Origin of the sequence: Variovorax paradoxus, assembly GCF_024734665.1 — a bacterium.
Taxonomy (GTDB): Bacteria; Pseudomonadota; Gammaproteobacteria; order Burkholderiales; family Burkholderiaceae_C; genus Variovorax.
The window spans coordinates 4967381-5196327 of the sequence record NZ_CP102931.1; the positions used below are offsets into that span (position 1 = coordinate 4967381).

General features: G+C 66.6%; 207 protein-coding genes and 2 pseudogenes (2 of these 209 running past the window's edge). 113 read left to right on the plus strand and 96 right to left on the minus strand.

The annotated features are described in order from the left end of the window. The 5 genes from kynU to NWF24_RS23570 form a co-directional block, all read left to right on the plus strand. Positions 1–718 carry the 3' portion of a kynureninase gene (gene kynU, locus NWF24_RS23550; protein ID WP_258350654.1) on the plus strand. Its footprint begins 569 nt before the window's first position, so only the last 718 of its 1287 coding nucleotides appear in the window; the start codon falls outside the window, past its left edge; it ends in the stop codon at positions 716–718. 13 nt (positions 719–731) lie between these two features. Further along, a complete protein-coding gene (locus NWF24_RS23555; protein WP_093049603.1) occupies positions 732–1217 on the plus strand; it encodes a hypothetical protein in 486 nt (161 codons plus the stop codon). Positions 1218–1233: 16 nt separating this feature from the next. Continuing rightward, positions 1234–2082 carry a tryptophan 2,3-dioxygenase gene (gene kynA, locus NWF24_RS23560; protein WP_258350655.1) on the plus strand — a complete coding sequence of 283 codons (849 nt, stop codon included), beginning with the start codon at positions 1234–1236 and terminating at the stop codon, positions 2080–2082. A gap of 233 nt (positions 2083–2315) precedes the next feature. Then, positions 2316–3701 carry a reverse transcriptase family protein gene (locus NWF24_RS23565; protein WP_258350656.1) on the plus strand — a complete coding sequence of 462 codons (1386 nt, stop codon included), beginning with the start codon at positions 2316–2318 and terminating at the stop codon, positions 3699–3701. A gap of 82 nt (positions 3702–3783) precedes the next feature. Then, positions 3784–5034, plus strand: a complete 1251-nt coding sequence (locus tag NWF24_RS23570) for an SMI1/KNR4 family protein (RefSeq protein WP_258350657.1) — start codon at positions 3784–3786, stop codon at positions 5032–5034. Positions 5035–5056: 22 nt separating this feature from the next. Here NWF24_RS23570 and NWF24_RS23575 read toward each other — a convergent pair whose 3' ends face one another. The 5 genes from NWF24_RS23575 to NWF24_RS23595 form a co-directional block, all read right to left on the minus strand. Continuing rightward, on the minus strand, positions 5057–6241 hold the full coding sequence (locus tag NWF24_RS23575; protein ID WP_258350658.1) for an FAD-dependent monooxygenase: 1185 nt from the start codon (positions 6239–6241) through the stop codon (positions 5057–5059). Positions 6242–6246: 5 nt separating this feature from the next. Then, the gene (locus tag NWF24_RS23580; RefSeq protein ID WP_258350659.1) at positions 6247–6534 is read right to left on the minus strand and encodes a DUF6587 family protein; all 288 of its coding nucleotides are present in this window, start codon (positions 6532–6534) and stop codon (positions 6247–6249) included. Positions 6535–6562: 28 nt separating this feature from the next. Continuing rightward, the gene (gene feoB / locus NWF24_RS23585) at positions 6563–8458 is read right to left on the minus strand and encodes a ferrous iron transporter B (protein WP_258350660.1); all 1896 of its coding nucleotides are present in this window, start codon (positions 8456–8458) and stop codon (positions 6563–6565) included. Then, on the minus strand, positions 8451–8753 hold the full coding sequence (locus NWF24_RS23590; protein WP_093075538.1) for a FeoA family protein: 303 nt from the start codon (positions 8751–8753) through the stop codon (positions 8451–8453). Before NWF24_RS23590 ends, feoB begins: the two co-directional genes overlap by 8 nt. 143 nt (positions 8754–8896) lie before the next feature. After that, positions 8897–9391 carry a metallophosphoesterase family protein gene (locus NWF24_RS23595; protein WP_258350661.1) on the minus strand — a complete coding sequence of 165 codons (495 nt, stop codon included), beginning with the start codon at positions 9389–9391 and terminating at the stop codon, positions 8897–8899. A 69-nt stretch (positions 9392–9460) separates the two neighbouring features. On the opposite strand from NWF24_RS23595, the gene NWF24_RS23600 reads away from it, so the two are divergent. Together NWF24_RS23600 and NWF24_RS23605 are read left to right on the plus strand one after the other, a co-directional pair. Further along, positions 9461–10531 carry a hypothetical protein gene (locus NWF24_RS23600; protein ID WP_258350662.1) on the plus strand — a complete coding sequence of 357 codons (1071 nt, stop codon included), beginning with the start codon at positions 9461–9463 and terminating at the stop codon, positions 10529–10531. Between the two features lie 9 nt (positions 10532–10540). Beyond that, positions 10541–10939, plus strand: coding sequence for a C13 family peptidase (locus NWF24_RS23605; protein WP_258350663.1), 399 nt, complete (start codon positions 10541–10543; stop codon positions 10937–10939). A 27-nt stretch (positions 10940–10966) separates the two neighbouring features. On the opposite strand, the gene NWF24_RS23610 is transcribed toward NWF24_RS23605, so the two are convergent. Continuing rightward, positions 10967–13831 (minus strand): aconitate hydratase, encoded by a 2865-nt coding sequence (locus NWF24_RS23610; RefSeq protein WP_258350664.1) that lies wholly within the window; start codon positions 13829–13831, stop codon positions 10967–10969. Positions 13832–13990: 159 nt separating this feature from the next. Then, positions 13991–14404: a hypothetical protein gene (locus NWF24_RS23615; RefSeq protein ID WP_258350665.1), complete on the minus strand. Its 414-nt coding sequence runs from the start codon at positions 14402–14404 to the stop codon at positions 13991–13993. A gap of 138 nt (positions 14405–14542) precedes the next feature. Between NWF24_RS23615 and NWF24_RS23620 the strand changes: the two genes are divergently transcribed. Continuing rightward, a complete protein-coding gene (locus NWF24_RS23620) occupies positions 14543–15394 on the plus strand; it encodes a helix-turn-helix domain-containing protein (RefSeq protein ID WP_258350666.1) in 852 nt (283 codons plus the stop codon). On the opposite strand, the gene NWF24_RS23625 is transcribed toward NWF24_RS23620, so the two are convergent. The 5 genes from NWF24_RS23625 to NWF24_RS34315 all read right to left on the minus strand — a co-directional run bounded on the left by NWF24_RS23625 (position 15294) and on the right by NWF24_RS34315 (position 21843). Further along, positions 15294–17558, minus strand: a complete 2265-nt coding sequence (locus NWF24_RS23625) for an acyl-CoA dehydrogenase (RefSeq protein WP_258350667.1) — start codon at positions 17556–17558, stop codon at positions 15294–15296. The genes NWF24_RS23620 and NWF24_RS23625 overlap by 101 nt on opposite strands. A gap of 110 nt (positions 17559–17668) precedes the next feature. Next, entirely contained in the window at positions 17669–18262 is a 594-nt protein-coding gene (locus NWF24_RS23630; protein ID WP_258350668.1) for a hypothetical protein, read from the minus strand. A gap of 8 nt (positions 18263–18270) precedes the next feature. Next, complete coding sequence (locus NWF24_RS23635; protein WP_258350669.1) at positions 18271–19398, minus strand: DUF2827 domain-containing protein; 1128 nt, start codon at positions 19396–19398, stop codon at positions 18271–18273. Then, positions 19395–20546 carry a DUF2827 domain-containing protein gene (locus NWF24_RS23640; protein WP_258350670.1) on the minus strand — a complete coding sequence of 384 codons (1152 nt, stop codon included), beginning with the start codon at positions 20544–20546 and terminating at the stop codon, positions 19395–19397. The genes NWF24_RS23635 and NWF24_RS23640 overlap by 4 nt, the downstream gene beginning before the upstream one ends. 82 nt (positions 20547–20628) lie before the next feature. Beyond that, positions 20629–21843, minus strand: a complete 1215-nt coding sequence (locus NWF24_RS34315) for a YadA-like family protein (protein WP_309148887.1) — start codon at positions 21841–21843, stop codon at positions 20629–20631. Between NWF24_RS34315 and NWF24_RS34320 the strand changes: the two genes are divergently transcribed. Next, positions 21767–22879: a hypothetical protein gene (locus NWF24_RS34320; RefSeq protein WP_309148893.1), complete on the plus strand. Its 1113-nt coding sequence runs from the start codon at positions 21767–21769 to the stop codon at positions 22877–22879. The two genes, NWF24_RS34315 and NWF24_RS34320, sit on opposite strands and share 77 nt — an antisense overlap. Here NWF24_RS34320 and NWF24_RS34325 read toward each other — a convergent pair. Then, positions 22768–25455 (minus strand): annotated as a pseudogene (locus NWF24_RS34325) (beta strand repeat-containing protein); the annotation flags it as partial. The gene NWF24_RS34320 and the pseudogene NWF24_RS34325 sit on opposite strands and share 112 nt — an antisense overlap. On the opposite strand from NWF24_RS34325, the gene NWF24_RS34330 reads away from it, so the two are divergent. Next, positions 25427–25594 carry a hypothetical protein gene (locus NWF24_RS34330; RefSeq protein ID WP_309148895.1) on the plus strand — a complete coding sequence of 56 codons (168 nt, stop codon included), beginning with the start codon at positions 25427–25429 and terminating at the stop codon, positions 25592–25594. The pseudogene NWF24_RS34325 and the gene NWF24_RS34330 overlap by 29 nt on opposite strands. An 83-nt stretch (positions 25595–25677) precedes the next feature. Here NWF24_RS34330 and NWF24_RS34335 read toward each other — a convergent pair. Beyond that, positions 25678–26760: pseudogene (locus NWF24_RS34335) on the minus strand (ESPR-type extended signal peptide-containing protein); the annotation flags it as partial. 502 nt (positions 26761–27262) lie between these two features. On the opposite strand from NWF24_RS34335, the gene NWF24_RS23650 reads away from it, so the two are divergent. After that, on the plus strand, positions 27263–28399 hold the full coding sequence (locus tag NWF24_RS23650) for a DUF2827 domain-containing protein (RefSeq protein ID WP_258350672.1): 1137 nt from the start codon (positions 27263–27265) through the stop codon (positions 28397–28399). Positions 28400–28420: 21 nt separating this feature from the next. Next, entirely contained in the window at positions 28421–29281 is an 861-nt protein-coding gene (locus tag NWF24_RS23655; RefSeq protein WP_258350673.1) for a hypothetical protein, read from the plus strand. Positions 29282–29356: 75 nt separating this feature from the next. Here NWF24_RS23655 and NWF24_RS23660 read toward each other — a convergent pair whose 3' ends face one another. The 5 genes from NWF24_RS23660 to NWF24_RS23680 all read right to left on the minus strand — a co-directional run bounded on the left by NWF24_RS23660 (position 29357) and on the right by NWF24_RS23680 (position 35393). Then, positions 29357–31942, minus strand: a complete 2586-nt coding sequence (locus tag NWF24_RS23660) for a bifunctional aconitate hydratase 2/2-methylisocitrate dehydratase (protein WP_258350674.1) — start codon at positions 31940–31942, stop codon at positions 29357–29359. Positions 31943–32018: 76 nt separating this feature from the next. Further along, positions 32019–32576: a hypothetical protein gene (locus NWF24_RS23665; RefSeq protein ID WP_093049550.1), complete on the minus strand. Its 558-nt coding sequence runs from the start codon at positions 32574–32576 to the stop codon at positions 32019–32021. A 34-nt stretch (positions 32577–32610) separates the two neighbouring features. Next, positions 32611–33609: an HpcH/HpaI aldolase/citrate lyase family protein gene (locus tag NWF24_RS23670; RefSeq protein WP_258350675.1), complete on the minus strand. Its 999-nt coding sequence runs from the start codon at positions 33607–33609 to the stop codon at positions 32611–32613. Continuing rightward, a complete protein-coding gene (tam, locus tag NWF24_RS23675; RefSeq protein WP_258350676.1) occupies positions 33606–34391 on the minus strand; it encodes a trans-aconitate 2-methyltransferase in 786 nt (261 codons plus the stop codon). The genes NWF24_RS23670 and tam overlap by 4 nt, the downstream gene beginning before the upstream one ends. A gap of 15 nt (positions 34392–34406) precedes the next feature. Next, positions 34407–35393 (minus strand): malate dehydrogenase, encoded by a 987-nt coding sequence (locus NWF24_RS23680; RefSeq protein WP_042578072.1) that lies wholly within the window; start codon positions 35391–35393, stop codon positions 34407–34409. Positions 35394–35577: 184 nt separating this feature from the next. On the opposite strand from NWF24_RS23680, the gene NWF24_RS23685 reads away from it, so the two are divergent. The 19 genes from NWF24_RS23685 (at position 35578) to accD (ending at position 56006) form a co-directional block, all read left to right on the plus strand. Next, complete coding sequence (locus NWF24_RS23685) at positions 35578–36336, plus strand: GntR family transcriptional regulator (RefSeq protein WP_258350677.1); 759 nt, start codon at positions 35578–35580, stop codon at positions 36334–36336. 236 nt (positions 36337–36572) lie between these two features. Further along, complete coding sequence (gene sdhC / locus NWF24_RS23690) at positions 36573–37019, plus strand: succinate dehydrogenase, cytochrome b556 subunit (RefSeq protein ID WP_093049538.1); 447 nt, start codon at positions 36573–36575, stop codon at positions 37017–37019. A gap of 13 nt (positions 37020–37032) precedes the next feature. After that, positions 37033–37398 carry a succinate dehydrogenase, hydrophobic membrane anchor protein gene (sdhD, locus tag NWF24_RS23695; protein ID WP_258350678.1) on the plus strand — a complete coding sequence of 122 codons (366 nt, stop codon included), beginning with the start codon at positions 37033–37035 and terminating at the stop codon, positions 37396–37398. 7 nt (positions 37399–37405) lie between these two features. Beyond that, entirely contained in the window at positions 37406–39214 is a 1809-nt protein-coding gene (gene sdhA, locus NWF24_RS23700) for a succinate dehydrogenase flavoprotein subunit (RefSeq protein WP_258350679.1), read from the plus strand. Between the two features lie 55 nt (positions 39215–39269). Continuing rightward, on the plus strand, positions 39270–39971 hold the full coding sequence (locus NWF24_RS23705; RefSeq protein WP_093049529.1) for a succinate dehydrogenase iron-sulfur subunit: 702 nt from the start codon (positions 39270–39272) through the stop codon (positions 39969–39971). A gap of 28 nt (positions 39972–39999) precedes the next feature. Next, on the plus strand, positions 40000–40314 hold the full coding sequence (locus tag NWF24_RS23710) for an FAD assembly factor SdhE (RefSeq protein ID WP_258350681.1): 315 nt from the start codon (positions 40000–40002) through the stop codon (positions 40312–40314). Between the two features lie 24 nt (positions 40315–40338). After that, positions 40339–41649 carry a citrate synthase gene (gltA, locus tag NWF24_RS23715; protein WP_093049522.1) on the plus strand — a complete coding sequence of 437 codons (1311 nt, stop codon included), beginning with the start codon at positions 40339–40341 and terminating at the stop codon, positions 41647–41649. Between the two features lie 98 nt (positions 41650–41747). Further along, positions 41748–42806, plus strand: coding sequence for a purine-nucleoside phosphorylase (locus tag NWF24_RS23720; RefSeq protein WP_258350682.1), 1059 nt, complete (start codon positions 41748–41750; stop codon positions 42804–42806). 142 nt (positions 42807–42948) lie between these two features. Continuing rightward, positions 42949–43893, plus strand: coding sequence for a LysR substrate-binding domain-containing protein (locus tag NWF24_RS23725; RefSeq protein ID WP_258350683.1), 945 nt, complete (start codon positions 42949–42951; stop codon positions 43891–43893). Positions 43894–43941: 48 nt separating this feature from the next. Continuing rightward, positions 43942–45363, plus strand: coding sequence for a 3-isopropylmalate dehydratase large subunit (gene leuC, locus NWF24_RS23730; protein ID WP_258350684.1), 1422 nt, complete (start codon positions 43942–43944; stop codon positions 45361–45363). A 14-nt stretch (positions 45364–45377) separates the two neighbouring features. Beyond that, positions 45378–46028, plus strand: coding sequence for a 3-isopropylmalate dehydratase small subunit (leuD, locus tag NWF24_RS23735; protein ID WP_093075564.1), 651 nt, complete (start codon positions 45378–45380; stop codon positions 46026–46028). 40 nt (positions 46029–46068) lie between these two features. Continuing rightward, positions 46069–47157, plus strand: coding sequence for a 3-isopropylmalate dehydrogenase (gene leuB, locus NWF24_RS23740; RefSeq protein WP_093049500.1), 1089 nt, complete (start codon positions 46069–46071; stop codon positions 47155–47157). A gap of 90 nt (positions 47158–47247) precedes the next feature. Beyond that, the gene (gene asd, locus NWF24_RS23745; protein ID WP_258350685.1) at positions 47248–48390 is read left to right on the plus strand and encodes an aspartate-semialdehyde dehydrogenase; all 1143 of its coding nucleotides are present in this window, start codon (positions 47248–47250) and stop codon (positions 48388–48390) included. A gap of 169 nt (positions 48391–48559) precedes the next feature. Beyond that, positions 48560–51385 (plus strand): FimV/HubP family polar landmark protein, encoded by a 2826-nt coding sequence (locus NWF24_RS23750; protein ID WP_258350686.1) that lies wholly within the window; start codon positions 48560–48562, stop codon positions 51383–51385. 33 nt (positions 51386–51418) lie between these two features. Then, complete coding sequence (gene truA / locus NWF24_RS23755) at positions 51419–52231, plus strand: tRNA pseudouridine(38-40) synthase TruA (RefSeq protein WP_258350687.1); 813 nt, start codon at positions 51419–51421, stop codon at positions 52229–52231. After that, positions 52228–52929: a phosphoribosylanthranilate isomerase gene (locus NWF24_RS23760; RefSeq protein ID WP_258350688.1), complete on the plus strand. Its 702-nt coding sequence runs from the start codon at positions 52228–52230 to the stop codon at positions 52927–52929. The genes truA and NWF24_RS23760 overlap by 4 nt, the downstream gene beginning before the upstream one ends. Positions 52930–52976: 47 nt before the next feature. Beyond that, a complete protein-coding gene (gene trpB, locus NWF24_RS23765; RefSeq protein WP_258350689.1) occupies positions 52977–54263 on the plus strand; it encodes a tryptophan synthase subunit beta in 1287 nt (428 codons plus the stop codon). After that, positions 54263–55108: a tryptophan synthase subunit alpha gene (gene trpA, locus NWF24_RS23770; RefSeq protein ID WP_258350690.1), complete on the plus strand. Its 846-nt coding sequence runs from the start codon at positions 54263–54265 to the stop codon at positions 55106–55108. The genes trpB and trpA overlap by 1 nt, the downstream gene beginning before the upstream one ends. Positions 55109–55133: 25 nt before the next feature. After that, positions 55134–56006, plus strand: a complete 873-nt coding sequence (gene accD, locus NWF24_RS23775) for an acetyl-CoA carboxylase, carboxyltransferase subunit beta (RefSeq protein WP_012746558.1) — start codon at positions 55134–55136, stop codon at positions 56004–56006. Positions 56007–56078: 72 nt separating this feature from the next. Here accD and NWF24_RS23780 read toward each other — a convergent pair whose 3' ends face one another. Continuing rightward, positions 56079–56639, minus strand: a complete 561-nt coding sequence (locus NWF24_RS23780) for a YggT family protein (protein WP_258350692.1) — start codon at positions 56637–56639, stop codon at positions 56079–56081. Between the two features lie 49 nt (positions 56640–56688). Here NWF24_RS23780 and NWF24_RS23785 point away from each other — a divergent pair, with 49 nt between their 5' ends. The 4 genes from NWF24_RS23785 (at position 56689) to NWF24_RS23800 (ending at position 60797) form a co-directional block, all read left to right on the plus strand. After that, on the plus strand, positions 56689–57333 hold the full coding sequence (locus NWF24_RS23785; protein WP_258350693.1) for an LON peptidase substrate-binding domain-containing protein: 645 nt from the start codon (positions 56689–56691) through the stop codon (positions 57331–57333). A 124-nt stretch (positions 57334–57457) separates the two neighbouring features. Further along, entirely contained in the window at positions 57458–59005 is a 1548-nt protein-coding gene (gene lysS / locus NWF24_RS23790; RefSeq protein ID WP_258350694.1) for a lysine--tRNA ligase, read from the plus strand. Then, positions 59002–60282 carry an Hsp70 family protein gene (locus NWF24_RS23795; protein WP_375338406.1) on the plus strand — a complete coding sequence of 427 codons (1281 nt, stop codon included), beginning with the start codon at positions 59002–59004 and terminating at the stop codon, positions 60280–60282. Before lysS ends, NWF24_RS23795 begins: the two co-directional genes overlap by 4 nt. Continuing rightward, the gene (locus NWF24_RS23800; protein ID WP_093049471.1) at positions 60279–60797 is read left to right on the plus strand and encodes a YgjP-like metallopeptidase domain-containing protein; all 519 of its coding nucleotides are present in this window, start codon (positions 60279–60281) and stop codon (positions 60795–60797) included. Before NWF24_RS23795 ends, NWF24_RS23800 begins: the two co-directional genes overlap by 4 nt. Here NWF24_RS23800 and NWF24_RS23805 read toward each other — a convergent pair whose 3' ends face one another. The 24 genes from NWF24_RS23805 to NWF24_RS23920 all read right to left on the minus strand — a co-directional run bounded on the left by NWF24_RS23805 (position 60798) and on the right by NWF24_RS23920 (position 81893). After that, positions 60798–61613, minus strand: coding sequence for a glycosyltransferase family 2 protein (locus NWF24_RS23805; protein WP_258350696.1), 816 nt, complete (start codon positions 61611–61613; stop codon positions 60798–60800). A 13-nt stretch (positions 61614–61626) separates the two neighbouring features. Continuing rightward, complete coding sequence (locus NWF24_RS23810; RefSeq protein WP_258350697.1) at positions 61627–62301, minus strand: hypothetical protein; 675 nt, start codon at positions 62299–62301, stop codon at positions 61627–61629. A 125-nt stretch (positions 62302–62426) separates the two neighbouring features. After that, positions 62427–63506: a beta-N-acetylhexosaminidase gene (gene nagZ / locus NWF24_RS23815; protein ID WP_258350698.1), complete on the minus strand. Its 1080-nt coding sequence runs from the start codon at positions 63504–63506 to the stop codon at positions 62427–62429. Continuing rightward, positions 63503–63895: a holo-ACP synthase gene (acpS, locus tag NWF24_RS23820; protein ID WP_258350699.1), complete on the minus strand. Its 393-nt coding sequence runs from the start codon at positions 63893–63895 to the stop codon at positions 63503–63505. Before acpS ends, nagZ begins: the two co-directional genes overlap by 4 nt. Positions 63896–63908: 13 nt before the next feature. Continuing rightward, on the minus strand, positions 63909–64676 hold the full coding sequence (locus tag NWF24_RS23825) for a pyridoxine 5'-phosphate synthase (protein WP_258350700.1): 768 nt from the start codon (positions 64674–64676) through the stop codon (positions 63909–63911). After that, the gene (gene recO, locus NWF24_RS23830) at positions 64673–65446 is read right to left on the minus strand and encodes a DNA repair protein RecO (RefSeq protein ID WP_258355343.1); all 774 of its coding nucleotides are present in this window, start codon (positions 65444–65446) and stop codon (positions 64673–64675) included. The genes NWF24_RS23825 and recO overlap by 4 nt, the downstream gene beginning before the upstream one ends. 1 nt (position 65447) lies before the next feature. Beyond that, a complete protein-coding gene (gene era / locus NWF24_RS23835) occupies positions 65448–66413 on the minus strand; it encodes a GTPase Era (protein ID WP_258350701.1) in 966 nt (321 codons plus the stop codon). Between the two features lie 7 nt (positions 66414–66420). After that, positions 66421–67107: a ribonuclease III gene (rnc, locus tag NWF24_RS23840; protein WP_258350702.1), complete on the minus strand. Its 687-nt coding sequence runs from the start codon at positions 67105–67107 to the stop codon at positions 66421–66423. Between the two features lie 17 nt (positions 67108–67124). Beyond that, the gene (locus tag NWF24_RS23845; protein WP_258350703.1) at positions 67125–67493 is read right to left on the minus strand and encodes a DUF4845 domain-containing protein; all 369 of its coding nucleotides are present in this window, start codon (positions 67491–67493) and stop codon (positions 67125–67127) included. A 39-nt stretch (positions 67494–67532) separates the two neighbouring features. Further along, positions 67533–68504, minus strand: a complete 972-nt coding sequence (gene lepB / locus NWF24_RS23850) for a signal peptidase I (RefSeq protein WP_258350704.1) — start codon at positions 68502–68504, stop codon at positions 67533–67535. A gap of 8 nt (positions 68505–68512) precedes the next feature. Next, positions 68513–70324, minus strand: a complete 1812-nt coding sequence (gene lepA / locus NWF24_RS23855) for a translation elongation factor 4 (RefSeq protein WP_258350705.1) — start codon at positions 70322–70324, stop codon at positions 68513–68515. 522 nt (positions 70325–70846) lie between these two features. After that, positions 70847–72328 carry a DegQ family serine endoprotease gene (locus tag NWF24_RS23860; RefSeq protein ID WP_258350706.1) on the minus strand — a complete coding sequence of 494 codons (1482 nt, stop codon included), beginning with the start codon at positions 72326–72328 and terminating at the stop codon, positions 70847–70849. A 94-nt stretch (positions 72329–72422) separates the two neighbouring features. After that, positions 72423–73499 carry a MucB/RseB C-terminal domain-containing protein gene (locus NWF24_RS23865; RefSeq protein ID WP_309148844.1) on the minus strand — a complete coding sequence of 359 codons (1077 nt, stop codon included), beginning with the start codon at positions 73497–73499 and terminating at the stop codon, positions 72423–72425. A 25-nt stretch (positions 73500–73524) separates the two neighbouring features. After that, entirely contained in the window at positions 73525–74199 is a 675-nt protein-coding gene (locus tag NWF24_RS23870; RefSeq protein ID WP_258350708.1) for a sigma-E factor negative regulatory protein, read from the minus strand. Positions 74200–74216: 17 nt separating this feature from the next. Next, positions 74217–74885: an RNA polymerase sigma factor RpoE gene (rpoE, locus tag NWF24_RS23875; RefSeq protein WP_258350709.1), complete on the minus strand. Its 669-nt coding sequence runs from the start codon at positions 74883–74885 to the stop codon at positions 74217–74219. Positions 74886–74895: 10 nt separating this feature from the next. After that, a complete protein-coding gene (locus tag NWF24_RS23880) occupies positions 74896–75378 on the minus strand; it encodes a hypothetical protein (RefSeq protein WP_258350710.1) in 483 nt (160 codons plus the stop codon). A 13-nt stretch (positions 75379–75391) separates the two neighbouring features. Continuing rightward, complete coding sequence (fabF, locus tag NWF24_RS23885) at positions 75392–76636, minus strand: beta-ketoacyl-ACP synthase II (protein WP_093049422.1); 1245 nt, start codon at positions 76634–76636, stop codon at positions 75392–75394. 102 nt (positions 76637–76738) lie between these two features. Next, positions 76739–76978 carry an acyl carrier protein gene (gene acpP / locus NWF24_RS23890; RefSeq protein WP_007830471.1) on the minus strand — a complete coding sequence of 80 codons (240 nt, stop codon included), beginning with the start codon at positions 76976–76978 and terminating at the stop codon, positions 76739–76741. A 99-nt stretch (positions 76979–77077) separates the two neighbouring features. Continuing rightward, positions 77078–77821 carry a 3-oxoacyl-ACP reductase FabG gene (gene fabG / locus NWF24_RS23895; RefSeq protein WP_093049420.1) on the minus strand — a complete coding sequence of 248 codons (744 nt, stop codon included), beginning with the start codon at positions 77819–77821 and terminating at the stop codon, positions 77078–77080. 28 nt (positions 77822–77849) lie between these two features. Next, positions 77850–78803, minus strand: a complete 954-nt coding sequence (fabD, locus tag NWF24_RS23900) for an ACP S-malonyltransferase (RefSeq protein WP_258350712.1) — start codon at positions 78801–78803, stop codon at positions 77850–77852. A 55-nt stretch (positions 78804–78858) separates the two neighbouring features. Continuing rightward, on the minus strand, positions 78859–79839 hold the full coding sequence (locus NWF24_RS23905; RefSeq protein ID WP_258350713.1) for a beta-ketoacyl-ACP synthase III: 981 nt from the start codon (positions 79837–79839) through the stop codon (positions 78859–78861). Beyond that, positions 79839–80936 (minus strand): phosphate acyltransferase PlsX, encoded by a 1098-nt coding sequence (plsX, locus tag NWF24_RS23910; protein ID WP_258350714.1) that lies wholly within the window; start codon positions 80934–80936, stop codon positions 79839–79841. The genes NWF24_RS23905 and plsX overlap by 1 nt, the downstream gene beginning before the upstream one ends. 61 nt (positions 80937–80997) lie before the next feature. Continuing rightward, positions 80998–81180: a 50S ribosomal protein L32 gene (gene rpmF, locus NWF24_RS23915; protein ID WP_007830466.1), complete on the minus strand. Its 183-nt coding sequence runs from the start codon at positions 81178–81180 to the stop codon at positions 80998–81000. A gap of 155 nt (positions 81181–81335) precedes the next feature. Further along, positions 81336–81893, minus strand: coding sequence for a YceD family protein (locus NWF24_RS23920; RefSeq protein ID WP_258350715.1), 558 nt, complete (start codon positions 81891–81893; stop codon positions 81336–81338). A gap of 82 nt (positions 81894–81975) precedes the next feature. On the opposite strand from NWF24_RS23920, the gene NWF24_RS23925 reads away from it, so the two are divergent. The 3 genes from NWF24_RS23925 to NWF24_RS23935 are packed head-to-tail and all read left to right on the plus strand — an operon-like array spanning position 81976 to position 84475. Then, on the plus strand, positions 81976–82557 hold the full coding sequence (locus NWF24_RS23925) for a Maf family nucleotide pyrophosphatase (RefSeq protein ID WP_258350716.1): 582 nt from the start codon (positions 81976–81978) through the stop codon (positions 82555–82557). Continuing rightward, positions 82554–83321 (plus strand): SAM-dependent methyltransferase, encoded by a 768-nt coding sequence (locus NWF24_RS23930; RefSeq protein ID WP_258350717.1) that lies wholly within the window; start codon positions 82554–82556, stop codon positions 83319–83321. The genes NWF24_RS23925 and NWF24_RS23930 overlap by 4 nt, the downstream gene beginning before the upstream one ends. Positions 83322–83323: 2 nt before the next feature. Then, on the plus strand, positions 83324–84475 hold the full coding sequence (locus NWF24_RS23935) for an MFS transporter (protein WP_258350718.1): 1152 nt from the start codon (positions 83324–83326) through the stop codon (positions 84473–84475). Positions 84476–84479: 4 nt separating this feature from the next. On the opposite strand, the gene NWF24_RS23940 is transcribed toward NWF24_RS23935, so the two are convergent. From NWF24_RS23940 to NWF24_RS23955, 4 genes are read right to left on the minus strand one after another with little or no spacing between them, the layout of a single operon-like run. Then, positions 84480–85496 carry a S49 family peptidase gene (locus tag NWF24_RS23940; protein ID WP_258350719.1) on the minus strand — a complete coding sequence of 339 codons (1017 nt, stop codon included), beginning with the start codon at positions 85494–85496 and terminating at the stop codon, positions 84480–84482. A gap of 1 nt (position 85497) precedes the next feature. After that, positions 85498–85869, minus strand: coding sequence for a Rieske (2Fe-2S) protein (locus NWF24_RS23945; RefSeq protein ID WP_258350720.1), 372 nt, complete (start codon positions 85867–85869; stop codon positions 85498–85500). Positions 85870–85880: 11 nt separating this feature from the next. Beyond that, positions 85881–86552: an HAD family hydrolase gene (locus tag NWF24_RS23950; protein WP_093049389.1), complete on the minus strand. Its 672-nt coding sequence runs from the start codon at positions 86550–86552 to the stop codon at positions 85881–85883. Then, positions 86545–87645 (minus strand): RluA family pseudouridine synthase, encoded by a 1101-nt coding sequence (locus NWF24_RS23955; RefSeq protein WP_258350721.1) that lies wholly within the window; start codon positions 87643–87645, stop codon positions 86545–86547. Before NWF24_RS23955 ends, NWF24_RS23950 begins: the two co-directional genes overlap by 8 nt. Before the next feature lie 562 nt (positions 87646–88207). Between NWF24_RS23955 and NWF24_RS23960 the strand changes: the two genes are divergently transcribed. Next, positions 88208–91402, plus strand: a complete 3195-nt coding sequence (locus NWF24_RS23960; RefSeq protein WP_258350722.1) for an Rne/Rng family ribonuclease — start codon at positions 88208–88210, stop codon at positions 91400–91402. A gap of 46 nt (positions 91403–91448) precedes the next feature. On the opposite strand, the gene NWF24_RS23965 is transcribed toward NWF24_RS23960, so the two are convergent. Then, a complete protein-coding gene (locus tag NWF24_RS23965; protein ID WP_258350723.1) occupies positions 91449–92315 on the minus strand; it encodes a LysR family transcriptional regulator in 867 nt (288 codons plus the stop codon). 122 nt (positions 92316–92437) lie between these two features. Here NWF24_RS23965 and NWF24_RS23970 point away from each other — a divergent pair, with 122 nt between their 5' ends. Next, positions 92438–94000, plus strand: a complete 1563-nt coding sequence (locus tag NWF24_RS23970; RefSeq protein ID WP_258350724.1) for an MFS transporter — start codon at positions 92438–92440, stop codon at positions 93998–94000. A 6-nt stretch (positions 94001–94006) separates the two neighbouring features. On the opposite strand, the gene NWF24_RS23975 is transcribed toward NWF24_RS23970, so the two are convergent. The 4 genes from NWF24_RS23975 to hemC are packed head-to-tail and all read right to left on the minus strand — an operon-like array spanning position 94007 to position 98089. Continuing rightward, positions 94007–95290 carry a heme biosynthesis protein HemY gene (locus tag NWF24_RS23975; protein WP_093049378.1) on the minus strand — a complete coding sequence of 428 codons (1284 nt, stop codon included), beginning with the start codon at positions 95288–95290 and terminating at the stop codon, positions 94007–94009. 6 nt (positions 95291–95296) lie between these two features. Next, the gene (locus tag NWF24_RS23980) at positions 95297–96397 is read right to left on the minus strand and encodes a uroporphyrinogen-III C-methyltransferase (RefSeq protein ID WP_258350725.1); all 1101 of its coding nucleotides are present in this window, start codon (positions 96395–96397) and stop codon (positions 95297–95299) included. After that, the gene (locus NWF24_RS23985; RefSeq protein ID WP_258350726.1) at positions 96394–97167 is read right to left on the minus strand and encodes a uroporphyrinogen-III synthase; all 774 of its coding nucleotides are present in this window, start codon (positions 97165–97167) and stop codon (positions 96394–96396) included. The genes NWF24_RS23980 and NWF24_RS23985 overlap by 4 nt, the downstream gene beginning before the upstream one ends. 16 nt (positions 97168–97183) lie before the next feature. Further along, on the minus strand, positions 97184–98089 hold the full coding sequence (hemC, locus tag NWF24_RS23990) for a hydroxymethylbilane synthase (RefSeq protein WP_258350727.1): 906 nt from the start codon (positions 98087–98089) through the stop codon (positions 97184–97186). 112 nt (positions 98090–98201) lie between these two features. On the opposite strand from hemC, the gene ppc reads away from it, so the two are divergent. From ppc to NWF24_RS24015, 5 genes are all read left to right on the plus strand, one after another. Continuing rightward, the gene (gene ppc / locus NWF24_RS23995; RefSeq protein ID WP_258350728.1) at positions 98202–101045 is read left to right on the plus strand and encodes a phosphoenolpyruvate carboxylase; all 2844 of its coding nucleotides are present in this window, start codon (positions 98202–98204) and stop codon (positions 101043–101045) included. A gap of 163 nt (positions 101046–101208) precedes the next feature. Next, the gene (locus NWF24_RS24000; protein WP_258350729.1) at positions 101209–101427 is read left to right on the plus strand and encodes a hypothetical protein; all 219 of its coding nucleotides are present in this window, start codon (positions 101209–101211) and stop codon (positions 101425–101427) included. Next, positions 101424–109589: a GH36-type glycosyl hydrolase domain-containing protein gene (locus tag NWF24_RS24005; protein WP_258350730.1), complete on the plus strand. Its 8166-nt coding sequence runs from the start codon at positions 101424–101426 to the stop codon at positions 109587–109589. The genes NWF24_RS24000 and NWF24_RS24005 overlap by 4 nt, the downstream gene beginning before the upstream one ends. Before the next feature lie 109 nt (positions 109590–109698). After that, on the plus strand, positions 109699–110232 hold the full coding sequence (locus NWF24_RS24010) for a hypothetical protein (protein WP_093075614.1): 534 nt from the start codon (positions 109699–109701) through the stop codon (positions 110230–110232). A 197-nt stretch (positions 110233–110429) separates the two neighbouring features. Beyond that, positions 110430–111680 (plus strand): MFS transporter, encoded by a 1251-nt coding sequence (locus NWF24_RS24015; RefSeq protein ID WP_258350731.1) that lies wholly within the window; start codon positions 110430–110432, stop codon positions 111678–111680. 18 nt (positions 111681–111698) lie between these two features. On the opposite strand, the gene NWF24_RS24020 is transcribed toward NWF24_RS24015, so the two are convergent. After that, positions 111699–112625, minus strand: coding sequence for a LysR family transcriptional regulator (locus NWF24_RS24020; protein WP_258350732.1), 927 nt, complete (start codon positions 112623–112625; stop codon positions 111699–111701). Between the two features lie 48 nt (positions 112626–112673). Between NWF24_RS24020 and NWF24_RS24025 the strand changes: the two genes are divergently transcribed. Both NWF24_RS24025 and NWF24_RS24030 read left to right on the plus strand, forming a co-directional pair. Beyond that, positions 112674–113198, plus strand: coding sequence for a GNAT family N-acetyltransferase (locus tag NWF24_RS24025; protein WP_258350733.1), 525 nt, complete (start codon positions 112674–112676; stop codon positions 113196–113198). After that, positions 113185–114441 (plus strand): MFS transporter, encoded by a 1257-nt coding sequence (locus NWF24_RS24030; RefSeq protein WP_258350734.1) that lies wholly within the window; start codon positions 113185–113187, stop codon positions 114439–114441. Before NWF24_RS24025 ends, NWF24_RS24030 begins: the two co-directional genes overlap by 14 nt. On the opposite strand, the gene NWF24_RS24035 is transcribed toward NWF24_RS24030, so the two are convergent. Beyond that, positions 114435–114830 (minus strand): tautomerase family protein, encoded by a 396-nt coding sequence (locus tag NWF24_RS24035; protein ID WP_258350735.1) that lies wholly within the window; start codon positions 114828–114830, stop codon positions 114435–114437. The two genes, NWF24_RS24030 and NWF24_RS24035, sit on opposite strands and share 7 nt — an antisense overlap. A gap of 98 nt (positions 114831–114928) precedes the next feature. On the opposite strand from NWF24_RS24035, the gene NWF24_RS24040 reads away from it, so the two are divergent. Beyond that, complete coding sequence (locus tag NWF24_RS24040) at positions 114929–115393, plus strand: winged helix-turn-helix transcriptional regulator (RefSeq protein ID WP_258350736.1); 465 nt, start codon at positions 114929–114931, stop codon at positions 115391–115393. A gap of 162 nt (positions 115394–115555) precedes the next feature. Here the strand turns inward: NWF24_RS24040 and NWF24_RS24045 are convergent, their stop codons facing one another. Genes NWF24_RS24045 through NWF24_RS24055 form a run of 3 tightly spaced genes read right to left on the minus strand, consistent with a single transcriptional unit; the run spans position 115556 to position 118652 of the window. Next, positions 115556–116839, minus strand: a complete 1284-nt coding sequence (locus NWF24_RS24045) for an AI-2E family transporter (protein WP_258350737.1) — start codon at positions 116837–116839, stop codon at positions 115556–115558. Continuing rightward, on the minus strand, positions 116836–117582 hold the full coding sequence (locus NWF24_RS24050) for a LytR/AlgR family response regulator transcription factor (protein ID WP_093049334.1): 747 nt from the start codon (positions 117580–117582) through the stop codon (positions 116836–116838). The genes NWF24_RS24045 and NWF24_RS24050 overlap by 4 nt, the downstream gene beginning before the upstream one ends. After that, positions 117579–118652: a sensor histidine kinase gene (locus NWF24_RS24055; RefSeq protein ID WP_375338485.1), complete on the minus strand. Its 1074-nt coding sequence runs from the start codon at positions 118650–118652 to the stop codon at positions 117579–117581. The genes NWF24_RS24050 and NWF24_RS24055 overlap by 4 nt, the downstream gene beginning before the upstream one ends. Positions 118653–118708: 56 nt before the next feature. On the opposite strand from NWF24_RS24055, the gene argH reads away from it, so the two are divergent. Genes argH through NWF24_RS24070 form a run of 3 tightly spaced genes read left to right on the plus strand, consistent with a single transcriptional unit; the run spans position 118709 to position 122452 of the window. Beyond that, positions 118709–120106, plus strand: coding sequence for an argininosuccinate lyase (gene argH / locus NWF24_RS24060; RefSeq protein WP_258350739.1), 1398 nt, complete (start codon positions 118709–118711; stop codon positions 120104–120106). Positions 120107–120131: 25 nt separating this feature from the next. Beyond that, complete coding sequence (locus NWF24_RS24065) at positions 120132–121610, plus strand: rhomboid family intramembrane serine protease (RefSeq protein ID WP_258350740.1); 1479 nt, start codon at positions 120132–120134, stop codon at positions 121608–121610. Positions 121611–121627: 17 nt separating this feature from the next. Further along, positions 121628–122452, plus strand: coding sequence for an ABC transporter substrate-binding protein (locus NWF24_RS24070; protein ID WP_258350741.1), 825 nt, complete (start codon positions 121628–121630; stop codon positions 122450–122452). A gap of 7 nt (positions 122453–122459) precedes the next feature. On the opposite strand, the gene NWF24_RS24075 is transcribed toward NWF24_RS24070, so the two are convergent. Continuing rightward, entirely contained in the window at positions 122460–123770 is a 1311-nt protein-coding gene (locus tag NWF24_RS24075; protein WP_258350742.1) for a hypothetical protein, read from the minus strand. A gap of 33 nt (positions 123771–123803) precedes the next feature. Further along, a complete protein-coding gene (locus tag NWF24_RS24080; protein ID WP_093049294.1) occupies positions 123804–124343 on the minus strand; it encodes a hypothetical protein in 540 nt (179 codons plus the stop codon). Positions 124344–124509: 166 nt separating this feature from the next. Here NWF24_RS24080 and NWF24_RS24085 point away from each other — a divergent pair, with 166 nt between their 5' ends. The 3 genes from NWF24_RS24085 (at position 124510) to NWF24_RS24095 (ending at position 126738) form a co-directional block, all read left to right on the plus strand. Further along, complete coding sequence (locus tag NWF24_RS24085) at positions 124510–125085, plus strand: RNA polymerase sigma factor (protein ID WP_375338407.1); 576 nt, start codon at positions 124510–124512, stop codon at positions 125083–125085. 31 nt (positions 125086–125116) lie between these two features. Further along, entirely contained in the window at positions 125117–125878 is a 762-nt protein-coding gene (locus tag NWF24_RS24090; RefSeq protein WP_258350744.1) for an anti-sigma factor, read from the plus strand. Between the two features lie 101 nt (positions 125879–125979). Then, complete coding sequence (locus tag NWF24_RS24095; RefSeq protein WP_258355344.1) at positions 125980–126738, plus strand: SGNH/GDSL hydrolase family protein; 759 nt, start codon at positions 125980–125982, stop codon at positions 126736–126738. A 10-nt stretch (positions 126739–126748) separates the two neighbouring features. Here NWF24_RS24095 and opgC read toward each other — a convergent pair whose 3' ends face one another. After that, positions 126749–127891 (minus strand): OpgC domain-containing protein, encoded by a 1143-nt coding sequence (gene opgC, locus NWF24_RS24100; RefSeq protein ID WP_093049285.1) that lies wholly within the window; start codon positions 127889–127891, stop codon positions 126749–126751. A 265-nt stretch (positions 127892–128156) separates the two neighbouring features. Here opgC and NWF24_RS24105 point away from each other — a divergent pair, with 265 nt between their 5' ends. The 8 genes from NWF24_RS24105 to NWF24_RS24140 all read left to right on the plus strand — a co-directional run bounded on the left by NWF24_RS24105 (position 128157) and on the right by NWF24_RS24140 (position 140633). After that, positions 128157–134138 (plus strand): alpha-2-macroglobulin family protein, encoded by a 5982-nt coding sequence (locus NWF24_RS24105; protein WP_375338486.1) that lies wholly within the window; start codon positions 128157–128159, stop codon positions 134136–134138. A gap of 74 nt (positions 134139–134212) precedes the next feature. After that, complete coding sequence (locus tag NWF24_RS24110; RefSeq protein WP_258350746.1) at positions 134213–134899, plus strand: hypothetical protein; 687 nt, start codon at positions 134213–134215, stop codon at positions 134897–134899. Between the two features lie 109 nt (positions 134900–135008). Then, positions 135009–135377, plus strand: coding sequence for a nuclear transport factor 2 family protein (locus tag NWF24_RS24115; RefSeq protein WP_093049273.1), 369 nt, complete (start codon positions 135009–135011; stop codon positions 135375–135377). A gap of 46 nt (positions 135378–135423) precedes the next feature. After that, complete coding sequence (locus NWF24_RS24120; protein WP_258350748.1) at positions 135424–136341, plus strand: LysR family transcriptional regulator; 918 nt, start codon at positions 135424–135426, stop codon at positions 136339–136341. Between the two features lie 144 nt (positions 136342–136485). Beyond that, positions 136486–137166 (plus strand): DUF4286 family protein, encoded by a 681-nt coding sequence (locus NWF24_RS24125; RefSeq protein ID WP_258350749.1) that lies wholly within the window; start codon positions 136486–136488, stop codon positions 137164–137166. Between the two features lie 37 nt (positions 137167–137203). After that, on the plus strand, positions 137204–138541 hold the full coding sequence (locus tag NWF24_RS24130) for an MFS transporter (RefSeq protein ID WP_258350750.1): 1338 nt from the start codon (positions 137204–137206) through the stop codon (positions 138539–138541). Beyond that, positions 138541–139272 carry a DUF2848 domain-containing protein gene (locus NWF24_RS24135; RefSeq protein WP_258350751.1) on the plus strand — a complete coding sequence of 244 codons (732 nt, stop codon included), beginning with the start codon at positions 138541–138543 and terminating at the stop codon, positions 139270–139272. Before NWF24_RS24130 ends, NWF24_RS24135 begins: the two co-directional genes overlap by 1 nt. Then, entirely contained in the window at positions 139272–140633 is a 1362-nt protein-coding gene (locus NWF24_RS24140; protein ID WP_258350752.1) for an amidase, read from the plus strand. Before NWF24_RS24135 ends, NWF24_RS24140 begins: the two co-directional genes overlap by 1 nt. Here NWF24_RS24140 and NWF24_RS24145 read toward each other — a convergent pair. After that, entirely contained in the window at positions 140623–141531 is a 909-nt protein-coding gene (locus tag NWF24_RS24145; protein ID WP_258350753.1) for a LysR substrate-binding domain-containing protein, read from the minus strand. The two genes, NWF24_RS24140 and NWF24_RS24145, sit on opposite strands and share 11 nt — an antisense overlap. 185 nt (positions 141532–141716) lie before the next feature. On the opposite strand from NWF24_RS24145, the gene NWF24_RS24150 reads away from it, so the two are divergent. From NWF24_RS24150 to NWF24_RS24190, 9 genes are read left to right on the plus strand one after another with little or no spacing between them, the layout of a single operon-like run. Continuing rightward, on the plus strand, positions 141717–142781 hold the full coding sequence (locus NWF24_RS24150) for an ABC transporter substrate-binding protein (protein WP_375338408.1): 1065 nt from the start codon (positions 141717–141719) through the stop codon (positions 142779–142781). A 7-nt stretch (positions 142782–142788) separates the two neighbouring features. Next, on the plus strand, positions 142789–143859 hold the full coding sequence (locus NWF24_RS24155; RefSeq protein ID WP_093075647.1) for an ABC transporter ATP-binding protein: 1071 nt from the start codon (positions 142789–142791) through the stop codon (positions 143857–143859). Continuing rightward, positions 143852–144730 carry an ABC transporter permease gene (locus NWF24_RS24160; protein WP_258350754.1) on the plus strand — a complete coding sequence of 293 codons (879 nt, stop codon included), beginning with the start codon at positions 143852–143854 and terminating at the stop codon, positions 144728–144730. The genes NWF24_RS24155 and NWF24_RS24160 overlap by 8 nt, the downstream gene beginning before the upstream one ends. A gap of 16 nt (positions 144731–144746) precedes the next feature. Continuing rightward, positions 144747–145541 carry an ABC transporter permease gene (locus tag NWF24_RS24165; protein ID WP_258350755.1) on the plus strand — a complete coding sequence of 265 codons (795 nt, stop codon included), beginning with the start codon at positions 144747–144749 and terminating at the stop codon, positions 145539–145541. Between the two features lie 60 nt (positions 145542–145601). Next, the gene (locus NWF24_RS24170; protein WP_258350756.1) at positions 145602–146738 is read left to right on the plus strand and encodes an NAD(P)/FAD-dependent oxidoreductase; all 1137 of its coding nucleotides are present in this window, start codon (positions 145602–145604) and stop codon (positions 146736–146738) included. Continuing rightward, positions 146728–147093: a (2Fe-2S)-binding protein gene (locus NWF24_RS24175; protein WP_375338409.1), complete on the plus strand. Its 366-nt coding sequence runs from the start codon at positions 146728–146730 to the stop codon at positions 147091–147093. The genes NWF24_RS24170 and NWF24_RS24175 overlap by 11 nt, the downstream gene beginning before the upstream one ends. After that, positions 147083–148462 carry an NAD(P)/FAD-dependent oxidoreductase gene (locus tag NWF24_RS24180; protein ID WP_258350757.1) on the plus strand — a complete coding sequence of 460 codons (1380 nt, stop codon included), beginning with the start codon at positions 147083–147085 and terminating at the stop codon, positions 148460–148462. Before NWF24_RS24175 ends, NWF24_RS24180 begins: the two co-directional genes overlap by 11 nt. Then, positions 148459–149616 (plus strand): NAD(P)/FAD-dependent oxidoreductase, encoded by a 1158-nt coding sequence (locus tag NWF24_RS24185; protein ID WP_258350758.1) that lies wholly within the window; start codon positions 148459–148461, stop codon positions 149614–149616. Before NWF24_RS24180 ends, NWF24_RS24185 begins: the two co-directional genes overlap by 4 nt. Continuing rightward, a complete protein-coding gene (locus NWF24_RS24190) occupies positions 149613–149966 on the plus strand; it encodes a RidA family protein (protein ID WP_093049240.1) in 354 nt (117 codons plus the stop codon). Before NWF24_RS24185 ends, NWF24_RS24190 begins: the two co-directional genes overlap by 4 nt. A gap of 9 nt (positions 149967–149975) precedes the next feature. Here the strand turns inward: NWF24_RS24190 and NWF24_RS24195 are convergent, their stop codons facing one another. Further along, a complete protein-coding gene (locus NWF24_RS24195) occupies positions 149976–150410 on the minus strand; it encodes a MarR family winged helix-turn-helix transcriptional regulator (RefSeq protein ID WP_093049237.1) in 435 nt (144 codons plus the stop codon). 143 nt (positions 150411–150553) lie between these two features. Between NWF24_RS24195 and NWF24_RS24200 the strand changes: the two genes are divergently transcribed. The 9 genes from NWF24_RS24200 (at position 150554) to NWF24_RS24240 (ending at position 161083) form a co-directional block, all read left to right on the plus strand. Beyond that, a complete protein-coding gene (locus NWF24_RS24200) occupies positions 150554–151663 on the plus strand; it encodes a substrate-binding domain-containing protein (RefSeq protein ID WP_258350759.1) in 1110 nt (369 codons plus the stop codon). Between the two features lie 200 nt (positions 151664–151863). Continuing rightward, entirely contained in the window at positions 151864–153381 is a 1518-nt protein-coding gene (locus NWF24_RS24205) for an amidase (RefSeq protein WP_258350760.1), read from the plus strand. Between the two features lie 84 nt (positions 153382–153465). Further along, positions 153466–154692, plus strand: a complete 1227-nt coding sequence (locus NWF24_RS24210) for an urea ABC transporter substrate-binding protein (RefSeq protein ID WP_258350761.1) — start codon at positions 153466–153468, stop codon at positions 154690–154692. A 15-nt stretch (positions 154693–154707) separates the two neighbouring features. After that, a complete protein-coding gene (locus tag NWF24_RS24215) occupies positions 154708–155574 on the plus strand; it encodes a branched-chain amino acid ABC transporter permease (RefSeq protein ID WP_258350762.1) in 867 nt (288 codons plus the stop codon). Next, a complete protein-coding gene (locus tag NWF24_RS24220; RefSeq protein WP_258350763.1) occupies positions 155571–156668 on the plus strand; it encodes a branched-chain amino acid ABC transporter permease in 1098 nt (365 codons plus the stop codon). The genes NWF24_RS24215 and NWF24_RS24220 overlap by 4 nt, the downstream gene beginning before the upstream one ends. Continuing rightward, positions 156665–157384, plus strand: a complete 720-nt coding sequence (locus NWF24_RS24225; protein WP_258350764.1) for an ATP-binding cassette domain-containing protein — start codon at positions 156665–156667, stop codon at positions 157382–157384. The genes NWF24_RS24220 and NWF24_RS24225 overlap by 4 nt, the downstream gene beginning before the upstream one ends. A gap of 20 nt (positions 157385–157404) precedes the next feature. Then, entirely contained in the window at positions 157405–158109 is a 705-nt protein-coding gene (locus NWF24_RS24230; RefSeq protein WP_258350765.1) for an ABC transporter ATP-binding protein, read from the plus strand. Continuing rightward, positions 158106–159503 carry an amidase gene (locus NWF24_RS24235; RefSeq protein WP_258350766.1) on the plus strand — a complete coding sequence of 466 codons (1398 nt, stop codon included), beginning with the start codon at positions 158106–158108 and terminating at the stop codon, positions 159501–159503. The genes NWF24_RS24230 and NWF24_RS24235 overlap by 4 nt, the downstream gene beginning before the upstream one ends. Next, entirely contained in the window at positions 159500–161083 is a 1584-nt protein-coding gene (locus NWF24_RS24240; RefSeq protein ID WP_258350767.1) for a GMC family oxidoreductase, read from the plus strand. The genes NWF24_RS24235 and NWF24_RS24240 overlap by 4 nt, the downstream gene beginning before the upstream one ends. Positions 161084–161091: 8 nt before the next feature. On the opposite strand, the gene NWF24_RS24245 is transcribed toward NWF24_RS24240, so the two are convergent. Continuing rightward, positions 161092–161514 (minus strand): hypothetical protein, encoded by a 423-nt coding sequence (locus tag NWF24_RS24245; protein ID WP_258350768.1) that lies wholly within the window; start codon positions 161512–161514, stop codon positions 161092–161094. A gap of 114 nt (positions 161515–161628) precedes the next feature. Between NWF24_RS24245 and NWF24_RS24250 the strand changes: the two genes are divergently transcribed. The 4 genes from NWF24_RS24250 to NWF24_RS24265 all read left to right on the plus strand — a co-directional run bounded on the left by NWF24_RS24250 (position 161629) and on the right by NWF24_RS24265 (position 163671). Further along, the gene (locus NWF24_RS24250) at positions 161629–162213 is read left to right on the plus strand and encodes a GNAT family N-acetyltransferase (protein WP_258350769.1); all 585 of its coding nucleotides are present in this window, start codon (positions 161629–161631) and stop codon (positions 162211–162213) included. 31 nt (positions 162214–162244) lie between these two features. Then, complete coding sequence (locus NWF24_RS24255; protein WP_258350770.1) at positions 162245–162523, plus strand: DUF2277 domain-containing protein; 279 nt, start codon at positions 162245–162247, stop codon at positions 162521–162523. A 73-nt stretch (positions 162524–162596) separates the two neighbouring features. Next, a complete protein-coding gene (locus NWF24_RS24260; protein ID WP_258350771.1) occupies positions 162597–162998 on the plus strand; it encodes a GFA family protein in 402 nt (133 codons plus the stop codon). A 46-nt stretch (positions 162999–163044) separates the two neighbouring features. Further along, the gene (locus tag NWF24_RS24265) at positions 163045–163671 is read left to right on the plus strand and encodes a LysE family translocator (RefSeq protein WP_093050364.1); all 627 of its coding nucleotides are present in this window, start codon (positions 163045–163047) and stop codon (positions 163669–163671) included. Between the two features lie 68 nt (positions 163672–163739). Here NWF24_RS24265 and NWF24_RS24270 read toward each other — a convergent pair whose 3' ends face one another. Beyond that, entirely contained in the window at positions 163740–163949 is a 210-nt protein-coding gene (locus tag NWF24_RS24270; protein ID WP_093049198.1) for a thrombospondin type 3 repeat-containing protein, read from the minus strand. A gap of 266 nt (positions 163950–164215) precedes the next feature. On the opposite strand from NWF24_RS24270, the gene pbpC reads away from it, so the two are divergent. The 3 genes from pbpC (at position 164216) to NWF24_RS24285 (ending at position 168553) form a co-directional block, all read left to right on the plus strand. Further along, entirely contained in the window at positions 164216–166471 is a 2256-nt protein-coding gene (pbpC, locus tag NWF24_RS24275; RefSeq protein WP_258350772.1) for a penicillin-binding protein 1C, read from the plus strand. 94 nt (positions 166472–166565) lie between these two features. Continuing rightward, positions 166566–167246, plus strand: coding sequence for a FadR/GntR family transcriptional regulator (locus NWF24_RS24280; RefSeq protein WP_258350773.1), 681 nt, complete (start codon positions 166566–166568; stop codon positions 167244–167246). Continuing rightward, on the plus strand, positions 167246–168553 hold the full coding sequence (locus NWF24_RS24285; protein WP_258350774.1) for a CynX/NimT family MFS transporter: 1308 nt from the start codon (positions 167246–167248) through the stop codon (positions 168551–168553). Before NWF24_RS24280 ends, NWF24_RS24285 begins: the two co-directional genes overlap by 1 nt. A gap of 14 nt (positions 168554–168567) precedes the next feature. Here the strand turns inward: NWF24_RS24285 and NWF24_RS24290 are convergent, their stop codons facing one another. Then, on the minus strand, positions 168568–169332 hold the full coding sequence (locus NWF24_RS24290; protein ID WP_258350775.1) for a hypothetical protein: 765 nt from the start codon (positions 169330–169332) through the stop codon (positions 168568–168570). Positions 169333–169397: 65 nt separating this feature from the next. Here NWF24_RS24290 and NWF24_RS24295 point away from each other — a divergent pair, with 65 nt between their 5' ends. From NWF24_RS24295 to NWF24_RS24325, 7 genes are all read left to right on the plus strand, one after another. Then, complete coding sequence (locus NWF24_RS24295; protein WP_258350776.1) at positions 169398–170033, plus strand: ABC transporter ATP-binding protein; 636 nt, start codon at positions 169398–169400, stop codon at positions 170031–170033. 173 nt (positions 170034–170206) lie between these two features. Beyond that, positions 170207–172444: an NADP-dependent isocitrate dehydrogenase gene (locus NWF24_RS24300; RefSeq protein WP_258350777.1), complete on the plus strand. Its 2238-nt coding sequence runs from the start codon at positions 170207–170209 to the stop codon at positions 172442–172444. A 23-nt stretch (positions 172445–172467) separates the two neighbouring features. Further along, the gene (locus NWF24_RS24305; protein ID WP_258350778.1) at positions 172468–172812 is read left to right on the plus strand and encodes a DUF1161 domain-containing protein; all 345 of its coding nucleotides are present in this window, start codon (positions 172468–172470) and stop codon (positions 172810–172812) included. A 216-nt stretch (positions 172813–173028) separates the two neighbouring features. Beyond that, positions 173029–175644 (plus strand): type VI secretion system Vgr family protein, encoded by a 2616-nt coding sequence (locus NWF24_RS24310; RefSeq protein WP_258350779.1) that lies wholly within the window; start codon positions 173029–173031, stop codon positions 175642–175644. Then, positions 175644–176714 (plus strand): hypothetical protein, encoded by a 1071-nt coding sequence (locus tag NWF24_RS24315; RefSeq protein ID WP_258350780.1) that lies wholly within the window; start codon positions 175644–175646, stop codon positions 176712–176714. Before NWF24_RS24310 ends, NWF24_RS24315 begins: the two co-directional genes overlap by 1 nt. Next, a complete protein-coding gene (locus tag NWF24_RS24320) occupies positions 176714–178030 on the plus strand; it encodes a DUF3396 domain-containing protein (protein ID WP_258350781.1) in 1317 nt (438 codons plus the stop codon). Before NWF24_RS24315 ends, NWF24_RS24320 begins: the two co-directional genes overlap by 1 nt. A 36-nt stretch (positions 178031–178066) precedes the next feature. Further along, positions 178067–178939, plus strand: a complete 873-nt coding sequence (locus NWF24_RS24325; RefSeq protein WP_258350782.1) for a hypothetical protein — start codon at positions 178067–178069, stop codon at positions 178937–178939. Between the two features lie 38 nt (positions 178940–178977). Here the strand turns inward: NWF24_RS24325 and NWF24_RS24330 are convergent, their stop codons facing one another. From NWF24_RS24330 to NWF24_RS24345, 4 genes are all read right to left on the minus strand, one after another. Further along, positions 178978–179850, minus strand: a complete 873-nt coding sequence (locus NWF24_RS24330; RefSeq protein WP_258350783.1) for an alpha/beta hydrolase — start codon at positions 179848–179850, stop codon at positions 178978–178980. Between the two features lie 139 nt (positions 179851–179989). Further along, entirely contained in the window at positions 179990–180811 is an 822-nt protein-coding gene (locus tag NWF24_RS24335; protein ID WP_258350784.1) for a Vgb family protein, read from the minus strand. After that, a complete protein-coding gene (locus NWF24_RS24340) occupies positions 180808–180960 on the minus strand; it encodes a hypothetical protein (RefSeq protein WP_258350785.1) in 153 nt (50 codons plus the stop codon). Before NWF24_RS24340 ends, NWF24_RS24335 begins: the two co-directional genes overlap by 4 nt. A 436-nt stretch (positions 180961–181396) precedes the next feature. Continuing rightward, positions 181397–181933: a nucleoside 2-deoxyribosyltransferase gene (locus tag NWF24_RS24345; RefSeq protein ID WP_258355347.1), complete on the minus strand. Its 537-nt coding sequence runs from the start codon at positions 181931–181933 to the stop codon at positions 181397–181399. 175 nt (positions 181934–182108) lie between these two features. On the opposite strand from NWF24_RS24345, the gene NWF24_RS24350 reads away from it, so the two are divergent. Together NWF24_RS24350 and NWF24_RS24355 are read left to right on the plus strand one after the other, a co-directional pair. Beyond that, entirely contained in the window at positions 182109–182468 is a 360-nt protein-coding gene (locus NWF24_RS24350; RefSeq protein WP_258350786.1) for an Atu4866 domain-containing protein, read from the plus strand. Positions 182469–182630: 162 nt separating this feature from the next. Continuing rightward, entirely contained in the window at positions 182631–183389 is a 759-nt protein-coding gene (locus tag NWF24_RS24355) for an SDR family oxidoreductase (RefSeq protein WP_258350787.1), read from the plus strand. Positions 183390–183393: 4 nt separating this feature from the next. Here the strand turns inward: NWF24_RS24355 and cynS are convergent, their stop codons facing one another. The 7 genes from cynS to NWF24_RS24390 form a co-directional block, all read right to left on the minus strand. After that, on the minus strand, positions 183394–183837 hold the full coding sequence (gene cynS, locus NWF24_RS24360; RefSeq protein ID WP_093018895.1) for a cyanase: 444 nt from the start codon (positions 183835–183837) through the stop codon (positions 183394–183396). A 40-nt stretch (positions 183838–183877) separates the two neighbouring features. Next, on the minus strand, positions 183878–184720 hold the full coding sequence (locus NWF24_RS24365) for an ABC transporter ATP-binding protein (RefSeq protein WP_258350788.1): 843 nt from the start codon (positions 184718–184720) through the stop codon (positions 183878–183880). Positions 184721–184751: 31 nt separating this feature from the next. Next, the gene (gene ntrB / locus NWF24_RS24370) at positions 184752–185621 is read right to left on the minus strand and encodes a nitrate ABC transporter permease (RefSeq protein WP_258350789.1); all 870 of its coding nucleotides are present in this window, start codon (positions 185619–185621) and stop codon (positions 184752–184754) included. Positions 185622–185624: 3 nt separating this feature from the next. Further along, positions 185625–186908, minus strand: coding sequence for a CmpA/NrtA family ABC transporter substrate-binding protein (locus NWF24_RS24375; protein WP_375338487.1), 1284 nt, complete (start codon positions 186906–186908; stop codon positions 185625–185627). A gap of 219 nt (positions 186909–187127) precedes the next feature. Beyond that, entirely contained in the window at positions 187128–187796 is a 669-nt protein-coding gene (locus tag NWF24_RS24380; protein WP_258350791.1) for a response regulator transcription factor, read from the minus strand. A gap of 128 nt (positions 187797–187924) precedes the next feature. Continuing rightward, positions 187925–189103 carry a sensor histidine kinase gene (locus NWF24_RS24385; RefSeq protein WP_258350792.1) on the minus strand — a complete coding sequence of 393 codons (1179 nt, stop codon included), beginning with the start codon at positions 189101–189103 and terminating at the stop codon, positions 187925–187927. Between the two features lie 162 nt (positions 189104–189265). Continuing rightward, positions 189266–189688: a nuclear transport factor 2 family protein gene (locus NWF24_RS24390; protein WP_258350793.1), complete on the minus strand. Its 423-nt coding sequence runs from the start codon at positions 189686–189688 to the stop codon at positions 189266–189268. 86 nt (positions 189689–189774) lie between these two features. On the opposite strand from NWF24_RS24390, the gene NWF24_RS24395 reads away from it, so the two are divergent. Beyond that, entirely contained in the window at positions 189775–190386 is a 612-nt protein-coding gene (locus NWF24_RS24395; protein WP_258350794.1) for a TetR/AcrR family transcriptional regulator, read from the plus strand. Here NWF24_RS24395 and NWF24_RS24400 read toward each other — a convergent pair. After that, complete coding sequence (locus tag NWF24_RS24400; RefSeq protein WP_258350795.1) at positions 190364–192025, minus strand: L-lactate permease; 1662 nt, start codon at positions 192023–192025, stop codon at positions 190364–190366. The genes NWF24_RS24395 and NWF24_RS24400 overlap by 23 nt on opposite strands. Positions 192026–192145: 120 nt before the next feature. Here NWF24_RS24400 and NWF24_RS24405 point away from each other — a divergent pair, with 120 nt between their 5' ends. From NWF24_RS24405 to NWF24_RS24415, 3 genes are all read left to right on the plus strand, one after another. Beyond that, positions 192146–193030, plus strand: coding sequence for a LysR substrate-binding domain-containing protein (locus NWF24_RS24405; RefSeq protein WP_258350796.1), 885 nt, complete (start codon positions 192146–192148; stop codon positions 193028–193030). 123 nt (positions 193031–193153) lie between these two features. Next, positions 193154–194311 (plus strand): alpha-hydroxy acid oxidase, encoded by a 1158-nt coding sequence (locus tag NWF24_RS24410; protein ID WP_258350797.1) that lies wholly within the window; start codon positions 193154–193156, stop codon positions 194309–194311. Positions 194312–194443: 132 nt separating this feature from the next. Beyond that, positions 194444–195778, plus strand: coding sequence for an MFS family transporter (locus NWF24_RS24415; protein WP_258350798.1), 1335 nt, complete (start codon positions 194444–194446; stop codon positions 195776–195778). A 13-nt stretch (positions 195779–195791) separates the two neighbouring features. On the opposite strand, the gene NWF24_RS24420 is transcribed toward NWF24_RS24415, so the two are convergent. From NWF24_RS24420 to NWF24_RS24455, 8 genes are all read right to left on the minus strand, one after another. Beyond that, positions 195792–196232 (minus strand): helix-turn-helix domain-containing protein, encoded by a 441-nt coding sequence (locus NWF24_RS24420; protein ID WP_258350799.1) that lies wholly within the window; start codon positions 196230–196232, stop codon positions 195792–195794. Between the two features lie 73 nt (positions 196233–196305). Continuing rightward, complete coding sequence (locus NWF24_RS24425) at positions 196306–196635, minus strand: L-rhamnose mutarotase (RefSeq protein WP_258350800.1); 330 nt, start codon at positions 196633–196635, stop codon at positions 196306–196308. A gap of 29 nt (positions 196636–196664) precedes the next feature. Then, the gene (locus tag NWF24_RS24430) at positions 196665–197441 is read right to left on the minus strand and encodes an SDR family oxidoreductase (protein ID WP_258350801.1); all 777 of its coding nucleotides are present in this window, start codon (positions 197439–197441) and stop codon (positions 196665–196667) included. 18 nt (positions 197442–197459) lie between these two features. Beyond that, positions 197460–198737: an L-fuconate dehydratase gene (locus NWF24_RS24435; RefSeq protein WP_258350802.1), complete on the minus strand. Its 1278-nt coding sequence runs from the start codon at positions 198735–198737 to the stop codon at positions 197460–197462. Positions 198738–198757: 20 nt separating this feature from the next. Beyond that, a complete protein-coding gene (locus tag NWF24_RS24440) occupies positions 198758–199711 on the minus strand; it encodes an ABC transporter substrate-binding protein (protein ID WP_097199861.1) in 954 nt (317 codons plus the stop codon). Between the two features lie 42 nt (positions 199712–199753). Continuing rightward, positions 199754–200779 carry an ABC transporter permease gene (locus NWF24_RS24445; RefSeq protein WP_093049123.1) on the minus strand — a complete coding sequence of 342 codons (1026 nt, stop codon included), beginning with the start codon at positions 200777–200779 and terminating at the stop codon, positions 199754–199756. A gap of 16 nt (positions 200780–200795) precedes the next feature. After that, positions 200796–202322 carry a sugar ABC transporter ATP-binding protein gene (locus NWF24_RS24450; protein WP_258350803.1) on the minus strand — a complete coding sequence of 509 codons (1527 nt, stop codon included), beginning with the start codon at positions 202320–202322 and terminating at the stop codon, positions 200796–200798. A 12-nt stretch (positions 202323–202334) separates the two neighbouring features. Beyond that, positions 202335–203210, minus strand: coding sequence for an amidohydrolase family protein (locus tag NWF24_RS24455; RefSeq protein WP_258350805.1), 876 nt, complete (start codon positions 203208–203210; stop codon positions 202335–202337). A 189-nt stretch (positions 203211–203399) separates the two neighbouring features. Between NWF24_RS24455 and NWF24_RS24460 the strand changes: the two genes are divergently transcribed. Next, on the plus strand, positions 203400–204179 hold the full coding sequence (locus NWF24_RS24460; protein ID WP_093050352.1) for an IclR family transcriptional regulator: 780 nt from the start codon (positions 203400–203402) through the stop codon (positions 204177–204179). Here the strand turns inward: NWF24_RS24460 and NWF24_RS24465 are convergent. Then, on the minus strand, positions 204176–204613 hold the full coding sequence (locus NWF24_RS24465) for a helix-turn-helix domain-containing protein (protein WP_093049114.1): 438 nt from the start codon (positions 204611–204613) through the stop codon (positions 204176–204178). The genes NWF24_RS24460 and NWF24_RS24465 overlap by 4 nt on opposite strands. A gap of 78 nt (positions 204614–204691) precedes the next feature. On the opposite strand from NWF24_RS24465, the gene NWF24_RS24470 reads away from it, so the two are divergent. Together NWF24_RS24470 and NWF24_RS24475 are read left to right on the plus strand one after the other, a co-directional pair. Then, complete coding sequence (locus NWF24_RS24470) at positions 204692–205540, plus strand: class I SAM-dependent methyltransferase (protein ID WP_258350806.1); 849 nt, start codon at positions 204692–204694, stop codon at positions 205538–205540. A gap of 70 nt (positions 205541–205610) precedes the next feature. Continuing rightward, positions 205611–207497, plus strand: a complete 1887-nt coding sequence (locus tag NWF24_RS24475; RefSeq protein WP_258350807.1) for an ATP-binding response regulator — start codon at positions 205611–205613, stop codon at positions 207495–207497. On the opposite strand, the gene NWF24_RS24480 is transcribed toward NWF24_RS24475, so the two are convergent. Genes NWF24_RS24480 through NWF24_RS24490 form a run of 3 tightly spaced genes read right to left on the minus strand, consistent with a single transcriptional unit; the run spans position 207469 to position 212571 of the window. After that, entirely contained in the window at positions 207469–208446 is a 978-nt protein-coding gene (locus NWF24_RS24480; RefSeq protein ID WP_258350808.1) for a tripartite tricarboxylate transporter substrate-binding protein, read from the minus strand. The genes NWF24_RS24475 and NWF24_RS24480 overlap by 29 nt on opposite strands. Positions 208447–208489: 43 nt before the next feature. Next, positions 208490–209785 (minus strand): alpha/beta hydrolase family protein, encoded by a 1296-nt coding sequence (locus NWF24_RS24485; protein ID WP_375338488.1) that lies wholly within the window; start codon positions 209783–209785, stop codon positions 208490–208492. A 50-nt stretch (positions 209786–209835) separates the two neighbouring features. Next, positions 209836–212571, minus strand: a complete 2736-nt coding sequence (locus tag NWF24_RS24490) for a tannase/feruloyl esterase family alpha/beta hydrolase (RefSeq protein WP_258350810.1) — start codon at positions 212569–212571, stop codon at positions 209836–209838. Positions 212572–212689: 118 nt separating this feature from the next. On the opposite strand from NWF24_RS24490, the gene NWF24_RS24495 reads away from it, so the two are divergent. Then, positions 212690–213610: a LysR family transcriptional regulator gene (locus NWF24_RS24495; protein ID WP_258350811.1), complete on the plus strand. Its 921-nt coding sequence runs from the start codon at positions 212690–212692 to the stop codon at positions 213608–213610. After that, positions 213607–214596 carry a Bug family tripartite tricarboxylate transporter substrate binding protein gene (locus tag NWF24_RS24500; RefSeq protein ID WP_258350812.1) on the plus strand — a complete coding sequence of 330 codons (990 nt, stop codon included), beginning with the start codon at positions 213607–213609 and terminating at the stop codon, positions 214594–214596. The genes NWF24_RS24495 and NWF24_RS24500 overlap by 4 nt, the downstream gene beginning before the upstream one ends. Here NWF24_RS24500 and NWF24_RS24505 read toward each other — a convergent pair whose 3' ends face one another. After that, positions 214597–215160, minus strand: a complete 564-nt coding sequence (locus tag NWF24_RS24505; RefSeq protein ID WP_258350813.1) for a putative glycolipid-binding domain-containing protein — start codon at positions 215158–215160, stop codon at positions 214597–214599. 96 nt (positions 215161–215256) lie between these two features. Between NWF24_RS24505 and NWF24_RS24510 the strand changes: the two genes are divergently transcribed. The 5 genes from NWF24_RS24510 (at position 215257) to NWF24_RS24530 (ending at position 219906) form a co-directional block, all read left to right on the plus strand. Further along, positions 215257–215778 carry a C4-dicarboxylate ABC transporter substrate-binding protein gene (locus NWF24_RS24510; protein WP_258350814.1) on the plus strand — a complete coding sequence of 174 codons (522 nt, stop codon included), beginning with the start codon at positions 215257–215259 and terminating at the stop codon, positions 215776–215778. Then, entirely contained in the window at positions 215779–217266 is a 1488-nt protein-coding gene (locus NWF24_RS24515; protein ID WP_258350815.1) for a TRAP transporter large permease subunit, read from the plus strand. 30 nt (positions 217267–217296) lie between these two features. Then, positions 217297–217902, plus strand: a complete 606-nt coding sequence (locus NWF24_RS24520) for a YiiX family permuted papain-like enzyme (RefSeq protein WP_093075713.1) — start codon at positions 217297–217299, stop codon at positions 217900–217902. Positions 217903–218021: 119 nt separating this feature from the next. Continuing rightward, positions 218022–219215, plus strand: coding sequence for a Y-family DNA polymerase (locus NWF24_RS24525; RefSeq protein ID WP_093049081.1), 1194 nt, complete (start codon positions 218022–218024; stop codon positions 219213–219215). A 7-nt stretch (positions 219216–219222) separates the two neighbouring features. Beyond that, complete coding sequence (locus tag NWF24_RS24530) at positions 219223–219906, plus strand: TIGR02117 family protein (RefSeq protein ID WP_258350817.1); 684 nt, start codon at positions 219223–219225, stop codon at positions 219904–219906. Between the two features lie 10 nt (positions 219907–219916). On the opposite strand, the gene NWF24_RS24535 is transcribed toward NWF24_RS24530, so the two are convergent. The 5 genes from NWF24_RS24535 to NWF24_RS24555 form a co-directional block, all read right to left on the minus strand. Further along, positions 219917–220957 carry a purine-nucleoside phosphorylase gene (locus tag NWF24_RS24535; protein WP_258350818.1) on the minus strand — a complete coding sequence of 347 codons (1041 nt, stop codon included), beginning with the start codon at positions 220955–220957 and terminating at the stop codon, positions 219917–219919. 98 nt (positions 220958–221055) lie between these two features. Next, complete coding sequence (locus tag NWF24_RS24540; protein WP_258350819.1) at positions 221056–221736, minus strand: hypothetical protein; 681 nt, start codon at positions 221734–221736, stop codon at positions 221056–221058. Between the two features lie 126 nt (positions 221737–221862). Continuing rightward, positions 221863–223377, minus strand: a complete 1515-nt coding sequence (locus NWF24_RS24545) for a class I adenylate-forming enzyme family protein (RefSeq protein WP_258350821.1) — start codon at positions 223375–223377, stop codon at positions 221863–221865. Between the two features lie 3 nt (positions 223378–223380). After that, positions 223381–224367, minus strand: a complete 987-nt coding sequence (locus tag NWF24_RS24550; RefSeq protein ID WP_258350822.1) for a Bug family tripartite tricarboxylate transporter substrate binding protein — start codon at positions 224365–224367, stop codon at positions 223381–223383. A gap of 43 nt (positions 224368–224410) precedes the next feature. Continuing rightward, positions 224411–226738 (minus strand): acyl-CoA dehydrogenase, encoded by a 2328-nt coding sequence (locus NWF24_RS24555; protein WP_258350823.1) that lies wholly within the window; start codon positions 226736–226738, stop codon positions 224411–224413. Positions 226739–226845: 107 nt separating this feature from the next. On the opposite strand from NWF24_RS24555, the gene NWF24_RS24560 reads away from it, so the two are divergent. The 3 genes in view from NWF24_RS24560 to NWF24_RS24570 are tightly spaced (at most 14 nt apart) and all read left to right on the plus strand, a layout consistent with a single transcriptional unit that may run on beyond the window. After that, on the plus strand, positions 226846–227628 hold the full coding sequence (locus NWF24_RS24560; RefSeq protein ID WP_258350824.1) for a citryl-CoA lyase: 783 nt from the start codon (positions 226846–226848) through the stop codon (positions 227626–227628). Positions 227629–227641: 13 nt separating this feature from the next. Beyond that, on the plus strand, positions 227642–228805 hold the full coding sequence (locus NWF24_RS24565; protein ID WP_093049052.1) for an acyl-CoA dehydrogenase family protein: 1164 nt from the start codon (positions 227642–227644) through the stop codon (positions 228803–228805). A gap of 14 nt (positions 228806–228819) precedes the next feature. Then, positions 228820–228947, plus strand: the start of a protein-coding gene (locus NWF24_RS24570; protein ID WP_258350825.1) for an MmgE/PrpD family protein. The gene runs 1234 nt beyond the window's last position; the window shows 128 of its 1362 coding nt (coding positions 1–128); the start codon lies at positions 228820–228822; its stop codon lies off the right edge, out of view.

Here is a 228947-nt window from a genome sequence, read left to right on the forward strand (position 1 = left end):
TGCCGCGGGCGCGCTGACCGTGTGGGACCTCGCGCACAGTGCGGGCGCCGTGCCGGTCGCGCTCAACGACAGCGAGGCCGACTACGCCATCGGCTGCGGCTACAAGTACCTGAACGGCGGCCCCGGCGCGCCGGCGTTCGCGTGGGTGAACACGAAGCATGCGGGCCAGTTCGAGCAGCCGCTGTCCGGCTGGTGGGGCCATGCGGCGCCCTTCGAGTTCACGCCGCACTACCGACCTGCCCCGGGTGTCGGCCGCTACCTCTGCGGCACGCAGCCGATCATCGCGCTGGCCGGGCTCGAATGCGGGCTCGACACCGTGCTCGCGGCTGAAGCCTTCAACGGCACGAACGGCGCGATGGCCGCGCTGCGCACCAAGTCGCTCGCGCTCACCGACCTGTTCATCGCACTGGTCGAAGAGCGCTGCGCCGGACAAGGCCTCTCGCTCGTCACCCCGCGCGACCACGCACTGCGCGGCTCGCAGGTCTGCCTGAGCCGCGAAGAAGGTGCCTACGCCATCGTGCAGGCGCTGATCGCACGTGGCGTGATCGGCGACTACCGCGCTGGCGACTCGCAGATGCCCGACATCCTGCGATTCGGTTTCACGCCGTTGTACCTGAGCTTCGAAGACGTGTGGAACTCGGTCGAGCACCTGGCGCAGGTGCTGGAGACGGGCGAGTGGAAGCGCGAAGAATTCAACCGCAAGAACGCCGTAACCTGAGACGAAGCCAGCCATGAAATCCCGACTGATCATTCTGTACACCGCCTTGCTGATGCTGGCGGCACCCGCCCTTGCACAGCAACCGGCGTTCACGCTGCCGCAACTGAAGGCCTTCGCCGAACTGACGCCCGACGCCTTTCGCCAGCAGATCAAGAGCCAGGGCTTCTCGTATGCCGACAAGACCGTGACCGACGAGGTCAGCATGATCGAGTACGAGAAGTTCGTCGACGGCCAGACCACGCACCTGATGAAGTCCACCTACGTGGAAAGCCGCCGCAGCGAGGACGGAGTGCAGCTCTCGCTGACCGACAAGGCCGCCTTCGAGCGCCTCGTGAAGGAGGCACGCGACACCGGCTACAAGCCGGGCGAGAAGGGCCGCATTCCCGGCGGCGAGACCTACCAGGAATACAAGCGCAAGAACGAGGTCGTGCGCTTCGTCTATCCGAAGAAGGAGTCCGGCATGGGCCTTCCTTCCTATACCGCCGTGGTCTGGCGATGACCCGCCAGCAAACATCATGAGCACCGACAAGTCCCCCGAGAACATCGTCCACGAGGAAAAAGCGCAGCTGGACTTCAGCAAGTCCATGAGCTACGGCGACTACCTGCACCTCGACGAGATCCTCAACGCGCAGCACCCGCTTTCGCCCGCACACGACGAGATGCTGTTCATCGTGCAGCACCAGACCAGCGAACTCTGGATGAAGCTGATGCTGCACGAACTGCGCGCCGCCACCGCCCACATCGCCGAAGAGAAGCTGGCCGACGCCTTCAAGATGCTCGCGCGGGTGAGCCGCATCATGGAGCAGCTGGTGAGCGCATGGACCGTGCTCTCGACCATGACGCCGCCCGAGTACACGGCGATGCGCCCCTACCTTGCCAACTCCAGCGGCTTCCAGAGCGCGCAGTACCGCTGCATCGAATTCGCGCTCGGCAACAAGAATGCCGCCATGCTCAAGCCGCACGCGCACCGCGCCGATCTGCTTGCGCAAGTCGAGGTGGCCTACCGCGCGCCTTCGCTGTACGACGAGTCGCTGCGCCTGCTGGCACGCCACGGCCTGCCGGTGCCCGCCGACCGGCTGGAGCGCGACTGGACGCAACCCTATGAATCGAGCGACGGCGTCGAAGCGGCGTGGCTCACGGTCTACCGCAATCCGCACGACTACTGGGACCTGTACCAACTCGGCGAAAAACTCACCGACCTGGAAGACGCGTTCCGCCTCTGGCGCTTTCGCCATGTGACGACGGTCGAGCGCGTGATCGGCTTCAAGCGCGGCACCGGCGGCACGGGCGGCGTGAGCTACCTGCGCAAGATGCTCGACGTGGTGCTGTTCCCGGAAATCTGGAAGCTGCGCACCGATCTGTAGTTCCGCGCGAAAAGCGGGCTCCTACAATCCGCGCGGCACCGGCACTTCAAGACTCGACAAGGCTTTGCGATTCGTCGCCCGGTCTTGTACTGCGGGGGAACCCCGTGGTGGATGGATGGCTACACATTCCGGCGCGCAAGCGGACCTGCGCTACCGCGCAGCGCAGCTAACGCATCACCGGCTGGTTGAAGGGCTGGTTGCCACCCACCTTCAACGTCCTCGCACCATCATTCATGACGCGTGAACTGAGCTACAGCGAATGGATCGCCCAAAGCCTAGCGCGCGCATTGCTTGCCGATGCAAGGCAGCCCGGCGGCACCGCGCCCGGTGCGTTGCGTGCGCGGGCCGCGGCAACGCTGGGCGTCGACGCGCCCTGGCTGAAGCCGCTGGCGGAAGCGCTCGGCAACCGGTCACAAGCCACGTGGCGGCGCACCGATCTGCCCGCGCTGGCGAAGGCGATCCATGAAATGCCCGAGTTCGATGCGGCCTTCGAGCAGGACGAGGAGCCACGCGTGCGGCGAATCATCCTTCGGCCCGCGGAGATGTTCCCGCGCCCGATGGGCCTCGACCATTTCGCACTGCCGAACATCCCGACGCTCGCCGATCTCGCGCAGTGGCTGGAACTCGACCCGGATCGGCTGGCGTGGCTCACATCGCCGGCACAGGCGTTTCGCGCCCCCGCCGATCCCAGCGTGCAGCCCGCATCGCATTACCGCTACCAGCTGCAGCCCAAGCGCCTCGGCGGCCTGCGCCTGCTCGAGATTCCCAAGGCCGACCTGAAGCGCGCGCAGCGCCGCATCCTCGACGACCTGCTGCGGCACGTGCCCGTGCACGAAGCAGCGCACGGCTTCGTGCCGGGCCGCTCAGTCGAGAGCCACGCAGCCGCGCATGCCGGCAAGGAGGTCGTGATCGGCTTCGACCTGCGCGACTTCTTCCCCGCCGTTCGCGCCTCGCGCGTGCATGCCACGTGGCGCACGCTGGGCTACCCCGAAGGCGTGGCGCGCGCCCTCACCGCGCTGTGCACGCACCGCACCGACGCCGACGTGATCGAGCGCCTGCGCGACGACGGCGGGCTCGACTGGATGGGCGCCAAGCGCCTGGCCACGCCGCACCTGCCCCAGGGCTCGCCCTGCTCGCCCGCGCTGGCCAACCTCTGCGCCTTCAGGCTCGACCTGCGGCTCGAAGGCCTGGCGTGGGTCTTCGGCGCCACCTATACGCGCTATGCCGACGACCTGGTGTTCTCCGGGCCGACCTCGCTGCGCGCGCGGTTCACCGCCTTGCGCGCCTGGGTTGATGGCATCGCGGCCGACGAGGGCTTCGAGCTGCACCCGCGCAAGGTGCGCTGCATGCCTCAACACCGCCAGCAGCACGTGACCGGCGTGGTCGTCAACGACAAGGCCAATGCGCCTCGCGAAGACTTCGACCGGCTCAAGGCCGTGCTGCATCGCTGCGCGCTCGACGGCCCCGCCGGCCAGAACCGCGCGAAGGTGGTCGACTTTCGCGGCCACCTGCTGGGCCACATCGCGTGGATCGGCCAGTTCAGCCCGACGCGCAAGGCACGGCTGATGAGGCTTTTCGACCGCATCGACTGGACGGGCACTACCCGAACTTCCTCATAAACGCCCTCATGAAGCTGGGGTGGACCTGATTGTTCCGTCGGCGCAAAGCGCTACAGTTTTGAAAACAACGGAGGCCTACGCCATGCACGACATCCGGTTCACACCCGACGAGCTCTCCACCCTGCGCGAACATGGCGTCGTGCTGTTCGCCGACCGCGTGATCTTCGACGCGCAGCCGCCAATGCCGCCGCAGCAGATCGATGCTGTGCAGGCCCTGTGCGCGGGCCCCATTCCCGAAGCGCTGCTCGCGCTGTGGCAGCAGACGGCAGGCGGTCGGCTCGACTACGACCTGTCGCTCGAAATGAACGGCAACCTCGAAGCCATCAGCTGGAACGAGCTGTTCTGGAACGGCAGCGACGGCTACCACGGCCTGCAGGGCTGGATCGAGCACGAACTGGAACTGGCCAAGGAAGCCGCCGAGGACGGCGGCAAGCCATCGAGCGGCAAGCTCACGCACCTGCCCTTCGGCGGCTTCGAGTACACCGACCGCATCTACGCAGTGGTCGAACCCGGTGCCGGGCACGGGCAGATCGTCGCGTGGAAGAAGGGCCTGCCGCCAGCCTGGACGCACGCGCTGCATGAAGACAGCGTGAACACCATCGCGCCCGACTTGCGCGGCGCATTCGCGGCGCTGCAGCTCGACGAAGACCCGCTGGCGCCCACGAGCGACTACTTCTCGGGGCAGACGCTGCTCGGCTACCTCGACGACCGCCACCAGGACCACGGGCTCGACCTCGACCTGATGGACAAGCTGGTGACCTTCTATTGCCACGCCGTGGTCGACTGGCGCACGCCGCTGGCCGAAGGCACGCTGCGCCACCATCCAGCGATCGCGCGCGTGGCCCTGCGCCATGCGATCGCGGCCGACGACGCCGGGCTGGTCGCCGAACTCGCCGCCTCGGGCGTGGGCTTCAACGGGCCTCATCAGGGCAGCGCGCTCGCGACCGATGTCGCGGTGGGACACGGCGCCTTCGCCGCCGCAGCAGCGCTGGTGCGCGCAGGCGCGCCGGTGGCGGCCGACGCTCTGCGCAACATCGACGGGCAGATCGCTCCCGAACTCACGAGCGCCCTGCTGGCCAACGGCGCGGAGCCCAACGTGACGGCCATCGTCAAGTGCGCGGCGTGTGGTGCACCCGCGAGCGCGCACCTGATTGCGGATGCCTGCGCGCAGGCGGGCATCGATGTGGCACCAGCGTTCGTTGCGGAGCGCGATGCGATGCTGCTCGAACTGGAGACCACGCTCGCGCAGATGCAGGACGGCACGCACGGGCACTACCTCGGGCAAGAGGGGCTCGCGGAACGCATCGAGCACCTGCAGACATTCCGGCTCTGAAAGGCGCCGGCGCGCCGTTCGCTCAGCCGCCGTATAGCCAGGGCTGATCGAGCAGCTTTGCGCCCAGCAGGCGCATCGCCATGTCGCGGCCCAGGCGCACTGCCCCCGTGGCGTGGAAGATCTCGCCGTTGCGGCGCGCACGCGCCTGCACCTGCGCGTTACGCGCCCAGCGCGCCTCGGCATAGCGTGCGAAGGCAGCCGGCACACCAGCCGCGCTGCTGTCACCAAGCGCATCGGCCAACGCCACTGCATCCTCGATGGCCATGCCCGCGCCCTGCGCGAGGTACGGCACCATCGGATGCGCGGCATCGCCCACCAGCGCGACACGTTCATGCGCCATCTCGGCTGCGCTGGTCACGGGGGCCCGGTCTCCGAGCGACCATGCGCGCCAGCCGGGCATGGCATCGAGCAACGACTGCAGTCCAGCGCAGCTGCGGCCCATGGCCTGCTTCAGGGCGGCGATGCTGCTGGACTGGTCCCAATCGCGCGCTTCGCCGGCCGGGGCCGATTCGGCGATCACCACCACGTTGAGCCAGTCGCCGCCGCGCACCGGGTACGCCACCGCATGCAAGCGCGGGCCGAGCCACACATCGACCTGCTTGCGGCGCAATGCGGCGGGCAGGCTCGATTGCTCGATCAGCGCGCGCCAGGCCGTGTGGCCGGTAACGCGCGGCGGCTGCGCGGCAGACGCGCAATCGAGCTGCCGCCGTACCATGCTCCAGAGGCCGTCGGCCCCGACGACGGCTTCGCCCTCCCAGGCGCGCGCGTCGGTGCTCGACAGGCAGACGAGGTCGTCGCTGGTTTCCACCTGCTTGATCTGCGCGCCAGTCACGAGCGTGCCGGTGCCGCGCGCGCGCACGGCATCGAGCAGCAGACCGTGCAGGTCGGCGCGATGTACGCAGAAGTAGGGAGAGCCGTAGCGCTGCTGCATGGCATCGGCCAGCGGCATTCGGGCGAGTTCGGAGCCGCTTTCGGCGCTGTGCACCACCAGCGCATCGGGCCGCGCCGCGATGGCCGCGAGCCCGGGGCCCAGATCGAGTTGCTGAAGACGCCGCGTGGCATTGGGCCCGAGCTGCACGCCGGCGCCGATTTCGCCGAAGACGGCCGCCTGCTCGAAAACGTCGACCCGGTGCCGGCCCCTGGAAAGCGCCAGCGCAGTGGCCAGCCCCCCGATGCCGCCCCCGGCGACGAGGATGTGCGCGGGCATCGGACTCAGCGGCCGTGCATGGACGGGCTGGCGGTGGCCTGGTCGGCTTCCGGTTGTTTGAGGGGGGTCTTGGGAGCGCAGCTGCCGCAGCTGTCGCACGAGCCGCAGCCCGAGGTCTTGGCGAGCGATGCAGCCAGTTCCCTGGCGCGTTCTTCGTCGACCCAGCCCGCGCGATGCGTGCCGGCCGCGAGCTTTTGCGCCGCGCCACGCCGCCAGCCTGCGGGCATCCAGCGCCAGACCGCGTAGAACGCGGCGGCCGCGACGATCAATCCGACGATCAGTTGCTGTGCCATTTCTTCTTCAAACCTTTCATGACAGGTTTTAACCCGCTCCGAGTGCCACCGCAACGCGATAGGTGATGAAACAAGCGGCGTAGGCCAGCGCGAAGAGGTAGCCGGCCATGATCCAGACGTACTTCCATGAACCGGTTTCGCGCTTCACCGCGGCCAGCGTCGAGATGCACTGCGGCGCGAACACGTACCAGACCAGCAGCGACAGCGCGGTAGCCAGCGACCAGCTGCCGGCGATGAGCGGCTCCAGCTGGCCTGCCACGTCGTCGCCCGTGGCCGACAGCGCGTACACCGTGCCGAGCGCACCCACGGCCACTTCGCGCGCCGCCATGCCGGGCACCAGCGCGATCGAGATCTGCCAGTTGAAGCCGATGGGCGCGAAGATGTGCTCCAGCCCTCGGCCGATCATGCCGGCCAGGCTGTACTGGATGGCCGGGCCGGTCGCGCCTTCTGGCGGCGACGGAAAGGTCGACAGGAACCACAGCAGGATCGTCAGCGTCAGGATGATCGTGCCCACGCGCTGGATGAAGATCCACGCACGCTCGTACAGGCCCAGCGCCAGGTTGCGCGGGTTGGGCCAGCGGTAGGCGGGCAGCTCCATCAGCAGCGGCGAATGCTGCGTGTTGTCGCGGAAGCGCTTCATCACCCAGGCCACGGCCATCGCCGAGACGATGCCGAACACGTACAGCGCGAACAGCACCACGCCCTGCAGGTTGAACACGCCGCCCACGGTGCGCGCCGGAATGAAGGCCGCGATGAGCAGCGCATACACCGGCAGCCGCGCCGAACAGGTCATGAGCGGCGCGATCATGATGGTCGTGATGCGGTCGCGCCAATTGCTGATGGTGCGCGTGGCCATCACGCCCGGAATGGCGCAGGCAAAGCTCGACAGCAGCGGAATGAACGAGCGGCCGGACAGGCCCACGGTGCCCATCACGCGGTCGAGCAGGAAGGCCGCGCGCGGCAGGTAGCCCGAGTCTTCGAGCGCGAGGATGAACAAGAAAAGAATCAGGATCTGCGGCAGGAAGACGATCACGCCGCCCACGCCTGCGATCACGCCATCGACCAGCAGGCTCTGCAGCATGCCCTCGGGCATGGCCGTCTTGAGCAGGTTGCCGAGCCCCTCGGTGCCGGCCTTGATGGCGTCCATCGGCACATTGGCCCAGCTGAACACGGCCTGGAACATCAGGAACATGGTGACGGCGAGCACCAGCATGCCCCACACGGGGTGCAGCACCACGCGGTCGATGCGGTCGCTGGTGGCCAGGCTACCGACCGGCTCCTTCACCGTGAGACCGAGGATGCGGCGCACCTCGCGCTGCGTGGCCAGCACGTCGTCCAGGCCCGGCGCCTGCCAGGGCTGCGGTGCGGCGGCGGCCACGGGCGTGTCGAGCGCTGCGAGCAGGTCTTGCGCGCCGCCGGTGTGCACGCCGACGGTCTCGATGACCGGCACGCCCAGCTCGCGCGAGAGCACGGCCGTGTCGACCACGATGCCCTGCTTCTTCGCCATGTCGGTCATGTTCAGCGCCACCACCATCGGCAGGCCAAGCCGCTTGGCTTCGATCACAAGCCGCAGGTTCAGGCGCAGGTTGGTGGCGTCGGTAACGCACACCAGCAGGTCGGGCAAGGCTTCCTTGCTCTGGCCGGTGACGATGTCGCGGGTGACGGCCTCGTCGGCGCTCAGCGCGTTCAGGCTGTAGGCGCCCGGCAGGTCGAGCACGAACACGCGGCGGCCTGACGGCGTACGCAACGTGCCCTCCTTGCGCTCGACGGTCACGCCGGCGTAGTTGGCCACCTTCTGGCGGCTGCCGGTGAGCAGGTTGAACAGCGCGGTCTTGCCGCAGTTGGGGTTGCCCAGCAGGGCGATGCGGCCCGGCTGCGCGGTGGCTGCGAGGCGGCCCGGGCCCTGGATGACGGCTTCAACCATGGTTTGTGGCTCCCGGCGTGACGTGGATCAGCGCGGCCTCGTGGCGGCGCAGCGCGAAGGTGGTGTGGCCGAGGCGCACCGCCAGCGGCTCGCGGCCCGGAATGCCGCTGGCGACGATGCGCACGGCCTCGCCCGGCACGAAGCCGATTTCGGTCAGGCGCAGGACGAGTTCCCGGTCGTCGGCGTTGTCGGGGCGCGCCACGTCAAGCACGGTGGCCCATTGATTGTTCGGAAGCTGGTCGAGGCGCAGGGCGACGGCGGTGGTCGGCGCTGCGCCGAAATCGTTGGTTCGCACGGTGAGAGGACGCCCGGGATATCGGGCGCGCCGGTAAGCAAAACCTAGATGCTAGCAATTCTCACTCACAAATACCTGACCAACCCCTCGAAATCAGGCTCTATCGGCCCAGAAACATCAAGAAACCGGCTCAAGGCCGGATCTTAGGTGCCTCCCCCGGTAGAGGGAAGACCACCCTGCGGGTCGATCGAGACGACGCGCGCAGTCACTGAAGCACCGTCGATAACGAGTTCGGCGACGGAAATCGGCAGCTTGAACCGTCGCGGGCCCGCGCTGCCTGGATTGACGTAGAGCACACCATCGCGCTCTTCGACTTTCGGCTTGTGCGAATGACCCGAGACGACCACGCGCACGCCGGCCGCGGGCGGGTCGATGTCGAGCTGCGCAAGATCGTGAATGGCATAGAGGTGCACGCCGCCGAACTTCGCAAGCTCGGTTTCCGCGATGGCATCTGCCCACGGCTCACGGTCGTTATTGCCGCGCACGACCGTCAGCGGCGCGATGGCCGCGAGCGCTTCGAGGATGCCGACGTTGCCGATGTCGCCGCCGTGCACGATGAAGTCGCTGCCCTTCAGGAAGGCGATGGCCTCGGGCCGCAGGAGCCCGTGCGTGTCGGAGATCAGACCGATGCGAAGCATGGGCAGAAGAAGAAAGTTATTCAGGCAAACCCGGGGCGACAGCCGGCAAGAAGCACGGCCCCCAAGGGCATGATCGACGACATGCCCGAAGACATCATCGCACCGCAACAGCCCACCGAGAACACCGAAGAAGCCCCCGCTTCGCCATCGCCCACGCAGGACACCCCGCCGCGCGCGAGCCTGCTGCGCTGGCTGGCCGGCGGCCTGCGCGCCTCGCTCCTGCTGGAGCCGCGCGTCGATGCACGGCCCGCGCCCTGGCAGTTGCTGCTGCTCGTGCTGCTGCCCGAACTCGTTTGGACCGGCTTGGCGCGCCTCGAAATCGCCGGCCCCGCACGGCTCTACGAAACCGTCGGCCTCAACACGCTCTGGGTGCTGGGCGTGCTCGCGTGGCTGGGCTGGTTCGCGCTGTCCGGGCGGGCCCGCGGCGGCGGACTGGCGCGCTGGTTTGTGCTGGCCACCTGGGCGATGTTCCCGGCCAACCTGGCGCTCGGCGTGCTGGCGCTGGGCTACACGCGCGGCTGGTTGCCGTCGGCAATCGCCACCTCGCCTGGCTACTGGGTTGTCTTCGGCCTGGGATGCGCGTGGATGGTGCTGGCGCTGGTGCGGTTCACCGCGCGCGAAGCCGGCGCACGCTGGCGGCTCGCGATCTTCGCGCCCGCGTTCGTGGCCTTGCTGACGCTGACCTTCTGGCAATCGCTCAACACGCAGGACCGCATGTGGCAGCCCGATGCGAGCACCGCATCCACCGAGCCAGAGCGTCCGCGCATGCAGCTGACGCAGGAACTCTTCGAGGAGCAGCAGGCGCTGTGGGAGCGCACGGTCGCGGCGCTGCCCGCCGGCAAGCCGGGGCAAACCAACGTCTACGGGCTGGTGTTTGCGCCCTACGCGTCTGAAGACGTGTTCCTGCGCGAAAGCAACATGGTCACCCAACTGCTGGAAGAACGCTTCGACGCCAAGAGCCGCGTGATCCACCTGATGAACCACGCGACCACCGCCGAGACGCTGCCCTGGGCCACCCCGCTCAACCTGCAGCGCGCCATCGCCGCGCTGGCCGAGCGCATGGACCGCGAGAACGACGTGCTGATCGTCTACCTCACCTCGCACGGTGCGCGCGACCACCAGCTGGCCGCCGCGCACTAGCCGCTGGCGGTGCCCTGGCTCACGCCGGAAGAACTGCGCAAGGCTCTCGATGAAGCCGGCATTCGCCACCGGGTGGTGGCAGTGTCGGCTTGCTATTCAGGGGGTTGGATCGAACCGCTGGCCAACGAAAACACGCTGGTGATGACCGCCGCCGACGCCACCCACACCTCGTACGGATGCGGCCGGCTGTCTGAATTGACCTTCTTCGGCCGCGCGATGTTCAACGAGGAACTGCGCAAGACCCGCTCCTTCGAAACCGCCTTCGCGGCGGCCGTGCCGCTGATCAAGCAGCGCGAGATCGAGGCCGGCAAGGAAGACGGCTTCTCGAACCCTCAGATCAGCGTGGGCGAAAAGATCCGCCCGGTGCTCGACCAGCTTGCGCAGCGGCTGGACGCCGCCTCGAAGTAGCAGCACCGACGGGCGTGCTCCCGGGAGTTATTCCAGCAGCTGTCGCAGCACGAAGGGCAGGATGCCGCCGTGCTTGTAGTAGTCGACCTCGATAGGCGTGTCGATGCGCAGGCGCACCGTCACCTCCTGGTGCGTGCCGTCGGGGCGGTGCACGACCAGCTTCACGTCCATCTGCGGCTTCAGCTCGCTGCCGATCACCACGTCGATCTGCTCGTCGCCCGTGAGGCCCAGCGTCTGCCATGAATCGGCGCCGCGGAACTGCAGCGGCAGCACGCCCATGCCGACCAGGTTGGCGCGGTGGATACGCTCGAAGCTGCGCGCCACCACGGCCTTGATGCCCAGCAACTGCGTGCCCTTGGCGGCCCAGTCGCGCGAGGAGCCGGTGCCGTACTCTTCGCCGCCGAACACCACCGTGGGCACGCCCTGCTCCATGTACTTCATGGCGGCGTCGTAGATGAACATCTTCTGGTTGCCCGGCTGGAACAGCGTGACGCCGCCCTCTTCCTGCGTGCCGTTGGCATCCGGCGGAATCATCAGGTTCTTGATGCGCACGTTGGCAAAGGTGCCGCGCATCATCACGTCGTGGTTGCCGCGGCGCGAGCCATAGCTGTTGAAGTCGGCCTTGGGCACGCCGTGCGCCTTGAGCCAGATGCCCGCGGGCGAGCTTTCCTTGATGGAGCCTGCAGGCGAGATGTGGTCGGTGGTGATCGAGTCGCCGAACAGCGCCATCACGCGCGCGCCCTTGAAGCCCGCGTCCGACGCATGCGGCTTCATCTTGAACCCCTCGAAGAACGGCGGCTCGGCGATGTAGGTCGACTTCGGCCAGTCGTACACCTGACCGTTGGTGCCCTTGATGCTGCTCCAGAACTTGCCCGGGTCGGTCTTGACCTTTTCGTAGTTCTCGCGGAACGACTTGGCGTTCATCGCGTAGCGCAGGTTGTCGTCGATTTCCTTCGGCGTGGGCCAGATGTCGCCGAGGTACACGTCCTTGCCCTTCTTGCCCTTGCCCACGGGCTCGGTCATCAGGTCGGTCATCACGTTGCCGGCAATGGCAAAGGCAACCACCAGCGGCGGCGAGGCCAGGAAGTTGGCCTTCAGGTTCGGGTGGATGCGCGCCTCGAAGTTGCGGTTGCCCGACAGCACGGCCGCGCCGATCAGGTCGTTCTTGGTGATCGCTTCGTTGATCTCGGGCGTGAGGTCGCCGGCATTGCCGATGCAGGTGGTGCAGCCGTAGCCCGCGAGGTAGAAGCCGAGCTTTTCGAGGTACGGCAGCAGGCCGGCCTTCTCGAGGTATTCGGTCACGATGCGCGAGCCGGGAGCCAGCGAGGTCTTGATGTGCGGCTTGACCGTGAGGCCCGCCTCCACTGCCTTCTTGGCCAGCAGGCCGGCAGCCAGCATCACGCTCGGGTTCGAGGTGTTGGTGCACGAGGTGATGGCAGCAATCAGCACGTCGCCGTTGCCGATGGTGACTTCGCCCTTGGGTGCCGAGGGCGCCGTGGCGCTCACGTGCGCGGCGGCGTTGGTCGAGCGGTTCGCCACCATCTCGACCACGTCGAGCGGCGCGCCTGCTGGCGGCGGGGCGGCTTCTTCGTCACCGGCCTTGCCGGCCGCGACCAGCGGATAGCGCAGCTTGAGCTTGTCAGCCGGCTGGTTGAAGCCGTTGGCGTCGTTGGGCTTGCTGTAGAGCTCAGAGAACTTGGTGGAGAGGTGGCCAAGGTCGATGCGGTCCTGCGGGCGCTTCGGGCCGGCCAGGCTGGGCGAGACGGTGCCCAGGTCGAGCTTGACGATCTTCGTGTAGTCGATGTCGCCCGGGTTGGGCATGCCGTAGAGACCCTGCGCCTTGTAGTAGGCGGCGAAGCGCTCGACTTCTTCCTTGGTGCGGCCGGTGCCTTCGAAATACGCCACGGTCATGTCGTCGACCGGGAAGAAGCCCATGGTCGCGCCGTATTCGGGCGCCATGTTGCCGATGGTCGCGCGGTCGGGCACGGCGATGGACGCGGCGCCGGGGCCGAAGAACTCGACGAACTTGCCGACCACCTTCTCGGCCCGCAGGATGGCGGTGACGTACAGCACCAGGTCGGTTGCCGTGACGCCTTCGCGCAGCTTGCCGGTGAGCTCAAAGCCCACCACGTCGGGCGTGAGCATGTAGACCGGCTGGCCCAGCATGGCCGCCTCGGCCTCGATGCCGCCAACGCCCCAGCCGACCACGCCGATGCCATTGATCATGGTGGTGTGGCTGTCGGTGCCGACCAGGGAGTCGGGGTAGTACGTTGGTTTGTCACCCTTGTCGCTCGGGCTCTTGTAGACGCCGCGCGCAAAGTATTCGAGGTTGACCTGGTGCACGATACCGAAGCCCGGCGGCACGACACGGAAGGTGTCGAAGGCCTGCATGCCCCATTTCATGAACTGGTAGCGCTCGTTGTTGCGCTGGAATTCCAGCTTCATGTTCAGGTCGAGCGCCTTGGCCGTGCCGTAGTAGTCGACCATCACCGAGTGGTCGACCACCAGGTCGACGGGCACCAGCGGCTCGATGGTCTTGGGCGACTTGCCCAGCTTGGCGGCCACGCTGCGCATGGCGGCCAGGTCGGCCAGCAGCGGCACCCCGGTGAAGTCCTGCAGCACCACGCGGGTAACGACGAAGGGAATTTCGTCTACGCGCTCGGCGTTCGGCGCCCAGTGGGCCAGCTCTTCGACGTGCTTGGCCGAGACTTTCTGCCCATCGCAATTGCGCAGCACCGATTCGAGCACGATGCGGATGGAGACGGGCAGGCGGTCGATGGTGGGGTATTGCTTGGCCAGCTCCTTCAGGGACCAGTATTTGCCGGACTTGCCAGACGGGGTCTTGAAGGTCTTGAGGGTGGACGCAAAGGCATGCGCCGGGGCTTTGGCCATGGAGGGACTCCTGTTTGTTCGTGGAAGCTCCTCAAGGATAGCGGGGATGAATGTCAACTGTTGTAGTCGGCCTTCGCCGCCACGCCTGTGCAATGCCACGTTCCTCATGGCGAAAAATGCCGGGTGCAAAGGCGTCGCCGGCATTCCTCGCAACCACCTTCAGGCAAGGGCCATGTTCGAGCCGCCACGGGTGCGGCGCAAGCCAGTCCATTGCAGCTCGGCCAACACAACCACGCACGCCACCTGCGCCAGCACCCATGCCATGCCCAGCGCAGTGACCGCAAACATGCCGCTCACCAGCAGCGCGATGCAGGCCACGGCCCAGCCGAAGTTGCCGGCGACGACCAAGCCGATCAGCATGCGCGGCGGCGTGCTGCGGCTGGCCATGAAGGCCGCGAGGGCGGCGTAAGCCAAAAGAAACACACCGGTGCCCATGAGCAGCGGCGCCGGCAGTCCGGTCAAGTCGGCCAGCGCGCCGGTGAAAGCCACCTGCAGCGCACCGGTCGCGGCGCAGGAGGCGGCGTCGGCCCACATCACGGCGGGCAGGAAGCGGGGGGATGCGAAGACGGACATGTGAATCTCCTTGAGTCTGGGTGGTTACGCTGCAAGCCAGTCCTGCCGCGTTGGAGCCAATGATTCCGGCGGGCGGGTATGGCGTCGATGACCTGGGAGGTCATGGCGCCGCGCCGCCGCCACGCCAGAATGCGGCTCATGAACACCACCCACTCCCACCCGACCAAGGCCAGCCAGCCCGGCGCGCGCGATCCGTTCGGCGCCCACCTGCGGCACTGGCGCACCCACCGCCGCCTGAGCCAGCTCGACCTGGCGCAGGAGGCCGAGGTCTCGACCCGCCACCTGAGCTACGTGGAAACCGGCCGCGCCGCGCCCAGCCGAGAGATGGTGCTGCGCCTGGCCGATCGGCTCGAGGTGCCGCTGCGCGAGCGCAACGCGCTGCTGGTGGCCGCCGGCTTTGCTCCGATGTACCGCCAGCGCTCGCTCGACGACCCGGCAATGGCCTCCGCGCGCCGCGCCATCGACCTGGTGCTGAAGGGCCACGAGCCCTTCCCCGCGCTGGCCGTGGACCGCCACTGGAACCTGGTGGCGCACAACGCGCTGGTGCCGCTGCTGATGGAAGGCGCCTCGCCCGAGCTGCTGAAGCCGCCCATCAACGTGCTGCGCCTGAGCCTGCACCCCGACGGCGTGGCGCCGCGCATCGCCAATCTCGCGCAGTGGCGCACTCATCTGCTCGAACGACTGCAACAGCAGATCGCCGCCACCGGCGACGTGGTGCTGCAAGAGCTGCACGACGAACTCGCGGTCTATCCCCCGCCCGCGGTGAGCCATGACGCACCCATCATCGACACCGCGCTGTCGGCGGTGGCCGTGCCCTTTCAGGTGGTCATGCCCAGCGGCGTGCTGAGCTTCATCAGCACCATCACGATCTTCGGCACGCCGGTCGACGTCACATTGCAGGAACTCGCGGTGGAGTCGTTCTTTCCGGCAGATGAGCAGACGGCTGCGGCGCTGATGGCACTGGCTGCGCAGCAGCAACAGGCGGGCTGAGGTCGGCCCTGCCGTCTGCATCGCGCGGCGGGCCTTCGAAGTCGTCCACCTGGATGACCTTGTCGGCCGCCTTCAGATAAGCGAGCGCCAGTTCGGGGTCGGGCGCCGAGCGGGCCGCCTCTTCGAGCGAGTTCGTGCGGCGCAGCGCCTTGTTGAGCGCGGCCGTGGCGTCGCCTAGCTGTGCGCCCAATTCCATCGCATACATCAGGTCGCGCAGGCCGCCCGCGGCGGGCTCGCTCAGGTCGGGCGCCAGGCGTTCGACGATGCGCGGGTTCTTGCGCAGCAGGTCGGCCAGTTCGAGCAGTTGCACGTCGCGCAGCGGTGCCAGGTGCGCGGTGCGGCGCAGCACCAGCGCACCGATCACGCGCCGGCCCGCCGTCGGCAGGTTCGCGTAGAGATCGCGCAGGATCCTGCCGGCCTCGTCGATCTGCAGGCGGATCGCAGCCCGCGCGAAGGGCAACAGCTCGGGCGCCGCATCGACGCGGTAGCGCCAGATGCACGAACTGGCCAGGTACAGGTGCGCGAGCACATCGCCCAGGCGCGCCGACAGCAGCTCCATGCGCTTGAGCTTGCCGCCGAGCATGCCCATCGCGAGATCGGCCGTGAGCGCGTACTTGGCGCTCATGCGCGTGAGGAGCCGTGCTTCGTGCATCAGGTCATCGGGCGGCGTGCCGAGCACCGGTGCGCCGAAGAGGCTGTGCCACAGGTTCAACGCCACGTGCCTGCCGTGCGCCATCAGCGCCTTGCCGAGCGCGGCCTCGTCCTTCGCCTGCACGGCCGCCATTTCGTCGAGCACATGCGGATGGCATCGCACCGCGCCCTGCCCGAACACGATGAGCGCACGCGTGAGGATGTTCGCGCCCTCCACCGTGATCGCGATCGGCGCCTGCCGGTAGGACACGCCGAGCAGGTTCGAGGGGCCGGAGATGATGCCCTTGCCGCCGAGGATGTCCATGCCGTGGTTGACCGCGCGGCGCCCGGCTTCGGTCAGCTGCACCTTGAGGATGGCACTCGCCACGCTGGGCCGCTCGCCCTTGTCGAGCGCGGCGGCCGTGAAGCGCCGCGCCGCATCGGTCGCATACAACTCGGCCGACATCTGCGCCACCAGCCCCGCGACCGCATGGAACTTGCCGACCGGCATGCCGAACTGCTCGCGAATCTGGCCGTAGCCATTGCTCACGTAGAGCGCGGTCTGCTGCATCGCCGAGCCCAGCGCGGGCAGCGAGATTGCGCGGCCCGCGGCCAGGCATTCCATCAGCATGCGCCAGCCCTGCCCGACCTGCCTCTCGCCGCCGATGATCCAGTCCATCGGCACGAACACCTGCCGGCCGTGGATCGGACCGTTCATGAAGGCGCTGTCCATCGGGCGATGGCGACGGCCGATCTCCATGCCCTCGTGCGGCACGGGAATCAGCGCGCAGGTAATGCCGAGTTCGCGCTCGGCTTCAGGCCTGCTTTCGTCGATGGCGTGGAAGGCCAGCCCGACCACGGTGGCGACCGGCGCGAGCGTGATGTAGCGCTTGTCGAAATCGACAAGGAAGCCGCGCGTCGGCTTGCCGTTGAACTCGCGCTCGACCACCACACCACGGTCGGGAATCGATGCCGCGTCCGAGCCCGCATACGGCGATGTCAGGCCGAAGCACGGTAGCTCGCGGCCGTCTGCAAGGCGCGGCAGGTAGTGGCCTTTCTGCGCATCGGTGCCATAGCGCAGCAGCAGTTCGGCCGGGCCGAGCGAGTTGGGCACCATCACCGTGACGGCTGTGGCCACGTTGACGGTGGCGATGCGCGCCACCACCGTGGCGTGTGCATGGTGACCGAAGCCGAGGCCACCGAATTCCTCGGGAATGATCATTCCGAAGAAGCGCTTCTCGCGCAGGTAGCGCCACACCTCGGGCGGCAGGTCGTGCGCCTGGTCGATGGCGTGGTCGTCGAGCATGTGGCACAGCTCGCGCACTTCGTTGTGGAGAAAGGCCTGCTCGCGTTCGGTGAGTTGGTTAGGGCCCATGGCCGCCAGTGCATCGAAGTCCGGGCGGCCTGCGAAGAGCTGGCCCTCGAAGCCGACGGTGCCCGCCTCGAGCGCGGCGCGCTCGGTGTCGCCCAGGGGTGGCAGCGCCTTCGAGAATGGCTGCATGGCCCATCGGCCGATCAGTGTCGCCAGAGGCATGGTGCGTCTCCTTCCGCGACGAATGCGCGCGGATTGGCACCATTCTTGAGGCTTGTGACTGGCCCCGAGGGCCGGTCAAGGGCTCCCCGGCCTGTCGGAGACGGACGCGCCTACCGCTTCTTCGGAGGCTGGGCCGCAGCAGCAGCAGCCGGATCCCGCCAGCCATATTCGACATAGCGCCGGATGACCAGGCAGCCCGGTGGCGAATCGATCAGCGAGACCGACGAAGTCGGCTCCTTCTCGTCGGTATAGACCGCGTAGTTGGGCAGCAGCCGCGTCATCTTGTAGCTCGCCAGCTCCTGCTGGCCGACGCTTGCGCAGGTGAAGGGCGCGACCGAGATGCGCTCGGCCGACACGGTGCAGGCGCCGCTCTCATCCGGAATGGCGGTGATCGACGCGGCCACGCCGGCGTTGGGAAACTCCATGCCGATCAGCGAGAACATCGGCCCGCCGTCGGGGCGCTTGCGGTCCCAGTCGAGCAGCACGTCGTGGCTGCGGGCACCCTGCACGGCGAGCGTGGAAAGCCGCGTGATGGCCGGCAGGCAGCGCTTGATGCCCACGCTGGTGGCGGCGCGCGTGAGCGTGTCCTGCGGCGCCGCGGGCGGGGCCTGGGGCACCAGCACGCCCTGGGCAAGCGCGGTGCCGGTGGCGGCCCATGCAGCGGCGGTAATCAGCAGGCGGGAGATTCGTTGGGTCGGCTTCATCCCGGTCCTCATGCGTAAAGGTTTTCGATGGCGGCGGTGTAGGCGCGCACGTTGTCCTCGCCCTCGGGGTCGAGCGTGGCGATGAAGCGGCGCGCGCGCTCGCGGTAGGCCGGCAGGTTGGCGTCGTGCTCGGCAAAGGCGCGCTGCAGTGCGCGGCCACCCTCCTCGCAGTCGAAGCCGTGGTAGCGGTAGCCGCAGTCGCCGATGAGGTGCGAGTTGTGGACGAGCGGGTAGCCGCCGTACAGCGCCTCGTAGTAGAGGTAGTTCTGCGCGTTCTCCCAGTGGTGAGCGAACACGGCGTCGATCTTGCCGGGCATCACCTGGTACACCGGAAAGCGCCCCTCGAAGGTGGCCAGCCCGTGCTGCACGATGTCCAGGCTCTGTGCGAAGCCGATGAACAGCGGCTTGTCCTTCAGGTGAAAGCTGTTGTAGACCCACATCTTCTCGATCAGCCGCGGCTGCGCGCGGTGCGCCGCCTCGCAGCCGAGCATGGGGATGAAGCTGGTCTTCACCATGCAGATGTTGGGCTCGAAGATGGCCACGCGCCACCGCTTGCGGCCGGGCTTGTAGGCAAAGGCCGGGCTGTCCGCCGGCGCGCGGGTCATGGCGCGTTCGAGAACCATCGGGCTCCAGAGATGCGGCATGAGCCGCACCGGCGCGCGGAAGGTGCTCTCGAAGTAAGGCTTGCACGACACCTCATACTCGGGAATCGTCCAGACCTCGTCGTAGGGCGCGCCCGAAATCAGCAGGCCGTGCGGCTTGTTGAAAATCATGCGCTCGATGTCGATCACGTAGTCGTTGCCCACGCGCATCGAGACGACCTTGCCGCCACGCTCGCGAAACGCCACGGACCACGGCATGGCCAGTTGGGCGCTCATCTCGATCATGAGGTCGAGCTCCTGAGCTGCCGTGGGCATGTCGATGATGGGCACCGGCGAATCGGCGAGGAAGTTGGTGGCGTCAGCCGGGCCGCCGTCGCCACCGCCGGCAACCAGCACGGCGCTTTCCACGCGCGGCGAGCGCAGCAGCAGCATCACGAGGAACAGGCAGTTCTGGTAAACGCCGTTCTCCCACAGGCTCTGCTCGCCCTTGCGGATGAAGATGGAAACGCCGACCTTCAGCTTGGCCGGCATCATGCGGCGGCCCTCACGCCGTCGGCACGGAATGCGGCATTGCCGCCCACCAGGTGCAGCAGGCGCTGCGCATAGCCGTCGACGTTCGCGGGGTTGAGCGGATCGACCGCATCGAAAACGCGTTGCGAGCGGGCACGGTAGTCGCCCAACTGCCGGTCGTGATTGCGCACGGCCTGCTGCAGTTGCGCCGCGCCAGCTGCCACGTCGAAGTCAGGGTAGTAGTAGCCCGCATCGCGCAGCCAGGGCGAGTTGTGCACCAGCGGGTAGTTGCCGTAGAGCGCATCGAGGTAGCTGTAGTTCTGGTCGTTCTGCCACTGATGCGAAACCACCGCGTCGGCGAACTGCACCATGAAGCCCGCGAAGTCGTGCCGGCCGTGGAAGATCGCCTTGTGCTGGCGCACGATGTCGAGCGAGTTCGCCAAGTACAGCATGGTCGGGTGATCCTTGATGTGCAGGGTGTTGAGCACCTGCATCGAGGTCACTGCCGCGGGGTCGGCGCGGTAGGCCCCGTCGCAGATCAGCATCGGCACGCTGCTGGACTTCACCACCGAGATGTTGGGCTCGAAGATCGCCACCCGAAAGCCCGGCTGCTCCACCGTGCGCGGCGTGTAGCCGAAACGATGGCCCGCAGCCTCGACCTCCGCGACGCGCTGGGCCAGGAACTGCGGCGACCAGAGGTACGGCACCTCGAACACCGGGCAGCGGTGCATGGTGCGCATCATGGGCGTGAACACTTCGTCCTTGGGCAGCAGCCACACCTCGTCGCAGCGGTCGGGCTTGCTGAAGTGGCCCTTGTCGGTGAACACGATCGGCTCGGCCAGCGCCGCGAAAGGCTGGCCCACGCAATGGAACACCACGCGGCCGCCGCATGCGCGAAAGTAGGAGAGCCATTGCACGTCGAGCGCGCCGGCCATCTCGATGACCACGTCCAGCGCATCGGTCAACTCGCGCGCCCGCCCGAAGATCAAGCCCATGGCGGCCAAGTCGACCTGAGGGGGCATGTTCGGCTGGTCGCCGGCGTCGATCAGGGTGACGGATTCGACGAACCCGATGCGTTGCAGCAGCCGGGCGAGGAACAGGACGTTCTGCCCCATCCCGTTCTCCCAGATGTTCTGCCCTGCGTGGGTGAGGACTGAAATACCAATGCGCATGGGGGCGAAGTGTGTACCAAAAGAAAAGGCTCCCGCACCATCACAGCGCGGGAGCCGGCCGGTCGCTGGCCGATTCAGTGGCTTATTTCCACTTCCAGCCGATGCCGGCGTTGACGCCCCACTCCTTGCCCGTGGTCGTCAGGCCCGCGCCCCAGGACATCTTGCCGTCGTCGGACAGCGCCTTGAAGGTCAGCGCCACCGCGCTGTAGCCCTTGTAGCTGCCGAGGCCCACGCCCACGGTCTTCTCGCCGGGGTACAGCGTCGGCAGATACGTGCCCGACATCGCGAAGGCCATGGCCGTGCCCGAGTAGGCAATGCGGGCCACATCGCCGACCTGGCTCTGCACCTGGTTCAGCTGCTGCACGTTGACCGCGTCGCCCGGCAGGATGCCCGGTGCCACGTTGCTGATGCGCGTGCCGCCCGTCGCCTGACCGTTGCCCAGCGTGATCTGGTTGTAGTTGACCGAGCCGTCCGGGTTGGTCGCGTACTGCACGCTGCCGGCCTTCGCGGCGGCTGCCGATGCCTTGAGCTGCGCCACGTTGGTCGCGTCGCTGTCGGCCGTGCCTGCTGCCACGCCCGTGATCTGGCGGTACTGCCCGTTGGCTGCATCGCCCACCGACACCGCGGCCTGCGTGCTGGTGGTCGCATTGACGGCTGCTTGCTGCTGTGCCGACGCACCGCCCGGCACGTAACCGGCCACGCCCGCCGCGGTGGAAGCCACCGAGCCCGAGCCCAGTGCGACGCCGCCGCTTTGCGTCACGATCGCGCCGAAGCCGATGGCCGTGCCCTGCGAGATGTTCTGCGCCTTGCTCAGCTGCGTGCCGCCGGCATCCGCGTTGTCGCCCAGCGCCACGCCGCCGCCGCCCGCGCGGGAGTTCACGCCGATCGCCTGCGAGCCCGTGGCCAGCGCTCCGGTGCCGATGGCGATCGCGTTCGCACCCGTGGCCTGCGCGCCGAAGCCCACCGCCACCGCGCCGTCGGCCGTCGCCTTCGCACCGTTGCCGGCCGCGAAGGAGTTGGCGCCACTGGCCACCGACTGCGGGCCAATCGCCACGGCTTCCTGGCCGGAGGCGTCTGCGTCTGCCGCCGTCGAGTTGGCGTGGAAGTACTTGGTGCCGGTGTTGTAGATGTTGTTGACCGACGTGCTCAGGCTGTTGACGTTGACGTTGGTCGTGCTCAGGCTGGTCGACAGGCTACCGACGCCCGTCGAGAGACTGGCGATGTTGCTGGTCGCGGTGCTCAGGCCCGACGAGGTCGACGTGGACAGGCTTGCGAGGCTGCTATTGGTGGTGCTCAAGCCGGTCGACAGGCTTCCGATGCTGCTTGTCGCGGTGCTCAGGCCCGTCGAAGTCGACGTGGACAAACTGTCGATGCTGCTCGTGGCAGTGCTCAGACCTGTGGAGGTCGAGGTCGAGAGGCTGGCAACGCTGCTGTTTGTCGTGCTCAGGCCGGTCGAGGTCGAAGTCGACAGGCTGGCAATGGCGCTCGTCGAACCGCTCAGGCTCGTCGACAGGCTCGCCACATTGCTGTTCGTCGTGCTCAGGCCGGTCGACAGGCTGCTGATGCTGCTGGTCGCCGTGCTCAGGCCCGTCGAAGTCGACGTGGACAGGCTGTCGATGCTGCTCGTGGCAGTGCTCAGGCCCGTGGAGACCGAGGTCGAGAGGCTGGTCACATTGCTGTTTGTCGTGCTCAGGCCGGTCGACAAGCTGCCGATGCTGCTGGTCGCCGTGCTCAGGCCCGTTGAAGTCGACGTGGACAGACTGTCGATGCTGCTCGTGGCAGTGCTCAGGCCCGTGGAAGTCGATGTCGAGAGGCTGGAAACGTTGCTGTTCGTCGTGCTCAGGCCGGTCGACAGGCTGCTGATGCCCGTCGAAGTCGACGTGGACAAGCTGCCGATGCTGCTTGTGGCGGTGCTCAGACCTGTGGAGGTCGAAGTCGACAGGCTGGAGACGTTGCTGTTCGTCGTGCTCAAGCCGGTAGACAGGCTGCCGATGCTGCTGGTCGCGGTACTCAGGCCCGTTGAAGTCGACGTAGACAGGCTGTCGATGCTGCTCGTGGCAGTGCTCAGGCCTGTGGAGGTCGAGGTCGACAGGCTCGAGACGTTGCTGTTCGTCGTGCTCAGACCAGTAGACAGGCTGCCGATGCTGCTTGTCGCAGTGCTCAAGCCAGTCGAAGTGGAAGTCGACAGGCTGGCAATACCGCTGGAAACCGAGGTCGACAGCGAAGTCAGTTGGCCGAAGTTCACCGCGTCAGTGGGGTTCACACCCGCGGCAACGTTGGTCAGGATGACCGGCGATGTCGCACCGACGCCGCCCAGCGTGACCTTGGTGTGAGTCGCATCGTCGTACTGGACCGAGTTCGCGATGCCCGTGGACAGGCTGCCGATGCTGCTGTTGGCGGTGCTGAGGCCGGTGGACAGGCTGCCGATGTTGCTGGTGGCGGTGCTAAGGCCGGTCGACGTCGAGGTCGACAGGCTGGTCACGTTGCTATTTGTCGTGCTCAAGCCCGTGGACAGGCTGGTCACGTTGCTGTTCGTCGTGCTCAGGCCGGTCGACAGACTGCCGATGCCGCTGGTCGCCGTGCTCAGGCCCGTGGAGGTCGAGGTCGACAGGCTGGTCACGTTGCTGTTGGTCGTGCTCAAGCCGGTAGACAGGCTGCCAATGCTGCTCGTCGCCGTGCTCAGGCCCGTGGAAGTCGAAGTCGAGAGGCTGGTGACGTTGCTGTTCGTCGTGCTCAGGCCCGTCGACAGGCTGCCGATGCTGCTGGTGGCTGTGCTCAGACCGGTCGACGTCGAGGTCGACAGGCTGGTCACATTGCTGTTTGTCGTGCTCAAGCCCGTGGACAGGCTGCCGATGCTGCTTGTGGCTGTGCTCAGGCCCGTCGAGGTCGAGGTCGACAGGCTGGTCACATTGCTGTTCGTCGTGCTCAAACCTGTAGACAGGCTACCAATGCTGCTCGTCGCCGTGCTCAGCCCGGTCGAGGTCGACGTCGACAGGCTGGTCACGTTGCTGTTCGTCGTGCTTAGGCCAGTCGACAGGCTACCGATGCTGCTCGTCGCAGTGCTCAGACCAGTCGACGTCGAGGTCGACAGACTGGTCACATTGCTGTTGGTCGTGCTCAGGCCGGTAGACAAGCTACCAATGCTGCTCGTGGCAGTGCTCAGACCGGTCGACGTTGAAGTCGACAAGCTGGTCACATTGCTGTTCGTCGTGCTCAGGCCGGTCGAAAGGCTGGCAATGCTGCTCGTTGCGGTGCCGATGCTGCTCGACAACGAAGCTGTGACGGTCTTGACTTGCAGGACGTTGACGGCGTCCTGGTCCGCGCTGCCCGGCGCCACGCCTGTGACCTGGCGGTTGCCCACGTTCACTTCACCCGACGAGCTTTGCTTGCTCGTCAAGCCGAACGCGTCGTAGTTGGCCAACGCGCCCACGCTCGCAACCGAGTTCGCACCCAGCGCCACGCTGTCGGGCTTGGTGGTCTGGGCGTTCTTGCCGACCGCCACGCTGTTGTCGCCGTTGGAGATCGCGTTCTGGCCGATGGCCACGCTGTCGGCGCCGTTGGCCTGACTGTCCGCGCCGGTGCTGTTGGCGTGGAAGTACTTCGTACCCGTGTTGTAGATCGAGCTGACCGACGTGCTCAGGGTGCCGAGGTTGCTGTTGGTCGTGCTCAGGCCGGTCGACAGGCTGCCGATGCCGCTCGTTGCGGTGCTCAAGCCGGTGGACAGGCTGGAGACGTTGCTGTTCGTCGTGCTCAAGCCGGTAGACAGGCTGCCAATGCTGCTCGTGGCGGTGCTCAGACCCGTCGAGGTCGAAGTCGACAGGCTCGCAACGTTGCTGTTGGTCGTGCTCAGGCCTGTAGACAGACTGCCGACGCTGCTCGTCGCTGTGCTCAGACCGGTCGACGTCGAGGTCGACAGGCTGGTCACGTTGCTGTTCGTGGTGCTCAGGCCAGTCGACAAGCTACCGATGCTGCTCGTCGCTGTGCTCAGACCGGTCGACGTCGAGGTCGACAGGCTGGTCACATTGCTGTTGGTCGTGCTCAGGCCGGTAGACAAGCTACCAATGCTGCTCGTGGCAGTGCTCAGACCGGTCGACGTTGAAGTCGACAAGCTGGTCACATTGCTGTTGGTCGTGCTCAAGCCGGTAGACAGGCTGCCGATGCTGCTTGTCGCTGTGCTCAGGCCCGTGGAGGTCGAAGTCGACAGGCTAGTCACATTGCTGTTGGTCGTGCTCAGGCCGGTAGACAAGCTACCAATGCTGCTCGTCGCCGTGCTCAGACCGGTCGACGTCGAGGTCGACAGACTGGTCACGTTGCTATTTGTCGTGCTCAAGCCCGTGGACAGGCTGCCAATGCCGCTAGTCGCCGTACTCAGACCCGTCGAGGTCGACGTGGACAGGCTGGTCACGCTGCTGTTCGTGCCGCTCAAGCCGGTCGACAGGCTACCGATGCTGCTCGCCGACGCGCTCAGGCCAGTGGACAGGCTGCTGACGGTGCTGTTGGTCGTGCTCAAACCAGTCGACAGACTGCCGATGCTGCTTGTCGCAGTGCTCAGACCGGTCGAAGTCGAGGTCGACAGGCTGGAAACCCTGCTGTTGGTCGTGCTGAGCCCGGTCGACAGGCTGCCGATGTTGCTCGTCGCGGTGCTCAGACCCGTCGAGGTCGAGGTCGACAGACTGGTCACATTGCTGTTCGTCGTGCTCAGGCCCGTGGACAGGCTGCCGATGCTGCTCGCGGTAGTGCTCATGCCCGTGCTCAACTGAGCCACGGTCACGGCGTCCTGGGGCGCCGCGCCATCGGCAACGTTCGTGATTCGCCGCAGGGCGGAAGACGAACCCACCGAAACCTCGGACGCAGGCGCGTTGGTGTTGGTGAGGAACCCCTTGCCGGTAGGCGCCGCGGCGCCGGTCACGCTGCCCGCGCCGATTGCGACGCTGTTTGCATACGCTGCATTGGCGCCGTCGCCAACGGCAACACCGGCTGTGCCGCTGACGATCGAGCCGCGACCGACCGCGATACCGGAGTTGGCGGCAGCCGCCACCGAAGACTGACCGCCGATGGCGATGCCGTCGACGGCCGCCGACTTGGCCACGTCGGTGGTGTTGCTGCCGATGGCGATGGAGCCGGTGTTCGAAGCCAGCGTGCCATTGCCTGCTGCGAGCGAGTTCTGGCCCGTGGCCTTGGCGCCCACCCCGAAGGCGGTCGCGCCGGTGGCCGAAGCCGTGGTGCCGTTGTTGCCGATCGCCAGCGTGTTCGTGGCGCTTGCCGTGGTCTGGCCGCCAACTGCGGTCGAATCCTGGCCGGTGGCCTTGGCACTCGTGCCAACGGCGGTGGAATCGCCCAACCCAGCAGCCGTACCCGTCGCCACGGCGCCCCAGCCGATCGCAAGATTCGAGGCGCCGGTAGTCGCAGCATTGGCATTCATGCCGATGGCGATGGCATTGCTGCCGGACGCGTTCGCGCCGTCACCCAGCGCAACCGCACTGGTACCCGCGACGTTGGCGCCGCGGCCGATGGCCACGCCCGAAGTGGCTCCGGCGCTGACAAAGGCTTGGCCGCCGATGGCGATGGAATCTGTCGCGGTCGCCTGCGCGCCCTTGGTCGCGTTGCTGCCGATGGCCACCGCCCCGCTGCCCGAGGCGGTGGTCGAGTTGGCAATGGTCAGCGGGGTAGTGCCGTCCCCGCCCGCGCCGCCAATGGCTACGGCATTGAGCGCGGCAGCATTGCTGCCGAAGCCCATCGCGATGCTGGAGATGCCGCCCGCGTTCGACTCCAGCCCGTAGGCGCTGCTCCACTTGCCGCTCGCGTTGCTGAGGAAGCCGAATGCGGAAGCTCCGGTTGCCCGGCCCTGGGCGAATGCGCCGTACACAGTCACTGCAGTCGAGCCCGTACCGGTCGCGTTGCATCCCGACACCAGCGAGTAGGTGCCGGTACCGTCTTGCGTCGGTGCGCCGGTCGCTCCACTGGTGCTCCCGGGATTCACGCGGCCGACGATGCCACTCGATCCCGTCACGCAGGTGCCGTCCGTATTGATGACGTTGGCGTACGCCACCCCGGCTCCGCCCTGCATCACCCCATAGATGGCGGCCACGGCCAGGAGACGGAACGTCGACCGCTTCGCGCTACCGCTTCGCTTGCCGCGCGCCGAGGTGAGCTCGGAAGCCGCCACCCATGCTCCCAGGGCTTCGTTCCATATGCTTCTGTATGACTTGTTCATTTGCTATTCGGCTCGCGGTGAATGGATTGACGGGTTCAGATCGACAAAAAATGCGATGCCCCTGCGTCAGGTTCCATCGCTGAAGGCACGCGCCAGGCAGTGCCTCGATTACAGGAATGCTGGAATGTACGGACTTGTTTACATTTCAGTTCGCATGCCGCAATAGGGAAATTTCGAACCAATGATTTAGTTCACAAAAATGAAATATGAGTGAACTCATTCAGGCCTGAGGGTTGCCGACAAGCCACTGAAAGCGGGAGGCCACATAGAATCCAAAGTTCGGCTTCAGCGGACTTTTTTCACATAACTTCGCCGATAATCCCTCTTTTTCCTTCTTCTCGCGGCCGCCTCAAAGAACAGTGCATCTACTCTTTGCAAGCCTCAAAGAATGACAAAGCCCGCCAAAATAGGAATTTCTTCACATAGAAGTTAATTAATCGCCAATTCCAGAAAGCGATCTCCAATCGCCGAGGGTGGCAATTAACATTCTTGAAACAATTAAATGAGGTCCGCCATTCAACTGCGCATCGGCATCACTATCGGCCTCCACCACGAGGCCGAAACCCTCTGGAACAACGGCATCAAGCAGAACGCCGTGTTCCTGGCGGAAGCGCTGAAGCACTGCCCGGACGTGGCCTCGGTGGTACTGGTCAACACCACGGCGATCCCGATCACCCCGGCCCTGCCCTGGGACCAGACACGCTGGCCCACCGTGACCTTCGAGGCAGCCAAGGACAGCGTGGACGTGCTGATCGAGCTCGGCGGCCAGATTGACGCGGCGCAGACCGACTACCTGAAGCAGCGTGGCGCGCGGCTGGTGTCTTATTGCTGCGGCTTCGAATACGTGCACGCCATGGAGTCGATGCTGTTCAACAAGCCGCTCTGGGGACAGAACCTGTTCGTGAACCAGCGTTATGACGACATCTGGATGGTTCCGCAGGTGGCGAACATCAGCCAGCCGTACTTCGAGGTGCTGCGCCGGGCCGAGGCGCGCCCCGTGCCTTTCGTGTGGAGCCCGGTGTTTTTGGACGAACGCACGCGCGGCCTGCCCGATGCCGGCGTCTACCAGCCGCACGCCGGGCCGCGCCGCCTCAGCGTGATGGAGCCGAACATCAACGTGGTGAAGTTCTGCCTCTACCCGGTTTTGATCGCGGAATTGGCCTACCGCGCGCGGCCCGAAGCCATCGCGCTGCTGCAGGTCACCAATGCCGAGCGGCTGGCCAAAGAGAACATGGAGTTCATCACACTGATGAACCAGCTCGACCTGGTGCGAGAGCACAAGGCGGTCTTCCTGGGCCGACATGAAACGCCCGTGTTCCTCGCACAGAACACCGACATCATGGTCTCGCACCAGTGGGAGAACCCGCTCAACTACTTCTACCTCGAGACCTGCTGGCAGGGCTATCCGCTGGTGCACAACGCGCACCTGTGCGCGGACCTCGGCTACTACTACCAGGGCAACGACGTGGCCGGCGGCAGCGCCCGGGTGCTCGAAGCCATCGACACCCATGATGCGCAGGCAGCCGCCTATCGCAAGCGCCAGCGCAGCCTGATCGACCGCTACCTCCCCGGCAACGCCGAGGCCACCGAGGTCTACAACAACCTGCTGCTCGGCCTGATGCAGCGCCCCGCCCAATAGACAGGCACACGGAGCCCCGAAATGCTTGACCCGTCCGAACTCCAGCAGTTCTTTCCCGTGGTCGTGACACCGAGTCACGACGGCAAGTTCTTCCAGAACTACGTCGCCTCGATGCTGAACTTCACTGTCCAGGCCGAGCGCGCCGGCATGCGAATGCAAGTGCTGATGCACCAGGGAGAGAGCCTGGTGACGCGCGCGCGAAACAACTGCGTGGCCCAGTTCCTCGCCAATCCGCAATGGACCCACCTGTTCTGGATCGACGCGGACATCGGCTTCTCGGCGCAGGCGGCCTTCCGGCTGCTGCTGTCGGGCTACGACATCGCGGCCGGCGTCTACCCGTTGAAGCGGGAGAACTGGCCCGATGGCGGCGTGGCCGCGGGCACGACGCAGCAGCAGTTCGAGGCCACCTTCACCCGCTACACGGTCAACGCCAAGGCTTCGGAGACCACTTCACAGGTCGAACTCAAGATCCAGCCCGACGGCTTCATGGAGATGACCGAGGCGCCGACCGGCTTCATGGTGATCAAGCGCGCCGTGTTCGAGCGGCTCATGTCGAGCTACCCCGATCTCGCCTACGTGCCCGACAGCATCGGCGAGGCCGACCTGGGCCTGCACTACCGCTTCTTCGACGTGATGGTCGACCCGCAGACGCGCCGCTATCTCTCGGAAGACTACGGCTTCTGCCGCCTGTGGTCAGGGCTGGGCGAGTCGATCTACATCGACGCCAACTCCAACCTGACGCACCAGGGCGCCAAGCTGTACCGCGGCGACTTCGCCAACTCGTTGCTGACCTCCCTGCCCCATGCAGTGGGCGGCCCGGTCGGCGCAAAGATGGTGCTCACGGGCCAGGAGTACCTGCAGCCCAACGCACCGTCGCTTTAAGCTGAACGAAGGCGCATCGCCCACAAAAAAGCCCCGCCGAAGCGAGGCTTTTTTATTGGAGCGATCCGAAGAAGATCAGGCCGCGACCGAATCCGCCACGCCCTTGTAATCCTCGATCTTGTCGAAGTTCAGGTACTGGTAGATCTGCGCGCTGGACGCATCGAGCACGCCAGTGGCGGCCATGTACTCCTCGCGGGTCGGGATGCGACCCAGGCGCGAGCAGATGGCGGCCAGCTCGGCCGAGCCGAGGTACACGTTGGTGTTCTTGCCCAGGCGGTTGGGGAAGTTGCGGGTGCTGGTCGACATTACCGTCGCACCTTCGCGCACTTGCGCCTGGTTGCCCATGCACAGCGAGCAGCCCGGCATTTCGGTGCGGGCACCGGCATTGCCGAACACGCCGTAGTGGCCTTCCTCGGTGAGCTGCTGCGCGTCCATCTTGGTGGGCGGCGCGATCCACAGCTTGACCGGGATGTCGCGCTTGCCTTCGAGCAGCTTCGATGCGGCGCGGAAGTGGCCGATGTTGGTCATGCACGAGCCGATGAACACTTCGTCGATCACGGCGCCGGCCACGTCGCTGAGCGTCTTCACGTCATCGGGGTCGTTCGGGCAGGCCACGATGGGTTCGTGGATTTCGGCCAGGTCGATCTCGATCACGGCGGCGTAGTCAGCGTCGGCATCGCCCTTGAGCAGTTGCGGGTCCGCAAGCCAGGCTTCCTGCGCGGCGATGCGGCGTGCCAGCGTGCGGGCATCTGCATAGCCTTCGGCAATCATCCACTTCATCAGCGTGATGTTGCTGTTGATGTACTCGATGATCGGTTCCTTGTTCAGGTGCACCGTGCAGCCGGCGGCCGAACGTTCGGCCGAGGCGTCGCTCAGCTCGAAGGCTTGCTCCACCTTCAGGTCGGGCAGGCCTTCGATTTCGAGGATGCGGCCCGAGAAGATGTTCTTCTTGCCCTTCTTCTCGACCGTCAGCAGGCCGGACTTGATGGCGTACAGCGGAATGGCGTTGACCAGGTCACGCAGCGTCACGCCGGGTTGCATCTTGCCCTTGAAGCGCACGAGCACCGATTCGGGCATGTCCAGCGGCATCACGCCGGTGGCGGCAGCAAAGGCCACGAGGCCCGAGCCCGCGGGGAAGCTGATGCCGATGGGGAAGCGGGTGTGGCTGTCGCCGCCCGTGCCCACGGTGTCGGGCGTCAGCAGGCGGTTGAGCCAGGAATGGATCACGCCGTCGCCAGGGCGCAGCGACACGCCGCCGCGGTTGGCCATGAACTCGGGCAGCTCGTGGTGCATCTTGACGTCGACCTTCTTGGGGTACGCCGCCGTGTGGCAGAACGACTGCATCACGAGGTCGGCCGAGAAGCCCAGGCAAGCCAGGTCCTTCAGCTCGTCGCGCGTCATCGGGCCGGTGGTGTCCTGCGAGCCGACCGAGGTCATCTTGGGTTCGCAGTACGTGCCCGGGCGAACGCCCTGGCCTTCAGGCAGGCCGCAGGCGCGGCCGACCATCTTCTGTGCGAGCGAGAAGCCCTTCTTGGTGTCGACCGGGCTTTGCGGCAGGCGGAACAGCGTCGAAACGGGCAGGCCCAGCGCCTCACGCGCCTTGGCCGTGAGGCCGCGGCCGATGATCAGCGGAATGCGGCCACCCGCGCGCACTTCGTCGAACAGCACGTCGCTCTTGACCTGGAACTCGGCGATGACCTTGCCGTCCTTCAGCGCCTTGCCTTCATAGGGACGCAGCTCGACCACGTCGCCCATGTTCATTTGCGCCACGTCGAGTTCGATCGGCAGCGCGCCCGAGTCTTCCATGGTGTTGTAGAAGATGGGAGCGATCTTGCCGCCGAGGCAGACGCCGCCGAAACGCTTGTTCGGCACGAAGGGAATGTCTTCGCCGGTGAACCAGAGCACCGAGTTGGTGGCGCTCTTGCGCGACGAACCCGTGCCGACCACGTCGCCGGCATAGGCCACGAGGTGGCCGCGCGCGCGCAGGTCTTCGATGAACTTCACCGGGCCGCGCTTGCCGTCTTCCTCGGGCACGATGCCTGGGCGCGCGTTCTTGTGCATCGCGAGCGCGTGCATCGGAATGTCGGGACGGGTCGTCGCGTCGGGCGCGGGCGACAGGTCGTCGGTGTTGATTTCGCCAGCCACCTTGAAGATGCTGACGGTGATGCTTTCGGGCACTTCGGGGCGGCTGGTGAACCACTCGGCGTCGGCCCAGCTTTGCAGCACGCCCTTGGCGTTGGCGTTGCCCTTGTCGGCCTTTTCCTTGACGTCGTGGAACTGGTCGAACATCAGCAGGGTTTTCTTCAGGCCTTCTGCTGCCGTGCTGCCTACTTCGGCGTCGTCGAGCAGGTCGATCATGGGGCTGATGTTGTAGCCGCCGAGCATGGTGCCGAGCAGTTCGGTCGCGCGGGCGCGCGAAATGAACTCGCTCTTCTCGGTGCCGTGGGCCACGGCCGCGAGGTAGCTCGCCTTGACCTTGGCGGCGTCATCGACGCCGGCGGGCACGCGAAAGGTGAGCAGGTCGAGCAGGAAGGCGCCGTCCTTGGCATTCGCGCTCTTGAGGAGCTCGATTGCTTCAGAGGTCTGCTTCGCGCTCAAGGGCAGCGGCGGGATACCGAGCGCGGCGCGTTCGGCAACATGGTCAACGTAGGCTTGCAACATCTTCTTTTCTCCGGAAACTGAGCTGGCGGGCGTGCAGTACGGCAAGCAAGAGCCGCGCCGCACGCCGTTTCGTTACTTACTTCTTTTCGCCGTCGGCGCCTTCGAACAGGGCCTTCGGCGGGTTCTTCTTCATTTCTGCGGCAAATGCGACCTGGGCGTCGGTCTGGCATTCATCGGCAATGCGCAGGCCGGCCTTCTGGTTCATCAGCATCGACTTGTTGCCGAGCTGGAGCCACATGGCGCCGGCACGCGGGTCTTCGAGGCGGATGGCGCCGGTGCGGCTTTCGACCGGGTGCATGCGGTACTTCAGGCCCTTGGTGGTGACGGTGAAGAAACCGGGCTTCTTTTCGTCGGGCGTGACGGTCACGTCGGCGCCGAGTTCGCACTGGGCGCGGCCGATCGACACGCGCTGGGCAACGGCCAGGTCAGCGTCGGTGAGCACGACGTTGGTGTCGTCAGCGATCGGCGTGACTTCCTCGACAGCCTTGGCCGCCTTGCGGGTGACCTGGCGCTTGGGAGGCGTCTTCTTGGCTTCGGCCTTTGCCGCAGGCTTGGCCGCGGGCTTGGCGTCCTGCGCGACTGCTGCAAGCGGCAGGGCCAGGGCGACGGCGGCGATCAGGGCAATTTTCTTCATGTGTGGGTTTCCTTGAGGCTGGATTCAGAGAGTTTCAGGAGGCCGCGAGCGCAAACCAGGCTTTCGCCTCGGGGGGCAACGCGCGCCCTGTTGCGTGGGCGCGCGTCAAGACCTGCCAAAAGTGGCGGTAGCTCGCGCGGTCGTGCAATGTGCCATCAATTTGTGTCGGAGCCCAATCGGCAAGCGCCGCTTTTGCAATGATTTGTGTGGCAACCTGAATCTGCGCCTCGTCGGGCGCAAAGGCCTCGAGGATGGGGCGGATCTGGTTCGGATGGATGCTCCACATGCGCGTGTAGCCGAATTCGGTGGCCGCCTTGCGGGCCGCCGTGCGCATGGCATCGGTGTTGCTGAACTCGGTGACCACGCAATGCGAAGGCACCTTGCCGTAGGCATGCGCGGCCGATGCGATGGCCAGCTTGGCGCGCACCACCAGCGGGTGGCTGAACTGCCCTGTCGCGCCCATGCCATCGGCGGGGATCGCACCAGCGTGGGCCGAGACGAAATCCATCAGGCCGAAGCTCAGCGACTGCACGCGCGGATGGGCAGCAATCTCGAAGGCGTTGTGCACGGCGAGCGGCGACTCGATCAGCACGTGCAGCGGCAATGCATCGGCATCGGCCGCCTCGAGCGCCGCGACAGCCTGCAACACATCGGCCACCGACTCGACCTTCGGCACCATCAGGTGGCTCAGGCGCTGGGCGGCACGGCCGGCGATGGTGATCACGTCGCCGGCAAAGGCGGGATGGTCGACGGGATGCACGCGCACGCCGACGCGCATGCCGGGCCTGGCGGCCAGCGCCAGTTCGGTGACGAGCGCGGCATGCTCGGCTTCGCCGCCCACCGGGGCGCCGTCTTCGCAATCGAGGGTAACGTCGAACACGCAGGCGCCGAACTCCTCGGCCATCTCGGCCTGGAGCGCGAGACTCTTCTTCATGCGCGCCTCGACGCCGCTGTAGTGGTCGCACACGGGCAGCGTCACGGCGCCGGCTTGTGCGCCGAGCAGTACTTCAGCGGGATGAACCGTCTTCGTCATGCCTTTTTCTGCGCCACGATGAACATGCGCGGGAAGGCGAGCAGCCGCTTGCCGTCGGTGCGCACCGCATAGGCTTCGTTCACGCGACGTTCGTACTCGGCGAGATAGCTCGCCTGCAGGTCCGGCGGCAGGCGGTCGACGAAGGGTTTCAGCCCCGTGCCGCGCACCCATTCGACGATGGCGGCGGCATCGGCCATGCGGTGCTGGTAGATCGTGTGCCAGACATCGACATGCACCGCACGTGGCGCCAGCAGGTCGTAGTAGCCGCCGAGGTCGAGCAGCAGGGTGCGCAGCTTGTCGGCGTCGCCGATGCGTTCGGCCCACGGTGCTTCAGCGGCCACCGCACGCATCAGGCGATGCGTGGGCTCCTGGCGGTTGTCGGGCATCTGGATGGCGAGCACGCCACCCGGGGCCAGCGCATCGAACAGGCGCGGGATCAGCTTTTCGTGATCGGGCACCCACTGCAGGGACGCGTTGGCATAAATGAGGTCGGGCGCTTCTTCTTGGGATTGCGGCGCCCAGGTCGCAATGTCGCTCAACTCGAAGCGCGCCTGCGGCAGGCGCTCGCGCGCGCTGACAAGCATGGCTTCGGAGTTGTCGGTTCCGAGGACTTGCGCCTTCGGGAACCGGTTGACCAGCAGCTCGGTGGAGTTGCCCGGTCCGCACCCGAGGTCGACCACGCGGGCGGCCTCGGTCAGTGGCACCCGCGCCAGGAGCTCCTGTGCGGGTCGGGTGCGCTCGTCCTCGTAGCGACGGTAGAGCGCGGGGTTCCAGTCGAGCATGCTGGCTGGCCGTGCTTAGAGCAGGTGAGCGACGCCGGCGCGCTCGCCTTCCAGTTCTTCCAGGGTCTTGTTGATGCGTTCCTGGCTGAATGCATCGATCTCGAGGCCTTCGACCAGCTTGTATTCACCGTTTTCGCAGGTAACGGGGAAGCCGAACATCACGTCCTTCGGAATGCCGTACTGGCCGTCCGACGGAATGCCCATGGTGACCCACTTGCCGTTGGTGCCCAGGGCCCAGTCGCGCATGTGGTCGATGGCGGCGTTGGCAGCCGAGGCAGCCGACGACAGGCCGCGTGCTTCGATGATGGCCGCGCCGCGCTTGCCGACGGTCGGCAGGAAGGTGTTGGCGTTCCATTCCTGGTCGTTGATCATCTTGGCGACGCTTTCGCCGTTGATGGTGGCGAAGCGGTAGTCGGCGTACATCGTGGGCGAGTGGTTGCCCCAGACGGTGAGCTTCTCGATGTCGGCCACGGCCTTGCCGGTCTTGGCAGCGATCTGGCTGGCAGCACGGTTGTGGTCCAGGCGCAGCATGGCGGTGAAGTTCTTGCGCGGCAGGTCGGGGGCGCTCTTCATGGCGATGTAGGCGTTGGTGTTGGCCGGGTTGCCGACCACCAGCACCTTGACGTTGCGGCTGGCGACGGCGTTGAGGGCCTTGCCTTGCGCGGTGAAGATGGCGCCGTTGACGGCCAGCAGCTCGGCACGTTCCATGCCGGGACCGCGGGGACGCGAACCGACGAGCAGCGCGTAGTCGGCGTCCTTGAAGGCGGTCATCGGGTCGCCGTGGGCTTCCATGCCGGCCAGTAGCGGGAAGGCGCAGTCGTCGAGTTCCATCATCACGCCCTTGAGCGCCTTCTGGGCCTTCTCGTCGGGGATTTCGAGCAGTTGCAGGATGACCGGCTGGTCTTTGCCGAGCATTTCACCGGAGGCGATACGGAACAACAGGGCGTAACCGATTTGACCGGCGGCACCGGTGACGGCAACGCGGACGGGCTTTTTGCTCATGGGAAGACTCCAGAAGGTAATGAAACGGTGTCGGCGCTCTCGTGGGGCGCCAGGGGTTCTGCGGGCTGGGAATACTTCCCGCAGCGCGAGACCGGCCGCATTTTAAGCCGATTCAATGAGCCTCGTCTTATGTCTTATATAAGATATCCTCCGGGGGTCCGCCAAGGCGCACCCCACCGCTGCCATGAACACGCCCACCACATTCGACGAGCCCGCGACGCCGTCCTTCAGTCCGCTCTACCAGCAGATCAAGACATTGATCCTGCAGAGCCTGCAGGCGGGCGAGTGGAAGCCTGGCGAACCCATCCCGAGCGAGATGGACCTGGCCGTGCGCTATCGCGTGAGCCAGGGCACGGTGCGCAAGGCCATCGACGAACTCTCGGCCGAAAACCTCGTGGTGCGCCGACAGGGCAAAGGCACCTTCGTCGCCACGCATGCCGAGCAGCATGTGCAGTACCGCTTCCTCAAGCTCGTGCCCGATGCGGGCGACCTGAGTACCGAGGGCCCCGCGGTGCGCACCATCGTCGACTGCAAGCGCCTGCGCGCATCGGCCGACGTGGCGCGCGCGCTCGGCCTGCGCACGGGCGACGCGGTGCTGCAGGTGCGGCGCGTGCTCGCCTACGGCGGCGTGCCCACCATCCTCGAAGACCTCTGGCTGCCCGGCGCGCCCTTCAAGGGGCTCACCGCCGAACGGCTGCGCGCGTGGCCCGGCCCGATGTACGCGCTGTTCGAAACCGAGTTCGGCGTGCGCATGGTGCGCGCCGAAGAAAAAATTCGCGCCGTGCTGCCCGATGCCGAACAGGCCGCGCTGCTCGATGTGACGCTGCAGATGCCCCTGTTGAGCGTGGAACGGCTGGCGCACACCTACCATGACATGCCGATGGAGCTGCGCCGCGGGCTCTATCGCACCGACACGCACCACTACAGGAACCAGCTGGGCTGATCCCGATGCAGACGAAGGCCGAATACCGCCGCGCGGATGTGCGCATACAAGCTGCGCATTGCGCTACGAAGTCAATAGCATCCGACTGCAACGGTGCGCCGACTCGTGCGTGTCCGCTGCCCGATGGTGCATTGCAATAGAATTTTGCGTTGTTTGCATTTCCGCAGAAGAAACAAAAGCGTTCGCTCTCAGAACAAGCCAACAAGTCACAAAAGCCACGAAAGCACTTCCCCCCAATGACAGAGCTTGCAACTCCCCCCCGGCCTCCGCGTCGCGAATTCCGCAACATCAATGCCTTCACCGACCTCACGACCTACCGGCTGCCGCCGGCCGGCATCGTGTCGATCCTGCATCGCGTCAGCGGCGTGCTGATGTTCCTGCTGCTGCCGTTCATCATCTGGATGTTCGACACCTCGCTGTCTTCCGACTATTCGTTCGCCAAGTTCAAGGCCGCCTTCAACAGCGGCCTTGGTTTCGTTCCGGGGTGGTTCTTCAAGCTGGTCGCGCTCGCGCTCATCTGGGCCTACCTGCACCACTTCATCGCCGGCCTGCGGCATCTGTGGATGGACGTGAGCCACGCCGCCGTGACCAAGGAGTTCGGCCACACATCGGCCGTCGTCACGCTGGCACTGAGCATCCTGCTCACCGTGGTGCTCGGCGCCAAGCTGTTCGGCCTGTACTGAGAAGGAGCCAACCATGTCTGTGAACTACGGCTCCAAGCGCATCGTCGTCGGCGCGCACTACGGTCTGCGCGACTGGCTCAGCCAGCGCATCACGGGCGGCCTGATGGCGCTCTTCACGATCGTGCTGCTCGCGCAACTGATCTTCACCCGCGGCCCCATCGGCTACGACCTCTGGGCCGGCATCTTCGCCGCGCAGTGGATGAAGGTGCTGACGTTCTCCGTGATCATCGCCCTGCTCTATCACGTGTGGGTCGGTATGCGCGACGTCTGGATGGACTACGTCCAGCCCGTCGGCATCCGTCTCGTGCTGCAAATTTTCACCATCGTCTGGCTTGTCGGTTGTGCGGGTTGGGCCATTCAAGTGCTTTGGAAGATCTGACCCCACCATGACCTACACAAAAGAAAAAATCACCAAGCGCAAGTTCGACGTCGTGATCGTCGGTGCCGGCGGCTCCGGCATGCGCGCCTCGCTGCAACTGGCCCGTGCCGGCCTCAATGTGGCCGTGCTCTCCAAGGTGTTCCCGACCCGTTCGCACACCGTCGCCGCTCAAGGCGGCGTGGGTGCATCGCTCGGCAACATGAGCGAAGACAACTGGCACTACCACTTCTACGACACGATCAAGGGTTCCGACTGGCTCGGCGACCAGGACGCGATCGAGTTCATGTGCCGCGAAGCCCCGAAGGTCGTGTACGAGCTCGAACACTTCGGCATGCCCTTCGACCGCAACCCCGACGGCACGATCTACCAACGCCCGTTCGGCGGCCACACGGCCAACTACGGCGAAAAGCCCGTGCAGCGCGCCTGCGCCGCGGCCGACCGTACCGGCCACGCGATGCTGCACACGCTCTACCAGAAGAACGTCGAAGCCCGCACCCAGTTCTTCGTCGAATGGATGGCGCTCGACCTCATCCGTGACGACGAAGGCGACGTGGTCGGCGTGACCGCACTCGAAATGGAAACCGGCGACCTGCACATCCTGCAGGCCAAGACGGTGCTGCTGGCCACCGGCGGCGCAGGCCGCATCTTCCAGGCCTCGACCAACGCCTTCATCAACACCGGCGACGGCCTCGGCATGGCGGCCCGTTCGGGCATCCCGCTGCAGGACATGGAGTTCTGGCAGTTCCACCCGACCGGCGTGGCCGGTGCGGGCGTGCTGCTGACCGAAGGCTGCCGCGGCGAAGGCGCGATCCTGCTGAACAGCAACGGCGAACGCTTCATGGAGCGCTACGCGCCCACCCTGAAAGACCTGGCGCCGCGCGACTTCGTCTCGCGCTCGATGGACCAGGAAATCAAGGAAGGCCGAGGCTGCGGTCCCAACAAGGACTACGTGCTGCTCAAGCTCGACCACCTGGGCGCCGAAACCATCCACAAGCGCCTGCCTTCGGTGTACGAAATCGGCGTCAACTTCGCCAACGTCGACATCACCAAGGAACCGATTCCCGTCGTGCCGACCATCCACTACCAGATGGGCGGCATCCCGACCAACATCCATGGCCAGGTCGTCATCCAGAAGGGCGAAGAAAACAGCGCCGTGGTGAACGGCCTCTACGCTGTCGGCGAATGCTCCTGCGTGAGCGTGCACGGCGCCAACCGCCTGGGCACGAACTCGCTGCTCGACCTGCTGGTGTTCGGCCGCGCGGCCGGCAACCACATCGTCGAATTCAACGACAAGCTCAAGGAACACAAGCCCCTGCCCAACGATGCGGCCGACCGCACGCTGGAGCGCCTGAACCGCCTCGAGTCGACTACCACCGGCGAATACGCCCAGGACGTGGCCGGCGAGATCCGCGCCGTCATGCAGCAACATGCGGCAGTGTTCCGCAAGCAGGCCTCGATGGACGAAGGCGTGACCAAGATCGCCGCCGTGCGCGAGCGCGTCAAGGCCATCGGCCTGAAGGACAAGTCGAAGGTGTTCAACACCGCCCGCATCGAAGCGCTGGAAGTCGACAACCTGATCGAAGTGGCGCAGGCCACCATGGTCTCGGCCGCCGCCCGCCGCGAATGCCGCGGCGCCCACACGGTCGAAGACTACGAACGCCCGGCGGACGACCCTGTCGCACCGCTCGGCCGCGATGACGCCAACTGGATGAAGCACACGCTCTGGTACAGCCAGGACAACCGCCTCTCGTACAAGCCGGTCAAGCTGCAGCCGCTCACCGTGGCCTCGGTTCCACCCAAGGTCCGCACGTTCTAAGTAAGAGAACGCGGCTCACAGTCAGCTCATACAAAGCATTCACAAGGTCACTACGATGAAGCGCACATTCCAGATTTACCGCTACGACCCGGACAAGGACGCCAAGCCCTACATGCAGACGGTCGAGATCGAACTCGACGGCCACGAGCGCATGCTGCTCGACGCCCTCATGAAGCTCAAGGCGCAAGACCCTACGCTGTCGTTCCGCCGCTCGTGCCGCGAAGGCGTCTGCGGCTCCGACGCGATGAACATCAACGGCAAGAACGGTCTGGCCTGCCTGACCAACATGAACACGCTCAAGGGCACCGTCGTGCTCAAGCCGCTGCCGGGCCTGCCCGTCATCCGCGACCTGATCGTGGACATGACGCAGTTCTTCAAGCAGTACAACTCGATCAAGCCGTACCTGCAGAACGACACCGTGCCGCCCGAAAAGGAACGCCTGCAGTCGCCCGAAGAGCGTGAAGAGCTCAACGGCCTGTACGAGTGCATCCTGTGCGCGAGCTGCTCCACGAGCTGCCCGAGCTTCTGGTGGAACCCCGACAAGTTCGTCGGCCCCGCCGGCCTGCTGCAGGCCTACCGCTTCATCGCCGACAGCCGCGACGAAGCCACCGCCGAGCGCCTGGACAACCTGGAAGACCCGTACCGCCTGTTCCGCTGCCACACGATCATGAACTGCGTGGACGTGTGCCCGAAGAGCCTGAACCCGACCAAGGCCATCGGCAAGATCAAGGAATTGATGGTGCGCCGCGCCATCTGACCCTGATCCATTTGTTCGAGAAGCCACCATGCAACCCGCCGCCGACTCCGCCGACCTGCTCAGTGAACGTGCTCTGAGCAAGCTCAAATGGCGCTGCCGGCGCGGACTGCTCGAGAACGACCTGTTCATCGCCCGCTTCTTCGAGCGGCACGAATTCCGCATGACCGTGGGTCAAGCGGGAGCGATGGAGACACTGATGGACCTGTCGGACAACGACCTCCTTGACCTCCTTCTGCGCAGGAAGGAGCCCGAGCCCGAATGGGCCGGGGCCGAGGTGGTCGCATTGCTGCAGCTGATGCGTACCGACGGCGCGCAGCGTCCCGCAATCTCTCCTTCGTCCTGAATCCACCTCTGAAAGTAAACCGAAATGAAAGCATCCGATACCAAGGCCACGCTGTCGTTCAGCAACGGCGGCGACAGCGTCGAACTGCCGATCTACAAGGGCACCGTGGGCCCCGACGTGATCGATATCCGCAAGCTGTACGCACAGACCGGCATGTTCACCTACGACCCGGGCTTCATGTCGACCGCCGCCTGCCAGTCGGCCATCACGTACATCGATGGCGACAAGGGCGAGCTGCTGTATCGCGGCTACCCCATCGAGCAGCTCGCGACCAACTGCGACTTCATGGAGACCTGCCACCTGCTGCTGTACGGTGAACTGCCGGACACCGCCAAGAAGGCCAACTTCACCAAGCTCGTGACCAACCACACGATGGTGAACGAGCAGATGCAGTTCTTCCTGCGCGGCTTCCGCCGCGACGCGCATCCGATGGCCATCATGACCGGCCTGGTGGGCGCCCTGTCGGCCTTCTATCACGACAGCACGGATATCAACAATCCCGAGCATCGCGAGATCGCCGCGATCCGCCTGATCGCGAAGATGCCCACGCTCGTGGCCATGGCCTACAAGTACACGATCGGCCAGCCGTACATGTACCCGAAGAACGACCTGAGCTACGCCGGCAACTTCCTGCACATGATGTTCGCCACGCCGTGCGAAGAGTACAAGGTGAACCCGGTGCTCGAGCGCGCGCTCGACCGCATCTTCATCCTGCACGCAGACCACGAGCAGAACGCCTCGACCTCGACGGTGCGCCTGTGCGGCTCGTCGGGCACGAACCCCTTCGCGGCCATCGCAGCCGGCGTGGCCTGCCTCTGGGGCCCTGCCCACGGCGGCGCCAACGAAGCGGCGCTGAACATGCTCTACGACATCCAGAAGGAAGGTGGCGTGGAGAAGATTGGCGAGTTCATCAAGAAGGTCAAGGACAAGAACTCGAACGTCAAGCTGATGGGCTTCGGCCACCGCGTGTACAAGAACTACGACCCGCGCGCCAAGCTGATGCAGGAAACCTGCAACGAAGTGCTGACCGAGCTGGGCCTGGAACAAGACCCGCTGTTCAAGCTCGCCAAGGAACTCGAGAAGATCGCCCTGGAAGACGAGTACTTCGTGTCGCGCAAGCTGTACCCGAACGTCGACTTCTACTCGGGTATCGTGCAGCGCGCCATCGGCATCCCGGTGCCGCTGTTCACCGCGATCTTCGCGCTGGCCCGCACGGTCGGCTGGATCGCCCAGCTGAACGAAATGATCGGCGACCCCGAGTACAAGATCGGCCGCCCGCGCCAGCTGTTCGAAGGTTCGCCGAAGCGCGACGTGAAGCCGATCACGGCTCGCTGAGCTTCCGTCGAATCTCGATGATCAGAAAAGCTGCCTTCGGGCAGCTTTTTTTTGGCCTGTAAATTGCGATCTCTTTGGGCTCAAGAAGGAGAAGGCGAATGTCAGTTTTTCAACGCGTGACATGGTTTGGCGCAAGGGCAGCATTCATCGCCTTCGCGACAACGCTGCTGTTCGGCTGCGCTACCGATGCTCCCGGCGCAAAGCCGCCGCAACAGATTGCGGTGAAAGTTCTCATCATCAGCATGTTCAAACCCGAGGCACAGGTGTGGTTCGAGCCGCTGAAGCTGACCCGGGAGATCAAGGTGCCGGGCCTGTCCACCGACGATCCGCTGGTCCGGTGCAACGCCGATTCGGTGTGCCAGGTCACCACCGGCATGGGCCATACCAACGCGGCTGCTTCCATCACGGCACTGGTGTTCAGCGGGAAGTTCGACCTCTCGAAGACTTATTTCCTGGTGGCCGGCATCGCGGGCGTCGACCCGAATGTCTCGACCATCGGTTCTGCCACCTGGGCCCGGTTCCTGGTCGACTTCGGCATCGCGCACGAGATCGATGCGCGTGAAATGCCATCGACCTGGCGCACAGGTTATTTCGGCATCGGCGCCAGGGATCCGGACTCGAAGCCCAAGTTCGAATACCGGACCGAGGTCTTCCGCCTCAACGAGAAGCTGCTGCAGAAGGCCCTGAAGCTCTCGGCCAATGCGCCGCTGGCCGACAACGACAAGGCACGCGCCTACCGCGCCAGGTATTCGCAGCCAACCGCCAAGGCTCGCCCATCGGTCCTGCAATGCGACACCGCGGCCGGGGACACCTACTGGCACGGCAGGTTCCTGGGCGAAACCGCCACGCGCTGGGTTTCACTCGTGACCGACGGGCAGGGCAAGTACTGCACCACCCAGCAGGAAGACAACGCCACCTACGAGGCATTGAAGCGAGGCGCCAGCGCGGGGCTGCTCGACCTGCAGCGCGTGGCGGTTCTCCGCACAGTGTCCAATTTCGACCGGCCCTACCAGGGGCAGACCGCTTACGCCTCGTTGAATGTCGAGTCGGGCGGCTTCCCCATCGCCACCGGCAATCTCCTGATCGCAGGCCGTCCTCTGGTGGACGCTATCGTGGGCAACTGGCCTGCCTGGAGCGCGGGGGTTCCCGCGGACTGATCCGGGCTCGCAAGGCAGCCCACCGCAGCTGCCGATTGCCGTCGCCTCCCGGCAACAAGGTCATCTCGTATCACGATGCCTGACGCATAAAAACAAGGAGAAAATAGCCCCCTCATCGCCAGGCGCGATGCCCCACAGCCCCATGAGCACATCCGAACGCAACTTCGCCCGCCGCATCGACCTCACGTCGCTGCAGCTGTTCGTTGCCGTGTGCGAACTGGGCAGCATCGGCCGCGCTGCTGAGCGCGAGTTCATCGCGGCCTCGGCCATCAGCAAGCGGCTGTCCGACCTCGAGGCCACGCTCGGCACCACCCTGCTCTACCGCCACGCGCGCGGCGTCGATCTCACGCCGGCCGGCGAAAGCCTGTTGCACCACGCCCGCTCGGTGCTCTATAGCCTGGAGAAGATGCAGGGTGAGCTCAGCGAATACGCCGACGGCGTGCGCGGCCACGTGCGGGTGCACGCCAACATTTCGGCGATCGTGCAGTTCCTGCCCGAAGACCTGGGCGTGTTCACGCGCGCCCACGAGGCCATCAAGATCGACCTTGAAGAACACCTGAGCAGCGAGGTGATCCGCGCGGTGCAGGAAGGCGCGGCCGACCTCGGCGTGTGCCACGTGGCCGGCGGCGCGGGCGAGTTGCAGAGCCTTTCTTACCGGCACGACCGCCTCGCACTCATCGTGCCTACGGGGCATGCGCTGGCGGCGCAGGGCGCCATCGACTTCATCGATTCGCTCGACTTCGACCATGTCGGCCTGCACACCAACAGCTCGATCTACGTCGCGATGCACGAGGCCGCGCTCGACGCCGGCCGCAGCATCAAGCTGCGCATTCACGTGACGGGTCTCGACGCCATGTGCCGGATGATCGAGAACGGCCTGGGCATCGGCGTGATGCCGCAGCGCGCCTTCGAGCTCATGCAGAACGGCATCGGCCGCGGCCTCGTGAGCGTAGCGCTCAACGACGCCTGGGCGGCGCGCGAGATCCGCCTGGTGGCGCGCGACTTCTCCACCCTGCCAGTGGCTGCGCGCTCGCTGGTGAATCACCTGCACGCGGCTGCGGACGGCACGGAACAACTCGCGGCCTGAACCACGAACACAGACAATCCATTTCCCCACGAAAGACAAGAGACCGACATGGCACGCACGCTCTACGACAAGATCTGGGACGAACACGTCGTCCACACCGAGGAAGACGGCACCGCGATCCTCTACATCGACCGCCACCTGGTGCATGAAGTCACCAGCCCGCAAGCCTTCGAAGGCCTGCGCGAAGCCGGCCGCAAGCTGTGGCGCATCAGTTCGGTCGTGGCCACCGCCGACCACAACACGCCCACCACGGGCTGGGAGCGCGGCTACGAAGGCATTGCCGATCCGACCAGCAAGGAACAGGTCACCACGCTCGACCACAACATCGCCGAATTCGGCGCAGCCGCGTTCTTCCCGTTCCTGAGCAAACGCCAGGGCATCGTGCACGTGATCGGCCCCGAGTCGGGCGCGACGCTTCCGGGCATGACTGTCGTCTGCGGCGACTCGCACACCTCCACGCACGGCGCGTTCGGCGCGCTCGCGCACGGCATCGGCACCAGCGAGGTCGAGCACGTGATGGCCACGCAGACGCTGCTTGGCAAGAAGGCGAAAAACATGCTCGTGAAGGTCGAGGGCAAGCTGCCGCTGGGCTGCACCGCCAAGGACATCGTGCTGGCCATCATCGGCAAGATCGGCACGGCCGGCGGTACCGGCTACACCATCGAATTCGCGGGCTCGGCCATTCGCGACCTGAGCATGGAAGGCCGCATGACGGTCTGCAACATGGCCATCGAGGCCGGCGCGCGCGCCGGGCTGGTGGCGGTCGACGAGAAGACCGTCAGCTACGTGAAGGGCCGTCCGCTCGCCCCTACCGGCGTGGAGTGGGACCAAGCCGTGACCTACTGGCGTACGCTGCAGTCCGACCCGGGCGCGACCTTCGACGCAGTGGTCGAGCTCGACGCCACGCAGATCCAGCCGCAGGTGACCTGGGGCACCTCGCCCGAAATGGTGGTCGACATCAACGGCCGCGTGCCCGATCCCGACAAGGAAAAAGATGCGAACAAGCGCGGGGCCATCGAGCGCGCGCTGGTCTACATGGGCCTGGAGCCCAACAAGGCCATGAACGACATCTTCATCGACAAGGTGTTCATCGGCTCCTGCACCAACAGCCGCATCGAGGACATGCGCGAAGCCGCGGCCGTGGTGAAGAAGCTCGGCCAGAAGGTTGCGAAGAACGTGAAGCTCGCGATGGTCGTGCCCGGCTCGGGCGTGGTGAAGGAACAGGCCGAGCGCGAAGGGCTCGACCTGATCTTCAAGGCCGCTGGCTTCGAATGGCGCGAGCCCGGCTGCTCGATGTGCCTGGCGATGAACGCCGACCGGCTCGAACCCGGCGAGCGCTGCGCATCCACCAGCAACCGCAACTTCGAAGGCCGCCAGGGCGCCGGCGGCCGCACCCACCTCGTGAGCCCGGCCATGGCCGCCGCCGCTGCGGTGCACGGCCACTTCGTCGACGTGCGCACCTTCGCCTGATCTGGAGACAACACATGCAGAAATTCACCGTGCACAAGGGCCTCGTGGCCCCGATGGACCGCGAGAACGTCGACACCGACGCGATCATTCCGAAGCAGTTCCTCAAGTCGATCAAGAAGACCGGCTTTGGCGTGAACCTGTTCGACGAGTGGCGCTACCTCGACGCCGGCTTTCCGGGCCAGGACCCGGCCAGCCGCAAGCCGAACCCCGACTTCGTGCTGAACCAGCCACGCTACGCCGGCGCCTCGGTGCTGCTGGCGCGCAGGAACTTCGGCTGCGGCTCGTCGCGCGAGCACGCACCGTGGGCGCTCGACCAATACGGCTTTCGCGCAATCATTGCGCCGAGCTACGCCGACATCTTCTTCAACAACAGCTTCAAGAACGGCCTGTTGCCGATCGTGCTGCCCGAAGCGCAGGTGGCCCAGTTGTTCGACGAGACCTTCGCGTTTCCGGGCTACCAGCTGACCATCGACCTGGAGCGCCAGGTGGTCGTGAAGCCCGATGGGCAGGAGTTCGCGTTCGACGTGCAGGCCTTCCGCAAGTACTGCCTGATCAACGGGCTGGACGACATCGGCCTCACGCTGCGCCACAAGGACAAGATCAAGGCCTTCGAGGCCGAGCGCCTGGCGCAGAAGCCGTGGCTCGCGCACACGATGATTTCCTGATCGCGCGCATTTCCGTTTTCAAAAAACCTCAGACCAATTTATGAAAATCGCAGTTCTCCCGGGTGACGGCATCGGCACCGAAATCGTGGCGGAAGCCGTCAAGGTGCTCGACGTGCTCGACCTGAAGTTCGAGATGGAGTCGGCACTGGTCGGCGGCGCGGCCTACGAGGCGCACGGCCACCCGCTGCCCGAATCGACGCTCAAGCTGGCGAAGGAAGCCGACGCGGTGCTGTTCGGCGCCGTCGGCGACTGGAAATACGACAAGCTCGACCGCCCGCTGCGGCCCGAGCAGGCCATCCTGGGGCTGCGCAAGAACCTCGGCCTGTTCGCGAACTTCCGTCCCGCCATCTGCTACGAGCAGTTGGTGGATGCATCGAGCTTGAAGCCCGAGCTGATCGCGGGCCTGGACATCCTGATCATTCGCGAACTGACCGGCGACATCTATTTCGGCCAGCCGCGCGGCCGCCGCATCGCGACGGACGGGCACTTCCCGGGCGCCGAAGAGGCGTTCGACACGATGCGCTATTCGCGCCCCGAGATCGAACGCATCGCCCGCGTGGCCTTCGAGGCCGCCCGCAAGCGCAGCAAGCGCGTGACCAGCGTCGACAAGAACAACGTGCTGGAAACCTCGCAGCTGTGGAAAGACGTGATGCTCGACATCGCGAAGGAATATCCGGACGTCGAACTCGACCACATGCTGGTCGACAACGCGGCCATGCAACTCGTGAAGGCGCCCAAGAAGTTCGACGTGGTGGTCACCGGCAACATGTTCGGCGACATCCTCTCGGACGAAGCCGCGATGCTCACCGGCTCCATCGGCATGCTGCCTTCGGCATCGCTCAATTCGAGCAACCAGGGCCTGTACGAGCCCAGCCACGGCAGCGCTCCCGACATTGCCGGCAAAGGGGTTGCCAATCCTTTGGCTACAATCCTGTCCGCTGCCATGATGCTCCGCTTCTCACTCAACCAAGCCGAGGCTGCCGACCGTATCGAGTCGGCGGTCAAGGATGTGCTCGCCTCCGGGCTGCGCACTGGCGACATCTGGTCAGAAGGTACGAAGCGCGTCGGCACCCGCGAAATGGGCGACGCGGTCGTTGCAGCAATCACCAAAAAGACGATTACCGGCTAACCGCAGCCCGCTTCGTCACGCCCCTCCCCGGCTCGACGAGTCGGGGGCAAGAAAAGACAAATTTTTCTTTTTTCATAAGGGCAAACTGAAATGGCGAACGCATCTCAACCTCTGGTCGGCCTCGTGGGCTGGCGTGGCATGGTCGGCTCGGTCCTGATGGACCGCATGCAGGCCGAAGGCGACTTCGGTCTCATCGAGCCGGTCTTCTTCTCGACCTCCAACGCCGGCGGCAAGGCCCCGGCGATGGCCAAGAACGAAACCGCGCTGAAGGATGCGAACGACATCGAGGCACTGAAGAAGTGCGACATCGTCATCACCTGCCAGGGCGGCGACTACACCAGCGAGGTGTTTCCCAAGCTGCGCGCCGCCGGCTGGAACGGCCACTGGATCGACGCCGCCTCCACCCTGCGCATGCAGGACGACGCGATCATCGTGCTCGACCCGGTCAACCTGCCGGTCATCGAGAACGCGCTCGCCAAGGGCGGCAAGAACTGGATCGGCGGCAATTGCACCGTGAGCTGCATGCTCATGGGCGTGGGCGCCCTCTACAAGGCCGGCCTGGTCGAGTGGATGACCAGCATGACCTATCAGGCAGCCTCGGGCGGCGGCGCACAGCACATGCGCGAGCTGCTGACCCAGTTCGGCACCATCAACGCCGAAGTGCGCGCCCTGCTGGACGACCCGAAGTCGGCCATCCTCGAAATCGACCGCAAGGTGCTGCACAAGCAGCAGACCCTCAGCGCTGCTGAAACGGCCAATTTCGGTGCGCCGCTGGGCGGCTCGCTGATCCCCTGGATCGATAAGGACCTGGGCGACGGCATGTCCAAGGAAGAGTGGAAGGGCGGCGCCGAGACCAACAAGATCCTCGGCCAGGGCCCGGGCTTCAGCACCGCTGCCACGCCGGTCGACGGTTTCTGCGTTCGCATTGGCGCGATGCGCTGCCACAGCCAGGCCCTGACCTTCAAGCTCAAGAAGGACGTGCCGGTCGCCGACATCGAAGCGATGATCGCCGCCGACAACCCCTGGGCGAAGGTCGTGCCGAATACGCGCGAAGCCACCCTGAAGGACCTGACGCCGGTGGCCGTGACGGGCACCATGGACATCCCGGTCGGCCGTATCCGCAAGCTGGCGATGGGCCCGGAGTATGTCGGTGCCTTCACCATCGGCGACCAACTGCTGTGGGGCGCCGCGGAGCCGCTGCGCCGCATGCTGCGTATCCTGCTCGAAGCCTGATGCGGGCTGCTCAGGGCCTTTTGAAACATGAATTGTTGCCTTACGGCAACATCCAATGTGTGCGTAAGTATGCGCGCACTGGGTAGAACAAGCGCATTGCCTTGTCAGTGCCCGGTGATGGTGCTAACGTCCTCTTACAAATTCTGGGCCTGAGCCGCCCCCTATCAGCATGACAAGACATCTGTTGCCTGCGGCCAGCCCATCGGCCGCTCGCCCGCCTCTGCCATCGAATGGCTGGCGCCTTTCCATTCTTGGCGCGGCGGCAGCCGTGGCCTTGGGCATCGTCAGCACCGACGCCAGCGCATTCGCGCTGGGTCAGCTGAAGGTGCAATCGGCGCTGGGCGAACCCTTGCGCGCCGAGATCGATGTGACCGAAATCGCCGCCAACGAGGCGGACGGTCTGAAGATCAACATTGCCACGGCCGAAGCCTTCAAGAACGCGGGCGTTCCGTACAACTCGGCCCTGAGCGACGTCAAGGCGACGCTTCAGCGCCGCGCCGGCGGCCAATACGTGGTGCGCCTGAGCGGTAACCGCCCGTTGAACGATCCGTTCATCGACCTGTTGCTCGAGGCCAACGGTTCGTCGGGCCGCATCGTGCGCGACTACACCGTGCTGCTCGATCCGCCGGCCACGCGCCAGGCGGCCGCACCGGCCACGCCCATTTCGCCCCAGATCGCCACGCCGACCGAACGTGCTGCCCCGGCAGCCCGTGCTCGCCGCGAGCGCCCTCCGGTGGTGGCGGCTGCGCCTTCGGCAGCCCCCTCTGCACCCGCAGCAGCCGCACCTGCGCCGGCCGCGGCAGCCCCCGCCCCCGTCACTGCAGCCGCTCCGGCGATTCGCAGCGGTGGCGGCGAACAGGTCACCGTTCAGCGCGGCGACACCGCCAGCAAGATCGCCGGCGCCCACAAGCCAGCCGACGTGTCGCTGGACCAGATGCTGGTGGCGCTGCTGCTCTCCAATCCTGATGCATTCGTCGGCGGCAATGTCAACCGCATGCGCGCCGGCGCGGTGCTCGATCTGCCGAGCGGTGCCGAGGCGGCGGCCATTCTGCCGGACGAAGCCCGTCGCACGGTCACGGCACAGAGCCGCGACTTCGGCGCCTACCGCCAGCGCCTGGCCGACAACGCGCCGACCTCGAACGTGGCAGCCGCGAGCCGCAAGGCCTCGGGCAAGCTGCAAGCCAACGTCGAAGACCGCAATGCAGCGGCCAGCGCACCCGACAAGCTCACCATCTCGCAAGGCAACGCGGCCACCCGCGCCGCCGACGAAAAGGTCGCGCAGACCCGTCAGGCACAAGACAACAACAACCGCGTTGCGGAGTTGTCGAAGAACATCAACGAGCTGAACAAGCTCAAGGCTGCAACGGGCACCGGTTCGTCGGCACCTGCCGCAGCCGCTGCGCCGGCAGCACCGTCGACGCCGGGCATCCCGGTTCCGGCACCGACCACCAGTGCCACGACCGCTCCCCCGGTCACAAGCCCTGCTCCGGCACCTGCCGCTGCACCAGTCCCGGCTCCCGCCCCCGTTGCGGCAGCCGCACCGGCCGCTCCCGCCGCAGCAGCACCGAGCCCCGCGCCCACACCCGAGGCAATGGCTGCAGCCCCTGCTGCTGCCGCTCCTGCCCAGACGGCCGAGGCCGCAGTCGCAGCCGCGCCAGCTGCAACCGACGCCGGCGCCGCTCCCGCAACGGCAGCAGCGAGCGCTGCAGTGGCCGCCGCTGCACCGAAGCCAGCCGTGAAGAAGCCCGCTCCGCCGCCCCCGCCGGAGCCCACCTTCCTCGAAGAGCTGCTGGACAACCCGCTGATGCTGGCTGGCGCGGCGCTGATCGCGCTGCTGATCGGCTTCCTGCTGTACCGCGTGCTGGGCCGTCGGCGCGAGGAAATGAGCGAAAGCGTGTTCCTCGAAAGCCGCATCCCGAAGGATTCGTTCTTCGGCGCCAGCGGCGGTGAATCGGTCGACACCAAGCACCGTGGCGACTCCACCGTTTCGTCGCTGTCGTACTCGCCGAGCCAACTCGACGCGGGCGATGTCGACCCCGTGGCCGAAGCCGACGTGTACCTGGCCTACGGCCGCGACCTGCAGGCCGAGGAAATCCTGCGTGAAGCGCTGCGCCTGAACCCGGACCGCACCGCCATCCACCTCAAGCTGCTCGAAATCCACGCCAAGCGCCGCGACGTGCGCGCCTACGAAGGCCTGGCCACCGAAGTGCACAAGCTGACTGGCGGCCTCGGCTCCGACTGGACCCGCGTGGTCGACATGGGCAAGGATCTCGATCCGGGCAACCCGCTGTACGAATCGGGCGCTCCCCGCAGCAGTGGCGGCGCCAGCGCTGCCGAGGCGGCTGCTTTTGCGGGCGCCCTCGCCTCGGCCGCCAAGCCGGCAGCAGTTCCGCCTCCCGCAGCACCACCGGCGGCCGTTGCACCGCCCGCCTTCGTGCCCTCGGTGGCACCGCTGGACTTCGACCTCGACCTGACCACGCCGCCGGCCCCCGCCCCTGCGCCGGTCCAGCACGCACCGGTTGGTGCCAGCCTGCCGAAGTCGGTCTACGCACCCGCTCCGACGACAGCACGCCCCGCACCACCCCTGTCGAACGGCCACGCCGCAACGCCTGTCGATCTCGAGAACGACTTCGACACCGCCCCCGGCGCGCTGTCGGCAGACACGCTCCCCAGCTCGCTGAGCGACGCGGAACACAACACCCGCCCCGCCGCGTTGCGCAATGCGCTGCCGGCCGACTCGGGTTTCATCGAATTCGACATGAGCGCACTGGCTGGCCTGCCCGCTGCCCGCTCGGCCGAAACCGCAAGGCCTGCAGCTACCGCGCCCGACGACGAAGGCGATGAGAGCCCGCACGCCGTCAAGCTGTCGCTCGCTCGCGAACTGCAAGCCATCGGCGACGTCGAAGGCGCCCGCTCGCTGGTCGAGGAAGTCGAAGCCGAAAGCGCTGGCGACCTCAAGTCGCAAGCCCGTCAACTGCTCGCAGAACTGCGCTGAGCGGTTGCCGCTCCTGTCGTTCTTCCTGAATTCGTGAGGCTGGCGCTCGGCATCCGGTACAACGGCCAAGCGTACGAGGGCTGGCAAAGCCAGCGCTCGGGCCGCACGGTACAGGACAAGCTCGAAGCGGCCCTCACGAAGTTCGCCGCGCAGCCCATCGGTACGCTGTGCGCCGGTCGCACCGATGCCGGCGTGCACGCGCTGATGCAGGTGGTGCACTTCGACACCACCGTCGAGCGCGAACCCTTCTCCTGGATGCGCGGCACCAACCGCTTCCTGCCCGACGACATCGCGGTGCAGTGGGCGCAGCCGGTGCCCGATGAATTCCATTGCCGTGCCAGCGCCCTGGCGCGCCGCTACCTCTACGTGCTTTCTCAATCGCCGGTTCGGCCCAGCCTCGATTCGGGCCGGGTCGGCTGGTCGATGCATGCCCTCGACGGCGATGCGATGCGCGCCGCGGCCGCGCTACTCGTCGGACAGCACGATTTCAGTTCGTTTCGCGCCTCGGCCTGCCAGGCACGCTCGCCGGTCAAGGACCTGCGGCGCATCGAGATCACGCGCGTGGGCGACGGCGAACGCTGCCGCTGGCATTTCGAATTCGAGGCCGATGCCTTCCTGCACCACATGATCCGCAACCTGATGGGTTGCCTGGTGCGCATCGGCCATGGCGACGAACGGCCCGAGTGGATTTCTGAAGTGCTCGAGGCACGCAGCCGCAAGGTGGCGGCGCCCACCTTCTCCGCGGACGGCCTGTACTTCCTGGGCCCGCTGTACGACGCCAAGTGGGGTCTGCCGGCGGAAGCCACGCTGCAGGCCGGCGGGGCTCCGTATGATGGCCCGCCATGACCGCGCTTTCCGTTCCCCGCACCCGCATCAAGATCTGTGGCCTGACACGTGAGGCCGACGTGGATGCGGCAATCGAAGCCGGCGCCGACGCCATCGGCTTCGTGCTCTATGCGAAGAGCCCCCGCGCCGTGACGCTCGAACGCGCCGCCGAACTGGCTTCGCGCCTGCCCCCGTTCATCACGCCCGTGCTGCTGTTCGTGAACGAGGATGCTCCCAAAGTCATAGCAGCACTCACCCGTGTGAAGGGCGCCATCGCCCAATTCCACGGCGAGGAAACGCCCGAACAATGCGAAGAAGCCAGCGGTCCGGGGCGCTTTCGCTACATGCGCGCGGCCCGCATTCCGCTGGGGGCTGCCGGGGCCGGCTTCGACCTCGTAAAATACGCGTCCGATTACTCCCACGCCCAGGCCATCCTGCTCGACGCTCATGTCGAAGGTTATGGCGGTGGCGGCAAGGCATTCGATTGGTCACTTCTTCCACCCGCCGTCGACGCTCACCTCGTCTTGAGTGGTGGGCTCACACCTGCAAACGTGAGCGATGGCATTCGCATCCTGCGGACGCGCTGCAAGACGCTGTCCGTTGATGTGAGCTCGGGCGTCGAAATCGACGGTCCCGGGAACAAGGGCCTCAAGGACGCCGGAAAGATCCGGCAATTCGTCGCAGCCGTCAGGGCTGCCGACGCGTCCTTCTCCAGTTAGCCGCCGCAGCCGATCGTTGTCGGGCTGCGGCTCACCGATCGAGAACCATGCAAAGCCAATTCCAGGACTACCAGCAACCCGACGCCACCGGCCACTTCGGCAACTACGGCGGCACCTTCGCGAGCGAAACGCTCACCCACGCGATCAACGAACTGCGCGACGCGTATGCGAAGTTCAAAGACGATCCCGCGTTTCTCGCCGAATTCCACTACGAGCTGAAGCACTTCGTCGGCCGCCCCTCGCCGATCTACCACGCTGCGCGCACCAGCCGTGAAATGGGTGGCGCGCAGATCTACCTGAAGCGCGAAGACCTGAACCACACCGGCGCGCACAAGATCAACAACGTGATCGGCCAGGCGATGCTCGCGCGCCGCATGGGCAAGCCCCGCGTGATCGCCGAAACCGGCGCCGGCCAGCACGGCGTGGCAACCGCCACCATCTGCGCGCGCTACGGCCTCGAATGCGTGGTCTACATGGGCAGCCAGGACGTGAAGCGCCAGAGCCCCAACGTCTACCGCATGAACCTGCTCGGCGCGACCGTGGTGCCCGTCGAATCCGGCAGCAAGACGCTGAAGGACGCGCTCAACGAGGCAATGCGCGACTGGGTCACCAACGTGGAAAACACCTTCTACATCATCGGTACCGTCGCCGGCCCGCACCCCTATCCGACGATGGTGCGCGACTTCCAGAGCGTGATCGGCACCGAGTGCATCGAGCAGATGCCGGCCATGCTCGCAGCCGACGGCATCACCGGCGAGGCCGAAGGCAAACAGCCCGATGTGGTCGTCGCCTGCGTGGGCGGCGGCAGCAACGCGATGGGCATCTTCCATCCGTACATTCCGTTCGCGGGCACGCGCCTGATCGGCGTCGAAGCGGCTGGCGAAGGGCTCGACAGCGGCAAGCACTCGGCGTCGATCCTGCGCGGCAGCCCCGGCGTGCTGCACGGCAACCGCACCTACCTGCTGCAGAACGAAGACGGCCAGATCACCGAGACCCACAGCATCAGCGCGGGCCTCGACTACCCTGGCGTGGGCCCAGAGCACGCGTACCTGGCCGACATCGGCCGTGCCGAATACGTCGGCATCACCGACACCGAAGCGCTCGAAGCCTTCCACTACCTGTGCCGAACGGAGGGCATCATCCCCGCGCTCGAATCCAGCCATGCCCTGGCCCATGCAATGAAGCTCGCCAAGACCATGCGCCCCGACCAGTCGATCCTGGTGAACCTCTCGGGCCGCGGCGACAAGGACATCGGCACCGTCGCCGACCTGTCGGGTGTCGATTTCTACGACCGGCCCTCGATGCGCGGTCTGAGCGTGAAGGGAGGCAAGTGATGAGCCGCATTGCCACCACCTTCGACGCGCTGAAAAAAGACGGCCGCCGCGCCCTGATTCCCTACGTGACCGCCGGCTTCCCCTTTGCCGACATCACGCCCGAGCTGATGCACGGCATGGTCGAGGCCGGCGCCGACGTGATCGAGCTGGGTGTGCCCTTCTCCGACCCCATGGCCGACGGGCCAGTGATCCAGAAGGCCGGTGAAGCCGCGCTGGCATTGGGCATCGGCATGAAGCAGGTGCTCGCCATCGTGGCCGCCTTCCGCCAGAAGGACACGACCACGCCCGTGGTGCTGATGGGCTATGCCAACCCCGTCGAGCGCTACGACCTCGTGCACGGCAAGAAGGCCTTCATCCGCGATGCGGTCGCAGCCGGCGTCGACGGCCTGCTGGTGGTCGACTACCCGCCGGAAGAATGCGAAGACTTCGCCGCCGAGCTGAAGGCGGCCGGCATCGACCTGATCTTCCTGCTGGCCCCGACCAGCACCGACGAGCGCATGGCGCAGGTCGCGCGCATCGCCAGCGGCTACGTCTACTATGTGTCGCTCAAGGGCGTGACGGGCGCCGGCCACCTCGACACCGAGGCGGTCGGCCAGATGGTCCCGCGCATCCGCCAGCACTTGAGCATCCCGGTCGGCGTGGGCTTCGGCATCCGCGACGCGCGCACCGCGCAGGCGGTCGGATCGGCCGCGGATGCGGTCATCATCGGCACCAAGATCATTCAACTCATCGAAGACCAGCCCCGCGAGCGGGTGGTGCCGGCGGTGCGCGAATTCCTTGCGGGCATCCGCGAGGCGCTCGATGCACTGCCTGCCGCCACGGCCAAGAACGCGGCTGGTCGATAATCACCGCCAACACAAGGAGCCCCTTATGAGCTGGCTTGAAAAACTGCTACCCGCCAAGATTGCACAAACCGACCCGTCCGAGCGCCGCCAGGTGCCCGAGGGTCTGTGGATCAAATGCCCCGCCTGCGAGACCGTTCTGTACAAGACCGACCTCGAGCACAACCAGAACGTCTGCCCCAGCTGCAGCCACCACCACCGCATTGGCGCCCGCGCGCGGCTCGACGCGTTCCTCGACGCCGAGGGCCGCTATGAAGTCGGCCAGGAAGTGCTGCCGGTCGATGCGCTGAAGTTCAAGGACAGCCGCAAGTACCCCGAGCGCCTGAAGGAAGCCCTGGAAAACACCGGCGAGACCGATGCGCTGGTCGTCATGGGCGGCTCGGTCCACAGCATCAGCGTGGTCGTGGCCTGCTTCGAGTTCGAATTCATGGGCGGCAGCATGGGCAGCGTGGTCGGCGAGCGCTTCGTGCGCGGCGTCGAGACCGCCATCGAGCAGAAGGTGCCCTTCATCTGCTTCACCGCCACCGGCGGCGCGCGCATGCAGGAAGGCCTGCTCTCGCTGATGCAGATGGCCAAGACCAATGCCGCGCTCACGCGCCTGGCGAAGAAGGGCCTGCCCTACATCAGCGTGCTGACCGACCCGACCATGGGTGGCGTGTCGGCAGGCTTCGCCTTCGTGGGCGACGTGGTGATCGCCGAGCCCAAGGCGCTGATCGGCTTTGCCGGCCCGCGCGTGATCGAATCGACCGTGCGCGTGACGCTGCCCGAAGGCTTCCAGCGTGCCGAGTTCCTGCAGACCAAGGGCGCCATCGACTTCATCAGCGACCGCCGCGAACTGCGCAAGACCATCGCCAGCACGCTGGCCATGCTGCTGCGCCAGCCGGCCGACGCGGTCAGCTGAACGAGACAGGTCAAAAGCAAAAGGGCCCGGGTGCATCGCACCCGGGCCCTTTTTCTTGGGGAATTCAGAAGTTCAGAAAGTCAGTTGATAGGCAAACACCAGCAGGTTGCCCAGCACGATCGCGATCACCTGCAGCACGACGATGGCGGCCAGCGGCGACAGATCGACCCCGCCGATCAGCGGAATGAAGCGGCGAAACGGCCGCACCAGTGGCTCGGCCAGGCGCGAGATCAGGTCGAGCAGCATCGGCGAGGCGTTCGGAATCCAAGACAGCACCGCGTAGACCACCAGCAGCGCGGTCAGGCCGGACACCGCCAATTGCATCAGCCCGACCAGCGACACCAGCGGCAAGGTCGCGATGCGCCCCAGGTTGCCCACCAGCAGCCACAGCAGCAGGAACTTCAGCATCACCAGCAGCCAGGCCGCGATCAGGCTTGCCAGGTCCCAGCGCTTCACCGCGGGCACGATGCGCCGCAGCGGCAGCACGATCCAGTCGGTGATGGCGAACACGAAGCGCCCGAGCGGATTGCCGAACGGCACCCGGTGGTACTGCATGTAGAGCCGCAGCAGACATGCGCCGCCGAGGAGGCCGACGATCACGTCGAGAAGGAACGAGGGAATCTGATAGAGCATGGGGCGTGGCCGTGAGCGGAATGCGATGATAGCCACGCAAGGCTCTTCGATGACGACACAACCCTTTTTGCATTCACTGCCATTGTTCCCGCTCGGTACTGTCCTGTTTCCGGGTGGCCTTCTTCCACTGCGCATCTTCGAGGTTCGTTATCTCGACATGATCGGCAAGTGCCGCAAGGCCGACGCACCCTTCGGCGTTGTGAGCCTCACCAGCGGCAGCGAAGTGCGCAAGGCCGGCGCCGATGCGGAAAGCTTTGCCGGCATCGGCACGCTGGCCATGATCCGCGAGTTCGAATCGCCGCAGAGCGGACTGCTGCAGATCGAATGCGTGGGCACGCAACGCTTTCGGGTTCGCAGCAATGAGCTGCAGAAGCACGGCCTGTGGGTCGCCGAGGTCGAGGCCGTGAGCGACGACATCGCGCTCGAAATTCCCGACGACTTGCGCCACACCGCCACCGCGCTGCAGCGCCTGATCGACACGCTGGAAGAGCGCCGCCGCGCGCAAGGCGAAGCGGTGCGGCTGCCGATCGGCGCACCTTACCAGCTCAACGATTGCGGCTGGGTGGCCAACCGCTGGTGCGAACTGGTGCCGATGCAACTCGAACTGCGCCAGCGCCTGATGGAGCTCGACAGTCCGCTGATGCGGCTCGAACTGGTCAGCGATCTGCTCGCACGCACGGGCATCACTGAATAGGTCGCTACTTTTTTTGTAGCACATTGCGCAGGATTGACGGGCGCTGGGCGCAGGTTTTATTCAAACCCGATGGGCTAAAATGCCAGCCCCGCGCACGCTCCCGGATGCGCGTCACCCGCCTCCCATGTCCGATCAAAAGACCCCCTCGCCTCCTCCGCCCCCCGTCGACGAAAACCAGCTCATCGCAGAACGCCGCGAAAAGCTCAAGCTGCTGCGCACGGCGCAGGCCGAGGGCAAAGGCGTTGCGTTCCCCAACGACTTCAAGCCTGGCCACCGTGCAGCGGCACTCGCCGAAGCGCATGACGCCACCGAGGCCGAAGCCCTCGAGGCGCAAGCCGTTTCCGTGAGTGTGGCCGGCCGGATGATGCTCAAGCGCGTGATGGGCAAGGCCAGCTTCGCCACCCTGCAGGACGCCACCAGCCGCATCCAGCTCTACGTGACGCGCGACGCGGTCGGCGAAGAAATCTACGCCGACTTCAAGCGCTGGGACCTGGGCGACATCGTCGGCGCCGAAGGCACGCTGATGAAGACCAAGACCGGCGAGCTCTCGGTCAAGGTAACCAAGCTTCGCCTGCTCACCAAGAGCCTGCGCCCGCTGCCCGACAAGTTCCACGGCATGGCCGACCAGGAGCAGAAGTACCGCCAACGCTACGTCGACCTGATCACCGACGAATCGGCGCGCGTGCGCTTCACCGCGCGCAGCAAGGCCGTGAGCGCCCTGCGCGAGTTCATGGTGGCCAATGACTTCCTCGAAGTCGAGACGCCCATGCTGCACCCGATTCCGGGCGGCGCCAACGCCAAGCCCTTCAAGACGCACCACAACGCGCTCGACCAGGAGATGTTCCTGCGCATCGCGCCCGAGCTGTACCTCAAGCGCCTGATCGTCGGCGGCTTCGAGCGCGTGTTCGAAATCAACCGGAGCTACCGCAACGAGGGCATCTCGGTGCGGCACAACCCCGAGTTCACGATGATGGAGTTCTACGCGGCCTACTGGAACTACCGCGACCTGATGGACTTCACCGAGACGCTGATCCGCACCATCGCCGACAAGGCCGTGGGCACGCAGCAGCTCACCTACCAGGGCAAGCCGGTCGACCTGACCCAGCCCTTCGAGCGCCTGACGATCCGCGAAGCGATCCTGAAGTACACCGACGCCGAGGGCGTGGCCCAGGGCGTCGACGACGCCGCCTGGCTCATCAACGCCCTGCGCAAGATCGGCCTCAGCGAAGAGAAGGACAAGCTCTCGCAGCGCAGCCTCGCCAGCCTGCAGGTGATGTACTTCGAAGAAACCGTGGAAGAGAAGCTCTGGCAGCCGACCTTCATCATGGAGCACCCGACCGAGATCTCGCCGCTGGCGCGCGCCAACGACGAGCGCCCCGAGGTCACCGAGCGCTTCGAGCTGTACATCACCGGCCGCGAGTTCGGCAACGGCTTCAGCGAGCTGAACGACGCCGAAGACCAGGCTGCGCGCTTCAACGCGCAGGTGGCCGCCAAGGACAGCGGCGACGACGAAGCCATGTACTACGACCACGATTTCGTGCGTGCGCTCGAATACGGCATGCCGCCCACCGGCGGCTGCGGCATCGGCATCGACCGGTTGATGATGCTGCTGACGGATTCGCCGAGCATTCGCGACGTGATCCTGTTCCCGGCGCTGCGCAGGGAATCTTGAGCGTGCTGTCACCGTCGTCGCTGCCGACGATCGGCATCGACTTCGGCACCTCCAATTCCGCCGTGGCCTGCCGGGTCGACGGCGAGGCCCGCCTGTTGCCCATCGAAGGCGCGGCCACCACCCTGCCCACCGCGATCTTCTTCAACGCCGAAGACCGCACGACCCACTTTGGCCGCGATGCCATCGGCCAGTACCTCTCGGGCACCGAAGGCCGCCTGATGCGCTCGCTGAAAAGCCTGCTCGGCAGCGCGCTGATGCAGGAGAAGACTGCCATCTACGACGGCCTCGTGAGCTTCGAGGACATCATCGCGCGCTTCCTGCGCGAACTGGCCATGCGCGCCAGCCGCGAGCTCGGCCAGATGCCCGAGCGCGTGGTGATCGGACGGCCCGTGCATTTCGTGGACGACGATGCCAAGCGCGACGAACGTGCGGAAGAAAGCCTGCGCCACGCAGCGCGCGCGGCGGGCTTTCGCGAGATCGCCTTCCAGCTCGAACCGATCGCAGCCGCGTTCGACTACGAACAGCGCATCGCCAAGGAGTCGATCGTGCTCATCGTCGACATCGGCGGTGGCACCTCCGACTTCACCGTTGTGCGCGTCGGCCCCGAGCGTGCCGCGCGCGAGGACCGCAGCGACGACGTACTGGCCACCAGCGGCGTGCACATCGGCGGTACCGACTTCGACCAGCGCCTGAACCTCGAGCGCGTGATGCCGCAATTCGGCTTTCGCCACCACGGGCCACAGGGGCGCGAGGTGCCGAGCAAGGTGTTCTTCGAGCTTTCGTCCTGGCACCTGATCAACTGGCTCTACGCCGCCAAGGCGGTGCGCCAGGCGAAAGACCTGCGCACGAGCTACAGCGACACGCGACTGCACGACCGGCTCATGACCGTGCTCGAAGAGCGGCACGGGCACCGCATCGCGAGTGCGGTGGAAGCCGCCAAGATCGATGCCTCGGTGACCGATGCAGCGACGGCCATCGACCTTTCCTGCGCCGAGCGCGGGCTGGAGGCCTCGCTCACGCCGGACGACATGGCACAGCAGCTGGCCGGACCACTCGAGAACGTGATTGCGTGCGCCCACGCCTGCGTCAAGCGCGCGGGCTTGCGCAGCGGCGACCTCGACGCGATCTACCTCACCGGCGGCTCTTCAGCGCTGCGACCGTTCCAGCACGCCCTGCGCAAGAGCTTTGCGGGCGTGAACCTGGTCGAAGGCGACCTGTTCGGCGGCGTGGCCACGGGGCTGGCCTGCGCGGCGCGCACGGAGCGCCGTCGCGCATGAAATACCTGGCGGGCTATCCGGCACCCCTGCTGGACCAGGTCCGCCAGCTGATCGCCGAAGACAAGCTCGCCGCGCTGCTCGGCAAGCGCTACCCCGACGGGGTGCACAACGTGCAGACCGACCGCGCGCTTTATGAGTACGTGAGCGAGCTCAAGAGCGAGTTCATGCGCAAGGCCGAACCGCTGTCGAAGGTGATGTTCGACAACAAGCTGCACGTGATCCGCAACGCGCTGGGCACGCACACCACGGTGTCGCGCGTGCAGGGCGGCAAGCTCAAGGCCAAGCGGGAGATCCGGGTGGCGAGCCTGTTCAAGGGGGTGCCGCTGGCCTGGTTGCGGATGATCGTCGTGCATGAGCTGGCGCATATGAAGGAGCGGGAGCACGACAAGGCTTTTTATGCGCTGTGCATGCACATGGAGCCGGACTATCAGCAGCTTGAATTCGACCTGCGGCTGTATCTGACCCATCTGGACATGAACGGCCGTCGGCTCTGGGACGCCAGCTCCCGGCCCTGATCAGTCGGACGCGAAGAACGCGGACAACTCGCGCGCCAGCACCTCGACCTCTTCCTGGGACATGGTCTCGATGGCATGCGACGCACGCAGGTTCTCGGTGCCATGAAGGCTCTCGATCAATTCATTGCGCGAGCCCGAATCGTGGTGCAAATGGAAAAGGGGTACGTGCATCGAGTGCCAACGCAGACCCAGCCGCCCTGCCCTGCGCAGCAGTTCGTCGTCCTCGCCGCCCCATCCTTCCAGGCGTGCGTTGTACCCGCCGACACGGATGTACTCGCTGCGCTTGAACAGCACGATGCCCCCATTGGCATTCGAGTACAGCACGCCGGCATCCGGAGGCAGTTGCTCCACGTTGATCGACGCGAATCGGGCGTAGTCGGGCAACTGCATGAAATCGCGCTTGAGTTCACCCGTCACGTTGATGACGCTCCAGTAGGGACACAGCACCTCGCTGCTGTCCCGGTCCAGCAGCACATCGACACAGCCACGCAGCGTTGAAGGCTGGGCAATGGAATCGGCGTCGTGGAAGCAGATCACAGGGCTGCGGGCCAGCCGGACGCCCGTGTTGTAGAGCATCGACTTGGGAAACGGCCCGTCGTGATGGATGAAGACATGCCGGATCTTCGGATCGCGCAGCCGCTGCCAGTCGAAGCGCGGCGCCGTTGCCGCCTCCATCAACCACAGCCGGTAGTCGGTATAGGTGTAGGCCAGATGCGCCAGCACGGCATAGAGGTTCTCGCGCCGCTCTTCGGTCGCCTCCCTGTACGAAACGATGATGTCTATATCGCGAAGGGAGATCTTGTCGGTTGCCGTCATGAAACAACGTCCGTCAGAAGGGGCGGTACAGCACGACGTTGTGTTCGTCGGCCGGCTCCTTGTAGCGCGTGTCGTGAATCGTCAGGTTGACGGCCTGCTTCTTGTCGCTGGAATGGTCGTTGAAAACTCCCGCTCCATTGACCGCACTCACTACCTCCGCCAAACCCGGCCCAGCCCAGTTGTCGTGCCCCCTGAGCAGATAGAAGTGCATCACGCCGCACTGCTGGTGCGCCCAGTAGTCGTGCCAGCCGAACGAATCCGGACGCCACAGCGAGTTGTGGCCTTCGAAGAAGATGGGACGGCTCATCGGCATGCATTCCGGCGTGGAAACGATGAGATAACGGGAGCGGTAGTTGAGAAATTCCAGCAGGTCGCGGCCTTGCGAGTGGAGCATGTGCTCGATGACATCGCCCAGGATCACCACGTCGTAGAGATCGCCGCTGCGTTCATAGAGCTTGTCGGCCGTGATCGGAAGAATCTGGTGGTAGCCGACCTCGCGCAGTTGAGGGAATGCCGCTTCGTCGCACTCCAGCGCGGTCAGCTCGCATTCGGGCACGACGTTCTTGAGCAAGGCGCCATATTTGCCGCCCCCGGCACCGATGTCCAGGATGCGCTTGGGATTGATCGTCTTGACGACGTGCTGCGTCAAGCTGTCGAAAGTCAGCCAGGATTCGCCGATGTGCGCCATGAGAAATGCCCCCCGAAACCGCCTGATTCAGAACATTTGACTCTATAGGACGGCGCGACCGACTTATCTAGCGTATTTGCCAGCTTGTTCACAAATGCGCCAATTCCGGATCGACTGAACAGCCTTCAAACGTCCACCGTCCGCCTTGCATCGCGGTACCCGCGCGAAGCGACGAGCGTCGGCCAATCGGGTGCGGCGCCCTGCGGCAGCAGCGCCTGGCGGCGCGCTTCGCTGCTCGCGTCCGGCTGCCATCGGCCCGCGCGCGCGGCAGCCTCGAAGCCCTCGAGGAAGTCGTCGAGCAGACGCCCCTCGCCGATGCTCTGGTTGCACAGCAGCGCCATGTCGCAGCCGGCGTCGAGCGCGGCCAGCGCCGCATCGGTAAAGCTGAGCAGCCGGCCATCGATGTAGCGGCCCGCCTCCATGCTCAGGTCGTCGCTGAACACCGCCCCGCCGAAGGCAAAGCGCTGCCGCAGGATCGCCTTGAGCCATTTCGACGAAAACCCTGCCGGCCGCTTGTCGACCTTCGGATAGATCACGTGCGCCGGCATCACCGCGCCGAGCGTGCCTGAGAGCCAGTCGTAGGGCCGCGCATCGTCATCCAGGATGGTCTTGAGGCCGCGCTTGTCCACCGGGATCTCGACATGCGAATCGGCCTGCACGAAGCCATGCCCCGGAAAATGTTTGCCGCAGTTGCGCATGCCCATCTGCAGCATGCCGTGCATCACGCTCTTGGCCAGCAGCGCCACCACGCGCGGATCGCGATGAAAGCTGCGGCTGCCGATCACGCTGCTGCCGCCGTAGTCCAGGTCGAGCACCGGCGCAAAGCTGAAGTCGACGCCACAGGCGCGCAGCTCGCCCGCCAGCACCTGCCCGACCGCGGTCGCGGCCTGGGTGGCGCGCATGGCATCGCGCATCCACAGCTCGCCGAGCACGCGCATCGATGGCAGGTGCGTGAAGCCGTCGGTACGAAAGCGCTGCACGCGGCCGCCCTCGTGGTCGACGCAGATCAGCAGGTCGGGGCGGATCGCCTTGATCTCGGCATTGAGCGCGGTCATCTGCGCGCGGTCTTGCCAGTTGCGGGCGAAATGGATCACACCGCCGACCAGCGGATTGGCGAGGCGGCGGCGGTCGGCGTTGTTGAGCTCGGTGGCCGCCACATCGATGATCAGCGGCGCATGGGGGCGAGCAGCGGGCCCGGCAGTCATAGCTTCTCCACCACCACGAAGCTCGCGGCGTATTCGGTTTCGTCGGTCACGGTCACGTGGGCGGTGAGGCCCTGCGCCTCGAACCAGTCCTTCAGGCCGCCATGCAGCACGATGACAGGCTTGCCGCTGCGCAGGTTGGCGATCTCGCACAGGCGCCAGCTCATGGGCATGCGCATGCCCAGGCCAATGGCCTTGCTGAAGGCCTCCTTGGCGGAAAAGCGGGTCGCCAGATAGCTCAGGCCGCGCTTGGGCCAGCGCTCGCTGCGGGCTTTCCAGACCGCGAATTCGCCATCGCTCAGCACCTTGCGGGCAAAGCGTTCGCCCTGGCGCTCGAAGGTCGCGGCGATGCGACGCAGGTCGCAGATGTCGGTGCCAATGCCGTAGATCATGCGGCGCGGGCGTTCATTGCGCCTCGTTGATGCAGCGCAGGTAGTCGCGCGTGGCGGCCGTATAGCCGAGCTCCAGCGCGTCGGCCACGAAGGCATGGCCGATCGAGACCTCCTGCACGCCGGGCACTGCGCGCAGAAAAGCCGTCAGGTTGTCGCGGCTCAGGTCGTGGCCGGCGTTGATGCCCAGGCCTGCGGCATGGGCCGCGCGCGCCGTATCGGCATAGCGCTGGAGCACGGCCTGCTCGTCGGGCGTTCCGCGCGATGCGGCATAGCCTTCGGTGTAGAGCTCGACGCGATCGGCGCCCACGGCCTTGACCGCAGCCATCATTTCGGGAATCGGGTCCATGAAGAGACTGACGCGCACGCCCAGCGCCTTGGCTTCGGCGATCAGGGGGCGCAGGCGCTCGGCGTCGTCGGGGAAGGTCCAGCCGTGGTCGCTGGTCGACTGGGTTTCGCTGTCGGGCACGAAGGTGGCCTGATGCGGCTTCAGCGTGCGCACGAAATCCATCAGGTTCTGGAAGGGGTTGCCCTCGATGTTGAATTCGATCGCGGGCCAGTCTTTGGCAAGCAGTGCCGACAAGTCGCTCACGTCGTGTGCGCGAATGTGGCGGGCATCGGGCCGCGGGTGCACGGTGATGCCATGCGCACCGGCTGCCAGGCAGGCCTGCGCGGCTTTCACCACGCTCGGAATGCCCAGGTGTCGCGTGTTGCGGACCAGGGCGACCTTGTTGAGGTTGACGGACAGCGAGGTGGCAGTGCCGGTGGTGCCTGAAGTGCTCATAGTGCTTGCAGATCTCTCATCATTTGCCGCGTGCGCAGCGTGGACACGCCGCAATGGTAGTTGAGCAAGGTGCGCAACTGGTTTCGCAGGGCACTGTTGCTGCCGGCGTTCATGGTGGCAATTTCACGCAACGTGGCGGTAAAAGGGGCGCGGTCGTCGAGAACTGCCTGCAGAGCCTGCCAGTCGGCACCGTTCAGTGCGGCCTCGTCGTCGGCGGCTTGGCGCAGGCCGGCTTCCGGCACGAGGCTGTAGCGCTGCTCGGCGGCAAGCGGCTCCAGCGTGAGGGTCTGCACATCGAGCGACGGCAGCAGGCCGACTTCGCGCAGCAGCAGCAACTCGAAGGCACGCAGCGCGGCAGCCTGGGTCGCGGCCTGCGCGCCAACGTGATCGCCCGCCAGCACCTGCACGATCCCGGCGTAGGCGTCGAACAGCGCTTCGTGGGCATCGTCGCGCGCCAGCAGGCGCAGCAGCAGCTCGTTGACGTAGTAGCCCGACAGCAGCGCCTCGCCGGTCGGCATCACATGGCCGCCCATCCATTCAGCGCCCTTGAGCGTGCGGATCTCGGCGTCGCCGCCGTAGTTGAGCTGCAGGGGCTGCAGCGGCAGCAGCACCGGCCGGAAGTTGGAACTCGGCCGCTTCGCCCCCTTGGCCACGAGCGCGATGCGCCCGTGGTGGCGGGTGAAGACTTCGAGAATCAGGCTCGACTCGCTCCAGTCGTAGCGATGGAGAACGTAAGCCGGTTCGTGCGAAACGCGGTGGGCAGCGGCCACTTCATTCGTAGCCGAACGAACGGACACGGGCTTCGTCGTCGGCCCAGCCCGAGCGCACCTTCACCCACAGTTCGAGAAACACCTTGGCGTCGGCCAGCTTCTCGAGCTCGACGCGGGTTTCCATGCCGATGCGCTTGATGCGCTCGCCCTTGTCGCCGATCACCATGGCCTTGTGGCCATCGCGTTCGACCACGATGGTGGCGGCAATGCGCAGCAGGCGCTTCTGGCCCTTTTTCTGGGGCGGCTCTTCCTCGAACTTGTCGATGATGACGGTCGAGGTGTAGGGCAGCTCGTCGCCGGTGAGGCGGAACAGCTTCTCGCGCACGAGCTCGCCGGCGAGGAATTTTTCGCTGCGGTCGGTCAGCTCGTCCTCGTCGTAGAACCAGGGCTGCTCGGGCAGGTACTTCTCGCAGATGCCGAACAGGCGCTCGACGTCCTTGGCATTCTTCGCCGACATCGGCACGAACTCGGCGAAGCTGTGCTTCTCCTGCATGGTCTTCAGCCAGGGCGCGATGTCGCCGCGGCGGTGCACGTTGTCGAGCTTGTTGGCCAGCAACACGGTCGGGATGCCCTTGCCGAGCAGCTTGAGCACACGCTCGTCGGCCGGCGTGAAGCTGCCGGCCTCGACCACGAAAAGAATCAGGTCCACGTCGCCGACCGCGCCCTGCACCGTTTTGTTGAGCGACTTGTTCAGCGCGTTGGCGTGCAGGGTCTGGAAGCCCGGCGTGTCGACGAACACGAACTGCGTGGCGCCCAGCGTGCGCATGCCGGTGATGCGGTGGCGCGTGGTCTGTGCCTTGCGCGAAGTGATGCTGATCTTCTGGCCGACCAGCGCATTGAGCAGCGTCGACTTGCCTACATTGGGCTTGCCGACGATAGCGATGAGGCCGCAGTGTTGAGGTCCAGCGGCAGGCGCATCGCCTGCAGTGTCTTCGGGTCCCGCTACGGGATTGATAGCATCGTTCATTCTGATTTCACGCGGCGCCGCGTGCCTTGAGCCGGATCAACATGGCGGCCGCGGCCGCCTGCTCGCCGGCGCGGCGCGAGCCGCCGATGCCGCGTTCGCGAAGCCCCAACTCGGGCACCTCGCACTCGACATCGAAAGTCTGCTTGTGCGCTGCGCCCAGTGTGGCGGCCACGCGATACACCGGCAGCTTCATTTTGTGACCCTGCAGCCATTCCTGCAATTCGGTCTTCGGATCTTTGGCTGCGGCTTCCATGCGCGGATTGATTTCGACCGCCTCGTAGAGCCGGTGCACCAACGACTGCGCGGCAGCAAAGCCGGCATCGAGATAGACGGCGCCGATCAACGCTTCGAGCGCATCGGCCAGGATCGACGGCCGGTTGGGCCCGCCCGAGCGCGCCTCGCCTTCGCCGAGACGCAGCAGCGGCGATAGCGCCAGCCCTACCGCCAGGCGGTGTAGGGTGTCCTGCTTGACCAGGTTCGCCCGCACGCGCGACAGGTCGCCTTCAGGCAGGGCCGACAGGCGCATGTAGAGCAGGTGCGAAACCGCCAGATTCAGCACCGAGTCGCCGAGAAACTCGAGGCGCTCGTTGTGGTCGGCCGAGAAGCTGCGGTGCGTGAGCGCGAGCTGGAGCAGCCGCGGATCGGAGAAGGTGTGCTGGAGGCGCGCCTGCAGCGCGGCAAGGCTGCCCTCCACCTTTTTGGGCGCCGTGTTCAGCGGGATTCGCCCTTGTACTTGAGCGTCAGGTAGGCCGGGCCGAACAGGGGAATCTCGCGCTCGTATGAATACGACACGACCACCTTGTCGCCGACCTTCTTGATGTCGAGATCCTTGCCGCTGACCGACTTGAAGTCGTCGATGGCCTGGGCGCGATCGAAGATGGCGCGCACTTCAGGCACGGTCGCGCCTTCCTTGGCCTTGTTGGCGGCCTTGTCGATGGCCTGCCATTCGATCAGCGTCGGGATGACCTGCGCGACGACCACGCCCAGACACCCGAGCACGACCGCGACGAACACCAAGCCGATGAACGAAATGCCGCGTTGTTGCGCAGCCCTGCTGCGAACGAACCGATGTGTTCTCATGCCCTCATACCCCTCGAACTGAACTATTCAGATGAATGCTTATTGAAACGGACCGATGCGACCCAGATCGCCGAAGTTCATCCAGACGAAGAACGCTCTGCCCACGATGTTCTTGTCCGGCACGAAGCCCCAGAAACGCGAGTCCGCCGAATTATCGCGGTTGTCGCCCATCATGAAATAGTTGCCGGCCGGCACCTTGCAGACCACGCCCTCGACCGAGTAGCGGCAGTTTTCGATACCCGGGAAATTGAAGCCACTGGCACCGGGAATGTAGGACGGTGTGGTTTCGTCGTTGAGGATCTTGTGCTGCTTGCTGCCGAGGTTCTCGGTGTACTGCTTGAGCAGGCGCATCGATTCGCCGTCGAGGTAGTCGGCATCCGCCTCCTTGGACACCGGCTGGCCGTTGATCGTGAGCTTCTTGTTCAGGTAGGCCACCTCATCACCCGGGACGCCGACCACGCGCTTGATGTAGTCCATGCTCGGCTTGGGCGGGTAGCGGAACACCACCACGTCGCCGCGCGCCAGCGGCGTACCGTCGGTGATCTTGGTGTTGATCACGGGCAGGCGCAGACCGTAGGTGAACTTGTTGACCAGGATCAGGTCGCCGGTCAGCAGCGTGGGCATCATCGAGCCCGACGGGATCTTGAAGGGCTCGTAGAGGAACGAGCGCAGCAGAAACACCACCAGGATCACCGGGAACAGACCAGCGGTCCAGTCGAGCCACCAGGGCTGCATCAGCAGCCGTTCGCTCGCCTTTGCGTCGGCCGTGTCGACCTGCTTGATACCCTGCCCGGCCAGGCGCGCATTGCGCTCGGTCAGCGAGGCTTCCAGCTTGGCGGCGGCCTGTTCGCGCCGGGGCAGGAAATAGAAGCGCTCGGCCAGCCAGTAAAGGCCGGTGACCACCGTCGCCAGGAACAGCAGCAAGGCAAAGTTGCCTTCGATCGCGTTGAAGTACCAAGCGCCGACATAGGCGGCGAAGGCCGCGAGGACCAGGGTGGTGATGAATGCCATTTTTTTGATCAGTCTTCGACTTGCAGAATGGCGAGGAAGGCCTCTTGCGGGACCTCGACGGAGCCGATCTGCTTCATTCTTTTCTTGCCCGCCTTCTGCTTCTCGAGCAGCTTCTTCTTGCGGGTGATGTCGCCGCCATAGCACTTGGCCAGCACGTTCTTGCGAAGCGCCTTGATTGTCTCACGCGCAATGATGGTGACGCCGATAGCCGCCTGGATCGCCACGTCGTACATCTGGCGCGAAATGATCTCGCGCATCTTCGACACCACGGCCCGGCCGCGGTACTGCGACTGGCTGCGGTGCACGATGATTGACAGCGCATCGACCTTGTCGCCGTTCAGCAGGATGTCGACCTTCACCACGTCGGACGCGCGGTACTCCTTGAACTCGTAGTCCATCGAAGCGTAGCCCCGGCTCACCGATTTCAGCTTGTCGAAGAAGTCGAGCACGATCTCGCCGAGCGGCATCTCGTAGGTCAGCATGACCTGGCGGCCGTGGTAGGCCATGTTCATCTGCACGCCGCGCTTCTGGTTCGCCAGCGTCATGACGGAGCCGACGTATTCCTGCGGCATGTAGAGATGGACGGTCACGATCGGCTCGCGGATCTCCGCCATCCTGCCGACGTCGGGCATCTTGGATGGGTTCTCGACCATGATCACTTCGCCGTCGTTCTTGACCACCTGGTAGACCACGCTCGGCGCGGTCGTGATCAGGTCCTGGTCGAACTCGCGCTCCAGGCGCTCCTGCACGATTTCCATGTGCAGCAGGCCGAGGAAGCCGCAGCGGAAGCCGAAGCCGAGCGCCTGGCTCACCTCGGGCTCGTAGCGCAGCGACGAATCGTTGAGCTTGAGCTTTTCGAGCGCGTCGCGCAGCGAGTCGTACTCGCTCGCTTCGGTTGGATACAGGCCCGCGAACACCTGCGGCTGGATTTCCTTGAAGCCGGGCAGCGCCTCGGTCGCCGTTGCCGCAGCGCCGCCGGTGCCGGGCTTGATCAGCGTGACCGTGTCGCCGACCTTTGCAGCCTGCAGTTCCTTGATGCCCGCGATGATGTAGCCCACCTCGCCCGCTTCGAGCGAATTGCGGGGTTCGTTGGCGGGCGTGAAGACACCGACGCTGTCGGCGTTGTACATCGCACCCGACGCCATCATCTTGATGCGTTCGCCCTTTGCGAGCCGGCCGTCGACCACGCGCACCAGCATGACGACGCCGACGTACGGGTCGAACCAGCTGTCGACGATCATCGCGCGCAGCGGGCCGTCGGGATTGCCGCGCGGCGCGGGCATCCTGGCAACGATGGCTTCAAGAATGTCGTCGATGCCCACGCCGGTCTTTGCCGAGCACGGGATCGCATTGGTCGCGTCGATGCCGATCACGTCTTCGATTTCGGTGCGTGCGTTGTCGAGGTCCGCGTTGGGCAGATCGATCTTGTTGAGCACGGGCACCACTTCGACTCCGAGGTCGAGCGCGGTGTAGCAATTAGCCACTGTCTGCGCTTCGACGCCTTGCGATGCATCGACGACGAGCAGTGCGCCTTCGCATGCCGACAGCGAGCGGCTCACTTCATACGAGAAGTCGACGTGGCCCGGCGTGTCGATCAGATTCAGGTTGTAGACCTGTCCATCGAGTGCCTTGTAGTGCAGCGCAGCGGTCTGCGCCTTGATGGTTATCCCACGCTCTTTTTCGATGTCCATCGAGTCGAGCACCTGCGCTTCCATCTCGCGGTCCGCGAGGCCGCCGCAACGCTGGATCAAACGGTCTGCGAGCGTCGACTTGCCATGGTCGATGTGCGCAATGATCGAAAAATTTCTGATGTGATTCATCAACGGGAACGCTTAAGTACTTGAATTGGCTCGTGCGCAGAGTGCGACAGGCAAGAAAAAAGGGCGCGTCTTCTGGAGACGCGCCCTGAACCAACAAGCAATGGCAACTGCAGTAGTTGGAACTTCATTGTAGGCAAAAAGGGAAGCGCGTACATCCGGGAACGGGGTCCAAAGGGGTCGTTGCAGGTCCACAACATGAAAGATATGAACAGGTTATCAACAGGATCGGTGGAGCAGTCACTGAACAACTTGTGGGCGATCTGTGGAGCACCGGTGGACTGCTGTCTGACATCTCGCATGGTGAAGGTCAGGGCACTCCTTATGCGCCGACCGACCGCCGAGAGCACCCTATTCTACCGAAATCCGTCCTTAGCCTGTTTAAAAGTTAGTGAACACAAACAAATATCGGCATTTCCGAGCCCTCAGATTTTTTTAGGGGCCGGCGCCTGAACGTCGTAAACACCTCAAAAAAACGGCCCCAAACCCGACTGCCGGGTGGGGCCACTTGACGCCAGCGCCAGATCAGCGTGCGGGACGAATCAGGGCGTACTGCGCCCAATCGCCACGACGGAACAGCACGCTGAGCGCCTTGCTCTTGTCGGCCTTGCCGATGGCGGACTCGAATTCACGCGCGTTCGACACCTCGACATTGCCCACCGACAGGATGATGTCGCCCTCGCGCAGGCCTGCACGGGCTGCGGCGTCATTGGCGGCATCGACCTTCACGCCGCCCTTCAGCTTGAGCTCTTTCTTCTGCGCGTCGGTGAGATCGCTCACAGCCAGACCGAGCGACTTGGCGGCGGCGGATGCCGGCGGCTTCGGCGCCGGTTCGTCGCGGTCGCCCGCGCGCTTGCCTGGCTTGTCTGGCTCGATCTCGGCAATGGTCACGCTGAGGTCGCGCGAAGCGCCGCGGCGGAACACGGTGAGCGTGCTCTTGGTGCCCGGCTTGGTGTTGCCCACCAGGCGCGGCAGGTCGCTCGGCTTCTCGATCGGCTTGCCGTCGAACTTGGTGATGACGTCGCCCGGCTCGACACCAGCCTTTTCGCCCGGCGAGCCGGCTTCGACACCGCGCACTAGCGCGCCCTGTGCCTTGCCCAGGCCGATGGCCTCGGCCACGTCCTTGGTGACCTGGTCGATCTGCACGCCAATGCGGCCGCGCGAGACGCGGCCCGAGGTGCGCAACTGATCGCTCACGCGAATCGCCTCGTCGATCGGAATCGAGAACGAGATGCCCATGAAGCCGCCCGAGCGCGAGTAGATCTGGCTGTTGATGCCGACCACTTCACCGCGCATGTTGATCAGCGGGCCGCCCGAGTTGCCGGGATTGATGGCCACGTCGGTCTGGATGAACGGCAGGTATTCGCCCGTGTCGCGCTGCTTGGCGCTCACGATGCCGGCAGTAACGGTGTTCTCGAGGCCGAATGGCGAGCCGATGGCCATCACCCATTCGCCGACGCGCAGCTTGGAAATGTCGCCAACCTTCACCGCTGGCAAGCCGGTGGCTTCGATCTTGACGACCGCGACGTCGGTGCGCTTGTCCGCGCCGACGATCTTGGCCTTGAACTCGCGCTTGTCCGGCAGCGTGACCAACACTTCAGAGGCGTCTTCGACCACGTGCGCATTGGTCATCACATAGCCGTCGGCCGTCAGGATGAAGCCGGATCCGACGCCACGCGGACGCTCTTCTTCCTGCGGCTGCTGCGGGCGCTTCGGGGTCGGGCCCTGACGCGGTTGGCCAGGCAGAGGCTGGCCGAAGAAACGGCGGAAGAACTCCTGCATCTCCTCGTCCATCTCACCGTTGCCGCCGCGCTGGGCGACCTTCTCGACGGTGCGGATGTTGACGACGGAAGGGCCGACCTGGTCGACCAGATCGGTGAAATCGGGCAGCGTGCGCGTTTGCGCGTGGACCGGCTCGACCGGAAGGAATGTGGTGCCTGCTGTCAGTGCAAGCGCGCAAGCCAGCAGACCGGAACGAAACTTGTGTCCCTCGACTTTGAAGATCATCAGTTTTCTTTCAAAAGAACAGAGCGGCTGAAAACAAGTGCTATGAGTTTGCGCTGTGTGCTTGGTTCAGCGCAATTGGCGCTTATTTGGCCTGTCAGCGCGTGCGCGCGAGGCTTTGGGCGAATGCATTGAGCGTCTGCTGCGGTACCTCGCCGACTGCGGTCAGCCACCAGTCGCTGGCCGGCTCGGGCAGGCGCCGGCGAATGGCGTTGGTCGCTCCGATGGTCAGCACACCGTCGCGGGGCGCGCGCGCAGCGTCGTAGCGCTCGATGAAAAGCGACACCGAGGCAAGGCCATCGGAGAAGGTCCATTGGACCGTGGCCGCGTCCTGCTTCGACTTGCCGCTGTCGTCGCCCACTGTCGGGCGACGGAAGAAGCTTCGGGGCTTAAATCCGGCCACGGGCGTGCGCAACGTCCAGCCTTCGTCCTGCGCGTTGCTGCGCTCGAGCTCCAGTTTCTCGATGCGATAGCCGGAGGTGTTGGACATCATCTGCGAGAGCGCCTGCGCCTTCACCGGCGCGTCGAGCTGCAGCTCGGAGAACGCCGATTGCTCCACCACGCGGGAGTCGCTATCGATGGTCTGCAGCTTCACCACCAGGCCCGAGCGGCGCTCGCTCCAGATGCGATAGCCGAAGCGCAGCGCGTCGTGCGGCACCAGTTGCACCACGTCGGCGTCGAAGCCGGCCACGCGGTCCTTGCCGATCGCGCGCACGTCGTAGAAATCACCGATCGACGAATCGGGCTTGTCCGGCAGGTTCGGGAAGAGATCGAGGTTCTCGCGCTTCTCGACCTTCACCACCTTCGCCTCCGGCAGGAAGGTCATGACATTGCGGTTGCGCCGGAAAGTTGAGCGCGGCGGCCCCGAGAGAGCTTCGATGCGTTCGATCTGATGCTCGCCGTCGCGCACATGCCAGATGCGTGCGCTCGACAGGTCGCCGCCCGGCGCCGACACCACGAAGGTGCCCACGTAATTGCGCTGCCGGGCGCCCGCATGCATGCGCTGCAGCCACTCGGTCACGCTCATGGCCGGTGGTTCGTCCGTCTGCGCAGTTGCCGCGCTCCTTGTATTCGCAGCGCCCGAGCGGGTCTGCGCGGTGGCAGTCTGCGCAAGGCAAAAAGCAGCAAACACAAGCACGAAAGCGCGTGCGGAGATCGGCATCGGAACGGTCATTACGGGCAGCTAGGGGTGCGCGCGCTCAGCGCGTCGGGCCCTCGAAAGTGGCATTGCGCAGGAAACCGGAAGGCATTTGCGAAGCGCCGCCGGCTTGCTGATGCGCTTCAAGCAGTTGATCGAGTCGCGGGTCGCGCAGCATGACCTGCGGATTGCCGTTGCCCACGATCACGCGGGTCGGGGTCAGCGTGTTGCTCGCGGGTTGCGGGCTGTTGACCGCAGCCGCTGCCAACACCGAATTGACCGCTGGCTGCTGTTGCTGCTGAACCGAAGCCAGTTGCGCGCCGCCCTGCGGCACCGCTGTGCCGTTGCCGACCAGGGTCCAGCTGATGGCAGCCACGGCCATCAGCGACGCGGCACCAGCCACAAGCTTCCAGCGGAACACCGGCTCGTTGGCCGCTTCCGCCCTGCGCTGCACGGGCAGTACCACCGGTGCGACGACCGGCGCCGGCATGGGGGCGACCATCACAGGCTCCGCCGCCAACCGTTGCTGGAAGCGCGCCAGGAATGCCGAGGTGTCGCTGCACGGCGAATGAGAGCCCGAACGCAGCACATCGCCCACCACGTGGTAGGCCTGCCAAGCCGCGCGCGATTCGCCTTCGGCGCAGACAGCTTCGATCGCCTGCGCGAACGCCTCGCCCTGCAAATGACCATCCGCAAGTGCGGACACCTGTTCCCGAACCGTCATCGTCTGATTCATTTCATTCACCTGCTTACTTACCAACGCTTGCCGGACTGGTTGTCCAGCAGCGGTTTGACCCTGGCCGAAATGGCCTCGCGCGCCCGGAAAATACGCGAACGCACCGTGCCGATAGGGCAATCCATGACCTCGGCAATCTCTTCGTAACTCATGCCCTCGATTTCGCGCAGCGTGACCGCCTGGCGCAGCTCGGCAGGGAGTGCTTCCATGGCCGCCTCGACGGCACTGGCGATTTCATTCGCCGCCATGACCGATTCGGGGGTTTCGTCGGTGGTTGGTTCGTTTCCGGGACGGTAAGTTTCATCGTCGTCCTCAGAAGAAGGCCTGAGAGCGGCCTCGGAGACAGTCGGATCGCGCTTCATGTCCACCAGCGCCTTCTTGGCGGTGTTGACGGCGATCCGGTAGAGCCAGGTGTAGAACTGCGCCTCACCGCGGAACTGGTGCAGCGCGCGGTACGCGCGAATGAAGGTTTCCTGCGCAATGTCCTCGACCAGGTCGACATCGCGCACCATCCGCCCGATGAGGCGCTCGATGCGGCGTTGGTACTTGATGACCAGCAGTTCGAACGCCTTCTGGTCGCCCGCGACGGTGCGCTGGACCAGTTGGAAATCGACCTCGCCCGGACGCACCACGGCGGGCGCATCGGTCAGGCCGGAATCCGGCGGCACAGGCGGAGAAGTGGTCATCGACGGAGGATCAGGGCGCGTCGGCGGGAGCCGTCGCGCGCCATGGGTCGCCCGCAGGTGCTGCGGACGGGGCGCGCGAATATACCGCACGGCGCACGTCGCGCCAGCGCTCAGGCATGGCTCGCTGCTCAATCCAGATCCAGCGGCGAGCGCGGCCCGGCTCGCTGAGCCGAACCAGCATCAGCGACTGGAAATCGAGCGCCACGAACGCCCTGGCAGCATGCACGGCCCGAGAGGCATGGCCTCCCGTCAACGACCAGTAGAGGCCGTCGAAATGCAGAACGCCCGCGCCATCGCGTCGCAAGCCGAAGCCCGCGGCGACACCCGCAAACACGACACTGAGAACCAACAGCAGCTGGCGCCATCCGGCGCTATCGAAGAGATAGCAGGATGCGCCCGCGCAGCAAGCGCCCAGGGCCCAGAGGACAACGAGAATCCGGGTTGCACCACGCGAGCGCCCCACCGGATAGGTCACCGACGGTGCGCTGTGCATGAAAGAGCAGTGCTCAAGCGCGCTTGAACACCAGCGTGCCGTTGGTGCCGCCGAAGCCGAAGTTGTTCTTGACCGCGACATCGATCTTCAGATCGCGCGCCTCGTTGGCGCAGTAGTCGAGATCGCACTCCGGATCCTGGTTGAAGATGTTGATGGTCGGCGGGCTCTTCTGCTCGTGCAGCGCCAGCACCGTGAACACCGATTCGATGCCGCCCGCGCCGCCCAGCAGGTGGCCGGTCATGGACTTGGTCGAATTGACGACGAGCTTCTTCGCGTGATCGCCGAATGCCAGCTTGACCGCATTGGTTTCGTTGACGTCGCCAATCTGTGTCGAGGTGCCGTGCGCGTTGAGGTACTGCACCTGGTCGGCGTTGACGCCGGCATTGGCCAGCGCCATGGCCATTGAGCGGCGCGGGCCGTCGACGTCGGGCGCGGTCATGTGATACGCGTCGCCCGTCAGGCCAAAGCCCGCGACTTCCGCGTAGATCTTGGCGCCACGTGCCTTGGCATGTTCGTACTCTTCGAGCACCAGCACGCCGGCCCCCTCGCCCAGCACGAAGCCGTCGCGGTCCTTGTCCCACGGACGCGAGGCCGTGGCGGGATCGTCGTTGCGGGTGCTCAGCGCGCGAGGCGCGGTGAAGCCACCGATGCCGAGCGGAGAAATGGTCGACTCCGCGCCACCCGCGATCATCACGTCGGCATCGCCGTACTCGATCATGCGTGCCGACGTGCCGATGGCATGCAGGCCGGTGGTGCAGGCGGTCACGACCGCGATGTTCGGGCCCTTGAAGCCGTACTTGATCGAGACGTGGCCCGAGATCATGTTGATGATCGATGCCGGCACGAAGAACGGCGACACGCGGCGCGGGCCGCGGCTCATCAGTTCGCCGTGCGTCTCCTCGATCATCGGCAGACCGCCGATGCCAGAGCCGATGTTGCATCCGATGCGCACGGCTTTTTCATAAGACAGCGCTTCGCCAGTTGGCAGTCCGCTGTCCTGCACCGCCTGGATGGCGGCGGCGAGCCCCAGATGAATGAAGCGGTCCATGTGACGCGCTTCTTTCTCCGAGATGTATTGGGTGATGTCGAAACCCTTGACCTCACCGGCGAACTTGCAGGCGAAGGCGCTTGCATCGAACGCGGTGATGTTCGCAATACCCGACTTCCCGGCCAACAGGTTGGCCCAGGATTCGGTTGCGGTGTTTCCGACAGGAGCGATGCAACCGAGTCCGGTCACGACGACGCGGCGTTTGGTCATGCCGGCAAACCTTTCTGGAAGCGCTGAACAGTTGCCTGTCGGCGCGTGCGGTTTTTAAAGGAAAAGCCGCCGGCCGCAGTTGCAGTGTTGTCAGCTGGCCAATCAGGCCTTTTGATTCTTGGTGGCGTAGTCGACGGCGTTTTGCACCGTGGTGATCTTCTCGGCATCTTCGTCGGGAATTTCGATGCCGAATTCGTCTTCGAGTGCCATCACGAGTTCGACCGTGTCGAGCGAGTCAGCGCCGAGGTCGGCCACGAAAGCCTTTTCGTTCGTCACTTGGGACTCTTCCACGCCGAGCTGCTCGGCGATGATTTTCTTGACACGTGCTTCGATATCGCTCATTTGGTTCCCTCTGAGGGTTGTAGGTAATCGGTGGATTTTAGCCGGGCGCATTGTGGCATTTGCCGCGCGTCCGGTACGGGAAAAACTTGCGCCTTGCGGCTACATGTGCATGCCGCCGTTGACGTGCAGCTCTTGCCCCGTGACGTAGGACGCCTGGGGCGATGCGAGGTAAGCCACCGCGTGCGCGATGTCGGCCGGCTTGCCCAAGTGGCCCAACGGGATCTGCTGGAGCAGCGCCTGTTGCTGGGCTTCGGGGAGGCTGGCCGTCATGTCGGTTTCGATGAAACCGGGTGCGACGCAGTTGACGGTGATGTTGCGGCTGCCCAGTTCGCGGGCCAGTGCTCGGGTCATGCCCGCAACGCCCGCCTTGGCAGCGGCGTAGTTGGCCTGGCCGGCATTGCCGGAAGCGCCGACCACGCTGGTGATGCTGATGATGCGGCCGTAGCGCTGCTTCATCATCGGGCGGATCACGGCGCGCGAGAGGGAGAAGACGGCCTTGAGGTTGGTGTCGAGCACCGCGTCCCAATCGCTGTCCTTCATGCGCATGGCGAGCGTGTCGCGCGTGATGCCGGCGTTGTTCACCAGCACGTGGATGGCGCCGTAGGCCTGCACGATCTCGTCGATCAGGGCCTCGACGGCGGCGCCGTCGTTCACGTCGAGCGCACGGCCGCGGCCGCCGTAGGCGCTCAGGGCCGAAGTGATCTTGGCCGCGCCATCGTCGGTGGTGCCGGTGCCCACGACCTTGAGGCCGCGCTGCGCCAGCTCCAGCGCGATCGCCGCGCCGATGCCGCGCGTTGCGCCGGTGACCAGGGCGACTTGCCCTTCAAATTTGGGAATGCTCATAAGAAAAAGTGTCGGAGCCTTGCGCCGGTCAGCCGGCGAGCGATTGTCGGGTGTCCGCGAGCGTGGCCGGGTCGTACACCGACGCGGCTTCCAGATCGGGGGCGATGCGCTTCACCATGCCGGCCAGCACCTTGCCGGGACCGCACTCGATGATGGCGGCTACACCGCGCAGTTTCAAGGCCTGCACGCTCTCGACCCAGCGCACCGGGCCGGCGGCCTGGCGCACCAGGGCGTCGCGGATGCGGTCGGCATCGGTCTCGATGGCGACGTCGATATTGTTCAGCACCGGGATTTGCGGCGCGGCCAGCGTGATGGAAGCCAGCTTCTCGCGCAGCGCTTCCGCGGCAGGTTTCATGAGGCTCGAATGGAACGGCGCCGAGACCGGCAGCAGCAGCGCGCGCTTGGCGCCGCTGGCCTTGAGCAGCTCGCAGGCCTTGTCGACCGCGGCCTTGCTGCCTGCGATCACGGTCTGCATGGGGTCGTTGAAATTCACCGCCTCGACGATTTCCGCGCTGCCGGCGCCAAAGCTGGCAGTGGCCTCCGCACAGCCTGCCACCACCTTGCCCGACTCCATGCCGAGCACCGCAGCCATCGCGCCAACGCCAACAGGCACCGCCTGTTGCATCGCTTGCGCACGGAAACGCACGAGCGGCGCGGCCTGCGCGAGCGTCAGCACGCCCGAAGCCACCAGTGCCGAATACTCGCCGAGCGAATGGCCAGCCACGACGGAAGGCGCGGCGCCACCCTCGGCCAACCAGGCGCGCCATGCGGCAACACCGGCCACCAGCATCACAGGCTGAGTGTTGGTGGTGAGCGCCAGCTCTTCCTTGGGGCCGTTCTTGATCAGCGCGCCGACGTCTTCGCCGAGCGCCTCGGAAGCTTCGCGCAGCGTTTCGGCCACGGCCGGGTGATCGCCCCAGGCGTCGAGCATGCCGACCGCCTGCGAGCCCTGACCCGGAAAGACAAAAGCAAAGGATTTCATTGTTGTATGCGCCATCTCGCATTGCAGTCGCCCTCTTCCAGGGCGCCGCAACGCACTACAGATTCAATAGCACCGCGCCCCAGGTGAAGCCGCCGCCCACGCCTTCGAGCATGAGCGTTTCGCCTTTCTTCACCTTGCCGGAGCGCACGGCCTCGTCGAGCGCCAGGGGAATCGAGGCGGCGGAAGTGTTGCCGTGCTCGTTCACCGTGACGACCAGCTTCTCGCGCGGAAGCTTCAGCTTCTTCGCCGTGCCTTCCATGATGCGGATGTTGGCCTGATGTGGAATGAGCCAGTCGATGTCGGTGTCGACCTTGCCGGCCTTGGCCAGCGTGGCGCGCGCCGCCTCTTCGAGCACGCGAACCGCGAGCTTGAAGACAGCTTGGCCGTCCATGTGCAGCAGCGGCGTGCCCAGCACATTGCCGCCTGAAACGTGACCTGGCACGCAAAGAATGCCGACGTGCTTGCCATCAGCATGCAGATCGCTGGCCAGAATGCCCGGCTCTTCGCTGGCTTCGAGCACCACCGCGCCCGCGCCGTCGCCGAACAGCACGCAGGTGGTGCGGTCGTTGAAGTCGAGGATGCGAGAGAAAACTTCGGCGCCCACCACCAGCGCGCAACGCGCTGTGCCCGTGCGGATCATCGCGTCGGCGACGGTCAGCGCGTAGACGAAACCGCTGCAAACCGCCTGGACGTCGAACGCCGGACAGCCAGCAATGCCGAGTTTGTTCTGGAGAATTGCAGCCGACGACGGAAACACCATGTCGGGCGTCGAGGTCGCGACGATGATCAGGTCGATGTCGCTGGCCTTACGGCCGGCAGCCTCCAGGGCGTGCCGGGCCGCTTCAAGACCAAGGTCGCTGCTCGTGACATCCGGCGCAGCGAAATGCCGCGCGTGGATACCGGTGCGCTCGACGATCCACTGGTCGGAGGTTTCGATGCCTCGCGTCGCCAGATCCTTGGCGAGATCGTCATTGGTCACGCGGCGTGGGGGCAGATAGCTGCCGGTGCCGGTAATGCGTGAATAAGAAGGAGTCATCAAACGTGAAGGGCCGTCGCGTCGACCGGCGCCGCCGGTTCCTGTCGCGCTAGCAAAGGCGCGGCGTGGGCGATGCGGGCCCGCACGCGATCGAGCAGGTTGTTGCGAGCGGCATCATAAGCGCGATCCAGCGCATGGCCGAAAGCCACTTCGTCAGCCGAGCCATGGCTCTTGAAAACCAGGCCGCGTAGCCCCAGCAAGGCTGCGCCGTTGTACCGACGGTGATCCAGGCGACTTTTGAACGCTTTTAGAACCGGGTAAGCAACAATTGCCGCCACCTTGGTAAAAATGCTCCGGGAAAATTCGACGCGAATGAATTCGCCGATCATCGAAGCCACGCCTTCGCTGGCCTTCAACGCCACATTTCCGACGAAGCCGTCACAGACGACGATGTCGGTCGTGCCCTTGAAGATATCGTTGCCTTCCACGTTTCCGTAGAAATTCAGATCCTTGGAGTTGGCAGCCGTACGCAGCAGTTGGCTCGCTTTTTTGATCGTTTCGCTGCCCTTGATGGCTTCTTCGCCAATATTGAGCAGGCCAACCGAAGGCGCCTCGTTGCCGGTCAGCGCCGACACCAGGGCCGAGCCGAGCACAGCGAACTGGAGCAGGTCTTCAGCGTCGCAGTCGACGTTTGCACCCAAATCGAGCACGGTCGTCGCCCCGCCCTTGGCGTTGGGAAGCTGCGGCGCAATCGCGGGGCGGTCGATGCCCTCAAGCGTCTTGAGCAGGTAGCGCGCAATCGCCATGAGGGCGCCGGTGTTGCCGGCAGAGATGGCCGCCTGGGCGGCGCCGTCCTTGACCTGCTGGATCGCGACGCGCATCGAAGAGTCTTTCTTCTTGCGCAGGGCGATTTCAACCGGGTCATCCATGCCCACCACTTCGCTTGCAGCGACGATGCGGGCACGCGGATGCGCGGCAAACCCCGCCAGTGCGGCCGGCGCGCCGACCAGCAATAACGAGGCTTCGCTGTGCCGCTCGAGAAACGCGCGGCAGGCCGCGAGCGTGACGCGCGGCCCATGATCGCCTCCCATGCAATCCACGGCGAGCGTGATTGCAGAAGGCGCAGCAGTGTTTTCGGGGGAAGAAGGCGTAGCCATCAAAACAAAGGCCCGACGCTACAGCAAAAGTAGCTTCGGGCCTTGGCCTTGGAATGCGAGATCAGGCTTCGGACTTGTTCTTGAGCACCTGACGGCCACGGTAGAAACCGTTCGGGCTGATGTGGTGGCGCAGGTGCGTTTCGCCGGTGGTCGGTTCCACGGCGATGCCGGGCACGACCAGCGCATTGTGGGAACGGTGCATGCCGCGCTTGGAAGGCGACTTCTTGTTTTGCTGGACGGCCATGATGGCTCCTGGACTGTTAGGTGAGTGATTGGATGCGGGCTCAAGCGGTGGCAATACAAAAAATTTAACGGCATGTATGGAATGCCTTTATCTGTACTGCTGCTCACGGCGGCGCGCGCGAAGCCCATGATTATAGCCCAGCCTGCGGGAAAGGGCTACTTTCCCTCTTCGGGCTTGCGCGAACGCAACGCGCCGAGCACTGCGAAGGGGTTCGGCTTGGCCTCTTCGGCCGCCTTGAAGTCCTCGTCGCTGGAGGAAAGCTGCACCGGCGTGGGGCAGACATCGTGGACGGGCATGACGGGGATTTCCATCAGCAGCTCGTCCTCGATCAGAGCGTGCAGGTCGAAATCCCGGCTCACGACGAGCAGGTCTTCCTCGGATTCCTCGTCTTCCGCTTCGGCAGTGGCCTCGTCGGCCACGAAACGAAACCAGCGATCCACGGAAAGCAGCGTGTCGACCGGCGACAGGCAACGCTGGCAAACCAATGGCACGGTGGCTTCAGCCTCCAGGTGCAGCCAGGGCGCGGCCTTGCCATCCGCACCGGGGCGCTCTTCCCCGTGGGCCTCCCATCGGACCACCGCATCAGGCGCCGGAGCCGCCAGTTCGGCGACCAGGCGTACATATTTCGGAACCGGATCGGCGGCTTCCAGGGTGGCGGCAGCGGCGGTAAAGCCGGGCACATTGAGCCGTTCGGGGGCAAATTCTCTCTTCATCCGCGCCAGTCTAGCGTGCCGGCCATTTCACCGGCTTGGGGCATACCTGAGAGTTCTGGGCGGCTCACGCACAATCGTCACCATGCAACGCACCGTGATCCTCGCCTCGACCTCGCGCTACCGCCGCGAACTGCTTACCCGCCTGCGCCTGCCCTTCGATGTGCACTCGCCGGAAGTCGACGAAACGCCCCTGCCCGGCGAAACGCCGCACGACCTGGCCGTGCGTCTGGCATTGGAAAAGGCCAACGCCGTCGCCACCCGCTTCCCAGAAGCCGTCGTCATCGGCTCGGACCAGGTCGCCGACCTGGCCGGCGAAGCGCTGGGCAAGCCCGGTGACCATGCCCGCGCCACCGCCCAGTTGCGCCGCATGCGCGGCCAGACGCTGATCTTCCAGACGGCCGTGGCCGTCGTCTGCAAGGCCACCGGCTTGGTCCAGCGCGACATCGCGCCCGTGCGCGTGGTGTTCCGCGACCTCAGCGACGCCGCCATCGAGCACTATCTGCAGGCCGAGCAACCCTACGACTGCGCCGGCAGCGCCAAGAGCGAAGGCCTCGGCATCGCGCTGCTGAGCGCCATCGACAGCGACGACCCGACCGCACTGGTCGGCCTGCCGCTGATCCGTACCTGCCGGATGCTGCGCGCCGCTGGAGTCGATCTGCTGTGACACAACAAAAAGGCAAGCTCTACCTCGTCCCCGCGCCGCTCGACTTCGGCTGCGACGTGCAAGCCCCGCTGCAAGACGCCCTGCCGCTGGGCACCCTGCAGACAGCCGCCGGCATCACCCATTGGATCTGCGAAAACGCGAAGTCCGCGCGCGCCTACCTGAAACGCATCGACGAAGTGGCGCCACTGGCCGCTCCGATGCAGGCGCAGAACATCCAGGAACTGCCGCGCGAAGTGCACAAGAAAGGCGATCACGCAGGCCAGTTCGACGCCCGCCCCCTGCTGGCCGCCGCGCTCGAAGGCCACGACATCGGCCTGCTGAGCGAGGCAGGCATGCCGGCGGTGGCCGACCCGGGCTCCTCGGTGGCGCGCGCCGCGCACGACCTGGGCCTCACCGTGGTGCCGCTGACTGGCCCGGTCTCGCTGCTGTTGGCGCTGGCCGCGAGCGGACTCAACGGCCAGAACTTCGCCTTCGTCGGCTACCTGCCGCAGGACGCTGGCGAGCGCCAGACCCGCATCCGCGAGCTCGAAGCGCTCGCGCTCAAGTCTGGCCAGACACAGCTGTTCATCGAGACGCCCTATCGCAACGCCGCGCTGCTACAGGCCCTCGTGCAGACCCTGCAACACAACACCCGGCTCGCCGTGGCACGCGGCCTGACGCTCGCCACGGCCCACGTGCGCAGCGAGACGGTCAAATCCTGGCGCGCCAAGCCCCAAGCCACGACAGACGAACGCCTGCCCGCTGTGTTCGCGATCGGCCGCTGACGATGGTGGGTGTTACCGCAGCCACGCGCTGGGCATCGCGCGCGCAGTTCTTTGCCGCCGGCTTCATCTTCGCGACCTGGGGCGTGCATGTGCCGACGGTCAAGGCGCACTACGGCATCGACGAAGCACAGCTCGGGCTGGCAATGCTCGCAGCCGGTGTCGGCGCGATGTTCGGCCTGACCAGCGCGGGCCGCTGGATCGGCCGCCATGGCCCGCGCCGCGTGGCCGGCATCTGCGGCTGCATCTATGCGCTGCTTCTGGCCGGCCTGATCGCGATGCCCGGCTATGCCGCGCTGCTGCTTCTGCTGGCGGCTTTCGGCCTCGTGACCAGTGTGTTCGACGTGTCGATCAACACCGAGGCGGCTCAACTCGAACTGCACGGCGACACACCCCTGATGAGCGGCATGCACGGCATGTTCAGCCTGGGCGGCATGGCCGGCGCCGCGAGCGGCAGTGCCGCGCTGGCAGCCGGGCTCGGCGCGCAGGCGCACCTGCTGCTGGTCGCGGCCGCGATGGTGCTGCTCGTCGCCCTGGCCTCGACACGCATGCTGCCCCGCCCCGCCACCAGCGGCGCCACCGAGGCCGATCACGGCTTCCTGCTGCCGCGTGGCACGCTCGCAGTACTGGGCGTGCTCGCCGCACTGGGCCTGATCGCCGAAGGCGCGATCTACGACTGGAGCGTTCTCTATATGCAGCAGGAAATCGGCAGCCCGCAGCAACAGGCCGCCCTGGCCTATGCCAGCTTCTCGGCAGCGATGGCCGCGGCGCGCTTCGGCGGCGACGCGCTGCGCGCCCGCTTCTCGCCGAGCACGCTGCTGCTTGGCAGCGGCCTGCTGGCCGCTGCGTCGATGGCGCTGGTGCTCATCACCGACCTGCCCTGGCTGGCGCTGGTCGGCTTCGCGGGCGTGGGGGTCGGCTTTGCGAACGTGGTGCCGATCCTGTTTTCGGCCTCGGCGAAAGTGCCGGGCATCGAGCCCGCACGCGGCATTGCGTCGGTCTCGGCCCTGGCCTACTTGGGGTTCATGGCAGGCCCGGCAGTGATCGGACTGCTGGCGCGGGCGACCTCGCTGACCGCCGCGCTCTATGTGGTCGTGGTCTTCGCCGCGGCGCTGGCGGCATCTGCGCGCTACACCGCCAGCGGCAAAAACAAATAAGAAATCAGCGCAGGGCCGGCGCGGTGTGCATCAGGCGCACGGTGGTTTCGGCCATCGCCGCGCCAAACTTCTTGGCCAGCTTCTCGGCCACGTTGTCGCGCCGCGTGTAGTCGATCACTTCTTCGGCCTTGATCACTTCGCGCGCCACGTAGTCGACGTTGCCCAGCTGGTCGGCCAGGCCGTATTCAACTGCCTGCTCGCCGCTCCAGAACAGACCGCTGAACAAGCCGGGGGTGTCGAGCTTCAGGCGATCACCGCGACCGGCCTTCACCACATTGATGAACTGCGTGTGGATCTGGTTGAGCATCGTCTGTGCGTGCGCGCGCTGCGCATCGCTCATCGGGCTGAACGGATCGAGGAAGCCCTTGTTCTCGCCGGCCGTCAGCAGGCGGCGCTCGACGCCGACTTTCTCCATCACGCCGGTGAAACCGAAGCCGTCCATCAGCACGCCGATGCTTCCGACGATGCTGGCCTTGTCGACGTAGATCTTGTCTGCGGCGGCGGCAATGTAATAGGCAGCCGAGGCGCAGGTCTCCTCGACCACGGCATATACCGGCTTCTTGTACTTGGCCTTCAGGCGCTTGATTTCGTCGTTGATGATGCCGGCCTGCACCGGGCTGCCGCCGGGCGAGTTGATCAGCAGGACCACGCCCTTGGCGCCTTCATCCTCGAAGGCCGTCTTCATCGCGGCGACCACGAACTCTGCGCTCGCATCACCGCCATTGGCGATTTCGCCCTTGATTTCGACGACTGCCGTGTGCGCCGTGGTCTTGGCCGTGCTCGGCGCGCTGCGCGAGAGCGCGAACCACGCCAGGAAGATGAAGAAAGCAAGCCAGGACAGACGCACGAAGGTCTTCCAGCGGCGCGTGGCCTTCTGTTCGTTCAACGAAGCGAAGGCGAGCTTTTCGAGGGTGACGCGCTCCCAACCGGGGCGCTGCGTGGGATCTTTGGCCATGTTCGTGGGAGGGGCCGGCTCAAATGGTTCGAACCCGGCGGGTTCCGTTCGGTTCGGGTCGGTCATGTCAGAAGGTCAGGGGGTGAAGGTTCCAGCCAGTATGCCAGTGCACTACGCCGTCATGCTCGCTCAAGGCGATCTTCACGAGGCCGCCGCGGCACGGCCCGCCCGCGCATTCGCCGGTGTCGGGCTTGTAGACCGCGCCGTGCGTCGCGCACAGGAGCCACTGGCCGGTGTCGTCGAAGAAGCGGTCGGGCTGGAAGTCGAGTTCCATCGCAACGTGGCTGCAACGGTTGAGAAACGCATGCGGCTGCCCCTCGAAACGTATCGCGAAGGCGCGGCAGGTTTCTCCGCCATAGACCACGTCGAAGGGCACGGCCAGGCCGCCTTCGGTCAGGTCGGCGGCATTGCACAGCGGGATGCGTTCTTCGTCGCTCATGGCGGGAGTTTTCAGGCGTTCCCGAGGAGCCACGCTTCGAGGTCGGCCACCGAATGCGCGATGTGCAGCGGCTTGAATTCGTCGAAGCTGGCGGGCTCATGCGCGCCGTAGCTCACGCCCACGTTGGCGCAGCCGGCGTTCTGCGCAAGCTGCAGGTCGTGCGTGGTGTCGCCGATCATCAGGGTGCGTTCCGGCGGCACGTCGAGTTCTTCCATCAGTTCCAGCAGCATGCGCGGATGTGGCTTGCCGAAGGTTTCGTCGGCGGTGCGCGAAGCGTCGAAGCGATCGCGCAGGGCGACCGACTTGAGCGCTTCGTTGAGGCCGCGGCGCGACTTGCCGGTGGCCACGGCCAGTTTGTGGCCGCGCGCGCGCAGCGCGTCGAGCATCTGCAGCACGCCATCGAACAGCACGAGATCGTCCTGGTGCTGAAGATAGTGGTAGCGGTAACGGGCGCCGAGCTCCGGGTACTTTTCCTTCGGCACATCGGGCGCTGCACGCGCAAGCGCCTCGGCCAGCCCGAGGCCGATCACCCAGGCGGCGTCGTTCTCGCTCGGCTTGGCACCGCCAACGTCGATCACCGCGGCCTGGATGCAGCGCACGATCAGGCGCGTGGAGTCATAGAGCGTGCCGTCCCAGTCGAAGGCAATCAGGTCGAAGCGAAGGGGTCTGGAAGAATCAGTCATGGGCCGTGGGAGTGGGGTGTTGGGCCAGTGCCTCGAGGGCGGCGGGCGGCATCAGCGCGTGCAGTTCGGGCGGCAGGTCAGCCTGCAGCGCCACGCGGTCGCCGCTGGCCGGATGGTTGAATTGCAGCCGCCAGGCATGCAGAAACATGCGCTTGAGGCCGAGTTTCTGAAATGCGCGCTGGCGCTCCGACTCGCCGTACTTGTCGTCGCCGGCAATCGGGTGGCCAGCCGACGCGAGGTGAACGCGGATCTGGTGCGTGCGCCCGGTCTTGATCGTCACCGCCAGCAGTGACAGCGGCGCGGCATCGCCCGGCAGCGAAAGCCGAGCCAGCACCCGCACCAGCGTGACGGCGCGCATGGCGTCCGGATGGTCCTTGGCGACCACGCGCACGCGGCGCTCGCCGGCGCCAGCGCCGGAACCGTCGGGCAGCAAATACTTGGCCAGCGGCGCGTCGAGCACCTTCTTGTTGGCCGGCCAGGCGCCTTCGACCAGCGCCAGGTAGGTCTTGCCGGTTTCTCGTTCGCGGAACTGGTCTTGCAGCGCGACCAGCGCGCTGCGCTTCTTGGCGACCAGCAGGATGCCGGAGGTTTCGCGGTCCAGCCGGTGCACCAGTTCAAGAAATTTGGCGGCAGGCCGCGCCGTGCGCAGTTGCTCGATCACGCCAAAGCTCACGCCGCTGCCGCCATGGACGGCCACGCCGGCCGGCTTGTCGATGGCCAGCACGGCTTCGTCTTCGAGCAGTACCGGAAATTCGCGCGCCGGGGCCGGCGGGGTGCCGCCCTCTTCCGCGCGCGGCGAGATGCGAATCGGCGGCAGCCGCAGCACATCGCCCGTCTCGATGCGGGTTTCGGCCTGCACCCGGCCCTTGTTGATGCGCACCTCGCCCGACCGGATGATCCGGTAGACGTGCGTCTTCGGAACGCCTTTCAGATGGCGGAAAAGGAAGTTGTCGAGCCGCTGCCCGGCAGATTCGGCGTCGACCGTGAGGAATGTGATGGCCGAATGCGACGCCCCGGCTTCGCCTGGGGCTTTTTGGCCTGCGGGATTTGGAGCAGCCGCGGGGCCTTGCTTCGCACCTATAATGTTTTTCACCAGCGCGGTCATGTAAGTGCTTGATTAGACAGAAGTTTAGTCCACTGCCATCAAATACCCAGGACGGCGCTGTGAGGTCGATGCCGCTTTGGCGCCGAGCTGCAAACCCCGCGCAATTGCGCAAAGTGGCAGACCAGGCACCCAAGTCAAGCCGACACCCACGAAACACCGATACGGAATACCCAGCCTGCAGCTTCCAAGCTGCCGGCGGATCGAAGCGAGTCCCTTGTTGTGTTGATGCTGCTGATTCAAATGTGCCTGCGCTGGCCGACCTGGTTTCGACCAGTGGCCTCAGGCATTGAATCGTTGGCAGCGTGCGCCACTCTTGCGCAACCAGCTATCAAAAAGATAGCCGGCCAACACCGAATCTGGCTCGCGCCCATCCACGCGCCCCCACCCCGGCTGTCTTCTTGAGCTAACGCTCGAGAGGCCTGCTTGCGCCTGGCGCGGCAGTGAACAGCATCCGGGGCCCAAGCGGCAATTCCCTGGTTTCGCGGGCGTCGTCCGTGCATCGTTGGCCCATCAAGGGCCGGTAGAACGATACATATAAGGACAACGCATCATGAAGCGGATGCTGATCAATGCCACGCAGGCCGAAGAACGCCGCCTGGCCATCGTCGACGGGCAGAAACTGCTCGACTACGAAATCGAAATCGAAGGGCGCGAACAGCGCAAGGGCAACATCTACAAAGCCGTCGTGACGCGCGTCGAGCCTTCGCTCGAAGCCTGTTTCGTCGACTACGGTGAAGACCGCCACGGCTTCCTGCCGTTCAAGGAAATCTCCAAGCAATATTTCGCCGAAGGCGTGTCTGCCAGCCAGGCCCGCATCCAGGACGCGATCCGCGAAGGCCAGGAACTCACCGTCCAGGTCGAAAAAGAAGAACGCGGCAACAAGGGCGCAGCCCTCACCACCTTCATCTCGCTGGCCGGCCGCTATGTCGTGCTGATGCCGAACAACCCCCGTGGTGGTGGCGTTTCGCGCCGCATCGAAGGTGACGACCGCGCCGAACTCAAGGAGGCGATGGACCAGCTCGAGTACCCGAAGGGCATGAGCATCATCGCGCGCACCGCCGGCATCGGCCGCATCGCGTCCGAACTCCAGTGGGACCTGAACTACCTGCTCAAGCTCTGGACCGCCATCGACGGCGCGGCCAAGGGCGGCAAGGGCGCCTTCCTGATCTACCAGGAATCGTCGCTCGTCATCCGCGCCATCCGTGATTACTTCAATCACGACATCGGCGACATCCTGATCGACACCGACGACATCTATGACCAGGCGCAGCAGTTCATGGCGCACGTCATGCCCGAGCATGCTGCCCGCGTGAAGCGCTACCGCGACGACGCCGCCCTGTTCAGCCGCTTCCAGATCGAGCACCAGATCGAGTCGGCCTACGCCCGCACCGTGCAGCTGCCCTCGGGCGGCGCCATCGTGATCGACCACACCGAAGCACTGGTTTCGGTCGACGTGAACTCGGCCCGCGCCATCAAGGGCGGCGACATCGAAGAAACCGCCACCCGCACCAACCTCGAAGCCGCCGACGAAGTGGCCCGCCAGATGCGCCTGCGCGACCTGGGCGGCCTGATCGTCATCGACTTCATCGACATGGACGAGTCGAAGAACCGCCGCGAAGTCGAAAGCCGCCTGCGCGACGCGCTGCGCCAGGACCGCGCCCGCGTGCAGTTCGGCTCGATCAGCAAGTTCGGCCTGATGGAAATGAGCCGTCAGCGCCTGAAGCCGGCGCTCTCCGAAGGCTCGTCGATCCCCTGCCCCCGCTGCGGCGGCTCGGGCCACATCCGCGACACCGAATCGAGCGCGCTGCAGATCCTGCGCATCATTCAGGAAGAGTCCATGAAGGACAACACGGCCGCCGTGCATGTGCAGGTGCCCGTGGAAGTCGCATCGTTCCTGCTGAACGAAAAGCGCCCCGAAATCGCGAAGATCGAACTCAAGCAGCGCGTCACCGTGCTGATGGTGCCCAACAAGACGCTCGAAACGCCGAACTACAAGCTCGAGCGCCTGAAGCACGACGATCCGCGCCTCGACCACATCGAAGCCAGCTACAAGATGGCCGACGAGATCGAAGACCCGACCTCGGTCACGCGCCGTTCGCAAGAGCCCACCAACAAGCAGACGCCGGTCATCAAGGGCGTGCTGCCCGATGCGCCCGCGCCCGTGGTGCCGCCCAAGCCCGAAGCAGTGCGCGCGCCTGTCGCAGCACCCGCACCGGTCGCACCGCCCGTGGTGAGCGCGCCGGTTCCGGCGCAGACCGGCTTCTTCGCCTGGATCAAGAACCTGTTCGGCGGCACGCCGGCCCCCGCTGCGGCGCCTGCGCCGTCCGCGATTCCGGTCGAGGCACCGAAGCCCCGTCGCGACGGCCGTCCTGGCCGCGATGGCGAAGCACGCGGCGGCGCACGTGACGGCGAACAGCGCCGTGGCGGCCGCGGTGGTGAAGGCCGCGGCGAAAACGGCGGACGCTCCGGCGGTCGCGACGGCGAACGCCGTGGCGGCCGTGGCGGCGAGCGCCGCGAAGGCCGCGAAGGCCGTGAAGGCCGCAGCAGCGAACTGCGCAACGACGCCGCCAACCAGCCGCGTGAACAACGCGAACCGCGCGAGCAGCGTGAGCCCCGCGAGCCGCGTGAAGCGCGCTCACCGCGCGACGGCGAACAACGCCGCAACGGCCGCGGCGAGCGCCGCGAAGGCGAAGGCCGCGAAGGTCGCAACAACGCACCGGCAGAAGCACTCGACGGCAACGTCAACCTCGAAGCCCAGCAACTTGCTCCCGGCACCGTTGCAGGCGACGAAGGCAATGCAGCGGAACGCGCACCCCGCGCCCGCGGCGAACGCCGTGAACGTGGCGAGCGCGGTGAACGTGGTGGTGAGCGCAATGGCGCCGACAACAACGGCGCCCGCGAACGCACCGCAGAAGCCGGCGAAGGCGCCGCACAAGGCGAGCAACGCCAGCCCCGCAACGGCCGCGACGAGCAGCGCGCACCGCGTGGCGAACGCAGCGACCGCAACGACGGCCGCCGCGAACGCCGCAACGACGCGCCTCAAGCCGAAGCGGATGCACGCGGCGCCGAAGCCGCAGCAGCCGATGTCGATCAAGGCAGCGAAGCCGCCAGCATCAACGGCAACAACGAGCAGGCACCGCGCCGCGAAGGCGACGAACGCCGCGGCCGTTCGCGTGACCGCTACGGCCGTGACCGCCGCGAACGCGGCCCGCGCGATGAAGCCGAAGCCACCGCCGAAGGCGCCGCAACGGAAGCCACGGGCGACGCACAGCAGCAAGCCCCGCAGCAGCAACTGCCGCTGGCGTCGGAACGCTTCGAAGCAGTCGAAGCTGCTGCGGCACCGGAAGTCCGAGAACCCGTGGCAGCACCGCAGCAGGTCCGCACCGAGCGCCCCGCGCCGGCACCGGCTGTCGTGGCAGCAGCTGCGCCGATCGTCGTCGAAAGCGCCAAGGCGCCCGTCGCCGCCAACGGCCGCGCACTGCCCAAGGTCCAGCCTTTCGAACTGCCGCTGAACGAGCTCGCGCAGATCGCCGAGAGCTCGGGCCTGCAGTGGGTCAACTCGGATGCCGAGCGCATCGCGCAAGCCCGCGCTGCCATCGCAGCCGAGCCGAAGCCGGTACACGTGCCGCGCGAACGCCCGCCGGTGGTCGTGCTCGACGAAGGCCCGCTGGTGCTGGTCGAAACCCGCCGCGATCTCGGTTCGATGTCGCTGCCGTTCGAGCAAGAGCAGCAACGCAGCCTCTGAGCGACACACGCTCCCAAGTAAAAACGGCGCCAGTGGCGCCGTTTTTTTATGCCTTGTCGTGCGCCGGCAGGTCGGGCATCTCCAGGATCAACTGGCCGAACCGGCAGGCGCATTCCGTCCTGCCGCCCTCGCTCCAGATCAGCGAAAAATCCACGTTCGGCAAGGGCGGCAGTCCGTAGCGGCCGTCGACGATCTTCATGCCCGGCTCCACGTCCTCGCGCGTGAGCACCGTCACGGCCAACCCCGCCAGCACGGCAGCGCGAATGCCATGCTGGCTCGCGGAAGTGAACACCACGTGCCAGTCGACCGGCGTCGCATCCAGCGCTGCGCCGGCAAGTTCACGGTTGACGCAGGGCTTCGGAAAGTACGCCAGCGGCAGCGACGCGCCGGCGGGCGGCTCAAAAGTCTCTGCCGCCACCCACACCAGCTGCGTGCGCCGCAGGCGCGTGCCCTCCTCGCAATCGGACCTCGACATCACCACTGCAAGGTCGAGCTCACCCGCCTTGATCATTGCGCGAAAGTCGAGGTGCATGCTCACGCTGACCTCCATGCGCGTGGCCGGGAACGAACGCGCGAACTGCGAGAGCAGCGGCGGCAGCCGGTCGCCCATGAAGGTGTCCGGTGCGCCGAAGCGCACTACGCCCGAGATCAGCGAGGGTTGAAAGCGCCGCGTCATCGTGTCGAGCGTGTCGAGGATCTGCTGCGCATAGCGAAGGAAGTCTTCGCCGTCTTCCGTCACCGTGAGGCGGCGTGTCGTGCGATGCAGCAGCGGCCGGCCCACCTGCTCTTCGAGCCGACGGATCTGGTGGCTGATGGCCGACTGCGTCAGGTGCAGCCGCTGGGCGGCACGCGTGAAGCCGCCGGTTTCCTTGACGGCCACGAAGGCTCGCAGCAGCGCGGGGTCGAAATCCATGGCAATCAACCAGTCAATGATGAATCGTCATGGATTCTAGGAAATTAAATCATTTCCATCATGAGGAGGCCTTCCCCAGAATCGCCCGGACCTCTTTGCCAAAGACTCCCGAAAGACCTCCGATGCCTCTCTCCCATACCGGCAAGAACCGGATCGCGCTGGCCGCGATCTGCCTCATTGCCCTGATGTTCGGCCTGGAAATCTCCAGCGTGCCGGTCATTCTTCCCACGCTCGAACAGGCATTGCACGCCGACTTCAGCGACATGCAGTGGATCATGAACGCCTACACCATCGCCTGCACCACCGTATTGATGGCCGCGGGCACGCTGGCTGACCGCTACGGCCGCAAGCGCATCCTCGTCGTCGGCGTGGTGCTGTTCGGCCTCACCTCGCTGGCCTGCGGGCTGGCGCAAAGCGCGCCGTTGCTGATCGCCAGCCGGTTCCTCCAAGGCCTGAGCGGCGGCGCGATGCTGATCTGCCAGCTTGCCGTGCTCTCGCATCAGTTCCAGCAGGGCAAAGAACGCAGCAGGGCCTTCGCCATCTGGGGCGTGGTCTTCGGCATGGGCCTGGGGTTCGGGCCGATCATCGGCGGGGCGATCGTGGCGCTGTCGAGCTGGCAATGGGTATTCCTGGTCCACGTGCCGCTGGCGGCGGTGGCCGTTGCCCTCGTGCTCGGCAGCGTGGAAGAGTCGAGCGACCCCGACGCGCAAAGGCTCGACCTGCCTGGCATCGTCACGCTGTCGCTTGCGGTGCTGGGCCTGACGCACTTCATCACGCAGGGGCCGGGCCTCGGCTTTGCGAGCCCGCTGGCCATTGGCGTGATCGCGGCTTCGGCCGCAAGCTTCGTGATCTTCCTGTGGGTGGAGAAGATCAACCCGCATCCGATGTTCGACTTCTCGGTCTTCAAAATCCGCAACTTCTCGGGTTCGATCATCGGCTCCATCGGCATGAACTTCAGTTTCTGGCCGTTCATGATCTACCTGCCCATCTACTTCCAGGGCGCGCTGGGCTACGACGCGGTCACGGCCGGCTCTGCGTTGCTGGCCTACACGCTGCCCACGCTCGTGCTGCCGCCGCTGGCCGAGCGGCTGTCGCTGCGCTACCGACCAGGCGTGGTAATTCCGGCGGGCCTGTTCGTCATCGGGCTCGGCTTCATGGCAATGCGCTACGGCAGCGGCATGGCCCACGCCAGCTGGATGACGATGCTGCCCGGCTGCCTGCTGGCCGGCATCGGGCTGGGCCTGACCAACACGCCAGTGACCAACACCACTACCGGCTCGGTGCCCAGTTCGCGCGCGGGCATGGCCTCGGGCATGGACATGAGCGCGCGGCTGATCACGCTGGCCATCAACATCGCGCTGATGGGCTTCATCCTGCTCGAAGGCATTCATGCGCATCTGCGCGGCGCGTTGTCGGCATCGCTGGACGCAATGCAATTGCGCGCGCTGGCGGAGAAGATCGCGGCCGGCAACTTCGCGTCGCTTGCCGAAGGCTTTCCGGCGCTGTCGCAGGCGGACCCGTCCGGCGCCGTCGTGCATGCGGCGCTGGTGCATAGCTTCGGGCTGGTGATGCTCTACGGGGGTGTCGGCGTCTGGGTGCTGGCCGGCGTCAGCCTGCTGACCTTCGGCAGTGGCAAGCCATTGGCGCGGTCATCGGGCCTGAACGCCGAGAGGTCCTGCCCCTGAAAACGCTCAGCTGTTCTCGATCTGCGCCGCGCGCTTCCACGCCTCGGCAGCCTGCTCGGCATCGTCGCGGTCTTCGGCCAACTGGGCCAACGCAAGCCAGGCACGGCGGTACAGATCGGTGTCCTGCAGCCCAAGGCCGGCCTGCGTCAACAGCTGCTGGGCCTTGCCCCACAACTGGCGCTTCATGCAGGCCATGCCCGCGAGGTACTGAAGGTTCGGGTCGCGCGGGTTGTTGCGCTGCGCGCTTTCGATGCGCGCCAGCCAGTCGGCATCGACCGAGTCGAGCCCCGCTTCGAGTGCACGTGCGAGCTTGACGCGCAGTGCATCGCCGAGCGCGCGCGGGTTGGCCACCATGCGCTCCCAGGCCGGCAGCAGCCAGCCGCGGGCCAGAGCAAGGTCGCCACGCAGCGCGACCATCCGTTGGGCAGCGTGAATCGCCACTTCGGGCATGTCGCGCTCGTTGGCATCGAGTTCGGTCCACGCGCGAAGCAGCTGTGCCGGATCGTGCGCACCCGTCAGCAGCTCGGTTGCCAGCCCGCGCACGATGCTCTGTGCCGCGGCGTCCGAGAAGGCGCGGTGCTTGGCCAGCAGGCGCGCGGTTTCGAGCGCCTCGAGCGTGCGGCGATCCTGCCGTGCCGCCTTGAGCCGCAGGCGCAATGCGAGCGTGCGGCGCTGCGCGCCTTGCGGCAGTTCTTCGAGCCGCGCGAGTGCCGCGGCTGCGTCGCGGTCTTCGAGCGCCCAGCGCGCCGCGCGCAGTTGCACGCCTTCGCGCGTCTCCGGGCTGGCGAGCACGGCGCGGTCGGCGCTTTCATTGAGGGCCTGCTGCAGATGCGCGTCGCGCGCTGGCTTGTCTTGCAAGGCCTGTGCACTCTCGGCCGCCAGCAGGTGCGACAACACGCGCACCTGTTGAGCCTGCGGCAGGCTGGCGCCGAGCGCCGACAGCGTTTTCTCTTGCGTGAGCGCGGCCTGCGCGGCCTTGCGTGCACGCGAGAAGCGCCCCGAGATCAGCTGCACCATCGCATCGAGCAGGGCTGCATGCAACGTGCGCTCCTTCTGCTGCAGCCGCCATTGGCGCGCCTGCGTCGGCAGCGAGAACAACGCTGCCAGCGCACGCAACGCCACGTGCATCAGCACGAAGGCCACCAGCAGGATCACGAGCACGAGGTTCAGCGACAGGTCGACACGCCAGGGCGGCCAGAACACGGTGATCGTGCCCTGGTTGTTGCCTGCGAACAGGGCGACTGCTGCTGCAACAGCGAACAGTGCGAGGAGCCAGATTGCTGCGCGCATGTCCGATCAGCGTCCTGCTGCAGCGGTAGCCAGTGCCGCGAGCGTGTCGTCGATGCGGACCGGCTCGGCCGTCTTCACCAGCGCCTGCAGTTGTTGCAACTGCGTGGCGGCGGCCTGGGTACGGCGCGATGCGGGGTCGAAGTAACGATTGAGCGAGGCAGTTACCTGCGACAGCTCGCCGCGCGTGGCTTCCATCTGCCGCGACAGCAGCGACAGGCGCGCATTGAGCAGCTTGAGCTTCAGGTTCTCGCGCAGGAAGTAAGACTGCTCGGGCGCCAGCAGGATTGCTTCCGGGCTCTGGATGCGGCCGACGCGCACCAGCGAGCGGGCCTCGCCACGTACCGTGAGCAGCACGCGGCGCCACCACGGCGCGTCGGCAGGAATCGGCTCGGCCTGCCAGGCGTTGGTGCCGGTGCCGCGCACGGCAACGGCGTTGAGCGTGGGCAGGTCGTCCACGCCGCGCATCAGTTCGTCGAGCTTCTGCAGCGCTTCGGCGCTGTCGGTGCTTGCGGTGCTGCGCAGGCGGTCGGCATCGCGCTGCATGGACCGCTGCAGTGGCGTCAGCCGTGGCTGCGCGGCTCGCGCGATGCGCACGTCGCCGGCCTTCAGCGCAGCCAGCAGCGGCTCGACGCTGCCTGTGACCTGCGCCTGCTGCAGGGCAAGGCGCACAGCCGACTCGATGTCGACCACGAGGTTCTCGTCGCGCGAACGCGAGAGGCTTTGAATGAGTTCTTCGAGTTGCGAACGCTGCAGCGCGACTTCGGCCACGCGGGTCTCGACCAGGGCCACGCGGGCCGAAGCCTCGCGCACGGTGTCGCTTGCCTGGCGGGCCAGCGTGCGCGCCTCCATCGACTGCGCGATGGCATCGGCGCTCTGACGAGCCAGCTGTTCCTTCATGCCGCCAACCTTCTGCCACAGTGCGATCGTCATCAGCAATGCGGCCAGCGCCACGAGGGCCACGAGGCCGAATGCGATGCGGGAGAGGATCAGCGCCCCCGCTGCCTGTGCGGCTGGCGTCTGGTGCGGTGCCAGCGTGGCGGGCACCGGCGCCGTGGCAGCGGTTGGGGAAGGAGAGGAAAAATCGTCTGACGGGGACGCGGCGCTCATGCCAAGGATTCTATAGACGCGATCAGCGCATCCCGCAGTGGTGTGCATACACGCAACGCCCCGAAACCCGCAGCCCGCGCGGCTTCGCCGATTCGTGCATGCGTGGCGACCGCACTCGCGGCATGCCACTGCACACCGGGCATCGCGCGCTGCAGATTGCCGATGGCCTCTGAGCTGCTGAAGAGCCAGATCGCGCGGCCTTCGGCACCGTCGATAGCCAGCTGATGTTGTACGACATCCAGCGATGGCGGCAGCCGGCGATAGGCCACCACGGTGTCGCGATAGCCGCCCGCGGCATCGATTTCATTGGCGAGCCAGTCGCGCCCTGTGGGGTGTCCGGCTTCGTCGCCGCCACGCACGATGAGCACTCGCACGCCGGCCGACACCTGGGCCTGCACGCGCTCCCACAGCGCTTCGGAGTCGAAGCGCGTGGCCTCGGGGGGCGGCGCGTCGATGAGTTCCGACGGCACGCCGGCGCGAAGCAAGGCGCGCGTGGTGCCAGGGCCCGTGGCCCAGAAGCGGCGCCCTGCCAGCGTATCGGCAGCGTTCTTGTGCTGGAAGAAATGTTCGACGGCCGTGGCGCTCACGAACATCAGCGCCGCGTAATCCGCCAGTTGCCGCCACGCGGCGCGCAGCGGCTCGGCGTCGGCCACCGGCTCGATCACGATGAGCGGCAGCGCCACCGCATCGAGCCCTGCGGCGCGCAGGTCGCTCACCCATTGCGCCGCCTCGCGCGCCGGCCGCGTGACGATGACGGGGCGGGCGGTCATACGATGACCACCGGTATCAGTGGGCCCCGGCGTCGCGCAGCAGCGCCGCGGCGTGCTCGCCGAGCGCATCGGCCTGCGCGAAATCGCTGGCCTGCGCCAGCGCATGCACCTTCACCAGCGGCGCATTGCCTTCCGGATCGCCCCAAGCGGCGTCGATGCGCAGCGCGCCGTCGGCCTGCCAGCGTGCATGAGCCGCCAGCGGCATGGAACAGCTGCCGCCCATCGCGCGGCTCACAGCGCGCTCGGCGGCGGTGGAAAGCCAGTCGCCCTGGTTGGCCAGCGAGCGCAGCAGTTCGATGAGTTCGGTGCGATCTGCACGCACCTCGATGCCCAATGCGCCCTGCCCTGCGGCCGGCAGCATGGTGTCGGGATCGAAGGCCACGCGGATGCGGCTTTCCAGCCCCAGCCGCTTGAGCCCGGCCGCCGCCAGCACGATGGCGTCGTATTGCCCTTCGTCGAGCTTGCGCAGGCGGGTGTCGAGGTTGCCGCGCAGCGGTTCGATGCGCAGGTCGGGCCGCAGCGCGCGCAGCAGCACCACGCGGCGCAGGCTCGAAGTGCCGACGACCGCACCCTGCGGCAGTGCGTCGAGCGATTCATAGCGGGGGGAGACGAGCGCGTCGCGCGGGTCTTCGCGCTCCAGCACGCAGGCCAGCGCGAAGCCTTCGGGCAGGTCCATCGGCACGTCTTTGAGCGAATGGACCGCGATGTCGGCGCGCCCTTCTTCGAGCGCGAGTTCGAGCTCTTTCACGAAGAGCCCCTTGCCGCCCACCTTACTGAGCGTGCGGTCGAGGATCTGGTCGCCGGTGGTCGTCAGGCCGAGCAGGCTGACCGTGTGGCCCTTTTCTTGCAAAAGCGCCCGGACGTGTTCGGCTTGCCACAGTGCCAGGCGGCTTTCGCGCGTGGCGATCACGATATTGCTCAAGACCGGTTCCAAAAGTACATGTTCTAAACCGCCGGAATGCTAGCATGTTGCGCCGCAACAACGCAGGCGGCGCATCCATTCAAGAAGTCAAAAAGTCCAGGACAAACATCGAATGAAAGCCAGCAAGACCCCTGCTCCCCCCAAGCGCCGCCAGGCCGAAGACCAGCCACTGATCGACGATATCCGGCTGCTGGGCCGGATCCTCGGAGACGTGATCCGGGAGCAGGAAGGAGACGAGACCTACGCGCTGGTCGAAAAGATCCGCACCTTGTCCGTGGCTTTCCGCCGCGACGCCGACCACGCCGCAGACCGCGCGCTGAAGAACCTGCTCAAGGGCCTGAGCGCAGCCGAGACGGTGCGCGTGATTCGCGCCTTCACCTACTTCAGCCACCTGGCCAACCTCGCTGAAGACCGCCACCAGATCCGCCGCCGCACGGAAACGGAACGCGCCGGCGAAAGCGTCGAGGGCGACCTGCAAACAGCACTCGCCCGCATCCGCAAGGCCGGCGTGAAGCCCGACGACATCGTCGCTTCGCTGGCCCACAGCTACGTTTCGCCGGTGCTCACCGCGCACCCGACCGAAGTGCAGCGCAAGAGCATCCTCGATGCCGAGCGCGCCATCGCGCAATTGCTCACCGTGCGCGACGAGATCAGGCTGCGCCAGAGCGCCTATGCGGGCGGCAAGGATGCGCTCTCGCCGCTCGAATTTGCCGAGAACGAAACGCAGATGCGCACCCGCGTCACGCAGATCTGGCAGACGCGCATCCTGCGCTTTTCCAAGCTCACCGTGGCCGACGAAATCGAGAACTCGCTGAGCTACTACGAGGCCACCTTCCTGCGCGAGATTCCGCGCGTCTACGCCGACCTGGAAAAAGCCCTCGCCCAGGGCGGCCACACGCCATCGGTCGCGCCCTTCCTGCGCATGGGCCAGTGGATCGGCGGCGACCGCGACGGCAACCCCAACGTCACCGCCCAGACGCTCGAATACGCCCTGGGCCGCCAGTGCGAACTGGCGCTGCGCCACTACCTCACCGAAGTGCACTACCTGGGCGGCGAGCTGTCGCTGTCGGCCACGCTGGTCGATGTGACGGTCGAGATGCAGGCGCTGGCCGAACGCTCGCCCGACACCAACGAGCACCGCAAGGACGAGCCTTACCGCCGCGCCCTCACCGGTGTGTATGCGCGCCTGGCGGCCACGCTGCGCGAGCTCACCGGCGGCGAGGCTGCGCGCCACGCCGTCGCACCGCAGAACCCGTACGCCACGGCCGAAGAATTCCTGGCCGACCTGCGCACTGTCGCCGAGTCGCTCGAAGAAAAGCACGGCACCGTGCTTGCCGCGCCGCGCCTGCTGCCGCTGATTCGAGCGGTCGAGGTGTTCGGCTTTCACCTGGCCACGGTCGACCTGCGCCAGAGCTCAGACAAGCACGAAGCGGTGATCGCCGAGTTGCTGGCCACCGCGCGCATCGAGCCCTCGTATGCGTCGCTTGCCGAAGAAGCCAAGCAGACACTGCTGCTCAGGCTGCTCGACGACGCCCGCCCGCTGCGCGTGCCCGACGCCGACTACTCGCCGCTTGCGAAGAGCGAGCTGGCCATCTTCGCCGCCGCCCGCGTTTCGCGTGCGCGCTATGGCGCCGCGGCCATCCGCCACTACATCATCAGCCACACCGAAACGGTGAGCGACCTGCTCGAAGCGCTGCTGCTGCAGAAAGAAGTGGGCCTGCTGCGCGGCGCGATGGACAGCAACGCGACCTGCGACCTCATCGTGGTGCCGCTGTTCGAAACCATCGAAGACCTGCGCAACGCCGCGCCCATCGTGCGCGCCTTCTATGCGCTGCCGAACATCCAGGCGCTCATCGAACGCTCGGGTGCCGAGCAGGACGTGATGCTCGGCTACAGCGACAGCAACAAGGACGGTGGCATCTTCACCAGCAACTGGGAGCTGTACCGCGCGGGCATCGCGCTGGTGTCGCTGTTCGACGAGCTCAACAAGAAGAAGGCCAACCCCATTCGCCTGCGCATGTTCCATGGCCGCGGCGGCACTGTGGGACGCGGCGGCGGCCCGAGCTACCAGGCCATCCTCGCGCAGCCGCCCGGCACCGTGCGTGGCCAGATCCGCCTGACCGAGCAGGGCGAAGTCATCGGCTCGAAGTACGCCAACCGCGAGATCGGCCGGCGCAACCTCGAAACGCTGGTGGCCGCCACGCTCGAAGCCACGCTGCTGCCGCAGGGCAAGTCGGCGCCCGCCACCTTCCTCTCGGCCGCGGGCGAGCTTTCGACCGCGAGCATGGCCGCGTACCGCAAGCTGGTCTACGAAACCCCGGGCTTCGGCGACTACTTCTTCGGCTCCACACCGATCCGCGAGATCGCCGAACTCAACATCGGCTCGCGCCCCGCCTCGCGCAACCCCAGCCACAAGATCGACGACCTGCGCGCGGTGCCGTGGAGCTTCAGCTGGGGCCAGTGCCGCCTGACCATTCCGGGCTGGTTCGGCTTCGGCTCGGGCGTGGAGCAGTTCCTGGCCGCGGCGGGCACGGCTGCGGGGAAGAAGGAGCGCCAGGCATTGCTGCAGCGCATGTACGAGCAGTGGCCCTTCTTCCGCACGCTGCTGTCGAACATGGACATGGTGCTGGCCAAGAGCGACCTCGCACTGGCTTCGCGCTACGCCGAGCTGGTCACCGACCGCAAGCTGCGCCAGAAGGTGTTCTCGATGATCGATGCCGAATGGCACCGCACGTCGGATGCGCTCACGCTCATCACCGGCGCGAAGCAGCGGCTCGAAGGCAATGCCGAAATGCAGCGCTCGGTGCGCCACCGCTTTCCGTACATCGACCCGCTGCACCACCTGCAGGTCGAGCTGATGCGGCGCTACCGCGCGGGCGACGGCGGCGAGCGGCTGCAGCGCGGCATCCACATCTCGATCAACGGGGTGGCAGCGGGGCTGCGCAATACGGGCTGACCACACCCATTCCGGCCACGGCAAAGGGCGCTTCGGCGCCCTTTCCTACGTCCGGCATCGGCAATCAGGCACCTGTAAGGTCATTTAAAAGGGTACGGTCGGACACGTTCACAGTTCTCGCAATCGCGCGGCAGCTCGAAGTCGTTACAAGGAGCCCGTTGCCATGCCAGTCCCGCAGTCCCTCACCCATTCGCCCATCGACTTCGTCGGCAACGACGCCAAGGCGCTGGCCTCCCACATGCGCCACTGCGCGCGCGCTCACGGGCGCTGGTTCTCGCTGCGAAGCCACATGCAACGGGTGCGCGCGCTCGCTGCGGGCCGCATCGTCACGATCGCCTGCGTGGCCGTGGTGCTGGGTATCGGTCTCTTCGCCATCGCTTGAGCGCCGCAGCCGTCGTCGATCGTCTCCAGGGACTCAGTCCGTACGCCCGGGCGCTGCTGCTCGGCCCGCATGATCCGGTAGCCGCACCGATCCGCGCCGAACTCTTCGGCATCCAGCGCTTCGAGCAGCACGGCCACAGCCTCGCCCGCGCCCAGGCGGTGGAAGAAGACCGCCGCCTCGCGCGCGAGGGGGCGCCCTTCTTTCCGCGCGTGGACGAAAACCTCGCGTCGCTGCGCAACGCCTTCGACTACATCGCGCTGATCTCGCTCAGCGGTCGCTATGTGTCGCCTGCGGCCGAGTGGCTGCTCGACAACTTCCACCTGGTCGAGGCGCAGCTCCAGCAGATTCACGACGGCGTGCCGCGCAGCTACTACGCGCGCCTGCCCAAGCTCGCCGCGCCGCCGCTGGCGGGCCTGCCGCGCGTGTACGGCATTGCCTGGGCCTACGTGGCCCACACCGACAGCGTGCTCAACAAGACGCTGTTCACAGCCTTCCTCAACGCCTACCAGGACATCGACGAGCTCACGCTCGGCGAGCTGTGGGCGCTGCCCACCACCTTGCGCGTGGTGCTGCTCGAAAACCTGCGCCGCGTGGCCGAGAGCATTGCCGAGAACAAGGTGGCGCGCGAGATCGCGCATGCCGCATGGGACGCCGCGCCGCACCTTTCGGTGCAAGACCTCGACGTGCTCTACCGCGCGCTGCAAAGCCACGGCCTGCAGGACAACTACCTCACGCAGCTGTGGCAGCGCCTGCCCGTCGAGCATGGCGAAGACATGCCCGCGCTGGTGCGCTGGACCGAGCAGCACTGCCCCAACGGGCCGGCGCTGATCGGCGAAGCGCAGAACGCGCAGGCCGCCGCCAATCTCACGGTGGGCAACATCATCACCACGCTGCGCATGATCGGCCAGGTCGAGTGGAGCGACCTGATCGAGCCTGTGAGCCGTTCGCTGCGCGTGCTGCGCGAGCTGCCGAGCTTCGCCAACGAGAGCGAACTCACGCGCCAGCAGATCACGCATGCGATGGAGCAGGTGGCGCGCAGCAGCGAACAGCCCGAGCGCGCCGTCGCGCAAGCCGTGGTGCAACTGGCCGCCAGCGCGCCGGCCGACGACGCGGGCGCGGAGACCGACCGCGCAGACGGCACCGCCGGCTACTACCTCTTCGGCCAAGGCAGGCGCGCGCTGATCGCGGCGCTGCAATCGAACGGCCATGCGGGCCGTACCGGGCGAGTGCCCGACACGCGACAGGCACGCAGCCATCGCGGCTGGCGCTTGCCTGTCTACGTCGGCTCCGTGGCGCTGGGCACCGCGCTGCTGCTGTTCGCCGTGGTGCACAGCCTGCCGCACCGCGAAGACTGGACCACCGTGCTGGCGCTCGTCTTTCTCGCGTGGCCGCTGTCCGAAGCGCTGCTCGCGCTTGCGCAGCGCATCATGGCCGAGTCGGTGCGAGTGCAGGGCCTGCCGCGTCTGGATTTTGCGAACGGCATTCCCGAGCGGCACCGCGCGCTCGTCGTCATGCCCACGCTGCTGGGCTCGAACGCGAACAACGCACAGCTCGCACACCGGCTCGAACTGCACTGGCTCGCCAACCGCGAAACACATGCGCAGTTCGCGCTGCTCACCGACTGGGCAGACGCACCGCTGGCCTCGCTGCCTGAAGACGGCCCCCTGCTCGACGACGCCCTGCAACGCATCGCCGCGCTCAACACCAAATACCCCGTGGCACCCGGCGAGGCGCCGCGCTTCCTGCTGCTGCACCGCCCGCGCAGCTGGAGCGACACCGAGCAGCGCTGGATGGGCTGGGAGCGCAAGCGCGGCAAGCTGGAAATGCTGGTGCGCCTGCTCGCAGCCGGCGACGCCAGCGGCTTCCTGCCGCTCGCCCCGGGCCTGCGGCTCACCGCCGGCCGCACGCCGTATGTGCTGACGCTCGACAGCGACACCGGCCTGCCGCCCGGCGCCCTGCGCGACCTGGTGTCGATTGCCGCGCATCCGCTCAACGCACCCGAAATCGACGTGCAACGCCAGCGCGTGGTCGCCGGCTTCGGCATCCTGCAGCCGCGCATCGTCACGCCGTTTCCGCAGCGGCACGAGCGCTCCTTCTTCCATTGGGTGTTCGCCGGCCAGTGCGGGCTCGACCCCTACGGCAGCGGCGCCTCCGACATCTACCAGGACGTGTTCGGCAGCGGCTCCTTCACCGGCAAGGGCCTGCTGAACGTGCGTGCGCTGCACGCCACGCTCGATCGCCGCCTGCCCGACGGCGCAGTGCTCAGCCACGACCTGCTCGAAGGCACGGTCGCGCGCTGCGCGATGGTGAGCGACGTAGTACTTGTCGAGGACCATCCGCACCATGCCGGCGTTGCGGCGTCGCGTGTGCACCGCTGGGTGCGCGGCGACTGGCAGCTGCTGCCGCTGATGTGGCGTGCGCGCCGCTTCGGCATCGACGCGCTGGGCCTCTGGAAGATGAGCGACAACCTGCGCCGCTCGCTGGTGGTGCCGGCTTCTTTCGCGCTGCTGGTGCTGGTGATCTTCACGCAGGCCATGCCGCTGGGCTGGGCGCTGGCGGCCGTGGCGTCGGCGCTCACGCTGGGGCCACTGCTCGGTGCGCTGGCCGGGCTGGTGCCCACGCGCCGCGCCATCGAGCTGCGCCACTTCTTCGACGTGGGCGCGGTCGAGCTGCTGCGCGCCATGGCTGGCGCGGCCTGGCAGTTCGTGCAACTCGCGGCGCAGACGCGGCTGCTGCTCGACGCATGGTTCCGCGCGACGTGGCGCCTCGTGGTCAGCCGCCGGCACCTGCTCGAATGGACTACGGCCGCGCAGGCACAGGCGCAATCGAGCGGTCGCCTCGCGCCCTTCCTGCGCAATGCCGCCGCGAGCAGCGTGGTGTGCGTCGCACTCGCGGTGGCGGCGCTCTGGAGCGCCTACCCGGTGATAGGCGCGCTGCTGTTCGTGCTGTGGACGCTGGCGCCGGTCGCGGCCTGGTGGGGCAGCCGCACCGAGGCAAAAGCGCCAGACCCGCTCAACGCCGATCAGCGCACGTATCTCGAAAAGCTTGCGCACGACACCTGGCGCTTCTTCGAGCACGTGGTGGGCCCGGACGACAACCACCTGCCTCCCGACAACCTGCAGCTGGAGCCGCAGCCCACCGTTGCGCATCGCACCTCGCCGACCAACATCGGCATGTACCTGCTGGCCACCTGCTGCGCGCGCGAGTTCGGGTGGATCGACACCCCCGCCCTGCTCGCCCGCATCGCCGCCACGCTCGACAGCGTGGACCGCATGCAGAAGCACAACGGCCACCTGTTCAACTGGTACGACACGCAAACGCTGAAGCCGCTGCCGCCAGACTACGTATCGAGCGTGGACAGCGGCAACTTCGCGGGCCACCTCGTGGCCGTGGCGCAGGCCTGCCGCACCTTCGCGTCCGAAGGCTGCCAGCCGCATGAAGCACCCGCGCTCGAAGCACTGGCCGTGCGCTGCGACGCGCTGCACGCCGGCATGGACTTCAGCGGCCTCTACGACCCCAAGCGCCACCTGTTCCACATCGGCCTGCGGGTCGAGGAGAACGTGCTCGACGCAAGCTACTACGACCTGCTGGCCTCCGAGTCGCGGCTGCTGAGCTTCCTGGCAATTGCCAAGGGCGACGTACCGCGCCGCCACTGGATGGCGCTGGGCCGGCCGTTCCTGCTGGTCGGCTTCCAGCCCAGCCTGAAGTCGTGGTCGGGCTCGATGTTCGAGTACGTGATGCCCGCGCTGGTGATGACCGAGCCCACCGACGGCCTGCTGCAAGTGGCCAACGCCGCCGCCATTGCCGAGCAGCAGGCCTTCGGGCGGGCGCAGAACCTGCCGTGGGGCGTTTCCGAATCGGCCTACTTCGCACAAGACCACTCGCTGGCCTACCAGTACTCGCCCTTCGGCGTGCCGCGCCTCGCGCTGCGGCGCACGCCGCCCACCGACCGCGTGGTGGCGCCCTATGCCAGCGCCATGGCCGCGCCGTTCGCGCCCGGGGCGGCGGTGATCAACCTTGAACTGCTCGAATCGCTCGGTGCGCGCGGCGAGTTCGGCTTTCACGACGCGGTCGACTTCACCGTCTCGCGCCAGCCCGAGGGGCAAGACTTCACCGTGGTGCGCAACTTCATGGCGCACCACCAGGGCATGTCGCTGGTGGCGCTGTGCAACCTGCTGTGCGCCGACGCGCCGCGCCGCTGGTTCGGCAGCGCCGCGCTGGTGCAGGCGCACGAGTCGCTGCTGCACGAGCGCACGCCGCGGCAGATCATCGGCAGCGCCGATCCGCGCACGCCGCCCGAGCCCAGCCAGGCCGAGCTGGCGCCGCTGTTCCAGCCCCGCCTGGTCGACCCGATGGCACCCGGCTTTCAGCCCACGCACCTGCTGTCGAACGGCCGCTACACCGTTGCCCTGCGCGCCAACGGCGCTGGCGTGAGCCGCTGGCATTCGTTCAACGTGACACGCTGGCGCGACGACCCGCTGCGCGACAGCTACGGCACCTTCTTCTTCGTGCGCGACGAGGGCACCCAGGAACTCACCTCACTCACCGCCCTGCCCGCGCCGGGAGACGGCTGGCGCTACCGCACCCGCTTCCTGGCCGACCACGTTCAGTTCGACGCGACCGGCCCCGGCTTGCAGGTGCGTACCACTGTGCTCATCAGCCCCGAGGACGACACCGAGCTGCGCAACATCACGCTGCACAACTCGGGCGAGGAACCGCGCACGCTCGAACTGGTCTCGTACTTCGAGCCGGTGCTGTCGAACCCCAAGGCCGACGAGGCGCATCCGGCCTTCGCCAACCTGTTCGTCGAGTCGCGCTGGGAGCCCGCGTGGCGCGCGCTGCTGATGTCGCGCAAGCCGCGCCTGCATGGCGACGCGGTGATGGCCGCCGCGCACTTCCTGGCCTCGGCGGACGCGCACGTGCTCTCGGTCGACTGCATGACCGACCGGCGCGCCTTCATCGGGCGCAACCGCACGCTGGCCAACCCCGCGCTCGACGCGCAGCCGCTCACGCCCAACGGCAAGCAGGTCAACGGGCTGGACCCCATCGCCTGCCTGCGCGTGCGGCTGTCGATTGCGCCCGGCACCACCGCGCGCCTGAGCTTTGCCACCGCAGCCGACAAGAACATCGATGCGCTGATGCCCGGCATCGACCGCTACATGCAGCCGATGCACGTGGAGCGCGCCACCCGCATGGCCGCCACGCTGGCGCAGGTGCGGCTGCGCGACCTGAGCATCGCGCCCGCGCAGAACCTGGCGCTGCAGGACCTGACGACCATCCTCACCTACACCACGCCACGCGTCATGCGCGACCGCGGGCTGATCGACCTGCGGCAGATCTGGCGCTTCGGCATCTCGGGCGACAAGCCCATCGTGCTGGTGCACATCCACTCGATGATCGGCATGGGGCTCATCAACACGCTGCTGCGCGCCCAGCCCTGGTGGGGCTTCGGCGGCGTGGCCTGCGACCTGGTGGTGCTCAACAGCGAGCCCAATTCGTACCTGATGCCGTTGCAGCGTGAAATAGAAAGCCTGCGCGCGCGCGTCGCGCAGCAGACGCAGAACAGCTTTCCGCGCAACGACACGGCCGGCTTCTACCTGCTGCGCGACCAGGACGTTGTGCCTTCGGAAAAGGCCGCGTTCTCCAGCCTGGCGCGCGCGGTCTTCACGGCCGACGGGCGCCCGCTCGAAGTGCAGGTGGCTGCGCTGCACGAGGCCCGCAACGACACGGCGGCGTCGACGGTCGCCGCCGCCGCGCTGCCAAGCGTGCCCCTGCTGCCCCGCCCCGCCCCGACGCCATCGGCCAACGCCCCGACCGGTGACTTCGACGCCGGCACCGGCGAGTTCTGCTTCGAGGTCGGCGCGGGCCGGCGCACGCCGCGGCCGTGGATCAACGTGATCGCCAATGCGGGCTTCGGCTTCCAGGTGTCCGAGTGGGGCACGGGCTTCACCTGGGCCGGCAACAGCCGCATGCACCAGGTGACGCCGTGGTCGAACGACCCGGTGCAGGACCCGGCCTTCGAGCACTACCTGCTGCAGGACCTTGCTTCGCGCGAGATGCTGCCGCTGACACCTGCTGGTGGCAACTCAGGCAGCGCACGCCACCGTGTGCGACACGGACAGGGCTACACGGTGTTCGAGCACAAGGCGAATGGTCTCGCGCTGGAAACCACCTTCTTCGCCGACCGCGACGAGGCCGTCAAGCTCGTGCATGTGCGCGTGCGAAACAGCGGCACCGGCACGCGCCGCCTGCGCGCACTGGCCATGGCCGAGTGGCAGCTTGGCGATGCGCGTGGCACGCGGCGCACCGTGCATTGCTGGAAGCCGGAAGACCAGCCGACCGTGTTCGGCCAGCAGCGCGAATCGGGCGCGGGCTTCGGCGGCAGCACTGCCTTCATGCTGCTGGCGGGGCTGCAAGGTGCCACGCAATGGACCTGCGACCGCAATGAATTCTTCGGCGATCGCGGCATGGTCGAAGTACCCGACACGCTCGCACGGCGCGCCGGCAGCGGGCTCGACGCCTGCGCGGCCATCGGCGGCGAGTTCGTGGTGGCGGCCGGCGATACCGCCAGCTTCACCTTCGTGCTGGGCCATGCGAACAGCGCAGACGCCGCACTCGAACTCTCTCGCCGCTGGCGCCAGCGCGACGTGCCCGAAGCATTGGTGCAAGTGCGCGGCTTCTGGGACGAGCTGCTCGGCCGCCTGCAGGTGCGCACGCCCGACCCGCTGTTCGACGCGCTGGTCAACCGCTGGCTGATTTATCAGACGCTGGCCTGCCGGCTGTGGTCGAAAGCGGGCTTCTACCAGGCGGGTGGCGCCTTCGGCTTTCGCGACCAGCTGCAGGACGCGATGGCCTTCGCACTCACCGACCCGGCGCGGCTGCGCGAGCAGATCCTGGTCAACGCGGCGCGGCAGTTTCCCGAAGGCGATGTGCAGCACTGGTGGCACATGCCCGGCGGTGCCGGCGTGCGCACGCATTTCTCGGACGACCTGCTGTGGCTGCCGTATGCGTCGGCGCACTATGTCGAGGTGACGGGCGACGCATCGTTGCTCGACGAGATGGCCGGCTTCATCGAAGGCCCCGCCATTCCCGACGGCGCCGAAGACGCCTACTACGCACCTCAGCGCAGCGGCCAGATGGCCAGTGTGTTCGAGCACAGCGCGCGCGCCATCGACCGCAGCCTGAAGACCGGCGTGCACGGCCTGCCGCTGATGGGCACCGGCGACTGGAACGACGGCATGAACCGCGTGGGCAACGAAGGCCGCGGCGAATCGGTGTGGCTCGCGTGGTTCCTGTGCAGCGTGGTCGCGCAGTTCGCGCCGCTGGCACAGGCACGCGGCGAACACGAACGCGTCGCGCGCTGGACGGCGGCGCGCACCGGCTGGATCGCCGCGTTGCACGATGCCGGCTGGGACGGCGCGTGGTTCCGCCGCGCCTTCTTCGACAACGGCGCGCCGCTGGGTTCGTCGTCCAACGACGAATGCCGCATCGACCTGATTGCGCAGGCGTGGTCGGTGCTGTCGGGTGCCTCGGATGCGGCGCACACGGGGCCGGCGATGGAGTCCGTCAAGAAACTGCTGCACGACGAACCGGCCGGACTGCTGCGCCTGCTGACGCCGCCGTTCGCGCGTTCGGGCAACAACCCGGGCTACATCCAGGCCTATCCGCCCGGTGTGCGCGAGAACGGCGGGCAGTACTCGCACGGCGCGGTGTGGGCGCTGATGGCGCAGGCGCTGCAGGGCGACCACGAGGCCGCATGGCGGAGCTTCGAGGGACTGAGCCCCGCACATCGCGCGCAACATCCCGAGCGCGGGCCGGCCTACGAACTGGAGCCCTACGTGATGGCGGGCGACGTCTACGGTGCCGCGCCCTACGTGGGCCGCGGCGGCTGGAGCTGGTACACCGGCTCGGCCGCGTGGCTGCATCGTGCGGCGGTCGAAACGCTGTTGGGCCTGAGCGTGAAAGGCCGCCAGCTCTCGCTGACGCCGCGCGTGCCCGCGCACTGGCCGGGCTTCGAGATCGCGCTGCGACTCGGCGCGCGCAAGCTCACGCTGCAATGGGGCGATGTGCAAGGTGCTGCCGCCTCCACGCATCAGCTGGCGGTGGGCGAATGGATCGACTGGCAGGCGCTGCCGGCCGATGCGGTGCTGCGGGTGGGATGAGCCGGCACTCACGGTGGGCCTAGACTCGCAACCAGACCTCGCATGAGGTGCCGTGACTCGATCACGCATCCGACATTCCATCGTTTCCCGAAGCGGCGCCACCCAGAACATGAGCACCACCAAGATCCAGTTCCGCCGCAAGGTCATCGTCATCGTCCTGCTGTGCGTGGCCGTCGGTGGCGCCGTCGTCCGGCATTACGCGACGCCGGGCACCACCACACGCGACATCGCCACGTTGCTGATGGTGCTGTGGGTGCCGATCATCGGCAACGTGATTGCGTGGCTCATCAGCAAGCGCCCGCGCCGTGCGCCGAGCGCGCCGGCCGTCATGCCGCCGAGCTTCGACACGGCGGGCGCCTTCACGCCGCATGCGCGCGTCGAGCTCACCTTCCGCAAGCCTGCATTGCCCTCGCAGGACGTGCCGATTGCGCCGGGCGAATACCGCTGCGCGCTGGTGATCGACAAGGAAGGCTTCTCGGCGCGCTGGGTCGTGCCACCGGGCGATGCGCTGGAGCGCGGCAAGCCTGCGGCGCTGGAGGTCGAATTCCTCTCGCCGGCCGTGGCGCAACCGAAGTTTGCGCAGGGTGCGGCCTTTCGTGTACTGATCGGCGACTCGTTCATCGCCGACGGCCGGGTGCTGTAGCTGCGGACCGCGCCAGCAAAGCCAGCAAATACGGATACGCGGATGGCTACAGCCATCAAAAGGGTCGATTGTTCGCCCCAGGGAAACTGACTACTGCTCCCCGGTGTCTTTGTCGCGGAGGCGACGGCTCGCACACTCCAATGCCTCTTCACCAGCATTGGCCCACGCGTCGCCGATGCTTCCAAGGACCGCTTCCCATGATGAATTCCCCCAGCAGCAACCCGTGCATCGACGACCTCGCTGCATCGGCGCCGGTCTCCGCACCGGCTCCTGCGTCCCGCTCCGCATGGCTCGCCGTCAGCTCCATCGCCGTCGGCACCTTCGCGATGGTCTCGACCGAGTTCATGCCCATCGGCCTGCTGACCGACATTGCGCGCGGGCTCAACGTGTCCGACGGCACGGCCGGCCTGATGGTCACCATGCCCGGCGTGCTGGCCGCATTCGCCGGCCCGGCGTTGATCGTGGCGTCGGGCAAGCTCGACCGCCGCACCGTGCTGATCGCGCTCACTACGCTGCTGATTGCCTCGAACCTGCTCGCCGCCTTCGCGCCCAACTTCGGCACGATGCTGGTGGCGCGCCTGCTGCTCGGCCTGTGCGTGGGCGGCTTCTGGACCTTTGCGCCCGCCGCTGCCACGCAGCTGGTGCCACATGCATCGCAGGCACGCGCCATGTCGCTGGTGCTGGCGGGTGTGTCGGCCGCCACGGTGCTCGGGGTGCCGGCAGGCTCGTTCCTCGGCACGCTGTTCGGCTGGCGCGCCTCGTTCGCGGTGACCGGTGCGCTGGCGGCCGTCGTGCTGCTGGTGCAGCTGTGGCTGCTGCCCGCGATTCCGCCGGTGCGCGCCATCGGCGCACGCGACCTGCTGACGCCGCTCACGCGCCGCATGGCGCAAGTCGGCCTGCTCGCTGTGCTGTTCTTCATCGCCGGCCATTTCGCGGCTTACACCTACCTGAAGCCGCTGCTGCAACAGGTGTTCGGCCTGGCGCCCAACTCGGTTTCGACGCTGCTGCTGGTCTACGGCGCGGTGGGCTTCGTCGGCACCTTCGTCGGCGGCAGCCTGGTGGCGCGCAGCGTGCGCGGCACCACCCTGCTGGCGGCGCTGATGCTCGCCACCGCCCTGCTGCTGACGACGGTGATCGGCTCCGGCTTCGTGCCCGGCGCGGTGGTGGTCGTGATCTGGGGCGTGGCCTTCGGCCTGATCCCGGTGGCGCTCACGGGCTGGATGATGGAAGCGGTGCCCGACGCGCCCGAAGCCGGCCAGGCCCTGCTGGTGAGCGGCTTCCAGGTGGCGATTGCCTCCGGCGCGCTGATCGGTGGCGTGACGGTCGACAACTTCGGCATCTCCAGCGCGATGGTGCTCAGCGGCGTGCTGGTGCTGATCGCTGCGCTCATCGTCGGCACGCTGGGCCGGGCACGCGGCGGTGCCTCGCTGGCTGCGGTTCCGGAATAACACGGCACTGAAGACCGATCAGCGGCGGCCGGGCTTCTTTCCGGCCGCCACGATCGCATCGAGCACCACGCGCAAGGCCTTGTTGACGGGCTTGTCCCGCCGGATCACCACGGCCAGCGTGCGGTGCATGCGGGGATTCAGGCGGCTGGTCTTCAGCTCCGGGTGGGCGCCGCGCCCCACCATCGACATGCCGGGCACGATGGCATAGCCCAGCCCCGCGGCCACCATCTCTTTCATCGCCTCGACGCTGCCCAGCTCCATCACTGGCTGCGGCTGCAGGCCACCGGCGGCGAACCAGCGGTCGACCAGCTTGCGCGTGTTGGCGGCGGGCTCGAACAGCACCAGCGGCAGCGCGCCCAGATCGGCCGGTGCCACCCTCGCCTTCAGCGGTGCGAGGTCCGCCCGGCCGATGGCGACGAACTCGTCGTCGAGCACCGGAATCACCGTCAATGAACGACCAGCCGCCGGCAGTGTGACCAGCGCAAGGTCGAGGCTGTTCTCCTCCACCTTGCGCGCCTGGTCTTCGGTGTTGCCGGTGCTGACCACTACGCCCAGCTCGGGGAACTGCTCGCGCAGGCTACGCAGCACGGCCGGAAGGAAATGCAGGCAGGCCGTCGCGCCGGTGCCAAGCCGCACGCGGCCCGCGATGCCGCTGGCGTGGTCGGCCAATGCATCGACGGCGTTCTCGACCGCGGTCTCGATGTGTTGCGCGTGGCGCAGCAGCTCCATGCCCGCTGGCGTGGACTTCGCGCGCTTGCCGACCCGCTCGACGAGGCGCACCGCTAGGTGGCGCTCCAGCTGGCGAATCTGCAGGCTCACGGCCGGCTGCGAGATGCCGAGCCGGTCGGCCGCCGCCGAGAAGCTGCCCGTTTCGATCACCAGCCCGAAGGACTTGAGCTGGTCGAGGTTCAGTGATTTATCCAAAGTATTTCTTATGCCTCGCATAGGTCAGCGAAGCTTCACTTATCAAGTGTGGATCGTCAAGATCGGGCCATGTCATCTCCATGCCTCACTTCCGCTACCGTTGAAATCCTCGACGCCGAGCCGCACCACATGGCCGCGGTGCAGGCCATCTACAGCCACTACGTGCTGCACGACCTGTGCTCCTTCGAGGAAGAAGTGCCCACCGTCGAGCAGATGCAGGCGCGCCGCACCGATGTGCTCCAGCGCGGCCTTCCCTACCTTGTCGCACTGAAGGACGGCCAAGTGGTCGGCTATGCCTATGCCACCGCCTACCGTGCCCGTTCCGCTTACCGCCACACAGTGGAAGACTCGATCTACGTCGCGCAAGGCATGCACGGCCATGGCATCGGCAAGGCACTGCTGCGCGAAGTGATCCGGCGCTGCACCGACGGCGGCTTCACGCAGATGGTGGCGTGCGTGGGCAACAGCGCCAACACAGGCTCGCTGCGGCTGCACGAAAGCCTGGGCTTCGAGCAGGTCGGCGTGCTGCGCGACATCGGCTTCAAGTTCGGGCAGTGGGTCGACACCGTGCTCCTGCAACGTGCATTGCGCTGAGCCCGCCCCGCAGCGCGGCTGGCTGGCGCTGCTGTGCACGAGCCGGCTGCTGCAGGCGATGATCGTCACGGCCTATTCCGGCGTGCTCCCTTTCATGATGGCCGACTGGCACATGACGGCCGCGCAGGCCGGCTCGATCCAGAGCGCCTGGCACGTGGGCTACATGAGCTCGCTGTTCGCCGTGGGCCTGCTGGCCGACCGCTACGGGCCGCACCGCATCTTTTTCGCCGGCAGCGCCATCAGCGCGATGGCGGCACTGGCCTTCGCCATCTTCGCGCGCGGCCATCTCTCGGCGATGCTGCTCTACGGCCTGGCCGGGCTGTGCGCGGGGGCCTCCTACACGCCGGGCCTGCAGCTGCTGGCGCGCAACGCCGAGCCCGCCGTGCGCGGACGTGCGATGGGCCTCTTCATCGGTTCGTCGTCGATGGGCTATGCGCTCTCGCTTGCGGTGGTGGCGGCATTCAGCCATCTGCAGCACTGGCGGCTGGGGCTGCTGGTCGCGGCGGGCTGCACCGTGGCGGGCGCATTGCTGACGCTGCAGGCGCTGCGCCGCATGCGGCCGCCTTTGGTGCCCGTGCCCGGCGCGATCCGCGAAGGCACCTGGCCCGCGCTGGCCGCCACGGTGCGCGACAAGCCCGCGATGGCGGGCAACTGGGCCTACGCCTTCCATTGCTGGGAGCTCATGGCGCTGTGGGCGTGGCTGCCGGCCTATCTGGTGGCGTCGTCGGGCACGACGACGTCGTGGCAAGGCGCGGGCATCGCGCTTGCCGCGCTGGCGCACCTCGTCAGCGTGTTCGGCAGCATCGCGGGCGGCGCGGCTTCCGACCGGCTCGGCCGCGCGCGGGTGATGATGATCGCCACCGTCGCGAGCCTGTGCATGTCCTTCGCCTTCGGCTGGATGTGGAGCTGGCCGCTGTGGCTGCTGGCAGCAGCCGCCGCCGTCTACAACCTGCTCGCCATTGCGGATTCTTCGGTCTACTCGACCGCGCTGGCCGACGTGGTGGCGCCGCACCGGCTGGGCGTGGCGTACTCGGTGCGTTCGGTGATGGGCTTCGGCGCGGGTGCGCTCAGTCCGTGGGTGTTCGGCCTTGCGCTGGACTGGGGGCAGACGCGCTTCGGCCTGGGCAGCACGCACGGCTGGGTGGCAGCGTGGAGTTCGGTCGGGCTGGGCGCGCTGCTGGGGCCGTTGATGATCGCGCGCTTCTCACGGCTGCACCGTGCGCACGCGGCTGCTGCTCACTGAGCTTCTTCGCCTTCCGACCACTCGGGGCTGTAGCCGCCGAGCGTCGGGTGGTACATCTCGTCGCCCGAATGCTGGGTGAACTCGACATTGAGCCGGTCTTCGCGCAGGCCCAGGATCCCGATGCAGTCGCGGCACAACGCCTTGGCCACTTCGAGCCGCAGTTCGGCCGAACGGCCGCGCCGGATGTCGCACATGAGCACCGACACCTCGGCGGGCTCGCCGTCCACCATGCGCCACACGCCGCCCTCGCCCACTTCGCGGATCGCGATGCTGATGCGGCGGATGTCGACGCTCATCATCTGCGCATAGGTTTCGCTGAGTTTTACTGCGAGGCGTTTCTTGTCGGCCACGGGATGGCGGCCGTTCACGTCGAGTTGGAGATAGGGCATGTGGGGATTCCTTCAGGCTGATGCTAGTCATTGCGGTTTTACTCTGCAACCGAACGGCCATTGCGGTCTAAACTCGCGCCCAACGCAGGAAGAAAGCCATGGCCCGAAGAAGAAGCCTCAAAACCGACGCATGCCCGATGGCACGCGCGCTCGAGATCGTTGGCGACCAGTGGTCGCTGCTCGTCATCCGCGATGCGTTCGACGGCATGAAGCGCTTCGGCGAGTTCCAGCAGAGCCTGGGTGTTGCGAAGAACATCCTGTCGGACCGGCTGAAAAACCTGGTGCAGGAAGGCGTGCTCGACCTGGTGCCCGCCTCCGACGGCTCGCTCTACCAGGAGTACGTGCTGACGGCCAAGGGCAAGGGCCTGTTCCCCGTGGTGGTGGGCCTGCGGCATTGGGGCGAGGCGCACCTGTACGCCAAGGGCGAGCGCCATTCGGTGCTGCTCGAGCGCGACAGCGGCAAGCCGGTGCCGAAGATCGACCTGCGCACGCGCGACGGAAAGCCGCTGGACCCGGACCTTACCTTCGTAAAGAAGCTGCCGTCTAAAGCAGGCTCTCGCTGATGAACGGGAAAAGCAGCCACAACTGCAGCCGGTCGCCCGATTCTCGGCGCTGTCTTCGCTGGTGGGTGCAGTGTCGCTGTCGCGCGCGGTCAACGACGAGGCTCTTTCGCGGGAGATCCTCACCGCTGCGGCGGGCGAGTTGAAGGCCTTGCTGGGCTAGGCCTACTCCCCCAGCAGCTCCCCGATCGGCTGCAGGTCTTCCACCCGATCGCAGATCGACTTGATCACCATCGTGATCGGAATGCCCAGCAGCAGGCCCCAGATGCCCCAGAGCCAGCCCCAGAAGATCACGCCCACGAACACTGCCACCGGGTTCATGCGGCTGGTGCGGCTGGTGAGCCAGGGCATCAGCAGGTTGCCGATGATCGTGTGGATCGCCAACGACACGCCACCCACCACGATGCCCATCTGCAGGCTGTTGAACTGCAGGAAGGCCACCAGCCCCGCGGCTGCCAGCACGATCACCGAGCCGATGTAGGGAATGAGGTTGGTCACGGCCGCGATGATTCCCCACACCGCCGCGTTCTCCACGCCGAGGGCCCAGAACGCCAGCCCGGTCGCCACGCCCACCACCCCGCTCACCAGTATCTGCACCAGCAGGTAGCGCTCGATGTTGCGGGTGATGTCGTCCAGCACGTGCACAGTGACCTTCTTCTTCTGCAGGCTCGACCCGGTGATCTTGATGAGCTTGCGGCGGAAGGTGTCGCCCGAGCACAGCGCGAAGTAGGTGAGGAAAGCCACCAGCGTGAGCTGCCCCATCGCGCTCAACAGCCCGACGGTGCCGCTCAGCAGGTAGTCGCGCACATTGAAGCCCGGCCGTTCGATGACCACGCGCGCCACGCCCTTGCGCGCGGCGACGCGGGCGGAGTTTTCTTCGGCGGCTTTTTCGAGCTGCGCGGCGGCCTGCTGCACGCTTTCGAGCGGCGTGGCGCTGGCGCCCTTGTCGCGGCGCATGGCCTGGCCGAGCTTCTGCGCGGCCACCGGCAGCGAATCGAGCAGCTGCGAGGCGCTGCCCGAGAGCGAATAGCCGGTCCAGCCCAGCCCGCCGAACAGCCCCACGAGGATCAGCGCCGCGCCGATCCAGCGCGGCAGCTTCCAGCGATGGAGCAGGTCCACCAGCGGCGACAGCGCGTAGGTCAGCAGCAGGCTCAGCATCAGCGGAATGAACACGGCCTGGCCCCACTGCAGCGCGAACACGCTGGCCAGCACGGCGAGCACCACCAGCGAGGCGCTACGCACGTCGACGGGCATGTGCAGCAGCAGGCGGTCGCGTGCGGGTGCGGGCGGCTCTGGCTCCGGCTCAGGCTCGGTCACCGGTTCGGGCTCTTGCGCCTCGGGCGCAGGTGCGGGCTCGACCGCTGCGGCCTGCGGTGGCTCGGTGGCCGGCTCCGGCTTCAGTTCCGGCGGCGGTGGCGCCTCGGCAGCCGCGGGCTTGTCGTCGCTCATCGCGCTTCCTTGAGCACTTCGCGCACTGCGGCAAGCTGGCGGCGCGACACGGCCACGGGCTCGGGAATGGCGTCCAGCCGCAAGGCCCAGCCTTCGGCGTCCTCGCCGTCGTCGTATTTCTCCAGCGCGCGAATCGCCGAGCGCGCCACCAGCGCATTGCGGTGCACGCGCAGGAAGCGGTTCGGATAGCGCTCCTCGAACTCGTTGAGCGAGCCGTCGAGGATGTGGCTGCGCGTGGCGGTGCGCACGGTGAGGTACTTGTATTCGGACTTGAGATAGAGCACTTCAGACAGCGGCACACGCTCGGCGCGGCCTCGGTCCTGGATCAGCACCGTCTCGGGCACGGCCTCGGCCTGCAGCGCGCGGCGCTCTTTCAGGAAGCGCTCTGCCTTCTGCAGCGCCTGCTGCAGCCGCTCGGCGCGCACGGGCTTGGTGAGGTAGTCGACCGCATCGAGGTCGAAGGCCGTCACCGCGTGGGTCGCATGCGCGGTCACGAACACCACGGCCGGCGCATCGGAGCGGCTGCGCAACGCGCGCGCCACCTCGATGCCATCGACGCCGGGCATGTGCACGTCGAGCAGCACCAGGTCGAGCGCCATCGTGGTCAGGTGCTGCAGCGCCTCGGCGCCCTGCGAGGCCTCGGCCACCACCTCGGCGGCGGGCGATGTGCAGTCGCGCAGCAGCGTGCGAAGGCGCGAGCGCGCCAGGGCTTCGTCGTCAACGATGAGTGTCTTGAGGGTCATGATTCGGCGGGGATCGCTATGCGCACCCGGTAGCTTTTCTGATCCATGCCGGCGCTGAACTGCATCTGCATGTCGTGCAGCAGCCGCAGCCGGTCGCGCACGTTGGCCAGCGCGATGCCGTGGCCGCGCGGCAGCGGCTCATCGGCCCAGCGCAGCGGCGGCAGGCTGTTGACCACCTCGATCACCACCATGGAACCGCGCCGCTCGGTGCGAATGCGCAGCCTGGCGCCCTCGGGGCTGGGCTCCACGCCGTGCTTGATGGCGTTCTCGACCAGCGGCTGCAGCAGCAGGGGCGGCAGGCGCGCGTTGCTGGCGGCGGCGTCCAGGTCCCAGCGGATGCGCAGGCGGTCGCCGAAGCGCACCTGCTCGATGGCCAGGTAGCGCTCGGCCAGCGCGATCTCGTCGGCCAGCGTGCACGATTCGCCCGGGTCGGCCAGCGCCTGGCGGAACAGCTCGGCCAGGTCTTCGAGCATGGTCTCGGCCTTGGCCGGCTCCTCGCGCACCAGCGCGATAGCGCTGTTGAGCGTGTTGAACAGAAAGTGGGGGCGGATGCGCGACTGCAGTTCTTCCAGCCGCGCGGTGGTCGCTGCCGGCGTCTGGCCCCGGGCGCGCAGCACCATCGCGGCCATCACCAGCCCCGCGAACAGGGCGCCGGTCAGCGCACTGGCCAGCCACGGCGCGCTGGCAAGCACACCCGTCAGCCGCAGCAGGCCGCAGCCATATAGCGCCGACACCGCACCGAGCACGGCACCGGCCGCGTACTGCCCCTGCTTCGGCAGGCGCCGCAGCGGCTTCTTGAGCCCGCAGGCGCTCACCAGCCACATCAGGGTGGCTGGCAGGGCCCCGCCCGTGACCGTGGCCGTCTGCACCAGCCATTCGCCGGGCGTGGAGGCCACGAACAGGGTGGCGATGGCCACCACCGCCTCGACGAACACCACGGTGCGCAGCACCACCCCGATCTGGCAGGCGTCGAAGATAGATGGGTCGCCGCGCAGGGGCATGCGCACCCTTTCCGACGATGACGGGGGCGTGGGGGTAGAGCTGGCCGATAAAATCGCCGGGTTGCGCATCGCAGACATCAGATCCATCGGGTGACCAACCCATTATTGCCTCCTGGACGGCTCCCATGACCCAAAACCAATTCGACAAGAAATCCGAAGCCTGGTCGGCCCTTTTCTCCGAACCGATGAGCGACCTGGTGAAGCGCTACACCTCCAGCGTCTTCTTCGACAAGCGCCTGTGGCAGGCCGACATCCAGGGCTCCCTGGCCCATGCCGGCATGCTCGCCGCACAGGGGATCATCGGCGTGCAGGACCACGCCGCCATTGAACGCGGGATGGCGCAGATTCGCGCCGAAATCGAATCCGGCGCCTTCGAGTGGAAGCTCGACCTCGAAGACGTGCACCTGAACATCGAGGCCCGCCTGACCCAGCTGGTCGGCGACGCCGGCAAGCGCCTGCACACCGGCCGCAGCCGCAACGACCAGGTCGCCACCGATGTGCGCCTGTGGCTGCGCGGCGAAATCGACCTCATCGGCGACCTGCTGGTCGAGTTGCAGAAGGCACTGGTGGACATCGCCGAGAAGAACGTCGACGTGATCCTGCCGGGCTTCACCCACCTGCAGGTGGCGCAGCCGGTGAGCTTCGGCCACCACATGCTGGCGTATGTCGAGATGTTCAGCCGCGATGCGGAACGTATGAGCGAGGTGCGCAGGCGCGTCAACCGCCTGCCGCTGGGCGCCGCCGCGCTGGCCGGCACCAGCTACCCGCTGGACCGCGAACTGGTCGCCAAGACGCTGGGCATGGACGGCGTTTGCCAGAACAGCCTGGACGCCGTGAGCGACCGCGACTTCGCCATCGAATTCACCGCTGCGGCCAGCCTGTGCATGGTGCACATCAGCCGCATGAGCGAAGAACTCATCCTGTGGATGAGCCAGAACTTCAGCTTCATCCAGATCGCCGACCGCTTCACCACGGGCTCGTCGATCATGCCGCAGAAGAAGAACCCCGACGTGCCCGAACTGGCGCGCGGCAAGACCGGCCGCGTGGTCGGCCACCTGATGGCGCTCATCACCCTCATGAAGGGCCAGCCGCTGGCCTACAACAAGGACAACCAGGAAGACAAGGAGCCGCTGTTCGACACCGTCGACACGCTCAAGGACACCCTGCGCATCTTTGCCGAGATGATCGGCGGCATCACCGTGAAGCCCGAAGCCATGGAAATGGCTGCGCTGCGCGGCTACGCCACCGCCACCGACCTGGCCGACTACCTGGTGAAGAAGGGCCTGCCCTTCCGCGACGCGCACGAAACGGTGGCGCATGCCGTCAAGGCCGCCACCTCGCACAAGGTCGACCTGGCCGAGCTGCCGCTGGCCGTGCTGCAGCAGTTCAACCCGGGCATCGAGAAGGACGTGTACGACGTGCTGAGCCTGCGCGGCTCGCTGAACGCACGCAACACCCTGGGCGGCACAGCCCCGGCGCAGGTGAAGGCGCAAGTGGCGCGCCACCGCGCCCGCCTCGGCTGATCGCGGCAACACCGGCGGCCGCACCGTGTTCTACGCCATCCCGCTCGAGAACAAACCGAGCTGGCGCAACCCACCGTGGATGACGGTGCTGCTGATCCTCCTGAACATGCTCGTGTTCTGGGGGCCGCAGCGCAGTGAAGAGAACACGCGCGAGCGTGCCGCCAACTACTACACGAAGAGCGTGCTGCCCGAACTGGAGCTGCCGCCCTTCGTCGAATGGCTGGAAAAAACCGACCCAAAGCGCGGCAAGCTCGCACGGCGCATGCTGCCGCATGAAGAGGCCTATCCGCAGTTGCTGGAAGGCCTGCAGAACGACAAGAAGTTCCTCGCGAAGCTGCGGGCCGACGAAGTCATCAAGCCCACGAACCCGCAGTACGGCGAATGGAAGCGCGACCGCCAGCAGTACGAGGCGATGCTGCCGGCGCCCTTCACCGAGCGCTGGTCGCAGGACTACAACAAGGATGCCGAGTTCAAGCCCTGGACCTGGATCACCGCCGCCTTCCTGCACGGCAGCACCGGCCACCTGCTGGGCAACATGCTGTTCCTCTTCCTGTTCGGCTTCTCGGTGGAGCTGGCACTGGGCCGCGGCACCTACCTGACGTTCTACCTGCTGGGCGCCGTCGGCGCCTCGGCGCTGGCCGGCTGGGCCTATGCCGGCAAGGAGGGCTACGGGCTCGGCGCCTCGGGCGCCATCTCGGCGCTGATGGGCATGTACGCGGTGATGTACCGGCTGCGGCGCATCCGCTTCTTCTACCAGCTGTTCTTCTATTTCAACTACGTCACAGCGCCGGCCTTGCTGCTGCTGCCGGCCTGGATCGTCAACGAGCTGATGCAGCACTGGCTGGGCGGCCAGGGCATCGCCTACATGGCCCACCTGGGCGGCCTGCTGACCGGCGCCGCGCTGATGACCGGCGCCATGCTGCTGGGCCGCGTGAAGACGCCCGAAACCGTCAAGTCGGAAATGACGAACGACGACGATCACTTCGATGCGCACGTGGCGGCCGCACGCCGGCTGGCCGCCGCAATGAAGTTCGAGCCCGCCTGCGCCGAATGGCGCGCCGCCGCCGCCCTGCGCCCCAACGACGCCGACACGCTGCGCGCCTGGTTCAACACCGCGCGGCTGCAGCCCGCGAGCGACGACTTTCATCAAGCCGCGCGCCGCATCTTCCGCCTGCCTGGCACCGACCCCGAGACGATCGCTTTGCAGCACACCAGCTACAAGACCTACCTCGACCAGGCCAAGCCGGGTTTGCGCCTGAAGCCCGACGACATGGCCCGGCTCGCGCGCCGCTTCGCCCGCATCCGCGAGTTCGGCGATGCCGACATGCTGTGCCGCATCCTGCTGAAGACCGCGCCCGACCACCCGCAGCTGGCCGACACACTCTCCGTGTGCGCCAACGGACTGCTGCATGCCGGCGAACGCGAAAAGGCATTGGGCCTGTTGCCGCACCTGCTGCGGCTGGCGCCGAACGACATGGTGACGCGCGCCCTGCAGCGCGCCTGACAAGCAAGGAGACACGCATGAAACAGCCCGTGCTCTCCCACGCCATCGACCGCCGCGCCTTCTGCGCCGCGGGCGGACTCCTGCTGACGGGCTGCGCCGGCACCAAGGCCAGCTCGCAGGCAGCCGCGGCGGCGGAGCTCGGCGCCACCGGCAAGCTGCGCGCCGCCATCAACTTCGGCAACCCGATCCTCGCCAGCCGCGGCGCGGGCGGCGTGCCGAGCGGCGTCTCGGTGGACCTCGCGCGCGAGGCGGCGCGCCGCCTCGGCCTGGCCGTCGAGCTGGTGCAGTTCAACTCGGCCGGCAACGTGGTCGAGGCCGTCAAGGCGCGGCAGGTCGACATGGCCTTTGTCGCCATCGACCCGGTGCGCGCGGCGGACATGGAATACACCGCGCCCTACGTGATCATCGAAGGCGCCTACCTGGTCCGCAACGGCTCGCCGCTGCAGCGCAACGCCGATGTCGACCGCGCGGGAACCCGCGTCGTGGTGGGCCGCGGCAGCGCCTACGACCTGTTCCTCACGCGCGAACTGAAGGCCGCCACGCTGGTGCGTGCACCGACCTCGCCCGAGGTCACGAACCAGTTCCTGGCACAGAACCTCGACGTGGCTGCTGGCGTGAAACAGCAACTGGAGGCAGATGCCGCGCGAGTGAGCGGCGTGCGCCTGCTGCCGGGCCGCTTCATGGTGATCGAGCAGGCCATGGGCGTGCCGAAGGGCCGGGTCGCTGCACAGGCGTGGCTCAGCGATTTCGTCGAGGAGATGAAGGCGTCAGGCTTCGTTGCCGAGGCACTGAAACGGCACGGCATCGAGGGCGCCGCCGTGGCGCCGCGCCGCACCTCGTAGTACCGCGCTAGGCCGCCGGGGTCGGCCGCAGCAGCCAGCGCACTTCCTGCGTCTGCTCGCTGTCGGGGTAGCGCGACTCCATGGTGGTGAGGATGGGCTGCGCCATGTCGGCCCGGCCCAGGCCCTGCACCAGCGCGCGCGCGGCCAGCTCATAGGCCTGCGGGATCGCCTCGTTGCCGCGAAAGCGCTTGTCGAAGCCCGACAGCAGCGCCAGCGTGGCGTGCGCGTCGCCGTTGCGCCATTCGGCGCGCGCCATCGCGATCACCATGGCGGCATCGTCGAGCGCGAAGGCCTTGTCCTTTTCCTTGCAGGCCTTGAAGACCTTGAGCGCCTCCGAGGCCAGGTCGCGCCGCATCAGCAGCGGGATGAAGCGCCGCGCCTGGTCGAGCATCGTGTCCTTCTTGTCGGGCATCAGCGCCAGCACGCGGTGGTAGCGGCGCTGCGCCGCGAGGTCGTCGGACGCGGCCGTGCGCTGGGCCTCGTAGGCCGAGCCCAATGCGGCCGCGAGGTCGCCCTCGGTGATCAGCTGCGCCACCTCTGCGTCCATGCGCTGCGCGGCGATCTGCTCGGGCGTGCGGCGATCGACCGTGGCGCCGTCACCCAGCTCGCTGCCCGGCACGGCGTCGAAGCCGAATGCGTCGTGGTGCTGGAACATCACGTAGCCCAGCAGGCTCGCCATGACCCAGCCGAAGTAGATGAAGGCGAAGTTGACGACCGGCAGCGCAATGCGCCCGTCGAACATCGGCAGCAGCATCGACAGCGCCACCTGCGCGCCCGTGCTCAGCAGGAACAGGAAGAAGCACAGCAGCGCATACGGCCAGCCGATGATGCGCATCGCGTCCATCACGTGGCCGGGGTTCATCGCCTGGAAGAAGCTGGCCGACTGCACCAGCACGATCACCGCCGCCGGGAAGGTGAAGGACATGACGAACAGCCCCACCGTACCCAGGATCGGCGCGTACCAGGCGAGCCAGCCGATCAGGAAGGCCTGCACCAGCGTGATCGCGAACAGCTTCCACGGCAGGTAGGTCCAGTCGTCGCTGGACTCGCGGCCGAAGTCGGCCGAATCGCGGATGCCGCGCGCGCCCAGCGCAATGATCTTGAAGCCGTAGCGGCTGGCCGCCAGCATGATGCCGACCTCGATGACGAAGAGCGCCAGCGCGTCGGGCAGGAAGAAGATCGCGTCGAAGAACAGGCTGCAGAACGACAGCAGCAGCCCGTAGGCCAGCGGCCGCATCTGGAACGGGAAAGCGAAGAAGCTGTTCAGGCGGTGCCAGAACGGCGGTGGCGGCGGCGCCGCATCCTTGATGACGATCATGGCAACGACTCCCTGATTTTTTTATGGATCCGCTTACTTGCGGAAGAAATCGCTCTGGCTCATGGCGCCGCGGCCGCCCAGGCGCACCACGGTGGCCTCCTCGGCATGCACCAGGCGCATCTGGCCCAGTTCGCTCTCCAGGCGCTGCGTGAAGCTGGTCTTGAGCTGAATGACCGACTCGCCCATCTGCAACACGCTAGTGCCCTTGACGATGGCGCTCTTGCGGTTGGGCGCCACTTCGACGGAATCGATGTGGTAGTCGTAGTCGAGGGTGAGGATGCCGCCCATCTGGTCGCCGACGCGGCGCAGGATCTCGAAAGTCTTGTGCTGCGCCTCGCAGGCTTCGTCGCGGTTGTGCGAGGTCTCCTCCGTGCGGCCCATCATGGTCGTCTTGCTGTCGATGACGGCCTTGCGGCTGAGCTGCTTGCACAGCTTGTCGGCGTCGCGGGCGGCAATGGCGCGCGCTTCCTTCTGGTAGTAGTCGCGCACCATCGGCTCGTCGAGCTTGCGACCGCCAATAAAGAAATACCACGCGCCCACGCAGAGCACGATCGCAATCGCAATTTGCTTCATTTCCCCGCTCGCGCGTGTGCGCGTCCCTCTAAATTTTGCGGGCAGTATACGTTGCCGAATGTTTCCTAAAGACTGCATTCGGCCTCAAATCGGGCCTGCGGCATGAATCCGGCCACCCGGGCGCCCCGTATATCTGGCATGTGCATCGATGCCCCACAATCCGCGGATGCCAGCTCCCAGCCCCGACGCCGAACTGATGGCGCTGATCGACCGGATCGGCCATCGCGACGAAGCCGCCCTGCGCCAGCTGTACGACCGCACCTCGCCCAGACTGATGGGCCTGGCGATGCGCGTCGTGCGGCAGCGCGAATGGGCCGAGGACGTGCTCCAGGAGGCCTTCCTGACTGTCTGGCGAGTCGCCGGCGACTATCGCGCCTCGCTCAGCCCGCCGCTCGCATGGCTCGGGCTGATCGTGCGCAGCCGGGCGCTCGACCTGCTGCGCCGCCGCACCGCCGACCGCGCCCAGCTGACCCAGGAATTCGACGAGCTCATGGCCGACCAGCTCGAATCGGACGCGCCCAACCCGGCCGACACCGCCGATGCGAGCGAGCAGGCCTGGGCTCTGCACCAGTGCCTGAGCCAGCTCGAGAGCCGCCAGCGCGAGGTGGTCAGCCTGGCCTACCTGCGCGACATGAGCCACGGCGAGCTGGCCGAACAGCTCAAGCTGCCGCTAGGCACGGTCAAGACGTGGATCCGGCGCGGGCTGGAAAAGCTGCGCGTCTGCATGGGGCGCTTTGCGTGAGAGCGATGACGACGAACAAGGCAGCCTCCCAATGAACCTTATCGCTCACCCCGAACTGCTCGAACTGCTGGCCGCGAGCCATGCGCTCGGCACCCTGCGCGGCGGTGCCCGCCGTCGTTTCGAAGCCCTGGCCCGTGAACAGGCGCCGGTGCGCGCGGCTGCGCTGGTCTGGCAAGGCCGGCTCGCGGGCATGACCGAACTGCAGCCCTCGGTCGTGCCCGACCCGGCCGTGTGGACCCGCATCCGCAACATGATCGACGCCGAGCAGTCCGCGCTCGCCATCGAACGGCAACGCGATGCCGCCAATGCCAGGGCAGACAGCAAGCCGCAGCAAGGCGGCTGGCTGCGCAGCCTCGCGCTGTGGCGCGGCGCCACCGCCGCCGGCGCGCTGGCCACGGTGCTGGCCGTGGCGGTCGGCCTGAACCTGCGCGACCAGCTGCACAACGCCCCGGCGGTGCAGTACGTGGCCGTGCTGAGCGACGACAAGGACGCAGCCTCGATGCTCGTGACCTTCGACCCCAAGAAGAAGCAGCTGGTGCTTCAGCGCGTGGGCGGCTTCAATGAAGGCAACGACAAGTCGCTGCAGCTCTGGGCCCTGCCGCCGGGCGGCGCGCCGCGATCGCTGGGTGTGCTCGACAACGCCCCGGGCCTGCGCCTCGCGGCATCGGAGTCCGATGTGCATGCCGTGCCTGCGCTGGCCATCACGCTCGAAGCCAAGGGCGGCGTCCCGCCGGGTAGCGGGCCGAAAGGACCGGTCCTGTTCAAGGGCGCGCTCATCGAGAAAACCATCTAGGCGAGACTCGGCTGTCAACGATCACGGCCCCTGGGGCGTCGTGATGGAAAATCCGCCTACCGCTCGCTCCCCGCCCTTCTTCCGTTCTTCCGATGCATTCGATGAAAACCGCGCTGGCCGCGATCGCCCTGCTCGCCGCAGCGCTCACAGCGCACGCCCAGTCCAGCTTCTTCCCCCAGGAATCCGAGACGGCCGCCGCCGAGGCCGCGACCGCCCGCGACTACCTGGCCGCCAAGGACCGCTGGCACAACGAGCTCGCGGCCTTCGCGCGCGCCGACCAGGAGCGCTTTCCGGCGCCCGGCGGCGTGGTGTTCGTCGGCAGTTCCACGGTGCGCATGTGGACGCGCCTCTCACAAGACTTCGCGCGCGTGCCCGGCGGCGTGATCAACCGCGGCTTCGGCGGCTCGACGCTGCAAGACTGCAGCCTGTTCGCGCGCGACTTGGTGGTGCGCTACAAGCCGCGGCAGGTGATGGTCTATGCCGGCGACAACGACCTGGCCGAGGGCCGCACGCCGCTGCAGGTGCTCGACAGCTTCGCGCGCTTTGCCAACGCGGTGCGCGCCGAGCTGCCGGATGCGCGCATCAGCTTCATCTCGGTCAAGCCCAGCCCCTCGCGCGAGCAGCTGATGCCGCAGATCCGCGAGACCAACCACGTGATCTCGGCCTACCTGAACCTGCTGCCCAACAGCGAGTTCATCGACATCTACACGCCGATGCTCGGTGCGGATGGACGCCCGCGCATGGAGCTATTCCGCGGCGACAGGCTGCACATGACGGACGAGGGCTACCGGCTCTGGCACTCGGTGATCGCGCCGCATCTGCCCGTTCCGCCCGCGCCGCCGACGGCCAGCCTGCCCTGAACCTGGGCGCTCAGGCCGGCGCGGGCTCCGACGGCACGTCGTCCGCCGGCGGCGGAACGTCCGCCCCGCGCGTGAAACGCGCCACGAAATACATCCCCGAGAACACCGCCAGCAGCAGCAGGCCGTCGCCCCACCACGGCCGTGCCGTCTGGCTGTCGCCGTAGAAAGCCAGCACCAGCAGCACCGCCACCAGGTGCGCACAGAACACCGGCAGCGAGGCCGAGCCCATCGCCTCCAGCCAGCGTAGCCGCGGAATCCGGCGCATCAGCCACGGCCCGAAGCGCACCGCCAGGATGCCCAGCGCCACCAGGTTCACCAGCCGCAGCGGCCCGAGCTGCCATTTGTCGAACAACAGGTTCAGCTCCACGTCGCCACCGAACGGCGCCTGCCCGTTGATGCCGGTGTGGCGCCAGTAGACGCCGTACAGCGCGATGCCCGCCGCCAGCACCAGCAGCCACGCCGGAAAACGCAGCGGCCGGGCTTCCGGCCCGTTGCGGGTGGCGCCGATGCACAGCCCCGCGAACCACAAAAACTGCCAGGCATAGGTGTTGAACGCGCCCATCTCGTGGAACGGCACCGGCACGCCCAGGTAGCGCTCAGCCAGCCCGTAGACCCATTCGCTGAGCCCGAACTGCGCCGCCGCCCACACGGTCGCGCTCGCCACCATCACCCAGGTCCAACCGTGGCGCATGGCGAAGGCCAGCACCCACGGACTCAAAAGCATGAAAAAGATGTACATCGGCAGGATATCGAGCAGCGCCGGCTCGTAGATGAGCAGCAGCCCGAACAGAAAGCCCTCTCGCGGCTCCGCCAGGTAGTACGACACCAGGTTCTTCACGGCCGGCTGGTCGATGTGCAGCCCCACCGCCGCGATCACCGTGAACAGGAACAGCAAGATCGCCGCCTGGCACAGGTAAACCTTGAGCACGCGCCGCCAGAAGGCCTGGCGCATCGAATCGACCCCGCGCAGGTAGCCGATGCGGCTGTACACCAGCCCGGCCACGAAGGCCGACAACAGCACAAAGCCCTCGGCGGCAGAAACGAAGCCAAAGGGCTGGCCCAACGGATCGGTCAGCCGGGTGGGAAGGTGGGTGACGGTCATCAGCACGAGCATCAGCCCGCGCAAGGCGTCTATTTCCCAGTAGCGTTTCATCGGTCGGCGGCGAGGTCTTGGTGGCGGTCCGCGCGGCGCACGCACGACAGCGGCTGATTGTAAGAAGGCCGGTGTAAAGACGTTTCGGAGCGCATACGAATGACACCGTCGGCGTGAGCGCGCCTCCGAACAGCGCCGACGGCCTATGACTGTTGGCACTGCCGAAGCGTCGCGCAAATCGGCTACGCTGCGCGCTGCCTCAAGGTGGAGATACAAAAAAGTGAACCGTTTCCTTCCAACATTGCTCCTGGCCGGTGGCGTCCTCATGGCCGGCCCGGGCTTTGCCCTCCAGATCACCAGCCTCACGCCCCAGGGCGAGGTCGCGCGCGTACGCCAGGTCGTCGCCAAGTTCGACCAGGCCGCCGTCAACTTCGGTGACCCCAAGGCCCCCGCCCCGCTCACGGTGAGCTGCACCGACGCGCAGGCCGCCAAGGGCACCGGCCGCTGGACCGACGCCAAGGCCTGGGTCTACGACTTCGAGAACGACCTGCCGCCCGGCGTGCGCTGCACGGTCACCCGCATTCCCACCTTCAAGCCCGCCAGCGGCGAGCTGACCGGCCCCGAGCGCTACCAGTTCAACACCGGCGGCCCCTTCGTGCGCAACTACATGCCGGGCAGCTACAGCCGCATCGACGAACAGCAGATGTTCATGCTCGAGCTCAACGGCGCGGCCACGCTCGACAGCGTGCGCCAGAACATCTGGTGCGCGGCCGACGGCGTGGGCGAGCGCATTCCCGTCAAGCTGCTCGACGGCGAACAGCGCGCAGGCCTCCTCAAGGCCTTCGGCCGCGACAAGGCGGCCGAGAAAGACCCGCTGCGCTTCGTCACGATGCAGTGCAACCGCACGCTGACGCCCGGCGCCAAGGTGCAGGTCGTCTACGGCAAGGGCGTGGCCACGCCTTCCGGTGTGCCCAACAACGTGGAGCGCCGCCTCGACTTCCAGGTGCGCGAGCCCTTCGCCGTCTCGTTTACCTGCGAGCGAGAGAACGCGCAGGCTGCCTGCCTGCCGCTGCGCCCGATGCAGCTGACGTTCAATGCACCGGTCACGCGCAAGCTAGCCGCGCAGATCCAGCTCAAGGGCGACAAGACCATCAAGGCCAAGCTCGAGAACGAGGGCGGCGCGCAGAGCGACGATGACGTGGTCAACGGCGTGAGCTTCGAGCCGCCGCTGGCCGAGAGCACGCAGTACAGCATCGAGCTGCCCTCGAAGTTCGAAGACGCCTCGGGCCGACCGCTGGCCTCGCCCGGCACCTTCCCGCTGAAGGTGGCGACCGGCATGATGCCGCCGCTCGCAAAGTTCGCCGCCTCGCCCTTCGGCGTGGTCGAGCGACTGGCCGAGCCCGACACCCCGGCCATGATGCCGGTCACCGTGCGCCGCGTGGAGCCGAAGCTGTTGGTGAACGCCCTCACGCCCGGCAAGGTGAGCGACATGAACCCGAAGACCGACGCGGAAATCATCGCGTGGTTCCGCAAGGTGCGCCGCTACGACAGCTTCACCATCTCGCGCGAGCAAGCCCGCAAGGACGTGAAGGGCCCGCTGCCCCCGGTCATCGACAAGGACGACCGCACCACGCTGCAAACGCGCATGCTGTCCCTGCTGGCGGGCCAGCAGGGTGTGAAGGCGCTCGACATGCCCAAGTCGGACGCTGGCGATCCGCGCCCCTTCGAAGTCATCGGCATTCCGCTGACTCCCGGCTTCCACGTGCTTGAAATCGCCTCGCAGAAACTCGGCGAGGCGCTGCTCGACGAGCGCTACAACGCCGGCCGCACGATGTACGTGCGCACCACCGCGCTGGCCACCAACCTGGCCGTGCACTTCAAGCTGGGCCGTGAGAACTCGATGGCCTGGGTGACCACGCTCGACAAGGGCAAGGTCGTGGCGGGCGCCGAAGTGCGCGTGTCCGGCTGCGACGGCAAGGCCGTGGCCAGCGGCACCACCGACGCGAACGGCATCGTCATGCTGAATGGCGTGTCGCCGCAGCCGCCGTCGTGCAACGGCCCGAACGAATACGAAACGGGCGCCTGGTTCGTCAGCGCCCGCGCCAAGGACGACAAGGGCGTGGAAGACCTCGCCTTCACCTGGAGCGACTGGCAGCGCGGCATCGAGCCCTGGCGCTTCAACGTGCCGACCAACATGCAGGCCGAGCCCGACCGCATCGCCCACACCATCTTCGACCGCACGCTGCTGCGCGCCGGCGAAACAGTGTCGATGAAGAGCCTGATCCGCACCCAGACCAACAAGGGCTTCGGCTTGCCGGAGAACCGTCCCGACACCCTCGTCATTACCCACACGGGCAGCGGCCAGCGCTTCACGCAGCCGCTGAACTGGCGCAAGACCGCCACCGGCGGCCTGAGCGCGGAGAACACATTCCCCATTCCGCCCGCGGCCAAGCTCGGCGTGTACGAGGTGATGCTGCGCACCGGCAAAGGCAAGGACGCCAACGGAGAAGGCGAGTCCGACGGCGACGAGGACTACGCCCGCAGCTTCAGCACCGGCATGTTCCGCGTCGAGGAATTCCGCCTGCCCGTGCTCGAAGGCCGCATCACGCCCACCGAGAAGAAGCCGCTGGTCGCAGCCACCAGCGTGCCGACCGACGTGCAGATCAACTACGTGGCCGGTGGCGGCGCCGCCAACCTGCCGGTGCGCGTGTCGGCCATGGTGCGCGGCAAGGCCCTGAGCTTCTCCGACTACGACGCCTTCAGCTTCAACCCGCCGCGCGCTACGCAGGGCGACGGCACCGAGGCCGCCACCCCGGCCGCGGACACGAGCGCCGGCGAGGAAGACCTCAACAGCGTGAACGACACCCGCGTGATCGCCGACAAGCTGCCGCTCACGCTGAACAAGGACGGCGGCGGCAAGGTCACGATCGACAAGGTGCCCAAGGTCAAGGCCGCGCGCGAGCTGCTGCTCGAAGCCACGTACGCCGACCCGAACGGCGAGGTGCAGACCATCCGCAGCACGCAGACGCTGTGGCCCGCATCCGTCATCGCCGGCATCAAGACCGAGGGCTGGGTTTCCACTGCCCAGAAGCTGAAGTTCCAGGCGCTCGCACTCGACCTCGCGGGCAAGCCCCAAGCCAACGTGACGCTCAACGTGCGTGCCGTGGCGCGCATCACCACCACCAGCCGCAAGCGCATGGTGGGCGGCTTCTACACCTACGACAACAAGACCGAGACCAAGGACATCGGCACCGTCTGCAGCGGCAAGAGCGACGCGCGCGGCCTGCTGCTGTGCGAGTCTGAGCTGAAGGAAGCCGGCGAAGTCGAACTCATCGCCAGCGCCACCGACAGCGAAGGCCGCGACGCCAAGGCCGTGAGCTCCGTCTACGTGACGAAGCAGGGCGAGCTCTGGTTCGGCGGCGAAGACAACGACCGCATCGACGTGCTGCCCGAGAAGAAGAGCTACCAGCCCGGCGAGGTCGCCAAGTTCCAGGTGCGCAGCCCCTTCCGCTTTGCTACCGCGCTGGTCGCGGTGGAACGCGAAGGCATCATCGAGACGCACGTGGTGCAGCTCGACGGCAAGGACCCAACCGTCACTCTGCAGGTCAAGCCCGAGTGGGGGCCGAACGCCTACGTGAGCGTGCTCGCCCTGCGCGGCCGCCTGCGCGAAGTGCCGTGGTACAGCTTCTTCACCTGGGGCTTCAAGTCGCCGCGCGAGTGGTGGACGGCCTTCTGGTACGAAGGCAAGGAATACGTGGCGCCGACCGCCATGGTCGACCTGAGCAAGCCCGCCTACCGCCTCGGCATGGCCGAGATTCGCGTCGGCACGCGCGCCCATCAGCTCGACGTGACCGTCACCAGCGACAAGCCCAGCTACCCGATCCGCAGCAAAGCGCAGGTCACCATCAGCGCCAAGCTGCCCGACGGCAAGCCGGCGGCAGGCGCCGAAGTGGCGCTGGCCGCAGTCGACCAGGCCCTGCTGGAGCTGATGCCCAACGACAGCTGGAACCTGCTCAACGCCATGCTGCAGCGCCGCAGCTGGGGCGTGAGCACCTCTACCGCGCAGATGGAAATCGTCGGCCGGCGCCACTACGGGCGCAAGGCCGTGCCCGCGGGCGGCGGCGGCGGCAAGGGCCAGACGCGCGAACTGCTCGACACCCTGCTCGTGTGGAACCCGAAGGTGGTGCTCGATGCCAACGGCCAGGCCGTGGTGACGGTGCCGCTGAACGACGCGCTCACCACCTTCAAGATCGTGGCGGTGGCCGATTCAGGCACCAGCCTGTTCGGCACCGGCCAGGCCAGCATCCAGGCCACACAAGATCTGCAGATCATCAGCGGCCTGCCGCCGCTGGTGCGCGAGGACGACCAGTTCCGCGCGCAGATCACGCTGCGCAACACCACGCAGAAGCCGATGAAGGTCGAGGCCACGCCGCGCGCCACCCTGCTCACGCTGGAGCCGCAGACCGTGGACATTCCGGCCGGCGAGGCGCGTGAAGTGGCCTGGACCGTGACCGCGCCCGCACAGCTCGCGCAGACGCGCGCCGAAGCCATCCTGTGGGAGATCGAAGCGAAAGACACCATCGGCGGCGCGCAAGGTGCGAGAGATGCGCTCAAGGTGCGCCAGCGCATCGTGCCTTCGGTGCCGCTCACGGTGCAGCAGGCCACGCTGTTGCAGGTTGATGGACCATTCACGCTAGACGTGGCCCCGCCCGCCGACGCCCTCCCCGGCCGCGGCGGCCTCAAGCTGTCTCTGCAGCCCAAGCTGGCCGAAGGCCTGCCGGGCGTGCGGGACTGGTTTGCGAACTACCCCTTCATCTGCCTCGAACAGAAGACCAGCAAGTCGGTCGGCCTGCGCGACGCGAAGATGTGGCAGGGCGTGCTGGCCCAGTTGCCGACTTACCTCGACAGCGACGGCCTGGCCAACTACTTCCCGCCGCGCGACGGCGAGGCCAACCGCGGCAGCGACATCCTCACTTCGTACCTGCTCGCGGCGACGAACGAGGCTGCGCAGCTCAACCCGGCCTTTGCGCTGGCAGACGACGTGCGCGCGCCGATGGAGTCGGGCCTGATCGCCTTCGTCGAAGGCCGCATCACGCGCGAGTTCTGGAGCCCGCGCAAGGACCTCGACGTGCGCAAGCTCGCCGCGCTCGAAGCGCTCTCGCGCTACGGCAAGGCAAAGGGCAGCATGCTCGGCAGCATCACCATCGCGCCGAACCAGTGGCCCACCAGCGCGGTGATCGACTGGCTCAACATCCTCAAGCGCGTGAACGACGTGCCGCAGCGCCAGCAACGCCTGGACGAAGCCAACAACGTGCTGAAGGCGCGCCTGTCGTACCAGGGCACCAAGCTGATCTTCAGCACCGAGCAGGACGACTACTGGTGGTGGCTGATGACCAACGGCGACGTCAACACCGCCCGCCTGCTGCTCAGCGTGATGGACGACCCGGGCTGGAAAGACGACATCGGCAAGCTGGCCAACGGCTTCATCGGCCGTCAGCAGAACGGCGCATGGCACACCACCACCGCCAACCTGTGGGGCGGACTGGCGCTGGAGAAATTCAGCAAGGTGTTCGAAAGCACGCCGGTGGCAGGCGTCACGGCCGCAACGCTCGGCGCCGTCAAGGCCCAGGTCAACTGGAGCCAGGTCGAACGCGTGAAGACCAGCGACCCGGCCGGCGCACCGAACCAGACCACCTTCTTCGGCGCGCCCGCATCGCCGGGCAACCTGAAGAACAACACGATGTTCCTGCCGTGGGCTGCATCGCCGTCGGGCGCACCGGTGCGCGACACGCTGCTGGTAACGCAGCAGGGCACCGGCAAGCCGTGGCTCACGCTGCAGTCGATTGCCGCCGTGCAGCTGAAGGCGCCGTTCGCGGCCGGCTACGCCATCAAGAAGACCATCACGCCGGTCGAGCAGGCCACTGCCGGCAAGTACACGCGCGGCGACGTGCTGCGCGTAACGCTGGAGGTGAACGCCAGCGCCGACATGACCTGGGTCGTCATCAGCGACCCGATTCCTGGCGGCGCCACCATCCTCGGCGGCGGCCTCGGCCGCGACTCGCAGATCGCCACCCAGGGCGAGAAGAAGTCGGGCGCCGGCTGGGCGGCCTTCGAAGAACGCAGCTTCGAAGCCTTCCGCAGCTACTACGAGTACCTGCCCAAGGGCGTGGTGAAGATGGAATACACCGTGCGCCTGAACAACGTCGGCGACTTCGCTCTGCCCCCGAGCCGCGTCGAGGCGATGTATGCGCCGGAGATGTTCGGCGAGGCGCCGAATGCGCGGGTGAAGGTGGAGGCGGCGAAGTAACAATTTAGCGGTCATCGCTTCTTCACCGGCGGTCGTCACCATCGCGGCGAACCAACAACCTGGAGGAAAAGATCATGGGTCTGGCTGTCTGTGTCGGCATGCTCGCCGAATTGCTTGAGGACGATCCCGAAAGCGCCGAGGGCTTCGAGGAGGAACTGGCCGAAGCCAACCGCGTGCTGGCCGCCGCGGGGCTTCCCCAGCACACGGAGCCGCGCGAGCCGCTGGAGCTCGACTCGCGCGCTTCGATCGACGGCTTCCCGTACTCCTTCATCCACTACCTGCGCCGCGCCTACGCCCACCGCCTGCTTGCGCCCGACTGGGTGGCAACACCGCTGCCGGACGACGTCGATCCCACGGCGGACCCGAAGATCCAGGCCCTGCTCGACGGCTCGGCGAGCCACCTGCTGTGCCATTCGGATGCAGAAGGCTTCTACGTTCCTGTCGATTTCAAGGATGTGCTGTTCGACGGAGATGACAGCTGCGAGGAGGACGGCGAAGACGAGGAGGGTGAAGAAGAGGAAACCGGCCTTCCTGGCGGGATGCTCGGCTCGTCCTACCGCCTGCTCGAAGAACTCGTGTTCGTGGCCCCGGCCCTGGGTATCCACCTCGACAACGGCAAGCTCTCGGACGAGGAAGCGGAACGCATCGACGCGCTGATCGAGGAAGACGGTGGCCTGTATCGGGAATACGTGTCGTGGCTGCTGCTGTACGAATCTGCTCGGCTGAGCATTGCGCACAAGACGGCGATTGTTTTCTGCTGAGGCCGTCACTGAACCCCGGCTGACCGCGACACAGGCAGTGTTGAACGCCCTCTGACGCGCCCATCGGCCTAAACTGCCTTCCCACTCCCCCCTTCCTCAGGAGACAACCATGACCACGCTCGAAATCGCGAACAAGCTCGTCGCGCTGTGCAGAGAAGGAAAGTTCGAGGACGCGAAATCGCTCTACGCCGATGACGCAGTGAGCGTCGAGGCGGGCGCCCCGCCCGGCCAGCAGCGCGAGGCTGTCGGCCTGGCAGCCATCGAGGCCAAGGGCAAGTGGTGGAGCGACAACCACGAAGTGCATTCGTTCAAGATCACCGGCCCCTGGCCGCATGACGACCGCTTCATCGTCGGCTTCGATTTCGACGTGACCATGAAGCCCACGGGCCAGCGCTTCCAGATGGAAGAAGCAGGCCTCTACACCGTGAAGGACGGGGCCATCGTGCGAGAAGAGTTCTTCTATTCGATGGGCGGCTGAGGCGCCCCGGGGCACGAACACCGGCAAAATGCCCGCAGGTGCCCCCATGAACACACGATTTGTAGAAGCCTTTCTCTGGGCCGCACGGCTCGGCAGCTTCCGCGCGGCGAGCGACCGGCTCCACATCACGCAGGCGGCGGTGTCCAACCGCGTGGCCTCCCTCGAAGAAGACATCGGCGCGCGCCTGTTCGAACGCGATGCACGCGAGTTGCGGCTCACGCCGGTGGGCGTGCGGCTGATGGACTACGGCGAGCGGCTGCTCGAGCTGCGCCGCGAGATCGTCTCGCTTGGCCGTCCGCGCGGCGACATCCTAGGCCTGGTGCGCATCGGCGCCATCGAGACCGTCGTCCACACGTGGCTGCTGGGCTTTCTCACCAACCTGCGCTCCACCTACCCGGGCATCGAGGTGCAGCTGACCTCCGAGACCACGCTGGCCCTGCACCGCGGCCTGCGCGAGGGCGCGCTAGACATCGCGCTGCAGACCGACCACATCGCCGGCGCCGGCATCGTGAGCACGCCCTGCCTGCCGATGCCCATGGGCTGGGTCGGGCCGCCCGGCGCCGAGCCCACGCAGACGGTCGAGCAGTTGCTGCGCCAGCCCGTGCTCACGATGAGCCCCGGCTCGCAGCCGCACGAAGCGCTGAAGAACCTGTTTCGCGCGGCGGGCATTCCGCTGGGCAAGGTGCACTGCGTGAGCTCGATCTCTGCGCTGGCACGGCTGGTGAAGGCGGGCTTCGGCAACGCGATGGTGCCGCTGCCGCCCTGTTATGAATACGTGGCCATCGGCGACGTGCGGATCATCGAGTGCGATGCGCTCATCTCGCCGCAGCGCATCGTGGTGAGCCACCTAGAAGCCGCCGACTCCGATGCCATCCGGCTCGTGGCCGAGCTGGCGTGCCGGGCTTCCGACCAGTTCACCACGTCGGCAATCGCACCAACCTGGAGCGCATCGGCAGAGGGTTAACCCTCAAAACAGCGCATTTCAGCCCCGAAAAGGGGCCAGTAATTCTTGTGGCTGCAGCCCAGAAAAACTCGTTTGTGACAGTTCGACCCCGCGACGGAAGATCGCGCCTTCATTTTTCGAAGGCCCGCCTGCTCTTCCGCCGCCATGAACACACCTGACCTTTCTTTCCCCGCAGCGAACGCGAACGGCCTGCTGTTCGTCGCTTCGGATGTCGAGCCGGCCGACGATGCCGACTTCAACCGCTGGTACGACCAGGAGCACGTCGAAGAACGCGTGCGCATCCCCGGCTTTCTCTCGGGCGCGCGCTACTTCTCGCTCGAGGGCGGCCGCAAGTACCTCGGGCTGTACCGCACCGAATCGCTGGCGGTGTTCGGTTCGCCCGGCTACCGCGCCGCGTTCGAGAAGCAGACGCCGTGGTCCATCGCCAACCTCGACCGCATGCGCCAGCCGATCCGTCGCGTCTGCGCCGTGCGCGCCGTCACTGGCTTCGGCAGCGGCAGCCACGTGGTCGTGCTGCCCCTGCCGGTGGCCGCCGATGCCGAAGCGCTGGTGGCAAGCGCCGCCCGCACCGGCCTTCAGCTGAAGAAAGAGCAGGCAGGCTTCGTGCAGTCATACCTGCTCGTACCCGACACCGCGCTCAGCACGCCGCTGCCGCGCGAATCCACCGAAGGCCGCGTGCTGCAGCCGCTGCTGGTGATCGAGACCAGCAGCGCAGATGCCGCGCGCACCGCCCGCGCCACGGCCGCCACCGCCTTCGATGCCGATCCCGCCACCGGCTGGCTGCTCGCTCTCGGCTGGAAGCTGAGCGCGGCCGAGCTGGGCTGACCCGACTTCCATCTCTTTCCTGAACAAAGGTATTTCAATGACCGAACATGTTCTCCCCGCTGCGACCACCGCAGCCACGCCGCCCACACCCGGTTCCAGTTCCGGGTCCGCGAAGATGGGCCGCCTGGCCATGGCCAGCTCCATCGGCACCACGCTGGAGTGGTACGACTTCACCGTCTACAACATCATGGCCGCGCTGGTCTTCAACGCGGTGTTCTTCCCGTCGTTCGACCCGCTCACCGGCACCATCCTCGCGTTCTCGACCTATGCGGTCGGCTACATCTCGCGCCCGCTGGGCGGCATGGTGTTCGGCCACCTCGGCGACCGGCTGGGCCGGCGCTTCGTGCTGGTGGCCACGCTGGTCATCATGGGTGTGTCCACGGGCCTGATGGGCCTGCTGCCCACCTATGCAACGTGGGGCATCTGGGCGCCGGTGGCACTGGTGGCGCTGCGCTTCGTGCAGGGCGTGGCGCTCGGCGGCGAATGGGCCGGCGCGGTGCTGCTGTCGATGGAGCACGGCAAGCCCGACGAGCGCGGCCGCAATGCCTCGTTCACGCAGGTCGGCCCGTCGTGCGGCACGCTGATCGGCACCGGCTTCATCGCCATCGTGTCGGCCTGGCTGAGCCCGGAAGAGTTCCAGGCCTGGGGCTGGCGCCTGCCGCTGATCTCCAGCGTCGCGCTGGTGCTGTTCGGCCTGTGGCTGCGCCGCGGTGTGGACGAGACGCCCGTGTTCCGCGAGATGGAAGAGAAGAAGGCCACCGCCAAGACCCCCATCAAGGAAGTGTTCACCCAGCACTGGCGCAGCCTGCTGGTGGCCGGCGGCTCGCGCATCGGCTCCGACGTGCTGTACGCGCTGGTGGTGGTGTTCACGCTGACCTACGTGACGACGGTGCTGCACCTGTCGCGGCCGCTGGCGCTCACCGCAACGATGATCGGCGCGGCCTGCAACGCGATTGCGGTGCCGTGGTTCGGCAGCCTGTCTGACCGCATCGGCCGCCGGCCGGTCTACATTGCCGGCGCGCTGCTGGGCATGGTGTGGGCCTTCGTGTTCTTCGTGCTGATGGACAGCGCGCAACCGGTCGCCATCTGCGCGGCGGTGGTGGTGGGCCTCTTGATCCACGCAATGATGTACGGCCCGCAGGCCGCCTTCGTGACCGAGCAGTTCCCCGGCCGCGTGCGCTATGCAGGCGCCTCGCTGGCCTACACGCTGGCCGGCATCGTAGGCGGCGGCTTTGCGCCGCTGATCATCGCGAGCCTGTTCAAGTCGTGGGGCACCACGGTAGCCGTGTCGCTGTACGTGGTGGCCGCGCTGGGCCTGACGCTGATCGCCCTCGTGGTGGCCCGCGAAACCGCCAAGCGCCCGCTGGAGAACTGATGACGACGAACATGCATCATTCCCTGCGCTTCGCCTGCGAGAGCATTTCCGAAGACGGCACGCGCTCCACCGCCCTGCACAGCGTCGCGCCCCGCGCGTTGGTGGTGGCGGGCTGGACAGGCCGCGACATCGCGGCCATCGAGCACCACATCGAAGAACTGGCGGAGCTCGGCGTGCCGCGCCCTTCGAGCGTGCCGCTGTACTACCGCGTCGCGGCCCAGCTGTTGACGCAATCGCCAGCCATCGAGGCGCTGGGTGACCAGAGCTCCGGCGAGGCCGAGCCCGTGTTCTTCTTCTCGCAGGGCGAGTGGTGGCTGAGCGTGGCCTCTGACCACACCGACCGGCATGTAGAGAGCTACTCGGTTGCCGTGTCGAAGCAGATGTGCGCCAAGCCCGTTGCCGAGACCGCATGGCGCTGGCGCGACGTGCAGGCGCACCAGGACACACTCGAGCTGCGCTCGCGCATCTTCGAGGACGGCCGCTGGACCGACTACCAGCGCGGCACGCTCGCATCGATCCGACCGCTGGCCGCACTGCGCGACGGCATGCCCGGCGCCGGCAGCGCACCCGAAGGCCTGTTCATGACCTGCGGCACGCTGGGCGCACTGCCCAACGCGAAGGGCGAAGGCATCCGGCCCGCCGGGCAGATGGAAATCGAACTGCACGACCCGAAGCTGCGGCGCCGCATCGTGCATCGCTATGCGGTGGAAGCACTGCCGGTGGTGGCGTGATGAAGAGCAGTTTCACCATCGCAGCCCTGCGCGAACGCATCGCGCGCGGCGAGCTTTCGCACGAGGCGCTGATCGAACAGGTGCTCGAAGCGGCCACGCAACCCGCCGCCGAGCACGTCTTCACGCGGCTCTACGCCGATGCGGCTCGCGCCGCAGCGCGCCATGCCGATGCCGCGCAAAAGGCCGGCGTCGAACTCGGCCCACTCGCCGGCCTGCCCGTGTCGGTCAAGGACCTCTACGACGTGGCCGGCGAGACCACCATGGCCGGCTCTGCCGTCTGCGCAGGCGAGCCGCCGGCCACGCACGATGCAGTCGCCGTGACGCGGCTGCGCACGCAAGGCGCTGCCATCGTCGGCAAGACCAACATGACCGAGTTCGCGTTCTCGGGCGTGGGCATCAACCCGCACTACGGCACGCCGCGCAATCCGGCCGACGCGGCCACGGCGCGCATTCCGGGCGGTTCGTCGTCGGGCGCTGCGGTGTCGGTGGCGCTCGGCCTCGCTGTCGCGGGGCTGGGCTCGGACACGGGCGGCTCCATCCGCATTCCCGCCGCGCTGTGCGGACTCGTGGGCTTCAAGAGCACGCAGTCGCGCGTGCCGCGCACGGGTGCCTTCGAACTGGCGCGCTCGCTAGACACGGTCTGCGCCATGGCCCGCAGCGTGGAAGACTGCCTCATCGCCGACGCAGCCATTGCCGATGCACCGCTCGCGGTGCGCCGTCGCCCGCTGCAGGGCATTCGCCTTGCCGTGCCGCGCACGATGATGTTCGACGACATCGAGCCCGCCGTGGCGCGCGCCTTCGACCGCGCGCTGCAGGCCCTCTCGGCCGCTGGCGCGCAGATCGTGGACATCACGCTGGCCGAACTCGCCGAGATCGCGACCGTCAACGCGCCCGGCGGCTTCTCGCCGGTCGAGGCCTCTGCGGTGCACCGCGAGCGCTTCGCCGCAAAGCGCAGCGGCTTCGATTCGCGCGTGGCCGCCCGCATCGCGCTCGGCACTGAAGTGCGCGCCGCCGACTACATCGCCATGCAGGACCGCCGGCGCGACTGGATCGGCCGCGTCGAGCGCGCCATCGAAGGCTTCGACGCCCTCGTGTGCCCGACCGTGCCGATCGTCGCGCCGCCCATTGCGGCGCTGGCGGAAGACGCGGCCTTCTTCAAGGCCAACGGCCTGCTGCTGCGCAACACCTTTGCGATCAACCTGCTCGACGGCTGCGCCTTCAGCCTGCCCTGCCATGCACCGGGCGAACTGCCGGTGGGGCTGATGCTGGCCTCGGTGCGCGACGACGACGCGCGGCTCGCGGCGGTGGCGCTGGCCGTGGAGGCTGCGCTACCCGAGTCTGGGACAAAAATCAGGGGCTGACGAATCTCGGGTCGAGTTGCGCCACGGCGAACTTGCGCACGTGATCGACGAAGGCGCTCACCAGCAATGACGAGCTCCGCCGCACCGGCGTGAGCACGGAAAAATCCGTCACCATTTCCGGCTCGAAGGGCAGGAAGCTCAGGCCCTGGCCAGCGTGCTCCAGCGCGGTGATCGGGTCCACCAGCGACACGCCGAGGCCGGCAGCCACCATGGCGCAAACGCCGGCCGACACCTGTGTCTCGACCTGCAGCTTGCGCTCGATGCCGTAGGACGCAAAGAGCGCGTCGACGTGCAGCCGCGATTCGATCACATGCGGATGCGAGACGAAGTGCTCGCCGGCCAGGTCCGGAGGGCGGATCACCTTTTTCTTCGCGAGCCGGTGATCGCTGCGCATCACGCAGACCATCCGGGTCGCGATCAGCCGCTCACCGTGCGTGCTCGAATGGCTTACCGGCAGGATGACGAATCCGACGTCGCAGCGCTCGCCCACCACCAGGTCCACCACCGTGCGCGAGGAATGGTTGGCGAGCGACACCCGGATGTCGTTGTGCTCGACCAGGAAGCCCGCAATTGCGCGCGGCAAGAAAGACAGCGCCAATGCCGGCGCGGCGGCAATGCGCAGCGCGCCGCGCTGCAGCGACCGGATCTCCTCGGCGGTTCGCGCAATGCGCTCCATGCCGAGCAGCGAGCGCTCGACCTCCTCGTTCAGCGCCTCGGCCTCCGCGGTGGGTTGCAGGCGCCCCCGCACACGCAGGAAAAGCGGGAAGCCCACGCTTTCCTCCAGGTCGGCAATCAGCCGCGTGACGGCAGGCTGCGACACGTGCAGCGACTCGGCCGCGCGTGTCACGGTTTGCCACAGCATCACGGCGCGAAAGGCCTCCAATTGACGAATCTTCATGTCTGGCACTCCATACATGAATGTTATGGCCTTCCGAAAAAAAACGATTGTTCAGCGAACGAACGCATCGTTAATCTGCGTTCTTCGAGTGAAACGAACTGCGGAACCCATTCTGGTGCGCCATAAGAGAAACGCATCACGATAGGGAAAACCCGGACTTTTTGGTGCGCAACAAAGGAAATCCCATGATGCTTCGTCCCGTTTCCGCGGCCGTGAATGCGGCGCTGTCCACCGTGCTGGCCTTCTGCGCCCTGACCGCGGCCACCACCGCATCGGCCCAGCAGCCGACCACGCTCTATGTCGGCTCCTACGGCGGCTCGACCGAGAAGGCCTTCAAGGAGAAGCTGATCCCCGCGTTCGAGGCCAAGCACAACGCCAGGATCGTCTACGTGTCGGGCAACTCAACCGACACACTGGCCAAGCTGCAGGCGCAAAAGGGCAAGCAGGAACTCAACGTCGTGCTGCTCGACGACGGCCCGATGTACCAGGCTGTGCAGTTCGGCTTCTGCGACAAGCTGGGCAACCAGCCGGTGCTGAAAGACCTGTACCCCGTCGCACGCATGACCGACAGCGCAGTCGGCGTGGGCATCGTCGCCGCCGGCATCGCCTACAACACCGAAGCCTTCAAGAAGGCGAACCTGCCTCCGCCGGATTCGTGGGAGGTGCTCACCGACAAGCGCTTCAAGCAGAAGGTCGCGATCCCGCCGATCAGCAACACCTACGGCCTGCAGACGCTGCTGACCTTCGCCAAGCTGCGCAAGGGCGGCGACAAGAACATCGACCCGGGCTTCACGGCAATGGCGCGCGAAGTCGGGCCCAACGTGCTGGCGTGGGAACCGTCGCCGGGCAAGATGACCGAGCTGTTCCAGAACAACGACATCATGCTGGCCGTGTGGGGCAGCGGCCGCGTGCAGGCGCTGAAGGACACGGGCTTCCCGGTGCAGTTCGTGATTCCGAAGGAAGGCGCGCCGGCCCTGCTGATAGCTGCCTGCCCGGTGGCGCAGAACACGGCCCCGGCGCTCTCGCAGGCCTTCGTCAACTACCTGCTGACGCCTGAAGTGCAGGCCATCCTCGCCGACACGCAGGGCTGGGGCCCGGCCAACTCGACCACCAAGCTGGCACCGGCGGTCGCGGCCAAGGTGCCGTACGGCAAGGAGCAGATGGACAAGCTGCTGCCCACCGACTGGACGCTGGTCAACGAGAAGCGCGCCGAGTGGACCAACCGCTGGAACCGCACCGTCGAACGCTGAGCAGCGCATGACCTTCCTTCAACTCGATCAACTCGGCAAGACCTTCGGCGACTTCCGCGCCGTGGAGAGCCTGAGCCTGGACGTCGAGCGCGGCGAGTTCATCTCGCTGCTCGGCCCCTCGGGCTGCGGCAAGACCACCACCCTGCAGATGGTGGCGGGCTTCGTCGAGCCGACGCGCGGACGCATCCGCCTGAACGGCGCCGACATCACGGCCATGCGGCCGGAGAAGCGCGGCATGGGCGTGGTGTTCCAGAGCTACGCGCTGTTTCCGCACATGACCGTGGCCGACAACATCGGCTTCGGCCTCGAGATGCGCGGCATGCGGGGCGCCGAGAAGTTGAAACGCATCGACGAGACGCTCGAGCTCGTGCGGCTGCCGGGCCTGGGCAAGCGCTACCCGAAGGAACTCTCGGGCGGCCAGCGGCAACGCGTTGCCATCGCCCGTGCGCTGGCGGTACGCCCCGAGGTGCTGCTGCTCGACGAGCCGATGTCGAACCTCGACGCGAAGCTGCGCGAGGACATGCACGTCGAGCTGCGCGGCATCCAGCGGCACCTTGGCATCACCACGATCCTGGTCACGCACGACCAGGTCGAGGCCATGACCATGAGCGACCGCATCGCGGTCATGCACGGCGGGCGCATCGTGCAGCTCGCCACACCGTACGAGGCGTACGAGCGGCCTGAATCCGCGTTCGCCTCGTCCTTCCTCGGCAAGACGAACGTGCTGAAGGGTGTCGTCGAAGCCCGCAACATGCGCTGCTGCGAAGTGCGTGTCGGCGATTCGCTGCTGCACGTGCCGCATCAGGAAAAGCCGCTTGCGCGCGAGGTCAACGTCTACGTGAGGCCCGAGAAGGTGAAGCTTGCGCCGGCCTCGGCCGCGAACGGCATTCCGGCCACCATCCGCACGAGGCTCTTCCTGGGCAACCACTGGCTGGTCGAGGTCGACAGCGCGCTCGGGCCGATGCGCGTAAGCCATCCCAACATCGGCGCGGTGCCACCGGCCGAAGGCGAAGCCGTCGCGCTGCACTGGCTGGACGACGACCTGCGCCTGCTCGACACGGAGGCCGCGAATGGCTGAGGCAGCCTCCGGGCCGCGCGCGGGTTCTGCGCCCTGGTTCCTCAGCGCGCCCGCGCTGCTGCTGTTTCTCGGGCTGCTGGTGATTCCGCTCGCGCTCACCGCGGTGTTGTCATTCCATTCGTTCGACGGCACGCGCGGTGTGCTGCCGGACTTCACTGCTCGCAACTACCTCGAGGTTTTCTCGGACCCGTACTACTACGAGATCTTCCTGCGCACGGCCGGCCTGGCGCTCGCGGTCACGCTGCTGTCGGTGTTGTTCGGCGTGCCGGAAACCATCATCCTGTCGCGCATGAAGGCGCCGTGGCGGGGCATCTTCCTGATCGTCATTCTTGGGCCGCTGCTGGTCTCGGTCGTGGTCCGCACGCTGGGCTGGGCCATCCTCATGGGCAACAACGGGCTCATCAATGCGGGGCTGAAGGCGCTCGGCCTCACGGACGAACCGGTGCGCCTGCTGTTCACGATGACCGGGGTGGTCATCGCGCTCACGCACGTGCTGATGCCGTTCATGGTGATCTCGGTGTGGGCCTCGCTGCAGAAGCTCGATCCGCAGGTCGAGAACGCAGGGCTCTCCTTCGGCGCGGCGCCTTTCACGGTGTTTCGCCGGGTCATCCTGCCGCAGATCCTGCCAGGCATCCTGTCGGGCGGGATCATCGTGTTCGCGCTGGCGGCCTCGGCCTTCGCCACGCCGGCCATTCTTGGCGGGCGCCGGCTCAAGGTGGTGGCCACGGCCGCGTACGACGAGTTCCTGAGCACGCTGAACTGGCCGCTGGGCGCATCGATCGCGATCCTGCTCCTGGTGGCCAACGTCATCGTCATCGCCGGCTTCAACCGCTGGCTCGAGCGGCGCTACGCGCAGGTCTTCGAAGGCTGAGAAAAAGAGGCACGACATGCGCAAGAACGGACTGCTCTCCCTCGTCTACCACGCGATCTTCATCACCTTCATCCTGGCGCCGCTGGTCGTAGTGGTGCTGGTGTCGTTCACAGGCAAGGGCTACATCTCGCTGCCGACCGACGGCTTCTCGCTGCGCTGGTTCCGCGCCATCGGCGGCGCCACCGAGCTGGTCAACGCGTTCTGGATCTCGCTCTGGCTCGGCCTTGCGAGCGCGACCGTCGCCGTGGTGCTGGCAGTGCCGGCCGCGCTGGCGCTGGTGCGCTACCGCTTTCCGGGGCGCGGCGTGCTCGCGGCCTTCTTCATGTCGCCGCTGATGATTCCGCATGTGGTGCTGGGCGTGGCGTTCCTGCGCTTCTTCACCACGGTGGGCGTGTCGGGGTCGTTCGCGTGGCTCGCGTTGACGCACGTGGTGGTGGTCATGCCCTATGCGCTGCGGCTGGTGCTGGCCTCGGCCACGGGCCTCGATCGCGATGCAGAGAAGGCCGCGCTCTCGCTCGGCGCGAACCGCATGACCGCGTTCCGCCGCATCGTGCTGCCGCTGATCCTGCCGGGCGTGGTCGGCGGCTGGATGCTCGCCTTCATCCAGAGCTTCGACGAGCTCACCATGACCGTGTTCGTCGCCACGCCGGGCACCACGACGCTGCCGGTCGCCATGTACAACCAGATCGCGCAGACCATCGACCCGCTGGTGGCGTCGGTATCGACCGTGCTCATCGCCGGCACGGTGGTGCTGATGGTGCTGCTCGACCGCCTCGTCGGCCTCGACCGCGTGCTGATCGGCAAGGGCTGAGCGCGCCCTGCCCGCCTCTGCCCATCTGCTCGCATCCGGGCATTTCTTTTTCTGCATTCCATGAACACAAGTGATTTGATCGTCGTCGGCGGCGGCCTGGTCGGCACCGCGCTGGCCTACGGCGCGGCGCGCAACGGCACTCGCGTGACCGTCCTCGACGAGGGCGACGATGCCTTTCGTGCGTCGCGCGGCAATTTCGGACTCGTATGGGTCCAGGGCAAGGGCTTCGGCATGACGCCGTATGCGCGCTGGACGATGAGGTCGGCCGCGCAATGGTCGCAGCTCGCCGAGGCACTGAACGCCGACACCGGCATCGACGTGCAACTGCGCCAGCCCGGCGGCTTTCATTTCTGCTTTTCCGACGAGGAGATGCAGGCACGCGAAGCGCGCATGCGCAGCATCAGCGACGCGCTCGACGGCAACTACTCCTTCGAAATGCTGGACCACGCATCGCTCAAGGCACGGCTGCCCGGCATCGGGCCCGCGGTCGCTGGCGCGAGCTATACGCGGATGGATGGCCACGCCAATCCGCTGAAGCTGCTGCGGGCGCTGCACGCGGCCTGCCGCCATCACGGCGTGCGCTTCGCGCAGGGCAGCCGGGCGACGCGGATCACGCCGCAGGCCGGCGGCTTCGAGATCGAGGCCGGCACGGCCACATGGCACGCGCCGCGCGTGGTGCTCGCGGCCGGCCTCGGCAACCGCGAGCTGGCGCCGCAGATCGGCCTCCATGCGCCGGTGCAGCCCAATAGAGGCCAGGTGCTGGTCGGCGAACGCGTCGCCCGCTTTCTCGACCATCCGACCACCTACGTGCGCCAGACGGACGAAGGCACGATCCAGCTCGGCGATTCGCTCGAGGACGTCGGCCTCGACGACGGCACGACCGCCGACGTACTGAGCACCATCGCGCGTCGCGGCGTGCGCAGCTTTCCGGTGCTGGAGAGCCTGCGGCTGGTGCGCGCATGGGGCGCGCTGCGGGTGATGACGCCCGACGGCTTTCCGATCTACCAGGCATCGACGCAATGTCCCGGCGCTTTCGTCGTGACCTGCCACAGCGGCGTGACGCTGGCCGCCAACCATGCGTTCTCCATCGCGCCGTGGATCGCCGGCAGTGCCGGGGACGGCGCACCGGCCGGCATCGAATCTTTCAGCGGTGACCGCTTCCTCAACGGCAACGAGACCTTCCAACATGCCCACTAACGTCCGCTTTCGCTCCCTGGTTCCGGCCGATGCTTCGCCGCGCGGCGAGCCGATGGTCAACCTGTTTTTCGATGGCCGTGGCCTGCAGGCTCCGGCCGGTTGCAGCGTGGCCGCGGCCCTGCTCGCCAACGGTGTCTCTACCTTCCGCACCACGCCCGTGAGCGGGGCGCCGCGCGCGCCCTACTGCATGATGGGCGCGTGCTTCGATTGCCTGGTCGAAATCGACGGCCAGCCCAACCGGCAGAGCTGCCTCGTCGCGGTGGCCGAAGGCATGCAGGTGAAGACGCAGGCTGGCCTGCGTTCCTTCAATGGCGCCGATGCCGTGATTGCCGAAGAGGCCGCGCATGTCGAATGAGCGTTGCGACATCGCCATCATTGGCGCCGGACCGGCCGGCATGTCGGCCGCCATCGTTGCCGCGCGGCTCGGCGCCAGCGTCGTCGTGCTCGACGAGCAGCGCGGTGCGGGCGGGCAGATCTATCGCGCCATCACCGACGCGCCAGCGCGCCGGGTCGACCTGCTCGGGCCGGACTACGCCGCCGGCCGCTCGCTCGCCGATGCCTTCGCTGCAAGCGGCGCCCGGCACCTGACCAACGCCGCCGTCTGGCAGGTCACGCCCGAAGGCGCTGTGCATTACCTGCGCGACGGCGCGACCTCAACGCTGCAGGCCGGACGCGTCGTGCTCTGCTCGGGCGCCATGGAGCGTCCGTTCCCGATCCCGGGCTGGACGCTGCCGGGCGTGCTCACCGCTGGCGCTGCGCAAATCCTGCTGAAGAGCGCCGACGTGGTGCCGGCCGAGCCCGTCGTGCTCGCGGGCTGCGGACCGCTGCTCTACCTGCTCGGCTGGCAGTACGTGCGCGCGGGCGTGCCCATTCGCGCGCTGGTCGACACGACGTCGATGGAAGACTACCGCCGCGCGCTCTCGCACCTCGGCGGCGCGCTGGCCGGCTGGCGCTACCTGAAGAAAGGGCTGTCGCTCATGCGTGTGCTGAAGCGCGCCGGTGTGCCCTTCCACGCCGGTGCCGAGAACCTCGCAGCGGAAGGCGATGACGGCGTGGAGGCGCTGCGCTTCACGGCCGGCGGCAAGGCGCATCGCATCGAAACCTCGACCCTTCTGTTGCACCACGGCGTGGTGCCGAACACGCAATTCACCTGGTCGCTGCGGGCCAGGCACACGTGGGACAACGCGCAACTGTGCTGGCGGCCCGAGGCGGACGCCTGGGGTGCGCTCGACGTGCCCGGCATCCACGTCGCCGGCGATGGCCTCGGCATCGGTGGTGCGCTGGCGGCGGCGCAGCAGGGCGAGCTTGCGGCGCTCGGCGCGATGCACGGGCTCGGCCGGATCACGACCGCCGAGCGCGACAAGCTTGCCGAGCCGCTTCGCGCGGCGCTGCGCGAGCACCTGCGCATCCGCCCCTTCCTCGATGCGCTGTACCGGCCCAAGAAGGCCAACCGCATTCCGGCAGACGACGTGATCGTGTGCCGCTGCGAGGAAGTCGCTGCCGGCGCCATCCGGCATTTCGTGGCGCTCGGCTGCGATGGGCCCAATCAGGCGAAGGCCTTCGGGCGTTGCGGCATGGGCCCGTGCCAGGGGCGCCAGTGCGGCCTGACCGTGACCGAGCTGATCGCGGACGCGCGCGGCGTGACGCCGGCCGAAGTGGGCTACTACCGCATCCGGCCGCCGATCAAGCCGATCTCGCTGGGCGAACTCGCGGGCGCGGAATGAAGCGATCGGCGGATGTGATCGTCGTTGGCGGCGGCCTGCACGGCCTGTCGAGCGCGCTGCATCTTGCGCGGCGCGGGCTGGCGGTCATCGTGCTCGAGGCCGAGTTCTGTGGCCGCCATGCTTCCGGCGTGAACGCGGGCGGCGTGCGAACCCTCGGGCGCCACGTCGCCGAGATTCCGCTCGCGCTGGCGTCGCGAACAATGTGGCACCGGCTGGCCGAACTCGTCGGCGATGACGCGGGTTTTGCGCCCAGCGGCCAGCTGAAGGTTGCCGAGACCGATGAGGAACTGCAGACGCTGCGCGACACCGTTGCGCGTCTGCATTCGCTTGGCTTCGGCCATGAAGAACTCGTCGACGCCAAACAGGTGCGCGAACTCGTGCCCGCCATTGCGCCGCACGTCGTCGGCGGCATCTGGGTGCGCGATGACGGCCATGCCTTGCCGTACCGCGCCGTCACCGCATTCCGGCTGGCATCCCAGCGCGCCGGCGCAGAAGTGCACGAGGAGACGCGCGTCGAACGCATCGACCATCGCGCCGGCCGCTGGCACGTGGCAACCACGCGTGGCAGCTTCGACGCCACCCATCTGGTCAACGCCGCCGGTGCCTGGGCCGGCACGCTGGCCGCGCAGGCCGGTGACCCGGTGCCGGTCGAAGGGGGCGGGCTGATGCTCATGATCACGCACCGTGCACCGCCCTTCGTCACGCCGGTGCTCGGCGCGACCGGCCGGCCGCTGTCCTTCAAGCAGTTCGCGAACGGCACGGTGCTGATCGGCGGTGGGCTGCGCTGCACCGCGGACCTCGACGCGCGGCATGGCATCGTCGACATGCCGAAGCTCGCCCGCAGCGCGCGCACGGTGACCGACTTGTTCCCGCACCTGAAGCCGCTGGGCGTCAACCGCGCCTGGGCCGGCGTCGAGGCCTTCATGCCCGACGGTATTCCCGTGATCGGCCCGAGCCGCGCGGCGCCGAACCTCGTGCATGCATTCGGCTTTTCTGCGCACGGCTTCGAGCTCGGGCCGATCGGCGGGCAGCTCGTTGCCGAGCTCGTGACCGAAGGCGGCAGCACGCTGCCCATCGAAGCCTTTGCCGTCGACCGCTTCGCGCGTCGAGCGGCCGCAACTTTTCAACCACTCCAGCAAGGACAACCATCATGAGCGACATCCAGCGCTACGACTCCAACGCACGCCTTTCCCGCATCGTCGTGCACAACTCGGTGGTCTACGTCGCAGGCGTCACCGCGAACGACCGCAGCGGTGATGCCCAGGCGCAGGCCGCGGACATCCTCGCCAAGATCGACGGCTACCTTGCGAGCGTCGGCACGAACAAGTCGCGCCTGTTGTCGGTGCAGATCTGGCTGCAGGACATCGACCGAGATTTCGCCGGCCTGAACGCCGCCTGGGCAGAGTGGATTCCCGCCGATGCCATGCCCACACGGGCCACCTGCGAGGCCAGGCTGGCAGCGCCCGACCTGCGCGTCGAGATCATCGTGACGGCGGCGCTGTAGGGCGTCGCGTCAGGGCGCTTCGCACTCGTCGATGAAGTTCTCGAGCAGCTTCTTGAGCTGGCTGGTCTTGCGCGGGCCCAGCGCTTCTTCGATGACATCGTGGTGCGCGTCCACGCTTTTCTTCAGGCGCGAGACCGTTTCCAGGCCCAGGTCGCTGATGTAGACCAGCACCCTGCGGCTGTCGGTGGCGTCGGCTGCGCGCTGCACCAGCCCGCGGCTCACCAGCTTGTCGATGTTCTTGGTCAGCGCCGGGTGGTTCAGCAGGACGGTTTCCGCCAGGTCGCCCATGGAACGCCCCTGCTCGTCGGCCAGCACCTGCAGGATGCGCCAGTGCTCTTCCGTCACCTCTTCCGCGGCGATGGATTGGGCCAGGCCGATGCGCATGCGCCGGTTGGCGGAGGCCAGCAGGTAGGCCAGGTACTGGGAAATGTCTTGCTCGGGCATGGGCGGCGGGGCGGTCTGCGTCGGAATCGGATGCGGGCGAGTCTACGCAGAATCGTTTGCCTTGGAAAGTATTGGCGCGATTTTTGCAGCATGCTCAGCCCCCAGTCGCCGTCCTTCCATCCTCCGCACCGGTCACCCGTCCCATGCCCGCCCTCTCATCGAACAGGATTGCGGCCCGCGCGCAACGGCCGCGGCCCCTGCTTGCGCGCCAGGAACTCAACATCGCGCTGTGCGTGCCGCTGGGCGGCACGGCCGGCATATGGGCTCCCTCTTCCCTGGCCTGCGCCAAACTGGCGCAGGCCGAGCTCAACCGCGACGCGGGCATCGGGGGCCGCTCATGCCGGCTGCTGACCGTCAATGCCGCGGGCGATTCGGCCGACATCGAAGCCACGCTGACCGAACTGGTGCACGCCGGCGACATCGACGCCATCATCGGCATGCACACCAGCGCCGTGCGCCATCGCATCCTGCGCGCCGTGGGGGGACAGATCCCGATCGTCTATACGCCGCTGTACGAAGGCGGGGAATCCACGCCAGGCGTCTTCGCGATCGGCGAGACCGCCGCACGCCAGCTGCAGCCGGCGATCGGCTGGCTGGGCCGCCACAAGCACCCGCGGCGCTGGTTCGCGGTTGGCAACGACTACATCTGGCCGCACGTCTCGCACCGGATGGCGCGCAGCTACATCGCGCAAGCCGGCGGCGAGCTGGTCGGCGAGATGTACGTTCCCTTCGGAACCACGGATTTCTCGCAGGTGCTCGACGCGCTCCACAAGGGCAGCGTCGACGCCGTCCTGCTCTCGCTCATCGGACAGGATGCCATCGAGTTCAACCGGGCCTTCGGCCGCACTAGCCTGTCGCGCGCCATGCTGCGGCTGTCCTGCGCCATCGGGGAGAACGAACTCCTGGGCATCGGCGCCGACAACGCGGAAGACCTCTACATGGCCTGCGGCTACTTCGCCACGCTCGACACGGAGGCCAACCTGGCCTTCAAGGAGCGCTACCACGCACATTTCGGCGAGCGCGCGCCGACCCTCAACACCTTCGGCCAGTCGACCTACGAGGGCATGCATTTCCTGGGCGCGCTGTTCGCCGGAAGCAGACAGCCCATGGCCTGCCTGGAACACCTGGGCGGCACGCCGATTCACTACCGCAGTGCGCGGGAAGCCAGCTACCAGGGCGGCGGAGTGAACCGCACGCCGATCTATCTGGCCCGGGCCGAAGGCAATGCGTTTCGCGTCATCACGCGACTTTGAGCGAGTGGAAAACGGGTGTATTTTATTTTCCAAGGAAAACAAAATCCTTGACTTGGAAAATATCGGCACACAAAATCGGGCTGTGACGAGCCTGTAGGCGCCCGCTGTTTCGCACGGTGCGGCAAGGCCGACGCAACGCCGATCCGGCGGCCTCTTCGGGGCTGCCGGCGCCCATTCAACGAAGAACGCGGAGTCCGCTCATGGCCATCAAGCGCCCCACCCTCGACCAGTTGCAGGACGTTGCCCTGGGCCTGGGCATCCATCTGTCCGAAGCGCAGGCCAGCAGCTACAACGCGCTGCTGCAGGCCAACTTCGATGCCTACGACGCGGTCGATGCGATGCCCGACTACCTGCCTGTCGTGAGCTATGCGCGCACGCCCGGCTACCGCCCCCTGGGCGAAGAAAACAAGTACGGCGCCTGGTACGTCAAGACCACGATCAAGGGCAAGGCCGAGGGCAAGCTCGCCGGCAAGACCGTGGTGCTCAAGGACAACGTCTGCCTCGCCGGCGTGCCGATGATGAACGGCGCCTCCACGCTCGAAGGCTATGTGCCGAACGTCGACGCCACCGTCGTCACCCGGCTGCTCGATGCCGGTGCCACGGTGGTGGGCAAGGCGGTCTGCGAATACTTCTGCTTCTCGGGCGGCTCGCACACCAGTGCCTCCGGGCCGGTCCACAACCCGCACCGCATGGGCTACTCGGCCGGAGGCTCCTCGTCGGGCAGCGCGGCGCTGGTGGCCGCGGGCGAGGTCGACCTGGCGATCGGCGGCGACCAGGGCGGCTCCATCCGCATGCCGGCGTCCTATTGCGGCATCTACGGCATGAAGGCCACCCACGGCCTGGTGCCCTACACCGGCGTGATGCCGATCGAACTGACCATCGACCACACCGGCCCGATGACGGCCAACGTGACCGACAACGCGCTGATGCTCGAAGTGCTGGCCGGCCCCGACGGGCTCGATCCGCGCCAGCATGCGGGCCAGGCCGCCAAGCCCTACAGCGAGCTCATGAAGGACGGCGTGCGCGGCCTGCGCATCGGCATCGTCAAAGAAGGCTTCGGCTGGCCCCAGTCTGACCCCGCCGTCGGCGCCAAGGTGCGCAAGGCGGCCGAGGTGTTTACCCGGCTGGGCGCGATCGTCAGCGAGGTGTCGGTCCCCATGCATTCGGTCGGCCCGGCGATCTGGCTGCCGATTGCCGCCGAGGGTGCCACCCAGCAGATGATGAAAGACAACGGCCACGGCTTCAACTGGAAGGGGCTCTACGTCACCAGCATGGTCGACTTCCACGCCGGCTGGAAGCACCGCGCCGACGAGCTCTCCGAAACGCTCAAGCTCACCATGGTGCTTGGCGAGTATTTCATCAAGCACTACCGCGGCCACTACTACGCCAAGGCGCAGAACCTGGCCCGCCAGCTGACCGCGGCCTACGACAGCGCCCTGTCCGATGTCGATCTGCTGCTGATGCCCACGCTGCCGATCACGGCCACGCCGCTGCCGGCGCCCGGCGCCAGCATCGAGGAGGTGGTCACGCGCGCCTTCGAGGTGCTGCCCAACACCTGCCCCTTCGACGTCACCGGCCATCCCTCGATGAGCGTGCCCTGCGGGCTGATCGACGGCCTGCCGGTCGGAATGATGCTCACCGGCCGCTGCTACGACGAAGCCACCATCTACCGCGCCGCCTATGCCTTCGAGCAGGCCGGCGACTGGAAAGCCATCTGACGCTTTCGCCCGCTTTCTTCTGTTCCTGCCTTTCTCAACAACACAGCGGCGGCTGCGCCCGCCGAGCAACGAGGAGTTAGTTCCATGGATCGTCGTTCCTTCATCCAGTCTTCGGCCGCTGCCCTGGCGGGCACCGCGGTGCCGCTGTTTCCGATGTCAGCCATGGCCGCCGACGAGATCGTCGTCGGCAGCATCGTCGACATGTCGGGCGGGCTGGACATCTACGGCAAGCCGATGGCCGACTGCATGACGCTCGCGGTCGAAGAGCAGAACGCCGCCGGCGGCCTGCTGGGCAAGAAGATCAGGCTGGCCACCTACGACCCGCAGTCGAACATGCAGCTCTATGCGCAGTTCGCGCAGCAATCGGCGCTGAAGGACAAGTCGACGGTCGTGATGGGCGGCATCACCTCGGCCTCGCGCGAGGTGATCCGGCCGGTGCTCACGCGCAACAAGACGCTGTACTTCTACAACACGCAGTACGAAGGAGGCGTGTGCGACCGCAACACCTTCTGCACCGGCGTCACGCCCGGCCAGACCGTCGCCAAGCTCATTCCCTACGCGATGAAGAAGTGGGGCAAGAAGGTCTACGTGGTGGCGGCCGACTACAACTACGGCCAGATCACCTCGCAATGGGTCAAGAAGTTCGTGCAGGAGAACGGCGGCTCGGTCGCCTCCATCGACTTCTTCCCGCTCGACGTGACCAACTTCGGCCCGACCATCTCGAAGATCGAGGCGGCCAAGCCCGACATGATCGTCTCGGCGCTGGTCGGCGGCGCGCACATCTCCTTCTACCGCCAGTGGGCGGCCGCGGGCCTGACGAAGAAGATCCCGCTCGCATCCACCACCTTCGCCGGCGGCAACGAGCACATCGTGCTGTCGCAGGCCGAGGCCGACGGCTTTCTCATCTCCTACAACTACTTCCAGAACCTCGACACGCCGCAGAACAAGGCCTTCAAGGAGCGCTTCTACAAGCGCTTCGGCGCCGACTATCCCAACATCACCGAGCTCGCGATGGGTACCTACCAGGGCTTCAAGCTCTGGGCCGAGGGCGTGAAGAAGGCCGGTTCGCTCGACCGCGAGAAGATGATCGCGGCCCTGGAGACCGGCATCAGCATCGACGGCCCGAGCGGCAAGGTCTCGCTCGACCCGGCCACCCACCACTGCGTGCTGAACGTGAGCATCGCCGAGGTGCGCAACAAGCAGCTCAACATCGTCGAGACCTTCCAGCAGCAGCAGCCGGTGGACACCAGCGCGGTCTGCAACCTCGTGAAGAACCCGAAGGACAACCAGCAGTACGTGATCAAGGTCTGAAGGCAAGGCACCGGCATGGATCTCGCACTCGTCGTTCTCATCCAGGTGCTCTACGCGGTGGCGAGCCTGGTCATCGTCTCCGCCGGGCTGGCCGTCATCTTCGGGATGATGAAGGTCATCAATCTCGCGCACGGCGAGTTCATGATGCTCGGCGCCTATGCCGTCATTGCGGCGCTCAAGCTCGGCATCAACCTGTGGATCGCGATGTTCATCGTCGCGCCGATCGCGGTGGGCCTGGTCGGCGTGGTGCTGGAGCGGCTGGTCATTCGCCGCCTCTACGGCCGCATGGTCGACACCATGCTGGCCACCTGGGGGCTGTCGCTGCTGCTGGTGGGCATCGTCACCTCGGTGGCGGGCAACACCACGGCCGGCGTCTCGGCGCCGCTGGGCAGCTTTTCCATCGGCGCCTACTCGGTCAGCGGCTACACGCTGGTGATCATCGCGGTTGCCGTGGCGCTGTCGCTGGCGATCCGCTTCGTGCTCACGCGCACGCAGCTGGGCCTGATCGCGCGCGGCACCATGCAGAAGCCCGATATGGCGAACGCACTCGGCATCAGCCCGAGCCGCGTGTACTCGGTCACCTTCGCGGTGGGCGCCGCGCTCTCCGGCCTGGCCGGCGGGCTGCTCGCGCCGCTGACCGGCGTGGTGCCGACCATGGGCGCCGCCTTCGTGGCCAAGGCCTTCATCACCGTGATCGGCGGCGGGCCGGCCATCCTGGCAGGCCTGATCGGTGCATCGACGCTCTTCGGCGCCATCAACCAGCTCGCGACCTTCGTGACCACGCCTGTGCTGGGCGAGGTGGCGCTGCTCGTGGCCGCGATCGTGATGCTGCGGCTGCTGCCGCAAGGCATCACCGGACGTTTCTTCAAGGGGTCCCTGTGAATCGTTTTGCCAAGTCCTGGGTCAGCGCGGCGATCAGCCTGGCCGTTGGCGTCGCGCTGCTCTTCGGCCTGCCCGGCGTGATGGACGACTACACGCTGATCGAAGTCACGATCTACGCCGTCATGTCGATCCTCGGCGTGAGCCTTGCCTTCATCTGGGGCTTCGGCGGCATCCTGTGCTTCGGGCAGGCAGCCTTCTTCGGCCTCGGCTCGTACACCTACGCGATCGCGATGATGAACATGGGCGACAGCACCGTGCCCTTCCTGCTCGCGATCGTGGTCCCCGCGTTGTTCGCCGCGCTGCTGGGCTACGTGATCTTCTACGGCCGCCTGTCGGACGTGTACATGGGCGTGATCACCCTCACCGTCACGCTGATCCTGTTCAACCTGATCAACTCGACCGCCGGGCCGGAGTGGCGCATCGGCAATGCGCCGCTGGGCGGCTTCAACGGCATCCCGGCGATACCGACGCTCAACTGGCCCGGGCAGCAGGACGAGGTGCTCACACCGAAGGACTTGTTCTACGTCACCTTCAGCTGCCTGTTGCTGGTCTATCTGGGGCTGCGCGTGCTGATCAGCTCGAAGATCGGCCGCGTGATCGTCGCGGCCAAGGAGAACGAGCAGCGCGTGCTGCTGCTGGGCTACGACGCGCGCGCCTACAAGCTATTCAGCTTCACGCTGGGGGGCGCCATCGCAGGCCTGGCGGGCTGCCTGTTCGCGAACTGGGGTGCATTCACGAGCCCCACCATCTTCGGCCTCGGGCAGTCGGCGCAGATCATCATCTGGGTCATCGTCGGCGGCCTGGGCACACTGGTCGGGCCGATCGTCGGCTGCATCGCGATCCAGTGGCTGACCTCGCAGATCGGTACGCAGCAGACCTTCAATTCCAACCTGGTGCTCGGCGGCATCCTGGTGGTCTTCGTGCTGCTGGTGCCGCGCGGCATCGTACCGACCCTCGGCGACCTGATCGACATGGCGTGGCGCCGCCTGCGCAAGACGCCGGCACATGCCCCGAAGGTGGCCTCGCCCGCGGCGGCCCCCAAGGCCCCGATCGAAGCGCCGCACGCGCTGACCGCAACGGAGACGGCCCCATGACGACGCCCCTGATCGAGACCCGCAACCTCAACGTGCGCTTCGGCGGCGTGCACGCCACGCGCGACGTGAACTTCACGCTGGCCGAAGCCGAGCTGCGCTGCGTGATCGGCCCGAACGGCGCCGGCAAGAGCACTTTCTTCAAGCTGCTGACCGGCCAGGTCAAGCCGACCTCGGGCCAGATCCTGTTCCGCGGCCAGGACATCTCGAAGATGCAGCCGCACGACCCGGGCCGCCTGGGCATCGGCATCAAGACCCAGGTGCCCAGCCTGTTCAACGGGCTGAGCGTGTGGGAGAACGTGTGGCTCTCGGCGCGGCGCCTGAACAGCACCGCGCAGGCCGACCGCATCACGCGCGAGACGCTCGAACGCGTAGGCATGCATGCCTACCGCGACGTCACGGCCGGGCTGCTGGCGCACGGCATGCGGCAGTGGGTCGAGATCGGCGTAGTGATCGCGGCCGATCCGCCGCTGATCCTGCTCGACGAACCGGCCGCCGGCATGAGCGACGGCGAGGTGGCGCGCACGGCCGAACTCATCCTGGAAATCAACCGCCAGCATGCGCTGGTGGTGGTGGAACACGACATGAACTTCATCCGCATGATCGCCAGGAAAGTCACCGTGCTGCACCAGGGCGCCGTGATCAAGGAGGACACGCCGGACCGCATCATGAGCGACCCGCTGATCCAGCAGATCTACCTCGGCAAGAAGCCGCACTGACCCCGAAGGCGCACCACAACATGCTGGACGTATCGGGTCTTCACGCAGGCTACGGGGCCATCCCCGTGCTGCACGACATCTCGCTGCAGATCGCACAAGGCGAATCGGTCGGCATCCTCGGCCACAACGGCATGGGCAAGACCACCATGCTGCGCACGCTGATTGGCGCACTGCGTGCCACATCGGGCACCGTGCGCTTCGGCGATGCCGACGTCACGCGCCTCGCGCCGCATGCGCGCGCCCGCCTGGGCATGGCCTACGTGCCGCAGGGGCGCGAGATCTTTCCGACGCTGAGCGCGATGGACAACCTGCGCATGGGCCTGGTGAAGACCGGCGAGCGCACGCTGCACACCATCGAGGCACTGCTGGAGGACTTTCCGCGCCTCAAGCCGCTGCTCGAACGGCCCGGCGGTTCGCTCTCGGGCGGCGAGCAGCAGCTGCTGGCGCTGGCCCGCGCACTGGCCGGCAAGCCCACGCTGCTGCTGCTCGACGAGCCCACCGAAGGCATCCAGCCTTCGATCATCGAGGAGATCGCCGAAACGCTGGCGGCGCTGCGCGACCGCATGAAGCTCACGATCGTGCTGGTGGAGCAGAACCTCGAATTCATCGCCGCCGTGTCGCAGCGGGTGCTCGTCATCAAGCGCGGCCAGATCGGCGGGGAGATTCCGCGCGAGCACCTCGGCGATTTCGAAATCATGAGTCAATACACAGGAGTCCATGGATGAGCAACGAACTGCATTACCTCGAGCTGGTGGACATCGGCCAGCGCATCCAGCGCAAGGAGCTCTCGCCGGTCGAGGTCACGCAAGCGCAACTCGACCGCATCGAAAAGGTCGACGGCGCGCTGAAGAGCTACGCGATCGTGATGGCCGAGCAGGCGCTGGCCGAAGCGCGCCGCGCCGAGGCCGAGATCGCAAAGGGACAGATCCGAGGGCCACTGCATGGCGTGCCGGTCGCGGTAAAGGACCTGTGCTGGACCGAGGGCGTGGCCACCGCCGCCGGCATGACGCTCTACCGGGACTTCGTGCCCACCGAAGACGGCACGGCCGTGCGCAGGCTGCGCGAGGCGGGCGCCGTGATCCTCGGCAAGCTGCAGCTCACCGAGAGCGCATATGCCGACCACCACCCCACGGTCACGCCGCCGGTCAATCCGTGGAATGCGGCGCACTGGTCGGGCGCGTCGTCCAGCGGCTCGGGCGTCGCGACCGCGGCAGGGCTTTGCTATGGCTCGCTGGGCACCGACACGGGGGGCTCGATCCGCTTCCCCAGCGCCGCCAATGGGCTCACCGGCCTCAAGCCGACCTGGGGCCGCGTGAGCCGCCACGGCGCCTTCGAGCTGGCCGCGACACTCGACCACATCGGCCCGATGACGCGCAGCGCCGCCGATGCGGGCGCGATGCTCGGTGCCATCGCCGGCGCCGACCCCAAGGACCCGACCGCGAGCCTGGCGGCCGTGCCCAACTACCTGGCGGGAATGCAGCGGGGCCTGCGCGGCTTGCGCGTAGGCATCGATGCACGCTGGAATGGCGAGGGCGTCGATGCGCAGACCCTGAAAGTGATGGAAGGCGCGCTCACGGCTGTGCGCGAGCTCGGCGCCGAGGTGCGCGAAGTTGCCTTCCCCGATCCGGCGCAGGTCATCGCCGACTGGTTTCCGCTCTGCGGCATCGAGGCGGCCGTGGTGCACGAGTCGACCTACCCCGCACGCAAGGACATGTACGGCCCGGCCCTGTCCGGCCTGCTCGACCTCGGCCGCGCACAGAGCGGCGTGGACTACCAGAAGATCGTGCTGAACCGCCATGCCTTCAGCGGCCGGGTGCGGGCGATGTTCGAGGGCATCGACCTGCTGCTGGTTCCGGCCCACGGCGTGGCCTCGCCCACTCTCGCGCGCATGGCCACCTTCGGCGAGGACGCCGGGCTGATGTCCGCCATGCTGCGCTACACCTGCCCCTTCGACATGAGCGGCAGCCCCACGATCACGCTGCCGGGCGGCTTCACCGAGGCCGGCACGCCGGTTGCCTTCCAGTTCGTCGCCCGCCATTTCGAGGAAGAACTGCTTGTGCGCGCGGGCTGGGCCTTTCAGCAGGCGACCGACTGGCACCAGCGGCATCCGGCGCTTTGAAGACGTACGACACGATCATCGTGGGTGCCGGCACCGCAGGCTGCGTGCTGGCGAACCGGCTCTCGGCCGATCCGGCCCGCAAGGTGCTGCTGCTCGAGGCGGGCAGGGCCGCGCCCCGCGCCTCCAGCATTCCGGCGCTGTGGTCGTCGATGTTGAACACCGAGGTGGACTGGAGCTTTCATACCGAGCCGCAGCCGGGTTGCAAGGGAAGGCGCCTGTACTGGCCCAGAGGCAGGATGGTCGGCGGATCGGGCGCCCTGAACGCGATGATCTACATGCGCGGCCTGCCCTCCGACTACGACCGCTGGGCAGCGGCCGGATGCGCCGGGTGGAGCTGGAAAGAGGTATTGCCGTTCTTCAAACGGTCCGAGCAGAACCTTCGGCTTGGCGCTTCGCCCCTGCACGGCTGCGAAGGGGAACTGGTCGTCTCCGACATCGCGCACGTCGACGCGGTGGAACGCCTCTGGCTACAGGCCGCGCAGGCGGCTGGCTTGCCGGCCAACGAAGATTTCAATGGCCCGGGCCAGGAAGGCGTCGGGCTGTTCCAGGCCACGGTGAAGGACGGCGCGCGCTTCGGCACCGGCAGCGCATTCCTGGCGCCCGCGCTGGCGCGTTCCAACCTGTCATTGCACACCGGCGTGACGCTCCTGCGCCTGATCTTCGAAGGTACGCGGGCAACCGGCGTGGAGTTTCTTCACAACGGGGTTCCCGGACGCGTTACCGCCTCTTGCGAGGTGGTGCTCTGTGCAGGCGCCGTGGGCTCGCCTCACCTGCTGCTGAACTCGGGCATCGGTGCGGCCGACGAGCTTTCCCGTGTCGGCATACGCCCGCTGATCGACCTGCCCGGCGTCGGCAAGAACCTGCAGGACCACGTCAACGCCTCCATCACCTGTGCCACGCACGAGCGGTTCGGCATTGCACAGGCTTCGGACGAGGAGGCGGCGCTTCACATGAAGCTGTGGGAGCAAGACCGCAGCGGACCGCTCGCCTCGAACTGGTCTTCATGCGGGGGCTTCGCGCGCGTCGGACCCGGCGCCGGCGACCCCGACCTGCAGCTCTATTGCATCCCGAGCGCCAACCGCGACCACAACCGCCATCTCTCGGCAGGCCCGGGCATCACGCTTTTCTCGGTCCTGCAGCGACCGCAGAGCCACGGCGAGCTGCGCCTGCGTTCCGCCGATCCGCTCGAGGCGCCGGCCATCGACCCTCGGTACTTCAGCGACGCGCAGGGCAGCGACCTGCAGCTTCTGGTGGAAGGCATCCGCCTCAACCGGGAGATCCTGCGCCAGGCGCCCATCGCCGAACACCTCCGCGATGAGATTTCGGCCAGTGCGGGCGCGGTCACCGATGCGCAGCTGCGCGATTTCGTTCGCGGTCACGCATCCACCCTGTATCACCCGACCAGCACCTGCAAGATGGGCATCGACGATCTGGCAGTCGTGGACCCGACGCTGAAGGTTCATGGCATCGAAGGCCTGTATGTGGCCGATGCCTCGGTGTTCCCTTGCATGGTTTCGGGCAACACGAATGCGCCGACGGTGATGGTGGCGGAGCGTGCGGCCCGCTTCATCGACCCCTGAGCCGCCCTTTACCGGCTCAGGGCGATGAGGCTCCACACGATCGCCACGAGCTGGGCGAGGTTGATCAGGATTGCGGTGATGTGAGTCCTGCGAAATCCCGGGATCGCATCCATGTAGTTGGACTGGATCTGCTCCCCGAGCGCGTCCATCTTGGGAATGACCTTCTTGCGCAGCGCGATGGCAATCAACGCCAGCGCCGCAGCACCCACCGCAAGCCCCGGGCGACCCGCAAATGCAAAGCTGACGGCTGTTGCAGCCGCGGTAACGAATGCGGCGCGGTAGTAGATGTTGAAGAAGCCACGCACAAAGCGGGCGTCTAGCGGCGTGTCGTGCTTCAGCACCAGGAGCGGGATGGAACCCATGATGAAGTAAGCCGTCGTGACGAGAAGTGCCACCGTGAAGAACAGGGCGGCAAACATGGCAGCAGACATCTTGGTTTTCCTCCACGCCATGGGGCTTGGGACGACCGGCACATTATGGGCATTGGCCCGCCGCCGTCCACTGGTGGCTGCCCTGCCCCCGGGCCATCGGCTATCGTCCTGTTCATGTCGCTCGCGCAACCTTCACTCACCGGCCCCCGCCTTACGCTGCGCCCGCTGCTCGCTTCAGATGCGGCGGCGCTGGTCGAGGCCGCTTCCGACGGCGAACTCTGGAGCCTGCCGTTCACCGTCGTGCCTTCGGCCGAAACCGTCGACGCCTACATCGGCAACGCCCTCGCCGGCCGGGACGCCGGCACCGTGATGCCCTTTGCCACCGTACTGCGCGAGACCGGCAAGGTCATCGGCTCCACGCGTTTCTGGAAGATCGACCGCGTCAACCGCAAGCTGGAAATCGGCAGCACCTGGATCGCGGCCTCGTGGCAAAAGACCTTCGTCAACACCGAGGCCAAGCTGCTGATGCTGCGCTACGCTTTCGAAGAACTGCAATGCGTGCGCGTGCAGCTCACCACCGACGAGATCAATGCCAAGTCGCGCGCGGCCATCCTGCGGCTCGGCGCGAAGCAGGAAGGCGTCGTGCGCAACGAACGCATCATGCCCGACGGCCGCAAGCGCAATTCGGTGCGCTTCAGCATCATCGACGACGAGTGGCCGGCGGTTGAACAGCAACTGGAAGCGCGAATCCGTGCATGAATGTCGCGCATGAACCAAATGGAGAGTGCCCATGTGCCGCAGCATCAAGACCCTCTACAACTTCGAGCCGCCCGCCACTGAGCAAGAGATCCGCGCCGCCGCGCTGCAGTTCGTGCGCAAGCTCAGCGGCTTCAGCGTGCCGTCCAGGGCGAACGAGGAAGCCTTCGAGCGAGCGGTCGATGAGGTGGCCGCCACCGCGGCGCGGCTGATCGACTCGCTGGTCACCACGGCCGAGCCGCGCGACCGTGCCATCGAGGCCGAGCGCGCCAAGGCCCGCGCCGCCGTGCGTTTCGGCAGCAGCCCCGCCTGATAACCTGCCGCCAGCATCGCAGCATCGCCTTTGATATGGTGCTCTCCAGCACCACCATGCGAATTCCGAGCGTATGAAAAAGACCTACACGGGCGGCTGCCATTGCGGCGCCGTTCGATTCGAAGCCGATATCGACCTGAGCCTGGGCACCCTGCGCTGCAACTGCTCGATCTGCACCAAGACCCGCTTCTGGCCCGCCATCGTCGCGACCGATGCCTTCCGGCTGATCGAAGGCGAATCCGAACTCAGCGACCAAATGCTCGACACCCGCAACAGCCACTACATCGTCTGCAGGCATTGCAGCGTGCGCTCCTTCGGCGTGGGCCATTCCCCCGAGACCGGCGCGAGCGCCTATGGCGTGAACGTGACCTGCCTGGACGACGTGGACCTCGACGACCTCGCCAACTCGCCGATAAGCTACGTGGACGGACACCGCGGCACCTGGCACATCGCGCGCACAGCCATCGGAATCTGACGAAGAGAATCGCTTCCCGCACAAACCACCATCTGGAGATATGCACATGCCCATCGAACTCTGGCTCGCCTTCGTCGCGGCCTCCGCCGTCATGCTGATCATTCCGGGGCCGACCATCCTCACTGTCATCAGCTATTCCATGTCGCACGGCCGCCGTGCCAACGTGCCGCTGGTGGCGGCCGTGGCGCTCGGCGACTCGACGGCGCTGGTGGTGTCGCTTCTGGGGCTGGGTGCGCTGCTGGCCACTTCGGCCTTCTGGTTCACGGTGGTCAAGTGCGTGGGCGGGCTGTACCTGCTGTACCTCGGCATCAAGCTGCTGCGCGCGGGCATCTCGTCCACCGAAGTCGCCGCGCCGGCCGCGCCCGCGTCGCGGCTGCGGCTGTTCGCCAACACCTACCTGGTGACGGCGCTGAACCCGAAGGGCATCGTGTTCTTCGTGGCCTTCCTGCCGCAGTTCATAAGCCCGGCGGCCGACGTAACACGCCAGCTCTGGGTGCTGGCCGTCACCTTCGTGGTGCTGGCCGCGACCAATGCCACGCTCTACGCGGTGTTCGCAGGATCAGCTCGCAAGCTGCTGTCGTCGCCGCGCGCGCAGCGGCGCTTCAACTTCGCGGGTGGCTCGTTGCTGAGCGCGGCGGGCATCTGGGCGCTGATGGCGCGCCGGCCGGTGTAGCCACCCCGCGCAGCCCGTGAAAAAGGCCGCGAAGCGCCATGCTTCGCGGCCTTTTTGTTTCTCGTCGATCAGTTGCGGTACGGGTTGTTCGGATTGCGGTCGTAGCGATTGGGAACGCCGTCGTTGTCACGGTCCCTGTCATAGCGGTTCGGCACGCCGTCGCGATCGCGGTCGCCGTAGTGCTGGCCGCGCGGCGGTGGCGGACGGTCGTAGGGTGCGACCACACAGCCGGCCAGGATGGCCGATGCGGCCAGCAGGATCGCCAATGTCTTCGTCATGTGAGTTCTCCTTGGAGTGTTTGTGAAACCGGGGTTCGCCTCCTGCGAGCCGGTACTGCATTGAAGGCCACGCCGGTACGCGTTGGGTTTCCGCATTGAAGCCCCCGCGTGAAGTTCGTTACCGGATGTGGAACCTGTAGAGAACTCTGAGCCGGAGTTCCAGCTCCGGCAAGGCGGCGGGCCGCCCGTCCGGGAGTAGGCGCGGTTCCCGTGGTGCATCGCCGAGAATGTCGTGGCCTCACGCCTTTCGGACACGAATCTTTTCGATGCAGCTCGCGCCCCTCATTCCCGCCCGCAAGACCCTCGCCGCTGCCCTGCTGGCCGTGGCTTGCGCGCACCCTGCCTGGGCTCTCGTGAGCTTCGAGGAAGTGAAGCGCGATTTCCGCTCGTCCGACACCGCAGTGCTCGACCGCAACGGCGAGCTGCTGCAGCGCGTGCGCACCGACCCCACCGTGCGTCGCGGCCAGTGGACCGCGCTGGCCGATGTGTCGCCCGCGCTGCGCACGGCCATGGTGCTGAGCGAGGACAAGCGCTTCTACGAGCACAGCGGCATCGACTGGCGCGCAGCTTCGGCCGCTGCCTGGGGCAACTTGTGGAACACGCGCACGCGCGGCGCCTCGACCATCACGATGCAGCTGTCGGGCCTGCTCGACGAAGACCTGCGCCGCAACTCGGGCGGGCGCAGCTTCACGCAGAAGATCGGGCAGACGGTGGCGGCCGCGCAGCTGGAGCGCAACTGGCGCAAAGACCAGATCCTGGAGGCGTACCTCAACACCGTGCCGTTCCGCGGCGAGATCGTGGGCATCGACGCGCTCTCGCGCACGCTGTTCGGCAAGGCTCCGAGCGGGCTCGATGCACGCGAGGCGGCCGTTGCGTCGGCGCTGGTGCGTGCACCGAATGCCAAGCCCGCCGTGGTGGCGCAGCGCGCCTGCGAGGTGCTGCGCGCAATGGAGCCGCAGCAGAAGACCGACTGCGAGGCGCTCGACATGTTCACCAGCGCGGCGGTGCAGCGAAAGGCCTTCGAAGCGAACGAGGGGATTGCGCCACATGCAGCGCGACGTGTGCTGCGGGAACTGAGGGACGCGAATGCGGGAGCAGCCCCCACCCCGGCCCTCTCCCAGCGGCCGAAGGAGAAAGACAGGGAAGTCGGCGTGCGCACCACGCTGCGCGCACCGCTGCAGCGCTTTGCGCTCGACTCCCTGCAGCGCCACCTGCGCGAACTGCGCGAGCGCCACGTGGAAGACGGCTCGCTCGTCGTGCTCGACAACGCAACGGGCGAAGTGCTCGCCTGGGTCGGCTCCTCCGGTCCGCTGAGCCAGGCCGCCGAGGTCGATGGCGTTACCGCATTGCGGCAGCCCGGCTCCACGCTCAAGCCGCTGCTCTACGGCCAGGCGATTGCCGAGCGGCGCATCACCGCGGCCTCGCTGATCGAGGACTCCTCGGCGCAGATCAGCACCGCCAGCGGCCTCTACATTCCGCAGAACTACGACCGCCGGTTCAAGGGCCCGGTGTCGGCGCGCACCGCGCTGGCCGCCTCGCTCAACGTGCCGGCGGTACGCACGCTGGTGATGGTGTCGCCCGAGTCCTTCGCGCGCGAGCTGCGCGCCGCCGGCCTGCCGCTGCGCGAGAGCGGCGACTACTACGGCTACAGCCTCGCGCTGGGCAGCGCCGAGGTGTCGCTGCTGTCGCTCACCAATGCCTATCGCATGCTGGCCAACGGCGGACGCTACGGCACGACGACCCTGACCGCGCGGCCACCTGTGCCTGCGGACAAGACGAAGACAAGCGCCCCGCCGCTGCTCGACCCACGCGCCGCCTTCATCGTCGGCGACATCCTCTCCGACCCGAACGCGCGCACCCGCACCTTCGGCCTCGACAGCATCCTCTCCACCCGCTTCTGGACGGCCGTGAAGACCGGCACCAGCAAGGACATGCGCGACAACTGGGCCGTGGGCTGGTCGCAGCGCTACACGGTGGGCGTGTGGGTCGGCAACGCCAGCGGCGAATCGATGTGGGACGTGAGCGGCACCAGCGGCGCCGCGCCGGTGTGGGCCGAGGTGATGCGCTTCCTGCACGCACGCGAGCCGAGCCGCGCGCCCGCGCCGCCGCCGGGTCTCGTCGAAGCGCGCGTGAGCTTCGGCCCCGGCGCCGACGGCAACCCGCTCGAAGCGGCGCGCAGCGAATGGTTCCTGCAAGGCACCGAGCAGCCGCTGTTCGCGCTCGACACCGGCATGGCGGCCGACACCGTCTCGGCGCGCATCACCGCGCCGACCGACGGCACCATCATCGCGCTCGACCCCGACATCCCGCCCCTGCGCCAGCGCGTGCGCTTCGACTCGGAAGGCCGCGGCGTGCAGTGGCGCGTCGATGGCAAGCCGTTTGCGCGCGGCAACAGCGTGCAGTGGTTTCCCTGGCCGGGGCGCCACGTGATCGAGCTGGTGGACGCCAGCGGCAAGGTGGTCGACCAGCGCCGGCTCGAAGTGCGCGGCGCGGGCGTGGTGACGAAAAGCGCGCGCCGGTAATTGGCCCGGTTGCCGTCCGGGCCAATCACCGGATGTACAGTCCAGGCTTTGGACGGCAAAATTCGTCCAATCATTGAATGACCAGGCCCACCTGATGCTCGCCCAAGCCCCTCGCACTTCCCTGGCGGACACCGCCGCAGACAGCATCCGCGCCGAAATCTCCGCCGGCCGCTGGGCCGTCGGCTCCCGCATTCCCATCGAGCCGCAGCTCGCACAACTGCTGGGCGTGAGCCGCGGCACGGTGCGCGAGGCGGTCAAGACGCTGGTGTCGCGCGGGCTGCTCGAAGTGCGGCAGGGCTCGGGCACCTACGTTCGCTCGGGTTTCGACCCGTCTTCCAGCCTGCAGAAGATGCGCCTGGCCAGCCTGCGCGACCAGTTTGAAGTGCGCCGCGCGCTCGAAGTGGAGGCCGCGCGGCTTGCCGCCGTGCGTCACACGGCGCGCGACCTGCGCCGCCTGCACACCCTGCTCGACAAGCGCGGCGCGTTCGACGCCAGCGACAACGGCGCGGGCTTCATCGAACGCGACCTCGCCTTTCACCTCGCCATCGTCGACGTGTCGGGCAATCTCGCGCTGGCCGAAACCTGCCGTTTCATCACGGGCTATATCAAGGAGACCATCGCGAGCTCGCTGGGCAGCGGCAGCCTGCCCGAGCCCGACGAAGCCGCGCACCGCGCCATCGTCGAAGGCATTGCCAGCCGCGACCCCGACGTGGCCGCCGCGGCGGTGCGCACCTTCATGGCACCGATGATCAACGCGCTGGCGCTGGGCACGTGATGAATTCAGCCGCTCTAGCGTCGGGCAATGGCGCCACCGCGCGCCATGCAAGCAACGACCTGCTGATCGACGCCGAAGCCGACAGCCTGCCCATGCCGCGCCCCACACCCGCGCCCACCCTCGCCCGCCGAATCCTGCTCGGCGCGAGCGTGGTGCTGATCGCCTTCAACCTGCGCCCGGTGTTCGCCAGCCTCTCGGTGGTGCTGCCGGAAATCATCAAGGCCACCGGGCTCTCGTCCACCGCCGCGAGCCTGCTGACCACGTTGCCGATCGTCTGCCTCGGCGTGTTCGCGCCGCTCGCGCCCGGCCTGGGCCGGCGCTTCGGCACAGAGCGCACGCTGCTCGCGTGCATGGTGCTGATCCTGGTCGGCACGGTGCTGCGCGGCACCGGCAACATTCCGCTGCTGTTCCTGGCCTCGGCCATCGCGGGCAGCGGCATCGCGGTGTCGAACGTGCTGCTGTCGGGTCTTGTGAAGCGCGACTTCGCCGCGCAGGCGGCGCTGATGATGGGCCTGTACACCATGGCCGTGTGCGGCGGCGCGGCGAGTGCCGCCGGCCTCACGGTGCCCATCGAGCACGCGCTGGGCGGCGGCTGGACCATGGCGCTCGCAATGTGGGCGCTGCCGGCCGCGCTGGTCACACTCATCTGGGCGCCGCAGGCGCTGCCGCTGAAGCCGGTGGCGAGCGAATCGGGTTTCACCGTGCGCGGCCTGTGGCGCGACAGGCTGGCGTGGCAAGTCACCTTCTTCATGGGGCTGCAATCTGCCCTCGCCTACATCGTGATGGGCTGGCTCGCGCCGATATTGCGCGAGCGCGGGCTAGGTAGCGAAACGGCCGGCTACGTGGTGTCGCTGTCGGTCATGACTCAGGTGGTCACCTGCCTCGTGGTGCCGGCGCTGGCGGTGAAGCTGCGCAACCAGCGCGGCTTGGCCGTGGTGCTGGCGATGCTCACGGTGGGCGCCATGCTGGCGATGCTGTTCGCGCCGCTCGGCGGGCCACTCGGGGTATGGGCCTGGGCCGTGCTGCTGGGCATCGCGCAGGGCGGCACCTTCGCGCTGGCGCTCACGATGATCGTGCTGCGCTCGCCCGACTCGCACGTGGCCGCGCACCTGTCGGGCATGGCGCAGGGCGTGGGCTACATGGTGGCGGCTTTCGGTCCGCTGGTGGCCGGGCTGCTGCACGGCTGGACGGGGAGCTTTCGCGCCTCGTCGTGGCTCTTCATCGGGTTGGGCATCGCGCTCGTCGTCGCGGGGCTGGGCGCCGGCCGCACGATGCACGTGGGCACGACGACCGTGCCCCGGCACTGAGCAGGTCTGCTTCCTTACTGCGGCCCGCCGCAGAAATCCGCGCGCTCGGTGGTCTTCGCGGTGAAGCGGATGCGCGTGGTGCTCGCGGAGCTTTTCGGCTCGTTCTGCGGCCACTCGCTCTGCAGCCAGGTGTATTGCCACTCGTACGGCGCGCCCGGCTTCGCGGCTTCGCCGTAGGCGATGCGCAGGCTGCCGTTGCTTTCGTCGTGGCAGTGCTTCGAAGTCTTGTATTCCTTCTCGCTGAAGCAGGCGCGGATCATCTTGAAGCACGAGAACGGAATGCCTTCTTGCACAGCCTTGCCGCCTTCGAGCGGCACGAAGTCGGCCGTGTCGAACGAGGCGCCGCCGCCGGAATACCCTTCGAACACGGTCTGCAGCACGGCCACGGCCCACTTGCCCTCGGCCAGCGGGTAGAGCGCGGGCGCGAGCGACAGGTGCGTGTCGGGTCGGTCGGCGTCCTTCTTCAGGCCTTGCACATAGTCCGAGAAGTCATGGAGGCGATCGAGCTGCCAGCTCTTCGCATCGGCGCCTCGCTTGATGCGCGCCATGACCAACGGCTCGCCAGAGAGCACAACGTAGTCATTGGGCGAAGCGCCGCGCGGGCGGTACAGGCCGAGCTCCTGCACGTCGCAGGGCTGCGGCAGCAAGGCGCACAGGTGCGCTCGCCATTGCGCATCGAGCGCCTCGGGCTTCTTCACGGCATCGAACACCTGCGCGGACGGCGCGGCGAGCACGGGGGCGGCGAACGGCAGGGCGAGCAACAGCAGCAGCTTTTTCATGGAGCCGAATGGTAGCCACGGCCTGGGCGTTGCGCGAGGGTCGCTTGCTAAAGTCGGCTGCGACCATGAATCTTTCTTCTCCTCCCCTCCTCCGGATCGATGCGCTGCGCTTCGCGTACCCCGACCAGCCTGCGCTCGTGTCGAACTGGAGCGCATCCATCGGCCCGGGCGTCACGCTGCTTTATGGCGACACGGGCACCGGCAAATCGGCGCTGCTCCAGGTGATTGCAGGCACGCTGCCCGCCACTGGGCGGCTGACCGTGGCGGGGGCGAGCCTCGATGCCGCGCCCGAGGCGTATCGCCGCCAGGTGTTCTTCGTCGATCCGGTGACCGACCGCTTCGACCAGCTCACCGCACGCGAATGCACGGCCTCGCTCGTCGAAGGCGACGCGGGCTTCAGCGAAGCGAGGTGGCAGGCCATTGCCGAGGGCTTCGCGCTGGAGCCGCACCTGGACAAGAAGATGTTCATGCTCTCGACTGGCTCGAAACGCAAGGTGTGGATGGCGGCCGGGCTTGCATCGGGCCGCCCGCTCATCCTGCTCGACGAGCCGACGGCCGGGCTCGATGCACCGTCGACCCGCTGCCTGTGGGCCACGCTCACCGGCTTTGCGGCGCAGTCGAAACAGGCGGTCATCGTGGCCAGCGCGGCGCGTGTCGACACGGTGCCGCTCGCGGCCACCGTCGAGCTGCCGCTGGGCTGAAGCCGGCCGCCCGGCGCCTTAAAACGCCCGCCGAAGGGGGTCATCGGGCCCCGTCTGGCCGAACCCGGCCCCAGCCGGGCGACAATCGGGGATTCCGGCGAAAACACCCCTATCCCTCTTTCCGCCGGAAGTTCCAGCCAACCCGACAACCCAGGATCTACGGAAGCAAGCGCATGAGCTCGAAGCAACCCACCATCGTCTACACCCTCACCGACGAGGCGCCCCTCCTGGCGACCTACGCGTTTCTGCCCATCATCCGCGCCTTCACCAATCCGGCCGGCATCAATGTCGCCACCAGCGACATCTCCGTGGCGGCCCGCATCCTGGGCGAATTCCCCGAATTCCTGAGCGACGACCAGAAGGTGTCCGACAACCTGGCCGAACTGGGCAAGCTCACGCTCAAGCCCGAGGCCAACATCATCAAGCTGCCCAACATCAGCGCCTCGGTGTCCCAGCTCAAGTCGGCTATCAAGGAACTGCAGGGCAAGGGCTACAAGATCCCCGACTACCCGGAGAACCCGACTTCGGACGAGGACAAGGACATCCGCGCGCGCTACAACAAGTGCACCGGCAGCGCGGTGAACCCGGTGCTGCGCGAAGGCAACTCCGACCGCCGCGCGCCCAAGGCGGTCAAGGAATACGCACGCAAGAACCCGCACAGCATGGCCGACTGGAGCCAGGCCTCGCGCTCGCACGTCTCGCACATGCACGGCGGCGACTTCTACCATGGCGAAAAGTCCATGACGCTGGACCGCGCGCGCAACGTCAAGATGGAGCTGATCACCAGGAGCGGCAAGACCATCGTGCTCAAGCCCAAGGTCGCGCTGCTGGACCGCGAGGTCATCGATTCCATGTTCATGAGCAAGAAGGCACTGCTGGCCTTCTATGAAAAGGAGATCGAGGACGCGCACAAGACCGGCGTCATGTTCTCGCTGCACGTCAAGGCCACCATGATGAAGGTCTCGCACCCCATCGTGTTCGGCCACTGCGTGAAGATCTTCTACAAGGAAGCCTTCGAGAAGCACGGCAAGCTGTTCGACGAGCTGGGCATCAACGTCAACAACGGCATGATCGATCTCTACAACAAGATCGCCACGCTGCCGCAGAGCACGCAGGACGAGATCAAGCGCGACCTGCACGCCTGCCACGAGGGCCGCCCCGAGCTGGCCATGGTCGACTCGGCCAAGGGCATCACCAACTTCCACTCGCCCAACGACGTGATCGTGGACGCCTCGATGCCCGCGATGATCCGCAACGGCGGCAAGATGTGGGGCGCCGACGGCCGCCTGAAGGACGTCAAGGCTGTGATGCCCGAATCGACCTTCGCCCGCATCTACCAGGAGATCATCAACTTCTGCAAGTGGCACGGCGCCTTCGACCCCAAGACCATGGGCACGGTGCCCAACGTGGGCCTCATGGCCCAGAAGGCCGAGGAATACGGCTCGCACGACAAGACCTTCGAGATCCCGGAGGACGGCGTCGCCAACATCACCGACCTGGACAGCGGCGAAGTGCTGATGAGCGAGAACGTGGAGCAAGGCGACATCTGGCGCATGTGCCAGGTCAAGGACGCCGCGATCCGCGACTGGGTCAAGCTGGCCGTTACCCGTGCGCGCAACTCGGGCATGCCGGTGGTGTTCTGGCTGGATGCCTACCGCCCGCACGAGGCGCAGCTGATCACCAAGGTCAAGATGTACCTGCACGAGCACAACACCTCGGGCCTGGACATCCAGATCATGAGCCAGGTGCGCGCCATGCGCTACACGCTGGAGCGCGTCGTGCGCGGCCTGGACACCATCAGCGCCACCGGCAACATCCTGCGCGACTACCTGACCGACCTGTTCCCCATCATGGAACTGGGTACCTCGGCCAAGATGCTGTCGATCGTGCCGCTGATGGCCGGCGGCGGCCTGTACGAGACCGGCGCGGGCGGCTCGGCCCCCAAGCACGTGCAGCAGCTGGTGGAAGAAAACCACCTGCGCTGGGACTCGCTGGGCGAATTCCTCGCGCTGGCCGTGAGCCTGGAAGACCTGGGCCTGAAGACCGGCAACAAGAAAGCCGCCATCCTGGCCAAGACGCTCGACACCGCCACCGGCAAGCTGCTCGACAACAACAAGAACCCGTCGCCCAAGACCGGCCAGCTCGATAACCGCGGCAGCCAGTTCTACCTGGCCATGTACTGGGCGCAGGAACTCGCCGCGCAAACGGACGACAAGGAACTGCAGGCCCAGTTCGTGAAGCTGGCCGGCACGCTCGCCAGCAACGAGCAGAAGATCGTCGACGAACTCTCGGCCGTGCAGGGCAAGCCGGTGGACATCGGCGGCTACTACCTGGCGGACCCCGCCAAGTTCGAAGCCGTGATGCGCCCGAGCGCCACGCTCAACGCGGCGCTGGCGTCGGCCCAGGGCTGATGGGTATCGAGCGGGTGGCAGCCGTGAAGCCCTGGCTCGCAATGCTTCCCGCCGCGCTGGCCCTGGCTGGCGCGGCGGGCACTGCGCACGGGGCCGAAGACTGCGAAGCCCTGCGCACCCGCGTCGAATCGAAGATCGCCGCGGCCGGCGTGGCGCGCTTCACCGTCACCGTCGTCGATGCCAACGCATCGGCGAACGGCCAGGTGGTGGGCAGCTGCGAGCTCGGCAGCAAGAAGGTCGTGTACCTGAAGGACGCCGGGACCGGCCCGGGCTCGGCTCCGGCGGTCCCGCCTACATCGTCGGGCGAACCGATCCTCACCGAATGCAAGGACGGCACTGTGTCCGTCGGGGGCGACTGCAGGAAGTAGCCGGCAGCGGCTGACACTCGTCTCCGCGTAAACGTCGTTTAACAGCGGCGTGCATTCGTCACGCAATGCGCCGTTGTCCTCGTGGGTGTCATCAAGGTTGATAAACGGACTTGCATGATCTCCTGACAGAGCCTGCTCTCACTTCGAGAAGCGGGCCACATCAGGGAGTCTCATGTCCATCCTCGACAGTGCGCGGGTGCGCGCTCGCGTGCCGCGATGAAGCGGCGCGTCACCACCATTCGGACGGCGCTGGGCGATGCGCTGGCGTTCCACCGCCTCATTGGGCATGAGGCGCTGAGCTGGGCTTACGTCTTCGACGTTGACCTACTCGCCAGCAGCAACGCGCTCGATCCCAATGCGCTGCTGGGCAAGAGCGCCACCGTCTCCGTGCAGACCGAGACCGGCGTGCGTCACCTTGCCGGCGTTGTCACCCGCTTCGGCCTCGCACAGGAAGACAACCGCCAGTGCTTCTACAGGATGCGACTGCGGCCTTGGTTGTGGCTGGCAAGCCTTCGAACTGACTTCCGGATCTTTCAAGACCAGACTGTTCCCGAGATCGTCGCAGCCGTGCTCGGGTGCTATGGCTACGCAATGGAGCAGAAGCTCAGCCGTGGCTATCGCACCTGGAGCTACTGTGTCCAGTACGGCGAGTCCGACTTCGATTTCGTGTCCCGCCTGTGCGAGCACGAAGGCATCTACTTCTACTTCCGGCACGAGGCCGAGCAGCACGTGCTGGTCTTCGCCGACGACATCGCCTGCTCCCATGGGTCGCTGCCCGGTGGAGAAACGGTGCGCTTCCACCCGCACGAGACATCCGGCGAACGCATCCATGCCTGGGAAACCGCTGAGGAGGTGCGCTCCGGTCACCACTACGCCGATGACTACGACTTCGAGAAGCCCAAGGCCGACCTGACAACCCTGCGGCAGATGCCGTCGGTCCACGACCACGACAGTTACGAGCAATACAAGTGGCCTGGCGGGTTCGTGCAGCACGGCGATGGCGAAACCTATGCCCGCATCCGCAACGAAGAGCAACTGAGCGAGCGCAGCCGCGCCAGGGGGCGGTCCAAGCTGCGCGAGTTAGCTCCGGGCTACACGATCCGACTGGCCGGTCATCCAAGGGCAGATCAGAACCAGCAATACCTCTTGCTCGGCGTGAGCTACCACCTGCAGGAGAACCTCCAGGCCAGCGAAGGCGCAGGGCACACCGAAGGCTCGGTCCAGCACTTCGCCTTCGATGCGCAGCCCACGAGCTTTGCATGGCGGCCACCGCGCACGACCCCGAAGCCGCGCACACGCGGCCCACAGACCGCCACGGTGGTCGGCCCGCCCGGCCAGGAGATCTGGAGCGACCAGTACGGCCGCATCAAGGTGCAGTTCCACTGGGATCGCATCGGCAAGAACGATGAGAACTCCAGTTGCTGGGTGCGCGTATCCACGTCTTGGGCGGGAGCCGCCTTCGGTGCGGCCGCGGTGCCACGTATTGGACAAGAGGTCATCGTCGACTTCCTCAACGGCGATCCAGACTTCCCGATCATCACGGGGCGCGTGCACAACGCCGAGGAGATGCCGGCCTGGGCCTTGCCCGATCAGACGCACCTCGCGGGTATCCGCAGCCGTGAACTGAATGGCGAACGCGGCAACCACATCGTGCTGGATGACTCGACCGGAAAGATCCAGGCACAACTCAAGAGCGACCACCACAGCAGCAGCCTGAGCCTCGGGCACATCGCGCGCGTCGAGGACACGGCGGGCCGCAAGGACCTGCGCGGCCAGGGCTTCGAGCTGCGCACCGATGGGCATGGTGCAACACGCGCGAAGGACGGCCTGCTCATCACGACCGAGCCGCGCCAGAACGCGCAGGCGCACATCACCGACATGGGCGAGACCGCGACTAGATTGACCCAAGGGCGCGAATTGCACGAAGGCTTGAGCGAAGCAGCGCTGTCCGCCAAGGCCTATGAGGCGGGTGATCAGAACGAAGTCGCCGAGGCCCTCAAAGAGCAGAACGACGAAATCAAGGGCCAAGGCGGTGACAGGGAACAGGGGCATTTCCCCGAGTTCCTCCAGCCGCATCTGACGCTGGCAAGTCCTGCGGGCATACAGACCACAGCCCAGGGCTCCACCCACATCGCCAGCGGCGAGCACAACGCACTGACCAGCGAAGGCCACACCAGTATCAGCGCGGGCAGGAGCTTCCTCGTGTCCGCCAGGAACGCGGTGCGCATGTTCGCCTGCAAGGCAGGCATGCGGCTGATAGCCGCCGACTCGGACATCGACATTGCGGCCCTGAAGAACAGCATCAACGTTCTGGCGAAGCTGAACATCAAGCTGGAAGCCGGGTACATCACGATCACAGCCAGGGAAGAGGTATTGATCGTCGGCGGTGGCAGTTTCAGCCGCTGGAACACGTCGGGCATCGTACATGGCACCAACGGCCCGTGGCGGGAGCACGCAGCCACACACAGCTTCGCGGGGCCGCAGAGCCTGCCGGTGCCGCAGATGGACGAGCGCTTTCCCAATCTGAACCATGGCCCCTGCAAAGCCGACTACCAGCTCTTCAAGACCGATAACCGCCCGTTCGACGGCTACGCCTACGAGATCCACGACCAGCATCGCGAACTGCTGGAGAGCGGCGATACCTCCAAGGCGGGGCAGACCCGCATGGTCAACAGCGAGATGCCCATCGGCCTCAAAGGCTACAAGCAGGTCGTGCGGGCGAGTGAGCGGATTGCGGAGAGCTGGGAATCAAGACTGGAGGCCAAGGCTCGCGAGGTCGAAGGTCGAAGCGCCTCGACACCAGATGCAGCTTCGGAAAGTGAGGCTGCGTAATGCCAGTACCCGTCATCGTCTGGGGTGTGCTCGAACTCATCGCCATCGCAATCACTGTCCACGAGTTGGGAGAGTTGGCCAAGGACTTGTACGAGGGGGTCGAGAAATACGGCAAGGACATCGGCAAGGCCAAGGAGGAGGTGCGCAAGGTCATCCAGAACATCCAAGACGAGATTGCCCGGAAGATCGAGGAGAAGGAAGAAATTGCGATCCTTCTTGCACTCGAGGCTGCTGACCCGCAGGGTCAGAACACCCGCAAGGCAGTTGGCCGGGGTGCAACAGATGCCACCATCAATGCAGTCATCGAGCAGAAGATTCCATTCCGTGATGCGATCAGCCAAGTGTGTGCCGCAGCAGACCGGATGCCCGTTCTGAGCCTTCGGCGAAAGAAAGGGGTCTCGATAAAAGATCTTCCCCAGGCCAAGCGCAAGATCATCGAAGAGTTGCTGGCGATGTCCGTCGAGCAGTTGACCGATGTGGAGATCGAGGAATTCTTCGTCATCAAGCTGAAGCAACTGGCGGTCAACTTGTTGTTCGAGTTCGTGGACGAGTGCCTGACCTGGGCAAGTCCGATGAAATGTGAAGTCAACTTCGGACCTGCGCCAAAGTTCGAAGATCATCCCGTCGAAGGTGCCACCCAGCTCAAGCGGCTCGGCAAGATCAACCCCTTCTACCCCTCTCCCTTCCAATACAAGAAGGGCAGCATCGCGGCCGACCTGATGATTTCAGAGTACCGACACCAGCGACCTGACAAGGGCAACATCTTTGCCATCGTGGAGATCAAGTTTCCGGGGGATCGGATTGAGGCAGCACAGTTTGCGGCGTACAGGCGACTGCTGGATGCAGCTGCCGATGTCAAAACGAGCCGCGCGCCAATCACGTTCCAGGGCAAGCCCGTGAATTCCGGCGGTCGGCTTTCGCTGTTCCGCTACCCGGAGGACATCGCGGCGCATGAGAAAAAGGAACCCGACAAGGAAGGCAAGCACGACAGGAAAGACGAATCCAGGCAACAGGAAAAGTCAGAGAAACCCAGCGGCAGATCGCGATACAGCAAGAAGCGAGGCACTTGATGAGCACAACGGAGCCTTTCCTCAGTCCCGAGGAAATCGAAAAATTTATCCGCGAGAGCAAAGTGGCTCCGCAATGGTTCTACGGCTACAAGGATCGCGAGTTGGGCATCTGCCCCTTCGTGACTTTTTACGTGTACCACCAGCCTGAGGACTACATGTCAGTGGCGGAAAAGTTCATCACTGTCTGGGAGCGCTTCGGCAAGATCATCGATGAGCCGATCAAGAAGGTATTCAAGTCGCGCACACAGGTGTGGCTCAAAGGCGGCGACAAAGGGATCCCGACAGACCTACGGGCAGAGGCTGAACATCATCAGAAGGAGTTCGAGACGTTCTTCCTGATGGCCACAGACATGGAGTCACCCGATGCTTCGCCCTTGTGGTCCTATTCAGCTCGAGTCGATCACGTACCGCAAATGTGTTTCAGCACGCTCAAGCTGGTGTTCTGCTACGACTGGTACGAAGACGGCAACCAGGCACGTTGGCGCGACTTCGTGCTCGATTGCATCAAGTCGATTCGACCAGAGCAGGCATACATGGGCTACGAGGTAGGCAATGGTGGCCTCGGCGTGATGGGTAGCTACGAAGCTGATGTGCTCGAACGCATCTGTGCCGACTACTTCCACGGCATGGACATCGATCATCCGTGGAGCACGGGATTCCATTCCAACGAGCGGGGCGACAAGAATTGGGTCAATCCCAGCAACCTCGGCGCAGGCCTCCGCCCACCCACCTGGTGCTTCATGCTCTCGCCCGTATGGCAGCGCAAGCTCGGCAAGTCCGAGCACCAGATCCGCGTCGAACTTGCCGACCCGCGCATCAAGATCACGGCTATTCCCTACCCACGAGACAGACTCAACCCCGACGATGCCAATGGCCTCTGGATAGAGTTGGGCGATCTCGACCTGTATCCCGTGGAAGACGGCGTGCCCGAAGTGCTGGTCAAGGCCAACCGCCTGATTCACCCGATCCGCTGCGACGATTTGAATCTCACCTCACTCGACCCGTGGGACGGCGACCCCAACCCCCGCTTCGGCTACGAGAGCTCGCAGCGCTGGATGCGCCGCTTCGATGACGACAGCGACTGGCCCAGCGCCGAGCAGCGCCGCAAGCCACCGCCTCACGAAGGGCGCGATCCGGCAGCAAGGCAATCCTATGTTCCCGGCGGCGAGCCCTGTCCGCAGGCCGGATGGTGGTTCACCTTCGCACAATCAGACAGCCGTCGCTACTTCGAGAAGGGCGAAGTCATGCCGATCATCAAGGGCAGTGCCTTCGGCGATACCTACTGGCAACGCATGAGCGACCAGAAGAAGCCGTAGCGCGCCCACCGAAATAAACAAGTACTGGAGGAAAATTTGGACTTCCTGGATACCGTCGCTCAAGTATTGGGCAATCCGCATTTCGAAGCGTGGGTCGCTGGACCACTGATGGGTGTCATTGCCGCTCTTGTATTTGCTGCGGTGATCAAGCCACCTCGGCGCCGCGACGATGACAAGCGCAACCAAGGGGTGAGAAAGTCATCGCCAAAGACGAATGAACGCGAGTCCCTGCTATCTGAAGTGCACCACCATCATCACCATCACGTGAAACTCGTGCGTGCTGATGACGATTCGTCGGGCATGGTGGTGCTCTTTGCAACGGGAATCGTATTGACTGTCGGCCTGCTGCTGTTTTGTGCCTATCTGCCGCTGGTGGCAGGAGCGCTCTATTTTTTCATCAGTTCAGTTGCGGTGTTTTGCATCACCACGCTGCTCGTGATGCTCTTATCTGGAAGGTTCGGCTTTCTGGAATGGTTCAATCACGCATTCTTTTCCTTCCTGATCGCCGTCGGCTGCTTTTATGTTGTTTGGCTTGCTCGCACAAGCATCAGTGACCAGGTGGTGGCCGTCGCGCAGGGCTTGCTCAACCACAGTCCAAAGACAATCGGATCCGTTGTCGCGGCGGGTTGGAATTTCTTCCAGAGAATCAATTCTGTCTACGTGACGTGGATGCTGTTCGAAGTCGCGGCCTTTGCGCTCACTCTGCTTTGTACGGTCATAGTCTTCGCACGAACGTTGCACTTCGTCGCATTGATGCAGATGGATCCAGCATCAATTGGCGGTACGTGGGAGATTTGGGCGCGAAGAACTCAAGCATGTGCCGGATTGACGGGCGCGCTATTGGTGACCGGCCTTTTTGTTGTCGCATGGCTCCTGGCAAGCGGCACAGTTTTTCAGTGGACAAGATAGCGCATTGCTCGCGAAGCTCGACTTCGTTCTCTTGGGCCTCAGCCCTTCCCCACTACCCGCGCAATCCACGCCAGCAACACCGCCTCGACTTCCTCACGATTGACCTCATTCAGCGTCTCGTGACGCGCGCCACCGAACACGTGGCATGACACATCGCGCAGCCCCGCCTCGCGGTAGCGCTGCACCAGCGGATAGAACCACTCGGCCTTGTTGCTGACCGGGTCCTCATCACCGATGAAGAGATAGAGCGGTAGTTCGGGCCGAATGTGCTTCTGCATCGCGGCAGGCGTCAGGTCGGCGAGATTCGCGAACATCGAACCCAGCCCCTCGGCCGACACCGTGAACCCGCACAGCGGATCGGCAATGTAGGCATCGACCTGCGCCGGATCGCGGCTGAGCCAGTCGAAGGGCGTGCGAACGTCTGGCAATGCCGCGTTCATGTCTTCCAGCTTGAAGCCTGACTGCAAGGCTGCACCCAGCAGGTCGAGCGCCGAAGTGCCCGAGAGCACCGCACCCGCCAGCAGCGCACTGTGCTTGACGAGGTAGTACTGCGTGGCGAACGAGCCCATGCTGTGGCCCACAAGGATCAACGGCAGCCCGGGATGCACACCGCGCACGTGGTGGCTCAGCAGCGCCATGTCGTCCACCAGCCCGTCGAACGCGCGCGGTCCGAACTCGCCCAGCTCTCCGCGCTCCGAAGCGCCCTTGCCATGGCCGCGGTGCTCGTTCGCATAGACCACGTACCCGGCCTGCACCAGCGCATCCGCCAGATGCCGGTAGCGCAGCGAATGCTCGCCCATGCCGTGCGCCAGCTGGATGACGGCCCGCTGCGTCGCGCCCTGCCAGCGATGGACCTCCACCGTGACGCCGTCGTTGGCGGTCAGTTCGAAGTGCGTCTCGGTGGTTGGCATGCAGGGCTCCGGTGAAAATGGGCTGTCATCCTATGGCGTGCCGATTGCGCCCGGCATCAGGGCTTTCCTGCTCGTTCTCGTTTGCACTCCATGGCCGCTCGCAAGTTGAAAGCGGCGACCTCAAGGCATCCTGCCCCAGTCAGGATCGGCGAACCCTGAACACCGCATTGGCGCCCCACGTCGCAACCATCAGGTGCCCGTCGGGCGCCTGCGTCAGCCCCACCGGGCTGGACAGCCCGTCAGACACGATGCTGCGACGCCCTTGGGTGTCGATTCGGCTAACGGTGCTACCACCGTAGTCCACCACATATACCGCATCGTCGGCCGCACGCACGATGCCGGGGCCGGGGCTACGCAGGTCGGCGTTCACCGTGCGGGCTTGGCGATCCGAGCGCACGAGCGAGATGCCCCCGGCGATGTTGCTGACCATCAGATCGCCGTTGGCCAGTTCAACCGCACCCACCGGTGTTTGCAAGCCCTCGGCGGCGACCTCGATGCGCCCCTCCGGATTGGCAGCCAGGATCTGGTTCGTACGCCGATTGGCGATCAGCAGGCGTCCACGCGCGTCGAAGGACAGACCCGCCGGGGTCGCAAGCCCACGCACGAAGACCGCCTTCTTGCCTTCAGGGGTGAATCGCCACACCAGATCCTCGTTATACGACGCGACGAAGATGTCTCCAGTCCGAGAGATTGCCAGGCCCGAGGGGCCACTGAGCCCACTGGCCAAGGTACTGCGCTCGCCCGACGGCGAGAAGCGCAGCACCGTACCAGCCGACCAGTTCGCCACGTACAGTTGGCCCGCGCGGTCATAGCCTGTGCCCACCGGCGAACTCAAGCCATCGTGAATCGGCTGCGACTCCAGTCTCCAAGCCGCTGGACTTGCCAACTGAGCACGGGCGATCGTCAAGGCGGCGGTTGCGCATAGAACGGCAGGACCACCGAGCAACATGCGGCGCTTCATGCAGGTACTCCTTCGGCTTGCGTCTGCATGATGGCCGCAACGATTTCCTCACGCGTGAAGCCCACGTTGAGCGCGGCGATGACGGCAGTCTCGCGCCGCTTCGCGAGCCCTTTGCGGCAGTGGTCCGATGGAAGATGAATGTCTGACACGGGGTTTCCTTTCAGTCGGCGTGGATGCGGCCTGAAGGGAAGCCTCGATCGTCCGGCGGCGTCCGGATGCCGTTGCGTTCCCCTCACCGCGAAGCTTGGCGAAGGCCTGCGTCTGCCCTATGGGCATGCAGTTCCCACGCAAGCGCGGCAGGAATCCGATCCAGTCCATGTCCGAGACCGCACAACGACGCTGGCCACCAGGGGCCCTCGTCACCAGCGCTATCGGGCCCGTCCGCTCGCAGCAGGGCTGCGTGTGCGTACCCGGACCAGTTCGCTGCGTGACCTCGGCAATGGTTGGATGGGATGCCATGGAAACGATGCTAAAAGTTGGAGCGCGCTCTAAGTCAAGAGCGGGCAGCAAAATCGCGAAACCGGCTTTCTGGTTGGTCGAGGCGGGAGACGTTGCGGATGCCTTGCTCGGAACAACGCGACGCTGTCACCGGGTAGCGAGCAATTGGGCCATCTTCTTCAGCGCCGCTTCCGGCGTCGGCTCGATGTGGATCGAGCAGGCCAGCATCAGGTTCAGCGGTTGGCCGAAGTCTTCGACCGCGATGCCGGTGCCGCTTTCGCGCAGCACGTCGTTCGCGTCGACCTCGCATCGCAAAGCCACACGCGCGCGATCTGCGTAGCTGCCCTCGGGCACGCCGTAGGCCACCACCGGAATCCCCAGCGCGATCGCCGCGCCGACTTCGAACACCGTGCCGGAATCGGGCTCCATGCCTCTGAAGCACTGGAGGTTGGCAACGACACCGTCTGCGCCGCGAAGACGCTGCATGTTGGCTTGGTAGATCTGCATTTCCGGGGCGTCGGGGGTTTGCTCCTCGTTGCCGTCGGCGGGCAGTAGTGCGGCGAGGCCGACCGCATCGCACGCTGCGGTCAGCCGGATGAAGTGATCTCTCGCGTCGGGACGGAAGACGTCCGGGCCTGCCAGGTAGATGCGCGGGCGTGTCGGGATTCCGGGGGATTCGTCCATCGACAGAGCATCATCGATTTTCAGGCCAAGCTCAATACGAGCCACCTGCGGCAACGTCGGCGTCAATCCCTGGCCTTCGGGGAATCAGGCAAGAAACTCGCATAAAGCGACTACCGCCCCGCCCGCGCCTTTTTCAAGAATGGACGCTCCCTCCATTCACGAACCAAGGCGCACCATGAACACCGCACATCGCACCGGCGCACTCACCGCGCTCTCGCTGTCCCTCGCCATGGCCTCCGGGCCTTCGCAGGCCCAGTCGCAACGCCCCAGGCTGTTCGAAGACCCGAACCGCTACGTGGGCATGTGGGTGACACAAGACGGCCATATCCGCCACGAACTGCTTCCAAACGGCCGTTACGACGAAGCCCGCGGCACGCGCCAAAGCGCCTACCAGGGCCGCTACACGCTCACCGGCAATCACATTGACTACATCGACGACACCGGCTTCACGGCCGACGGCGAGTTCCGCAACGGCGTGCTGTACCACGCCGGCATGGTGCTCTACCGCGAAAGCAAAAGCACTACGCGGCGCTGAGCGGCAACCGGATCGGCCTCGCGTTTTGCAGGATCAGGCAAAAACCACGTTCGATTCGGATACCACCTCAGGCACCTCGGAAGCGAAACTTCTTTCCATGCCCGGCTCACGCTCCTTTCTGTGTGAGCCCCACGGCAACCAGACCAGCACGAGGAGTTCTCCATGACCGCAATCCAGGAAAAAGTCGTTCTCATCACCGGCGCGAGCAGCGGCATCGGCGAAGCGACCGCGCGGCTGCTTGCGCGGCGCGGCGCCAAGGTGGTGCTCGGTGCGCGCCGCACCGACAGGCTCGCGGCACTCGTGGCCGAGATCGAGGCCACGGGCGGCACGGCGAGCTTTCAGCGGCTCGACGTGACGCACCGGCCCGACGTGGAAGCCTTTGCCGAATTCGCCCTCGAAACGCATGAGCAGATCGACGTGCTGGTCAACGCCGCGGGCGTGATGCCGATGTCGCCGCTGTGGAACCGCAAGATCGAGGAGTGGGAACTCATGATCGACGTGAACCTGCGCGGCGTGCTGCTCGGCATCGCGGCCGTGCTGCCGACGATGCAGGAGCAGGGCTGGGGCCACATCGTGAACGTGGCGCCTGTGGCGATGCAGGGCGTGTCGCCCAACTCGGCCGTGTACCACGGCACGCAGTACGCGGTGAACGCGATCTCCGAAGGGCTGCGGCAGGAGCACGCCGGCCGTCTGCACGTGACGGTGGTGAGCCCCGACGTGCACGGCCCAAGCGATCCGCTGGCCGAACGCATCGCGGCCAGCTATGCCCGCGAACGCATGCGCACGAACCGGCGCCTTGCAGTGCCGGTGGATGCGGTGGCCCGGTCGATTGCTGGGGCCATCGAGGGCTACGGCATCACGGCCGGAACGATGCGGCCGCCCGGCAGGCAGAAGCCGCATCCCTCCGTGTACGTTCAGTAGTAATTCAATAGGTCTTGTAGGGCAGGAACTTGCCCGACAGCACCACGTTGACGCGGTCGCCCTTCGGGTCGGCCTGGCGCTGGATGTCCATGCTGAAGTCGATGGCGCTCATGATGCCGTCGCCGAACTCTTCATGGATCAGTTCCTTGATGGTGGTGCCATACACGCTCACCACCTCGTACCAGCGGTAGATGAGCGGATCGGTCGGCACGGGCGTGGGCAGCGAGCCCTTGTAGGGCACCACCTGCAGCCACTTCTGCTCTTCGACGGTAAGGCCGAAGATCTTGCCGATGATCTTGGCCTGCTTGTCGTCGAGCGTCATCTGGCCGAGGCAGGCGGCGGTGGTCCACTCTTTCGAGAGGCCGACCTTCCTGGCCACGTCGGCCCACTGGATGCCCTTGCTCACCTTGACGGTGATGATCTTCTCGGTGACGTCGTTGCGGTTCATTCGGGTTTGCTCCTGATTGGATTGAAGAAAAGCGGAAGGCTCACGACGCCTTCGCGCGCGTGACGAGAAAGTCGACGATGTGATTGCGCAGCGCGTAGCAGCCGTCGAGGTGGTGCAGCGAGGCACGCGTGCGCTCGCGCGGCAGCGGGTTGACCACCGTCTCGACGATGTTCCCCGCGCGGTAGTCGCCCTGCGGCAGGTCAGCGCCATTGGTCATCAGCAGGATGCGGTCGGCCAGCAGGATGGCCTCGTCCACGTCGTGCGTGATCATGAAGACGGTCTGCTGCGTCTGCCGCACGATGGTCATCAGTTCATCTTGAATGGTGCCGCGCGTGAGCGCATCGAGTGCGCCGAAGGGCTCGTCGAGCAGCAGCATCTTGGGCTGGATGGCAAAGGCGCGCGCAATGCCCACGCGCTGCTTCATGCCACCCGAAAGCTGCGACGGCTTCTTGTCGATGGCTGCCTGCAGGCCGACCATGGCCACGAAGCGCTCCACCTGCGCATCGACCTGCGCAGCCGACCACTCAGGCCAGCGCGAAACCACGGCAAAGGCAATGTTCTTGCGCACGGTGAGCCACGGCATGAGCGCATGGCTCTGGAACACCACGCCGCGCTCCAGGCTGGGGCCCGCCACCTCTCGCCCATCCATGAAGACGTGGCCCGCGCTGGCCTGGTCGAGGCCCGCCAGCACGTTGAGGATGGTGGTCTTGCCGCAGCCCGAGTGGCCGATGATGCAGACGAACTCGCCACGGTCGAGCGTGAAAGACACGTCCGCGAACACGGGCCGCGCGGGCACGAAGGCCTTGGCCAGCCCTTCGATGCGCAGGAAGCCGCGGGCGCCCGGCGCCTCGGCGATGGCAGTGGATGCAACGGGTTCGGTCATGACTTCGCCTTGGGTCGGAAGATCGGTGCGCTCACTCCACATACGTCACCTTCCGCTGCAGCCCTGCAAAGGCCTGGTCGAGCAGCATGCCCACGACGCCGATCAGCAAGATCGCGAAGATCACGTTGGTGAGCGACAGGTTGTTCCACTCGTTCCACACGAAGTAGCCGATGCCCGTGCCGCCCACCAGCATCTCGGCCGCCACGATGACAAGCCACGCAATGCTCATGCTGATGCGCATGCCCGTGAGGATGGTCGGCGCTGCCGCCGGCAAGATCACACGGAACGCGCGGCGCAGCGGCTTCACCTCGAGCGTGCTGGCCACGTTGAGCCACTCGCGCTTGACCGAAGCCACGCCGAAGGCCGTGTTCAGCAGCATCGGCCACACCGAGCAGATGAAGATCACGAATATGCCGCTGACCGACGAGTCCTTGATGGTGTAGAGCGCCAGCGGCATCCACGCCAGCGGCGAGATCGGCTTGAGCACCTGTATGAACGGATCGAATGCCTTGTGCAGCAGCGGCGACATGCCGATGACGAAGCCCAGCGGCACAGCCACCGCGCACGCCAGCGCAAAGCCCAGGCCCACGCGCGCCAGCGAATAGGCCAGCTGGATGGCAATGCCCTTGTCGTTGGGCCCGTTGTCGTAGAACGGGTTCGACAGGTGCTTCCACGCGGTGGCGCCCATCTCGGCCGGCGTGGGAAAGCCCGAGCTCTTCACCTGGCCCTGCGTCGGGTCCTTGCCGAGCATCTTCTGGTATTCGATCTGCTCGGCTGTCATGCCAGTCGCGGCGGAGGCACCGGTAGTCGGCGCAGTCGCCAGCTGCCACACGCCGACCAGCAGCAGGAACATCAGCAGCGACACCAGCGCCGCCTTGAGCGAGAGGGCCTTCTTCGGCATGGCTCAGGCCATCTTCGCAATGGCGAAGCTCCTGACGTAGTCGTCTGGCTTCGCCGGGTCGAACACCTTGCCCATGATGGTGAACTTGGGGTAGGCGCCATCGGGCACGGCCTGGCCCAGGTCCTTCATGCGCTTCTTCGCGTCGGTGAGCAGGAAGACCTTCTCGGCGATCTGCTTGTAGTTGATGTCGCCCTTCACGTAGCCCCAGCGCTTCATCTGCGTGAGCATCCACACGGCCATCGACTGCCAGGGGATAGGGTCGAAGTCGGCGCGGTCGGGCACGGTGCGGATGTTGCCCAGCCCGTCGGCAAACTTGCCGGTGAGCACCTGCATGAGCACGGTCTCGGGCTGGTTCAGGTACTGCGCGGGCGCGATCACCTTGGCGATGAGTTCGCGGTTCTTCGGATCGCGCGCCATGGCCGATGCGGTGAGCACCGAGCGCACCAGTGCGGCGAAGGTGTTGGGGTTCTTCTCGATGAACTCGGTCGAGGAGCCGAAGGCGCAGCACGGGTGGCCGTTCCACAGCTCTTTGGTGAGCAGGTGGATGAAGCCGATTTCCTCGAACACGGCGCGCTGGTTGAACGGATCGGGGCCGAGGTAGCCGTCGATGTTGCCGGCGCGCAGGTTGGCCACCATCTCGGGCGGCGGCACCACGCGGATCTGGATGTCGGTGTCGGGGTTCAGGCCCGCTTCCGCCACGTAGTAGCGCAGCAGGAAGTTGTGCATGCTGTACTCGAAGGGTACGGCGAACTTCATGCCCTTCCAGGTCTTGGGGTCGCGCCTGTCTTTGTGCTTGTTGGCCAGGGTGATGGCTTGGCCGTTGGTGTTCTGGATGGTCGCGACGTTCATGGGCACCGCGTTGGAGCCCGCGCCCATCGAAATGGCCAGCGGCATGGGCGACAGGAAGTGCGTGGCGTCGTACTCCTTGTTGAGCATCTTGTCGCGGATGAGCGCCCAGCCCGCCGTCTTCACCACCTCCACGTCGAGGCCCTGCTTCTGATAGAAGCCCAGCGGGTGCGCCATGATGAGCGGCGTGGCGCAAGTGATGGGAATGAAGCCGATCTTGAGCTTGGTCTTCTCCAGCGGCGCCTTCTCCTGCGCCATGGCTTGCAGCGCGCCGAGCGGAAACACCGAGGCGATGGCGGCGCGCGCGGTGTTGGCGCCAACGGCGCGCAGGAAGCCGCGCCGCACGCTGTCAGCGGGGAACAGCGCCTTCATGAGGCTGGCTTCGAGCTTGTCTTCTGGCAGCACACCCGCGCCGTGCACGCGTCCGCAGGCGCAGCGCATGTTCAGTGGCCGGTCGGCATCGTAAGGATCGCAGGCGGTCGGTTCGAGCGGGCTGGACATGGTGGTGCACCTCGTTGGAAAGATGCAGCAGCCGTTGCAAGCGCCGGGCCGGAAATGCCCCGTTTGCGGCCGTCCGGCGCGGTGCGGCTTCAGATCGTGCCGCCGATGTCGAGGCCTTGTAGGGCTGGCACTACAAGCCGGTGCACGCCGGCCGTGTTTTCAGCCAGTCGCACCCTGCTTGCCGTGGCGTTCGGCATACAGGGCCAGTTCCACGTCGTTCTTGGTGCCAGTCTTTTCGAGGATGCGCGCGCGGTAGGTGCTCACGGTGTTGGGCGCCAGGCCCAGCTGTGCACCGATTTCGCTCACGCTGTGCCCGGCGCTGAGCAGGCGATAAACCTGATGTTCGCGGTGCGAGAGCATCTCGGCGCCCTGCCCTGCGCCACGGCCTACGGCGGTTGCCAGCGCCTCGGCCGTGGCCGCCGACACATACAACCCGCCGGCCGCCACCTTTCGCACTGCGCCAACCATGTCGTCGGAATCGGCGCTCTTGTTGAGGTAGCCCGAGGCGCCTAGCTTGATGCAGCGCACGGCGTACTGCTTCTCGGGGTAGGTGCTGAGCATCAGCACCGGGAGCGTGGGCCACTGCTTGCGCAGGGCCTGCAGCACGTCGAGGCCGTCGCGGCCCGGGAGCGCGATGTCGAGCAGGACCACGTCGAGGCCTTCCTGGCCGCCGAGCGCCTGCACCGCCTCCAGCACTTCTTGGCCGGTCTGCGCTTCGGCTCGTACGGTCATGGTAGGGAGACCGTTGGAGACATCGCCGAGCATCTGCTTGAGGCCCTCTCGCACGATGCGGTGGTCGTCGGCTATCAGTACGCGGATGTCGGTCATCTCATTGGTCCGTGTTTGTTGTTCTTGTTCGGGGTGCGTGCGAATGACACCGGGTACTCCCCTCCGCGAATGTCCCCCGTCGGCGTGATCGCGCCCCGAACCAACGCAGCAAATCGAAAGACAGGGCTTCATGGCAGCGGCAGGTGCAAGCAGAAGGTGCTGCCCTCCCCCACGTGGCTTTCGATGTCGATGCACCCACCGAAGTGGCGCGCACGCTCTCGCATGCCGAGCACGCCATAGGAAGTCGTGGCCTCAAAAGCCTGCGCCGGTGCACCGACACCGTCGTCGCGCACGCTGATGCTCAGTTGCTCTTGTTCGACACCGATGCGAATGTCGAGGCTGTGCGCCTGCGCATGCCGGCCGACGTTGCTCAGCATCTCCTGGAAGATACGGAACACTGCAATAGCCGCAGGCTCGGGCAGCTCCACGCCGGGCGGCACGTCGAAGCGCCAATCCAGTTCGAGCTCCGCCGCCTGCACGAACTCGTGCGCCTGCCATTCGAGCGCGGCCCACAGACCCTGGTGGTCGAGGATGCTGGGACGCAGGTCGGTGATGATGCGCCCCACGTTGTCTACCGCGCGTTCGATGAGCTGGCTCATGTTCGTGCACTTGCAGCGCATCTGGTCGCGCATGGCTTGTGCCGCGTCGGGCGTGCGCTCCTGCTGTTCGCCCAGGCGCTTGCCGATCCAGTTGACGTCCATCTTCAGCGCCACCAGCAGGCTTCCGAGCTCGTCGTGCACCTCGCGCGCGATGCGGGTGCGTTCGTCCTCGCGCACCTTGTCGAGCCAGGCAGATAGTTCACGCAGCTGCACCAGCGCGTCGCTGAGTTCGCGGGTTCGCTCCTGCACGCGCAGGCCGAGTTCGTCCTTTGCCTGCTGCAATGCTTCAGCTTGGCGGCGACGCTCGGTGATGTCGACGAAGGTAATGACGGCGCCGCGCACCTGCGCGCCGTCCATGATGGGGTGGCTCGAATACTCGACTGCGAAGGCGGTGCCGTCGCGGCGCCAGAACACCTCGGTGTCGATGCGGCACGGCAGGCCGCGTCTGAAGGCATTGAAGATGGGGCAGTCGGTGTCGGCGTAGTGCGAGCCGTCGGGGTGCGAGTGGTGTGTGAGCTCGTGCATGTTCGAGCCGAGCACGTCGCGCACCTCGTGGCCGAGCATCTGAGCGCCTGCCCGGTTGATGAACATGCAATGACCGTCGAGGTCGATGCCGAAGATGCCCTCGCCCGTCGACTCCAGCAGCAGGCCAAGCTGGTGCTGCCAGAGCGGGTGGCTGGCGGTGGGGTTCAGTACGGGCGTCTCCATGCACCAAAAGCAAGCAACAGCCGTGCCTGGGGGTCTTGCTCCCTCTCCCCTTGGGGAGAGGGTTGGGGTGAGGGTGCGTCGGCGATGGATGGAGCGCGACGATGTCGAGGCTGCTGCCCTCACCCTAGCCCTCTCCCCAAGGGGAGAGGGAACAATACGGGGTCAACGGGTCCAATGGAACTTGCGATCCGCCTCCTTGATGGGCTGGTCGTTGATGCTCGCAAAGCGCCTTTGCATCAGGCCGTTCTCCGCGAACTCCCAGTTCTCGTTGCCGTGGCTGCGATACCACTGGCCCGCGTCGTCGTGCCATTCGTACTCGAAGCGCACCGCGATGCGGTTGTCCATGAAGGCCCAAAGCTGCTTCTTCAGCCGGTAGTCGAGCTCGCGCACCCACTTGCGCGACAAGAACTCCACCACCTGCTCGCGGCCGTTGACGAACTCGGCGCGGTTGCGCCATTCGGTGTCGGGCGTGTAGGCCAGGCTCACGCGCACGGGGTCGCGCGAGTTCCAGGCGTCTTCGGCGGCCTGGACTTTCTTCGTGGCCGATTCGAGGGTGAAGGGCGGCAGCGGCGGGCGGGATTCCATGAGGGTCTTTCGTTGAAGTGGTGAAGGGGAATGCGCCGCAATGTGCCACACGTAGACAGACCTGTCTACATGCCTACAATCGCGGCATGGACATCTCCGCCATTTCTTCGCTCCCCGCACGCGAGCGCATCCTTCTCACCGCTCACGACCTCTTCTATGCCGACGGCATTCGCGCCACCGGCATCGACCGCGTCATTGCCGCGTCGGGCGTCACCAAGGTCACCTTCTATCGGCACTTTCCTTCGAAGGACGATCTGGTGCGTGCCTTTCTCGACCACCGGCACGGACGATGGATGGCATGGTTCATCGATGCGCTCGGCCGGCGCGGCGCGCAACAGCGCATCGGCGATGCGCAGGCGCTGGAGATGCTGGCCGATGTGATGGCCGAGTGGTTTGCCGACCCGGTGTTCCGCGGCTGCGCGTTCATCAACTCGGTGGTGGAAGTGGGCACGAGCGTGGCCGGCGCCAGCGACATCGCGCGCGAGCACAAGCGCGAGATGGTCGAGGTGATTGCCGGGCTGTTGCCCGACGGACCGCAGCGCATGGCGATTGCGCAAGCGGCTGCGCTGGGCGTCGACGGCGCGATCGTCAAGGCGCAGATGGGCGACGCCGCACTCGCGCGCGAAGCGGTCGACGACCTACGCCGCTTGCTTCAGGCGCTGACAGCCACGCTCGTCACTTCACGACCATCAGCGTGAACGGCCACACATAGGCCTGCAAGGTCACGTAGAAGCCCACGAGGCAGGCCAGCGCAATGGAGTGGAAGAACACGTAGCGAAGGATCTCGCCTTCGTGGTTGAACCAGCGCGTGGCGGTGGAGGCCACCACGATCGACTGCGCATCGATCATCTTGCCCATCACGCCGCCCGAACTGTTGGCCGCGCCCATCAGGTTCGGGCTCAGGCCCAGCTGGTCGGCCGCCACTTTCTGCATGCCGCCGAAGAGCACATTCGACGCAGTATCGGAGCCCGTGAGCGCCACGCCCAGCCAGCCCATCAGCGTGCCGAAGAAGGGATAGAACACGCCGGTGTTGGCAAAGGCCAGGCCCAGTGTGGTGTCCAGCCCCGAGTAGCGCGTGAGCGTGCCCAGCGCGAGCATCAGCATGATGGTGAGCAGCGAGAACTTCACCAGCCACAGCGTGCGGCCATAGGCGGCCACAAGCTGGATCGGGTTGTACTTCATCACCAGCCCGCCCACGATGGCCGACACCAGAATGCCGGTGCCCGTGGCCGAGAGCAGCAGCAGCTGGTACACCGCACCCTCCTTCGTCGGCTTGGGCACCACCGGCGCCACCTTCTCGATCATGTTGTGCAGCCCGTCGATGGGAAAGTTGGGCGCGAAGATGCCGTTGAGCCATGTCTTCACCACCGGCAGGCCCCAGATGAACACGAACACCGTGAGGATGAGCCACGGCGTCCAGGCGCGGATCACGGCAGCGCTCGAATGCTTCGCGGGCGCAACGGCCGGGCCGGCCTCGCCGCCGTCGGTTTCGTGCCCCTTGAGCGACACCGAGGTCCAGATCTTCTTCGGCTTCCACACGCGCAGGAACAGCACCAGGCACACCATCGACACGATGGCCGCGATGATGTCCACCAGTTCGGGCCCGATGTAGTTCGACACCAGGAACTGCGGAATCGCGAAGGACACGCCCGTCACCAGGATGGCCGGCCACACCTCCATCATTCCCTTGCGCCCCGCAAAGGCCCAGATGAGCCAGAACGGCACCAGCAGCGAGAAGAACGGCAGCTGCCGCCCGATCATTGCGGTGACCGCCATCAGGTCGTAGCCGTGCACCTTGGCCAGCGTGATGACCGGCGTGCCCAGCGCGCCGAAGGCCACCGGCGCCGTGTTGGCAATGAGCGAGAGCCCCGAGGCCGCGAGCGGCGAGAAGCCAAGCCCGATGAGGATGGCGGCCGTAACCGCCACCGGCGTGCCGAAGCCCGCCGCACCTTCGAAGAAGGCGCCGAAGGCAAAGGCGATGAGCAGCAGCTGCAGGCGCCTGTCTTCTGTGATGCCGGCAATCGAGTCCTGCAGTATCTGGAAGCTGCCGTTCTGCTGCGTGAGCTGCTGCAGGAAGATGATGTTCAGCACGATCCAGCCGATGGGCAGCAGGCCGGTGATGCCGCCCAGAAAGGCCGCCTTGCCTGCCATGTCGGCCGGCATGCCGAACGCAAACACGGCGATGACCACCGCACTCAGCAGGCCGAGCCCCGCCGCGTAGTGCGCCTTGACGTGAAGCAACCCGAGGCACACCAGCATCACCACCACCGGTATCGCGGCCAGTGCCGTCGATACGATCATGTTGCCGAACGGGTTGTAAACCTGTTGCCAGACCATGCGCTTGTCTCCTCATTGTTGGAATCTTTTTGAGTCGGCAACACGAGGCGGGAATGGTCCTGCCACGAGCGGCCGAAAGCGTTCGCTACCATCCTAACCCGCTCCCTTCGCCAGCAAAAGATGGTTTCTCCGCGTCTCCCCTCGACCCAGGGCCTGCAGGCCTTCGAGGCCGTTGCGCGCCTGCGCAGCGTGAACCTCGCCGCCGAAGAGCTCAGCGTGACGCCCAGCGCGGTGAGCCACCGCATCCGCCAGCTGGAACTGCTGCTGGGCCTGAAGTTCTTCGTGGGTAGCGATTTCAGCCTCAGCGCCGACGGCATGGCCTACCTGGCGCGCGTGCGCGAGGCCATTGCGGCGCTGCAGCAGGTGCCGGGCCGCGAGCCCGAGTCGCAAGTGCGCCGGTTGCGCGTGGCGGTCACGCCGACCTTCTCGCGGCAGATGCTGCTGCCGCGGCTCGCGCGGTTTCGCGATGCGTATCCGAACATCGAGCTGATGCTGCAGGTGACCACGCCGGTGCGCAACATCACGGTCGAAGAAGCCGACATCGAGCTGCGCTTTGGCACTGGCCCCTTTCACGACCGCGAGTTCGTCCAACTGCTGGCCGACGAGATCTCGCCGGTGTGCAGCCCCGCCTACCTCAAGCGCCACGGCCCATTCGAGGGCTTTGCCACCGATGCCGAGGTGTCGCGCGCGCAACTGCTGCGCACGCCGCTGGAGTCGTGGCGCACCTGGTTCAAGGCCTGCGGCGTGGGCCTGCCCGAGCCGGCCACGGGGCACCAGTTCAACGACCTCGGGCTGGCGCTCGACGCGGCCGCCGAAGACTTCGGCGTGGTGCTGATGCACCTGCGGCTGGGCAGCGCTTGGCTGGACAACGGGCGGCTGGTGCGGCTGTCGCAGCGCAGCGTGCCTTCGCCCAACGCCTACTTCCTGTGCTGGCGGCCCGGCGCCATGGAGCGCTGGGAGTGCGCGACCTTTGTCGAGTGGCTGCGCGAGGCCCTGCGCGAGTGAAGCGGTCGATCTGAATTTTTTTCAGTTGCGAGCCCGGCTTTTTTCAGATGGCGCGCCGGGGCGCCTGCCGATAATGGCCGGTTCGCCTTCGTCAACCCACAAGAACCAGCCAGGAGACAGCCCGTGTCCGACCTTTCCAAGATCACCAGCATCGAAGACCTGCGGGTGATCGCCAAGCGGCGTGTGCCGAAGATGTTCTACGACTACGCCGACTCTGGCGCCTGGACCGAGGGCACCTACCGCTCCAACGAGAGCGACTTCCAGAAGATCAAGCTGCGCCAGCGCGTGGCCGTGAACATGGAAGGCCGCTCCACCCGCACCACCATGGTTGGCCAGGAGGCCGCAATGCCCGTGGCCATTGCGCCCACCGGGCTCACCGGCATGCAACACGCCGACGGCGAAATTCTTGGGGCCCGCGCAGCCAAGGCCTTCGGCATTCCGTTCACGCTGTCGACCATGAGCATCTGCTCGCTCGAAGACATTGCCGAAGGCACCGACCGGCACCCCTTCTGGTTCCAGCTCTACGTGATGAAGGACCGCGACTTCATCGAGCGCCTGATCGAGCGCGCCAAGGCCGCCAACGTCACGGCCCTGCAGCTCACGCTCGACCTGCAGATCCTTGGCCAACGCCACAAGGACATCAAGAACGGCCTTACGGCGCCGCCCAAACCCACCATCAAAAACCTGATCAACCTCGCGACCAAGCCGCGCTGGTGCATGGGCATGCTGGGCACCAAGCGCCGCACCTTCGGCAATATCGCGGGCCACGCCAAGGGCGTGAAAGACCTGTCGTCGCTGTCCTCGTGGACCGCCGAGCAGTTCGACCCCGCGCTGAGCTGGGCCGACGTCGAATGGATCAAGAAGCTCTGGGGCGGCAAGCTCATCCTCAAGGGCATCATGGATGTGGAAGACGCGCGCCTTGCAGCTTCGAGCGGCGCCGATGCGCTCATCGTGTCGAACCACGGCGGCCGGCAGCTCGACGGCGCGCCATCGTCCATCGCGGCGCTGCCCGCCATCGTCGACGCGGTGGGCACCGAGATCGAGGTGTGGATGGACGGCGGCATCCGCAGCGGGCAAGACGTGCTCAAGGCCCGCGCGCTGGGTGCACGCGGCACCATGATCGGCCGCAGCTTCCTGTATGGCCTGGGCGCCTACGGGCAAGAGGGCGTGACGCGCGCGCTGCAGCTCATTCACAAGGAGCTCGACATCACGATGGCCTTCTGCGGCCGCACAAACATCGATGAGGTCGATTCGAGCATCCTGCTGCCCGGTACGTTCTAGGCTTGCCTGAGGGCCTTCCGAAGGCCACTTCGGGGGTAGGCCGATGCGGCGTTGACCGACACGCCGCAGCCCCCTGCCGGCGCAGAATGTTTTGGCAACAACAACATTGCCTGCACGGCACAAGAAGGCACCATGAGCGCAGTCACGCCTGTTCCGGGAGGCCCAGCGGCCTCTGCTTCGCCACCCCCGCACTACACGGCCGAAGAAAAGCGCCATCGCGTCTTCGCGATCATGGCGGCCTCTTCCGGCAACCTGGTCGAGTGGTTCGACTTCTATGTGTATGCGTTCTCGGCGCTGTACTTCGCGCCGGCCTTCTTTCCCAAATCGGACCCTACTGCGCAGTTGCTGAACACCGCTGGCGTGTTCGCGGCCGGCTTCCTGATGCGGCCCATCGGCGGTTGGCTCTTCGGCCGCGTGGCCGACCGGCTGGGGCGCAAGACGTCGATGCTGATCTCGGTGACGATGATGTGCGCCGGCTCGCTCGTCATCGCGTGCCTGCCGACTTACGCGCAGATCGGCGCGTGGGCGCCCTTCCTGCTGCTGATCTGCCGCCTATTCCAAGGGCTGTCGGTTGGCGGCGAATACGGCACCACCGCCACCTACATGAGCGAGGTGGCACTGCGCGGCCAGCGCGGCTTCTTCTCGTCGTTCCAGTACGTCACGCTGATCGGCGGGCAGCTGCTCGCGGTGCTGGTGATCGTGGTGCTCGAACAGCTGCTGACCGAGGCCGAACTCAAGGCGTGGGGCTGGCGTGTTCCGTTCGTCATCGGCGCCATCGCAGCGGTTGTCGCGCTGCTGCTGCGCCGCACGCTGCATGAAACGCAAACCGACGAAGCGAAGAAGAACAAGGAGGCCGGCAGCATGGCCGGCCTGTTCAGGCACCACACGCCCGCCTTCCTCACGGTGTTGGGCTACACGGCCGGCGGCTCGCTGATCTTCTACACCTTCACCACGTACATGCAGAAGTACCTGGTGAACACGGTGCATCTGCCCATCAAGACCGCGAGCTATGTGATGACCGGGGCGCTGTTCGCCTACATGTGCATGCAGCCGGTGTTCGGCGCGCTGTCTGACCGCATCGGGCGGCGCAACAACATGCTGCTGTTCGGCGGACTGGGTGCACTGACGACCGTGCCCATCCTTACCGCACTGCAGCACACGACGAGCCCGGTGATGGCCTTCGTGCTGATCATTGTGGCGCTGGCCATCGTGAGCTTCTACACGTCGATCAGCGGGATCGTGAAGGCGGAGATGTTCCCGCCCGAGGTGCGGGCCCTGGGCGTAGGTCTGGCCTATGCCGTGGCCAACGCGATCTTCGGCGGCTCGGCGGAATACGTGGCGCTGGGGCTCAAGTCACTGGGACATGAGTCGGCGTTCTTCTGGTACGTGAGCGCGATGATGGTGATCGCGTTCCTGGTGAGCTTGCGCCTGCCGAGGCAAGCGAGCTACCTTCATCACGATCACTGACGGCTATTCGCGGCTACTCGGCTTCCAGCCGCTGCACCACTTCGTGCTTGCTCAGCCCGCGCACCGCAGCAAGGTTCTCGAGTTGCGCGGCCCTGGGCCGGGCCTTGCCCTGTTCCCAGTGGTAGATCGTCTGGCCCGACACGCCCACCAGCTTTCCATAAGACGCGGCGGAAATACCCAGCTTCGTGCGATGCGCAGCCAGGCGCCCGGCACTGAACCGGCGCTTGGTTCCGCCTTCATCCGACTCGTCGGGTTCGCTGGCGCGTGCGCTGCGAGCCGTGCCTTTGGCAACGTTGCGCAGTTCCTTCTCCAGCGAACTCACCTGGCGGCGCAACGCCGCGATGGCCGCGCGGTGATGAACCGATGCCTTCTTGAGGGTTTCCATTTCTGCGCGAACTTCCTTGCGGGCGACGCGCGAGATTTCAGATTTAAGGATGGATGCAATGTTTGGCATGCCGGCATTGTGCCCAGCAAATGTAAACACGGGACAAGAATGTCAAATCTTGGATCAAATTTGAATCTTTTGATTACAAAGCGAAGATCCGCGTCATTGCGACCCACTTCTCCCCTTCAGGCGTCCAAGGCGTGGGCGCCTGGAACTTCCACATCAGGTCTTCCCACTCCCTGATCTTTGGGTTGTTCTGCGTGGCAAGCGCCATGGCATCGGCGTTGTAGCGTGCGTCGTCCGTTTCCATCAGCATCACCATCCGCGTGCCGAGCCGGTAGATCTCCATGCCCGTTATGCCGTGCGCATTCAGGTGCTCGCGCACCTCGAGCCAGATGCTGCGGTGATAAGCCTCGTACTCGGCGATCAGCGCGGGGTTGTCTTTCAAATCGAGGGCCAGGAAATGGCGCATGGCTTGTTCCGATCAAAGCAGGGAATCAATCAGGTCAGCGCCCGGTCCAGATGCGTATAGCCGCCGTCCACGAAAACCCATTGCCCCGTGGTGTGCGAGGCGCGCTCCGAGAGCAGGAACACGACACTGTCCGCAACCTCCTGCGGTGTCGTCATGCGGCGGCCGAGCGGAATCTTGTCTGTGATCTCCGCGAGCTTGCGATCGGGCTCGTCGAACGCGGAAATCCAGCGCTGGTACAGCGGCGTCATCACCTCGGCCGGGATCACCGCGTTCACGCGAACGCCGTCTTCCAGCAGTGAAGCGGCCCACTCGCGCGTCAGCGACAGTTGCCCGCCCTTGGCCGCTGTGTAGCCGCTGGTGTTGCCCTGCCCCGTTATCGCTGTCTTCGACGAGATGTTGACGATAGCGCCACGGCTGGCCTTCAAGTGCGGCAGGCAGTAGTGCGCCATCACGTAGCAATGAACGAGGTTGCGTTCGAGTGAACGTACGAAGGCCTCGCGTCCTGCCTCCAGCCCCACGCTGTCGTTCACGCCTGCGTTGTTGACCAGGCCATCGATGCGGCCGAACTCGGCGGCGGTATCGGCGATGGCCTTGGCACAAGCGGTTTCTTCCATCAGCTCGAACTGGAAGAACCGCGCACGCGGCTGCAGCGCACGCAATGCTTCTTCAAAAGGCGCTTCGAGCGGGTTCTTCCCGCAGATCACAGGCACCGCACCTTCCTGAGCCAGCGCCATCGAAATGGCCGCGCCAATGCCGCTGCCGCCGCCGGTAACGATCACCACCTTGTCCTTCAGATTCAGGTCCATGCTGTGCGATGCCTTTCCTTATCCACGAAAGAGGTATTTCTCCAGCGACTCGGGCTTCATCGTGATCGAGAAGCCCGCGCTCTTGGGCGGCATGTAGGCCGCATTGCGAATCTCGCAGGGCTCGACGAAGTGCTCGTGCAGGTGGTCCACATACTCGACCACGCGGCCTTCGCGCGTACCCGAGATGCAGAGGTAGTCGATCATCGACAGGTGCTGCACGTACTCGCAAAGCCCCACGCCACCTGCATGCGGGCACACCGGCAGCCTGTACTTCGCGGCCATCAGCATCACCGCAAGAATCTCGTTCACACCGCCGAGCCTGCACGCGTCGATCTGCACCACGTCGATGCCGCCACGCATGATGAACTGCTTGAACATGATGCGGTTCTGGCACATCTCGCCCGTGGCCACTTTCACCGGCGCGATGCCCTCGCGGATCTTGCGGTGGCCTTCCACGTCGTCGGGGCTGGTGGGCTCCTCGATGAACCACGGCTTGGCAAACGCCAGCTGGCGCACCCAGTCGATGGCCTGGCCGACCTCCCACACCTGGTTGGCGTCGATCATCAGGTGCCGCTCGGGCCCGAGTACTTCGCGCGCTACGCGCAGGCGGCGGATGTCGTCCTGCAGGTCGCGCCCCACCTTCAGCTTGATGTGGTTGAAGCCCGCATCCACAGCCTCTTGTGCGAGGCGCCGCAGCTTCTCGTCGGAGTAGCCCAGCCAACCGGCCGACGTGGTGTAGCAGGGGTAGCCCTCGGCCTGCAGCGCGGCGACGCGCTCAGACTTGCCGACGGCCGCCGCGCGCAGCAGGGCCAGCGCCTCGTCCGGTGCGATGCAGTCGGTGATGTAGCGAAAGTCGATGCATCGCACCAGTTCCTCGGGGCTCATGTCGGCCACCAGCTGCCATACGGGCTTGCCTTCGGACTTGGCCCACAGGTCCCACATCGCGTTGACCACCGCGCCGGTCGCAAGATGGATCGCGCCCTTGTCGGGGCCGATCCAGCGCAGCTGGCTGTCAGAAGTCACGTGCCGCCAGAAGCGCCCCATGTCCTCGGCCACCCATGCCAGGTCGAGCCCCACGACCAGATGGCGCATCGCCTCGATGGCAGCGCAGCAGATCTCGTTGCCGCGGCCGATGGTGAAGGTGAGGCCGTGGCCTTCGAGCCCCGGCTGGTCGGTTTCGAGCACGACGTACGCCGCCGAATAGTCCGGGTCGGGGTTCATCGCATCGGAGCCGTCCAGATGCTGCGAGGTGGGAAAGCGCACGTCGAGCACGCGCATGGATCGGACGATGGTCATGGGACTTTGCAGGCGAGCGATCAGTCGTACAGCACCGAAGCGATCTTCGGATCGGCGATGTTGGTCTTGTCGTACCAGAAGAACCCGGTGTCGACCACCTTCGGCAGCTTCTCTCCCTTGATGGCCTTCACGGCCATTTCGACGGTCTTGTAGCCCATGCCCACGGGGTTCTGCGTGATGGCACCGGCCATGCTGCCGTCCATGATGGCGTTCTTCTGCTGCTTGCCGGAGTCGTAGCCGATGATCACGACCTTGCCGTTGCGCTTCATCTCCTTCACGCCATTGACCACGCCGATGGCGGAGCCTTCATTGGCGCCGAAGATGCCCTTGAGATTGGGCGAGGCCTGCAATATCGACTTGGTGATCTCGGTCGACTTCAGCTGGTCGCCGCCGCCGTACTGCACGCTCACGATCTTGATGTTCGGGTAGGTCGACTTGATGCGGTTCACGAAACCGTCGCGCCGGTCGACGCCCGTGCGGCTGGTCTGGTCGTGCACCACCAGCGCGACTTCGCCGCTCTTGCCGATCAGCTCGGCCATCTTGTCGGCTGCGAGCGCGGCGGCAGCCTTGTTGTCGGTGGTTGTGGTGGTCACGGGAATATCGCTGTCCACGCCTGAGTCGAAGGCCACCACCGGAATCTTCGCGGCCTGCGCCTTCTTCAGCAGCGGAATGGCCGCCTGGCTGTCGAGCGCGGCAAAGCCGATGGCCTGCGGCTTCTTGGCGAGCGCGGCCGAGAGCATGTCGATCTGCTTGTCGACCATGGCCTCGGTCTCGGGGCCTTCGAAGGTGACCTTGACCTTGTAGTCTTTGGCCGCCTGCTCGGCGCCCGACTTCACGGCCTGCCAGAACTGGTGCTGGAAGCCCTTGGACACGAGCGGGATGTAGACCTCCTGGGTCTGCGCCTGCGCGATGCCGGCAAGGCCGATGAGCGCCGCGCCCAGCGTGCACGCAACGGCTGTTCTTCTCTGGATCATGCGAAGTCTCCTGTGGTTGTAGAACGAAACGAAAACCGGGGATCAGTGCGTCTTGCTGCCGCGGCGGCGCAGGATGTCGGCGTACACGGCCAGGATGATGATCACGCCCGTGACCACCGTCTGCCACTCCTGCGCGACCGAAAGAATGCGCAGGCCGTTGGTGAGCACGCTCATGATGAAGGCGCCGATGATCGTGCCGACGATGGTGCCGGTGCCGCCGCTGAGCGATGTACCGCCGATGACCACGGCCGCGATCGCGTCGAGCTCGTAGCCCTGCCCCAGCGCTGGCTGCGCCGAGTTCAGCCGCGAGGCAATCAGCAGCCCTGCAATGCCGCAGATGCCGCCGCTCACCGTGTACACCACGATCTTCCAGAAGTCGGTGTTCACGCCCGACAGGCGCACCGCTTCTTCGTTGCTGCCGAGCGCGAAGGTGTAGCGGCCCAGGATGGTCTTGTTGAGCACGATGCTCGCGGCCACCGCCACCAGGAACAAGATGAGCACCGCATTCGGAATGGGCAGCGCCGGAATGAAGTAGCCGATGAGCGAGTCTTGCGAGATCGCCGGAAAGTCCGGCGTGTCGTTGAAGTAGATCGGCTTGGTGCCCGAGATCACCAATGACAAGCCCTTGAGCAGCATCATCATGCCCAGCGTCGCGATGAAGGGCGGTATCTTGAGCTTGGCAATCAGCACGCCCGAGACAAAGCCGGCCAGCGCGCCGAAGAGAATCGCCGCCGCGATGCCGAGTGCGAGCGGCATGCCCATGTAGGTGAGCACCACGCCGGCCATGACCGCGCAGAAGGTCATCAGCGTGCCCACCGAGAGATCGATGCCCGCGGTGATGATGACGAAGGTGCAGGCAATGGCCAGCACGCCGTTCACCGCGGTCGACTGCAGGATGCTCACAAGGTTGTCGGCCTGCAGAAACTGCGGCGACGCGACGCTGAAGAACACCATCAGCGCGACGAGGCTGGCAAAGGCCAGCAGCTTCTGCCTGGTGGCGGGGCGAAAAAGCCGGGCCCTCAGCGAGAAGCCGGGCGTGACTGCGGTGGTGGCGGTGGGGGTCGTCAAAGGGTGTCTCCAATCGTCATGCGGTGGCGGCAGCAGCAGCGGTGGTTTCACGCCGGGTGGCGAGCTGCATGATCTTTTCCTGCGAGGCTTCGCGCGCCGGCAGCTCGCCGGTGATGCGGCCTTCGCACATCACGAGCACGCGGTGGCTCATGCGCAATATCTCGGGCAGCTCCGAAGAGATGATCACGATGGCCTTGCCCTGCGCGGCAAGCTCGTTGAGCAGGCGGTAGATCTCGGCCTTGGCGCCCACGTCGATGCCGCGCGTGGGCTCGTCGAAGAAGAGCACGCCGCAGTCGCGCAGCAGCCATTTGGCGATGACGATCTTCTGCTGGTTGCCGCCCGACAGCAGCCGCACCTGCTGGCGCACCGAAGGCGTCTTGATGCTGAGCTGCTTCACATAGCGCTCGCCGGCCGCCTCGATGGCCGCCTGGTCGATGAACAGGCCCATCGACAGGAACTTCTTCATGCTCGGCAGCGCGATGTTGGTTTCGACGTCCATGCCGGTGGCCAGGCCGAAGTGCTTGCGGTCTTCCGACAGGTAGCCGATGCCATGGGCCACTGCGTCCTCGGGCGACTTGATCGATACCTTCTTGCCGTGCACGAAGACTTCGCCCGCGTCGATTCGGTCGGCGCCAAACACCGCGCGCGCCAGCTCGGTGCGGCCCGCGCCCATCAGGCCCGCGAAGCCGAGGATCTCGCCGCGGCGCAGCACGAAGCTCGCGTTGCGCACCATCGTTCCGCGGCAGATGCCCCTGGCCTCGAGCACGATCTCGTTGCCGGACGTGTCGGGCATGTCGGTTTCCACCTCGGCTAGCTGGCGGCCCACCATCATGGCGATGAGCGAATCCATCGGCGTTTCGGCCATCGGCACGGTGGCGATGTACTGGCCGTCGCGCATCACGGTCACGCGGTCGGCGATGCGCTTGAGCTCGTCCATCTTGTGCGAGATGTAGACAATGGCCACGCCCCGCGACTTCAGCCGCCCGATGATGCGGAACAGATCGGCCACCTCTTCGTTGTTCAGCGCGGCGGTGGGCTCGTCCATGATGAGCACGCGCGAATCGAACGACAGCGCCTTGGCGATCTCCACCATCTGCTGCTTGGCCACCGTGAGCTCGCCGACCGGCGTGCGCGGATCGAGCCGCAGGTTCATGTGCTCGAAGATGCGTTGCGTCTCGGCGCACATGGCCTCTTCGTCGATGAAGAGGCCCAAGCGCCCGCGCGGCTCGCGGCCGATGAAGATGTTCTGCGCGGCGCTCAGGTGGTTCATCAGGTTGAGCTCCTGATGGATGATGCCGATGCCCAGGGCCTGCGCGGCGCGCGGGCTCGCGATGTCCACGGGCTGCCCGTCGAGCAGCACCTCGCCCGAGTCCTTGCGGTACACGCCGGCCAGCACCTTCATCAGCGTGGACTTGCCGGCGCCGTTCTCGCCCATGAGCGCATGCACTTCGCCGGGCAGCAGATCGAACTGCGCCTTGTCGAGCGCGCGCACGCCAGCGAAAGACTTGCTCAGGTCGCGAAGGGTGACGATGGGTTGCGTCATGGGCAATCGATCTCAGTGCAGTGACAGGTCGTAGAAGCGCTGCGCGGTGCCGTGCCACACGCTGGCTTGCTCGCTCGGCGAAAGGCTGCCGATGCAGGCCTCGCTCACGGCGATCCAGCCCGCGTAGTCGCCGGCCAATGTGAGCACGGGCCAGTCGCTGCCCCACATCAGGCGATCGGGGCCGAACGCGTCGAGCAGGTGCTCCCACACCGGGCGCACGGCGTGCACCGCCGCATCGACATCGCCGTGCGTGGACGCTGGCGCCTCGCCCCACAGCCCCGAGAACTTGCAGCACACCTGCGGCAGTGCCGCGACCGCTGCAATGCTCTTGCGCCATCGCTCGAAGTCTTCGCTGCCGTGCGCGCCGACCGGTGGCTTGGCCCCATGGTCGACCACCACCGGCAGCTCCGGCCATTGCTCCAGGAAGCGCAGCAGCGACGGCAGGTGCCGTGGCTTCACCAGCGCATCGAAACGCAGGCCGAGCCGCAGCAGGGTGCGCAGCGCATCGGGACGCGGCCGGTGCGCGATCCAGTCGTCGTCGGGCAGGTCTTGCAGCATCGGCCGCACTCCCTTGAACCCGGGGTGCCGCGCCATCCGCTCCAGTGAGGCGACGGCGCCGGGCCGGCTCAGGTCGACCCAGCCGACCACGCCGCCGATGACGTCGTGCGCCGTGGCCAGGTCGAGCAGGAAGTCGGTTTCGGCCGTCGATTCGGCGGCCTGCACCAGCACGGTCCGGCCCACGCCGTGTGCCTGCAGCAGCGGCGCGAGGTCGTCGGGCAGGAAGTCGCGCAGCAACGGCGCCAGAGCCGGCACGTCCGCGCGCAACCACGTGTAGTCGCCGCGTGCGGGCCGCCAGAAATGCTGGTGCGAATCGATGCGCTGGATCATGTCTGGTCGCGGGCAGCAAATGTGCTGCCGAGCGGCTTGCCTCTTTAGTCCATGTATGAACAGAGTATTTACATACGAACTTTTGGCGTCAAGCGCACTTCATGGGTGCTTACCCGTAGAACGAAACTTGCAAAAAGCGATGTCTGCTGTTGAAATTCATCAGTGAACAAATCGATTCAAACTGACATCCTGAGCAAGCCCGCCGAAGACCCTGAGCGCTACCGCGCGCCCGCGCTCGACAAGGGCCTGGACATCCTCGAACTGCTGGCCGACCAGCCCGAGGGCCTGACGCGCGGCGAGATCGTGAAAGCGCTCGACCGCGGCCCGAGCGAGATCTACCGCATGCTCGAACGGCTGGTGGCGCGGCAGTACGTGCTGCGCTCGCTTGCGGGCGACCGCTACAGCCTGAGCCTGAAGATGTTCGACCTGGCGCACCGCTACCCGCCGAACCACCGGCTGGTCACGCAGGCGCTTCCGGTGATGGACCGCTACGTGAAGGAGGCCGAGCAGTCGTGCCACCTGGGCGTGTACGACCGGGGCAACGTTCAGATCGTGGCGCAGGTCAACAGCCCGGCCGCGAGCAACATGACAGTGCGGCCCGGCACGCGCGTGAACCTGCTCGACACCGGTTCGGGCCAGGTGCTGCTGGCCTGCGAATCGGATGAGCGGCGCAAGCAGATGGTGGCCGAGCACGTGGCACTCGACGGCGAAGTGCAGATTCCGCCCGACGAACTGGAGCACATGCTCGAAGCCGTGCGCGCCACCGGCTACCGGCAGCGCGAGAGCATGCAGTACTTCGGCGTGATCGATATCTCTTGCCCCATCCTCGGCCCGCACGGGCATGCGCTGGCGGTGCTCACCACGCCGTACATCCGCCGTATCGACCGCCATGCCATTCCGTCGCTGGACCGCGCGCGCGAACTGATGCTGCAGGCTGCGCGCGACCTGTCGCTGCTGGCGAACGCCTAGTTTCCGGGCGGCTTGGGCGCCTTCTTCTTTCGCCCGCCGATAGCCCCGGACGCCGCAGCCCCGAGGATGCGGCGAAAGGTAGGGCACTCCATGTGGCTGGGCGCGCGGCACACGGCCGCGTGCCGCAGGCCGTCGCGCATGGCGCTCAGGCTGCGGATCGTCCTGTCCAGTTCTTCCGCCTTGGCCGTGAGCATCAACCGGTCGATGCGCGGCTGCCCGTTGGGCCCGAACATGCGCGCGATCTCGTCCAGAGAGAAGCCAGCGGCGCGCCCCAACGCAATGAGTGCGAGCCGCTCCAGCACGCCGGCATCGAACAGGCGGCGCAGGCCCTGCCGTCCGGTCGAGGCGATCAGCCCCTTCTCGTCGTAATAGCGCAGCGTCGAGGCGGGCACGCCGGAGCGCTGCGCAACCTCGCCGATATCCAGATGTTTCATTGCCCTCTTGACCTCAAGTCGACTTGAACTTGCATAGTGCGTTTTCCGCCTCACGAAGGCAAGCCAAAGGAAACGACCATGGACGACACCACCCCACAGGCCGGCGACGAACAGGCAAGGCTCTGGAACGGCTCGGCCGGACGCGCCTGGGTCGACACGCAGGCAACGCTCGACCGCCTGTTCCAGCCCTTCGAAGACTTGCTCGTCGAGGCAGCGTCCGCCCGACCGGGAAGCCGCGTGCTCGACGTGGGCTGCGGCACCGGCAGCACCACGCTCGCATTCGCACGGCTGCATGGCGCCGAAGCAGGCTGCGTCGGCATCGACATCTCGGAGCCGATGATCGCCGTCGCCCGCAGCCGCGCCGAGCGCGAAGGCTCACCGGCGAGCTTCATCTGCGCCAACGCGCAGACCCACGCCTTCGAGCCCGCGAGCTTCGACAGCATCATGTCGCGCTTCGGCGTGATGTTCTTCGACGACCCCGTGCGAGCCTTTGCCAACCTGCGGCACGCCGCAAGAGACAACGCCGAGCTGCGCTTCATCGCCTGGCGCAGCGCGGCAGAAAACCCGTTCATGACCACCGCCGAACGCGCCGCCGCGCCACTGCTGCCCAACCTCCCCGCCCGCCGACCGGATGCACCGGGCCAGTTCGCCTTTGCGGACCAGCGCCGGGTCCACGCCATCCTCGAAGAGAGCGGCTGGGCCGGCATCGACATCCAGCCCATCGACGTGCCCTGCACCATGCTAGAGACAGAACTGCTCGGCTACCTGAGCCGGCTCGGCCCTGTCGGCAATGTGCTTCAGCAGGCGGACGAGCGCGTGCGCGCGCAAGTCATCGACACGGTGCGTGCTGCCTTCGAGCCTTTTGTGCATGGAGACGAAGTCCGCCTGACCGCGGCCTGCTGGATGGTCGTTGCGCGCGCACCTTGAAAGCACCGGAGCGCACCACACGCACTCCTGCAAGCCTTGCACACGTATCGCGTCCCTTACACTGCCCTTCATGAGTACGCAGGGCTCACCTTCATCCGCGCCAGACAACACGATCACGGGCGCAGATGCACCGCCTGGCCCCGGCGACTCCCATGCTCAGCTCGTTCGCGAACGCCTGTTGCGCCGCATGTTCGTGATGGGCCCGCCCACGGTGCTCACAGCGCTGGCCGCGGCCATCGCGATGGCCGGCGTGTTCTTCTGGATGACGCGCGGCCTCGGCGCGTTGATATGGGGCTTCGTGATCTGCGCGCTGCTCGGCCTGAGGCTGGTGTTCATGCGCTGGAATGCGCGTCTGTACCCGGAACCCGAGTTCACCTTGCGCCAGCCCGACGGTGCGTGGCGCTTCATGTTGCCGCTGGGCGCCTACATGTCCATGTGGACGCTGGCGCCCTGGGCGCTGATGCCGCCGGGTACGGAATCGCCGATGCGCATCCTCATCCTGCTGCTGGGCATGTTCGCCGTGCTGATGGGCTCGGTGCCGGTGATCGCCACATGGCGCGCCATGGTGCCCGTGGTCACCATTCCGCTCACGCTGGGAGTGGTGACGCGCTTCGCGTGGATGGGCGGTACGGACGGCTGGTTCACCTGCGTGGTCGGCCTGCTGTTCGGCGGCTCGATGGCGCGCTACGCACTGTCGCAGCACCAGCTCATCCGGCGCAGCCTGTCCGACCAGATCGACAAGGAACTGCTGAGCGAGCAGCTGCTGCGCCAGTCGTTCGAGCTGCAGCGGCTCAACCGCGAGCGCAGCCGGTTTTTCGCGTCGGCCAGCCATGATCTGCGCCAACCCGTGCATGCACTGGCACTGTTCTCGCGCTCGCTGGAGCGCGACCTCGCGGACCACCCGCTCGCCCCCGTGGCCGGCCGCGTCGTGCAGGCGACCGACGCAGTGAGCGGCCTGCTCAACGCGATGCTGGACATCTCCAAGATCGACGCGGGCACGGTAGTGCCCCAACCCATGGAGATCGCCGTGGACCCGCTGTTCCTGCGGCTGTCGCAACTCTTCGAGCCGCGTGCCCAGCAGGCGGGGCTTTCGCTGCGGTTCCATACCGGGCCCGAATGGCTGCAGACCGATGCCGACCTGCTGCTGCGCGTGCTGAACAACTTCGTCGACAACGCGCTCAAGTACACACGGCGCGGCGGCATTCTTGTGAGCGCGCGACCACGCGGCGACCGTTTGCGCCTGGCCGTGTGGGACACGGGCCTGGGCATCGCACCCGAGCATCTGCCTCATGTGTTCGACGAGTTCTATCAGGTCGACAACCCGCAACGTGATGTCGCGCGTGGCCTGGGCATCGGGCTGGCCATCGTCAAGCGCCTGGTCGACCTGCTCGGCGGTGAAGTCGGCGTGCGTTCCCGGCAGGACCATGGCAGCGTGTTCTGGGTCGACCTGCCGCGCCGACGACCGGCGCCGGCAGCCCCGGCCCTCGCGCCCACGGCGACGCCCGCTCCCGCCGCGATCGACACCACGGAACTACCGCTGGTGCCGCCACGCGTGCTGCTGCTCGACGACGAGCAACCTGTGGGTGAGGCGGTGCGCATGTGGCTGGCCCCCTACTGCGAGCGCATCGAAATCACCACCCGGCTGTCCGATGCCTGCGCACAGGTGCGGGCAACGCCGGAAGACTTCGACGCTTTCATCGTCGACTTTCGGCTTGCCGACCCGCAGGACGGCATCCAGGCGACCGCGGAGCTGCGCCAGCTTGCCGGCCGTCGCGTGCCCACGATCCTGGTCACGGGCGATACCGACCCCGAGCGTGTGCGCGCCGCTTACGCCAGCGACCTGGTCGTGATGTTCAAGCCGGTTCAGCCGGAGGTGCTGCTGCGCACCCTGCACCAGATCATCCGCAGTGAGGAAAGAGAGCCAGCCCTCAGTCTGCGTAGACGCCAGCCGCCTTGATCACAGGCGTCCACTTGGCAATCTCATCGATCACGAACTTCTTGTGACCCGCCGGCTCGATGCGGCCATCGGTAGCCACCACAGCGCCCAGCAGCTCTTCGCGGTGGATGAAGTCCGGATCCTTCAGCGCAACCTTCAGAGCGTCGTTGAGCTTCTTCAGCACCGGCGCAGGCGTGCCCTTCGGCGCATAAAGGCCGTGCCAGATCGTGACCTGGAAGTTCTTCAGCCCGGCTTCGTCGAGCGTCGGCAAGTCCTTCAGCATCGGCAGCGCGAGCCGCTTCGATGTGGTGACTGCGAAGGCCTTCACCTTGCCGGCCTGGATCTGCGGCGTGGTGTTGGTGGTCTGGTCGCACAGCAAGTCGATCTGGCCGCCGATCAGATCGGTGATGGCGGGGGCGGTGCCCTTGTAGGGCACGGGCGTCATCTCGGTCTTGGTGGCGCTCTGATACAGCAAGCCGCACAGGTGCGAGGCCGAGCCCACGCCCGCGTTGCCGATGTTGATCTTGCCCTTGTTGGCGGCGATCCAGGTGCTCAGCTCCTTGTAGTTGTTCGCTGGAATGCCGGGCTTGGAGATGAGCGTCATCGGCACGTCGTTGACGATGCCCAGGTATTCGAAGTCGGTCTCGACCTTGAACGGCACGTTGCGCACCAGGCTCGGCACGGTCGCCATCGCGATGTGGTTGAGCAGCAGCGTGTAGCCGTCGGGTGCGGCGCGCGCCACCTTGGCCGCGCCGATGGAGCTGCCGGCGCCGGGCACGTTGTCGATGATGACGGTGTTGCCGCCGAGCGGCTTGCGCAGCGCCTCGGCCAGGTCGCGCGCCACGCGGTCGGTCGGGCCGCCGGCCGCGAAGGGCACGACGATTGTGACGGGCTTGCTGCCCGGAAAGTCCTGCGCGTGGGCAGCGACAGCGGCAGCGGCGATCGCCGTGAGGGCGAACAGTTTCTTCATGGAGTCTCCGAGACGTTGGAAAAAAGAGGATGAAAAAAGTAGATCAGGGCGCGCGTGACGGCACGCGGCTTTCGAGCGCGGGCGGCTGCCACGTGGGCTGGATGTGGCAGCCGTTCTTGCCGTCGGCATCGTAGCGTGGCATCAGCGACTTGCAGCGCTGCGCGAGGCTTTCGGGCGTGGGCTTCTCGACCTTGTCGATCCAGTCGAGCAGCGCGGCAAAGAGCGCGGGGTATTCCGAATCGCTGAGGTAGCTGTGCTCGCGTTCGTTGCTGAAGCTCTGCACCAGCAGGTCGCCGGTGCCGGCCGCGTCGCGGATGCGGCGGTAGGAGTTCTCCAGCTCGACGAAAGCGGTTGGATCGTCGATGGCATGCAGGCCCACGGTGGGTAGCGCGGTGCGGCCAGTGGGCTGGCTGTCGGCCGCCAGCGCGCCCTTGGCCTGCGGGTCGGCCGCGTAGCGCGCCACGCCGGCATTGAGCGCCGCATCATCAGCCGAGCCGCTGTAGACCACGCCGATGTTGCCGAAGGGGTTGCGGCCGTTCAGGCGTTTCTGCACCAGGTCCTGGAACAGCCAGGTCGCCCATGTGAGGTGACCCACCAACGAGCGCTCCTGGATCTTCACGACCGAGAGAATGGTCTTCAGCTTCGCCGCCTGCTCGGGCGTGCGCTGCGCGGCGGGCAAGCCGACGCCGGTGCATTCCTTCACGCGTTCTGCGAGGTCGGCGCGCGTGAGCTTCGAGTCCATCGGCAGGCCCATCCACAGCGGGTACTGCGGCTCGTCGGGGCGCGGGTGGTTGCGGCAGACGTACTGGTACACCACGCGCAGGTCGAGCCGGAAGTCGTAGGCGCTGTTGCCGCCGCCGAGCACGCCGCTGGTCAGCAGCAGGCCGTCGTACGGGCTCTTCGCGCTGCCCGCCGGCGCATACAACTCGGCCGCCTTCGCCGCCACGCCCGCGCCGTAGCTCTGCCCGTGCAGCAGCGTGCGGCGCGGTTGCCCGAAGTGGCTCACGAAGATCTGGCGCAGCCGCTCGGTGTCTTCGGCCGACATGGTCACGCCGTAGCCGCCGCGCCGGTAGGTGGAACCGGCCCAGGCGTAGCCGGCCTTCACGGTGACGGCCCAGCGCTTGAGGTCTTCCGCGCTGCGCTCGAGCTTGGGCGGTCCGGTCTCGGGGCCGCCATGGGCATGCATGACGAGGACGCCGCGGTTCCAGTCCTTCGGGATCGCTATCCAGTAGAGGGCGCCCGTGCCGTCCTCACCTGTGTAGCAGCGCGCGGCCTCGGGCACCGGCGCGGGGCAGGTGGTGGCCTTGGGTGTGGTCGCCGCCGCATGCGCGGACAGCATCGGCGCAGCGCCGATCAGTGCGAATGCCGCGAGGCTGGACAGTCGTTTTTTCAATGGCGTACTCCGAATTCGAGCGCCGCGTTCGCTCCCGGGTCGGAAACGAAGGCGAGAACGCCGCTGTTGAAGATGAAATTGCCTGGTCGGCCCGCATCGGCCTGCACCGCACCCAGCACGGGCGCGTCGTAGCTCAGCACCGCGGCCGCACCCGCCAGATTGAAACCGTTGCCGGCCACCGTGGCATCGTGGTTCTCGCCCTTGACACTGACCAGCGCATAGCTCCCGTCGGCCGTGCCCGGCGTCAGGCTCTGCTGCAGGCCGAACACACGCAGCCCCGCGTTCGCGGCCGACTCGCGCACCAGGTGCACCGGCACGGCCACGCCGTTGACCAGGCCGATCACCATGGAGCCGGTGAGCGTGCCGCCGGTGGTCACGGCGCTGCCCGTGGGCGAGGTGGTGAACAGGTCGAACGAGGCGCGCGTGGTGTTGTAGGCAACGTAGCCCTTCTCGGTCTGCGTGCAGTTGGCGTCGTAGATCATGAAGCCGCCCGACACCGGGTCGCGGCAGTACTGGAAGGTGCCCGCATTGCGCAGGCGCACCGCCAGCGACTGCGCGCTGGTGCCGCCCGTGCCCTGCTGCACGCCCACCGCGTTGAAGATGTTCGCCACCGACTTGAAGTCGCCCGACACCGGCGCCGCCGCGAAGGTGTTCTGGAACGCCACCAGGGGCGCGAAGCCGCCGCCGCTGGGCGCGTTCACGCCGCCCGACACCACGCCGCCGGGCCCAAAGCTGAACACCGCGCCGCTCTCGGCGCTCGAATAGCTGCAGTTGCCCTCGGCAATGAGCGAGCCGGTGCGCTGCGTGCCCACGGTGCGCTGCAGGCTGGCGTCGATGGTTATGGCGTAGGTCATGGCGGCGGGGTCGATCTGCACGCGCAGCTCTTCGCCGAAGCTGTTGCCGCCCTTGTAGCTGGTGACGGAGGCGGGCAGGTTCGGGCAGGCCAGCGGGTCGCCGACCTCGGTCACGCAGCTGTAGTTGACGGCCGCGTCGAGGCTGCCGCTGCCGCGGTACTTGGGCCATGCCGGGAACTGGCACAGCGGGCGCGTGCGGCCGTAGGTGCCGGCCACCGCGTCGGCCGCGATGCCGGTGGCGGGCGCAAGGCCGCCCTCCACCCAGCCTTCGAGCGCGGCGAGCGAGTCCCAGTTGGGAATGAAGCTGCCGGTGCCGTGGCCCATGCCGGGCACGGTGTAGAAGCGCATGCCCTGGTCGACCGCCGCCTGGCCCAGCGTGGCGACGACCTGCTTGTAGTAGTCGATGGTCGAGTTGTTGCTGATCACCTCGTCGGCCAGCCCGTGCAGCATGATGAGCCGGCCGCCATGGCCGAAGAACGGCGCCAGGTTGGGATTGGTCGCGTCCGTGAGGCTCGATACCTCGGTCACGCGTGCGGCGTAGGCGCCCGGGTCGAGCGGATCGAAGGTGAGCGAATCGAAGGTATCGATGCGCGTCACGAAGTACTTCACCCACTGGTCGCCGGTGACGTACATGTTGGCGTCCAGCGAGGTGGCCGGGTTGCCCGGCACGGCGCGCGTGCCGAGGTCGCGCGTGGTGTACGGGCCGGCCACCAGCGTGCCTTCGAGGATGTTGTAGCCGCCCGCTCGCCTCACTCCATTGACCAGCGAGTAGGTCGTGAAGTCCAGCGGGTTTTCAATGGCGCGCACGGTGTCGAGCTGCGCGTCCGACAGGCAGGTGTTGCCCGTGTCCGTACCGCCGGGGCAGCGCAGCGAGGCCAGGATCTGCGTGTTCAGCAGGCGGCAGCTCTCCACGTTGCTGATGAGGTTGTCGGCTGCGCCGTCGAGCTTGTCGCAGGCGTTCATCACGGTCTTCTGCACCAGCAGCGTCTTGGTCACGTTCATCCAGCCCGCGCCGCCGTTGCGGTACAGGGCGCGGCCCACGGCCACGTTCGACAGGCGCGTGCCGGTGTAGTTGAGCGCGGGTTCGTTGGCGATCACGCCGTCGTAGTCGAGCGGCCAGCGCTGGATGTAGCTCAGCGCGTCGCGCCCGCCGGTCGAGGTGCCGAGAAAGTAGGCGTGCTTGGGCGCCATGCCGTAGCGCGCGAGCACCAGCGCCTGCGCCACGTCGCGCGTCTTCTTGAGCGAGAGGCCGCCGTAGTTGGCCAGCTGCTCGTCGTTGGCCGCGAACTTGCCGTCGGTGATGCTGCCCGACTGGTGGCCCGAGTCGTCGCCGTAGGTGGCGTAGCCCAGCGCCAGCGGCGCGGGCTTGTCGGCGGGGCCGAAGCGGATGACCTCGGTGCCGTCGATGAGCACGCCGTCGAAGCCGCCGCCGCCGAAGTGAATGGTCTTCTGGTTCCACTTCTCGGGCAGGTTCACCGCGAAGTTGATGACCTGCGAAGCGGGGTCCACCGGCTGGATGGTGCCGCGCACGCGGCAGTAGTCGCCGAGCGTGTTGCCCACGTCGCCGGCGGCCACGGGCGTGGCGCTGGTGACGGTGGCGCCTTGCGTGGGCAGGCTGATGAGCGAGGCGGGCAGGCTCTTGCCCGACAGGTCGGCACAGGAGACGACCGGCTGCACGGGCGGGGGCGGCGGGTTGTCGGGAGGGTTGTCGGCGGGCGGGTTATTGCCGTCGCTGGCGGGCGGGGTTGTGGGCAGGATCGGGAGGAAGCCGGCACCGCCGCCTCCCCCACCGCCGCCACCACAGGCGGCAAGGATCAGCGAAATACCGATCGTGCAAAGGACGGCACGAAACATCGAGGCGGGGCGCGTTGTGCGCATGGATTTGTCTCCGGCATGCGGCCTCGGTGGGCCGCTTTTTGAATAGGCGGCCGGACGATAGATTCAGGGTGACTTAGGGTCAAATAAAATAACAAGGCACTCTTCATACAAAAAAAATATGGACATACGGGCACTGCGCTACTTCGCCGCCGTCGCGGAGACCGGCCACATGACACGCGCGGCCGAGCAGTTGGGCATCCAGCAGCCGCCGCTGAGCCAGCAGATCAAGGCGCTCGAGCGCGAGCTGGGTGTGCTGCTGTTCCGTCGCCATCCGCGCGGCGTGGCGCTCACCGATGCGGGCCGCCTCTTCCAGACCGAGGCACTGCGCATGCTGCAGGACATGGACGCCATGAAGCAGCGCATGGCGCGCGTAGCCAAGGGCCAGGCCGGCACGCTCGCGGTCGGCTTCACCAGCTCGGCCGCGGCGCATCGCTTCATGCCCGAGGCGCTGCGCGAGTTCCGCCGCGCGTACCCAGCGGTGGAGCTTCAGCTGCGCGAAGACAACGCCGCCGAACTCACTGAGGCATTGGCCGCGGGCCGCCTGCATTGCGGCCTGCTGCGCGTGCCGGTCGCGCGGCCCGAGGGGCTGGTGTTCGAGACGCTGCTGCGCGAACCTGTGCTCGTGGCCATGCCCAGCGACCATCGCCTTGCCCTGGGCCGCAACAAGGCTTCGCGCCCACTGCCGCTCGCGAAGCTGTGCGAGGAAGGCATCATCCTCGTGCGCCGCCCGGGCGCGCCCGGCCTCTATGCCGACCTGCTCGCGCTGTGCCATGCCAAGGGCTTGCGCCCGCGCGTGGTGGCCGAAGTCGATCGCATGATGACCAACCTGAACCTTGTTGCAGCCGGAGTCGGCCTGTCGGTGGTGCCCGCCTCCATGACCGGCGTGCACGCACACGCCATCGCCTATGCGCGGCTGGCCGATGGCGGCCAGCTCGATGCACCGCTCACGCTGGTGTCGCGCGTCGAGGAAGACAACCTGCCGGCGCAGCATTTCGCGGAGCTGCTGCGCAGGCTGGCTGTCGAAAATCCTGGGTCATGAGCTTGCTGCGGCGCCGTCATTTCATCCAGCGCGCGGGCGGCGCGCTCGCGGCGATGTGCGCGCTGCCGGGGGTGTTGCATGCCGCGCCGTGGCCAAGCCGACCGGTGCGCCTGATCGTGGTCTACCCGCCCGGCGGCGTGAGCGACGGCATGGCGCGTGTGCTGGCAGAGCCGCTGGCGCAGTCGCTCGGCGTACCGGTGCTGATCGAGAACCGTCCCGGCGCAGGCGGCAGCCTCGGCATGGACGCACTCGCGCGCGCCACACCCGATGGCTGCACGCTGGCCTTCTCCGCCATCAGCCCGCTCACGCTTCACCCGCTGCTGGCACGCGTGCCCTACGACCCGCAGCGCGCCTTCGTGCCCGTGGCCAGCGTGATGCGCACGCCCGTACTGGTGGTGGGCACGCCGGCCTTCACGGGACACGGCTTCGGCGAGCTGATCGCGCAGGCGCGCCGGCAACCGGGCGAGGTGCGCTGGGCCACATCGGGCGTAGCGACCATCGGCCACCTGGTGCTGGCGCAGGTGCGCGTGCAAAGCCGCACCGACATCACGCACATCCCCTACCAGGGCGGCGGACCGCAGCTCAACGATGCGCTGAGCGGACAGTTCGAAGTGCTGTCGACCAACGTTGCGGCGCAGCAGCTGCAGTACATCGAAGGCGGGCGCTTCCAGGCGCTTGCAGTAGGCGCGCCTGCACGCATCGAGGCACTTCCCGCGGTGCCTACGCTTGCGGAATTGGGCTTCGAGAAGGCGAACCGCGATTCGCTCTTCGGCATCTTCGCACCCGCGCGCACGCCGGTGGCGGTGGTGCAGCGGCTCAATGCGGAGATCAATCGCGTGCTGGATAGCGGCGCGGTGCGTGCGCGGCTGCGTGGGGCCTACAACCTGCCGGCTGGTGGCGGCATGGATGACTTCACTCACGAGATAGCGCTCGACCGGCGGCGCAATCGCGAACTGGTCGCGGGCGACCGCTCGCAGTTCGACTGACTACTTCTCGGCGATCCAGAGCCGCGGGTAGTCGCGCACGAAACCGTCTTCCGTCACGCTCAACGTCGCCGCGTAGTCGAAGCGCTTCGCCTCGTAGGCATATTCGCTCTCGCTGCGCCGCTCATAGCGCTGCGCCAGCTCGCTCAGCACGCCGCCACCGTCCAGGTCGACCCAGGCCGCCGGCGCATCGGCACCCTCGCTCTTCGCGAGGTTGAGCCGTCGCAGCTGCAGCAGGTTGGTGGCGGGCGTGAAACCCAGGTCGAGATCCACGCAGTGCGACAGGTCGGGCACGGCCTCGTCGTTGAGCTTCCAGTGGCCGCGCGCGTCGCGGGCAATCGACAGGTCGACGGCCGCGTCGCCTAGCCAGCCGCGCACGGTGCCCCATTGGGTGTGCCAGTGCAGGTCGCAGCGCACGCGGTAGTGCAACTGGCCGATGCGACCGTCTTCCTGTCGGAACACGGCCGCGCCATCGAGTTGCCAGGCCGAGGCATTGCGTTCTAGACGGCAGGCGTCGTGGCCCGGTACATCGAGCCTGCGCCAGAGGATGGAGGCGACTGTTTGCATGGCGCGGATGATGGCACCGGCATGCTGCACCGCGCAAGCAATGACCCGCCACGCCCGCAGGTGGTGGTCAGGTTCCGGGAAGACGATCGGCGTCGCATGACACCGCCACCGGCCGACCTTCCAGCCCCTCCCCCGCCGCCTGCGCCGCGCTGGCTCGACTGGATCGACCGCGCGGCGATGCCCTTTGCCATTGCCATCGCCCTGCTGCTGTTCGCCCAATGGCCGCTGCGCGACCTGGCCGGCTCGGGCAATGGGCCGACGCAGGCCAACGACCTCGCGCAGTGGCTGTTCGCGCTGTACGTGGCCGTGGCGCTGCGGCACGCCGGGCGCCGCGGCGCGCACCTCGTGGCGCGGCCGGACCTGGCTGCCGACACCAGCGGGCGCTTTGCAGGGGCACGCCGCATCGGCGCGGCGCTGTGCGTGCTGCCGTGGGCGGTGTTCCTTATCTTGACGGCCACGGTGCCGGTGTGGCGCTCGGTGGCTGCGTTCGAGCTGTTCCCCGACACCTTCAACCCCGGCTATTTCATGATCAAGGTGGCACTGCTGCTGCTCGCGGTGTTGCTGGCGGTGCAAAGCGCGCTCGATCTCTGGCACGAACTTCACCCCCCCGGGCGCTGAATGGCCTGGCTCGGACTCGCCCTGCTTGCGCTGGCCCTGGCGCTGATGATGACCACCGGCTGGCCGACCTACGCCGTGCTGCTGGGCGTGTGCACGCTGGGCGCTGTGGCCGGGCTGGCGCTGGGCGCGTTCGATGCGGCGCTGCTGCAGAACCTGCCGTGGCGCATCGTCGGCCTGCTGGAGCACGACCTGCTTCAGGCGCTGGCGCTCTACGCGCTGGTGGGCGCGCTGCTCAACCGGCTGGCGCTGGCCGAGCACCTGTACAACGGCTTGCGCAAGGCGCTGGCCTTCGTCGCCCCGCGCGCCGCATCTGAGCTGGCCGGCATGGTGCTGGGCCTGCTGCTCGCGCCGATGAACGGCTCGGTCGGCGCCAGCCTGCTGACGCTGGCGCGCACGGCTGGCAAGGGCTGGGCAGCCGAGGGCCTGCCCGCTGCACAACGCACCGCGCTCGTGGCCGTGACCAGCACGCTGGGCGTGATCGTGCCGCCCTCGCTGGTGTTGCTGCTGCTCGGCGACGCGATGCTGCGCGCCCACACCGAGGGCGTGAACATGGCGCGTACGCTGGCGCTGCCCACGGCTGCCGCCAACCGCATCGTCAACACACAGGACATCCTGCAGGCCGCGCTGGTGCCGGCAGCGGCGCTGCTGCTAGGCTGGCTCGCGGTTGCGTGGTTCGGCGCGCGGCGCAACAAGCCCGCCGCCACTGCAGCACCGCGCGAACCGATGGCGCCGCGCGAAGGCTGGACGCTGCTGCTCGTGCCCCTGCTGATCGGCGCTTTGCTCGTGCTGGTCACGCTGGGCAGGGTGCGCGCGGTCGAGGGCGCGGCCGCCGCCTGCGTGCTGCTGCTCGGCTGGGGCATCGTGTCACGCCAGCTCACGCGAGCGGTGCTGTGGCAGGTGCTCGACGACGCGATGGCGCTCACCGGCGCGCTGTATGCGCTGCTGGTGGCGGCCACCACTTTCTCGCTGCTGCTGCGCGGCTTCGGCACCGACGGGCTGATCGCGCGGCTCATGCTGTCGCTGCAGGGCCACCCCATGGTCGGGCTCATGGCGGTGCTGGCCGTGCTGCTGGCCTGCGCCTTCGTGCTCGACGCCTTCGAGTTGATCTTCCTCATCGTGCCCATCGTCATGCCGCCGGTGCTCGCCCAGCTCGACGACGCCGCATGGATCGCCACGCTGACCCTGCTAGTGCTGCAGGCCGGCTTCCTGCTGCCGCCTTTTGGCTATGCGCTGGTGCTGGCACGCGGGCAGGTCGCGCCGCGCCCGCCGGTGGCTGCCGTGGCGCGGGCACTGGCGCCTTACCTGGCGGTGCTCGCCACCGTGACCGCGCTGGTGATGGCGCTGCCCGAGACCACGCGCTGGCTGCGCACCTCGCCAACCGCGCTCGCGCCCGCCGAGCCGATGAACGATGAAGCGGTGGACCGTCTGATGCGCGAGATGGCGCCGCCCGACACCGGCGACAGCGCCGCTCCACCAGAGGAGAAATAGCGCCGCGGCATGCCGCACAATGCGCGGCGTATGACATTCAAGCTCCCCGTCGCGCTCGCGCTCGTCCTGTCCTCCAGCGCCAGCCACGCGGCGGCGTTGAAAGACGGCGACATCATCTTCCACACCTCGCGTTCGGCGCAGAGCATCGCGGTGCAGCGCGCCACCGGCTCGCGCTACAGCCACATGGGCATCGTGCTGTTGCGGGGCGGCAAGCCTTATGTGTTCGAGGCGGTGTCGACGGTGCGCTACACGCCGCTTGCGCAATGGACCGCGCGCGGCAACGGCGGGCACTACGTGGTGAAGCGGCTGCGCAATGCCGACACGCTACTGACACCAGGCGCAGTGGCCAAACTGCGCGCGGGCACCTCTGACTTCGAAGGGCGGCCCTACGACCTGACCTTCGAATGGTCCGACAAGCGCATCTACTGCTCCGAACTCGTGTGGAAGCTCTACCAGCGCGCGCTGGGCGTGCGCATCGGCGAGCTGCAGAAGATCCGCGAATTCAACCTGGGCGACCCTGCGGTGCGCGCCAAGATGCGCGAGCGCTATGGCGACAAGGTGCCGATGGACGAGCCGGTGATCTCGCCGGTGGCGATGTTCGAATCGCCGCTGCTCGTGACCGTCGAAACCCGCTGACCGGATCTCCCCCGCACGGGCACACGCCGCCCGACCGCGAGACAATCGTGGCCGTGAGTTCACAGACCCAGCCACCGTCACCTGCGACACCGCCGATCCGCCGCATCGCGCACCTCGACATGGACGCCTTCTACGCGTCGGTCGAGCTGCTGCGCTATCCGCAGCTCAAGGGCCTGCCGGTGGTGATCGGCGGCGGGCGGCGGCGCGTGGACGAAGCCATCCGCAACCTGCCCGAGGGCGGCACGCTGGCCGACATTCCGGTCGAGTCCTTTCCGCTGCTGAAGGACTACACCGGCCGCGGCGTGATCACCACCGCCACCTACCCGGCGCGGCAGTTCGGCGTGGGCTCGGCCATGGGGCTCATGAAGGCGGCCAAGCTGTGCCCGCAGGCCATCATCCTGCCGGTGGACTTCGACGAGTACCGGCGCTATTCGCGCGCCTTCAAGAACCTCATCCTGGAGGTCGCGCCGCTCATGGAAGACCGCGGCGTGGACGAGGTGTACATCGACTTCACCGACGTGCCCGGCGGCCAGCGCGACGGCGGGCGCTCGCTGGCACGACTGCTGCAAAAAGCCATCTTCGATGCCACCGGCCTGACCTGCTCCATCGGCGTGGCGCCCAACAAGCTCATCGCCAAGATGGCGAGCGAGTTCAACAAGCCCAACGGTATCTCCATCGTCTACGAGGACGATCTCGAATCGCGCATCTGGCCGCTGCCCTGCCGCAAGGTGAACGGCATCGGCCCCAAGGCCGACGAGAAGCTCAAGCGCTTCGGCATCGAAACGGTGGGCCAGCTCGCGGCGCGCGACCGCGACTGGCTCATTGCCACCTTCGGCAAGGCCACCGGCGCATGGATGCACGAGGTGGCCTGGGGCCGCGACAACCGGCCGGTGGTGACCGAGAGCGAGCCCGTGTCGATGAGCCGCGAGACCACCTTCGACCGTGACCTGCACGCGGTGCGCGACCGCGCCGAGCTGGGCGCGATCTTCACGCAGCTGTGCGAGCAGCTCGCCGCCGACCTGCAGCGCAAGGGCTACGTGGGCAAGACCATCGGCATCAAGCTGCGTTACGACGATTTCAAGATCGCCACGCGCGACCAGACCATCGACCGCTTCACGGACGACGCGAAGACCATCCGCCACACGGGCGGTCTGTGCCTCAAACGCGTGCCGCTGGAGCGCCCGCTGCGCCTCCTGGGCGTGCGCGTAGGCGCGCTGGCAAAGGCGGGCAGCCCCGAGGCGCTGGCGCCCGCCGGGGCCGGTGCGCATCGCGCCGCGTCGGAACCGGCGGCGACCACCGCGTCGCTGTTCTGAACACGCCATGGTGAAACGCTGGCTGCGGCGCATCGCCTTCACGCTGCTGGGCTTCGTTGCGCTGGTCGGCCTCTACGTGGCCACGGCCTGCGTGCTGGTGTTCTGGCCGGCCAATGCGAAGCCATCGAACGATGCAACCGCCGACGTGCAGGCCTGGGTGCTGAGCAACGGCGTGCACACCGACTACGTGTTCCCCATCCGATCGGCCACCGTCGACTGGCTGCAGGTGTTCCCGCTGAAAGACTTCAAGGCGCCACCGCCCGATGCCGAGTTCATCGCCATCGGCTGGGGCGACCGCGAGTTCTACCTGAACACGCCCACCTGGGGCGACCTGACGGCGGCGCGCGCCTTCGGGGCTCTGTCGGGCGGCAACCGCGCGCTGATGCATGTGAGCTACCTGCGGCGCAACCAGCTGGGGCGCGGCGCCTACAGCCTGCCGCTCTCGCAGGCGCAGTACGCGCAACTGGCCGGCTACGTGCGCGCCACGCTGCCCTCGGGCCAGGCCACGCCCATTGCGGGCGCGCACTACGACAGCCAGGACGCCTTCTACCAAGCCGAAGGCGGCTACAACCTCTTCGAGACCTGCAACACCTGGACTGGGCGCGGTCTGCGGCGCTCGGGCGTCACCGTCAGCCGCTGGACGCCCTTCGACTTCACGGTGACCTGGCACCTGAAGCCGGCACGGCCCTGAGCGACGAAGCTCAAGGCTTGGGCACGCCGGCCGACCACTGCGGCCAGTTCGCAACGATGTGATCGACCACGCGGCTGCCCACCAGCTCGATGTTTTCCACCGTCTCGGCAAAGCCGCCGGCCGTTTCGCCCGGTGCAGGGTCCAGGTGCTGCAGCGTGGTTTCCTTCGGGCTGCCCTGGTCGAAGTTGACGGCGCCGCGCAGGCTCATCACGCGGTCGGTGCCGTGGGTACGCTTGATCACGAGGGTGATGGCGGCCGCTTCCATTTCGGTGATGACGTAGTCGTCGGCACCGTAGAGCTTGGCGATGTACTGCGCCTGCTTCGACATGCCGGGGCCGTGGAAGAAGGTGTCGCCGGTCATGTGCGTGCCGGTGCCCACGAAGGGCGCGCGGCGGGCCGCAGCGTCGGGGTAGCGCAGGCGGTACTTGCGGGCCGAGTCGGCATCTTTCAGCGGCGTGTCGGCCGAAAGCTTCATGGCCCAGCCCACGAGGTCGGGGTTGAGCTTGAAGCGGCGGTATTCCTCGTAGCCCTTGCGCGGCATGAAGGTCGGCTCGCCGGGCTTGTTCTCTTCGGGGGCCCAGCGGTGGCCCAGGTCGTAGTCGACCAGCCAGGTGGCCCAGCTCACTTCGCCGATGGTTCCGCGCGAGGGCGGCGTGCCGGCCACGCCCGAAATCACGTAGTAGCTCTGCGAGAAGTCGAACTGCGGGTTCAGCAAGATCGCCTGCATCGACGACGACGAGTTGACCTTGCCCATGCCGAGCACCGCGCCGCACACGCCGTCGGTGTTGCAGTACACGGGCTGCAGCGCACCGGGCACCGCAATGGGCTTGGCGCCCTTCCAGTAGCGCTCGTACCAGTGCTGGAACTCGCCGGCACGGTCGCCGGTGTTCTGGCCGATCTCGAACATGGCTGCGACGAAAACCTTGACCTTCACCGGCGCGGTCGAAGCGGTGGGGGTGGAGGAAGTGGAAGCACAGGCCGTGAACAGCAGCGCCGCGGCGGGCACAACCAGCCAGCGGGCAGCGAAAAGTGAGGACTTGAAGAAAGTCATTCTGGAACCCGATCAAAAGGAAAACACGGCCAGGCAGGAGCAACAAGCGCGCCCGGCCCGCAGCCCGGGATTGTCCGCCGATGTGGGAGAAAGAAGGCTCAGTTGCCAGTCGCGAGCACGAGGCGCACGCTGTCGCCATCCAGCGCCACGGCGTAGCCAAGGTCTTCGGCCAGGTTCTGCAGCGCGACGGCATCGATGGCCAGGGCGCGCGGTGCGCGGTGCGCGTCGAGCACGGCGGGCGTGCCGCCGGGTTCGCGCGGCAGGGCCGTGAGGCGCAGTGCATTCGCGCCATCCGCCTCGACACGGATCGCCCCTGCCTCGGCCGCGCCGTCGTGCAGGTAGCCCAGCGCCCCGAGGAACAGGTAGCGCAGCGCGGCCGCGGCAGGCCAGCGGTGCTCGTCTTCCTGCGGATCGAGCGAGGCATCGGCGTCGAGCGACACGCCGTGCAGATCGAAGGCCGAGCGCATCAGCGCCACGCATTGCGCCACCAGCGCGCTGCGGGTAATGCCGTCGTCGGTGGTGGCCAGTTCCCAGTCGCGCAGCGAGCGGATGGCTTCGATCAGCTCCGACACCTGGTTGTCGATCAGCGCCACCCGCTCCTCGCAGGCCGCGGCGTCGATGGTGGCGGCGCCAACCTGCCGCTTGAGCATCAGCAGCGCCATGCGGATCACCGAGACGGGTGCCGCCATGTCGTGCCGCAAGGCGGGCAACGCGCGTGTGAGCAGTTCGTGGCGCACGCCGGCGGCGATCCAGCTGCGCGCGCTGGGCGAGGCCTTCATTGCGCAGCAGCCACGGGCGTCGGGTTCATCGGCACGGTCACGAGGTACTTCCTGAAACGGGGGAGTTAACAAGTATCGTGCCCGCCCCCGGGTGCGGGTGTAGGAGCGTGCCTACGATGGCCCCGCTCACCGGTTGGGAATGTCCGAAAACGGCGCGCAACGCGCCTGCAATTCGCGCTTGAGCAGCTTCCCGTTGGCCGTGGTGGGCATCGCATCGATCACCTCGATGCGGGCCGGGCGTTTGTAAGGCGACAGGTGCTCGACAAGGTGCGCGCGCAGAGCCGCTTCGTCGAGCGCGGCGCCGGGCTTCAGCTCGACGAAGGCGACGACCTGCTCGTTGCCATCGGCCTCGGGCACGCCGACCACCGCGCACAGGTGCACGCCGTCGAAACGGCCGATCACCGCCTCGATCTCCGCCGGGTACACGTTGAAGCCCGAGCGGATGATCATTTCCTTCAGCCTGCCGACCACGAACAGCGCACCGTCGCTGCCGAAGCGCCCGAGATCGCCGGTGGCGTACCAGCCGCCGGGGCGCATCACCTGCGCCGTGGCAGCGGCATCGCGGAAGTAGCCGAGCATGAGGCCGGGTCCGCGCAGCCAGATCTCGCCGGTGTCGCCGGGTGCGGCGTCGTTGCCGTCGAGGGTCACGATGCGGGCTTCGCCGCCCTCCACCGCGTAGCCCGCCGAGGTGTCCGCGCGCGGTGATTCGGTGCGCGTGAGAAACACCGAGCCCGCGTACTCGGACAGCCCGTAGCCATAGTGCAGCGGCTGGCCGAACAGCTGCTCCACGCGCTGCTTGAGCGCGGGGTCGAGCGGCGCGGAACCGGTGTACACGTAGCGCAGCTGCGGAAAGCGCGGCTCCACGCGCTCCGCCTCGATGTGAGCCAGCAGGCGCGCATACATCGTCGGCGGCCCGAGCAGGTTCGACACCTGCTCGTGCGCCAGCGCCTGCAGCATATCGGCCGGCGAGAAGCTGCCGCGCAGCACCAGCGCGGCACCGCCCGTGAGCGCGGCCATCAGCACCGTGCCGATGCCGAAGATGTGCGTCATCGGCAGGAAGGCATAGGCGCGGTCATGCTCGCTCAGGGCTCGCACCTGGGCCGAGACGCGGCCGAAATGCAGCAGGCCGCGGTGCGACACCATCACGCCCTTGGGCGTGCCCGAGGTACCGGAAGTGAAGATGATGGCGGCCGTGTCGGCCAATGCCGGATCGGGCTCGGTACGCGCTTCGTCGCGCACCGTCGAGCGCATCACGCCTTCGAGCGCGGAAGACTCTGCACCGGCCCTCCGCGCATGCTTTTCAGCAGCTTCGGACGCCCCGGTCGTGAAGTAGCAAAGCCGAGCATCCGCACGCTCGGCAATGGCCGCGACCTCACCCGGCGACATGCGCGCATTCACGCCGCACGACCACGCCCCGACGCCGCTGCAGGCCATGAGCAACGCGATGTGCGCGGCACAGTTCTCGGCCACCAGCACCACGCGATCGGTCGGCCGCACGCCGGCGACCAGCAGGTCGTTTGTGGCGGCATCGACCATCGATTGCAGCGCCGCATACGTCGTCGTTGCACCGGGTTCGAAAAGAAAGACAGCCTCCGGCGTGCGAGCCGCGCGTGCCTCCAACAACTGATGAATTTTCTGCATCGTCTATTCCGCCTCGATGCCCTTGGACGCCGTCGCCCAGAGCTGGCGGTCTGACTTGCCCTTTGTCGCCAGCAGATCAGCCGCTCCCGACCACACGTCGTAGCCCTGCTCGCGCAGCCGGTGCGCGATGTCCTCGCGCGCCAGCATCTTCTGCGCGGCGGCGTTCATGCGCGCGACCAGCGCCGGGTCCATGCGCGCCGGGCCGTAGAGGCCGAACCAGCCGCCCACGTCGTAGCCGGGCACACCCGACTCGATCATGGTCGGCACATCCGGCAGCATGCGGTTGCGCTGGCGCGAGGTAACGGCCAGCGCGCGCACCTTGCCCGTCTGGATGAAGGGCTTCGAGGTGGCGATGATGTCGAACATCATGGTCACGGTGCCGCCCATCACATCGGCGAGCGCCGGCGCGCTGCCCTTGTAGGGCACGTGCGTGAGCTGCACGCCGGTCATCTTCTCCAGCAGCGCGCCGCTCAGGTGGTTGGACGCGCCCACGCCCGCCGAGCCGTAGAACACCTTGCCGGGCCGCGCCTTCGCGTAGGCCAGCAGCTCGGCGAGGTTGCGCACCGGCACTTCGTTGTTGATGACGAGCACGTTGGTGTAGTCCACCAGCGGTGCGATGGGCGTCAGGTCCTTCATCGGATCGAAGGCCATCTTGCGCTGCACGTTCGGGTTGATGGTGATGGTCGGGCTCGCGCCGAAGAACAGCATCGTGCCGTCGGGCGCGGCCTTGGCCACCGCGTCGCCGCCCAGCGAGCCGCTGGCGCCGGGGCGGTTATCGACGATGACCTGCGTGCCCAGCTCCTGGCTCAGCGCGGGCGCGAGCAGGCGCGCGGCGCCGTCGACCGGGCCGCCGGCGGAATAGCCGACCACCAGCTTGATGAGCGGCGGCAGGGGCTGCTGCGCGAAAGCACGGTGCGGCAATGCGGCCAGCGCCGCGCTGCCTGCCATCGCGGCCATCAGCTGGCGGCGCGAGAAGTGAGTCGATGTCATGAGCGTTGTCTCCTGTTGTGTATTTCTTCGTCGGCTGCATCGCTCAGGCCGGCAGGTCGAGCACCTGCCGCGCGAGGATGTTGCGCTGTATCTCGTTGGTGCCGCCGTAGATCATTGCGGCGGTGGAGCCGATGAGCGAAGAGAGCACGTTGAAGCTCTGCCCGTCGAGCAACTGGTCGCCGGCCACGGCGCCCTGCTCTTCGCCCGCCTCGACCAGCAACGCACCGATGCGGTGATAGGTCTCGCTCGCCCAGATCTTCAGCAGCGACACCGAAGCCGGCAGCGGCTTGCCGGCGCGCACGATGTTCGCGAAGCCCGTGTAGGCGGCCGACAGGTCGAGCACGTCGAGCCGCAGCGCCGCGAAGCGCTGCGCGAACACCGGGTCGGCAAACAGGCGCCGCGCCTGCGCCAGCCGCGCCAACTGGCCCAACGCGTACTGCGACTGCTTGGGGCTGCCCAGGAAGATGCGCTCGAAGCCCAGCAGTGCCTTCGCGATGGTCCAGCCGCCATGCAGCTTGCCCACGAGGTTCTCTGCCGGCACGCGCACGTTGTCGAAGAACACTTCGCAGAACTCGGGTTCGCCGGCCAGTGTGTGAATCGGCCGGATGGTGATGCCCTGCGTGCGCAGGTCGCACAGCAGGAAGCTGATGCCCTCCTGCTTGCGCGCGTCTTTGTCGGTGCGTACGAGCATGAAGATGTGATTGGCGTCCTGCGCGAGCGTGGTCCAGATCTTCTGGCCGTTGACGACGAAATGATCGCCTTGCGCATCGCGCGCAGGCAAGGCTTCGGTGCGCAGGCCCGCCAGATCGGAACCGGCATTGGGCTCCGAATAGCCCTGGCACCAGACATGCTCGCCGCTCAAAATGCGCGGCAGAAAGCGCTGCTGCTGCTCGGGCGTGCCGTGCTGGATGAGCAACGGGCCGATCATCACGATGCCCTGGTCGGGCGCGCGCGCCACGCCGTGCTGCTCCAGCTCCTCGATCCACGCGATGAGCTTGTCCGCCGGCAGGCCCATGCCGCCATGCGCCTGCGGCCACGCGGGCGCGATCCAGCCTTGCGCCGACAGCGTGAGATACCACTCGCGCATCTCGCTCCAGCGCGCGCGATGCGAGAGGTAGCGCAGTTGCGGCGGATAGCGCTGCTGCAGGAAGGCGCGCACCATGTGGCGGAAGTCGGCCTCGGGCATCGCAGACCAATCCGAGGTGCGCGGGAACTCGCCTTGCCACTCGGCAGCACTCACTGTGGCTTCCGCATCACCCGACAGCGACGCATGCCGGCGCTGGTGCGCGCTGACGTTGCCCAGCCAGGCCGACAGGCACAGCACGCGCTTGTAGAACAGGCTCAGGTCGCACTCCTGCGTGTAGCCGATGGCACCATGCAACTGCACGGACGCACGGGAGGCCTGTAGTGCGGCAGCTGTACAGCGCGCGTTGACGCGGCTCGCCTCGGCTTCCATCCGCTCCGCCGGCAAACCCTGTGCCGCCAGAGCCAGCACCTCGTTCAACGTGGCCTGCGCCACTTCGAGGTGGATGAACATGTCGACGCAGCGGTGCTGCAGCGCCTGGAAGCTGCCGATGGGCTTGCCGAACTGCGAGCGGGTGCGCAGGTAGGCCAGCGTCTGCGCCAGCATGGCCTGCCCCGCACCCAGCAGCTCGGCCGATTGCAGGATCTGGCCGGCCGCGAGGGCATGGCGCAGGGCGTCTTGCGCAGCCGGGCCTTCGGCCAGCACTGCGCTACCCGGCAGCGCGACCTGTTCGAAGCGCAGGTTCGATGCCTTGCTGCCATCGACCAGCGGCACCAGCACCTCCGTCACGCCTTCGGTGCCGCGCGGCACCCACAGCAGCACCGCGTCGTCTTCACCGCGCGCCGACACCAGCCAGCCGCTGGCAGCCGCGCCGGGCAGCACCATGAGTTTTTCGCCTTGCAGCAGCACGCCGCCTGTGTGCCCGGGCCGTACTTCGCAGCCGCAGGCCAGCGGCACCGCACTCAGGTCGCCCGCGCTTTCCTGCCACGCCAGCGCAGGCAGGCTGCGGCCCGCGACCAATTCAGCGAGCAGGGCATCCGCGCCCGGCGTGCCGAGCCGCGCCAACAACAGCGCGCTGAGGCCAGCCACGGCCAGCAGCGACTCGGGCGCGACATGCTCACCCGCGGCCCGCAGGATTTCCGCGGCGCCGTCGAGCCCCAACGCGAGCCCGCCAGCCGATTCGGGCGCCAGCATGCCGGGCCAGCCCAGCGCGACGATGTCGCCCCAGCCTTCGGCCTCGTCGGCATCAGGTTGTTCCATGCGCGCGCGCCGCCGCTGGATGGCGCGGCTGCGAACGAAGTAGTCGAGCGCCGATTCGCGCACTGCCGAAAGTGATTCAAGATCCATCGCCGCAGCGTGCCTGAAGACCCCGCCAACGAGCATTTGCATTTGCCGAAGGGAGGGTTTCGCAATCAGAGAACCACCCCGCGCGAGGGCGGGCTAGATTCGCTGCCATGACCAAGATCAAGAAATCCCTGCACACCGAACTGGGCCACAGCACGCCCGACAAGATCACCGTGCGCGGGCGCGACCTGCCTTCGGAAATCCTCGGCCACCTGAATCTCGGCGACATGGCCTTCCTGGAGCTGACAGGGCGCATCCCGACGCCGCAGGAATCCGTCACGTTCAACGCCATCGTCGTCACGCTGGTGGAGCACGGCATCACGCCCAGCGCGCTGGCCGCGCGCCTCACCTACGCTGGCGCACCCGAAGCGCTGCAAGCCGCCGTGGCTGCCGGTCTTTGCGGCCTGGGCACGGTGTTCGTCGGCAGCACCGAGGGCGCCGCCAAGATGCTCTACGAAGCGATTCCCTTCGGCGAGAAGCCCACGCGCCCGCTCGCCGACATGGCAAAAGACATCGTGGCCGACCACCGCGCGCGCAAGCAGATCGTGCCGGGCCTCGGTCATCCGCTGCACAAGCCCATCGACCCACGCACGCCGCGCCTCTTTCAGATCGCGGCGGAGAACGGGCTCTCCACGCACTACGTCGCGCTGATGCAGGCGGTGCAGGAAGAAGCCGAGCACGTGTCGGGCAAGTCGCTGCCGATCAACGCGACCGGAGCCATTGGCGCGATTGCGGCCGAGTTCGGCTTTCCGTGGAAGATCATTCGCGGCTTCGGCGTGATGGCGCGCGCCATCGGCCTCGTGGGCCACATCCTGGAAGAGATCGACGACCCGATGGCCATCGAGATCTGGCAACGCGTGGAAAAAGAAGCCGGTGGCCCCCGCCAGGACTGAGCAGTAACGACCAATGAACAACGCCAACGACAAGAGCTTTCCCGACATCCGCGACGCCGTGCGCGACCTTTGCGCGCAGTTTCCCGATGCCTACTTCCGCAAGATCGACGAGGCGCGCGGCTACCCCGCCGAATTCGTCGACGCGCTCACCAAGGCCGGCTGGATGGCCGCGCTGATCCCGCAGGAGTACGGCGGCTCGGGCCTGGGGCTGACCGAGGCCTCGGTGATCATGGAAGAAATCAACCGCTGCGGCGGCAACTCCGGCGCCTGCCACGGCCAGATGTACAACATGGGCACGCTGCTGCGACACGGCAGCGAGGCGCAGAAGCGCAACTACCTGCCGAAGATCGCCAACGGCGAGCTACGCCTGCAGTCGATGGGCGTGACCGAGCCCACCACCGGCACCGACACCACCAAGATCAAGACCACGGCGGTGAAGAAGGGTGACCGCTACGTCATCAACGGCCAGAAGGTGTGGATCTCGCGCATCCAGCATTCGGACCTGATGATTTTGCTGGCGCGCACCACGCCGCTGGCGGACGTGAAGAAGAAGTCCGAAGGCATGTCGATCTTCATCGTCGACCTGCGCGAGGCCATCGGCAAGGGGCTCACGGTGCAGCCCATCCTGAACATGGTGAACCACGAAACCAACGAGCTGTTCTTCGAGAACCTCGAGATTCCAGCCGAGAACCTGATCGGCGAGGAAGGCCAGGGCTTCAAGTACATCCTCGACGGACTCAACGCCGAGCGCACGCTGATCGCGGCCGAATGCATAGGCGACGGCTACTGGTTCATCGACCGGGTAACGGCCTACACCAAGGAGCGCGTGGTGTTCGGTCGGCCCATCGGTCAGAACCAGGGCGTGCAGTTTCCGATTGCCGAGGCGTTCATCGAAGTGGAAGCGGCGAACCTGATGCGCTATGAGGCCTGTCGCCTGTTCGATGCGCACCAGCCCTGCGGCGCGCAGGCCAACATGGCGAAGTACCTTGCGGCCAAGGCGAGCTGGGAGGCGGCCAATGCCTGCCTGCAGTTCCATGGCGGCTTCGGCTTTGCGTGCGAATACGACATCGAGCGCAAATTCCGCGAGACGCGGCTGTACCAGGTGGCGCCGATATCGACCAACCTGATCCTGAGCTACGTGGCTGAGCACATGCTCGGCCTGCCCCGTTCGTTCTGAAGGAGCTCATTGCCATGAACCCCGTCGACCATCCGAGCAAGGTGCTCGCGACCTTCGCCGCTGAACTGCAGTTCGCAGACATCCCTGCCCCCGTGCTGCGTCGCACGGAAGACCTGATGCTCGACTGGCTGGGCTCGGTGCT

Coding starts and splice junctions, on each gene's coding strand:
- NWF24_RS24185 (WP_258350758.1), top strand. CDS start 148,459: ATGAAGCGATCGGCGGATGTGATCGTCGTTGGCGGCGGCCTGCACGGC.
- NWF24_RS24540 (WP_258350819.1), bottom strand. CDS start 221,736: ATGAAGGCCTCGCCCAGCGCGCGCAGCTGGATCGCCGCCGGCGTGCGC.
- NWF24_RS24435 (WP_258350802.1), bottom strand. CDS start 198,737: ATGACCATCGTCCGATCCATGCGCGTGCTCGACGTGCGCTTTCCCACC.
- NWF24_RS24105 (WP_375338486.1), top strand. CDS start 128,157: ATGGCCGGCCCGGGCTTTGCCCTCCAGATCACCAGCCTCACGCCCCAG.
- NWF24_RS23905 (WP_258350713.1), bottom strand. CDS start 79,839: ATGACTCCTTCTTATTCACGCATTACCGGCACCGGCAGCTATCTGCCC.
- NWF24_RS24140 (WP_258350752.1), top strand. CDS start 139,272: ATGAAGAGCAGTTTCACCATCGCAGCCCTGCGCGAACGCATCGCGCGC.
- NWF24_RS24110 (WP_258350746.1), top strand. CDS start 134,213: ATGGGTCTGGCTGTCTGTGTCGGCATGCTCGCCGAATTGCTTGAGGAC.
- NWF24_RS24165 (WP_258350755.1), top strand. CDS start 144,747: ATGCGCAAGAACGGACTGCTCTCCCTCGTCTACCACGCGATCTTCATC.
- pbpC (WP_258350772.1), top strand. CDS start 164,216: ATGCAGCTCGCGCCCCTCATTCCCGCCCGCAAGACCCTCGCCGCTGCC.
- opgC (WP_093049285.1), bottom strand. CDS start 127,891: ATGAAACGCTACTGGGAAATAGACGCCTTGCGCGGGCTGATGCTCGTG.
- NWF24_RS24355 (WP_258350787.1), top strand. CDS start 182,631: ATGACCGCAATCCAGGAAAAAGTCGTTCTCATCACCGGCGCGAGCAGC.
- NWF24_RS24200 (WP_258350759.1), top strand. CDS start 150,554: ATGCCCGCCCTCTCATCGAACAGGATTGCGGCCCGCGCGCAACGGCCG.
- NWF24_RS24440 (WP_097199861.1), bottom strand. CDS start 199,711: ATGATCCAGAGAAGAACAGCCGTTGCGTGCACGCTGGGCGCGGCGCTC.
- feoB (WP_258350660.1), bottom strand. CDS start 8,458: ATGGTTGAAGCCGTCATCCAGGGCCCGGGCCGCCTCGCAGCCACCGCG.
- fabD (WP_258350712.1), bottom strand. CDS start 78,803: ATGAAATCCTTTGCTTTTGTCTTTCCGGGTCAGGGCTCGCAGGCGGTC.
- NWF24_RS24400 (WP_258350795.1), bottom strand. CDS start 192,025: ATGGTCTGGCAACAGGTTTACAACCCGTTCGGCAACATGATCGTATCG.
- NWF24_RS24395 (WP_258350794.1), top strand. CDS start 189,775: ATGGACATCTCCGCCATTTCTTCGCTCCCCGCACGCGAGCGCATCCTT.
- NWF24_RS23665 (WP_093049550.1), bottom strand. CDS start 32,576: ATGAAGAAAATTGCCCTGATCGCCGCCGTCGCCCTGGCCCTGCCGCTT.
- NWF24_RS23985 (WP_258350726.1), bottom strand. CDS start 97,167: ATGACCGCCCGCCCCGTCATCGTCACGCGGCCGGCGCGCGAGGCGGCG.
- NWF24_RS24290 (WP_258350775.1), bottom strand. CDS start 169,332: ATGAAAAAGCTGCTGCTGTTGCTCGCCCTGCCGTTCGCCGCCCCCGTG.
- NWF24_RS23580 (WP_258350659.1), bottom strand. CDS start 6,534: ATGGCACAGCAACTGATCGTCGGATTGATCGTCGCGGCCGCCGCGTTC.
- NWF24_RS24475 (WP_258350807.1), top strand. CDS start 205,611: ATGAGTACGCAGGGCTCACCTTCATCCGCGCCAGACAACACGATCACG.
- NWF24_RS23680 (WP_042578072.1), bottom strand. CDS start 35,393: ATGAGCAAAAAGCCCGTCCGCGTTGCCGTCACCGGTGCCGCCGGTCAA.
- sdhC (WP_093049538.1), top strand. CDS start 36,573: ATGACAGAGCTTGCAACTCCCCCCCGGCCTCCGCGTCGCGAATTCCGC.
- NWF24_RS24025 (WP_258350733.1), top strand. CDS start 112,674: ATGTCATCTCCATGCCTCACTTCCGCTACCGTTGAAATCCTCGACGCC.
- NWF24_RS24385 (WP_258350792.1), bottom strand. CDS start 189,103: ATGGAGACGCCCGTACTGAACCCCACCGCCAGCCACCCGCTCTGGCAG.
- NWF24_RS24115 (WP_093049273.1), top strand. CDS start 135,009: ATGACCACGCTCGAAATCGCGAACAAGCTCGTCGCGCTGTGCAGAGAA.
- NWF24_RS23935 (WP_258350718.1), top strand. CDS start 83,324: ATGGTGGGTGTTACCGCAGCCACGCGCTGGGCATCGCGCGCGCAGTTC.
- NWF24_RS24350 (WP_258350786.1), top strand. CDS start 182,109: ATGAACACCGCACATCGCACCGGCGCACTCACCGCGCTCTCGCTGTCC.
- NWF24_RS23570 (WP_258350657.1), top strand. CDS start 3,784: ATGCACGACATCCGGTTCACACCCGACGAGCTCTCCACCCTGCGCGAA.
- NWF24_RS24525 (WP_093049081.1), top strand. CDS start 218,022: ATGGACGCCTTCTACGCGTCGGTCGAGCTGCTGCGCTATCCGCAGCTC.
- NWF24_RS23575 (WP_258350658.1), bottom strand. CDS start 6,241: ATGCCCGCGCACATCCTCGTCGCCGGGGGCGGCATCGGGGGGCTGGCC.
- NWF24_RS24040 (WP_258350736.1), top strand. CDS start 114,929: ATGGCCCGAAGAAGAAGCCTCAAAACCGACGCATGCCCGATGGCACGC.
- fabG (WP_093049420.1), bottom strand. CDS start 77,821: ATGAGCATTCCCAAATTTGAAGGGCAAGTCGCCCTGGTCACCGGCGCA.
- NWF24_RS24495 (WP_258350811.1), top strand. CDS start 212,690: ATGGACATACGGGCACTGCGCTACTTCGCCGCCGTCGCGGAGACCGGC.
- NWF24_RS24000 (WP_258350729.1), top strand. CDS start 101,209: ATGCCAGTCCCGCAGTCCCTCACCCATTCGCCCATCGACTTCGTCGGC.
- NWF24_RS24535 (WP_258350818.1), bottom strand. CDS start 220,957: ATGACTTTCTTCAAGTCCTCACTTTTCGCTGCCCGCTGGCTGGTTGTG.
- NWF24_RS24050 (WP_093049334.1), bottom strand. CDS start 117,582: ATGACCCTCAAGACACTCATCGTTGACGACGAAGCCCTGGCGCGCTCG.
- leuD (WP_093075564.1), top strand. CDS start 45,378: ATGCAGAAATTCACCGTGCACAAGGGCCTCGTGGCCCCGATGGACCGC.
- NWF24_RS23610 (WP_258350664.1), bottom strand. CDS start 13,831: ATGGCCAAAGCCCCGGCGCATGCCTTTGCGTCCACCCTCAAGACCTTC.
- NWF24_RS24235 (WP_258350766.1), top strand. CDS start 158,106: ATGAGCAACGAACTGCATTACCTCGAGCTGGTGGACATCGGCCAGCGC.
- NWF24_RS23950 (WP_093049389.1), bottom strand. CDS start 86,552: ATGACTGATTCTTCCAGACCCCTTCGCTTCGACCTGATTGCCTTCGAC.
- NWF24_RS24455 (WP_258350805.1), bottom strand. CDS start 203,210: ATGATCCAGCGCATCGATTCGCACCAGCATTTCTGGCGGCCCGCACGC.
- rpoE (WP_258350709.1), bottom strand. CDS start 74,885: ATGACCACTTCTCCGCCTGTGCCGCCGGATTCCGGCCTGACCGATGCG.
- NWF24_RS24230 (WP_258350765.1), top strand. CDS start 157,405: ATGCTGGACGTATCGGGTCTTCACGCAGGCTACGGGGCCATCCCCGTG.
- NWF24_RS23865 (WP_309148844.1), bottom strand. CDS start 73,499: ATGACCGTTCCGATGCCGATCTCCGCACGCGCTTTCGTGCTTGTGTTT.
- gltA (WP_093049522.1), top strand. CDS start 40,339: ATGAAAGCATCCGATACCAAGGCCACGCTGTCGTTCAGCAACGGCGGC.
- NWF24_RS23960 (WP_258350722.1), top strand. CDS start 88,208: ATGAAGCGGATGCTGATCAATGCCACGCAGGCCGAAGAACGCCGCCTG.
- NWF24_RS24545 (WP_258350821.1), bottom strand. CDS start 223,377: ATGCAGAAAATTCATCAGTTGTTGGAGGCACGCGCGGCTCGCACGCCG.
- NWF24_RS24255 (WP_258350770.1), top strand. CDS start 162,245: ATGTGCCGCAGCATCAAGACCCTCTACAACTTCGAGCCGCCCGCCACT.
- NWF24_RS24310 (WP_258350779.1), top strand. CDS start 173,029: ATGAAGCGGCGCGTCACCACCATTCGGACGGCGCTGGGCGATGCGCTG.
- NWF24_RS24320 (WP_258350781.1), top strand. CDS start 176,714: ATGAGCACAACGGAGCCTTTCCTCAGTCCCGAGGAAATCGAAAAATTT.
- NWF24_RS24020 (WP_258350732.1), bottom strand. CDS start 112,625: ATGCGAGGCATAAGAAATACTTTGGATAAATCACTGAACCTCGACCAG.
- NWF24_RS23660 (WP_258350674.1), bottom strand. CDS start 31,942: ATGTTGCAAGCCTACGTTGACCATGTTGCCGAACGCGCCGCGCTCGGT.
- NWF24_RS24015 (WP_258350731.1), top strand. CDS start 110,430: ATGATGAATTCCCCCAGCAGCAACCCGTGCATCGACGACCTCGCTGCA.
- NWF24_RS23725 (WP_258350683.1), top strand. CDS start 42,949: ATGAGCACATCCGAACGCAACTTCGCCCGCCGCATCGACCTCACGTCG.
- leuC (WP_258350684.1), top strand. CDS start 43,942: ATGGCACGCACGCTCTACGACAAGATCTGGGACGAACACGTCGTCCAC.
- era (WP_258350701.1), bottom strand. CDS start 66,413: ATGAACGATGCTATCAATCCCGTAGCGGGACCCGAAGACACTGCAGGC.
- NWF24_RS23800 (WP_093049471.1), top strand. CDS start 60,279: ATGAAATACCTGGCGGGCTATCCGGCACCCCTGCTGGACCAGGTCCGC.
- NWF24_RS24470 (WP_258350806.1), top strand. CDS start 204,692: ATGGACGACACCACCCCACAGGCCGGCGACGAACAGGCAAGGCTCTGG.
- NWF24_RS24155 (WP_093075647.1), top strand. CDS start 142,789: ATGACCTTCCTTCAACTCGATCAACTCGGCAAGACCTTCGGCGACTTC.
- acpS (WP_258350699.1), bottom strand. CDS start 63,895: ATGATCTACGGCATTGGCACCGACATCTGCGACCTGCGTCGCATCGCC.
- NWF24_RS24465 (WP_093049114.1), bottom strand. CDS start 204,613: ATGAAACATCTGGATATCGGCGAGGTTGCGCAGCGCTCCGGCGTGCCC.
- NWF24_RS24315 (WP_258350780.1), top strand. CDS start 175,644: ATGCCAGTACCCGTCATCGTCTGGGGTGTGCTCGAACTCATCGCCATC.
- NWF24_RS24245 (WP_258350768.1), bottom strand. CDS start 161,514: ATGTCTGCTGCCATGTTTGCCGCCCTGTTCTTCACGGTGGCACTTCTC.
- NWF24_RS24425 (WP_258350800.1), bottom strand. CDS start 196,635: ATGCGCCATTTCCTGGCCCTCGATTTGAAAGACAACCCCGCGCTGATC.
- NWF24_RS24450 (WP_258350803.1), bottom strand. CDS start 202,322: ATGACGCAACCCATCGTCACCCTTCGCGACCTGAGCAAGTCTTTCGCT.
- NWF24_RS23615 (WP_258350665.1), bottom strand. CDS start 14,404: ATGTCCGTCTTCGCATCCCCCCGCTTCCTGCCCGCCGTGATGTGGGCC.
- NWF24_RS24075 (WP_258350742.1), bottom strand. CDS start 123,770: ATGATCGTCATCAAGGATGCGGCGCCGCCGCCACCGCCGTTCTGGCAC.
- NWF24_RS24135 (WP_258350751.1), top strand. CDS start 138,541: ATGACGACGAACATGCATCATTCCCTGCGCTTCGCCTGCGAGAGCATT.
- NWF24_RS24250 (WP_258350769.1), top strand. CDS start 161,629: ATGTCGCTCGCGCAACCTTCACTCACCGGCCCCCGCCTTACGCTGCGC.
- NWF24_RS24205 (WP_258350760.1), top strand. CDS start 151,864: ATGGCCATCAAGCGCCCCACCCTCGACCAGTTGCAGGACGTTGCCCTG.
- NWF24_RS23845 (WP_258350703.1), bottom strand. CDS start 67,493: ATGAGAACACATCGGTTCGTTCGCAGCAGGGCTGCGCAACAACGCGGC.
- lepB (WP_258350704.1), bottom strand. CDS start 68,504: ATGGCATTCATCACCACCCTGGTCCTCGCGGCCTTCGCCGCCTATGTC.
- NWF24_RS23685 (WP_258350677.1), top strand. CDS start 35,578: ATGAACACGCCCACCACATTCGACGAGCCCGCGACGCCGTCCTTCAGT.
- NWF24_RS24270 (WP_093049198.1), bottom strand. CDS start 163,949: ATGACGAAGACATTGGCGATCCTGCTGGCCGCATCGGCCATCCTGGCC.
- NWF24_RS24415 (WP_258350798.1), top strand. CDS start 194,444: ATGAGCGCAGTCACGCCTGTTCCGGGAGGCCCAGCGGCCTCTGCTTCG.
- NWF24_RS23565 (WP_258350656.1), top strand. CDS start 2,316: ATGACGCGTGAACTGAGCTACAGCGAATGGATCGCCCAAAGCCTAGCG.
- NWF24_RS24125 (WP_258350749.1), top strand. CDS start 136,486: ATGAACACACCTGACCTTTCTTTCCCCGCAGCGAACGCGAACGGCCTG.
- fabF (WP_093049422.1), bottom strand. CDS start 76,636: ATGACCAAACGCCGCGTCGTCGTGACCGGACTCGGTTGCATCGCTCCT.
- NWF24_RS24365 (WP_258350788.1), bottom strand. CDS start 184,720: ATGACCGAACCCGTTGCATCCACTGCCATCGCCGAGGCGCCGGGCGCC.
- kynA (WP_258350655.1), top strand. CDS start 1,234: ATGAGCACCGACAAGTCCCCCGAGAACATCGTCCACGAGGAAAAAGCG.
- NWF24_RS23720 (WP_258350682.1), top strand. CDS start 41,748: ATGTCAGTTTTTCAACGCGTGACATGGTTTGGCGCAAGGGCAGCATTC.
- NWF24_RS23555 (WP_093049603.1), top strand. CDS start 732: ATGAAATCCCGACTGATCATTCTGTACACCGCCTTGCTGATGCTGGCG.
- NWF24_RS23635 (WP_258350669.1), bottom strand. CDS start 19,398: ATGATGCCGGCCAAGCTGAAGGTCGGCGTTTCCATCTTCATCCGCAAG.
- NWF24_RS24260 (WP_258350771.1), top strand. CDS start 162,597: ATGAAAAAGACCTACACGGGCGGCTGCCATTGCGGCGCCGTTCGATTC.
- NWF24_RS23925 (WP_258350716.1), top strand. CDS start 81,976: ATGCAACGCACCGTGATCCTCGCCTCGACCTCGCGCTACCGCCGCGAA.
- nagZ (WP_258350698.1), bottom strand. CDS start 63,506: ATGACTGCCGGGCCCGCTGCTCGCCCCCATGCGCCGCTGATCATCGAT.
- NWF24_RS23630 (WP_258350668.1), bottom strand. CDS start 18,262: ATGAAGCCGACCCAACGAATCTCCCGCCTGCTGATTACCGCCGCTGCA.
- tam (WP_258350676.1), bottom strand. CDS start 34,391: ATGCTCGACTGGAACCCCGCGCTCTACCGTCGCTACGAGGACGAGCGC.
- NWF24_RS23880 (WP_258350710.1), bottom strand. CDS start 75,378: ATGCACAGCGCACCGTCGGTGACCTATCCGGTGGGGCGCTCGCGTGGT.
- lysS (WP_258350694.1), top strand. CDS start 57,458: ATGTCCGATCAAAAGACCCCCTCGCCTCCTCCGCCCCCCGTCGACGAA.
- NWF24_RS24225 (WP_258350764.1), top strand. CDS start 156,665: ATGACGACGCCCCTGATCGAGACCCGCAACCTCAACGTGCGCTTCGGC.
- NWF24_RS24070 (WP_258350741.1), top strand. CDS start 121,628: ATGAAACAGCCCGTGCTCTCCCACGCCATCGACCGCCGCGCCTTCTGC.
- NWF24_RS24505 (WP_258350813.1), bottom strand. CDS start 215,160: ATGCAAACAGTCGCCTCCATCCTCTGGCGCAGGCTCGATGTACCGGGC.
- NWF24_RS24295 (WP_258350776.1), top strand. CDS start 169,398: ATGAATCTTTCTTCTCCTCCCCTCCTCCGGATCGATGCGCTGCGCTTC.
- asd (WP_258350685.1), top strand. CDS start 47,248: ATGGCGAACGCATCTCAACCTCTGGTCGGCCTCGTGGGCTGGCGTGGC.
- NWF24_RS24555 (WP_258350823.1), bottom strand. CDS start 226,738: ATGGATCTTGAATCACTTTCGGCAGTGCGCGAATCGGCGCTCGACTAC.
- NWF24_RS24090 (WP_258350744.1), top strand. CDS start 125,117: ATGAACCTTATCGCTCACCCCGAACTGCTCGAACTGCTGGCCGCGAGC.
- NWF24_RS23980 (WP_258350725.1), bottom strand. CDS start 96,397: ATGAGCGCCGCGTCCCCGTCAGACGATTTTTCCTCTCCTTCCCCAACC.
- NWF24_RS23595 (WP_258350661.1), bottom strand. CDS start 9,391: ATGCTTCGCATCGGTCTGATCTCCGACACGCACGGGCTCCTGCGGCCC.
- rpmF (WP_007830466.1), bottom strand. CDS start 81,180: ATGGCCGTCCAGCAAAACAAGAAGTCGCCTTCCAAGCGCGGCATGCAC.
- NWF24_RS24420 (WP_258350799.1), bottom strand. CDS start 196,232: ATGCCAAACATTGCATCCATCCTTAAATCTGAAATCTCGCGCGTCGCC.
- NWF24_RS24035 (WP_258350735.1), bottom strand. CDS start 114,830: ATGCCCTATCTCCAACTCGACGTGAACGGCCGCCATCCCGTGGCCGAC.
- NWF24_RS23785 (WP_258350693.1), top strand. CDS start 56,689: ATGACGACACAACCCTTTTTGCATTCACTGCCATTGTTCCCGCTCGGT.
- NWF24_RS24055 (WP_375338485.1), bottom strand. CDS start 118,652: ATGCGCAACCCGGCGATTTTATCGGCCAGCTCTACCCCCACGCCCCCG.
- sdhA (WP_258350679.1), top strand. CDS start 37,406: ATGACCTACACAAAAGAAAAAATCACCAAGCGCAAGTTCGACGTCGTG.
- NWF24_RS24175 (WP_375338409.1), top strand. CDS start 146,728: ATGCCCACTAACGTCCGCTTTCGCTCCCTGGTTCCGGCCGATGCTTCG.
- NWF24_RS23920 (WP_258350715.1), bottom strand. CDS start 81,893: ATGAAGAGAGAATTTGCCCCCGAACGGCTCAATGTGCCCGGCTTTACC.
- NWF24_RS23640 (WP_258350670.1), bottom strand. CDS start 20,546: ATGCGCATTGGTATTTCAGTCCTCACCCACGCAGGGCAGAACATCTGG.
- accD (WP_012746558.1), top strand. CDS start 55,134: ATGAGCTGGCTTGAAAAACTGCTACCCGCCAAGATTGCACAAACCGAC.
- NWF24_RS23670 (WP_258350675.1), bottom strand. CDS start 33,609: ATGACGAAGACGGTTCATCCCGCTGAAGTACTGCTCGGCGCACAAGCC.
- NWF24_RS23810 (WP_258350697.1), bottom strand. CDS start 62,301: ATGGCGCACATCGGCGAATCCTGGCTGACTTTCGACAGCTTGACGCAG.
- plsX (WP_258350714.1), bottom strand. CDS start 80,936: ATGGCTACGCCTTCTTCCCCCGAAAACACTGCTGCGCCTTCTGCAATC.
- NWF24_RS24485 (WP_375338488.1), bottom strand. CDS start 209,785: ATGCTGTCCGCGCATGCGGCGGCGACCACACCCAAGGCCACCACCTGC.
- ntrB (WP_258350789.1), bottom strand. CDS start 185,621: ATGCCGAAGAAGGCCCTCTCGCTCAAGGCGGCGCTGGTGTCGCTGCTG.
- NWF24_RS24210 (WP_258350761.1), top strand. CDS start 153,466: ATGGATCGTCGTTCCTTCATCCAGTCTTCGGCCGCTGCCCTGGCGGGC.
- NWF24_RS23625 (WP_258350667.1), bottom strand. CDS start 17,558: ATGCCTCTGGCGACACTGATCGGCCGATGGGCCATGCAGCCATTCTCG.
- NWF24_RS24080 (WP_093049294.1), bottom strand. CDS start 124,343: ATGAAGCAAATTGCGATTGCGATCGTGCTCTGCGTGGGCGCGTGGTAT.
- NWF24_RS24345 (WP_258355347.1), bottom strand. CDS start 181,933: ATGGACGAATCCCCCGGAATCCCGACACGCCCGCGCATCTACCTGGCA.
- NWF24_RS23975 (WP_093049378.1), bottom strand. CDS start 95,290: ATGCGCGCAGCAATCTGGCTCCTCGCACTGTTCGCTGTTGCAGCAGCA.
- NWF24_RS24510 (WP_258350814.1), top strand. CDS start 215,257: ATGACACCGCCACCGGCCGACCTTCCAGCCCCTCCCCCGCCGCCTGCG.
- NWF24_RS23650 (WP_258350672.1), top strand. CDS start 27,263: ATGAGGTCCGCCATTCAACTGCGCATCGGCATCACTATCGGCCTCCAC.
- NWF24_RS24530 (WP_258350817.1), top strand. CDS start 219,223: ATGGTGAAACGCTGGCTGCGGCGCATCGCCTTCACGCTGCTGGGCTTC.
- argH (WP_258350739.1), top strand. CDS start 118,709: ATGACCCAAAACCAATTCGACAAGAAATCCGAAGCCTGGTCGGCCCTT.
- NWF24_RS24010 (WP_093075614.1), top strand. CDS start 109,699: ATGAGCACCACCAAGATCCAGTTCCGCCGCAAGGTCATCGTCATCGTC.
- NWF24_RS23760 (WP_258350688.1), top strand. CDS start 52,228: ATGACCGCGCTTTCCGTTCCCCGCACCCGCATCAAGATCTGTGGCCTG.
- NWF24_RS24195 (WP_093049237.1), bottom strand. CDS start 150,410: ATGCCCGAGCAAGACATTTCCCAGTACCTGGCCTACCTGCTGGCCTCC.
- NWF24_RS24215 (WP_258350762.1), top strand. CDS start 154,708: ATGGATCTCGCACTCGTCGTTCTCATCCAGGTGCTCTACGCGGTGGCG.
- NWF24_RS24565 (WP_093049052.1), top strand. CDS start 227,642: ATGAACAACGCCAACGACAAGAGCTTTCCCGACATCCGCGACGCCGTG.
- NWF24_RS24550 (WP_258350822.1), bottom strand. CDS start 224,367: ATGACATCGACTCACTTCTCGCGCCGCCAGCTGATGGCCGCGATGGCA.
- NWF24_RS24095 (WP_258355344.1), top strand. CDS start 125,980: ATGAAAACCGCGCTGGCCGCGATCGCCCTGCTCGCCGCAGCGCTCACA.
- NWF24_RS23655 (WP_258350673.1), top strand. CDS start 28,421: ATGCTTGACCCGTCCGAACTCCAGCAGTTCTTTCCCGTGGTCGTGACA.
- NWF24_RS23965 (WP_258350723.1), bottom strand. CDS start 92,315: ATGGATTTCGACCCCGCGCTGCTGCGAGCCTTCGTGGCCGTCAAGGAA.
- trpA (WP_258350690.1), top strand. CDS start 54,263: ATGAGCCGCATTGCCACCACCTTCGACGCGCTGAAAAAAGACGGCCGC.
- NWF24_RS24120 (WP_258350748.1), top strand. CDS start 135,424: ATGAACACACGATTTGTAGAAGCCTTTCTCTGGGCCGCACGGCTCGGC.
- lepA (WP_258350705.1), bottom strand. CDS start 70,324: ATGAATCACATCAGAAATTTTTCGATCATTGCGCACATCGACCATGGC.
- NWF24_RS24560 (WP_258350824.1), top strand. CDS start 226,846: ATGACCAAGATCAAGAAATCCCTGCACACCGAACTGGGCCACAGCACG.
- NWF24_RS24145 (WP_258350753.1), bottom strand. CDS start 141,531: ATGAAGATTCGTCAATTGGAGGCCTTTCGCGCCGTGATGCTGTGGCAA.
- NWF24_RS24480 (WP_258350808.1), bottom strand. CDS start 208,446: ATGAAGAAACTGTTCGCCCTCACGGCGATCGCCGCTGCCGCTGTCGCT.
- NWF24_RS24130 (WP_258350750.1), top strand. CDS start 137,204: ATGACCGAACATGTTCTCCCCGCTGCGACCACCGCAGCCACGCCGCCC.
- NWF24_RS24265 (WP_093050364.1), top strand. CDS start 163,045: ATGCCCATCGAACTCTGGCTCGCCTTCGTCGCGGCCTCCGCCGTCATG.
- NWF24_RS24520 (WP_093075713.1), top strand. CDS start 217,297: ATGACATTCAAGCTCCCCGTCGCGCTCGCGCTCGTCCTGTCCTCCAGC.
- NWF24_RS24430 (WP_258350801.1), bottom strand. CDS start 197,441: ATGGACCTGAATCTGAAGGACAAGGTGGTGATCGTTACCGGCGGCGGC.
- NWF24_RS23620 (WP_258350666.1), top strand. CDS start 14,543: ATGAACACCACCCACTCCCACCCGACCAAGGCCAGCCAGCCCGGCGCG.
- NWF24_RS23940 (WP_258350719.1), bottom strand. CDS start 85,496: ATGACCGACCCGAACCGAACGGAACCCGCCGGGTTCGAACCATTTGAG.
- acpP (WP_007830471.1), bottom strand. CDS start 76,978: ATGAGCGATATCGAAGCACGTGTCAAGAAAATCATCGCCGAGCAGCTC.
- NWF24_RS23780 (WP_258350692.1), bottom strand. CDS start 56,639: ATGCTCTATCAGATTCCCTCGTTCCTTCTCGACGTGATCGTCGGCCTC.
- NWF24_RS24500 (WP_258350812.1), top strand. CDS start 213,607: ATGAGCTTGCTGCGGCGCCGTCATTTCATCCAGCGCGCGGGCGGCGCG.
- NWF24_RS23750 (WP_258350686.1), top strand. CDS start 48,560: ATGACAAGACATCTGTTGCCTGCGGCCAGCCCATCGGCCGCTCGCCCG.
- NWF24_RS24280 (WP_258350773.1), top strand. CDS start 166,566: ATGCTCGCCCAAGCCCCTCGCACTTCCCTGGCGGACACCGCCGCAGAC.
- NWF24_RS24515 (WP_258350815.1), top strand. CDS start 215,779: ATGGCCTGGCTCGGACTCGCCCTGCTTGCGCTGGCCCTGGCGCTGATG.
- NWF24_RS23600 (WP_258350662.1), top strand. CDS start 9,461: ATGATCGACGACATGCCCGAAGACATCATCGCACCGCAACAGCCCACC.
- NWF24_RS24330 (WP_258350783.1), bottom strand. CDS start 179,850: ATGCCAACCACCGAGACGCACTTCGAACTGACCGCCAACGACGGCGTC.
- cynS (WP_093018895.1), bottom strand. CDS start 183,837: ATGAACCGCAACGACGTCACCGAGAAGATCATCACCGTCAAGGTGAGC.
- NWF24_RS24375 (WP_375338487.1), bottom strand. CDS start 186,908: ATGCGCTGCGCCTGCGGACGCGTGCACGGCGCGGGTGTGCTGCCAGAA.
- NWF24_RS24190 (WP_093049240.1), top strand. CDS start 149,613: ATGAGCGACATCCAGCGCTACGACTCCAACGCACGCCTTTCCCGCATC.
- NWF24_RS23805 (WP_258350696.1), bottom strand. CDS start 61,613: ATGACGGCAACCGACAAGATCTCCCTTCGCGATATAGACATCATCGTT.
- NWF24_RS23710 (WP_258350681.1), top strand. CDS start 40,000: ATGCAACCCGCCGCCGACTCCGCCGACCTGCTCAGTGAACGTGCTCTG.
- NWF24_RS24380 (WP_258350791.1), bottom strand. CDS start 187,796: ATGACCGACATCCGCGTACTGATAGCCGACGACCACCGCATCGTGCGA.
- NWF24_RS23970 (WP_258350724.1), top strand. CDS start 92,438: ATGCCTCTCTCCCATACCGGCAAGAACCGGATCGCGCTGGCCGCGATC.
- NWF24_RS24170 (WP_258350756.1), top strand. CDS start 145,602: ATGAACACAAGTGATTTGATCGTCGTCGGCGGCGGCCTGGTCGGCACC.
- NWF24_RS24085 (WP_375338407.1), top strand. CDS start 124,510: ATGCCAGCTCCCAGCCCCGACGCCGAACTGATGGCGCTGATCGACCGG.
- NWF24_RS23870 (WP_258350708.1), bottom strand. CDS start 74,199: ATGAATCAGACGATGACGGTTCGGGAACAGGTGTCCGCACTTGCGGAT.
- NWF24_RS23945 (WP_258350720.1), bottom strand. CDS start 85,869: ATGAGCGACGAAGAACGCATCCCGCTGTGCAATGCCGCCGACCTGACC.
- NWF24_RS24045 (WP_258350737.1), bottom strand. CDS start 116,839: ATGAGCGACGACAAGCCCGCGGCTGCCGAGGCGCCACCGCCGCCGGAA.
- NWF24_RS24150 (WP_375338408.1), top strand. CDS start 141,717: ATGATGCTTCGTCCCGTTTCCGCGGCCGTGAATGCGGCGCTGTCCACC.
- NWF24_RS24300 (WP_258350777.1), top strand. CDS start 170,207: ATGAGCTCGAAGCAACCCACCATCGTCTACACCCTCACCGACGAGGCG.
- NWF24_RS24390 (WP_258350793.1), bottom strand. CDS start 189,688: ATGGAATCCCGCCCGCCGCTGCCGCCCTTCACCCTCGAATCGGCCACG.
- NWF24_RS24160 (WP_258350754.1), top strand. CDS start 143,852: ATGGCTGAGGCAGCCTCCGGGCCGCGCGCGGGTTCTGCGCCCTGGTTC.
- NWF24_RS24180 (WP_258350757.1), top strand. CDS start 147,083: ATGTCGAATGAGCGTTGCGACATCGCCATCATTGGCGCCGGACCGGCC.
- ppc (WP_258350728.1), top strand. CDS start 98,202: ATGAAAGCCAGCAAGACCCCTGCTCCCCCCAAGCGCCGCCAGGCCGAA.
- NWF24_RS23860 (WP_258350706.1), bottom strand. CDS start 72,328: ATGATCTTCAAAGTCGAGGGACACAAGTTTCGTTCCGGTCTGCTGGCT.
- NWF24_RS24285 (WP_258350774.1), top strand. CDS start 167,246: ATGAATTCAGCCGCTCTAGCGTCGGGCAATGGCGCCACCGCGCGCCAT.
- NWF24_RS34320 (WP_309148893.1), top strand. CDS start 21,767: ATGTTGCTGGTCGCGGTGCTCAGGCCCGACGAGGTCGACGTGGACAGG.
- trpB (WP_258350689.1), top strand. CDS start 52,977: ATGCAAAGCCAATTCCAGGACTACCAGCAACCCGACGCCACCGGCCAC.
- sdhD (WP_258350678.1), top strand. CDS start 37,033: ATGTCTGTGAACTACGGCTCCAAGCGCATCGTCGTCGGCGCGCACTAC.
- NWF24_RS24335 (WP_258350784.1), bottom strand. CDS start 180,811: ATGAAGCGCCGCATGTTGCTCGGTGGTCCTGCCGTTCTATGCGCAACC.
- leuB (WP_093049500.1), top strand. CDS start 46,069: ATGAAAATCGCAGTTCTCCCGGGTGACGGCATCGGCACCGAAATCGTG.
- NWF24_RS23825 (WP_258350700.1), bottom strand. CDS start 64,676: ATGAGCACTTCAGGCACCACCGGCACTGCCACCTCGCTGTCCGTCAAC.
- NWF24_RS23705 (WP_093049529.1), top strand. CDS start 39,270: ATGAAGCGCACATTCCAGATTTACCGCTACGACCCGGACAAGGACGCC.
- NWF24_RS24490 (WP_258350810.1), bottom strand. CDS start 212,571: ATGCGCACAACGCGCCCCGCCTCGATGTTTCGTGCCGTCCTTTGCACG.
- NWF24_RS24405 (WP_258350796.1), top strand. CDS start 192,146: ATGGTTTCTCCGCGTCTCCCCTCGACCCAGGGCCTGCAGGCCTTCGAG.